This window comes from Leucobacter celer subsp. astrifaciens (assembly GCF_001273835.1).
Classification (GTDB): Bacteria; Actinomycetota; Actinomycetes; order Actinomycetales; family Microbacteriaceae; genus Leucobacter; species Leucobacter celer.
The window spans coordinates 1-230,106 of sequence record NZ_JHEI01000135.1 but is presented as its reverse complement, the minus strand read 5'-3'; the positions used below and the strand labels follow the sequence as shown (position 1 = coordinate 230,106).

The window sequence follows — 230,106 nt, the reverse complement described above, 5'->3', positions numbered from 1 at the left end:
TGACACTGCGCTCGCGCACACGCCGGGTGAGTCCGTCGCCGAGACGGACCTCCTGCACGCGGCGCGCTCGCTGGCTCTTGCACTGCGGGAGCTCCCGTGAGCGAGCCGAAGCAGGAGATCCTCACGACGCTGAGCCGGGGTATGGCGGTGTTCGAGCACATCGTGACCGCGGGCCGAGTCACCGCGAAGCAGATCGCAGCCGACCGCGGGCTCTCGCTGGGCGTCTGCTACCACGTGCTGCGCACACTCGAGGCCGACGGTTACGTGATCCGCGGCAGCGGCGGGGTGTACGAACTCGGACCGCACGGCTTCGCGCTCGGTCGGGGCCTCCAGCGTCACTCGGAGATCGCGCCGGAGCTCGCGGTCATCCTGACGCGCCTCTTCAACGCGACGGCCGAGACGGCGTTCATCGCCGAGTGGACGGGGGGCGCGGTGCTGCTGCGCCACTTCCTCACGAGCAATCAGACCCTCAGCGTCGGCGGACTCGAGGTCGGCTATACCGGCGACATGCACGCCAGGGCCTCGTGCAAGTCGATCCTCGCCCACCTACCTGTCGAGCAGGTGGAAACGCTCTTCTCAGGGGTGCCGCTGCAGCGCCTCACACCGCGCACCGTCACCGATCTCGACGGTCTGCTCATGGAGCTGACCCGCGTGCGGGCCCAGGGATACGCCGTGGACGAGGAAGAGTTCGTCGAGGGCATGCGGTGCGTGTCGGCTCCGTACTTCACGCCGGACGGCGCCCCGGCCGGTTCATTCACCGTGTCGGCGCCCACCGAGCGGTTCGAGCGCAAGCGGCTGCGGCTCGTCGCCGGGGTCGGGGAAGCCGCCCATCTCGCGAGCGCGTTGCTGGCCTCCGGTCGGCTCCGCGCGCCCGACGCCGCAACGGAGGCCGCACCTGCGGCCGCAGACAGGAAGGAGACCGCATGAACCGCACGGAGGCGCTGGTCGCGTCGCTCGAGGTGATGCACCGGATTCGAGAGACCGAGGAGATGATCACCCGACTCCGGACTCGGGAGGACATCGTCGGATCGGTGCACCTCTGCAATGGACAGGAAGCGATCTATGCAGGCGCGACCGGTGCGCTCGACCTGCGATGCGACGCGGTGTTTCCGACCTATCGCGGACACGGCTGGGCGATCGCCTGCGGCGTGCCGCCCGAGGCCGTACTCGCCGAACTGCTCGGACGCGCGACCGGGATCAGCGGCGGCCGCGGAGGCTCGGCCTACTTCACCGCACCCGCCTACGGCATGTACGGCGAGAACTCGATCGTGGGTGCCGGCGCCCCCATCGCGTGCGGTGCCGCCCTGGCCGGCCGCTTCGACGGGAGCGGTCGTGTCGCCCTCGCCGCATTCGGCGAGGGTGCTATGAACCAGGGTGCTGTCCACGAGGCCATGAACTTCGCCTCGGCCATGACCCTGCCCGTGATCTTCCTCGTCGAGAACAACACCTACTCCGAACTCACTCCGACGCGCAGCATGGTCCGCAACGACCAGTTCTTCCGCCGCGCGGCGGCCTACGGAATGACCGGCGTGCGCCTCGACGGGAACGACCCGGAGGCGGTGCGGGATGCCGTGCAGGAAGCCGTGGACCGGTGCCGGAACGGTGCGGGTCCCGTGCTCCTCGAGGCTATGACGCAGCGCATCGTCGGCCACTACATCGGAGATGTCCAGCACTACCGGCCCCCGGGCGAGCTCGATGCCGCGCTCGCGGCGGAGCCGATCGCCCGGGCGGAGCGAGTGGCCCGGGCCGCCGGAGTCGGGGACGCCGACCTCGCGGCCCTGCGGCAGCGGGTGGTCGAGGAGATCGACCGCGCCGCCGAGGCCGCGCTCGCCGCCCCGCTCGCAGATCCCGCCACCGTTGAGGAGCACGTCTATGCCTGAGATCATCGAAAAGACCCTGTCGTACGCGGAGAGCGTCAACGCCGCGCTGGCGCGGGCATTCGAGGAGCGCCCGGAGACCCTGCTCTTCGGCGAGGACGTGGCGATTCCCGGCGGCGTGTTCGGCGTCACCAAGGGCCTGCGCCGAAAGTTCGGGGAGCGGGTGTTCGACACCCCGATTTCGGAGTCGGCGATCCTCGGCGGGGCCGTCGGCTCCGCGATGTTCGGGCGACGCCCGATCGTCGAGATCATGTGGGCGGACTTCACCCTCGTGGCCTTCGACCAGATCGTCAACCAGGCGGCGAACGTGCGATACGTGTCCGGAGGTGCGCTCGCGGCGCCGCTCACGGTCCGCACCCAGCAGGGCAACGCCCCGGGCGCCTGCGCGCAGCACTCGCAGTCCCTCGAAGCGCTCTTCGCCCATATCCCCGGCCTGCGCGTGTGCATGCCCACGACCCACCAGGACGCCTACGACCTGCTGCTCAGCGCGATCTGGAGCGACGACCCGACGATCGTCATCGAGAACCGCACGCTCTACCACGGCGCGAAACAGCCCGTGAGCATCGGAGGGCCGGTGCAGGCGGTCGGCGGAGCCGGGCTGCGCCGTTCCGGATCCGACCTCACCGTCGTCACCTGGGGCGCCATGCAGCGCCGGGCGCTCGCCGCGGCGGAGCGCGCCGCGGCCGAGGGGATCGATGTCGAGGTGATCGACGCACGATGGATCCGCCCGCTCGACCTCGAGAGCATCATCGCGAGCGTGCAGCGCACCGGACGACTGCTGGTGGTGCACGAGGCGCACACCACGGGCGGGGTGGGCGCTGAAGTGGTCGCCCGAGTCGTCGAGAGCGGAGTCGAGCTCAGCTCGCCGCCCGTGCGGCTCGGCGCGCTGGAGACCCGCATCCCCGCAGCGGTCCAGCTGGCGGCTCGCGTACTGCCGGGGGACGACGACATCCTCGGCGCGATCCGGCGGGTCGCGCACGACGTGCCGTCCGGCCGAGTCGAGGCGATGCCGGCGGGTGCGCGATGAGCGCCGCGCCGCTGGCCATGCCGGTCTTCGCCCCGCTGTTCACGCCGGGCACCGAACGCGTCGAAGTGCGCTGGCTGACGGTGGAAGCGCCCGTCGCCCCCGCTATCGCGGCGCGGTGCCTGCCCGCGGGGCTCGATGTGCCCGCCGCACCGACCGTGGGGCTCTGGATCGCCGAGTTCATCGGGGCCGAGTTCCACTCGCCCGGCGGGGTCGAGCGCCGACCCGACTACCTGCAGGGCGGTGTCTCGCTGCGCTGCGCGGGGTACGGCGGCGGGCCCGACGGCGCGTACGCCATCGAGACCTTCGTCGAGGGGCTCAACCACGGCATCCTCGGCCGGGAGCTCTTCGGGCTGCCGAAGAAGCAGGCCGCCGCGGTCCGCCTCGAGGAGCGCGGTGACGCCGTCGTGTTCGCCATCGTCTCTGCGCTCGGGGATGAGCTTGTCTCGGGTGAAGCGGCACTCTCGCACGACCCGGCGGCGCCGGGTACCGTGCCGGCGCCCGCCTGGTTCGAGCGCCACTGCACAGTGAAGGCGATCCCCAGCGCGGAGGGCGTCGGCTACGACGTGTGCAAGCTCGCCGAGATCCCCTGGAGCATGACCGCGGACTCACCCCCGCGCACCGGTCCTGCGCGGTTCGCGTGGGGCGAGAGCGAGGCCGACCCGCTGCACGTCTTCGCCCCGACCGGGCCGGCCTCGGCGAGCTACGGCCGTGCCGTGCTCGACATCGGCTTCGGCCGCTACCTGTCCGAGGCGGTTCCGCCCGAGCCGCTCGGCCGGCCGAGCTGGACCCCGGCGGCGTCCCGCCCATCCCACCCCCAGATCTGACCCAGTACAGCGTCACCACACAGCAAAGGAGCTCACGATGACTGTCACCCAGCACCGATCCGCCCAAGAGAAGAGACTCGAACCGTCGCAGATGCGCGCGATCGTCGCGGCCTGCATCGGCAACTTCCTCGAGTGGTACGAATTCGTGCTGTACGGCTACTTCGCCGCGGTGTTCGCGGCGCTGTTCTTCCCCCAGGAGGATCCGGCCGTCGCACTGCTCACCACCTTCCTCGTCTTCGGCGTCAGCTTCATCATCCGGCCGCTCGGCGGAGTGCTGTTCGGCCTGGTGGGTGACCGGCTCGGGCGAAAAGCCGCCCTCTCGGCCATCATCCTCATGATCTCGATCGCGACGGCGCTCATGGGCCTCGTGCCGCCCTACGCCAGCATCGGGGTGCTCGCACCGATCCTCATCTTCCTCCTGCGCCTCGTGCAGGGGCTCTCCGCCGGCGGCGAGTGGATGGGCGCCGTCACCTACATCATCGAGACTGCTCCGGCGAGCAAGCGCGCCTGGTACGGCAGCTTCCAGACCATCACCATCGTGCTCGGCATGTTCGTGGCGGCCCTCACCTCGCTGCTCATCACGACCTCGATGAGCCCCGAGGCCGTGCTCGCCTGGGGCTGGCGGATCCCATTCCTCGTCGCGCTGCCGCTCGGCCTGATCGGACTGTACATGCGACTGCGCCTCGCCGACCCCGCTGAGTTCACCGAGGCGAAGGCCGAGGCCGAGCAGGGCGCGGAGACCGCCCGGTCGCCGCTCACTCGCGTACTCCGGGAGCACTGGCGCTCCGTGCTGCTGGTCGCGGGCCTCGTCGCCTCGCCGACCATGTGCACCTATGTGCTGCTCGTCTGGGGTCCCACCTTCTTCGCGGGACAGCTCGGATACACCGACGCCGAAGCGCGCAACATCGGGCTCGTCTCGATGCTCGTGCTCGTCGCGCTGGTGCTGGCGTTCGCCAAGGCGTGCGACCGCATCGGGCGCCGCCCGTTCATCCGCTGGGGAGCAGCGCTCGTGATCGTCGCCACGCCGATCGGGTTCCTCCTGCTGCACACGCAGCTGGTCGGCCTCGCCATCCTCGGGATCGGGCTCATCCTCATCGGCGATGCCATGATGCTGGCCGCCCAGCCGGCGCTCTTCGCCGAGCTCTTCCCGACGGCGCAGCGCTACAGCGGCCTTGCCGTCGGCTACAACCTCGGTGTCGTGCTCTTCGGCGGGCTCGGCCCGCTCGTGGCTCAGGCACTGGTGACCGCGACCGGGTCGAGCTGGTCGCCCTCCTGGTATCTCGTGGGCGGCGCGGTCATCAGCCTCGTCGCGGCTCTCTTCACGCCGGAGACGAAGCACGCCGAGCTCCGCACCGGTGCGATCCGGGTGGCGTCGGAGTGACCGGCGGGGACGACGGCACCATGCTCGCCCTCGTGCACGGCGGGGCCCCGGGCCTCGACGGCCTGCGGGTGGCACGGACACCTGCGCCTGAGGCCGGAGCCGGGCAGGTGCTCGTGGCAGTCGAGTACGCCGGCCTCAACCGGCACGAGCTGTTCACCGCGCTGCGGCGCGACGGCGCCGAGTCGCCGCAGATCCTCGGTGCCGACGCCGTGGGGCGGGTAGTCGCCGTGGGGCCGGGCCAAGGCCCCGGCAGGCCGGCCGTCGGTGACCGGGTCCTGCTCGACCCGACGCTGAACTGGTCCGAGCGCGCTGCCGTGCCGGAGCATCCGGACATACTCGGCGGGCGCGTCCCCGGCACCTTCGCGGAGTTCGTCGCCGTACCGGGCGCGAACGCGCATGTCGTGCCGGAGCACCTCACGGGCCCCGAGGCCGGGGCGCTCGGACTCGGGGCCGTCACCGCCTATCGTGCGCTGTTCAGCGTCGGCGAGCTGCGCGCGGGGGAGCACGTGCTCATCCCCGGCATCGGCAGCGGGGTCGGGCTGCTCGCCCTCGACCTGGCCCGCGCGGCCGGGGCGAGCGTCACCGTGACGAGCCGGAGCGCCGCGAAACGCGCCTTCGCCGTGGCGCGCGGTGCGACGGCGGCGATCCCGAGCGACGGTCTCGAGGGCGCCGGGCTCGCGCCTGTCGACCTCGTGGTCGACACCGTCGGCGCCGCGAGCGTGCCCGCCGCGCTCCGCAGTCTGCGCCCCGGCGGGCGGCTCGTGACGCTCGGCGCGACCACGGGAGCCGACATCGAGCTGTCGCTGCGCGAGCTCTTCTTCCGGCAGGTGAGCCTTCGCGGCACCTCCGTGGGCAGCGCGGAGGAGTTCGGCACCATGCTCGGGTTCGTCCGCGCGCACGAGATCCGGCCCGTCATCGACGCGGTGCACCCCCTCGCCGAGGCGCCCGCCGCCATGCGGGCGAGCGCCGACGGCACGACCCTCGGCAAGACCGTGTTTCGGATGCCCGGAACCCCATCGCGGGAAGGAACGCACGCATGATCGTCACCGGAGGCGACCCGGAGTCGCTCGCCGCGCCCATCGGGCCGTTTCGGCACTACACCGTCGTACCGGACGAGCACCGGCTCGTCTACCTCTCGGGGCAGGTGGGGCAGGACCGCCACGGCGCGCTCGTGCCCGGGGGCTGCGCCGGGCAGACGGCTCAGGTCTTCCGCAACCTGGAGCTGCTGCTCACCGAAGTCGGGGCGACCCCGGCGCACATCGTGAAGCTCTTCACGATCGTCGCGGGCACAGGCAGTTTCCGGGAGTTCGCCGGAGCGCGGACGGAGGTCTTCGCCCGGTGGTACCCGGACGGGGCCTACCCCGCCCACTCCGCGTTCGTCGCGGCGGAGCTCGCATCCCCCGAGATTCTCGTCGAGATCGAGGCCGTCGTCGCGGTGCCGCGATGATGCCCGAGGAGTTCCGCGGAGTGTTCCCGGCGCTCGAGCGCTGGGCCTGGCTCGACACCCCGGGATCGGCACCGGCGGCCGCGCCGATCTCCGCGGCCCTGCGCCGTGCGCTTGACGAACAGCTGTCCGGAGAATTCGACTGGGGCGAGTGGGACGCGGCCGCGGACCGGGCCAGAGCGCGGTTCGCGGCCTGGTGCGGGGTACCCGAGTCCTCCGTCGCCACCGTCGGCTCGTTGGCCGAAGCTGCGGCCACGGTCGCGCGGTTCCGGCCAGACGGCGTCGCGCTCCTCGGAGCCGACGAGTTCCAGAGCCTGCTGCTGCCGTTCCTCGCCGAGGCCGACCGCGACCCGCGGCGCCCGGTCGAGCTCGCCGAGCCCGTGCCGGGCAGGAGCCGGAGCGAGGGCCTCCTCGACCGGCTCCGGCCGGGGGTGTCGCTCGTCGCCGTGTCGGAGACGACGACCCGCGACGGGGAGCGCATTGACCTCGCGGCCCTGCGGGCCCGGGCGAGCGAGGTCGGCGCCGAGTTCTTCGTCAACGGGACGCAGAGCCTCGGGGCGCTCCGCTCGCCGATCCCGGAAGCAGCGCCCGATTACTTCGCCGTGCACGGCTACAAGTGGATGCTCGCGCCGCGCGGCGCGGCCTGGCTCGTCGCCGGCCCGGGCGCGGCGGCGGCGGGCCTCGCATCGATCGCCCCCGGTTGGAAGACGGCCGACGGCGCCGATGGTCTGTTCGGCGGACGCCCGAGGCGGTCCGGCGGGCTCGCGCGCTGCGACACCTCGCAGGCGTGGCTGCCGTGGATCGGCGCGGAGGCTGCGCTGGGGATCCTGACCGCACTCGACCCGTTCGCGATCGAATCCCGAGCCCTCGCGCTCGCCGATCACTTCGAGCAGGAGGCCGTCGGGCTCGGGGCCGTTCCCGTGCGCGCGGGGCGGCCGTCCCACATCCGGGTGGTGCGGGTGGCCGACCCCGACCGGGTCGCCGCCGACCTCGTCGCCGCCGACGTGCGGGCCAGGGTAACGGGAGACCGCCTGCGGATCGGCGTGCACGGCTTCAACGACGAGGCCGACATCGAGCGCACGCTCGCCGCGATGCGGGCGGGCGCCTAGCCCCTCGCAGCCGGGCGGGCCACGACAGGGCCTGACGCAGCAGCCACGTCCTCCACGACACCGAGCGCGAGGTACGCCTGGCCTTGCCGCACCTCGGCCGGGGTGCGGCACAGAGCTCTCGCGGACGGGAGCGCGTCGCACTTTCCGCCGCCGGGCGCTCGCGCGTATGGTGGGGCCATGAGAATCGCGATCGCCGGAGGGACGGGAGCCGTCGGCACGCACACCGTGCGCGCGGCCGAGCGGGCGGGGCACGAGGTCGTCGTGCTGTCCCGCCGCAGCGGAGTGGACCTGGTGGCGGGCCGTGGGCTCGACCTCAGCGGCGTCGACGCCGTGATCGACGTGTCGGGCACCTCGACCACATCGGCGGCCCGAGCGCAGGGCTTCTTCGAGGCGGTCACCTCGACGCTGCATCGGGCCGAGCGCGAGGCGAACGTCGGTCACCACGTCGCACTGTCGATCGTCGGGGCCGCAGCGGCGCCGCACGGATACTATGCGGGGAAGGCGGCGCAGGAGCGCGCGGTCGCGGCTGGGCCGGTTCCCTGGACGATCCTGCGCGCCACCCAGTTCTTCGAGTTCGCGGAGCAGGTCGCGGTTCCGCTCGGTGCCTGGCGCATCGTACCCGCCATGCGCTCGCAGCCGGTCGCCGCGGCCTCGGTCGGAGCTCGGCTCGTGCGATTGGCGGAGCAGGGGCCCGTCGGTGACGCTCCTGATCTCGCGGGCCCTCGGGAGATGCGCATGGCCGAGCTGCTGCGTGCGGTCTCGGCCGCGCGCGGCCGAGCAGCGCGGGTCATCGAGCTGCCGCTTCCCGGCGGCTTCGGGCGCGCGCTGCGCGACGGGGCGGTGCTGCCGGGGCCGGAAGCGCAGATCGACCCGGTGACCGTCGAGGAGTGGCTGGGGGAGACCCTGTCGGGGGAGGAGGGGGAACGATGAGCGGGATCACACCGTACCTGCTGTTCCCCGGGAACGCGGAGGAAGCACTGGGGTTCTATCGCTCGGTGTTCGGCGGTGAGCTGCGCTTCAACACCTTCCGCGAGTTCGGGCGCGCCGATGGTCCCGCCGATGCGATCGCCCACGGCGTGCTCACCGGGCCGGTGCCGCTCTACGGCGCTGACGCCGGAGCCGATGAGGACGCCGTGCATCTGAGCGGCATGTTCCTCGCTCTGCTGGGGACGGCGGAGCCCGCGATCCTCCACGAATGGTTCGATGCGCTCGGCTCGGACGGGCGTGTGCTCGAGCCCCTGGATCCGCGGGCCTGGGGCGCCGCAGACGGCCAGCTGATCGATCGCTACGGAGTGCGCTGGCTCGTCGGATACGAGGGGGCCGTCGAGACGGGCGAGCGCTACGCGCCCCGGGCGGCTTGAGCGGCCTCAGCCCTTCTGCAGCGCCTCCGCGAGCATGACGATGATGCCGCTCGGGCCGCGGACGTAGCACAGCTTGTAGACGTCCTCGTAGGTGGCCACGCCGCGAAGCGGGTGGCATCCGTGCCGCGCGGCGATCTCGAGAGCCTCGTCGATGTCGTCGACGGAGAAGGCGACGCGGTGCATGCCGATCTCGTTGGGGCGCGTGGGCCTCGTCTCGATCGCCTCGGGGTGGAGGTACTCGAAGAGCTCCAGGCGGCCGTGGCCGTCCGGCGTCTGGAGCATCGCGATCCTGGCGCGGTTGCCGTCGAGGCCGACGGCCGTATCGGCCCACACGCCGCTCACCGTGTCGCGGCCGAGGACCGTGAGGCCGAGGTCGGTGAAGAAGGCGATCGCGGCCTCGATGTCGCGAACGGCGATGCCGACGTTCTCGAGTGCGATGCTCATGCGTCCTCCGCTCCGAGGCGACCTGCAGTCGGCAACGTTTCTCGGGGAGCTTCGGCGCCGTCCTGCTGCGGGGCCGGCGGGTGCAGGCCCCGGACCCCATTCTGCGCGCATCGGGGCCGAGGAGCAAGGTCAGGGCGTCGATGCGGGGCACCCCTTGCCGAGCGGCGCACGCGGGCGGATACTGAGGGGAGCCGCACCGTCCCGGGCAGAGGAGGCCGCCGTGCAGAAGATCGTGACCAACATCTGGTGCAATCGCAATGCGGAGGAGGTCGGCGCCTACTACGCAGCGGTCTTCCCGGGTGCCACGTCGACCCTCGAGTCCCGATACCCCGAGACCGGGCTGCTCGACTTCCAGCAGGACCTCGCAGGCGCCCCCCAGACGGTGGCCGTCGAGATCCCGGGCGGTGAGGGTTCGACCCGACTCACGCTCATCAACGCCGGGGACGAGTTCCGGCCGAACTCGAGCATCTCGCTCATGCTGAACTTCGACCCGCTCATGTTCGATGGCAGTGCCGAGGCTGCGCGGGATCGGCTCGACCTCGTGTGGCGGGCGCTCTCCGACGGCGGAACCGTGCTCATGCCGCTCGGCGAGTACCCGTTCAGCCCCCGCTACGGCTGGGTCGAGGATCGCTTCGGGGTGAGCTGGCAGCTCATGCTTACGGACCCCGACGGGGATCCCCGGCCCTTCGTGATCCCGTCGCTCATGTTCTCCGGCGCGGTGCAGAACCTGGCGAACGAGGCGATCGACTTCTACGTGTCGGTGTTCGAGGACGCCGAGGCTGGAGGCCGCTATCCGTACGGCGAGCCGACCGGGCCCGCGACGCCCGAGGCGCTGATGTTCGGCGAGTTCCGGATCGGCGAGCAGTGGTTCGCGGTGATGGACTCCGCCGTGGAACAGGACGCGCCGTTCACCTGCGGCGTGTCGCTCGAGGTGCTGTGCGCGGATCAGACTGAGATCGACCGCCTGTGGGAGGCGCTCTCGGCCGTGCCCGAGGCGGAGCAGTGCGGCTGGCTCGCCGATCGTTTCGGCGTCAGCTGGCAGATCGTGCCGGCGAACATGGGAGAGCTCATGGAGCACCCGGGTGCCTTCGAGCGCATGATGCCGATGAAGAAGATCGTCATCGCCGAACTCTGAGCGGCGACCGGGGCGCCGTGCTCACCCGGGGATCGCGGCCCGCCGGGTGAACACGCGCGCCCACGGGGTATCGGTGATGACCGATCCGACCTTGATCCCGATGCAGAGGCTCACGAAGGTGGCGGGAGCCGTCGCGAGCGCCTCCCCGCTCGACGCGGTGATCGCGACGAGCCCGACGGTGCCGGGGACCAGCAGCAGGAACGCCGGCTGGAACGTGATGGCCGCGGGCACGGAGAATCCCGAGCGCTCGAGCAGTCTGGCCGCGGCGAAGAGCACCGCTGCCGACACACCCGTGGCGACGATGCTGCCCACGTGCGGCGTCAGGATCGAGAGCACGGCGTAGGTGCAGGTCATCACGACGACGGCGAGTGCGGTCAGTCGCGACCCCGAGCCGAGCGCCAGACTGATGCCGATCGCCACGCCGACCACGCCGACCCACGCCGCCCACTGCGGCGGGAGAGCAGTCCAGGTGCCGTGCGCGTGGCCGAGTGCGGCCGCATCGCCGACGAGCGAGGCGGATCCCGGATCGATGCGCAGGCCGGTGGGGGCGCCTCCGGCGAGGATCCCGAGCACCATGAACCCCAGCACGATGAGGCCGTAGACCAGGCGGGACGCACCCGTCACGATGTCGTTCGCGGTGAGTTCGAGCAGTGCGTTCGTGATGAGCGCGCCGGGGACGAGGATGGCGATCGGGGCGCAGACCGCGAAGAGCGGTACGGGACCGAGGTCGGCCCAGGCTGCGACGGCGCCGACGAGGAGCGTCGACAGGAAGGTCGCGACGAAGGGGAGGATGGCGGCCGCGGGGCGGCTGCGGCTCATGAGCCGTATGACCGCTCCGACCGCGCAGCCGACGAGCGCCGCGAGCAGGATCGCCCACCACGGGCAGCGGAACACGGTCGCGAGCCCGGCGGCGATCAGCACGCAGCCGCCGATCCATCCGAGGGTCCCGTGCGGAGCCGGGTGGTCCCGGATCCGGCGCGCCTCCCCGGCGACCTCGGCGAGGTCGCGCTCGCCCGAGGCGAGCGCGTGCGAGAACCGCACCGCGCGTGCGGCCTGCCTGACGGGCAGCTCCGATTGCCCGATGCTGCCCATGGCGACGGGTCCGGTGCCGCGCGCCCTGCTGACGAACACGGTGTCCGCGAGCACCTCGAAGCTCAGCGGTTCATCCGGCGCTGCGGTGCGGCGCACGGTCTCGAGCTCGTCCCGCACATCGGTGACGGAGAGCCCCGCCTCGAGCAGCAGCATGCCCAGCTCGACGAACGCCGCGTCGTGGCCCGACGATTCGCGCTCCGCATTCTGCTCAGTGGGCATGCTCTCATGCTAGCGATGACGCCCGGCTTCCGTCGCCCTGAGCCGACGGGATCGCTCAGTTCGAGTTCGCGGTTGTTTGTATACGAAATAGATGAATTATTGGCAATCTCTTGCTTCCATCGCTGATTATGTATACGCTAGCGTGCGATGAGGAGGTAGCATGAGGGCGAGCGACCGCGCGTACGCAACGCTGCTGGACGGGATCCAGAGCGGCGAGATGCCTCCCGGATCCGTCGTCGGCGAGGTCGAGCAGGCGGAGCGCCTCGGCGTGAGCCGCACCCCCATGCGCGAGGCGATCGGCCGGCTGGTCGCGGACGGGCTGGTGCGTCAGCAATCCCCGCGGGTGCTGGTGGTATCGGGCTTCGACGCCGATGATATCCGCGAGCTCTTCGAGGCGCGGCGCGCGCTCGAGGAGACCGCAGCGCGGATCGCCGCCGAGCGCGGCGATCGGCAGCTGTTCGCCGCACTCGCCGCCGCGTTCGATGCGGCTCACCCCGAGACCGGAGACGTGGCCGCCGACGAGTACTACGCGCTCATCTCACGGTTCGATGCGGCCGTCGACGCCGCGGTCGACAACACCTACCTCACGAGCGCGCTGCGCACGATCCGCACCCACCTGGTGCGCGCCCGCAGACTCGCCCGCGACAACCGATCCCGGTTGCGCGCCTCCGTCTCCGAGCACGCGCTCATCGCCGAGGCCATCGCCCGCGGCGACGCCGAACTCGCCGCGCACGCCACCCACGTGCACCTGCACAACGCACTCGCCTCGATCCTGAGCTCCATCGCGGACTCGGGCCGGGGCTCCCCGTCGCCCACCCCGGAAGGACCGCAATGACCGTCACCCATCACGTCCGCGTCTACAAGAGCGAAGAGGAGCTGCCCCGCGAGCAGCAGCTCGCCTGGAAGATCGCCGAGGTCGCGACCGACCCGGTCGAGGTCGAGCCCGAGGTCGTCGACATGATCATCAACAGGATCATCGACAACGCCTCCGTCGCCGCAGCCTCCCTGAACCGCGGCCCGATCGTCGCGGCCCGCGCGCAGGCGCTCTCGCACCCGGTCTCGACCGGTGGGTCGGGATCCTCGATCTTCGGCCTCGCGTCGTCGGGGGCCGAGGCGCAGCAGTCGAGCCCGGAGTGGGCGGCCTGGGCCAACGGCGTGGCCGTGCGCGAGCTCGACTACCACGACACCTTCCTCGCGGCCGAGTACTCGCACCCCGGAGACAACATTCCGCCGATCCTCGCCGTCGCGCAGCACGTCGGAACCGACGGCCGCGCGCTCGTGCGCGGCATCGCGACCGGCTACGAGATCCAGATGGACCTCGTGCGCTCGATCTGCCTGCACAAGCACAAGATCGACCACGTCGCCCACATCGGCCCCTCGGCCGCGGCCGGTATCGGCACGCTGCTCGGCCTCGACGCCGAGACCATCTACCAGGCCGTCGGTCAGGGCCTCCACACCACCACCGCGACGCGGCAGAGCCGCAAGGGCGAGATCTCGACCTGGAAGGCCCACGCCCCGGCCTTCGCGGGCAAGATGGCCGTCGAGGCCGTCGACCGCGCCATGCGCGGCCAGACCTCGCCGAGCCCCATCTACGAGGGGGAGGACGGCGTGATCGCCTGGATGCTCGACGGCCCCGACGCCTCCTACGACGTGCCCCTGCCCGCGAAGGGCGAGGCGAAGCGCGCGATCCTCGACAGCTACACCAAGGAGCACTCGGCCGAGTACCAGGCGCAGGCCTGGATCGACCTCGCCCGCAAGCTGCACCACGAGCGGCCGGAACTCGCCGATCCCGCGAACATCACCGCCATCGTGCTGCACACGAGCCACCACACCCACTACGTGATCGGCTCGGGCGCGAACGACCCGCAGAAGTACGACCCGCAGGCGTCGCGCGAGACCCTCGATCACTCGATCCCGTACATCTTCGCGGTGGCGCTGCAGGACGGCGGCTGGCACCACGTCGACTCCTACGCCCCGGAACGCGCGGGCCGCGCCGACACGGTCGCGCTGTGGCACAGGATCACCACCGCCGAGGACGCGGAGTGGACCCGCCGCTACCACTCCGAGGACCCCGACGAGAAGGCCTTCGGCGGCCGCGTCGAGATCGAGCTCGCGAACGGCGAGAGGATCGTCGAGGAGATCGCGGTGGCCGACGCCCACCCGCTGGGCGCCCGCCCCTTCGCGCGGGAGAACTACATCGCGAAGTTCCGCCTGCTCGCGGAGCCCGTGCTCGAGCCCGCCGAGATCGAGCGCTTCCTCGAGCTCGTGCAGCGCCTGCCCGAGCTCACGGCCGACGAGGTGCGCGAGCTGAACATCGTGGCCGCGCCCGGCGTGATCGACCTCGCAGCCGCCCCGAAGGGGCTGTTCTAGCGCACCGTGATCCCGCGCGTCCGGCCGTGATCCCGCGCGTCCCCGACCGTCATTCTGCGCGCAGTCGCAGAATCTACCCGTTCGAAACCGAGATCCTGCGATCCGCTGGCGCGGCCGCAGGATGACGAAGAAAAGGTGACCCACATGCTCTACAGCAAGACCACCCCCGCCGAGAAGCGGCGCCTGTTCCGCGAGCGGCTCGCGAGCGGCGAGCTGCTGCGGTTCCCGGGGGCCTTCAACCCGCTGAGCGCGCGCCTCATCGAGCGCAAGGGCTTCGACGGCGTCTACATCTCGGGCGCGGTGCTCTCGGCCGACCTGGGCCTGCCCGATATCGGCCTGACCACGCTCACCGAGGTGGCCGGTCGTGCGCAGCAGATCGCGCGCATGACCGAGCTGCCCGCGATCGTCGACGCCGACACCGGCTTCGGCGAGCCCATGAACGTGGCGCGCACGATCCAGACGCTCGAGGACGCCGGGCTCGCGGGCGCGCACATCGAGGACCAGATCAACCCGAAGCGCTGCGGCCACCTCGACGGCAAGGCCGTGGTGGACGAGTCGACCGCGATCAAGCGCATCCGCGCCGCCGCCGACGCCCGCCGCGATCCCGACTTCCTCATCATGGCGCGCACCGACATCGCGGCCGTCGACGGCCTGGAGGCGGCGAAGGATCGCGCGAAGGCGCTCGTCGACGCCGGCGCCGACGCGATCTTCCCCGAGGCGATGCGCTCGCTGGAGGAGTTCGCCGCGATCCGGGCCGCGGTCGACGTGCCGATCCTCGCCAACATGACCGAGTTCGGCAAGAGCGAGCTCTTCTCGTCGCAGCAGCTCGCCGACATCGGCGTCAACATTGTGATCTGGCCGGTGTCGATGCTGCGGATCGCGATGGGGGCGACCGGGCGCGCGCTCGACACGCTGAACGAGGAGGGGCACCTCACCTCCAAGCTCGGCGAGATGCAGCACCGCGCCGACCTCTACGACCTCATCGACTACGAGGACTACAACCACTTCGACACGAGCGTCTTCAACTTCGAGGTCGCGCGCTAGACATCACATCTCAAGAAGACCGAACGAGCACGCCAGCCGATCGTTCTTCCGCTGATCGAGCGAGGCGGAGCCGAGTCGAGATCACCGCAGTACCGGGTTTCGACTCGCTGCGCTCGCTCAACCAGCCGCATCGACTCGGTCGGACAATCCAGACCCGGCCCCCGGCTCGTCTCCGCCCGCTTCGAGCCGGGGGCCGTACCATCGCAGCAAGCGTCATCAGCAAGGGAGCGAACATGACAGAGAACGAGATCAGGAAGGGCCTCGCGGGGGTCGTCGTCGACTACACCGCCGTTTCGAAGGTCAATCCCGAGACGAACAGCCTGCTCTACCGCGGCTATCCGGTGCAGGAGCTCGCCGCGACCCAGCCCTTCGAGGCCGTCGCCTACCTGCTCTGGAACGGCGAGCTGCCGAACCCCGAGCAACTGGCCGAGTTGCGGACGCTCGAGCGCGCGCACCGCGCCCTGCCGGCGAACGTCAAGGCCGCCATCGACCTGCTCCCGCTCGAGTCGCACCCGATGGACGAGGTGCGCACCGCCGCGAGCGTCATCGGGGCCTCCGATACCGCGGGCGGGGGATCGGTGCTCGACGCCTCGGGCAGCCCGGAGGAGAACCTGGCGCGCTCCATCCGCCTCTACGCCGCGCTGCCGGCGATCGTGGCGTACGGTCAGCGCCGCCGCCGCGGACAGGGGGTCGTGGAGCCTTGCGACGATCTCGACTACTCGGCGAACTTCCTGTGGATGACCTTCGGCGAGGAGCCGGACGAGGTGGTCGTCGACGCGTTCAACCGCTCGATGATCCTCTACGCCGAGCACTCCTTCAACGCCTCGACCTTCACCGCGCGCGTCGTCACCTCGACGCTCTCCGACCTCTACTCGGCGGTCGTCGCCGCCATCGGCGCGCTCAAGGGCCCGCTGCACGGCGGCGCGAACGAGGCCGTGCTGCACATCATGAACGAGATCGGATCCGCGGAGCACGTCGTGCCCTGGCTCGACGAGGCGCTCGCCGAGAAGCGCAAGATCATGGGCTTCGGGCACCGGGTGTACAAGAAGGGCGACTCGCGCGTGCCCACCATGAAGGCGGCGCTCGACACGCTGGTCGAGCACTACGACCGGCCCGAGGTGGCCGCGCTGTACACGGCGCTCGAGAGCGAGTTCGTGGCGCGCAAGGGCATCTACCCCAACCTCGACTACCCGTCGGGCCCCGCCTACAACCTCATCGGCTTCGACACGCTCACCTTCACACCCCTGTTCATCGCGTCGCGCGTGACGGGATGGACGGCCCACATCATGGAGCAGGCGGCGTCGAACGCGCTGATCCGCCCCCTCTCGGCCTACAACGGCCCCGATGAGCGCCACGTCGAGGGATACGTGCCCGACGCGACCGCGCTCGCCACGGCGGAGCGCGAGGCGGAGGCCGAGTAGTCGGTGTTCTCCGTCCGGATCACCCGTGCGGTCGTTCGCCGGAGCGGGGAGCGACCCTGCGAGTGATCCGGTCCCGGCCGACGGCGGTCCGAGACGGGCCGCGCGGGGCGCGGGAATCGGGCAGCCGACGGGTCGGCACGATAGCGTGGGATCCGGATCCGCACCCGTCGACGGAGGAGCAGCGATGACCGAGTACACCAGCATCTTGACCGAGACGCGCGGCCGCGTCGCGACCATCACCCTGAACCGGCCCGAGGCGCTGAACGCGCTGAACTCGGCGCTCGTGACCGAGCTCATCGAGGCGGCGCTGGCGTTCGACGCCGATCCCGGGATCGGCGCGATCCTGCTCACGGGCTCGGAGAAGGCCTTCGCGGCCGGCGCCGACATCAAGGAGATGGCCGAGCGGTCCTACGCCGACATGTACCTGGGCGGGCCCTTCCCCGGCTGGGGCGGGTTCGAGCGCATGCGCACGCCGGTGATCGCAGCCGTCTCGGGCTTCGCGCTGGGCGGCGGCTGCGAGCTGGCCATGATGTGCGACATCATCATCGCGGCCGACACGGCCAAGTTCGGGCAGCCGGAGATCAACCTCGGTGTGCTCCCGGGATTCGGGGGATCGCAGCGCCTGCCGCGCGCGATCGGCAAGTACAAGGCGGCCGAGATGATCCTCACCGGCCGCATGATGGGGGCCGAGGAGGCGGAGCGCAGCGGGCTCGTGTCGCGCGTCGTACCCGCCGCGGAGCTGCTCGCCGAGGCCGCGAAGACGGCCGAGACGATCGCGTCGAAGTCGCTTCCCGCGGTGTATGCCGCGAAGGATGCGCTGCAGGCCGCGCAGGAGATGCCGCTCGCCGAGGGGCTGCGATTCGAGCGCCAGGCCTTCGCCGCCGCGTTCGCGACCGACGATCAGAAGGAAGGGATGCGCGCCTTCGCCGAGAAGCGCGCTCCCGGGTTCACGCACCGGTAATCACGGGACCCCGGTCTCGGGCTCCGGGCGCCCCTCGCCGGCCCAGGGAGATCCTCGGCCCTGCAGAAGATATGGGATCCGCGGTGTATCTGCCGGAGAGTCGCTGAGCGGGCATATCTTCTGCCGATTCCAGATCTTCCGCAGCGCGGGACCTCCTGCGTGCCGCAGCGAGGTGTCGCGAGGTGCCAGAATAGGAGAGTTCTGTGTGCGAGGCCGAGAGCGAGGAGCGTCGATGACTTACAGCGTTGCGGTGGCGGGCGCGAGCGGCTACGCCGGCGGTGAGCTGCTGCGACTGCTCGCCGCGCACCCCGAGTTCGAGATCCGCACCGTCACCGGCCACTCGAGCGCCGGCCGGCCGCTGGTCGAGTCGCAGCCGCACCTGCGCTCGCTCGCGCACCTGACCCTGGGGGAGACCGCCCCCGAGGTGCTCGACGGCCACGACCTCGTGTTCTTCGCGCTGCCGCACGGCGCCTCGGGAGCGCTCACCGCGCAGCTCTCCGACGTGCGCCTCGCGATCGACTGCGGAGCGGATCACCGTCTCACGAGCGCCGACGACTGGGCCGCCTTCTACGGCGGCGAGCACCACGAGCCCTGGAGTTACGGCGTGCCCGAGCTGCTGGTCGCCGGCGCGGAGGGCGGCAAGCAGCGCGCGAATCTCGTCGGGGCGGCGCGGATCGCGGCCCCGGGTTGCAACGCCTCGACCGTGGCGCTGTCGCTCGCGCCCGGCATCGCGGCCGGCGTCATCGAGGCGCGGGATCTGGTGAGCGTGCTCGCGGTGGGCCCGAGCGGCGCCGGCAAGGCCGCGAAGACCCACCTGCTCGGAGCCGAGCTCATGGGCACGGCCAACCCGTACGCGGTCGGCGGCACGCACCGGCACATCCCCGAGATCAGGCAGGCGCTGCGGGGCGCCGGCGCCGTCGAAGAGCCGAGCATCAGCTTCACCCCGGTGCTGGTTCCCATGAGCCGCGGCATCCTCGCCACCTCCACCGCCCGCCTCGCGCCGGGGGCCACCTCCGCCGATGTACGCGCCGCCTGGGAGGACGCCTACGGGGATGAGCCCTTCGTGCAGCTGCTGCCGGAGGGCGGGTTCCCGCGCACGGCCGACACGCTCGGGGCGAATACCTGCCTCATGGGGCTCGCGGTCGACGAGGCCGCGGGGCGCGTCGTCGTGGTGGCGGCCCTCGACAACCTCGCCAAGGGCACCGCGGGGGCCGCGATCCAGTCGGCCAACATCGCACTCGGCCTCCCCGAGACCACCGGACTCACCATGAATGGAGTTGCACCGTGACCGTCACGACCCCCCGGGGCTTCCGCTCCGCCGGCATCGCCGTCGGCCTCAAGAGCACCGGCAAGCCCGATCTGGCACTCGTCGTCAACGACGGCCCGGAGCCCGCGAGCGCGGTCGTCTTCACGAGCAATCGCGCCCAGGCCAACCCCATCCTCTGGAGCCGCAAGGTCGCGCAGAACGGCGCGGCCCGCGCGATCGTGCTCAACTCGGGCGGCGCGAACTGCTTCACCGGCGACTTCGGCTACGAGACCACCCGGCTCACGGCCGAGGCCGTCGCGGCGTCGCTGGGGCAGGACGACCCCGAGCGGATCCTCGTCTGCTCGACGGGACTCATCGGCACGGGCGACCAGGCCTTCCGCGACAAGATCGTGAACGGCGTGCCGGCGCTCGCCGCGGCTCTCTCATCCGACGACACGACCGCGCCGGCGGCGATCCTCACCACGGACTCGGTCGAGAAGACCGCGGTGTTCGAGGGCGACGGCTGGACGATCGGGGCGATGGCGAAGGGCGCGGGCATGCTCGCTCCGGGACTCGCGACGATGCTCGTCGTGATCACGACCGATGCCCGGCTCGACGATGCGGCGCTGGATCGCGCGCTGCGGCGCGCCACCGCGGTGAGCTTCGACCGGCTCGACAGCGACGGCTGCATGTCGACCAACGACCAGGTGACGCTGCTCGCGAGCGGCGCATCCGGCATCACTCCCGACGAGGACCGGTTCGCGGAGGCGCTCGCCGGGGTGTGCGACGCCCTCGCGGCGCAGCTGCAGGCCGACGCGGAGGGCGCGAGCCACGACATCGACATCGAGGTGCGCGGGGCCTCGAGCGAGGCCGACGCTGTCGAGGTGGCCCGGTCGGTGGCGCGCAACAACCTCTTCAAGGCCGCGATCTTCGGCAACGACCCGAACTGGGGCCGCGTGCTCGCCGCGATCGGCACGACCGATGCCGCGTTCGATCCGTATCAGGTCGACGTCTCGTTCAACGGCGTGCGCCTCTGCCACGCCGGCGGGCCCGACCGCCCGGTCGAGGAGTGCGACCTCACCCCGCGTCGCACGCGCGTGGAGATCGAGCTCTTCGCCGGCGAGCAGACGGCCACCGTGCGCACCAACGACCTGACGCACGACTACGTGCACGAGAACAGCGCGTATTCGTCGTAGTCCGGTCACGGGCTTCTTGGCGTCATTCTGCGCGAGCCTGCGAGTCGCAGAATCTAGGGTGGATGATTGGATCCTGCGACTCGCTAGCGCTCGCGCAGGATGACGGAGCGGTGAGAACGCGAAGCACGACGAGAAACGGGAACAGATGACCACGACCACGAGAACCCTCGACCACGAGCACGCCTCCGCGAAGGCGCAGGTGCTCATCGAGTCGCTTCCGTGGCTCAAGAAGTTCCGCGGCGCGATCATGGTGATCAAGTTCGGCGGCAACGCGATGATCAACGACGCCCTCCTCAAGGCGTTCGCCGAGGACGTGGTGTACCTGCGGCACACGGGGATCCGGCCCGTGGTGGTGCACGGGGGCGGCCCGCAGATCAACGCGATGCTGGCGCGCCTCGGCATCGAGAGCGAGTTCAAGGGCGGCTACCGCGTCACCACGCCCGAGACCATGGACGTGGTGCGCATGGTGCTCACCGGCAAGGTGAACCCGGAGCTGGTCGATGAGATCAACGCGCACGGGCCGCTCGCGGCCGGGACGACGGGCGAGGACGCCGGGCTCTTCGTCGGCCGCCGGCGCCCGCCCGTCGAGGTCGACGGCGAACAGGTGGACCTCGGCCTCGTCGGCGATGTGGTCGACGTGCGCGTGGATCCCGTGCTCGCGCTGCTCGACGCGGGGCTGATCCCCGTGGTCTCCTCGATCGCCCCCGACGTGGACCGGCCGGGCGACTCCCTCAACGTCAACGCCGACGCCGCGGCCTCGGCGCTCGCGGCCGCGCTGGGCGCCGAGAAGCTCGTCATCCTGACGGATGTGGCGGGTCTCTACGCGAACTGGCCGGATCGCGACTCGCTCGTGTCGTCGATCACCGCCGCGGAGCTCGGCGAGCTGCTGCCGAGCCTCGAGTCGGGCATGATCCCGAAGATGCGCGCGTGCCTCGACGCCGTGCGCGCCGGCGTGCCGAAGGCGGCGATCATCGACGGCCGCGAACCGCACTCCGTGCTGCTCGAGATCTTCACGGAGCGGGGCATCGGCACCGAGGTCACTCCCTGAGCGCAACGATCCGGGGCTATCGGCGCTCAGCCGACCGCCGCGCGGACGGAAGGGGCTCCTGATCAGGGCTCCCGGCGGATCGAAATTGAGATAACGATCCGGGATCGCTTCGTCCGGCTTGCAGAGGCGGCGACGATTTTGGCTAGCCTGGAAGGTGGAAGCGTCGCCGCTTCGCACATCCGGTGGAGTTGCTTCGCTTCGCCCGGCGCTGGGTTCGGTACTCCTGAGCCTGCACGGGGCCTGTCAACGACGGAATGCTGGACGGAGTGCTTTCATGTGTGCGATGGGAATCTCGAAGACTTCGGGGCGCGGGCGGCGACGCCTGGCCACGGCGGCGGCCGGAATCGCCGCGGTGGCACTGGCGCTGACGGGCTGCGCATCGGGCGGCGGAGGCGATACCGGCGGTGACGCCGGAGGCGGTGCTGCGGGCGACGAGTTCGCCGGCGAGACGCTGAACGTCGCGGCTGCGTGGTCCGGTGCCGAGCAGCAGAACTTCGAGGCGGTACTGGCGGAGTTCGAGCACCGCACGGGCGCGAAGGTCAACTACACGAGCTTCGGCGACAACGGACCGACCTACATCCGGGGTCAGCTCGAGGGCGGCAGTCCGCCGAACGTAGCGGTTCTCGGCCAGCCGGCGCTCATGCAGTCCCTGGCAGAGGAGGGCGACATCCTCCCGGTCGGAGACGCGGTGAGATCCGCCGTCGAAGAGAACTACTCCGAGTCATGGATCGATCTCGGCAGCGTCGACGGCGAGCTCTACGGCGTCTGGTTCAAAGCCGCGAACAAGTCGACGGTCTGGTACAACGCCGACATCTACGACGAGGCCGGGGCGGTGGCCCCTGAGGACTGGGACGACTTCCTGACGCAGTTGGGCCTGGTCAGCGATGCGGGCTACGCCGGCATCTCGATCGGCGCCGATGTGGGCTGGCCGCTGACCGACTGGTTCGAGAACGTCTACCTGCGCACCGCCGGTCCCGAGATGTACGATCAGCTGACCGATCACGAGATCCCCTGGACCGACGACTCCGTGAAGGAGGCGCTCGAGGTGCTGGCCACGCTGTGGGGCAGCGATCTTGTGCAGCCGGGCGGAGATCAGCGCGACTTCCCGACCAGCGTGACCGAGGTCTTCGGCTCCGACCCGCAGGCCGGGACCGTCTTCGAGGGCGACTTCGTGGCGGGCAACATCGCAGCCGACGGCAACTCGACGGTCGGCGAGAACGCGCTGTTCTACGACTTCCCGGCGATCAACGGGTCGGCGCCCGCGGTGGTGGGCGGCGGCGACGTCGCCGTGCAGTTCACCGACGACGATGCGACGAATGCGCTCATGGAGTTCCTGGCCTCGCCCGATTCCGCCGAGATCTGGGTGCCCGCCGGCGGGCTCACCTCGCCGAACGGCGGGGTCGACACCTCGCTCTACCCCGATGACATCTCGCGGCAGATCGCTGAAGCGCTCACGAGCGCCGAGGCCTTCCGCTTCGACATGTCGGATCTGACGCCGAGCGCCTTCGGCGGCACGCCGGGTCAGGGCTTCTGGCAGGAGATGATCTCCTTCTACCAGGACCCGAGCGATGTCGACGGCGCGGCGCAGCGTCTCGAGGACGCCGCGGCCGCGGCGTACTGATCGAGACCGACCATGAGTCGGACGCTCACGGTTCCGGTGCAGATCCGTGGTCGCGGACGCAGTGTTCGCGGCCACGGCCGTCTGCGGCGATGGCTGCTCCTCGCGGGCTTCCTCGGCCCGGCGCTCGTGGTACTCGGCGCGCTCGTCGTGTACCCGATCGTCTACACGGTGGTGCGCTCGTTCTTCGATCGACGGGGCACCGCGTTCGTCGGGTGGCAGAACTACGTCACCATGTTCACCAACGAGACGACCTTCACGGCGATCCGCAACAACCTCATGTGGGTGGTCGTCGCGCCGGTGACGGTGACCATGATCGGGCTGATCTTCGCGGTGCTCATCGACAAGCTCGGCTGGAAGACGGTGTTCCGCCTGATCGTGTTCATGCCGATGGCGATCTCGATGCTCGCGGCGGGCGTGATCTTCCGCGGCATGTTCCAGGAGAACCCGCAGCTGGGGGTCGTGAACGCCGCGATCGTGAGCGTGCAGAGCATCTTCGGCGAGCAGTCGAGCTATCCCGGCGCGAAGCCGCGCGAGGGGGTCGGGATCGAGGCCGAGGGCGGCATCATCGTCTCGAGCGACCCGGTGCAGGCCGGGCAGACGCGCGACTTCCCGCTCACCGGGGTCCGGCAGAGCGCGCTCTCGGAAGAGGCCATCGACGCCCGTGCTGCCGAAGCGCCATCGGCGACCGAGATCTCGGGAACCGTCTTCCTCGACGTCGTACGCGGAGGCGGCGGTACGAGCGGTGAGATCGAGGCGGGCAAGAAGGGACTCGAAGGCGTGCGCGTCGACGCGGTCGATGCCGACGGTGCGATCCGCGGCTACGCGACCACCGGTGCCGGAGGCACGTTCACGATAGACGGGCTCGAGGCGGGCCAGAGCTACCGGGTCGCCCTGCCCGCCGCGAACTTCGACGCCGGCGCGCAGGGGGTGTCGTGGCTCAGCGCCTCGTTCATCAACATCGTCGTGATCCTCTCGTACGTCTGGATCTGGGCCGGCTTCGCGATGGTCATGATCGCGTCGGGGCTGTCGGCGATGGACCGCTCGCTGCAGGAGGCGGCGCGCACCGACGGCGCGAACGAGTGGCAGATCTTCACCCGGATCACCGCGCCGCTGCTCGCGCCCGTGCTGATCGTGGTGTTCGTCACGCTCGTCATCAACGTGCTGAAGATCTTCGACCTCGTCTACGTGATTCCGCCCGGCGCGTCGAAACCGGCGGCCAACGTGATCGCCGTCGAGATGTGGACGGTCTCGTTCGGCGGGGGCAACAACCAGGGCCTCGGTTCCGCGCTCGCGATCCTGCTGCTGATCCTGGTGCTGCCGTCGATGATCGTCAACGTGCGCCGATTCAAAGAGGAGCGAAGCCGATGAGCGAGACGATCTCCCCTCCGCGGCGACGCACGTCGCGCGTCGCCCAGCGCATCGCCCGCTTCGCGACCAGCGGCTTCGTCAACGTGATCCTGCTGGTCATCGCGGTGTTCTGGCTCGTGCCGACGGTGGGGCTGCTGCTCACCTCGTTCCGCAGTGCGGGCGACAACGCCGCGAGCGGATGGTGGACCGTGTTCACGAAGCCCGCGGAGCTGACGATCCAGAACTACGCCAACCTGCTGTCGAACCCGACGATCACGGGGTCGTTCTGGAACACGATCGTGATCGCCGTTCCCACGACGCTGCTGGTCGTCGCGATCGGTGCGCTCGCCGCCTACGCGTTCGCGTGGCTGCACTTTCCCGCCAGGGACTGGCTGTTCATCGCGGTCATCGTGCTGCTCGCGGTGCCCCTGCAGGTGGCGCTGATCCCGCTCGCGAGGCTCTTCGGAGCGCTCGGCATCTTCGGCAGCGTGGTCGGCGTGATCCTGTTCCACACCGCGTTCGGCCTGCCGTTCGCCATCTATCTGCTGCGGAACTTCTTCATCCAGATCCCGGAGGAGATGCTCGAGGCCGCGCGCATCGACGGAGCGAGGGACTGGCGCATCTTCTTCCAGATCATGCTGCCGCTCGCGCTGCCGGCGATCGCCTCGCTCGCCATCTTCCAATTCCTGTGGACGTGGAACGACATGCTCGTCGCGCTGATCTTCACGAACAGCGACTCGCAGCCGCTCACTGTTGCGATTCAGTCACAGCTGCGTCAATTCGGTGCGAACATCGATGTTCTCTCGGCGGGGGCGTTCTTGTCGATGCTGGTGCCGCTGGTAGTGTTTTTCGCGTTCCAGCGATACTTCGTGCAGGCTCTGCTGGCGGGATCGCAAAAGTAGCTTCCGAGAAGGGCTGGCCGTTTGATCGACAGTTATGACGCCTATCTGTTCGATCTCGATGGGGTGCTGACGCCCACCGTCGAGTTGCATCGCCGCGCGTGGGCCGAGACATTCGACGCGTTCTTCGCCGAGCGCGGCCTGGCACCCTACCGCGAGGCCGAGTACTTCGCCTCCCTCGACGGGCGCAGCCGGTTCGAGGGCGTGCGCACGCTGCTCGACGCCCGCGGGATCCCGCTTCCGGAGGGTGAGCCGGGCGACGCGGGCTTCGAGACCGTCATCGGCATCGGCAACCGCAAGAACCTCGCCTTCACCGAGGTGCTCGAGCGCGACGGCATCGACCCCTACCCGGGATCGACGCTGCTGCTCGATCGGCTGGCCCGGCTCGACCGACCGCTCGCGGTCGTGTCGAGCTCGCGCAACGCCGAAGCGGTGCTGGGCGCGGCGGGGCTGCGCGATCGATTCGCAGCGGTGGTCGACGGGCTGGTCGCGGAGCGGGAGGGCCTGCCGGGAAAGCCCGCACCGGACACCTTCCTGCGCGCGGCCGATCTGCTGGGCGCCGTACCCGAGCGGACCGTCGTGATCGAGGACGCCGGATCCGGGGTCGCGGCGGGCCGCGCCGGCGGATTCGGACTGGTCGTGGGTGTGGACCGCGGAGCGGGGCGCGACGCGCTGGAGGCGGCGGGCGCCGATCTGGTCGTGACGGACCTCGCCGAACTCGTGGAGGCGGACGCATGAACCCCGAGCTGTTCGACGTGCCGGTGAGAGAACTGCACCGCGACTTCGGTGAGGATCCCTGGCGCCTCGTGGTGCACGGCCTCGACCCCGCGCTCTCCGGGCAGGACGAGACGCTGTTCTCCCTGGGCAACGGCTACCTGGGACTGCGCGGCAACCACGAGGAGGGGCTGCCGCTCGGCAGCCACGGCACCTTCGTCAACGGCCTGCACGAGACCTGGCGCATCCAGCACGCCGAGAGCGCCTACGGTTTCGCCGAGCACGGCCAGACCATCGTCAACGCGCCGGACGCGAAGACGATCCGCATCTACATCGATGACGAGCGCCTCAACCTGGCGTCCTCCGAGATCGTCGATATGCAGCGGATTCTCGACCTGCGGGCGGGTACCCTCACACGATCGCTGCTGTGGTTGACGCCGACGGGAAAGCGGGTGCGCGTCGAGACGCGCCGCATGGTGTCGTTCGAGGCGCGGCACATGGCCACGCTCGAGATGCGGATCACCGTGCTCGACGCCGACGCCGATCTCACCGTGTCGAGCCTCGTCATCAACCGGCAGGATCTCGGCCGGATCCACACGGAGCAGCCCTCCGACGCAGCCGGAGCCGCCGACCCGCGGAAGGCCGAGCAGCTGACGGAGCGGATCCTCGATGCCGGTCCGGCGCTGCACGACGGCGGCAGGAGCGTGCTCAGCTATCGCGTGCACAACTCGGGCATGGGGCTCGGCGTGGGCGTCGACCACACCTTCGACGGCGGGAGCGACGGCGCCGAGGGGTGGCTCACCCGGGTGGAGACGTCGCCGGATCGGGTGCGGCACATGTTCCAGGGCGTCGCGCTGCAGGGGAGGACCGTGCGACTCGTGAAGACGATCGCCTACCACTCCTCGGCGACGGCCGGCCTCACCGAGATGCTCGACCGCTGCGTGCACACCCTCGAGAGCGTGGCGGCCGAGCCGCCCGAGGCCCGCTGGGACGCGCAGCGCGAGTTCCTCGATGCCTTCTGGGATCGCAGCGACGTGCGCGTCGAGGCCGAGCCGGGCGTGCAGCAGGCCATCCGCTGGAACCTGTTCCAGCTCGCGCAGGCCGCGGCGAGGGCCGATGGACGCGGGATCGCCGCGAAGGGGCTCACGGGATCGGGGTACAGCGGTCACTACTTCTGGGACTCCGAGGTCTACGCGCTGCCCTTCCTCAGCTATACGACGCCGTTCTGGGCGCGCAACGCACTGCGGTCGCGGGAGCGCATGCTGCCCAAGGCCCGGCTGCGGGCGGCGATGCTGAACGAGGAGGGCGCCCTGTTCCCGTGGCGCACCATCAACGGCGAGGAGGCCAGCGCCTACTACGCCGCCGGCACCGCGCAGTACCACATCAACGCCGACATCACCCACGCGCTCGCGCGCTACGTCTCCGCGACGGGCGACATCGAGTACCTGCTGTCCGGCGCCTGCGATATCCCGGTCGAGACGGCCCGGCTCTGGACCAGCCTCGGGTTCTGGCGCACCGACGCCGATGGCGAGCGGCGCTTCCACATCCACGGCGTGACCGGTCCCGACGAGTACACCACCGTGGTCAACGACAACCTCTTCACCAACGTGATGGCGCGCTTCAATCTGCGCTTCGCGGTCGAGGTGGTGCGCCGGATCGCCGCCGAGGCCCCGGAGGACTACGCGCTGCTGCTGAGGCGCGTGCAGCTGGAGCCGGACGAGGTCGACGCGTGGGAGCAGGCCGCCGAGGGGATGTGCGTGCCCTACTCCGAGGAGCTGCACGTGCATCCGCAGGACGCGCACTTCCTCGAGCGCGAGATGTGGGATCTCGCCGCGACCCCTCCCGAGCAGAAGCCCCTGCTGCTGCACTTCCACCCGCTCGTCATCTACCGCTTCCAGGTGCTCAAGCAGGCCGACGTGGTGCTGGCGCTGCTGCTGGCGAGCGACGAGTTCACGCGAGAGGAGAAGCGGCGCGACTTCGAGTACTACGACGCGCTGACCACGGGCGACTCGACGCTCTCGGCGGTCGTGCAGTCGATCATCGCCGCCGAGGTGGGCTATCGCGAGCTCGCCTACCGCTACTTCGAGCATGCGCTGCGCGTCGATCTCGACGACCTGCACCACAACTCCGCCGATGGCGTGCACATCGCCTCGTGCGGCGGCGTGTGGATGACGCTGGTGCAGGGCTTCGCTGGGATGCGCGACGCCGGGAGGCGCCTGAGCTTCGACCCGCGCCTGCCCGGTCACTGGGGCTCGCTGAGCTTCTCGCTGGCGTGGCGCGGACGCCGCATCGGCGTGACCCTCGAGCAGTCGCGGATCCGCTTCGAGATGCTCGAGGGTGACCGGCCGGTGACGGTGCAGGTGCGGGGCGAGCAGGTGGAGATCCGGCCCGGCGCACCCGTCGAGGTGGCGCTCGAGGACCAGGGCGACGATCTCGGCCCGTTCCGCGGGCTCTCCGCGGGAATCCTTCCCCGAGAGGGGGACACCGGGGTGCTGCCCGTTCTGCTGCCGGAGGTGCCGACGGTCACGACCTCCATCCCGACGCTCCCGGCGGAGGCCCCCGCCCGAGAGTAGGATGGAGCCGTCTCGGATTCCATCCGACCTCACCCGAGTGAAAGGCGGGCATCGTGACCTATGTGATCGCTCTTCCATGCGTCGACGTGAAGGATCGCGCGTGCGTGGACGAGTGTCCGGTCGACTGCATCTACGAGGGCGAACGCTCGCTCTACATCCACCCGGATGAGTGCGTCGACTGCGGCGCCTGCGAACCCGTGTGCCCGGTCGAGGCCATCTACTACGAGGACGACGTGCCGAACGAGTGGGCCGACTACTACAAGGCCAACGTGGAGTTCTTCGACGAGATCGGCTCGCCCGGGGGCGCGGCCAAGGTGGGGGTCTACGACTTCGACCACCCGATCATCGCGGCGCTTCCGCCGCAGGGCGAGTAAGCGCATGCGGGGAGATCTTCCCGACTACCCCTGGGACGCGATGGCGCCCTACGCCGAGGAGGCCGCGCGCCACCCGGGCGGCGCGCTCAACCTGTCGGTGGGGTCGCCCGTCGATCCCTCGCCCGCGAGCGTGCGAGAGGCGCTCGCCGCCGCCACCGACGCGCACGGGTACCCGGCGACGGCGGGCTCCGGCCCGCTGCGAGAGGCCATCGTCGAGTGGTTCGCGCGCCGTCGCGGAGTGACGGTCGCCCCGAGCGCGGTGCTGCCCACGGTCGGTTCGAAGGAGCTCGTCGCGCTGCTGCCGTTCCTGCTGGGGCTCGGTCCCGGAGAGGCCGTGGTCTTCCCGCGGATCGCCTACCCGAGCTACCAGATCGGGGCGGCGCTCGTCGGCGCCGAGGCGGTGCCGAGCGACGACCCCGCCGAGTGGCCGGAGCACACGAGGCTCGTGTGGCTGAACTCCCCGTCGAACCCCGACGGGCGTGTGATGGACGTCGAGGCGCTGCGGGCTGCGGTCTCCCGCGCCCGCGAGCTCGGCGCGGTGATCGTGGGCGACGAGTGCTACGCCGAGTTCGGCTGGGAGGCGCCGTGGGATGCGGAACCGATCCCGTCGATCCTCGATCCGCGTGTGGTCGGAGACGACCAGCGGGGTGTGCTGAGCGCATACTCCCTGAGCAAGCAGTCGAACCTCGCGGGGTACCGGGCCGCATTCGTCGCCGGCGACGCGGAGCTCATCGCCCGGCTGCTGACGGTGCGCAAGCACGCCGGCCTCATGCAGCCGGCACCCGTGCAGGCCGCCATGATCGCGGCGCTGGGCGACGACGTGCACGTCGACGAGCAGCGCGAGCGCTACCGCTCCAGGCGTGAGGTGCTGCGACCGGCCCTCGAGGCCGCGGGATACCGCGTCGAGGGCAGCGAGGCGGGCCTCTACCTGTGGGCGACGCGGGGGCGCGACGCCTGGGAGAGCGTGGCGGAGTTCGCTCGGCTCGGGATCGTGGTGGGGCCGGGGCACTTCTACGGCGACCACTCGCCGCAGCACGTGCGCCTCGCGCTCACGGCGAGCGACGACGCGATCGCGGCGGCTGCGGATCGTCTGCGGCACTCGGTCGTCTGAATCGCATTTCGCTCGACGTCGAGATACTCTAGGGGGCGTGCCCCGCCGAACCGCGGTGCGAATCGGCCCTCCCGGAGCCGATAGGGTGGAGGAGTGGCGGTGTCACATCCGATGCCCAGCCAGCGATAGACCCACGAGGAGACGACGTGACCGAATCGACTCAGAGCCAGGGCCAGGCCACGGCGCAGCTGACATTTCCCGGCGGATCCGCCGAGCTGCCGATCCTGGAGGCCGTCGACGGTCACTCGGCCATCGACGTGAGCACGCTCACCCGGCAGAGCGGCTACACGGCTCTCGACTACGGTTTCGTTAACACCGCTTCGACGAAGTCTTCGATCACCTACATCGACGGCGAGCAGGGCATTCTGCGGTACCGCGGCTACCCCATCGAGCAGCTCGCGCAGCACTCGACGTTCCTCGAGGTCTCGTACCTGCTCATCTACGGCGAGCTGCCCACTGCTGACGAGCTCGCGGCGTTCGATGACGAGATCCGCCGGCACACGCTGCTGCACGAGGACATGCGCTACTACTTCGAGGGCGTGCCGCACACCGCGCACCCCATGGCGGTGCTGTCGGGCGGTCTGCAGACGATGTCGACCTACTACGAGAACTCGCTCGACACCACGGTGCCCGAGTTCGTCGAGGTGAACACGATCCGCCTGCTGGCGAAGCTCCCCGTGCTCGCCGCATACGCGCACAAGAAGTCGATCGGTCAGGCCTTCCTGTACCCGGACAACGACCTCAACTTCGTCGAGAACTTCCTGCGTCTCAACTTCGGCAACAAGGCCGAGAAGTACGTGATGAACCCGGTGCTCGTCGACGCGCTCGACAAGCTCCTCATCCTCCACGCCGACCACGAGCAGAACGCCTCGACCTCGACGGTGCGCCTCGTCGGCTCGACCGGGGCCAACATGTTCTCCTCGATCTCGGCCGGCATCAACGCGCTCTCGGGCCCGCTGCACGGCGGGGCCAATGAGGCCGTGCTCGACATGCTCGCGCAGATCCGCGATTCGGGCCAGAGCGTCGAGACCTTCGTCGAGAAGGTGAAGCGCAAGGAGGACGGTGTGAAGCTCATGGGCTTCGGGCACCGCGTCTACAAGAACTACGATCCCCGCGCCCGCATCGTCAAGGAGAGCGCCGCCCGAGTGCTCGAGGAGCTGGGCGTCAACGACCCGCTGCTCGGCCTCGCGCAGGAGCTCGAGCAGATCGCGCTCGAGGACGACTACTTCAAGGAGCGCAAGCTCTACCCCAACGTCGACTTCTACACCGGCGTCATCTACAAGGCCATGGGCTTCCCGACGCGCATGTTCACCGTGCTGTTCGCCATCGGCCGCCTGCCCGGCTGGATCGCCCAGTGGCGCGAGGCGCGCCTCGATCCGCAGACGAAGATCGGCCGGCCGCAGCAGCTCTACATCGGCTCGGGGGAGCGGCACCTGAATCGCTAGCGGTTCGGGTACGGGTGGTGCCCCGGCGCTTCGCTCACAGCTCGGAGCGCCGTCCACCCCAAAACTCCTCTTCGCGCGTCAGTTCTTGTCGCCTCGCCCGAGGTTTGGCGACAAGAACTGACGCGCGAGGTCGTATTTCGGGCGGAATCGATGGCGAGCGGCGTGAACTGAGGCCTGGGAGAGCTCCGGGTCAGGGGATCTACCTGTGGAAAGCGTCCGCGAGATCGACCGGATGCGTGCAGGGTGGACGCATGCCGATTCCTGCCTCACCGCTGCCGCCCCGACTCCCCGAGCTGTTCTCCGTGGCTTCCGCCGCAGAGGCGGGTGTGACCCCGACTCGGCTGCGGGCCGCGGATCTGAGCGCGCCGCGGCGAGGGGTTCGGGCACGGGGTGCCCTCGCGGCGGTCCGGGATCCCGTCGCGCGCGGCGGGGATCCGCTCGATCGCGCCGAGCTCTCGCCCGACCGCTACGAGCGCGCACTCGACGACGAGCTGCGTCGGATCCGGGAGTTCGCACAGGTGATGACCGCGCGCCAGTTCTTCAGCCATCGCAGTGCCGCGTTGCTCTGGGGCGCCCCGGTTCCGTACGAGCCGGATGCTCCGGTGCACGCGAGTGTCCTGCGCCCGGTGCGATCGCCGCGCGCCATCGGCGTCGTGGGGCACGGGCTCACCGGAGCGTACTGCGCGGTCACCGAGCGCGCCGGCGTGCGTCTGACCACGCCGGCGTGCACCTGGGTGCAACTGGTGGACCTGCCGATCCCGGATCTCGTCGCGCTCGGAGACTTCTTCGTGCGGCGCTACCGGGAGGGGCACGGGCGTCCCGACGCGGGGCGCCCGCCGCTCGCGACCTGCACGAGGCCGCGATCGCGGGCCGCCGGCGCGGTGGGCGGAAGCTCTTGCAGGCGCTCGCCCTGGTGCGGGAGGATTCGTGGTCGCCCAGGGAATCGACGACGCGGCTTGCGCTGCTCGAGGCGGGGTTGCCGGAGCCCGAGCTGAACGGCGACGTCTACGACGGTCGCGGGGTCTTCCTCGCCTGCATCGACCTGCTCTATCGGCGCTACCGCGTGGGCGTCGAGTACCAGGGCGAGGCGCACTGGGAACGCTACTCGGGCGATGTCGACCGCCTCGACGCACTCCGTGCCGACGGCTGGGAGATGATCGAGGTGACGAAGACGCTCGCACACCGCCCCGGTGAGGTCGCCGCCCGGGTGGAACGCGCGCTGCGCCGGCGCGGCTGGCCGGACGCCCCAGGCCCATGGTTCGCGCGTCAGGAGTTGTCGCCAAAATCGAGGTGAGGCGACAACTCCTGACGCGCGAAGATGAAGATGCGGGCGGGCCGCTTCGGGGTGGGGGCTACGCGTGCAGCGCGGCGTTGAGCTCGATGCCCGAGCCCTCGCGGGGGAGCGCCTCCACGGCGCCGGTCTTCGAGTTGCGGCGGAACAGCAGCTTCGGCAGCCCCGAGAGCTCAAGCGCCTTCACCTCGATGGGCTCGCCCGCCGACTCCGAGGTGCCCTTCGGCAGTACGACCTTGGTGCCGGCCGTCACGTAGAGCCCGGCCTCCACCACGCTGTCGTCGCCCAGCGAGATACCGATCCCGGAGTTCGCCCCGAGCAGCGCGCGCTCGCCGATCGTGATGCGTTGCGTGCCGCCGCCCGAGAGCGTGCCCATGATCGAGGCGCCGCCGCCGATGTCCGAGCCGTCGCCGACCAGGACGCCCTGCGAGATGCGCCCCTCGACCATCGACGCGCCCAGCGTTCCGGCGTTGAAGTTGACGAAGCCCTCGTGCATGACGGTGGTGCCCGGCGCGAGATGCGCCCCGAGACGCACGCGCGATGCGTCGGCGATGCGCACGCCCTGCGGCACCACGTAGTCGGTGAGGCGGGGGAACTTGTCCAGCCCGACCGCGGTGATCCCGGCGCGCTTGAGCCGGGGCAGCCGCGCCGCGTAGTCCTCGGGCAGCATGGGGCCGGCGGTGGTCCAGGCCACGTTGGGCAGCTGCCCGAAGATGCCGTCGAGGTTGATGGAGTTGGGCAGCACGAGGCAGTGCGACAGCAGGTGTAGCCGGAGGTAGGCGTCCTCGGTGGATGCCGGGACCGCGTCGAGGTCGATCTCGACGTTCACGGGTCGGAGCTCGACGCCGCGGTGCTCGTCGGCTCCGGCGAGGCCCTCCAGGTCGGCGGACGCGATCCAGGGATCGCGATCCTCGGGGCGTCGGCCCAGCTGCGGAGCGGGGAACCAGGCGTCGAGGACGGTGCCGTTCGACGCGATCGTGGAGATACCGGCGGACCAGGCGAAGCGCGTTGCAGTCATGGCCACTATCGTATCGCTGCAGGGGCGGGCGGAGCGTCGCGTGACGTCCCACGGCGCCGCGACCGCGTGTGCTCTAGGCTGGATCGGGTGAGCACCCCAGCGCCTCTTCTTCTGGACATCGCAGCGGGCCCCGTCGAACTGACGCGGCAGCTGTGCGACATCCCCTCCGTCTCGGGCGACGAGCGGGCGATCGCCGATGCGGTCGAGGCCGCTCTGCGCACGCACGCCCCGCACCTGCGAGTGGTGCGCGACGGCGACACGATCGTCGCGCGTACCGAGCTCGGGCGCGCGAAGCGGGTCGCGATCGCCGGTCATCTCGACACGGTGCCGATCAACCGCAACCTGCCGGTGCGCGACGAGGTCGACGCGGCGACGGGCGAGGCCGTGATCTGGGGTCGCGGGACCGTCGACATGAAGGCGGGGGTCGCGGTGCAGCTGGCGCTCGCGGTCGAACTGAAGGATCCCACGGTCGACCTGACCTGGATCTGGTACGACCACGAGGAGGTGGCGTCGGATCTGAGCGGGCTGGGGCGCGCGATGCGGAACCGTCCCGAACTCTTCGCCGCCGACTTCGCGATCCTGGGGGAGCCGTCGAACGGCACCATCGAGGGCGGCTGCAACGGAACGCTGCGGGCCCGCGTGACGATGCGAGGCCGGCGCGCGCACTCGGCCCGCGGCTGGATGGGCGTGAACGCGATCCACCGCGCCGGCGAGCTGCTGCAGCGGCTCGCCGCGTACGAGGCCGAGCGGGTCGTCGTCGACGGGCTCGAGTACCGCGAGGGACTCAACGCCGTGCACGTCGAGGGAGGGGTGGCCGGTAACGTGATCCCGGATCACTGCTCCATCGAGGTCAACTACCGCTTCGCCCCGAGCCGCTCGGGCGAAGAGGCCGCCGACTTCGTGCGCGAGTTCTTCTCCGACGCCGACGAGGTGGAGATCGTGGACCTGGCACCGGGCGCCCGGCCCGGCCTCGACGCTCCGCTCGCCCAGCGCTTCGTCGCCGCGGTCGGGGTCGAGCCCACCGCGAAGTTCGGCTGGACCGACGTGTCGCGATTCTCCGCGCTCGGCATCCCCGCGGTCAACTTCGGCCCGGGCGATGCGCTGCTCGCGCACGCCGACGATGAGCGGGTTCCCGTCGCTCAGATCGAGTTCACGGCCTCGGCGCTGCGCTCCTGGCTCACCGGTGGCGGCGCCGATGCAGGCCGCGCCACTTGAATTCTGCGTAACGCGGCGGCTCCGAGTTCGCCCTCGCCTCCGTTCGCCCGATAAAATAGGCGTGTAACACCAATTCTGCAAGGAGGCGTCATGGCTGCAATGAAACCGAGGACTGGGGACGGACCCATGGAGGCGGTGCGCGAGAGCCGACTGATCGTCGTGCGAGTGCCGCTCGAAGGCGGTGGGCGCCTCGTGGTGTCGGTGAACGACCAGGAAGCGGCTGAACTGCGCGACGTGCTCGCCGCAGTGCTCGACGGCTGACCGCACCAATCGGCGCTGCTCTCCGAGTCAGCGGTGCAGGAATGCTGTCGGCTCGGAAGGCCGCGACACCGAGGTGCTGCGATACCGAGGCCTGTGCGCCGAAGGACTGCAGTGCGAAGCCCCCGAGGATCTCGAGATCCTCGGGGGCTTCGGCGTGCCGCGGCGGTGCGCGGGATCAGCCGTCGAGTCTGACGAGTGTGAGCACTCCGTCTCCGGCGGGTGACAGTACCGGGGCGATGGCGGGCGACTCGGCGACGAGCGCGAGGAGGTCCCGGCACGCGAGCGTGGCCTCGTCGCGTGCTGCGGGATCGGGCACTCGGCCGTGGGCGAACGCGCCGGGCACGACGATGCAGCCGCCGGGGCGCACGATGTTGAGGGCGTGCTCGAAGAGTTCGAGCAGCTGGCCGGGGTCGGCGTCGAGCAGCACCAGATCGTAGGCGGCGAGGTTGAGCCGGGGCATGACGTGCCGCGCGTCGCCCTCGATGAGCCGCAACCGCGAGACGGGGATTCCGGCGTCTGCGAAGACGGACTTCGCCTCCCGCAGGTGCTCCGGCTCGATCTCGATGGAGGTGAGCGTGGCCTCCGAGGCGTAGCGCAGCAGCGACAGGCCGCTGACGCCGACTCCGGTGCCGACCTCGCAGACGGTCTTCGCGCGGGACAGGACGGTCAGCGCCGAGAGCTGCGCCCCGATGGAGCGGCTGACCGGCTCGATCCCGAGTTCCAGCGACAGGCGCCGTGCCCGCACGAGTGCGTCGGTCTCGCCGGGGTACTGCTCGGCGTACTGCCAGTTGCGTTCGAGCTTGCTCACGTTCTCCTCCGAGGGTCGCAACTCCGGGCGGGTTGCTCGAGTGGGGCTGTTCTGGGCCGGGCGCCCGGGTGCGGGGTCCGGGATCCGGGCCTCGCGCTCTCCTCCTAGCGTAGATGCCCGGCGCGGCTCCGGGCGGCCACCACGCGCTATCGGGCGAAGTGCGCGATGCTCGGGCCCGATCCGCGTACGGGCGCGACACGGCGCGCGATACTCGCACTCGTCGCGGCTCACCGTTGCCCTCGCGAACGAGTAGCATGGGGGAGTGATGGGGCTCACGATAGATAAGATCCTGGTGATCATGGTGATCGCCATGTTCGTGCTGGGCCCCGAGCGACTGCCGATGTACGCCAAGAAGCTCGGTGAATTCGTGCGCAGCATCAAGCGCATGACCGACGGCGCGAAGGATCGCCTGCGCGACGAGATGGGCCCCGAGTTCGACGAGGTCGACTGGAAACAGCTCGACCCCCGCCAGTACGACCCCAGGCGCATCATCCGCGATGCTCTTGTCGAGGACGAGCGCGAGGCGCGTCTGGCCGCGCGGCGAGAGCGCGCCTCCGAAGCCGCGGCGCGACGGGCCGCGGTTGCCGAGGCGGCCGGCTCCGGCGATGCCGCGGCCGCCGTGGGAGACGCTGCCACCGCTGTCGCGGACGGTCCCGCGCAGACCCCGCGAGTGCGCTTCGATGAGGAAGCGACGTAGCGGGGAGGACTGCCGTATGAACACGCAGGGGCCGGAATCTCCGCCCGCGGGAGCATCGGAACGGTCCGGCTCCGTCTCCGCATCCGACCGGGAGATCGACCAGATCCTGGACGCGCTGAGCACGTACTCGATCATCGCGATCACCGATCGCACAGGGGTCATTCAGCACGTCAACGACCGCTTCTGCGAGATCTCGAAGTACTCCCGCCGCGAACTCATCGGGCGCACGCATCGTGTCGTCAACTCCGGTCGCCACTCGCGGGAGTTCTTCGAGGAGATGTGGCGGGTCATCGGCGGGGGCGCGGTCTGGACCGGGGAGATCTGCAACCGCGCCAAGGACGGGGCCGAGTACTGGGTCGACACCACCATCATCCCGCTGCGGGATGAGCACGGCCGCACGGAACGCTTCCTCGCGATCCGCACCGAGGAGACGCAGCGGCACCTCGCGGAGGACGAGGCCCGTCAGCTCGCCCACTTCGACGGGTCGACGGGCCTCGCCAACCGGACGTCGATGCTGCGCGCCGTCGAGCGGACGCTCGCGATGCAGCCGCGCGGCGAGTTCTGCGCCTACGTCTCGTTCAGCGTCGACGAGCTGTCGGCCGTCAACGACGCCTTCGGCTACGAGGCGGGCGATCTCCTGCTGCGCGATGCCGCGGCCGGTCTGCGCGGGATCGAGCGCGAGGGACTTCGGTCCGCGCGCATGGGATCCAACACCTTCGGCGTGCTGCTGACCGAGCTGGGGGACGAACAGCGCCAGGCTGAGTCCCGCTGCCTGGACGCCGTCGAGCAGGTGCTCTCGACGATCAACGGAGCCTCCGATCTGCCGTCGGGCATGGTGCTCGACGTCTCGGCCAGCCTGGGGTTCGTGCTGTGGGCCCGGCCGGGAACGCGGGCGGCCTCGGGCGAGCCCGCCACCTCGGATGGCGACTGTCCGCTCGACGACTACATCGAGTCCGAGGATTCGGCGGAGATCATCAAGTGCGCCGATGTGGCGCGCAAGCGTGCACGACGGACGGGCGGGCAGTTGCGGGTGCGCCGGTTCCGGCAGCGCATGCTCGACGAGGCGCAGGAGCGGGTGCGGCTCTTCTCCGAGCTGCGGCGCGGTATCGAGCGGGGCGAGCTCCGGCTCTTCGCGCAGCCGATCGTGGACCGGCATCGCAACATGATCGGGGAGGAGGGGCTCATCCGCTGGCTCAGCCCGGAGCGCGGCCTGGTACCGCCGGACGCCTTCATCCCGCTCGCCGAGCAGACCGGCCTCATCATCGAGATCGGCGACTGGGTGCTGGAGGAGGCCTGCCGAGTGCTGAGCTCGTGGAACGGCGATCCCGAGCGCCGCGAGCTCACCTTCTCGATCAACCTGAGCGAGCGTCAGCTGCACGCGGATGATTTCGCGGAGCGAGTGCACCGGATCCTCTCGCGGCACGACATCTCTCCGGGGCTGCTCAAGTTCGAGCTGACCGAGAGCGTGCTGCACACCGATCTGGATCGCACGATCCGCATGCTGGGCCTGCTGCGGGCCGAGGGTGTGCTCGCGTCGCTCGACGATTTCGGCACCGGCTACTCCTCGCTGAGCTATCTGCGCCGCCTGCCGGTGCAGCAGCTCAAGATCGACCGCTCGTTCGTGTCGTCGGTGGTCGATGACGAGCACACGGCCGCGATCACGCAGACGATCGTGCAGCTGGGGCGCACCTTCGGGCTGCAGGTCGTGGCCGAGGGCGTGGAGACGGAGGCGCAGTTCGAGGCGCTCTGCGAGCTGGGAGTCGACGCCTTCCAGGGATATCTCTTCGCCCGACCGAGACCGGTCTCGGAGACGCTCGCGGCGCCGTAACCGAGCGCGGGGCCGAGTACGGCGCCGAGTACGGCGAGGCGGCTCAGCGCGGTGCGATCCCCAGCGGCCGGCCCGCGAGGCCGCGGCCGAGATCGATGACGCGGCGCGCCACGCGCAGCACCTCTGCCGCCGCGGGATCCCGAGGGGCGCCGAGCACCGCGGGTTCTCCCCGGTCCCCGGCCTCTCTGAACGACGGACTCAGCGGCACGCTGCCGAGCAGCGGCACCTCCTCAGGCTCCTCCCCGCCCGGAGCCGCCGTGCTCAGACGTTCGGCGACGAGGCGGCCTCCGCCGCTGCCGAACACGTCGAGCACGGTGCCGTCCGGCTGCACGAGCCCGGCCATGTTCTCGACGACGCCGATGACCCGCTGTCCGGTCTGCCTGGCCACGAGCGCGCTGCGCACGGCCACGTCGGCCGCCGCCTCCTGCGGTGTGGTCACCACGAGCACCTCCGCCTGGGGCAGCAGCTGACCCACGCTGATCGCGATGTCGCCCGTGCCCGGCGGCAGATCGAGCAGCAGCACGTCGAGGTCGCCGAACCAGACGTCGCGCAGGAACTGCTCGACGGTGCGGTGCAGCATCGGTCCGCGCCACGACACGGCCGTGCTGCGCGGATCGGCGTCCCCGAGGAACATTCCGATCGAGATCACCTTCACGCCGAAGGCCACGGGGGGCAGGATCATGTCGTCGACTCGGGTGGGCTGCTCCGTGCGACCGTCGCGGCTGAGGCCGAGGATGCCCGGGATCGAGAACCCGAACACGTCGGCGTCGACGAGGCCGACGGTGAGTCCCTGGGCCGCCATCGCCACCGCGAGTCCCGCGGTGAGCGACGACTTGCCCACACCCCCCTTCCCGCTCGTGACGGCGATGACGCGGGTCAGCGAGTCGGGTCCGAACTGCTGCGGGCGTGATCCTCGATCGCCGCGCACCCGTTCGATGAAGGCGCGGCGCTGCTCGGGGGTCATCACGCCGACGTTCACCGCGGCTTCCGAAACGCCTGCGGCTCCCCGGGCCGCGGCGAGCACGTCGGCCTCGATGCGGCGGGCGGCGGGGCAGCCGGCGATGGTGAGCAGGATCGACACCTCGGCGCGACCCGCCTCGTCCACATCGATCTCCTGCACCATCCCCAGCTCGGTGATGGGCCGGAGGATCTCCGGGTCGCGAACCCGCTCGAGGGCCGCCCAGACCGCCCGCTCAGCGTCGGTCGTCATCCGGGTTCTCATCGGGGGATCGCGTCTCGGCCTCGGCGTCGCGGGATTCGAGCTGCTCCGGATCATCCTGCGACGGGGAGGAGGCCGCACGGGCGTCGGCTTCCTCCTGCGCGGTGCTCTCTTCTTGCGCGGTGCGCTCCTCCTGCGCGTCGGCCTCGCGCTGTTCCTCGGCGAGATCCGCGAGCAACGCGCGCAGCTCGGCGCGGACGAAGTCGCGGTCGGGCAGATCCTTGATGGCGAGTCGCAGCGCGACGACCTCACGGGCCAGGAACTCCGTGTCGGCGAGGTTGCGCTCGGCGCGCTGACGGTCCTGCTCGATCTGCACGCGATCGCGGTCGTCCTGCCGGTTCTGCGCGAGCAGGATCAGAGGTGCCGCGTACGAGGCCTGGAGCGAGAGGATGAGCGTGAGCGCGGTGAAGCCGAGCGCTGCGCTGTCGAAGCGCCACGGCTCGGGGGAGGCGGTGTTCCACACGAGCCAGAGCACGCAGAACACGGTGAGCACGAGCAGGAACCAGGGGGTGCCCATGCCCCGGGCGATGCCCTCGCTCCACCGGCCGAACCGTTCGTTGCTCGTCGCGCGGCGATCCCCGCCCGGCTCGACGGCGCGTCCGGCGCGCCCGCCCGCGGTGAGCGGCGCGCCGAGATCGGGATCTCGCTTCAGTCGATTGAAGAGGCTCATCGGGCGGTTCCCGATCCGCTGCTCTGCGCCGGTTCGTCATCGGCGTGACGCCAGTCGTCGGGCAGGAGGTGATCGAGCACGTCGTCGACGGTGACCACGCCGACGAGATGGTTCTGCTCGTCGACCACGGGCATCGCGACGAGGTCGTAGCTCGCGAGCCGGCGCGACACCTCGGCGGCGCTCGCCCCGACGGTGACGGGCTCCATCTCGGTGTCGATGAGCGAGACGAGGCGCTCGTGCGGGGGGAAGCGCAGCATGCGCTGGAAGTGGGCCATGCCGATGTACTCGCCGGTGGGCGTCTCGTAGGGCGGGTGCGTCACGTAGACGGCGGAGGCCATGGCGGGCGGGATCTCGGCGCGCCGGATCATCGCCAGCCCCTCGGCCACGCTGGACTCGCCCGAGAGCACGATCGGGGCGGGGCTCATGAGGCCGCCCGCGGTGTCCGCGTCGTACTCGAGCAGGCGGCGCACGTCCTCCGCCTCCTCGGGCTCCATGAGGTCGAGCAGCTCCTCGCCCTTCGCGGTGGGCAGAGCCGAGATGAGGTCGGCCGCATCGTCCGGTTCCATGCGGTCGAGCACATCGGCCGTGCGGTCGGACGGCAGCTGGGCGAGCAGCGCGAGCTGATCCTGCTCGCTCATCTCCTCGAGCGCGTCGGCCACGCGCTCGTCGGGCAGCTCGTCGATCACCTCGAGCATGCGGTGCTGGGGCAGCTCGAGCAGCGCCTCGGCCAGGTCGGCCGGCTTCAGATCGACCATCGTCTGGATCAGCAGCTCGGCCGATTGCGATCCGGCGCCCGCGCTCGGCCACCGCAGCTCCGACCAGCGCACGATGCGCGAGTCGCCGCGGCTGAACGGCGCGGCGGGCTTGGGCAGGCGCACGAAGACCTCGGAGACGAGCCACTCGCCCGAGCGGCTGCGCTCGATCGCGGCGTCCTCGATGCGCGCGGTGGCGACGGTGCCGCCCGGCTGCTCGGGTGCGAGCTGGACGTCGCGGCCGATGAGCTCGGCGATCATGCGGGTCTCTCCGCCGCGCTGCTCGAAGCGGCGCACATTGATGAGGCCCGTCGTGATGACCTGGCCCGACCCGATCGAGGTGACGCGCCCGATCGGCACGAACACCCTCCGTTTGCCCGGGATCTCGACGATCAGACCGACCACGCGGGGCGCGCCCGCCGACCTGAAGACGACCAGCACGTCGCGCACCTTGCCGATCCGGTCGCCGACCGGATCGAACACACTGCGCCCGGCGAGGCGCCCGACGAAGACCCTCGAAACACTCACACCACTACGCTACCCCTCCTGGGCTCGGCGCGGTGACCCGGTTGCGCTCTCCGAGCACGCATGTCGCGCGCGAGGCCGGGTTCGCCAGGCGCGGAATCCCCGTGCCGCCGCCGCGGGGCCGGAAGTGGGAGAATCGGGGTATGAGTACTCCAGGTCCCTTCCGTTCTTCGCGCGTACCGATGATGCCCGAGATCCCGAAGGGGGAGATCGTCTCCACCTACGACCGCTACGAGCACGCGAAGCACGCGGTCGACGTGCTCGCGCGCGCGAGCTTCCCGGTGCAGCAGATCAGCATCGTGGGCAATGACGTGCGCAGCGTCGAGCGGGTCACCGGCCGTCTCACCTACGGCCGCGTCGCCCTCATGGGAGCGCTCTCCGGCGCCTACCTCGGTCTGTTCCTCGGCATCCTGCTGTTCATCTTCCAGCCCGACAACACGGCGATCTTCGGCGTGTTCATCGCCGCCGTGGTGATCGGCGCGGGCTTCGGCATGCTCTTCGGAGTGCTCTCGTACGCGATGAACCGCAACCGCCGCGACTTCTCGTCGGTCATGCAGATGGTGGCGAGCCGCTACGACCTGGTGACCGAGCCGGAGCTCGTGCATCAGGCGCGCCAGATCCTCACCGCCTCCGTGCAGTAGCGGGGCGCCGGGATGGGGGAGCCGCGGAAGCGGCGAATGCCGGTCTGGCTCGGCTGGGTCGTGGTCGTGGTCGTGCTGGGGGCGATCTTCGGCCTGCCGCCGCTCATGAGATACGTCGAGGCGCCACCGATCTCAGAGTCGTTCGGGATCGAGGACGCGGTCGTGGCTCTGCGGCTCGAGGCCCGGGACACGCCGTATCTGGTGCTCGTGAACGAGGCCGGCCAGACGCGCTCGGCGCGAGTCGAGGAGCGCGGCTTCGAGCACTCGCGAATCGCCTGGTCGGAGGCGGGGCTGAGCACGGGGGACCGGGGCCACGAATATCTGCTGGGCGAGAGCGGGCTCGTAGAGATGCCGCTGCCCGCTTCCAAGGAGGCGCGCAGCGAGCGGGAGCGTCTCGTGACGGACTCGGGCTTCACCGTGCTGAACGGCTCGGCAGAGGGCCAGGAGGCGGTCTTCGTGGATGCCGCCTCCGGTGAGTCGTCGCTGGTCGACATCGGATACGTGAACCCGGAGTGGGCGGCCTGCGGCGGTGAGGTCGTCGCGGTGCGTGAATCCGCGGTGCAGACGGTGACCCCGTCCACCCGGGACTTCGACGGGCTCGGAATGTTCGATGGGATCGAGAGCCTCGCATGCGACGCCGGCCGCGCCTACGGGCTGAGCGAGATATCGGACCGCGGAGCGTCGCGGCAGGCGCTGCGGGTGTGGGATCGCGCGACGGACGGCGTCGGCGCCTTCGAGGTGCGCTATCCGGAGGTCGTGCGCGGCTGGCGATCGAGCTCGCTGTTCGCGCGCGAGGGGCGGCTCTACTGGGCCGTGGACCAGCAGCTGTGGTCGGTGCGGCCGCCCGCTTCGGGGGGTCGGGATCCGCGCGCGGAGGGCGAGCTGCCGGTGGTGGAGGCCGGGCCGGTCGTCGAGCTCGGCGGGCGCATCGGCGACTACTACCCGGTAGTGGGGACGGACGAGGGGCTGCTCGCGCCCGAGGCGGGCCGCCTATACGGCGTCGCCGTGGACGAGGAATGGGTGAAGCGCTCCAAGGGTCGCTCGTACGATCGGCTCGATGGGCTGGCGATCTTCAGCGTCGACGCGGCGACGGGCGAGCGGCGCCTCGAGATCGAGATCGACGACATCGACTTCCCCCGGCGCGACCTCCGGGTGACGGCGATCGCCGTCGATCCCGGGTGGGCGACCGGGCGCTGAGCTGATCCGTCGGTTGGGCCTGTCGAAACCAGGATCCGCTGGGTGCGGCGTGATTTCGACAAGCTCGATCGGCGACGAAGGCTACCCTTCCCGCAGCGCTTTCTGGATGCGCTGCAGCGACACGGGCTCGGCGGTGCGCAACTGCTGCGCGAAGAGACTCACGCGCAGCTCCTCGATGAGCCAGCGGGCTCGTACGAGATGCTCCGGGGCGTCCTGTGGCAGCGGGATCGCTCCGCCGGCCTGCTCGAAGAGGGCGAGCGCCCGGTCCACATCGTTCTGCCAGGCCCGGTCCCGCCCGGGATTCTCGGTGAGGCCCCGCATCCGCAGCTGCACGGCTTCGAGGTAGACGGGCAGCCGCGCGAGCCGGGCGAGACCCGTGCGCGAGACGAACTGATCGTAGACCAGCCCGTCGACCTGCGCCGCCGCGCCCGCGACCTGGCCGAGCACCTGGATCGACTTCGCCCCGTCGATCGCCTTGCGGGCGAGGCGCGCGCCGTCGAGCACGCGGGCGGCGAGCGCGATCGCGGCGTAGATGTCATCGATGAGGGATCGCGCGTAGTCGTCTGCGATCGCGCCGAAGACCGCGGGGCTCCAGACCAGCCCGTCGGGCGCGTGGCGGCGGATCGCCAGGTCGGCGACGGCGAGCGACACGTCGGCGACGGCGGCGTCGAGCGTGCGATACGGCCCGGCGCCGAGCAGCAGCTTCTCCTGGTTGGAGAGGTGCTCGCGCACGTAGCTCGCGGGCGACGGCGAACTCAGTGTCAGCAGGCGGCGGATCCCGCGCCGCGACAGGCGCGCCTGCTCGGCCTCGTCCGCCACCAGCACCAGGTCGACACTCGTGCGTCGATCGACGATCGCCGGGTACGCGCGCACCACGCCGGCGCCCGCGGCCCCGCGGCCCTTCGCGTAGGCGGTATCGACGTGCCGGGGCAGCTCGCCGAACTCCCAGCCCGTCGCGCCCGTGCGCTCCAGCTCGCTCTTCGGCAGCGCCGCGGCCGCCACCTTCGCGACGCCCTGCGTGGCGCGATCCCTGTGGGCCGCCTGCAGCTGCTCCAGGTCCTTGCCCGCACCGACGGTGCGCCCGCGCCCGTCGACCACGCGGAAGGTGGGCGTGAGGTGCGCGGGCAGTCGCGACGGGTCGAAATCGCCGGGTGCGACCGGCACGCTCGTGCGGCGGCGGATCTCGTCGGCGAGGAGCTGCGTGAGGGCCGGGGCGGGGGCGCCCGCGGCTACGGGCGCATCCGGCTGCGGCTCCACGGTCTCGAGCAGCGTGCGCGCCCAGTCGGCCGCGGGTACGACGTGCTTGCGGATCGCCTTCGGCAGGGTCTTGATGAGCGCTGTCACGAGCTCCTGCCGCAGGCCGGGCACGAGCCGCTCGAAGTCCGAGCTCTCGAGCCGGGGGAGCAGCGGCAGCGGCACGTTGACGGTGACCCCGTCGTCCTCGGCGGTCGGGTCGAATCGATAGCGCAGGCGCAGCGTCTGGTCGCCGTGCCGCCACTGCCGCGGGAACTCGCTCTCGTCGACCTCCTCCGCCTCGTCCTCGAGCAGATCCTCGCGGCGCATCGTGAGGAGCTTCGGCTGCTTCTGCTGCGCCTGCTTCCACCAGCCCTCGAAGTCGCGCGTGTTCGTCACGTGTTCGGGGATCCTGGTGTCGTAGAACTCGAAGACGGCCTCGTCGTCGCCGACGATGTCGCGGCGGCGGGTGCGCTCCTCGAGCTGTTCGAGTTCCCGGCGCAGCTGCCGGTTCGCCCGGTCGAAGGCCTGCGGCGAGTCCCACTCGCCGTCCACCAGCGCGTGTCGGATGAACAGTTCGCGCGCGTGCGCCGCGTCGAAGCGGGCCAGCTGCACGCGGCGCCGATCCACGATCGGCACTCCGTAGAGCGTGACGCGCTCGTACGCGACGGCGGCTCCCTGCTTCTTCTCCCAGTGCGGCTCGCTGATCTGCCGCTTCGCGAGCGGGCCGGCGAGTTCCTCGGCCCAGGCAGGATCGACCACGGCGTTCGATCGGGCGAAGAGCCGGGAGGTCTCGACGAGCTCGATGCTCATCACCACCTCGGGCGGCTTCTTCGCGAGCACCGAGCCCGGATAGAGCACGAAGCGCGTGCCGCGGGATCCGACGTACTCCTGGGCGGGCTTGCGCCGGGCCGCGCCCGGGGCGCTCCGGGCCCGACCCGGCGCGCTGCGATCCTGCCGGTCGTCGCGCACTCCGAGCTGCGAGAGCAGGCCGGCGAGGATCGAGCGGTGGATCGCGTCGCCCGATCCGGAGCCGGCGTCGCCCGATGGATCCTGCGACTCCGCTTCGCTGCGCGCAGGATGACGGGGTGCGTTCTCCGTCATTCTGCGCGCAGTCGCAGAATCTACTCGGCGGTTGACCTTCACGCCGGCGATACGGGCGAGCTGCCGGTACAGATCCATCCACTCGCGCACGCGCAGGAAGTTGAGGTACTCCGACTTGCACAGCCGCCTGAAGGCGCTCGAGGAGAGCGCGTCCTGCTGCTCCTGCAGGTAGTTCCAGAGGTTCAGCAGCGTCATCAGATCGCCCTGCGGATCCGCGAAGCGCGCGTGCGACTCATCCGCCCGACCGCGCTCGGCCTGCGGGCGCTCGCGCACGTCCTGGATCGTGAGGCCCGCGACGATCGCCAGCACCTCCGGCACGACGTCGAGTCGACGCGCCTCCACGACCATGCGGGCGAAACGGGGCTCGATGGGCAGACGGGAGAGCTCGCGGCCGATCTTCGTGATGCGGTGCGCGGGGCCGGATCCGGAGCGCTCCCTGCGGCCGGTTGAGCGAGCCTGCGAGTCGAAACCCGGATCGGACGCCCTGGCTTCGACTCGCTTCGCTCGCTCAACCGGCGAGGCCGAAACCGCCCCCAGCTCCGCGAGGAGCCCCAGCCCGTCGGCGATCCCGCGCTGATCCGGGGGAGTGAGGAAGGGGAAGCGGGCGATATCGCCGAGGCCCAGCGCGAGCATCTGCAGGATGACCGATGCGAGGCCGGTGCGCCGGATCTCGGGCTCGGTGAACTCGGGGCGCGACTCGAAGTCCTCCTGCGAGTAGAGGCGGATCGCGATGCCGGGGCTCGTGCGACCCGAGCGGCCGGAGCGCTGATTGGCGCTCGCCTGGGAGACGGCCTCGATGGGCAGACGCTGCACCTTGCTGCGGGCCGAGTAGCGGGAGATGCGCGCGGTGCCGGCATCGACGACGTAGCGGATCCCCGGCACGGTGAGCGAGGTCTCGGCGACGTTCGTGGCGAGCACGATGCGGCGCGCACCGGCCGTCTTCGAACGCTCGAACACCCGGTGCTGCTCGGCGGCGCTGAGGCGGCCGTAGAGGGGCAGGATCTCGACCGGTCTGGCACGGTTCTGCCCGGCCCGCCCGCGCAGTGCGTCCGACGCGTCGCGGATCTCGGCCTCGCCGCTCAGGAACACCAGCACATCGCCGGGAGCCTCGCGCCCGAGCTCGTCGACCGCCTCGCCGATGGCGTCGAAGAGGTCGCGCTCGACGGTGGTGACCTTGGGGGGTCCGCCCTTGGGATCGGGCCGTTCGCTCTTCTCCACCAGCGGCCGGTAGCGGATCTCGACCGGGTAGGTGCGGCCCGAGACCTCGATGACGGGCGCCGGCTGCTTCGTGCGCGGGTCGGCGAAGTGGGCGGCGAACGACTCGGGATCGATCGTCGCCGAGGTGACGATCACCTTGAGGTCGGGGCGCCGGGGCAGGAGCGTCTTGAGGTATCCGAGCAGGAAGTCGATGTTGAGACTGCGCTCGTGCGCCTCGTCGATGATGATCGTGTCGTACGCCGAGAGATTGCGATCGCGGTGGATCGCGTTGAGCAGGATCCCGTCGGTCATGAGCCGGATCCGCGTGTCGGCCGACACCTTGTCGGTGAAGCGGACCTGGTATCCGACGAGCCCGCCGAGCTCCGAGCCCAGCTCCTCCGCGATGCGCTCCGCGATCGTGCGCGCGGCGATGCGGCGCGGCTGCGTGTGCGCGATGCGATCGCGGCCGAGCGCCAGCGCGATCTTGGGCAGCTGGGTGGTCTTGCCCGATCCGGTCTCGCCCGCGACGATCACCACCTGATGATCCCGGATCGCGGTCGCGATCTCGTCCCGCATCTGCGAGACCGGGAGATCCTCGGGGAACACGATGTGCATTGGGGGCTGAGGCGCCGAGGGCTGAGACATGATCCTCCTATTATCCCGGGCCGGATCCCGATGTCGGTGGCCGGGCATAGACTGAGCCGCAGAAAATCCCGAGCGAAAGCGAGAACCATGACCGCGCTGCCGATCCCGAACGTCACCCTGAACAACGGAGTCCTCAGCGGCGACGACCCCGTCGAGATCCCGCAGCTGGGTCTCGGCGTCTTCCTCGTCGAGCCGGGGGAGACCGAGCGCATCGTCTCCGACGCGCTCGAGACGGGGTACCGGCACATCGACACCGCGAGCTACTACCGCAACGAGACCGAGGTCGGCCGCGCGATCGCGTCGAGCGGGCTCGACCGCGACGAGGTCTTCGTCACGACGAAGCTGTGGAACACCGATCAGCCGCGCGCCCGCGAGGCGTTCGAGGAGAGCCTCGACCGGCTCGGGCTCGATCGCGTCGACCTCTTCCTCATCCACTGGCCGCAGCCCGAGCGCGGCGAGGCGCTCGGCGCGTGGCGATCCCTCATCGAGATCGCCGAGACCGGGCGCGCCTCGGCGGTCGGAGTCTCCAACTTCGAGATCGAGCATCTCACCGAGCTCATCGACGCGACGGGCGTCGTGCCCGCGGCGAACCAGATCGAGCTGCACCCGCTGCACCAGCGCCGCGAGCTCACCGTCTTCTGCCGCGAGCACGGCATCGCCGTCGAGGCGTGGGGTCCGCTGTCGCAGGGCAAGTCGGATCTGCTCGAGCGCCCCGAGGTCGTCGCGGCCGCCGCGGCCCACGGCAAGACTCCGGCGCAGGTCGTGCTGCGCTGGCATGTGCAGCAGGAGCGCATCGTGTTCCCGAAGACCTCGCGCCGCGAGCGGCTGCTCGAGAACGCCGACATCTTCGACTTCGCGCTGAGCGACGCCGAGATCGCGGCGATCGACTCGCTCGACGAGCAGCACAACTTCGGCCCGGACCCGCGCGCGTTCAACGCACGCTGACGTCGGTTCGCCCCGCACGGAAGCGATCCGAGAACACGCCGACCGCACCGAAGCCGCTGAGGCAGCAGAGCCTGGAAGCAGTAGAGCAGCGCAGACCAGACCAGACCAGACCAGACCAGAGCAGCGCAGCGCAGACCAGAGCAGCGCAGAAGCAGCAGAGAAGGAGCACACCATGGCAACATCCCCGGTCACCATCACGCTCACCGGAGCGGGCGGCCAGATCGGCTACGCCGCCATGTTCCGGATCGCGGCCGGCGACATGCTCGGAGCCGACCAGCCCGTTTCGCTGCGTCTGCTCGAGATCCCGCAGGGCATGCGCGGTGCGGAGGGCGCCGCGATGGAACTCCTCGACTGCGCGTTCCCGATGCTGGCCGGTGTGGAGATCACCGACGATCCGGATGCGGCCTTCGACGGGGCGAACGTGGCCATGCTGATCGGCTCGCGCCCGCGCACCGCGGGCATGGAGCGCGGCGATCTCCTCGCGGCCAACGGGGCGATCTTCGGCCCGCAGGGGCGTGCGATCGGCGCGCATGCGGCCGATGACGTGCGGGTGATCGTGGTGGGCAACCCCGCGAACACGAACGCTCTCATCGCGCAGCAGCACGCGCCCGACGTGCCCGCCGAGCGCTTCACGGCGCTCACCCGGCTCGATCACAACCGCGCGGTGGGGTTGCTCGCGGCCGAGGCGGACGTCGCGGTGACCGAGGTGGACGGCGTGACGATCTGGGGCAACCACTCGGCCACGCAGTACCCCGATCTGAGCCACGCGACCGTGCGGGGACGTGCCGCGCTCGAGACCGTCGATCGGGAGTGGGCGCGCGGCGGCTACGTGGAGCGCGTGGCGAAGCGCGGCGCCGAGATCATCGAGGTGCGCGGCGGATCTTCCGTGGCCTCGGCGGCGAACGCCGCGATCGAGCACGTGCGCGACTGGGTGCTCGGCACGGGCGCCTCCGCAGACGGCTCCGCGCGGCGCACGAGCGCCGCGGTCGTCTCGCGCGGCGAATACGGAGTGCCCGAGGGGCTCGTGTCGTCGTTCCCCGTGGTCTCCCGCGGAGGCGACTGGGAGATTGTCGAGGGGCTCGCGATCGACGCATTCTCGCGGCAGCGGATCGACGCGTCCGTGGCCGAACTCGTCTCGGAACGGGAGGCCGTGCGCGAGCTCGGGTTGGTCTGAGAGCGCCCCGTCCGAGGCCTAGGATAGAGAGCATGTCCAAGGTTCTTTCTTCTCTTCCCGTGGGCGAGCGCGTCGGCATCGCCTTCTCCGGTGGTCTCGATACCTCGTGCGCGGTCGCATGGATGCGCGATAAGGGCGCGATCCCCTGCACCTACACCGCCGATATCGGCCAGTACGATGAGCCCGACATCGACGGCGTCGCCGGTCGCGCCAAGGAGTACGGAGCCGAGATCGCCCGCTTCGTCGACGCGAAGCGCCCGCTCGTGGAGCAGGGCTTCGTAGCACTGCAGACCGGTGCGTTCAACGTGCGCTCGGGCGGCAAGACCTACTTCAACACCACGCCGCTGGGCCGTGCCGTCACCGGCACGCTGCTCGTGCGCGCCATGAAGGAGGACGGCGTCGACATCTGGGGCGACGGCTCCACCTACAAGGGCAACGACATCGAGCGCTTCTACCGCTACGGTCTCATGGCCAACCCCGCGCTGCGCATCTACAAGCCGTGGCTCGACAAGCAGTTCGTGGAGGAGCTCGGCGGCCGGCAGGAGATGAGCGAGTGGCTCGTCGCCCACGGCTACCCCTACCGCGACTCGGCCGAGAAGGCGTACTCGACCGACGCCAACATCTGGGGCGCCACCCACGAGGCGAAGAAGCTCGAGTTCCTCGACACCGGGCTCGACATCGTCGAGCCCATCATGGGTGTCGCCGCGTGGCGCGATGACGTCGAGGTGGCCACCGAGGAGGTGTCGGTGCGCTTCGAGGCGGGCCGCCCCGTCGCCATCAACGGCGTCGAGTTCGACGACCCCGTGGCGCTCGTCTACGAGGCGAACGCGATCGGCGGCCGCCACGGCCTCGGCGTCTCCGACCAGATCGAGAACCGCATCATCGAGGCGAAGTCGCGAGGCATCTACGAGGCCCCGGGCATGGCGCTGCTGCACATCACCTACGAGCGGCTCGTCAACGCGATCCACAACGAGGACACGGTCGCGAGCTACCACAACGAGGGTCGCAAGCTCGGCCGCCTCATGTACGAGGGTCGCTGGTTCGACCCGCAGGCGCTCATGCTGAGCGAGTCGCTGCAGCGCTGGGTCGGCTCCGCGATCACCGGCGAGGTCACCCTGCGCCTGCGCCGCGGCGACGACTACACGATCCTCAACACCGAAGGCCCCAGCCTCAGCTACCACCCCGAGAAGCTCTCGATGGAGCGCACCGTGGGCGCCGCGTTCGGTCCCGAGGACCGCATCGGTCAGCTCACCATGCGCAACCTCGATATCGCCGACTCGCGCGCCCGCCTCGAGCAGTACGCCGCCATGGGCATCGTCGGCAGCACCACCGCGGACGTGGTGGGCGAGCTCGAGCAGGGCGGTGCCGCCCAGATCGCCGACGCGGTCGGCGGCATCGACGAGGACGCCGACGAGCTCGGCCTCTCCGCCGCATTCGACGCCGGCACGGACTGACGTCTCTGCTGATTGGGTGAGTGCTGATCGAGCGCGCGGCGAGCGCTGATTGAGCGAGCGCAGCGAGTCGAAATCCGCAGTGGGGGTTTCGACTCGCTGCGCTCGCTCAACCGGCGTGGGAGCTGAACTCGCTCGACCGGCGGCGGACAGCTGACATGCGAAAGGGCCCCGCACCGTGAGAACGGTGCGGGGCCCTTTCCTCGCTCTGAGCGATCAGCTGGCGCGGCGGGCGCGAGCGGCGCGACGCTTGAGCGCGCGGCGCTCGTCCTCGCTGAGGCCGCCCCACACGCCCGAATCCTGGCCGGTGTCCATGGCGTACTGCAAGCACATCTCCGTCACCGTGCAGCGAGCGCACACCGACTTGGCGCGCTCGATCTGCTCCACGGCAGGTCCGGTGTTCCCGACCGGAAAGAAAAGCTCCGGGTCCACGGTGAGGCATGCAGCCTTCTCGCGCCAATCCATCAATTGTCCTCCTCTAGTGCAACGCACGCACGCGAAATACTTTGGAGGCAAGGTAGCCTAGAATCTCGCGCCGTATATACCTGAAACGTGGCTGAGAATGCTCACGTCGGTGTGCGCGAAACTCGACGGAATATATAGTTTCACGGATGTAGAAGCAAATCAATAGTTAATTTGCAATTGTCTGGAAAGAGAGCCGCAATGACCTCGTCACCTTCCGATCATCCTCGCTCGCGAGCGGGGTGGGCCGCGCTGCGCACGCTGCTCGGGCTCGAGAGCCTGCTCCTGGTGTGGGTGCTGATCGTGACGGTGCTCGGAGCGCTCGGATCGAGCACGGCGGCGCTGCAGAATCTGAGCCTGGTGGCCATGGCGGCGCTCTCCCTCGCCTGGGTCATCGTGACCTTCGTCGGCGCCGCGCGCGCCAGGGTGAGCTGGGTGCGGGGATCCGCCCTCACCATCCACGTGCTGCTGTTCGCAGCGGGCACGGGCTGCCTGCAGCTGGCGATCGGCCCGTGGTGGTTCGGCTTCGGGCTCGTGGCGGTCGCCCTGCTGGGCTTCCTCGCCGCGGTGCTCGCCCGGCCGGAGCTCCCGCAGGCCGGGGACGACTCGGTCGTCGCCGGTTAGACATCGACGCCGAGGAGCTTGCGCACCCGCGCGACGTGGCCCGTGGCCTTGACGTTGTAGAGCGCGTGCTCGATCCGGCCCTCGCCGTCGATGACGAAGGTCGAGCGGATCACACCCTCGATGATGCGGCCGTAGCTGTTCTTGGTGCCGTAGGCCCCGAACGCCCGGTGCACCTCGGCATCGGGGTCGCTGAGGAACGGGTACTCGAGGCCATCGCGGTCGGCGAAGCGGCGCAGACGCTCCACCGAGTCGCGTGACATGCCGAGCACCCGGTAGCCTGCCGCGGCGAGCGGCGCGGAGGACTCCTGGAACTCGCAGGACTCCTTCGTGCATGCCGGGGTCATGGCCTCCGGGATGAAGAACAGCACGACCTTCTCACCGCGGAAATCTGCGAGGGAGCGGACGGTGCCGTCTTGATCCGGGAGCGAGAATTCGGGTGCGGGCTGTCCGGGTTCGAGAATCACGCGTTCCGTCATGGCTCCAGCCTAGCGTTGCTCCTCGATGCGCCGGTGCGAGATGACACGCGTTGACACGCACCGGGTGCAGAGCGACCGTTCGCGTCAGTTCGGCGCCGGGCTGCGGGGCAGGCGGGGCTGGGCAGGGTGGGGCGCTACTTCAGCAGGCGGCGGAGCGACTCGACCCGCGCGGCGCCGGCGCTGTCGAGCCGACCGTCGGCGATGGCCGCGTCGAGCTCGCAGTCGGGCGCGTCGTCCTGGTGGGTGCAGCCGCGCGGGCAGAGGTCGATGATCTCGGCGAGATCGGTGAAGCCGCGCAGGATCCCGTCGCTCGTGACGTGCCCGAGTCCGAAGGATCGCACGCCGGGGGTGTCGATCACCCAGCCGGAGTCTCCGCCCGGGCAGTGCGGCGTCTCGGCGCGGAGCGCCACCGACGACGACGATGTGTGCCGCCCGCGTCCCGTCACCTCGTTGACGTGCCCGGTCGCTCGGTCGGCGTCGGGGACGAGCGCGTTGATGAGCGTCGATTTGCCCACACCCGAGTGGCCCACGAAGACGGTCGTGCTGCCGGCCAGCGAGGCGCGGATCTGCTCGAGCGGCCAGGTGCCCGGAGCGGAGCGGAAGACGGGCACCTCGAGGGCCGAGAAGTGCGCGAGGAAGGGCTCGGGATCGGCCAGGTCGATCTTCGTGATGCAGATGAGCGGCTGGATCCCCGCGTCGTAGGCCGCGACCAGATAGCGGTCGACCAGGCGAACCCTGGGCTCCGGGTCGGCGGCGGCCACGACGATGAGCATCTGGTCGGCGTTGGCCACCATCACGCGCTCGACGCGGTCGCTGTCGTCGGCGCTGCGGCGCAGCACGGTGCGGCGATCCTCGATGCTCACGATACGGGCGAGGGATCCCTCCGCGCCGCTCGTGTCGCCGACCAGCTGCACGCGGTCGCCGATCACGATGGGGGTGCGGCGCAGCTCGCGCGCCCGGGCGGCGAGCACGCTGTGCTCCTCCGGATGCTCGGGATCGCCATGGCTCGGGACGAGGGTCGTGTAGCGGCCGCGATCCACGGCCGTGACCATTCCGATGACAGCGTCCGAGTGCTCCGGGCGGCGTTTGGTGCGAGGGCGGTTGGCTTTCGGATTGGGGCGCTGCCGGACGTGGTGCTCGGCGTATTCCCCGTAGGGAATATCTTCCTCGTCGTCGGGAGCGAGCCAGCTCATGCGTCTCCGGCGCCGTCGAATCCGCCGAGCAGGTCTCCGAAGCCGAAGCCGTCACCGGTCGGGTGCTCGGTGACCGTTCCGGCGATGCCCGCGATCCCGAGCGACCCGAGGCCCCCGGCGGCGAGGCCCCCGGCGACCATGCCTCCGGTGACCAGGCCTCCGGGGAGCGGGGACTGGGAGAGGGTCGGATCCTCGCGCCCGAGCATGCGGGCCCACATCTGCGGGAACTGCGGCAGCGTCTTCGAGGTGGAGGCGACGTCCTCGACCTCGACGCCGGGCACGCGCAGGCCGATGAGCGCGCCGGTGGTCGCCATTCGGTGGTCGGCATAGCTCTGCCAGACGCCGCCGTGCAGCGCGGCTGGGCGGATCGCGATGCCGTCCTCCAGCTCCTCCGCGTCGCCGCCGAGCCGGCGGATCTCGGTCACGAGCGCCGCGATGCGGTCGGTCTCGTGGTGACGGATATGACCGATGCCGGTGATCTCGCTCGGCTCGCCATCAGTGCCGTCGGAGCCGTGAGCCGCGAGTGCCGCGAGCCCGACGAGGGTGGGGGCGAGCTCGCCCGCCTCCGGGACGTGCAGCCGCACCCCGCGGAGGGCGCCCTCGGCCGAGACGCCGAGCGATCCGTCGTCCCCGCGCTCGGCGCGCGCCCCGAACGCGGGCAGCAGCTCGCGCAGCTGGTCGCCGACCTGGGTCGTGGCCTCGGGCCAGCCGGGCACGGTGACCGAGCCGCCGAGCGCGAGCGCCGCGGCGAGGAACGGCGCGGCGTTCGAGAGGTCGGGCTCGATGCGGATGTCGAGAGCGCGGATCGCGCCGGGGGCCACCACCCACTCGCCCGTGGCGGGGGAGGAGACCTCCACTCCGCGGGCGCGCAGCGCGGCGATGGTCATCTCGATGTGGGGCAGGCTCGGCAGGCGCTCACCGGTGTGCACGACGTGCACGCCATCGGTGAATCGGGGCGCGGAGAGCAGCAGCGCCGATACGAACTGGCTCGAGAGCGAGGCGTCGAGCTCGACCCGTCCGCCGCGCAGCGACCCGGTGCCGTGCACGGTGAAGGGGAGTGCGCCGCGGCCCTCGTCGGCGATGTCGGCGCCGAGCGCGCGCAGCGCGTCGAGCACGGGCCGCATCGGCCGCTTGCGGGCGTAAGGATCGCCGTCGAATGCGACGGGGCCGAGCGCGAGCGCCGCCAGCGGGGGGACGAAGCGCATCACGGTCCCCGCGAGCCCGCAGGCGATCGAGGTGGAGCCCGTGAGCTCCTCGGCCGGGGTGATGCGCAGGTCCGGGCCGAAGGGGCTGTCGGTCGGGATCTCCTCGATGCCGGTGCCGAGCGCGCGCAGCGCGTCGACCATGAGCGCCGAGTCGCGCGAGTGCAGCGGCGCGCGCAGCGATCCCGGTTCGTCCGCGAGGGCGGCGAGGATCAGCTCCCTGCCGGTGAGCGACTTGGAGCCGGGGAGGGACACGCGGGCGTTCAGCGGGCCGTCGGCGCTCGGCGCCGGCCACAGCTCGGCGACCTCGCCGGATCCCTCGCCCGCGCGCACCTCGTCGCCGTCTTTGCCCTGGTTCATCTTCGCGATCAGCATCACCGTCGAGTCTACCCGCCGCCGCTTGCGCCTGCCGAGCCCGCGTCCCCTCTTCGCGCGTCAGTAGTTGTCGGCAAACCTCGGTTTTGCCGACAACTACTGACGCGCGAAGAATGGGGCACGGGAGCGCGGGACGGCGTTGGGACGGGGAACGCGGTGGCGAGTCATGGAGGAAGAGGGGAATAGGATCGGAGTGTGAGTGATACCGCGGCGCAGGACAGACTGGAACAGCGCTTCACCGAGGAGGCGCTGCCGCTGCTCGATCAGCTGTACGGCGCCGCGATGAAGATGACGCGCAATCCGCAGGACGCGCAGGACCTGGTGCAGGAGACCTTCCTCAAGGCCTACTCGGCCTTCGCGTCGTTCACGGAGGGCACGAACCTCAAGGCCTGGCTGTACCGGATCATGACCAACAGCTACATCAACACCTATCGCAAGAAGCAGCGGGAGCCGTATCTCGGAGTGGTCGAGGAGCTCGAGGACTGGCAGCTGGGCGGAGCCGAGTCGACGACGGCCACGTCGGCGCGTTCGGCCGAGGCGGAGGCGATCGATCGCACGCCCGCCACGGTGGTGACGGATGCGCTCAACGCGCTGCCGGAGGATTTCCGCATCGCCGTGTACCTCGCCGACGTCGAGGGCTTCAGCTACCAGGAGATCGCGGACATCGCGGAGGTGCCGATCGGCACGGTGATGAGCCGTCTGCACCGCGGCCGGGCCAGGCTGCGCAAAGCGCTCGGGGAATACGCGAGCGAGCAGGGCGTTGGAAAGAACACGGGAGCGAAGTCGGCGAAGGCGGCGGCATCGGCCCGGAGCACGAAGAGCGAGGAGGACGCGCGATGAGCGATTGCGGTTGCGACAAGGCGAAGGCCAATCTGTACGAGCTGCTGCGCGGAGAGCTCTGCGCCGAGGAGTCGGCGCCGATCCGGGAGCACCTCGAGCAGTGCTCGGACTGCCGTACGGAGGAGAGCGTCTGCATCCGGCTCACGGAGGTGGTGCGGCGCGCGTGCGAGGACGAGCGCGACAGCAACTGCCCGCCCGAGGAACTGCGAGACGCGATCCTCAAGGGGCTGCGCACGTCGGTCTGACGCGTCGAACGGTACCCGCTACGCCACGAGCAGCGCGTGCAGCCGTTCCAGCGCGTCGTCCGCGACGCCGTTGGCCCGCAGGTAGTCGCGCGTGGAGCCGTGCCGCCGCTCCACCTCCGCGAGCGCCCGGTCGATGGCCTCGATGGGGGTGCGACCCACCAGCTGCTCGATGAGCGGGGTGACCTCGATGTCGAGTCCGCGCAGCACCTGGATGTGCGACTCGTACCACTCGCCGCTGAGGTGGGTCTCCGATACGGCGTAGTCGTGCATCACGTCGTCGCGGTCGACGCCCACGGCGAGCAGCGCGAGCGCGGCCACGGCACCCGTGCGGTCCTTGCCCGCCGTGCAGTGGAAGAGCGTGGCCCCGGATCCCGGTTCGGCCAGCATCGTCACCGCTGCGGCGAGCGTGTCCCCGTGCTCGAGGTAGATGAGCTCGGTCAACGAGAAGATGTCGAGGAGCTGGCCGATGTGCGCCTCGGCGCTCGGGAAGATCGGGTGGGGGATGAGCGCGGCGGTGTCGGGCAGGAGATCGGGAGAGCGCAGCCGCTCCCGGTCGTCGCGCAGGTCGATGACGCGCACCACGCCGAGATCTGCGAACTGCTCTCTGCCCCGGTCGCTGAGCTGAGCCAGCGCGTCGGAGCGGAAGAGGGCGCCGGCGCGGGTGCTGCCGCCGTCGGCGCGGAAGCCGCCGAGGTCGCGAAGATTGTAGGTGCCCTCCACGGGCAGGGGAGCAGTGGTCATCCTCCCATCCTGTCGGCGTCCGGCCCGCGAGGCAACGCGGATGGGTGATGCCGCCCGCCGCAGGCGACGTCTCAGTCCCGAATGCCGACGCCCCGCAGATTGATGCGGGAGTTCGTGTTGACGTGCGGGAAGCCGCTGACGTGCGTCCCGATGACGTTGGTGGGGGTGTAGTTGAAGAGCCACTTTGCGGGCGCCTCCTCGGCGACCCGGGCCGCGGCTTCGCGGAGCAGACGGTCCTGCTCGGAGGGGTCCGTCGCAGCGAGCGCACGCGCGTGGAGCGATTGCACGGCGGGGCTGTCGTAGCCGAAGTAGTAGTCGGGATCCGCATAGTCGGCGAGGTCGCGGGCCTCGGCGTGATCCACGTAGCTCAGCTGGTAGTCGTGGTTGGCGTAGACCTGCTCGAACCAGATGGGGAAATCCACAGCCTTGACCGTGACGCTGACTCCCACGTCGGCGAGCTGGCTCTTCACGAGATCGAGCGGGGCCGTGTCGTAGTGGTTCGGCATGGTGATGGTGAGGTTGAGATTCGGCTGTCCGGCATCGACGAGCAGCTGCCGGGCCGAATCGGGATCGTAGGCGTTGACGTCCGTGAGATCGGCGTATCCGGGCTCGAGCTCGGTGATGGGGCCTCCGAGCGGCTTGCCGTCGCCGTTCTGCGAGGCGATGATCGTCCGGGTGTCGATGGCCCGGCTGAGCGCGGTGCGCACCCTGGGATCGTCGAGCGGCGCCTTCGCGGAGTTGTACGCCAGCAGGAAGACGTCGGAGCTGTCGGCGCGCTCGAGGGCGAACGCCGCGTCGTTCTCGAACTCTCCGCGCAGCGGGGGCAGGAGCGCCGTGTGCACGTCGAGGTCGCCCTCCTTGAGCGCGCTCACCGCCGCACGGCCCTCGGGGAGGAAGCGGAACACCACCGTGTCGAGGCTCGCCGGCTCGCCCCAGTAGTCGCTGTTCTTGACGAGCGTGAGGCTGTCGCCCCGCGTCCACCGTTCGAACGCGTACGGGCCGGTGCCGACGGCCGATTCGGCGAGGTCGTTGGTGGCGCCCTCCTCGCGGATCAGGCCGGGGGAGTTCGCGAGATGCCACAGCAACTGCGCGTTCGGCTCGGCGAGGGCGATGGTGACGGTGCGCTCGTCGACCCGGGTCACCTCGGGCGCGAACCCGACGTTCTCCCGGGTCAGCGTCTCCCGCAGCGACGCGACCACGTCGTCGACCGACAGCTCATTCCCCGAGTGGAAGCGCACCCCCTCGCGCAGGGTGAAGGTGTATTCGCGACCGTCGGCGCTGACCTCCGGCAGTCGCGTGGCGAGTACGGGCACGATCTCGGACACGGTGCCAGCGGCGATACCCACCAGGCCCTCGTACACGTTGTCGATGAGCAGCTGACCGGTCGCCACTCCCGTGTCGCTGCGCACATCGAGGCTGGTCGGTTCGAGGATCACGCCGATGGAGATCCGCTGCTTCCCGCCGGCTCCGTAGCCCCCGCCCAGGCTCAGCGCGATCACGATCGCGCCCGCCACGAGCACCGCCCCGGCGGCGATGAGCGCCACGAGGAACGGACGACGCGAACGGTCGCGTCGAGCGTCGGGGGCGGCGAGAGACTCGGTCAAGCGGGAAACTCCTCGGATCGGGCATGCGGCCGGACGGCCGTGCGCAGGGCGAAAACTGCCGGCGGCGCGCCTCTACGCGCGAGTACCGTGGGCGATCACGCGGGCGCACTGCAGGCAGCGGCGCCGATCACGGCAGAAGCACCACGGGCATTGAGCACCGAGCGCGGCGGAAGCACGATCCCGCCTGATCCCCTCAGCCGAGGATACGTCGGAGCGCCGCCTGATCCCGAATCGATTCGAAGCTTGTTGCAGTCTTGTTATCCGTGGGGTGAGGCGTGAGACGGGATCCGCGCGGCGGTCAGTGCACGAGTCGCCGCACCACCCGCGCCAGTTCGACCGGCACGGCCTCGTGCAGGTTGTGGGGTCCGGCGACCGTCACCACATCGCTGCCTGGGAGCCGGTCGCGCCACTCCTCGACGAGCGCGTCGCCGAGGATGCCCGATTCCGCACGGATCAGCGAGACGGGGATGTCGAGCGACTGCAGCGCGGACCAGATTCCCGCGTAGGGACGAGGATCGCCGTCCGCTCCCGCGGGCAGCGCGTTGAGGTGCGCGAGGTGGTGCGTCCACTCGAGGCGCCCATCGGGCCTGCGGCGGGTGTTGAGCGCGACGCCGCGGGTGAGGGCGGTGCGGTTGCTGCCGATCCCGAAACGGATCGCACGGTCCACGATCTCGTCGATGCTGCCGTAGTCGCGCTGCCCCGTGATGAACTCGGCGACGGCTCCGGCGTCGCCGGACGGCGATACGCCCGGGGTGATGTCGACCACGACGAGCCGGCGCACGAGCGCGGGGCGGCTCGCGGCGACGAGCGCCGCGGTGAGCCCGCCGAGCGAATGGCCCAGCAGCGCGATCGGGCGGCGGGAGAAGCTCTCGATCGCCGGGGCGACGTCGGGCGCCAGGCGATCCGGGCGGTAGTCGGCGTCGGCGCGCCAGTCGCTGCGGCCGTGCCCGGGCAGGTCGAGCGCGAGGGCGGGAACGTCCAGGGCGAGCAGCATCGGGTCGAAGCTGTGCGCGTTGAGCCCCGCACCGTGCAGCGCGACGAGTTCCGGATCCGCCGGTGCGCCGAATCGCAACCCGCTCACCCGGCGGCCCTCGTCGGCGCCGACGCGTACCCGCTCGACCGCCGGCAGCGGCGCCGCACGGCCGATCCGCTCCGCGTCGCCCACCAGGAATCGGAACTCGTCGTCGCCCGCGGCCGATGCGTTATCGTTCATCCCAGCAGGATAGCCGTGGAGAGGCAGTGATCGTGTGGGAGACCCGAGACCCGTGATTCGACTGGAGACCCGGATCGATGCGCCGCCCGCGGCCTGCTTCTCGCTGAGCCTGTCCGTCGATGCGCACGTGGCGTCCATGAGCGGCTCGAGAGAGCGCGCCGTCGCGGGGGTGATGAGCGGCGAGATCGGGGCCGGGGAGACCGTGACCTGGCGAGCCGCGCATTTCGGTGTGCCGTGGCGCATGACGTCGAAGATCACCGAGTACGAGACGCCGTATCGCTTCGTCGACGAGCAGGTCTCGGGTCCGTTCGCTCACTGGCGGCACGAGCACCGCTTCGAACCGGATGGGCGGGGCACCCTGATGCTCGACCTCGTGGAGTTCGCGTCCCCGTGCGGGCCGATCGGTCGGATCGCGGACCGTCTGGTGCTGGAGCGATACCTCACCGAGCTGCTGAAACGGCGGAATCGGTGGCTCGCGAGTGAACTCGAGGCGGGCTCGAAGACCGAGGGCTGATCGAGCGCGGGCAGGGCCGGCTACTCCGCAGGCTCCCTCACCCGCGGGCTCCGGCGGGCGGGACGCGCGCGCTTCACATAGCCGCCGTCCTCGAGGCCGGCCTCGATCTCGAAGCGGTTGCGCAGCGGGTCGCGGCCCGCGAAGAGGTAGAGCAGCGGCAGCGCGAGCCCGTAGTGCCGCCACTGCTCGCGGTGCACCAGCTCGTGGCGCAGCACCGCGGGTGAGACGTTGCGGTCGGTGAGGTAGCAGGAGCCCACGCAGCTGCCGCCGCGCCCGAAGCTCCACCGCGGCATTCCGCGGAAGATCCAGAGCCCCTCGTGCCGCTCCACCGCGCCGGTGCTCCAGATGCTGCCCCAGACGAACCCGACGCAGGTGGCGTAGAGGTATCCGAGCTGGGCGAGCGGCCAGGCGGGGGCGCCTCGGCCGGCCGTACCCGAACCGGCCGTGCCCGAACCCGCGTCGCCCGGGCCGCCTGCTCTCGGCTTCTCCGCTGCCGGACTCTCCGCTGCCGGGCTCACGCGGCAGGACCCGAGGTGAGCGCCGCGAGGATGCGCAGCACCGTCGGCAGGTCGTCCGCGGCGACGGAGGAGTCGGCGGGCGCGAACTCGCAGATCGCGGCCCCGGCGAGCGGCAGTGAGGTGACCGCGGCGCGGATCGCGGAGGTCAGCTGCGCGATGGTGAGCCCGAAGGGAACCGGCTCGTGCACGGCCGCGAACTCGGCGGGATCGAGCACGTCGAGGTCGACGTGCACGTAGACCCGCGTCGCGCCGGACCCCGCGAGGCGATCCGAGATCGAGGAGGCGAGCGCGGCGGGATCGGGGTTCGCCGCGAGATCGGTCGCGCTCGCGATCGCCACGGGGTCCATCACCTGCACCCCGAGCCGTTCGAGCTCGTCGTCCTCGTCGGGGTCGATCGACCGCGTGCCGACGAGCGTCAGCAGTGCAGGGTCGATGGGAGCGGCCGAGGCCAGATCGGGGGCTCCGTCGCCGAGGGCGTGCCGCAGCGTCATGCCGGAGGCCGCGCCCGACGGGGACGTGCTCGGATGCTGGAGATCCGGGTGCGCGTCGAACCACAGCACGGCGACGCGATCGGCCCCGTGCAGGCGCACGGCGGCCTCGAGACCGGGCAGCGAGGACGCGCAGTCCCCGCCCACGATCACCGGGACGCCGTTCGCCTCGACCTCTCCCAGCACCTGGTGGGCCGAGGCGCGGGCGCGCAGCAGGCTGCTCAGACGCGCGATGGGCGTACCCATCGCGTCACCGGCCTCGAGCGGCACCTGCACCTCGCGGGTGGCGGTCGCGGGGAGATCCTCTCGCAGCGTCGCCGCTCCCTCGGCCAGTTGCATGGCGCGGGAAGACGAGGATCCCTGCCACTCGGGCATCAACAGGAACACGGGTTTGGACACGACACCTCCTCGAGTTGCGCACGTCTCCCATCAGGATACGCCCGCATCGGGGATCAGCCCACCGTGACGAAATCGATGAGATGCTCCACGCGGCCCACCAGCTCGGGTTCGAGGTCGCGGAAGTGCCGCACACGACCCCGGATCCTCGCCCACGCCTCGGCGATGTCCGCCGGCTCCTCCGCCGGCCAGCCGAGCGCGCGGCAGATCCCCGTCTTCCACTCGATGCTGCGCGGGATCGTCGGCCACTCCTGCAGCCCCACGCGCTCCGGCTTGACGGCCTGCCAGATGTCGACGAAGGGGTGCCCGACGATGAGCACGTGCGCGCCGTGCGGACCGCGCTCGATGGTCTTCGCGATCCGCGATTCCTTGCTGCCCGCTACGAGATGATCGAGCAGCACCCCCGCGCGCCGCTGCGGGCCGGGGCCGAACTCGGTGAGCACCTGCTCGAGATTGTCGGCGCCCTGCAGCAGCTCGACCACCACACCCTCCACGCGCAGGTCGGCTCCCCACACCTGCTCCACGAGCTCGGCGTCGTGCTTGCCCTCGACGAAGATGCGGCTCGGCATGGCGGTGCGGGCCCGCTGCTGCTCCACCGCGAACGAGCCCGACGCGGTGCGCTGCCGCCCGGCCGGCTGCCGCTTCGGCATCACGAGCCGCACGGGCTCGCCGTCGATGAGGAAGCCGTCGCTCAGCGGGAAGGCGCGCACCTTGCCCCGGAAGTCCTCGAGCTGCACGAGCCCCTCGCGGGCGCCCACCACGGCGCCGCACCACTCGGACTCGGAGTGCTCCACCACGAGGCCGCGCGCGAGCGGCACCTCTCGCCGGTGCACGGGGCCGCGGCGGGGCTTCATCCGGGCGACGGGGTCGTTGTCGTAGCGCGAGTCGAACACAGAGGCGAGCCTAGCGGGTGCGGCCACTAAGCTGGGGCGGTGAGCGACGCGCCCGAAGATCCCGAGCAGCGGAGGCGCGGACTGCGATCCCTGCTCGTCGACATCACCCCGCTCCGGGCGAGTCCCGCGTTCGCGAAGCTCTGGATCGGCTCCTCCGTGTCGCAGATCGGCGCGCAGATCACGATCGTCGCGGTGGGCCTGCACATCTACGACATCACGCACTCGACCCTCGCCGTCTCGCTGCTCGCACTTTGGGCGCTCGGCCCCATGATCCTCGCGGGCTTCGTCGGGGGAGCGCTCGCCGACACCTTCGACCGGCGCCTCGTCGCCCTCATCACCGCGATCGTGGCCTGGTGCAGCATCGGCACGCTGACGCTCATCGCGTTCCTCGGCGTCGAGGCCACCTGGCCGTACTACGCGCTCGCAGCGCTGAACGCCGCCTCCGCGACCATCAAGGGGGCGACGCAGGGCGCGATCCTGCCGCGCCTGCTGCCGCCGCAGCTGCTGCCGGCCGCCGCGGCGCTGAGCGGGATCACCATGGGGCTGGCGATCACCGTCGGCCCGGCGGTGGCGGGCGTGCTGGTCGCGACCGTCGGCTTCGCGTGGACCTACCTGCTCGACGCGGTGCTCTTCACCGCCGCCTTCTTCGGCATCCTCAGCCTGCCGAGCGTCACTCCGGAGGGACCGCGCAGGAACCCGGGCCTGGGGTCGGTGGTGGAGAGCCTGCGCTTCCTGCGCCGGGCGCCCAACGTGCGCGCCACCTTCGTCTGGGACCTCGTCGCGATGATCTTCGGCACGCCCCGAGTGGTGTTCCCGGCGGCGGGTGCGCTCGTGCTGGGCGGCGGGCCGGTCACGGTCGGGATCCTCACCGCGTCGTTCGCCGTGGGGTCGCTGCTCAGCGGGCTCTTCTCCGGTCCGCTCGGGGCGGTGCGACGGCAGGGCCGGGCCGTGACGCTCGCGATCGCGGTGTTCGGGGTGTTCACGGTGCTCTTCGGCGTCGTGCTGCTGGTCACCGGCATCGTCGAGGGACCGGGGGCGCCCGATGCGCCGCTCGTGCCGGCGATCGTGCTGGCGGGCCTCGCGCTCGCGGGCACGGGCGCCGCCGACAACGTGAGCGCGGTCTTCCGCACCACGATCCTGCAGGCGGCGGCCCCGGACGACGTGCGCGGGCGCATGCAGGGCCTCTTCTACGTGGTCGTGGCGGGAGGCCCCCGCGTGGGCGACCTCCTAGCGGGTGCGGTGGCGACGCTCCTGGCGCTGTGGGCGCCCCCGCTGCTGGGCGGCGTGGTCATCGTCGGCATCATGCTCGTGCTGCTGCGCACCGCACGCGGGTTCCAGCGCTACGACGCGCACCGCCCGACCCCGTAGCGCGGGTGGTACGGTGCTGGGATGAGCAACGACGCACCCGCCGCAGCACCCGCCGAGCCGCTCGTCCTCTCGCGTCGGGAGGGGCGCATCACCCGCATCACGCTCAACCGGCCGCGCGCGATCAACGCGCTCAACCTCGAGATGTTCGAGCTGCTCATCGCCGCGCTCGAATCGGCGTGGAGCGACGGTTCGAGCGCGATCCTGCTCGACGGAGCCGGAGAGCGGGGCTTCTGCGGCGGCGGTGACATCAAGCAGCTGTCAGGGGCCGACGGTCGCAGCATCCTGGCCGTCGAGTACCGCGTCGACCACATGATCGCGACCTCCCCGGTCCCGGTCGTGGGGTACATGGACGGGGTGACGATGGGCGGTGGCGTCGGGCTCACCGGTCACGCGAGCCACCGGGTCGTCACCGAGCGCAGCCGGCTCGCGATGCCCGAGGTGCGCATCGGCATCGCCCCGGACGTGGGCGGTCACCTGCTGCTGGCACGGGCGCCGGGGCGGCTGGGCGAGATGCTCGCGGTCACGGCGGGCGAGCTCGACGCGGGCGACGCCATCGCGCTCGGCTTCGCGGATTTCTTCGTGCCCTCGGAACGCCTGGACGATCTGCGAGCGGCGCTGGCCGCGGGCGAGGATCCGGGAGCCGCGTGCGCCCGTTTCGCCGAACCCGGACCCGAATCGGCCGTGCTCGCCGCACGCGAGTGGTGGGATCCGATCGCCGAGGGGGTTCTCGGCGGAGCGCACGCGCCGGCTTCTCGGAACCCGGCGGGTGCCGCGCAGCGCCTGGTGCACGCGCTCGAGCTGAGCGATTCGGAGCCGGCGTCGGCGGCGGCCGAGGGCATGCGCCGCATGTGCCCCACGTCGGTCGCGGTGACGCTCGCCCAGCTCGACCGCACCCGTCGTCTCGGCCTCGGCCTCACCGAGGTGCTGCACGACGATCTGCGCGTCCTCGGCCGCCTCGCGTCGCGCCCCGACTTCACCGAGGGTGTGCGCGCACAGGTGATCGACAAAGACCGCAACCCGCGCTGGTCGCCCGAACGCATCGAGGACCTCGACCCCGCGGAGGTCGCGGCGATCCTCGTCCCGGAGCTCGCGGCCGACGAACCGCCGCTCGTGCTGTGACGCCGCCTCGGCTCAGTGCGGATCCCCGATGCAGAACTCGTTGCCGTCGGGATCGGCGAAGGTGTCCCAGCTGAAATCGTCTTCACCGCGCCGCCCCAGATGCGTCGCGCCGGCCGCGACCCACTCGGCGACGGCGGTCTCGCGGTCGACCTCGTCGCTGCGGTCGAGATCGAGGTGCAGCCGGTTCTTGCCGGGCGTCGGGGCGTCGACCCGCTGAAAGCCCAGCGCGACCGGGATCTCGGGCGCGCGGACGATGCAGAACCATCCGTCGGCGTCGTGCACGATCTCGCCGCCGAGCCGGCCCGCCCACCAGGAGGCGAGCGCGCGCGGATCCTCGGTATCGACGGTGATCATTCCCAAGCGGATCATGAGTGCTCCATTCGTTCGCGGCGATGGATCCCACGCTACCGGCGACCACCGACATCGACCGCTAGGCTGGGTCGGTGATCGAAGCCTGGCATCCGAGCGGACCCGATCTGGTGCACTCGGGGGACAACCTCCCGTTCCTGCGGACGCTGCCCGACGGCGCGTTCACGCTGGTGTATCTCGACCCGCCCTTCAACACGGGGCTGTTCCGGCAGGCGGAGCGGGTGCGCGGCGTGCGCACCGCCGAGGGCGATCCGGGCGGCAGGCTCGGCTTCCGCGGGCAGGGCTATGCGGTCACGCGGGAGCGCACGCTCGCGTTCGACGACCGCTTCGTCGACTACTGGGAGTTCCTCGAGCCGCGCATCGAGGAAGCGTGGCGACTGCTCGCGCCCGACGGCACGCTGTATCTGCACCTCGACTACCGCGAGGTGCACTACGCGAAGGTGCTGCTCGACGCGCTCTTCGGGCGCGAGTGCTTCATCAACGAGATCATCTGGGCGTACGACTACGGCGCCCGCGCGCGTCGCAAGTGGCCGACGAAGCACGAGAACATCCTCGTCTACGTGAAGGATCCGGATCGGTACCATTTCGACTCCGCGGAGGTCGACCGCGAGCCCTACATGGCCCCGGGGCTCGTGACTCACGCCCGCGCGGCGCGAGGGAAGCTGCCGACCGATACCTGGTGGCACACGATCGTCTCGCCGACGGGCAAGGAGCGCACCGGCTACCCGACGCAGAAGCCGCTGGGTGTACTGCGCCGCATCGTGCAGGCCTCGTCGCGTCCGGGGGACTGGGTGCTCGACCCGTTCGCGGGCAGCGGCACGACGGCCGCGGCGGCGGCGGAGCTCGGGCGGCGGTTCGTGGCGGTCGACGACAACGAGGCGGCCATTGCCGTCATGCGGGATCGCCTCTCCGGGGGATCGGTGCGGTTCACGGGCTGAGCCGCGATTCCTCCGGTCCCGTGGCCCGGCCGAGCGAGGTCACCGCACCGCGCGTGCGATGAGAGCTCGGTGCAGCGCGGGATCGCCGCTCAGCTCGGGATGGAATGAGACGCCCGTGACCCGGCCGATCCCCTCGGAGACGCCCGTCGGGGCGTCCGCCTCCGCCTCGCCGCTCGAGACGGAGGTGACGCCGAGGATCCGGTCACCCGCGCGGGCGATCACCCGAGCCGCCGGTCCCACCTCGCGCACCTCGGGGGCGCGGATGAGCGCCCCGCGCACGCGCCCGTCCGGCCCGCCGCCGGCGACTCCGTCCACGCTGAAGCTCGCCTCGGTCGACACGAGCTGCGGGCCGAACGCGTTGCGGGCCACCGCGACGTCGAGCGACCCGAGGCTGCGCTGATCCGGTGCGGGATCGTGGATCGCTCTGGCCAGCAGGATCAGGCCCGCGCAGGTGCCCAGCGTCGGCACACCCGCGCGGATCGTCGCTCGCAGCGGTTCGAAGAGATCGAGGAGACGCAGCAGGCGGTCCATCGCGGACGACTCGCCACCCGGGAGGATCAGCGCGTCGACGCGGGGTCCGTCCGGCCCGGCCAGCTGCTCGGTCCGGCGCACGAGCACGGCGCGCGCCTCGAGTCCCTCCACCATGCGGGCGTGCTCGGCGACGCCGCCCTGCAGCGCGAGCACACCGACGACGGGGCCCGGCCCGCAGGGCGCGGTGCTCACCAGCCGCGCTCGGCGAGCCGGTGCGGAGCCGCCAGGTCCGTCACGTTGATGCCCACCATCGCCTCGCCCAGTCCGCGCGACGCATCGGCGATCGCGCGCGGGTCGTCGTAACGCGCCGTCGCGTGCACGATCGCGGCGGCCCGCTTGGCGGGCTCTCCCGACTTGAAGATGCCGGAGCCGACGAATACGCCGTCGGCACCGAGCTGCATCATCATGGCGGCGTCGGCGGGTGTGGCCACACCGCCGGCGGTGAAGAGCACCACCGGCAGCGATCCGGTGCGGGCGACCTCGACCACGAGGTCGTAGGGGGCCTGCAGCTCCTTGGCCGCGACGTAGAGCTCATCCTCCCCGAGCGCTCCGAGGCGCGCGATCTCACCCCGGATCGTGCGGATGTGCTTCGTCGCCTCGGAGACGTCGCCGGTGCCCGCCTCGCCCTTGGAGCGGATCATCGCGGCGCCCTCAGCGATGCGGCGCAGCGCCTCGCCCAGGTTCGTCGCACCGCACACGAAGGGGACCGTGAAGCCGCGCTTGTCGATGTGGTTCACGTAGTCGGCGGGGGAGAGCACCTCGCTCTCGTCGATGTAGTCGACCTCGAGCGCCTCGAGCACCTGCGCCTCGACGAAGTGTCCGATGCGGGCCTTCGCCATGACGGGGATCGAGACGGCGGCCTTGATCCCGTCGATGAGGTCGGGATCGCTCATGCGGGCGACGCCGCCCTGTGCGCGGATGTCGGCCGGCACGCGCTCGAGCGCCATCACGGCCACGGCGCCTGCGTCCTCGGCGATCCGGGCCTGCTCCGGCGTGACGACGTCCATGATGACGCCGCCCTTGAGCATGTCGGCGAGGCCCCGCTTCACGAGCGGGGAACCGGTAGCGGCGGCGGGGGATGCGTGATTGGTTTCAGTCATGGCTTCCACCCTGGCCAAGGTCAATGGTTCATGACAAGATCCATTTTCAATGAATCTGAATGGACCAATTCGGGTGATGCTGCCAGACTGGGGGCGTGAGCGATCGTTCTTTCCGAGCCCCTGCCGAGTTCCCGGTGCACCTCGACCGAGCGGTCGGCACCCCGCTCCCGGTGCAGCTCGCCGCCGCACTGCGCGAGGTGATCGACGCCGCAGGGCTGCGCCCGGGCGAGGAGGTGCCTGCGACCCGGCGGCTGGCGAGCCGCCTCGGTGTGGCCCGCGGCGTGGTCGTCTCCGCCTACGAGCAGTTGATCGCGGAGGGATATCTCCGAGCGGAGCGCGGGCGCGGCACGGTGGTCAACCCGGATCTCGCCCCCGCTGCCTCTGCTGCCTCTGCTGCGGGGCGCGGCGGGGGATCCGGTCGCCCTGGAGGCGCGCCCGTCCGCTCTGTTCCGATCCCGCCCGGGCCGACCGGCGGAGGTGACGCGACCGGCTCCCGCGGACTCGGGATCGAGGATCCCGCCGCGCGGCCCCCGCTCGCCCCCGGAGCCCCGCTGACCGATGCCACCGAGCGCCCGGCCTGGCGCGCCGCGTGGCGCAGCGCGGCCGCCCGCGCTGACCGGCGGCCGCCCGCGCTCGGCGACCCGCGGCTGCGCGCCGAGCTGGCGGAGCACCTGCGTCTCGTGCGCGGCACCGCCAGGCCGGCCCGGGACGTGCTCGTGACCGCCGGAACCCGCGAGGGGCTCGGCCTGCTGCTCACCGCGCTCGGCACCACCCGCGGCAACGGGCTGGTCGTGGGCGTCGAGGACCCGGGCTACCCGTCGCTGCGCGGTGTGGCGGCGCGCCACGGGGCGCGGATCGTCTCGCTGCCCGTCGACGCCGACGGCCTGCGCACCGACCGCCTTCCGGTGGGCATGCTCGACCTCGTCATCGTGACGCCGAGTCACCAGTACCCCGTCGGCGGCTCGCTGCCGCTGCCGCGCCGCCGCGAACTGCTCGACTGGGCCGGGCGCACGGGCGTCGTGATCGTCGAGGACGACTACGACTCCGAGCTGCGCCACGTCGGCAGCCCGCTGCCGGCCCTCGCCGCGCTCGACGATCCCGTCTCGGGCTCGGTGGTCACGCTCGGCACCTTCTCGAGCACGGTGACGCCGGCGCTCGCCGCGGGATTCCTGCTCGCCCCCGAGCAGTTGCGCTCGCTGCTCGAGCCGGTGCGGAGTGACCTCGGGTCGCCCGTCTCGGCGGTGGTGCAGCTCGCGCTCGCCGACTACCTCGCGAGCGGCGAGCTGCGCCGCAACATCGCGCGGGTGCGCCGCCGTCACGCCGCGCGCCGGGACCTGATCTCCGAGTGCTTCGCGGGCGTCGCGGAGGTGCGGGTGCGGCCCATGAGCGGCGGGCTGCACGCCGTCGTCGAGCTGGGCGGCCCCGCCGCGACCGCGCAGGAGCGCGAGGCGCAGGTGGTCGCCAGGGCCGCCGAACCCGCACCGGGCTTCCCGCACGGGCTCGGCGTCGCGGCGCTCGGGGCGTACTGGCAGCACCACCGATCCGACCGCACCGCAGGTCTCGTGCTGGGCATGGGCGGGCCGGACGGGGCGGAGTTCCGCGCCGCGATCGAGCGCCTGCGCGCGATCCTCGGCGAGGGCTGAGAACGTCGCCGGGTGAGCGACGAGCCTGCCAGGAGTCGAAGCCCGCGGGGTCTGGTTTCGACTCGCTTGGCTCGCTCAACCGGCTCTACGGCGCACGCGATCCCGAGGCGAATCACGCGGTCGTGCTGCGCGACGCCCTCCTCGAGCATCTCGGGAAACGGCTGCCAGCCGCCGGTTGAGCGAGCGAAGAGCCGGGTGAGCGGGGAGTGCTCCCTCGCCAGCCCCGCGAGCCGGTCGAGCGCCTCGGCGGCAGCACCCTGGGCCAGCTCCGCGCGGTAGTCGTCGGCGAACGCGGCGAAGTGCTCGGGATCGTGCGCATCCGGTTCCGCGTGCCAGGCCTTGCGCAGCTCGGCGCTCGGTACCACGTCCCTGTCCCAGAGGTCGAGCGCGGCCCGCTCCTTCGACACGCCCCGAGGCCAGAGACGATCCACCAGCACCCGGAAGCCGTCGCCCGCCTCGGCCGGCTCGTACACGCGCTTGATCCTGACATCCATGCCCCCAGTCTCCCGCCGGCGGCCCCGGAGCGCCAGTGGAGCGGGTAGCCTAGCTGGGTGAGCGTTGACGATATCTCGCCGAGCATGCAGAACTACCTCAAGGTGATCTGGGGGCTGCAGGAGTGGTCCGACGCTCCCGTGTCCAACTCGGCCATCGCGGAGGTCGCCGGCGTGCGGCTCTCCACGGTCTCCGATGCGCTGCGCAAGCTCTCCGACCTCGAGTTCATCGGTCACGCCCGCTACGGCAACGTCACCCTCACTGATCTGGGCCGCGAGCACGCGATCTCCATGATCCGCCGTCATCGGCTGCTCGAGACCTTCCTCGTGCAGGTGCTCGACTACGAGTGGGACGAGGTGCACGAGGAGGCCGACCGCCTCGAGCACGCCGTCTCGGACGAGTTGATGAACCGGGTCGACCGAGTGCTCGGATTCCCGAGTCGCGATCCGCACGGCGATCCGATCCCGAGCGCCGACGGCCGCGTGCACCGCCCCGACGCCGTGACGCTCGCCGAGGCGCTCGCCCCGTGCCGCGTGCGCGTCGAGCGCATCTCCGACGCCGATAACGAGATGCTGCAGTACTTCGCGAGCCGCGGGCTCGTGGTCGACGCCGAACTCGAGGTGCTGCCGGGCGAGCCCTACTCCGAGACGGTGACCGTGCGGGTGGGGGAGTCCGCGGCCCCCGTCAGCCTCGGACCCGCTGCTGCGGCGTCGGTGTGGGTGTCGCTGGAGCCGGGCTCTTCGCGAACTTGAGGCCGATCACGCAGCCGACGATCCCCGCGAGGAACAGCAGCTTCAGCGGCGAGGGATCCTCGCTCCCGATGAGGATCGAAGCTCCGACGGTGAGCGCGGCGCCGAGCCCCGTCCAGATCGCGTAGGCGATGCTCACCGGGATCCCGACCATCGCGTAACCGAGGCCCACCATGCTCAACGGGCACGCGATGCAGAACACGATCGCGGGCAGCAGCACGGTGAAGCCGCGCGACTGGTCGAGGGCGATGGCCCACACGGCTTCGAGCCCGGCACTCGCGAACAGGACGACCCAGTGCGCGGTCGTCGCGACCTTCGGGCGGTTCTCGACGGCCATGTCAGCTCACCGCCTTGAGCCCGACGACGCAGCCGATCAGACCGATCAGCAGCAGCACGCGCAGCACCGTGGCGCGATCCCGGCGCGTGATCATCGCCCAGGCCGCCGTGAGCACGGCCCCGATCCCCACCCACACGGCGTACGCGGTGCCCACGGGGATCTCGGTCATGGCGAAGGCGAGCCCGACCATGCTCGCGGCGAGCGACACCACGAACACCGCGCTCGGCCAGAATCTTCGGAATCCCTGCGACGCGTCGAGTGCGGTGGCCCATACGGCCTCGAGCATTCCGCTCAGCAACAGTGCGATCCAGGCGAGTGACATGAGACGGCCTCTTTCCGGCCGTCGTCATCTATGCGGGTACAGCTCCCTCGTCCGCGCCCCGGGACACGGGGCCTCTTCCAGTCTCGCACACCGGCCGACGGATTCGGTCGCGATAGGCGATAATGGTGGGGATGGTGTGAGGTCCGGAGAGGAGAGCGGTGTTCGGCTGGTCGAAGAAACGCAAGCGCGGCAGCAACCGCCCCCAGCGCAGGCTGCCCCGCCGCGTCCTGGCCCCGGTCGAGGAGATCGTCGAGCAGGGGCTCCTCGTCGCCGACGTGGCGGTGCGGATGACCGTGAAGAACGCCATCATCATGAACGCCCTCAAGCGTCACGTCGACTACCAGGAGTCGCAGATCATCGACATGGTGCGCGAGGCGACCGAGGATCTTGCCCAGGAGCGGGAGCGGGACGCCAAGCACATCTCGCGCATGCGCAACGAGATCCGCGATACCGGCCGGAGCTCGTGGAGCGAGTCGGACTACGGCAACGACGACAATCGCACGCTGCGGCATCGCCAGGAGGTATACGAGCGGGTGGCTGAGGAGCTGCACGCCCGGGCCGGCGACGACGAGTACCTGCGGGTGACCGCCGAGCGCGCGAGGGGCCTGGCGTGGGACGAGATCGGCGACTCGCTCAAGGAACGGGCGTCGCACCCGTACTACAGCGGCGGAGACAACGACGAGTACCGCAGCGAGCGCGACGGGCGCATCCAGCAGCTCATCGAGAAGGATCTGACCGCGCTCATCCAGCAGCAGACCGGCCCGGCCAAGGGGCGCAAGGTGAGGCGCAAGGATCGCGAGAGCGCCTGATCGGCCCGGCCGCGGATCGCCGCCTCGGCCGCTGATCGGTCCGGTGCCCGACCGATCCGGCCTCGCGAGCAGGCGGGCCGGGCTACTGCTCGAGCACCTCGGGGTGCCGCGCGATGTAGCCCTCGATGAACCAGCAGGAGGCGCGCACGCGTCGACCGCCGATCGCGTCGCCCGTGAGCGCACGGCGCGCGAGCAGCCGCGAGAGCCCCGTGCCCCGGAGCGCCGGCACCACGACGGTGTGGTCGAAGTCGATGACATCGTCTCCGATCAGCGAGTAGTGCGCCTCTCCGATCAGGCGTTCCTCGCCCGCACCGCGCTGGTAGATCGCGTATCGGTGACGCTCCGGCTCGTGGACGATCGTGAAGCCGTCGGCGGCCGCCCGGTCCTCATCCAGATATCTCGACATGCCGCCAGCCTAGGTGAGAAGCCCGGCGCGCGGAACGAGCCGTTATCCTCGTATGGTGCGAAAGACTTCTCGGCTTCGAGCCGCAGCCGCGATCGGGGCGCTCTGCTGCGCTCTGACCGGTTGCAGCGGTGAAGCCGAAGCGCCGCCCGAGCCCGAGCCCGAGGTGCTCTCGGCGAGCCAGGCGGGCGGCGTCTACCTCGACGCCGTGTGCCCCGTGAACGCCGCGTGGGACGAGGCGGATGTCGAGCTCGACCGTCTGCGCATCGCGGTCGGCCGGGGCGACGAGGCGCAGATCGACACCCGGTTGTTCGCGGACGCGATGGGCGAGGTCGCCGACGCGAGCGAGCGAGCGGCGGAGCGCCTCGAGACGAAGCAGCAGGAGTGGCCGAGGGGCACCGAGACGGCGGTCGAGGCCGTGCGCGACACCCTCGAGAGCGACCGGAAGCAGGCGCGGAAGGTCGCGAAGCTCGACGCAGCGGATGCCGTGGGCTACGCCTGGCTGGGAGCAGAGGAATCGGCGGCCGCCGCCGCGCGCGCGCGCACGGCGCTCGGCCTGCCGGAGGACCCCATCGCCGCCTGCGCGCAGTGGGAGGAGCGGTCTCACTGATGGAGCATACGGACGACCGGCAGGGTCGACAGGAGCTGGAACGGGCGCTGGCGGTGGAGCGCGCGGTGCGCGCCGCCGCTCGCGCGGGCAACCGCCTGCTCTCGGCCGGCGTGGCCGACATCGCGGTCTCCGACCCCCTCGCGCGGGAGCTGCTGCTCGCGGTTCTCGCGCGCATGGGAGTGCGATCGTCGCGCGAAGCGGGGGCACCGGCCGAGTTCGTGTTCCGGGATCGGGCAGGCGACGGACCGCGACCCGAGGCCGGCTCCGAGGGGCTCGCCCCGGTCGTCGTCGGGCTCGACGGCGGGGCGGCCTCGGCGCGGGGCGCCGACGCGGCGTCGAGGATCGCCTGGGCGGCGCGGGGCATGCGGGCGACGGCCGTGCTCGCCGAGCGGATGCGCGCCGAGCACGAGGGGCGCGCGGGCGGGGCACCGCGGATCGCGGTGAGCCTGGTGCTCGAGCCGAAGACCGCCGCGCTCGCGCTCGCGCTCGTCGACGCCGGATTCGAGGTGGCGCTGTTCAGCGCGGTCTCCGAGACCGACCCCGACGTGGCGGCCGCGCTCATCGCCGACGGCAGGGTCGCGGTGTTCGCGCCGACGGCGGTCTGCGCCGACTCCGACGCCGACTCCGACGCCGACTCTGACGCCGACGCCGCCCGCCGCATGGATGCCGAGCACGCCGCCGGAGTGCTCGCCTGGCGGCCCGAGTACCTCATCGATGACGGGGCGCACCTGATCCGCCTCGCCCACACCGAGCACCCGGAGGCGCTCGAGACGCTGCGCGCCGCGGCGGAGGAGACCACGAGCGGGGTGCGGCCGCTGCGCGAGATGGCCGCGGAGGGATCCCTGCGCATCCCGGTGATCGCGGTCAACGACGCGCGCACCAAGACCGACTTCGACAACCTCGTGGGCACCGGGCAGTCGTGCGTCTTCGCCGCGGCCGAGCTGCTCGACGCGGCCGCGTGGAGCGTCCCGGGCGCGTCCCGCGCCGGCGGCGGGTACCGGGGGCTGCGGGATACGCGCTGGGCGGTGATCGGCTACGGGCCCGTGGGCGTGGGCACCGCGCGGTTCGCGGCGGCGCTCGGGGCGCGCGTCACGGTGGTGGAGCGGGATCCGGTGCGCGCGCTCGCCGCGCTGCACGACGGCTTCGAGGCCCGGGATGCCGCGCACGCGCTGCGCGAGGCCGACGTGGTGGTGAGTGCGACGGGAGTGTGGCACACGCTCGACGCCGCGGGGTTCGCGCGGTTGCGGCCCGGGGCGGCCGTGTTCGTGGCCGGCGGCATCGACGACGAGCTGGCGCTCGACGAGCTGCGGGCCGCCGGGTGGCGTCGCGAACCGGTCGCGCAGGGGGTGGACGAGTGGATCGCGCCCGGGGCCGATCGCGGTGCGCTCGTGCTGGCCGGCGGCGGGGGAGTCAATTACACGGCCGCGGAGGGCAATCCGGTCGAGGTGATGGATCTCTCGTTCGCCACCCAGATCGCCGCCCTCATGCGGCTCATGCGCGAGGAGCTGCCGGCCGGCGTGCACGCGCTCTCCGCCGCGGACGAGGACCTCGTGGCGCGCGCCGCGCTCGCGGCCCGCGGAGCGGACGCGGATCCTGCGCCCTCCGGTGCGCGGCCGGGCGGCGCCGCGCAGCCCTGGACCGTGCATCGCTACCGGAGGTACGAGCCCTAGAATCTACGGGTGAGCACCGAATCGCAGACCGTCGTCTACAGCGCATCGCTCGTCTTCCCCGTGACGAGCCCCCGCATCCCGGACGGGGCCGTGGCGGTGCGCAGCGGGCGGATCCTGCACGTCGGCGACCGGCGCTGGGTGCTCGACGCGCTCGACGCCCGGGGCGCGGACTATCGCGAGGAGCACTGGGAGGGCGTGCTCGCCCCCGGCCTGGTTAACGCGCACACCCATCTGCAGTACACGCGCATGGCCGAGGTGGCGAGCCGCAATTACACGGGCTTCGATCACTGGGGAGACGCCTTCGACGAGGTCTACGCGCGGGGTGATCACGACTGGGCGGCGGCGGCGGCCGAGGGCGCGGAGCAGAGCCTCGCAGCCGGGGTCACCGCCGCGGCCGATGTGGTGACCGACCGCGAGGCGATCGGTGCGCTGCACGACGCGGGCATGCACGGCATCGCCTACTGGGAGGTCTACGGCAAGAGCAATGCCGACTGGGACGCCGCGGCTCGCGAAGAGGTGCGGGATCAGATCCGCAGCATCCCGACGCCGCCAGGCGCCGGTGTGTCGCCGCACGCCCCCTACTCGCTCGAGGTGCAGCCGCTGCTCGAACTGCCCGACATCGTGCGCGAGGAGGGGCTGCGGCTGCACATCCACCTCGCCGAGGCCCACATGGAGCGCGAGTTCGACGGCATCGACGGCTACGTGGGTGCGGGTCCCGGCGGCCACGGCGAGTGGCCGGAACTCGGAGCCGACAGCTTCCGGGCCCTGCGCTCGCACGGGATCGGCGTCTCCTCGACGCAGTTCGTCGATCACCTGGGTGTGCTGGGCCCCGACTGCCACATCGCGCACGGCGTGTACGTGAGCGCCGAGGACCGCGCGCTGCTGCGCGCCCGCGGTACGAGCGTGGCGCTCTGCCCCCGATCCAACGAGGTGATCGGTCTCGACATGCCGCCCGTCGCCGCCTACCTGCGCGAGGGCAACCTCATCGCGGTCGGCACGGACTCGCTCTCCTCCTCGCCCTCGCTCGACCTGCTGGCCGACGTCGCGGTGCTCTACCGCGTGGCCCGCAAGCAGGGCTACCGCGGCGACGACCTGCACCAGCGGCTCTTCACCGCGGCGACGCTCGGGGGAGCCGCGGCGCTCGGCCTGCATGTGGGTCGCGAGCGCATCGGCCAGCTCGGGGTGGGTGCGGTCGCGGACCTCGCGTTCTTCGACGTTCCGGCCCGAGATCCCGATGCCGCGCTCATCGAGCTGGTGGAGAACGGCGCGGGTCGCGCGCGACGCACGATCGTCGCCGGTGTGGAGCGGCACCGCCGCGTGTGACCCCGAGTGACGGGAGCGTGCACCGCACGGTCCCGGGTGTCTCGTAGAATGAACACCGGTCTGCGCGGACACCTCCGCGCGCTCGGATCCCGCAGTCCTCGGAGAAGGAGTATCCCGATGTCCCGCACTTCCCCTCTCGCCTCTGCCGTCGCCGTCGGCGCCGCGGCGCTGCTCGCCCTCACCGCCTGCGCCGGAGGCGGATCCTCCGACGCCGCGGACGACACCGCGGCCATCGGCCCGGTCACCGAGGGCAAGCTCACGATCGCCACGGGTGAGCCGGCGTACGCCCCCTGGGTGCTGAACGACGATCCCGAGAGCGGCGAGGGCTTCGAAGCCGCCGTCGCATACGCCGTGGCCGAGGAGATGGGCTACGCCGCGGAGGACGTGGTGTGGGTGCGCACGAGCTTCGACTCGGCGATCGCGCCCGGGCCGAAGGACTTCGACCTCAACCTCCAGCAGTTCTCGGCCACCGAGGATCGCGCCAAGGCCGTGGACTTCTCGTCGCCCTACTACGTGACCAGCCAGGCCGTCGTTGCCGCCGGCGGCACCCCCGCCGCCGAGGCGAAGAGCATCGCCGATCTCAAGGACGTCGTGCTCGGCGTCGCCTCGGGCACCACCTCGCTCACCGTCGTCGAGGAGGTCATCGCGCCCGACAAGGACCTGCAGGTCTTCAACAGCGTCGACGACGCGGTCGCCGCGCTGCAGAACGGCACCATCGACGCCCTCGTCACCGACCTGCCCGGCGCCTTCTACGTGCGCGATGCGCAGCTCGACGACGGCGTGATCGTCGGCCAGCTCGAGTCGTCGGCGGGCGGCGACGAGTTCGCCTTCGTGCTGCCGAAGGGCTCGTCGCTCACGGCTGATGCGACGAAGGCCGTCGACGCGCTGCGCGAGAACGGCACGCTCGCCGCGCTCGAGACCGAGTGGCTCGCCGACCAGGGCGCCCCGGTCCTCGGCTGATCCGCCGCACCCGGAACCTCCCCGAGTTGAATACCGTTACGGCCGGCGCGCCGTTCGAGCCGAGCGCCATCGAGCTCGAGCGGCGGGCATTCCGCCGCACGCGCAAGCAGCGCTCGATCCTCGTCAGCATCGCCAGCACACTCGTGTTCGCGACCGTGATCGCCGTCGTGCTGGTGAACAGCCCGGGCTGGGATCGTGTGCGTGAGACCTTCTTCGATCCGCAGGTGGCGATCGAGTCGTTCCCGCGCGTCATCAAGGGCCTGTGGCTGAACATCCAGGTGCTCGTGGTCGCGGCGCTGGGCGTGGCGATCCTGGGCACTCTGCTCGCGATCGCACGCACGCTCAAGGGTGCGGTGTTCACGCCGATCCGGCTGCTCGCCGCGGGCTACACCGACATCTTCCGCGGCATCCCGGTGCTGCTGGTGCTGTACCTCGTGGGCTTCGGCATCCCGGGTCTCGAGCTCACGGGGCGCCTGCCCGCGCAATTCTGGGGCACGATCGCGCTGATCCTCTGCTACTCGGCCTATGTGGCCGAGGTGCTGCGAGCCGGCATCGATGCGGTGCACCCCTCGCAGCGCCTCGCAGCCCGCTCCCTGGGCCTCAGCCACGGCAAGACGCTGCGCCTCGTCGTCATGCCCCAGGCGGTGCGCAAGGTGACGCCGGCGCTCATGAACGACTTCGTGTCGATGCAGAAGGACGTGGGCCTGATCTCGGTGCTCGGTGCGGTCGACGCGGTGCGCGCAGCGCAGATCGAGGTGGCCTCGAGCTACAACTTCACGCCCTACGTGCTGGCGGGCGTGCTCTTCGTGCTGCTGTCGTGGCCGTTCATCCGCCTCACCGACTGGGTGACGGCGCGGGCTCAGAAGCGCGAGCAGGTCGGAGGCACGGTATGACCGGGACGACGAAGCCGGGGCAGGATCCCGCTCCCGTGCTCGAGGTGCAGGGAGTGCACAAGCGCTTCGGGGAGCACCCGGTGCTGCGGGGAATCGACCTGACGGTCGACCGGCACGAGGTCGTGGTGCTGATCGGGGCCTCGGGATCAGGCAAGTCGACGCTGCTCAAGACCATCAACCTGCTCGAGCAGGTCGACGACGGGCGGATCGTGCTGCACGGCGCCGACGGCGCCGCCGAGGACATCACGGACCCCCGCGCTGACGCCGATCGGGTGCGGGCGCGGATCGGCGTGGTGTTCCAGCACTACAACCTCTTCCCGCACATGAACGTGCTCGACAATGTCACGCTCGCGGCGCGCAAGGTGTTCGGCACGTCGCGGGCCGAGGCGGAGCGCACGGGCCTCGCACTGCTCGAGCGCATCGGGCTCGGCGACAAGGCCAAGGAGTACCCGGATCGGCTCTCCGGCGGCCAGCAGCAGCGCGTCGCCATCGCCCGGGCCATCGCGACCGACCCGGAACTGCTGCTGCTCGACGAGATCACGAGTGCGCTCGATCCGCAGCTCGTCGGCGAGGTGCTCGATCTCGTGCGCGAGCTCAAGGCCGCGGGCTCCACGATCGTCATGGCCACGCACGAGATGTCGTTCGCGCGCCGGGTGGCCGATCGGGTGGTGTACCTCAAGGACGGGGTGATCGTCGAGTCCGGTCCGCCCCAGCAGATCTTCGAGCACCCCGAGCGCGAGGAGACCCGGGAGTTCCTGCGGCGACTGGCCGATCCCTTCGGGTAGGCGCCCCGGGGGCTTCGTGACCTCCGTCATCCTGCGTGAGCATTCCGCGCGCGCAGAATGACGAAGAGCAGCGGTGGTGCGGATGTCGTGGAATCCCGCGGGATCCGATAGGGTAGATCCCTTATGTCTCAATCTGCCGGGGAAACCACCGCGTCGCCCAACACCACACCCTCGAAGCCCGCCGCCATCGACCCCGCAGGATTGCGGGTCATCTGGCTGCTGCTCGCCGCGGCCTTCGTCGCGATCCTCAACGAGACGACGATGGCGATCGCCATTCCCTCGCTGAACGAGACGCTCGGCATCCCGCCCGAGTTGGGCCAGTGGCTGACGAGCGCCTTCATGCTCACCATGGCGGTCGTGATCCCGACCACCGGATTCCTGCTGCAGCGCTTCACGACGCGGCAGGTCTTCCTGGCGGCGATGATCGCCTTCGTGCTCGGCACGGCGATCTGCCTGGTGGCGCCCGGATTCCCGGTGCTGCTGCTCGGCCGCATCGTCCAGGCCGCGGGAACCGGCGTCATGATGCCGCTGCTCATGACGACGATGATGAACGTCGTGCCGCCGCACTCGCGCGGTCGCATGATGGGCCGGGTCGGGCTCGTCATGAGCCTCGCCCCCGCCCTCGGACCGACGCTCTCCGGCGTGATCCTCGACAGCCTCGGCTGGCGCTGGCTGTTCGGGATCATCCTTCCCATCGCCGTCGCGGCGCTCCTGCTCGGCGCGAAGTGGATGACCAACCTGGGAGAGACGACCGACGCCCCGATCGACGTCCTGTCGATCGTCCTGTCGGCCCTCGCCTTCGGCGGCATCGTCTACGGTCTCAGCCAGCTCGGCGGCGGCCACGGCGGATCCGCGGGCGGCGGAGCCGCCCCCTGGGCCGTCATCGTGGGCGGGGCCGTGTTCCTCGCCCTGTTCGTCTGGCGTCAGCTGGTGCTGCAGAAGAAGAACGATGCGCTGCTCGACCTCCGCGTGTTCACCTCGCGCAACTACGTCGTGTCCGTCATCATCATGGGCGTCGTCGCGCTGTCGATGTTCGGTACGTTCTCGCTGCTGCCGCTCTACCTCCAGAACGTGGCGGGCCTCGACCCGACGGCAGCCGGACTCGTCCTGCTGCCCGGATCGGTGCTCATGGGTCTCCTCGGACCGGTCATGGGACGCATCTACGACGCCCGCGGGCCGCGGACGCTCCTCGTGCCGGGCACGATCCTCATCGCGGTGTCGCTGTTCACCTACTCGACGGTGGGCGTGCATACGCCGATGTGGTTCCTCGTGATCGTGCAGATCCTGATGTCGCTCGGTCTCGCGGGCTCCTTCACGCCGCTGTTCTCGGCGTCGCTCGGCTCGCTCGACCGATCGCTGTACTCGCACGGGTCCGCGGTGCTCAACACGCTGCAGCAGGTCGGCGGCGCAGCGGGAACGGCCGTGCTGATCTCGATCTACTCGACGTTCCTGCACGCGGGCGAGGCCCAGGGGCTGCCGACCGCGGAGGCCGGTGAGCCGGGGACGCACGCGGCGTTCCTCGTCGCGGCGTGCATCGCGGTCGTGCCCGTGGTGCTGGCCTTCTTCGTCAAGAAGCCGGCCGATCAGGAGGTCGGGGCTCCGGCGGGGCACTGATCCCGGAGGCCCGTCGCCTACCCGAGCGCGCTGATGGACCGTCGCACGGCCTCGGCCAGTTGGCGCACCGCGGCGGACGGGCCGCCGGGCCCGGCCGGTGCGGCGAGCAGCAGCTCCCGGGTGAAGCGCGGATCATCGACGGGGCGCAGCACGACCCCCTCGGGCGGGTGACTGCTCACGAGGCTGGGCACGAGTGAGACCGCCATGCCGGCCGCGACCAGCCCGAGCACGACCGAGTAGTCGTCGGTGCGGATGGCCACGTCGATCTGGTGGCCCTCGGCCTGGAACACCTCGCGCACGAGGTCGTCGAGCGTGTCGCCGGGGGTCGACCCCATGACCCAGCTGTCGCCCGCGAGCGAGAGCAGCGCCTCGTGGTCGAGGGTGCGGTGCCGGGCCGCCGGGTGGGCGGCGGGCAGCGCGACGAGCATGGGATCGGTGAAGAGGTGCGTCGTGTGCACCTCGGAGCGGAACGGCAGCTGGTACCCGCCCGCCGCGTAGACGAGGGCGGCATCGAGGGTGTGCTGGTTGATGCGCGTGACGAGCGGGGAGAGCTCCTCGAGGGTTGCGTCGAGCTCGATCCCGAGTTCCGCGACGCGGCTTGCGATGCCGGGCAGCAAACGTGCGGCCGCGGTGGGGAACGTGCCGAATCGCAGCCGGATCCGGCCCAGCTGGGCGAGGTCGCGCACGTCCGTGAGCGCGCGCTCGGCGAGGCCGAGGATCTCCTCGCCGCGTTCGAGCATCAGCGAGCCGGCGGTGGTGAGCTTGCTGCCGCGAGTGCTGCGCTCGGTGAGATCCGCGCCCACGAGGCGGTCGAGGTTGCGCAGGTGGTAGTCGACCGTGGGCTGGCTCCAGCCCAGCCGCGTGGCGGCGCGCGCCACCGACCCCTCTGCGGCCACCGCGCTGAGGGCCTGGAGCTGGCGGAGATCGATCATGTGTACCCTCGGTTCCTCTGGAGCGGCTGGGGTTGTATCACCCGAAGTGTTCAATACAGTATATGGTCCCCGGGAGGTGTTTACGGGGTTCCTCCCGGTGTTCGACGCGCGGGATCATGTCCCCATGCTGCAACAGGACCCGGGTACCTCAGACGTTCGCATCGACGGGGGCGGAACGATCGCCGCGATGGATCGGGCGCTGCCCGAGAACGGGGCTGCTGCGAGCAGGACGCCTGAGGGGCGCGCGCCGTTCGCCCGCCGATTCTCGGCCGAGCAGCGGCAGGCGCCCTACGCCGACGCGGTCGAGCGCTTCGGCACGTCGGAGCCCCTCTCGATGATGGTGCCGGGCCACGGCAACAACCCGGAGGACGGCGGCGCGCACATCGCGCAGCTCTTCGGCCCCCGCACCGCCCAGTTCGACGTGCCGCTCATGATCGACGGCATCGACCTCGGCGACGATTCGCCGCTCGTGCACGCCCAGCGCCTCGCGGCAGAGGCCTGGGGCGCCAAGCGCACCTGGTTCCTCACCAACGGCGCCTCCCAGGCGAATCGCACGGCGGCCATCGCCGTTCGCGGCCTCGGCGAGCGCGTGCTGATCCAGCGCAGCATGCACTCCAGCTTCACCGACGGCGTGCTGCTCTCCGGGCTGATCCCGTCCTTCGCGGCCCCGGGCATCGACGCCCATCACGGGATCGCGCACGGCCTCACGCCCGCGGCCCTCGGCGCGGCGCTCACCCGCGAGTCCGCGGCCGGGCGCGCGGTGTCGAGCGTCTACGTCGTGTCTCCGAGCTACTTCGGCTCGACGGCCGACGTGCGCGGCCTCGCCGACGTGGCCCACGCCCACGGCGCGGCGCTCATCGTCGACGGCGCCTGGGGCGCCCACTTCGGCTTCCATCCCGATCTGCCGGAGTCGCCCGCGCGGCTCGGCGCCGACCTCGTGGTCTCGAGCACGCACAAGCTCGCCGGATCCCTCACCCAGTCGGCCATGCTGCACCTCGGCCACGGGCCCTTCGCCGAGCGGCTGGAACCGCTCGTGATGCGCGCCTTCTCGATGACGGCGTCGACCTCCATGAGCGGAATCCTGATGAGCTCCCTCGATGCCGCGCGCCGCGCGCTCGTCACGGGTGAGCAGCGGATCGGATCTGCGATCCGGGCCGCCGGAGAGCTGCGCGAGCGGCTGCGGCGCGATCCTCGCTTCTCGATCATCAGCGACGACTTCGGAGCCTTCCCGGACATCGTCGACACCGATCAGCTGCGGGTGCCGATCGACGTCTCTGCGCTCGGGCGCAGCGGTCACTGGGTGCGCGGCCGCATGATCCAGGAGCACGGGGTGTACCTCGAGATGTCGACCGCCACGAGCGTGGTGGCGGTGATCGGCGCGTTGCGCGTGCCCGACCTCGATCGCTTCATGACCGCGTTCGGCGAGGTCGCCGACGAGGCCGTCCGGCTGGGCGCCGAGGACACGGGGGCGGAGTTCCCCGAGCTGCCCGAGCCGGGAGCCCTGCGCATGCTGCCGCGCGACGCCTACTTCGGCGCGAGCGAGATCGTGCCCGCGCACGAGGCGGTGGGTCGCGTCTCCGCCGACACCCTGGCGGCCTACCCGCCCGGCATCCCCAACCTGCTGCCCGGCGAGGAGATCACCGCCGACACCGTCGCCTTCCTGCGCGCCGTCGCGGCCTCGCCGACCGGCTACGTGCGGGGCGCGGTGGACGCCGAGGTCGCCGGCATCCGCGTCGTGAGCTGAACAACCCATCTCCGCGCGTCAGTAGTCGTCACCAAACCTGTCCTGAGGCAGCAACTACTGGCGCGCGTAGAGGATGGGCCGGGGTGCGAGGCGGAGGTCCTCCGTGTCGTTCGGATGGCGTCCGGTCACCGGACTGCGAAACGCAGCAGGGGCCGGGATCCTCGACGGGTCCCGGCCCCTGCTGCGTGCGCTGCGCGCGTTACTTCTTCTCGAAGAGGTTGCCCACGAGCGTCGAGCCGATCAGCACGACCGCCAGCAGCACCACGCCGACGATGGAGATCGCCACGACGTCGAGCGGATCGCCCGCGGTCGAGAGCGTCGACCCCTCGTGTCCACCGTCGTGGGCGAAGGCGGGCACCGCGACGAAGACCGAGGCGAGCGCTGCGGTCACGGCGGTGGCGATGCGGGTGCGGATCTTCACGATATCTCCTCGGAACTTCTGCGCAGGCGGGGACCGGCTGCCGGTGGGCGGGCGCGTGGGATCGCGCCGTGCTACGCCTCTATTCTGCCCTGAAGCGCCGCGCTTCGCGAACCGACAGGCTGGAAGGGCGCGAAGCCGCTGCAGCCCGACCGCAATAGGCTGGAGCACATGAACGCACATCGCCAGCAGACCGCCGTCGATCGCATCGCCGAGGCCTGGGTCGACACCCTCGTCGCGCACGATCCCGCGATCGGCACCTACATCGGCCGTGCGAGCGGGGGACTCGCGGACTACTCGCCGGAGGGAGCGGGCGCACTCGCCGACGCCCAGCGGAGCGCACTCGCGGAACTCACGGCCACGGCGCCCGTCGACCCGGTCGATGCGGTGACTCGTGCGGACCTCTCCGCCGAGCTGCGGCTCTCGCTGGCTCAGCACGAGGCCGGTGAGCATCTGCGCGACCTCAACGTCATCGAGTCGCCCTCGCAGCAGATCCGCGACGTCTTCGACCTGATGCCGACGGGCTCCACCGCCGACTGGGAGCTCGTGGCCGCTCGGCTGCGCGCGGTGCCCGGGGCGCTCGCGGGATACCGGGCGAGCCTCTCCGAGGGCGCCGCGCGGGGACTGGCGCCCGCGGTGCGGCAGGTCGCGGAGGTGGCGGCGCAGGCGCGCCGGACCGCCGGGACCGCCGAGGATCCCGGGTTCTTCGGCCGGCTCGCGGCCTCGAGCGCCGCGCCGGCTCCGCTCGCGCTGGAGCTCGCCGCGGCGGCCGCGGCGGCGTCGGGCTCGTACACGGAGCTGGCGGAGTTCCTCGAGCGCGAGATCGCACCGCTCGCTCCCGCGGCCGATGCCTTCGGGCGGGAGCGCTACGCGCCGGCCTCCGAGGCCTTTCTCGGTGCGCGCGTCGACCTCGACGAGACGTACGAGTGGGGGCTCGAGGAGCTGGCGCGCATGGTCTCCGAGCAGGAGCGCATCGCAGCCGAGATCGTGGGAGGAGCGCCGCGGCCGGGGATCGTGGACGAGGCCATCGCGAAGCTGGAGCGCGACCCGGCCCGTAAGCTGCACGGCACCGAGGAGCTGCAGCGCTGGATGCAGGAGACGAGCGATCGCGCCGTTGCCGAGCTGGCGGAGACGCAGTTCGAGATCCCGAGCGAGATCCGCGCCCTCGAGTGCCGGATCGCCCCCACACAGGAGGGCGGCATCTACTACACGGGCCCCAGCGACGACTTCTCGCGGCCCGGCCGCATGTGGTGGTCGGTGCCCGAGGGCGTCACCGAGTTCGACACCTGGCGCGAGCTCACCACGGTCTACCACGAGGGGGTGCCCGGACATCACCTGCAGATCGGGCAGGCGGTGGTGAACCGCGGCACCCTCAACGAGTGGCGGCGGCAGCTCGCCGGCACCTCGGGGCACGCCGAGGGATGGGCGCTCTACGCCGAGCGGCTCATGGAGCAGCTCGGCTATCTCGACGACCCGGCCGACAGGCTCGGAATGCTCGACGGACAGCGGATGCGCGCCGCGCGCGTCGTGCTCGACATCGGCGTGCATCTGGGCAAGCCGCGCCCGGACGGCACCGGGGTCTGGGACGGCGACTACGCCTTCGAGTTCATGCGCGAGAACGTCAACATGAACGACGGGTTCGTGCGCTTCGAGGTGCTGCGCTATCTGGGGTGGGCCGGGCAGGCGCCGTCGTACAAGATCGGGCAGCGGATCTGGGAGTCGCTGCGCGATGAGGCGCGGGATCGCGCGGAGAGCGCCGGGTCGGCCTTCGATGTGCGCGCCTTCCACCGCGATGCGCTGGCGCTCGGCGGCGTGCGACTCGACACGCTGCAGGCCGCGCTGCGCGGCGAGCTGTGAGGGCCGCCGGGTGAGCGGGGCTGCAGCCGGGCGGGGCGTCGAGGGATCCGAGCCCTGCCCCTGCGGGCGGGGTGAGCCGTACGACGCGTGCTGCGGACCGCTGCACGCCGGGCGGGCCGCACCCACGGCGGAGCGCCTCATGCGCTCCCGCTACAGCGCCTTCGCGCTCGGCCTGGGGGAGTACCTGCTGCTGAGCTGGGATCCCGCGACCCGGCCCGCATCGATGGAGCTCGACGAAGCGGTCGTGTGGAAACGGCTGTTCATCGAGCGCGTCGAGGCGGGCGGCCCGTTCGACGCGGAGGGCTTCGTCACCTTCACCGCCGTGGGCCGCGGCGCGGAGGGCCGCTTCGAGCAGCGCGAGCGCAGCCGCTTCGGGCGCGTCGACGGGCGCTGGGTCTACACGGACGGCGAGACGGCGGACTGAACGGTCGCGTCAGCGGATGTAGACGTCGAGGTGGTTGCCGAAGGTGCCGCGGTCGTAGATCTTGCCCTGATATCCGAAAGGGGTGTCGAACACGGAGCCCTTCGGCGCCGATCCGGCGAGCACGATGTAGCCGTCGCCGTCGCTCACGTAGCCGTCCTCGTTGACGTGCCTGCCGGGGATCTGCAGCCCGGGACCGGGCAGCACCTGCTGGCTGTAGTAGGTGAAGCGGTAGCCGCTCCAGTTGACCGCGCCGCTGAACATGAACTCCTGCAGCGTGTACAGCGCGGTGCGAGCGGACGCTCCCTGCGCAACGGGCGACACCGCGGTGACCTCGGTATCGATGACCATCTCCGAGGAGGCCGCCGACTCGAGCCGCTGCTGACCGCCGAACATCGCCGCCCGCTCCGCCTCCGTGACGGCGTTCGCCATGGAGAGCGGCGCCGTGGCGACGGTTCCGAGCAGCACCATCGCCGCGGCCGCGGCGCAGGCGCCACGGGTGCGGGACCACCGGGAGGTGCCCGGGTGCGCAGAAACAGCAGTCATCAGGAGACCGATGATACCCGGATCGCCTGAACGGGAACAGGGGCGGAGGAGCGGAGCGGCTGAATGGCTGAATGGCTGAGCAGCTGAGCGGCTCAGCTGCTCGGAGCCCCGGGGATCCACTCGCCGTCGTTGGCGCTGAACACGATGTGCGTCTCGGTGCCCCGCACCGAGGGGAGCACGGTGACGTGGTCGAGCACGAATCGGCGCAGCTCCTCGGTGTCGGCCACCGCGACCGTGATCATGAAGTCGTAGCGCCCGGTCAGATTCATCACGTTCAGCACGTTGGGCTGCCGCACCATGTGCGCCATGAACTCGTCGACCACCTCGCGGGAGTGCCGGGCGAGGAACACGAGCACCACGGCGCGCAGCGCGTATCCGAGGCGGGCGTAGTCGAGCTCGAGCCGGCGCGGTCCGATGACCGCTGCCTCGCGCAGCCTCCGCACCCGGTAGGCGCACGTGGACTCGGCGATCCCGAGCCGCTCCGCCAGCGCCTTGTTGCTCAGCCCGGGATCGCGGCTCAGCGCCTCGACGACGGCGTAGTCGAGCGCGTCGAGCGTGCTCGGGCCCTCTTGGGGAATCGTCACGATCGATCCTGTCCTCCGCCGGTTATTTGAGGAAAGCTTAGCTCGGCATCCGCTTTTCTGCGCTGTCGGCAACAACTCTTCCCTCCGATTGGTGATTGGGGCACGGTGGGGCCATGGATGCTTCGAAGATGAATATCGACACGATGGCGGTGCACGCGGGCCGGGACGATCTCGCCGCGCTCGGCGTGCACGCGCTGCCCATCGATCTCTCGACGACGAACCCGCTGCCGGGCATCGAGCGGGGCGGCGACTCGTACGAGGCGCTGGCGACGGGCGGCACACCGCCCGAGGGAGGCAGTGCGGTGTACGCGCGGCTGTGGAACCCGACGGTCGCCCGCTTCGAGTCCGGGCTCGCGCAACTCGAGCACGCGGAGTCGGCCGTCGCCTTCTCGGCCGGCATGGCCGCGTTCACCGCAGCCCTCCTCGCGTTCGCCGCGGCCTCGGGCAATCGGCACATCGTCGCCGTGCGGCCGCTCTACGGCGGGAGCGACCACCTGCTGGCCTCGGGACTGCTCGGCACCGAGACGACCTTCTGCCGTCCCGACGAGGTCGCGGCCTCGATCCGCCCCGACACCGGACTCGTGGTCATGGAGACCCCGGCCAATCCGACGCTCGAGCTCGTGAGCATCCGTGCGGTCGTCGCGCAGGCGGGCGAGGTGCCGGTGATGGTGGACAACACCTTCGCCACGCCCGTGCTGCAGAACCCGCTCGACCACGGTGCGGCGCTCTCGCTGCACAGCGCCACCAAGTACCTCGGAGGTCACGGGGACGTGATGGGCGGCGTCATCGCCTGCTCCGAGGCTTACGCGGAGCGGATCCGGCCGATCCGCGCGATCACCGGTGCGCTGCTGCACCCGCTGGCCGCCTATCTGCTGCACCGCGGCCTCACCACGCTCCCGCTGCGCGTGCGCGCCCAGCAGGAGACCGCGCGGCGAGTCGCCGAGTGGCTCGCCGTGCGGCCCGAGGTCGACGAGGTCTTCTACCCGGGTCTGCACGGCGACCCGCACGGTGTGCTCGGCACCCAGATGGCCGGGCCCGGCGCGATGGTGTCGATCCGCCTCGCCGGAGGCGGTGACGCGGCGGAGCAGATGACATCGGCCGTCGAGATCTTCACCCACGCGGTGTCGCTCGGCGGTGTCGACTCTCTGATCGAGAACCCCGCGGCGCTCACGCACCGACCCGTCGCCGGCGACGCGAAGCCCGACGCGGGTATCGTGCGCATGTCGATCGGCCTCGAGAGCGCCGAGGATCTCATCGCCGATCTCAAGCGGGCGCTGCGGATGCCGCGCGACGAAGCATCGCGCAGGGGAACCGCCGCGGCGCTCGATCTGGCGGTGTAGCGGCTTCAGCCCTGCGGCCGCGCCTCCCGGATCCAGGCCTCCACCTCGTCGGCCGTGCGCGGAATGCCGGCCGAGAGATTCACGCAGCCGTCCTCGGTCACCACGATGTCGTCCTCGATGCGCACGCCGATGCCTCGATACTCCGCGGGCACCGTGAGGTCATCCGGCTGGAAGTAGAGGCCCGGCTCGATCGTGAACACCATGCCCGGTTCGAGGACGCCGTCGAGGTACATCTCGCGGCGCGCCTGCGCGCAGTCGTGCACATCCATGCCGAGATGGTGGCTCGTGCCGTGCACCATGTAGCGGCGGTAGTAGGCGGTGCCGTCGTCCTCCGGCAGCAGCCCCCACTCGCGGGTGCGGCGCTCGATCACCGCCATGGCGGCCTCGTGCACGTCGCCGAAGCGGATCCCGGGACGCACGATCGCGCGGGCCGCGTCGGCGGCCTCGAGCACGGCCTCGTAGACGCGGCGCTGAACCTCGGTGAAGGTGCCGGAGACCGGCACCGTGCGGGTGATATCGGCCGTGTAGAGGCTGTCGAGCTCGACACCGGCATCGAGCAGCAGCAGATCGCCGTCGAGCACGGGGCCGTCGTTGCGGATCCAGTGCAGCGTGCAGGCGTGAGGACCGGATGCCGCGATGGTCTCGTAGCCGACCGTGTTGCCGTCGAGTCGCGCGCGCTGGTTGAACACGCCCTCCACGATCCGCTCACCGCGGGGGTGCGCGCTCGCCCGCGGCAGCGCCGCGAGCACCTCGGCGAAGCCCTGCGCCGTCGCATCGACCGCGGCCTGCATCTCGGCGATCTCGTACGCGTCCTTCACGAGCCGCAGCTCGGAGGCCGCGCGCGCGAGCTCCCGGTCATCGGCGGCGAGTCCGAGTGCCCGGTCGCCGTCGCCGGCGGAGAACTCGGCGAGGTGCGCGGTGCGGACCCCGAGCGCCGCCTCGACCTGGGCGAGCGACGGCCGCGGGCCGATCCAGAACTCGCCGATCTCGGGATTGGCGAAGAACTCGTCGCTGTCGCGGCCGGCGCGCTCGCGGAAGTAGAGGGTGGCGGAGTGGGTCTGCTCGTGGGTGCCGTCGACCGGATCGAGTACGAGGATCGCGCCGGGCTCGGCGTCCGACCCCCAGCCGGTGAGGTGGGCGAAGGCGCTGTGCGCTCGGAACGGGTAGAAGGTGTCGTTGGAGCGCTGCTTCATCGCGCCGGCGGCGATCACGAGCCGCTCGCCCGGGAAGAGCGCGCCGAGAGCCGCGCGGCGGCGCGCGGCGTAGGGGGCTGAGGGAATGGGGGCGGGCAGCGTCTCGGGGCGATCTGCCCAGTGCGCAGAGATGTAGGTGGCGAAAGCGTCCGTCTGCGGGGTGGTGCTGCGGTTGCTGTTGTCGATCTCCACCTCGTGGGTGGCCTGAGCGGTTTCGGTCATGCCTCCATCCTCTCATCCCGATCCGGCCGGCAGTGGCTCGCCGTCGCACGGATAGACTGCTGGGATGGCAGCATCCGGGACGCAGCGGGGATTCGATCTGCACACGCACTCCGTGTTCTCGGATGGAACCACTCGGCCCGCCGAGATCGCCAGTGAGGCCGCGCGGCTCGGACTGGCGGGGTTCGCGCTGACGGATCACGACACGATCGACGGCTGGGACGAGGCGCGACGGGCGGCGGGCGAGCACGGCGTCGACTTCCTCCCCGGTATCGAGATCACCACGAAGCACACCGGCGGCTCCAGGCACCTGCTCGGCTACGGGATCGAATCGAGCGCGGGCGAGCTCTTCGAAGCGCTCGCTGAGGTGCGCACCGCCCGTCGCGCGCGTGCGCGCGAGATGGTGCGCCGAGTATCGGCGGACTATGCGATCACCTGGGAGGCCGTCGCGGGGGACGACGACGTGCGCACCGTCGGCCGCCCGCACATCGCCGATGCGCTGGTCGCGGCGGGCTACTTCGACGACCGCAGCTCAGCGTTCGAGCAGGTGCTGCACCCGGGTTCGCCCTACTACCTCGGCACCCACGCGATCGATACGATCGACGCGATCCGGATGGTGCGCGCCGCCGGAGGTGTCGCCGTGCTGGCGCACCCGGCCGCCTTCCGGCAGCGCCGCCCGAGCTCGGCCCGCGAGCTGCAGGAGTTCGCGGAGGCGGGCCTGTGGGGGATCGAACTGCACCACCCCGAGAACCGCATGGATTGGCTGCCGCCGCTCGAAGAGGCCGCTGCGCGACTCGGCCTTGCCGTCACCGGATCGAGCGACTACCACGGGGCCGGTAAACCGAACCGGCTGGGGGAGCGGTCGACCGATCCCGCGCTGGTGGAGCGCCTGCGCGCGCTGGTCGTCACGCCGCGCTGACGGGGAGGGCCTCCTGTCGGCCCGAGGCCGCCGAGATCCCGATTCTCGCCCTGTCTCCAGGGTGAGAACGATGGAAATCGGGATCTCGGCGTTGCGCGGATGCGCGGGGGCCGGGCAGCGCCGGGGCAGGGTGCGCGGGATCAGGCCTCGCTGGGAGCGGCCTCCGCGGCCGAGCCGGCCGCGGATTCGGATCCGGCACCGCCCGATCCACCGCGACGGCGGCGGCGACGGCGCTTGGGTGCCGCGCCCTCGCCGGTCTCCTGCAGCAGCGGTGCGCCGGGCTCGCCGCCGCCCTCCTGATCGTGGCCGTGCCCCTCGTGGCCGTGGGTCTCGTGGCGACCTCGCCCCTGGGGGTTCGCGCTCCGCGTGCGGCGGCGGGTGCGCTTGCGCGCGCCGTCGCCCGATCCCGAATCGTCGCCCGATCCCTCGCCGGATCGCTGCGCCGCGCTGCGCGGCGCGCGCTCCTTCACCGGGGTGGCCTTGAGCCGGCCCTTCGACCCCTCGGGGATGTTGAGGTCCGCGAACAGATGCGGAGAGGAGGAGTAGGTCTCCACCGGCTCGGGCACGCCGAACTCGAGCGCCTTGTTGATGAGCGCCCACTTGTGCATGTCGTCCCAGTCGACGAAGGTGACCGCGATGCCGGTGCGGCCCGCGCGACCGGTGCGGCCGACCCGGTGGAGGTAGGTCTTGTCGTCGTCGGGGACCGTGTGGTTGATCACGTGGGTGACGTCGTCGACGTCGATCCCGCGCGCGGCGACATCGGTCGCGATGAGGATGTCCTTCTTGCCGGCCTTGAACGCGGCCATCGCCCGCTCGCGCTGATCCTGGTTGAGATCGCCGTGCACGCTCGCCGCGTTGAAGCCGCGGTCCACGAGCTCCTCCTGCAGCTTCGCGGCCGCGCGCTTGGTGCGCATGAAGACGACGGTCTTGCCGCGTCCCTCGGCCTGCAGGATGCGGCCGATCACCTCGTCCTTGTCGAGGGAGTGCGCCCGGTAGATGATGTGCTCGATGTTGGCCTGAGCGGCGCCCTCGTCGGGATCGGTCGCCCGGATGTGGATCGGCTTCGACATGAAGCGCCGGGCCAGGGTGACGATCGTGCCGGGCATGGTCGCCGAGAACAGCATGGTGTGACGGGTCGCCGGCGTCTTCGCGAAGAGCTTCTCGATGTCTGCGAGGAAGCCGAGGTCGAGCATCTTGTCGGCCTCGTCGAGCACCATCTCGCGCACGTTGCCGAGGTCGAGCAGCCGCTGGCTCGCGAGATCCAGCAGTCGTCCCGGCGTGCCGACCACGATCTGCGCGCCCGCCTTCAGCTGATCGATCTGCCCCTCGTAGGCCTTGCCGCCGTAGATGGGCACGACCGTCGCCGCGCGGTTCTTCGCGGCCAGCTCGAGATCCTCGTACACCTGCACGCAGAGCTCACGGGTCGGCACGACCACGAGCGCCTGCACGCCGGGTTCGGGATCGGCGCCGACGCGCTGCAGCAGCGGCAGGCCGAAGCCGAAGGTCTTGCCGGTGCCGGTCTTCGCCTGGCCGATGATGTCCTGGCCCGTGAGGGCGAGCGGAATCGTCTGCTCCTGGATGGGGAAGGCCTCGATGATGCCCTGATCGGCGAGCGAATCGACCATGTCCTGGTCGACGCCGAGTTCGAGGAAAGTCGTCACGTTGCGTCCTATTCTGCGCCTGAAGCGGCGTGTGGGTGCTGCGCGCGCATTCTGCAGAGGGCGCAGCGGCGGGGGATCCGATGTCCTCCGCGGCCAATACGTACGGCATCCAGTCTATTCCAACCTCTCGGCGGCTCGGCGGTAAGCTGACAGGGTGTTCGAGTGGATCCGTGGGCTGCGCAAGAAGAACGCCCCAGTGCGCAAGATGCGAGCGCGCGGCGAGGGGAGCGACGCCGAGCGCGTCGAACTCGCCGAGTTCGCCCCCGGAATGCTGCCCTTCCTGGGCCTGACGGCCTACCTGCAGCTCGAACTGTACGAGGCGGCGACCCGTGCCGTCTCCGGTGCGCCGACGCTCGAGGCGAAGGAGGTGCTGGCACGGGTGGCCGGGCTGACCCTCGCCAAGCATCAGCGGCTCGCCGACGAGATCCGCAGGCGAGGCGAGGAGCCGCACATCGTGATGGGGCCCTACTCCCGCGTGATCGACGAGTACGTGGAGCGCATCGAGACTCCGGACTGGCACCAGCACGTGCTCTCGCTGTACCTCGTGGGCGGTCTCTTCGACGACTTCTTCGCGAGTCTGGCGGGCGGCATGCGCGACGGGTATCGGGCCGAGGCCATCGAGATCCTCAGCAGTGACAGCGGTCGTGATCAGGTCGCGGTGCTGCTCGCCGACGCACTTGCCGTCGATGACGGGCTGTCGAGCTGGCTGGCGCTCTGGGGTCGGCGCCTCGTCGGAGATACTCTGCTGGTCTCGCGTGCGGTGCTGCTGCTCAGCGAGCACCGGGCCTTCGACGCCAGCGAGGTTGAGCCGGTCTTCACCGAGCTCATCGCGGACCACATCCGACGCATGGATGGTCTAGGTTTGACCGCATGAGTTCACCTGTGTCCATCTGGCCGCGGGGGCGCGGCCAGCGCCGTCGCCGCGCAAGGCTTCGCCTTGCCTTGAGCGGCTTGCCGGGTCTGGGTCTGACGGCCTAGTCTCTCTCATGGATCTGCCCCACTGCGACTACTTCGAAGCCTGGCGCTGCCGCAGCTGCGCCCTCATCGAGACCCCCTACGACGAGCAGCTGCGCGCCAAGGAGCAGCGCTGCCGCGAACTGCTGCCCACCGTGCCGGCCGCGGCCTGGCTGCCGAGCGTGAGCGGCGGCGCGCGGGACTTCCGCAACAAGGCGAAGCTGGTGGTCGGCGGCCGGCCTGGCCGGGTGACGCTCGGGATCCTCGGCCCGGACGGCGAGGGCGTCGATCTGCGCGACTGCCTCATCCAGTCGCCCGGCATCCGGGGCGTGATCCCGCGCATCGCCGCCTTCGTCGAGCGGACCGGACTGCCGCCCTACGACGTGCCGCGCCGACGCGGCGAGCTGAAGTTCGTGCACGTCACGGAGTCCCCGGACGGCGAGCTGATGCTGCGCTTCGTGGTGCGCAGCGAGCGGGCGCTCGCCGTGCTGCGGCGGGAGCTGCCCGCGCTGCGCCGCGCGATCCCGAATATCGTGGTGGTGTCGGTCAACCTGCTGCCCGAGCACAAGGCGGTGCTCGAGGGCGAGCGCGAGGAACTGCTGCTCGGCTCATCGCTCACGATGGATCTCGGGGACGGCGTGCCGCTGCACCTGCGTCCGCAGAGCTTCTTCCAGACCAATACGCGCGTGGCCCGGGCGCTCTACGCCCAGGCCGCCGAGTGGGTCGCGCGCGAGGATCCCGCCTCCCTCTGGGACCTCTACTGCGGCGTGGGCGGCTTCGCGCTGCACGTCGCGAGCGCCGCAGGCGATCACGGCGGCCGTGGCGGCCGCGTGGCGGCCGCGCCTCGAGTGCTCGGTGTGGAGATCAGCGAGGCGGCGGTGCGATCCGCCCGTCGCAGCGCACGGGAGGCAGGGATCGACGCCCGCTTCGAGGCGGCCGACGCGACGGCGTTCGCGCTCGCGGCGGATCCGGCCGGCCTTCCCGAGGCGGTCATCGTGAACCCGCCGCGCCGGGGCATCGGCGCCGAGCTGTGCGGCTGGCTCGAGCACGGCGGCGTGCGCCAGGTGATCTACTCGAGCTGCAACCCCGAGAGCCTGGCGCGCGACCTCGCCGCGATGCCGTCGTACGCGGTGCGGGAGGCGAGAGTGTTCGACATGTTCCCGCACACGGCGCACATGGAGGTCGCGGTGCTGCTGGAGCGCGCGGGCTGAGCTGCGCCGCGCTGCGACCCGGCCCGTGCACGACGCCCGCGGCCGGTGGTGCATGCGGAGCGCCGGGGCCCCTCATGGCAGGATGAACGCATGAACATCGTGCTGGGAGTGACCGGCGGCATCGCCGCGTACAAGGCCGTAGCGCTGGCGCGGCTGCTCGTGAAGGAGGGGCACGAGGTGCACGTCGTGCCCACGGACGACGCGCTGCGCTTCGTCGGCAAGCCGACCTGGGAGGCGATCAGCCGCAACCCGGTGACCACCTCCGTGCACGAGGACGTCCCCGAGGTGCGCCACGTCGCGCTGGGCCAGCGGGCCGATCTCGTGATCGTCGCGCCGGCCACCGCGCACTCGCTGGCGCGCATGGCTGCCGGACTCGCCGACGACCTGCTCGGCACGACGCTGCTCGCGACGCGCGCGCCGCTGCTCGTGGCGCCGGCGATGCACACCGAGATGTGGCAGCACCCGGCGACCCAGGACAACATCGCGATCCTGCGCTCGCGCGGCGTCGAGTTCGTCGGGCCCGAGAGCGGTCGGCTGACGGGCGACGACAGCGGGCCGGGGCGCATGAGCGAGCCGGAGCAGATCGCCGAGCGCGCGCGGCGGATCCTGAGCGATGCGGCGGGCGATGCCGGTCCGCTCGTGGAGACGGACGATGCCGAGAGCACCGGGGACACCGGGAGCAGCGCGGCAGCCGTCGTGCCGGACGATCTCGCGGCGCCGCCCGAGCCGGCGCCGCCCGGAGACCTCGAGGGCGTGCGGGTGCTCGTGACGGCGGGTGGAACGCGCGAGCCGATCGATCCGGTGCGCTATCTCGGCAATCGCTCGAGCGGACGGCAGGGTGTCGCGGTGGCCGCGGCTGCGGCGGATCGCGGCGCCAAGGTGGTGCTGCTCGCTGCGAACATCGATGAGGCGGTGCTCCAGGGGGTGCGGGATCGCGGAGCCGTGCGCGTCGTGCCCGTCGGCACCGCGGCCGAACTCGAGTCGGCGGTTCACGCCGCCGCATCGGGTGCCGAAGCCGTGATCATGGCAGCGGCCGTGGCCGACTACCGCGTCGCGGAGGTCGCGGAGCACAAGATCCGCAAGGAGGACACGCCGGGCGAGGCGCCGACGCTCACCCTGGTGGAGAACCCCGACATCCTGGTCGGGCTGGTGCACGAGCGGCGGCCGGGGCAGGTGATCGTCGGCTTCGCGGCGGAGACCGTCGACGGCGACGCGGATCCCGATGCCGCCGCCGACGAGCTGCTCGAGCGCGGCCGGCGCAAGCTGGCCCGCAAGGGTGTCGATCTGCTGGCGGTGAACGCCGTCGGCTGGACCGAGGGCTTCGAGAGCACCGCGAACACGCTGTACGTGCTCGACGCCGACGGGCGGGTGGCCTGCGAGGCCTCGGGGTCGAAACGCGATGTGGCGGATCGGCTGCTCGATGCCGTCCGCGACGAACTGCGCGCGCTGAGCCACTGATTCCCGCTGACGGAAGGCCTGACCATGACTTCGCCGAAGCCCTTCGCGCACCGGATCCGTCGCTGGATCGTGGTCGTGATCGTGGCGTCGTTCGCCCTCGCGGCCGTCGCCGGTATCGCCGTGCTGCTCGGCGGAGTGACGTCGGATCCTGCGATGAAGGTGCTCGGCACGACCGCGCTGATCGGGGTCTTCAGCGTCGCGGCGCTCTGCGGTGCGGCGCTCATCGGCCGGCGGGTGCAGTGGTTCGGCTGGATCGCGGTCGGCGTATCGGTGCTGACGCTCGCGCGGCTGCTGTGGGTGATCTGGGCCGAGCCCGACTGGGATGAGGGGGCGTTCAAGCTCACGATCACCCTGGTGATCCTCACGGGCGCCTGCGCGATCGCCTCACTGCTCCTGCTGCTCGTGGCCCACGATCGCAGACCGGTGCGGAGTGCGCTCTTCGCGACCCTCGCGATGCTCGCCGCCGGCGTGCTGCTCACGCTGATGCTGCTCTGGGAGCTGGTGGGCGAATACCCCGACGGATATCTGCAGGCCACGGGCATCGTGTGGATCCTCGCGGCCCTCGGAATCGTGGTGCTGCCGGTGATGTCGCTGCTGCTGCGCACTCCGGCGCCCACGGGAGCGCCCGGAGTCGACGCGGCGGCGGCAGGCGGGACGGCGCTTTCGGGTCAGGGCTCGCGGGAGATCGCGGGCTCCGCGCACGGCCTGTCGCAGGCGTCGCTCGAGCGGATCGCCGCAGCCGCCCGCGCCGAGGGCATCAGCCCGGACGAACTCGTCGAGCGACTGCTGCCGTAACCGTGCCTGCGGCCGGCCCCACCGCCGTGGGCGACTGAGCGCGTTCCGGTGCCGGGATCCCGAGCTGCTGAATCCGACCCCTAGCTGATGAAGCCGACCTTGCGGCCGCCCTCGCCGCCGAGCTCGATGTAGGCGATCGACTCGGTGTCGACGAGGTACTGCCGGCCCTTCACGTCCGCGAGCGCGACGAGCGCCGACTCCTTGGCCACTGCATCCTCGATGAGGGCGCGCACCTCGTCAGCCGTCGACTCGGTCTCGAACGAGAGCTCACGGGGCGAGTGCTTGATGCCGATGCGAACTTCCACGGGGTGCCTCCTCGAATACTGTGGCGCGTGCCACGACGCTGACTGTGTGCAACTGTCTTCGAGTCTAGGGCTGCGCGGGCCGGCGAGCGCCCGATCGACCCCCGCGTTCGCCCTCGGCGCAGTCGGGATCGCCGATCCCGACGCTGTCGGAGGTGCTCAGTAGGCTGAGCACATGACCGGATTCGACCCCTCCCAGGCTCGCGCGCTCGACCTCGATCCCGCGCGTCACGCCCGTATTCTGGGGGCGCCGGGCACGGGGAAGACCCGCGTGCTCGTCGAGGCGTACGCCCGGGCGCTGCGGCGTCCGGGCTGGAGCGAGGAGGACGTGCTCGCGATCGCCCCCAGCCGTCTCGTCGCCGCCGAGCTGCGTCCGGCGGTCGAGCGCGGCATCGGCCGGGCCATCGGCGGCACTCCCGTTCGTACGGCCGCTTCGCTGGGCTTCGCCGTGCTCGCCCGGTCCTCCGCGCTGACGGGGCGGGATGCACCCCGGCTGCTGACCGGGACGGCGCAGGACGAGGGGATCGTCGCGGTGGTGGAGGCGGGGCTCGCCTCGACGGGCGCGCTCGAGGATGGCGCGGTCAAGGATGGCACGGTCAAGGATGGCACGGCCGAGGCGGGCGTCGCGGGCCTGCCTCCCGAGGTGCTCCGGAGCCCGGCCTTCCGGGCGGAGTTGCGCGAACTCTGGCGCATCGTCGACGACTTCGACCTCGATGCCGCGCTGCTTGCCTCGCGCCTGCGCGGTCTGCGCGAGCGATCGGGCGGCGAGGCGTTCACGCGGCTGCCGGAGCCCGGACAGCTCGAACGGTGGATCGATGGACTGGAACTCATCTCCGCGGTCTCCGGCGCCCTCGTGCGCGAGCGGCCGGGGGAGTTGAGCTCGAGCGGACTGCTGCGGGAGGCCGCACGAGCGGTGCGCGCCGAGGGTGTCGTCGCGCACGGGTCTCTCGCTCCGGATCCCCTCGCTGCAGACCCCGGCGCCTCCAGCGGCGGGATCCGGCTGCCGCGGATGATCCTCGTCGACGACGCCCAGGAACTGGGCGAGGGGGAGCTCGCCCTCCTGGCCGCGTGCGCGAGCGCGGGCAGCGTTGTGTGGGTGTTCGGCGACCCCGACATCGCGACGAGCGCATTCCACGGAGAGCGCACCGACGCGCTCTCCCGGCTCGGCTCGGAACTGGCGCGTCGCGGCGCCGACGAGACCCGAGCGGGAGAGGCCGAGCAGCTCGCGGTGCTCGACACCGTGCATCGGCACGGCGCGGAGGTGCGCCGTCTCGTCCACGATCTGACCATCCGTATCGGCGCCGCGGGAGCCGGGGAGCAGCGTGCGGCCGCGTCCGCTGCCGCGCGATCCGATGCCGAGCAGTCCGCTGCCGGGCTATCCGCTGCGGTGCAATTCGCGGCCGCGGGATCCCCGGCTGAGCAGCTCGGAATCATCGCGCACCGTCTGAGGGCCAGACACCTCGGCCTGGACGGGGCGCCTCCTGTCGCCTGGCGCGACATGGCCGTGATCTGTCGCAGTCGAGCCGAGGCGGCCCGGGCGGCCAGAGCGCTCGCGGCGCATCAGGTGCCCACCGGCGTCGCGGCGGGTGGCATCGTGCTGCGCGAGCACCAGATCGTGCGCGAGCTGGTGCTCCTGCTGCAGCAGGTGCTCGGCATCCGCGAGTTCACCGCAGCCGATGTCCTCCAGCTCGCGGGAGGCGTGGTCGGCGGCCTCGACCCCGTCGCGATCCGGCGCCTGCGCGGGGCGCTCCTGCTGCAGGAGCGCCGCGACGCCGCCGCGGAGGAACGAGAGCCGCAGGCCATCGACGAACTCGTGCTGGAGGGCTTCGCGATCCCCGGCAGCACCCCCGTCATCGACAGCGCCGGTGGGCGGGCCCTGCGCCGCCTCGGTCTTCTCTCGGCCGCGGCGTCGCAGGTGCTGCAGGCGGGCGGCACCCCTCGCGAGGTGCTGTGGACGCTGTGGGAGCGGACGCGCCTCGTCGAGCGCTGGCAGGAGGAGGCGCTCGACGGCCGCGGCGCGCGGGCGGACGAGGCCCACCGCTCGCTCGATGCGGTCATGGGGCTCTTCTTCGCCCTCCAGCGGCACGAGGAGCAGGACAGCGAGCAGCCGATCGCCGAGCTGCTCGAGGACCTGCTGCAGAGCGCCGTGCCCGAGGACTCGCTGGCGCAGCGCAGTGCACGGGCGGCCGTCACCGTCACCACCCCGCAGGGGGCGATCGGCCGCGAGTTCGGCGTGGTCGCCGTGATCGGGCTGCAGGACGGCTCCTGGCCCAACCTCAGGGCACGAGGTTCGCTGCTCGGAACAGCGGCGCTCGAGCGCTGGTTGCGCGGAGGCGAAGCGATCCCGCCGTCCCGTCGCGACACGATTCACGACGAGCTGCGACTGTTCGCCCACAGCTGCGCCCGGGCCCGCGACGAGGTCCTCGTCGTGGCGATTGCGGACGAGGACCAGCACCCGAGCCCCTTCTTCGGGTTCGGGCGCGATCGCCTGCGTGAAGACCTGCCCAGCGCACGTCTCACCCTGCGGGGTCTCACCGCCGAGATGCGGCGCCGGCTCGCGGTCGACCCCGCCGACGAGCAGGCGCTGCGCGCCCTCGTGGCGCTCGCCGGCGAGCAGGTGACGGGAGCCCATCCCGACGAATGGTACGGCGTGCTGCCGCCGAGTACGACGGCACCGCTCTACGACCTCGACGACGACCCGGAGCTGCAGGTTCCGGTGAGTCCGTCGCAGCTCGAGCGGGCGGAGAACTGCCCGCTCGACTGGGCGGTCGCCGCCCTGGGCGGAGGCGGGGGAAGCGTGCAGGCCAGCCTCGGCACGCTCGTGCACCACGCGCTCGAGACGGCGCAGGGGCATGATCCGGAGGAACTGCTCGAAACCGTTCTGAGCGAGTGGCGCAAACTGCCCTTCGAGGCCGAGTGGGAATCCGAGCGCACCAGGCGGCTCGCCGAGGCGCAGACTCGGGGCCTCGCCGCCTACCTGCGCGATTTCGAGGCGTCCGAGCGCCAGCTCCTCGGCCGAGAGACCCGATTCTCCGTCCCGGTCGATCGCGCGGTGCTGCGCGGCGTAGCCGACCGGATCGAGGCGACTCCGCGAGCCGACGGCGGGATCGAGATCACCGTGCTCGATCTCAAGACCGGACGAAACCTCCCGTCGAAGGCCGAGGCCGAGACCCACGCCCAGCTGCAGGCCTATCAGCTCGGCGTGACGCGGGGCGCCTTCGAACTCGACCGTGAGGGGGAGCCTGCTGTCGCGGACCCCGCCGAGGAGGAGCCGGGGGCGATGGCTCAGGCTGCCGCGGCCGAGCCGGTGAGCGGAGGGGCCAGGCTGCTCTACGTGCATCCCGACGCCGCGAAGAAGTCCGAGTACGTCGAGCGCGTGCAACAGCCGATCACCGATGAGGCGAAGGAGGAGCTGATGCGCCGAGTCGCGAGCGTCGCCCGTGTCATGGCGGCCGGAGAGTACACGGCGCGCGTCGAGCATCACTGCTCCGATCAGCACCAGCCGGGCGATTGCCGGCTGCACATCATCCCGGCGGTGAGCCACGCATGATCGACGCATCGACGACGCCGACGGCGGCGACCGCGACTGCGATGGCGGCGGCTGACAGTGCTCCGCGACCCGTGTTCTCGGCCGAGCGCATCGCCCAGATCCTCGCGACACCTCCGAAGCCGCCGATCGTTCCCACGCCGGAGCAGCGGGCGGTCATCGAGCACCCGCTCGGCGGCAGCACGCTCGTGGTCGCCGGCGCCGGCAGCGGCAAGACCGAGACCATGGCCAACCGCGTCGTCTGGCTCGTCGCGAACGGGCTCGTGGCTCCCGACGAGGTGCTGGGCCTCACCTTCACCCGCAAGGCCGCCGGCGAACTGCGCGAGCGCATCACCGGCAGGCTCGAGACCTTCGCGGACCGGCTGCGCGACGCCGCCGAGCGCGGCGACCTCGCACCCGACGAGTCCGCGCGCGCTGCCCAGCTGATCGAACTGCTCGCCGACGGCCTCGACATCCCCGAGGTGAGCACCTACAACTCCTTCGCCGCGGGCGTGCTGCAGGAGTTCGGCGTCGCGGCCGGTGTGGCACCCGGAGCGGTCGTGATCGACGAGGCGACGGCCTGGCGCATCGCACGCGAGGTCGTGATCGAGAGCCGCGACCCCGCGCTGGCGGGCAGCGAACTCGGCGTGTCGCAGCTCGTCAGGCACGTTCTGAGCCTCGACCACGCCGTCGCGGACAACCTCACCTCCCTCGACCGCGTCGATCAGGTGGTCGACGAGTTCGGCCGTGTGCGGCAGCTGCCCTACAACGAGAAGACCCCGCTCGACAGCGGCAAGGTCTACGCTCCGGTGCGCGATGCCGTCGCGAGCCTCGCGGAGACCCCGCTCATCACCCGGCTCGCGCGCGCGTACGCGGAGGAGAAGCAGGGGCGGGGCCTCATCGAGTTCTCCGACCAGCTGGCCTTCGCCACCCGGTCGCTCGAGCGCTCCGCTGACGCGATCCGCGTGCTCCGGCGGCGTCATCGGGCCGTGCTGCTCGACGAGGTGCAGGACACCTCGGTGGGGCAGACCAGGTTCCTGTCCATGATCTTCGCGGGTGCGCCCGTCATGGCTGTCGGGGATCCGCACCAGTCGATCTACGGCTGGCGGGGCGCCTCCGCCGCCGGGCTGCAGTCGTTCCACTCCGATTTCCGCGGCAGCGGGCGGGAAGCCGCGGCTCGCACTCCCGCGACGCTCACTCTGTCGACGAGCTGGCGCAATCCGGAGCGCGTGCTCGACGCGGCCAACGTCATCGCGGCCCCGCTCGCGGCGGAGGCCGCGGTCGACGTGCCCCGGCTCGCACCGCGGCCCGGAGCCGGCACGGGAACGGTCGAGTGGTGCTACCCGGAGACCGTGCACGAGGAGCGGTTGGCGGTGGCCGAGTGGATGCGCGCGGCCCGCGATGCGCATCTCGCCGAGCACGGCGAGCAGCCGAGCGCCGCCATCATCTTCCGCAAGCGCAGCCCCATGGCCGCCTTCTCGGCCGCCCTCGCGGACGCGGGCGTGCCCAATCGCATCGTCGGCCTCGGCGGTCTCCTCACCACCCCCGAGGTCACCGACGTCGTGAGCGTGCTGCGCTGCCTCTGGTACGCCGACGCCGGGGGCCCCCTCATCCGCCTGCTGACCGGTCCGCGCTTTCGCCTGGGGGTCGCCGATATCGGGGGTCTGCGCGACGCGGCCAGGTGGTTCGCCGATCGGGACGTCTCGCAGCAGCCGCTCGGCGAGGCGGAGCGTTCCGCAGACAGCGTGCTGCCGGATCCGGATCGGCAGTACACCCTCATCGACGCGCTCGACCAGATCGCCTCGATGCGCGATCTCGACCACCGCGCGCTGCGGGGCATCAGCGAGACCGGGCGAACCCGGCTGCGCGACGCGGGCCGCATGCTGGCGGGACTGCGGCAGGGCGTCGGCGGCAGCGTCGGGGAGCTGATCAGCGCCACCGTGCAGGCGCTGCGCCTCGATATCGAGCTCGACGCCAATGAGGCGCGGGAGCTGGCCGGCAGCTCGGCGGCGCACGCGAACCTGGACGTGTTCGCCGAACTGGTGGAGGGCTACCTCGCCGTGGACAGTCGCGGCACGCTGCCGTCACTGCTCGAGTGGATCGAACGCGCCACCGAATCGGACGAGGCGGCGGAGCACGTCGCGGCTCCCCAGCCCGGCACGGTGCAGCTCATCACCGCGCACGGGGCGAAAGGCCTCGAGTGGGACCTGGTCGCGGTGCCCAGACTGGTGGGAGGCGAGTTCCCCGGAGCGCCGCGCACCGGGGCGGGGTGGCTGCGCACCGGCGAGATCCCGGACGAGCTGAGAGGCGATGCCCCCGCCAGGCCCCGGCTGAACTGGCGCCTCGCCGACACGCAGAAGGAGCTCTGCGATCGGATCGCCGCCTACAAGGAGGAACTCAAGGAACGGCATCAGGAGGAGGAGCGGCGGCTGGCCTACGTCGCAGTGACGCGCTCGGCCGAGCGCCTGCTGCTGAGCGGTTCGTTCTGGGGCGGACAGATGCGCCCCCGCACGCCCTCGCCCTATCTGCTCGAACTGCAGGAGGCAGGAATCATCGCGGGGCTGCCGCACGCGAGCGCGTACGAGAGCGACCCCAGCGAACTCGCCGAACTCACGATGCAGTGGCCACCGGATCCGCTCGGCGCCCGAGGTCCGGCGGTGCTGCGCGCCGCCGAAACCCTGCGAACGGCGCTCGACGCGCGCGACCCCGAACAGGACTGGCGCGAGGATCCCGAACTCGATGAGACCGTGCGCCTGCTGCTGGCCGAGCGACGGGCCTCGCAGGGGATCAGGAACGGGAGCCGGTACGGCGGAGGAGCGCTTCCGGAGCCATCCGACACGAACGACACCGCTCGTGCCACCGCTGTCCCGGGGACCGATGCGGCGATGCTCCCGGAGCGGATCACGGCCTCGACCTTCCACGAGTTCATCGAGGACCCCGAACGAGCCGAGCGGCGCAGGCTGCGCCCCGTTCCGCAGCGCCCCTACCGGCGCACGCGCGTCGGCAACCGCTTCCACGAGTGGGTCGAGCGGCGCGCCACCACCGCCCGAGGCACCGCTCTGCCGCTGAGCGGTCTCGAGCTCGAGTTCCCCGATCCCGAGCTCGCGGAGTTCGACGGGATCGGACTCGGTGCGGCGAGCCCGACGGGCGCGGGAACTGCCGGCGCGGGGGAGTCGGGCCGAGGAGACGGCGACGCGGGCGGACTCCGGTCGGAGGACGAGGCGGCGCTGCGGCCGCTGATCGAGCAGTTCGAGCGATCGCGCTGGGCGGATCGTCGGCCGATCGCCGTCGAGCAGGAGGTCACGCTGCCCTTCGCCGGACGCACCCTGGTGTGCAAACTCGATGCCGTCTACCGGGTGACGGACCCCGCGGCGGATCCCGACGCGGCCGTCGAGCGCTACGAGATCGTCGACTGGAAAGCCGGTCGGTCGCCGCGGAACGATCGGGAGCGCGAGAGCCGATTCTTCCAGCTCGACCTCTACCGGCACGCCTACGCGCAGTGGGCCGACATCGATCCGGCGCTCATCGACGTCTCGCTGTTCTACGTGTCAGAAGGAGTCGAACTGCGCGGTGGCACTCTCCGCAGCATCGCAGAGCTGGAGCAGATCTGGGGCGAGGCCGCGGCCAGGCTCGCGGGCGGGGAGGTCAGCGGCGCCGGGCGCTGACTTCATCCCAGCGCGTCGAGCGCGAGGTCGGTGCGATCGGTGATGATCCCCGAGACGCCGCGCTCGACGAGTTCGCGCATGCGCCGGGGATCGTTGACGGTCCAGACGTGCACCTCGACGCCGAGACGGCGGGTCTCGTCGAGCAGACGGCGACTCAGCACGCGCACCGGCCCTCGGCGCTCGGGGATCTGCAGGGCATCGATGCCCGAGAGCGCACGGGCGATGCGGGGCCGGGATCTCGACACGACCGCGGCGAGCACGGAGATCAGGCGCCTGCGCCCGGGCGAGGTCGCAGGACGGAACGATCCCGGGACCGCTTCGGCGGCGCGCAGCGCGCGCATCCGATACCCGTCGTCGAAGCTCGTGACGAGCACCCGATCCCCGTGGGGAGCCACGATGCGGCCCACCGCCTCTGCGGCCGCGGAAGCCTTGACGTCGATGTTGAAGCGCGCCTCGGGAAATTCCTCGAGCGCCTGCTCCAGCGTGAGCAGGCCGCCCCGTTCCGCCATGAGGGCCGCGAGCTCGCGGCGGGTGACCGCCGCGACCGGACGCGGGTCGTCCACGATCCGGCCGAGGTCGGCGTCGTGGCAGAGCACGACCTCACCGTCGCTCGTCAGGTGGCAGTCGGTCTCGAGATACACTGCGCCGGCGTGCACCGCCGAGGCGAAGGCGGCGAGACTGTTCTCGACGACGCCGGCGGAGGCCAGCGCGTCGGACACGAAACCGCGATGCGCGAGCACGCGCGGGCTCGCTGCGCCGGCGAGATACGGATGGGTCATGCGCGCGCCGTTCGGGTCAGGACCGCGGTCCGGGCAGGTCCTCCGGATCGATCGGCTCGGTGAGCTGCTCGGACGGATCGTTCTGCGTGTCCGCGGTGTCGGGTGATCCGGAGTCGCTGCTCTCATCGGATCGCACGGTCGACCCGGAGGCGCTTTCCTCGGAGTCTCCACCCTCGGAGTCGCCGCCCTCGGCGTCGCGGTCCACGGGCTCGCCCTCCCCGGGCTCCCCGGGCTCGCGCAGCGGTTCGATGAAGTCGGTGTCGACTCCGAACATCCGGTCCTCGTCGAGAGCCTCGTAGGCGGCGGTGTCCGAGAGCTGATCCACGACCTCCGGGGTCTCGGCGAGCAGCGCGGACACCTCCGCCTCGCCCATCGGGGCGCGGGGCGCGCTCCCGGCGAGAGCACGCCCGAGCGGTCCCGCGATGCCGACCATCCGGTCGAGCATGGCGACCGCGTCGTCGGTGACCGAGCGGTCGTGGGAGTCGACTCCGTGCAACAGCCACCGGGCCACCTCCAGCTCGTGGTACAGCGCAGCCCGAGTGCGCAGGTGGCTGAGCGAACCCGTGTTGCGGAGTTGCGAATACCGGGCGAGCACCGCGTCGAGCACATCGGAGCCGGCCGCCAGCAGCCAGGAGAGATCGGCAGCGGGGTCGCCCAGGGACAGCTCCGACCAGCCGAGCACCGCTGTGATGCGATCCTCATCGACCCGCATCTGGTCGGCGTCGAGCGACCCGTGCACCATGACCGGTGAGAAGTCCCACAGCTCTGCGGACTCGACCGCCTGCTCCCAGCGCTGCAGCACGGTCTCGGGCAGCAGGCGCGTCGCGCTCGCCCGGTCGATGAGTCGTGTCGCGCGCAGCCGCAGGTCCTGCGCGCTGCGCACCGGCAGGCCGCCCTGCTGCGCGACGTTCAACGGGAGCTCGTGGATGGCCGCGATCGCCTCGGCGATGGGCTGCAGCAGGATCGCGTCGTCCGCGAGATCCTCCGCGGTGAAGCGGGCGCCCTCCAGCAGCGTGAAGACGACGGCTCGCGTTTCGCCGGCCCGCGTCATGCCGAGTGTGCGCGGCACCGCGAAGGGCAGCCGGCTGCGCGGCCCGTCGGTGAGCGCGGCGAGTCCGAGCAGCTCGGCCGACTGCTGCACCTCCGCGGCCTGGGAGCGGGGCACCCGCACGAGCAGTTCGTCGTCCTCGCTCGTCACGATCGCCGCCGCGAAGCTCTCGTCATCCAGATTCTCGCGAACCCCGAAGACCACGAGCCCCGGCACCGCCGAGGTCGCAAGCGCGGCTAGAGTGAAAGGAATGCTGGCCATGTACTCAGGGTATGCACGTGCGGTGCCTCGGCCGACGCGCCACGCGCACCGCATCCCATACCGGATCGCGAACCACCCCGCCGGCCTGGCGGACCGGTCGCGGCACCGCGCCGCTGCCCGTTCACGAGAGGAGAAGCGATGAACCCCGACAGGCCTCCGCTGGCGCGCGGCGCCCTCGACCGCGACGCCGTCACCCGGTCGGAGCCCCGGCGTCTGCGCGACGCCTGGGCCGAGCCCGGCGCTCGGCTGCTGCGTCTGCGCGGCGTGGAGATCCCGGTGCGGCGGGAGGAGGGGAGGCTGCGGCTTGCACTGCTGCCGACCTCGGGCGACTACACGCTGGCCGATCCGGCCACGGGGGAGGCGCGGAACCTCTATCTCGGCCGGATGGCGGGGGATCCGGTGTTCGCGATCGCCGACGGCGACGCGGCGGGCATCCCGGATGGAGCCCCACCGCGCGATGCCTCCGGCGGCTCGGGTGCGGGCGACCCCGCAGCCGGCTGGGACGACGAGGAGTGGCGGCACCCCTTCGAGGTCGGCGGCGAGCTGAGCGACACCGAGCGCGAACTCGTGGGGGTCGCCTCCGCCCTGCTGCGGTGGCACGAGAGCGCGGCGTTCTCGCCGCGGGACGGCTCGGCGACCGCGCTCGAGTACGGCGGCTGGGCGCGACGCGACGGCCACGGGGGAGAGCTGTTCCCGCGCACCGACCCGGCCGTGATCGTGCTCATCGAGCACGGCGATCGGGTGCTGCTCGGTTCGAACGCGCTGTGGGAGACCGGTCGGTTCTCGCTGCTCGCCGGCTTCGTCGAGGCGGGCGAGTCGCTGGAGCAGGCGGTGGCGCGCGAGGTCTTCGAGGAATCGGGGGTGCGCCTGGGCGAGATCGAGTACGTGACGTCCCAGCCGTGGCCGTTCCCGAGGTCGCTCATGCTCGGGTTCCGCGCCCGCCTCGCTAGAGATGCCGACCCCGCTGAGCTGCTTCCGGACCCCGAGGAGATCTCGGAGCTTCGCTGGTTCACCCGCGCCGAGCTGCGCGATCCCGTGCCGGGCATCACGCTGCCGATGCCGCTCTCGATCGCGCGCTGGATGATCGATCGCTGGGTCGCGGAGGGCGACGCCCGTGGCGAGTGACGGCGACGAGGTGCTCGACGGACTCGATCCCGAGCAGCGGGAGATCGCGGAGTGCCTGCGCGGCCCGGTCGCGGTGCTCGCCGGCGCCGGCACGGGGAAGACCCGCGCCATCACGCACCGGATCGCGCACGGGGTGCGGACCGGCGTGTACGCCGCGGATCGTGTGCTCGCGGTCACCTTCACCCGCAAGGCGGCGGGGGAGCTGCAGGGGCGGCTGCGCGGTCTCGGCGCGGAGGGCGTGCGCGCGCAGACTTTCCACGGCGCAGCGCTCGCCCAGCTGAACCACTTCTGGCCGCAGCTCGTCGGCGGAGCCGCCCCCAAGATGCTGCCGGGCAAGGTCGCGGCCATCTCGCAGGTGGTCGAGAGCCTCGGACTTCGGCTCGGCGGCGAAGCGCTGCGCGACGTGGCCTCCGAGATCGAGTGGCGCAAGACCTCGATGCTCGGCATCGACGCGTACGAGTCGCGGGTGGAGGAGCGGCCCGTGCCGCTCGGTCTGACCCGGGAGCAGCTCGTCGATCTGCACCGGGGTTACGCATCGCTGCTCGAGGAGCGCCGGCAGATGGACTTCGAGGACGTGCTGGTGCTGCTCACCGGCATGCTCGAGAGCGAGCCCCGGGCCGCGCTGCAGGTGCGCGAGCGCTACCGCTTCTTCACCGTGGACGAGTTCCAGGACGTGTCGCCGCTGCAGCACGCGCTGCTCCGGGTGTGGCTCGGCGATCGGGACGACGTGTGCGTCGTGGGAGACGCGAGCCAGACCATCTACTCGTTCGCGGGGGCCTCGAGCTCGTATCTGCTGCGCTTCGGCGCGGAGTACCCGCACGCCCGGCAGATCCGCCTCGAGCGCAACTACCGCTCGACCGAGCCGGTCGTGCGACTCGCGAACCGCCTGATGCGCGACCGTCCGGGAGCGCTCACGCTCCAGGCGACCCGCACGGAGGCGGTGCGCCCCGAACTCGCGCCGACCTTCGAGTGGTTCGCGAACGAGCACGACGAGGCCGAAGCCGTGGCCGAGTCGATCGCGGGAGCGCTGCGGGCGGGCACTCCGGCATCGGAGATCGCGATCCTCTACCGCACCAACGCGCAGTCGGCGCGCTTCGAGGCGGCGCTGCAGCAGCGGCGGATCAGCACCCGCGTGCACGGCGCCCAGCGCTTCTTCGACCGCGCCGATGTGCGCCAGGCGGTCATGCTGGTCAGGGGCGAGGCGAAGGTCGCGGACTCGCGTCCCCTCTTCCAGATCGTCAGCGACGTGCTGCGGGCCGGGGGCTGGACGGCGAAGGCTCCCGAGGGCGCCGCGGAGCGCGAGCGCTGGGAGGCGCTCGGAGCGCTGCTCTCCCTGGTCGACGAGATGCCGGCCGGCGCGGGGATCCGCGAGTTCAGCGAGGAGCTGGTGGCACGCCAGCGCACCCAGCACGAGCCCACTCTCGACTCCGTCACGCTGAGCGCGATCCACGCGGCGAAGGGCCTCGAATGGTCGCTCGTGCACGTGGTCGGACTGAGCGAGGGGCTCCTGCCGATCGCCCACGCGAGCGACGAGGCGGGCATCGACGAGGAGCGGCGGCTCTGCTACGTCGCCTTCACCCGCGCTCGGGATGTGCTGCGGCTGTCGGGAGTGGAGGGGGGCGCCCGCTCGGCGCGCCAGCCGTCCCGCTTCGTCGCGGAGGCCGGGCTGCTGCACTGAGCGCGCAGCCGCACTCGGGGTGCGGGGCGACGAACTCGAGGATCGGTGCGCCGTGCACGAGTCCGCGGCGCACCGGGATGGTGAAGCGCTTCGTGTGAGCCGCGGGATCGCCGGAGAGCCACTCCCGCACGAGCAGCCCCGCGAAGGCGGCGGCCATGTGTGCGCTCGCGACGGTCTCGCTGCGCGGCGTGCGGCCCGAGAGCTGGGCCGCGAGAACGGGGTAGGCGGCATCCCGGCGGAGGAACGCCAATGTGATGCAGCTGTGGCACGGGCGTCCGCACTCGCCGATCAGCGGACCGACCTGCACCGCCCCGTCGGTGAACCGCACGAGCAGGTGCGGCACACTCTCGATCAGCCAGCGCTGCGCACGCTCGAGGGGCTCGAGGAACCGCTCGACGTAGACCGCGAGATCGTGTCGTGCGCTCGGTGCCGCTTCGTCCCCGGGAGAGCGGGGACCGGATGTCTCGTCCCCGGGCACGCCGTCGAAGGTGCACAGCCCGGTGGCGATGAGGGCATCGCGCAGCCCGGGGGGCTCTCGGCCGTCATCGCTGAGGACCGTGCGCAGCAGCCTCGGGCGCGCTCGCGGAGCAGTCGGAGCACGCTCCGTGAGGAGCGCAGGAGCGAGTTCTTCGAGCAGGCGCCGGGCCTCGCGCGGCGCGACGCCCGCGCGACCGGTCTCTCTGAGGAGCCGCTCCCGGGGAACCCCGGAGATGAGCCTTCCGATGAGCCGCTGCGCGCCGACAGAGGGGTTTCGCACCCTGGTGCGCGCCTGCTCGAAACCGATGCGCAGCGTCTCCGGATCCTCCCAGCAGAGCGGGAGGTCCGGGTGGATCCGGGTGATGAACTCGTTCATGACTCGAGTCTGGACGACGCAGCGGCCTCGATCGCGGTTATCCACAGAAATGGTGATCGGTGCGGTGGCGCGGGCCGTTCAGGAGCGCTTGTGAGCGAAGCGCTGAGGAGGGCTGGGAGACGAGCGCCGGCGGGAGTCGGTACAGGGGCAGAGCCGCCGACCGCCGAGGATCGGCGAAACCATCGCCGCGTCGCCCGGCAGCAGTCGGCGCTCAGGCCCCGTTGTCGGCTCTGCCGTCCTCGCCGCCCTCGTGCGGGGGCAGCTCGCCGTCGAGCAGCTGGGCGAGCGCGGCATTGAACTCGTCGGCCTCGGCATCGGGGGCGGCGCCCGCCAGCCCGAGACGCTCCAGCAACCGCGCGGGGTGATCGAGCTCCTCGGAGCTCGGCAACAGGTCCGGGTGCGCCCACAGGCCGTCGCGGGTGGCGACATCGCTGCGCTCGGCCACGAGGCGCCACAGCGCCGCGGCCTCCCGCAGCCGCCGCGGTCGCAGCTCCAGCCCCACGAGCGCGGCGAAGGCGTGCTCCGCCGGCCCGCCGGTCGCACGGCGCCGGCGCACCATCTCGGCGATCGCGTCGGCACCCGGCAGGCGCTTCGCCGCGTCGGCGGTGACCACATCCACCCAGCCCTCGACGAGCGCGAGCATGGTCTCGAGACGTGCGTGCGCCGCCTCCTGCACCTCGGTCTTCGGCGGAATCAGCGCGCCTCCCGCGATGATCTCCTGGATCTGCTCGGGATGCTCCGGATCGATCTCGCGCGCGAGCTCCTCGATGCGGTCGGTGTCGATCCGGATCCCTCGCGCGTAGTCGGTGATGGCGGTGAGCAGGTGCAGCCGCAGCCACTTGGTGTGGCGGAAGAGCCGCGCGTGCGCCAGCTCCCGCACCGCGAGATAGAGGGTCACCGCCTCCGCATCCTGGTCGAGGCCTTCGGCGAATGCCGCGACTCCGCCGGGAAGGAGGGCGCCGCCCTCGCGTCCGGCTCCGGAGAGCAGCGGGATGCCGATGTCGCCCGCGGAGACGACCTCCCCCGAGAGCCTGCCGACGATGGTGCCGAGCTGCACGGCGAACAGCGCACCGCCCACGCTGCGCAGCATGGGCGTCGCACCCTGCAGCGCCCCGCTGAGCTCCTCGGGCATCTGGCTCTGCAGCGCTTCCATGAGCGCTCGTGTGATCGACTCCGCGACCGGCTCAGCGAGCCCCACCCAGGTGTTCATCGACTGCTGCACCCACTCGATGCGCGTCAGCGTGCGAGGGGCGTCGGGCGTGGTGCCCAGCTCGGTCGCCTCATCGAGCCAGAGGGCCGCCACCGGGAAGGCGCGCTCGGCGGGAGCGCTGTCCGCCGGCGCGGCGCCGTCGCCCGCGACCTCGATCGCGGTCCGTCGCGCAGCCGACCAGTCGATCCCGTCGCCGGGGTGCTGCATAGCGCCCTGGAGCGTGCTGAACAGGCCCTGCAGGGCCTGCGGATCGATGGGCAGGCCAGCGGCCTTCGCGAACTGCTCGGGATCCATGCCGGCTCCGGGCTGACCGCCCGAGAGCATATTGCGCAGCATGCGCTGCAGCTCTTCGAAATCGTCGCTCCGGCCCTGATCGTCCGCACCGTTCTGGTCGTTCACGCTCATTCCCGTTCCTCCGGTCGTCCGTTGTCGACAACGCTACGGCACCCCGGTCAGATCCGCCTGCTAGATTGACCGTCGCTCGGCGATTTCCGTTGCGCCGACTGCGAACAGCGGCGCCGAGCGGCGAAGGGACGGTAGCGGGTGGACGACGAGAGCATCGAACGGCGCAGATCGCGCGTACTGCTCGGGATCGCGATCCTCACCTGCGCCATGCTGCTCGCGGCAGTGGTGCCGTCGCCCTATGTCATCGAGCAGCCCGGCCCCGTGGTCGATGCCCTCGGCGAGGTGCGGAGCGACGAGCAGTCGACCCCGGTCATCACCATCGACGGCGCCGAGACCTATCCCACCTCGGGTGAGCTGAACCTGCTGACGGTCTCGATCCTCGGCAACCCCGACCAGCCGAAGAGCTGGCTGTCGGTCGTGCCGGCCCTCTTCGATCCCGCGCAGCGTGTGGCTCCCGTCAGCGAGTTCTATCCGCGAGGCGTGACGGTCGAGCAGCGCGAGACCGAGAATGCGGTGCTGATGGGGTCGTCGCAGACGCAAGCGGCCGCAGCCGCGTTCCGCGAGGTCGGAGAGGACGTGGGTGTCGAGCTGAGCGTCGCGGGCGTGTCCGAGAACGGTCCCGCAGACGGGGTGCTCAAGAGCGGGGATCGACTCGTGAGCCTCGACGGACGCGAGATCGAGGACTTCAGCGCCCTGCGCCGCGGCATCGCCGACGCGGGCGCCGGCACCGAGGTCGGGATCGGGATCGTGCGCGATGGGGAGCGTCGCGAGGTGCGGCTCGCCCCGCGGCTGCCGGAGGGAGGGACGGAGCCGCTGATCGGGGTGACGATCTCCAGCGCCTATGAGCTGCCGGCCGAGGTCGATATCAGCCTCTCGCACATCGGCGGCCCGAGCGCTGGCCTCGTGTTCGGGATCGCGATCCTCGACCGTCTGACGCCCGGCGAGATGCTCGACGGACGCACCGTGAGCGGTACCGGGACCCTGACGGATACCGGCGAGGTGGGAGCGATCGGCGGGCTCGCGCAGAAGATGTGGGCCGCGGACCGAGCCGGCAGCGAGCTGTTCCTGATGCCGGTCGACAACTGCGCCGATCTGCCCGATCGGCGCCCCTCCGGGCTGCGGATCGCACCGGTGGAGTCGCTCGGCGAAGCCGTCGAGGCGATCGCCGCGCTCACCGCGGGAGAGGAACCGGCGGGGATCGAGCGCTGCGACGCGCACGAGGGGGAGTAGCGGCGCGAACGAGGGGGAGTGAACGGCGCGCACAGCTGCGCTGTGCCTTGAGCGCCTTGCCGGGGTTCTTGTCAGGGGCGACCGATAGGGTGGTACGGACCCCGCCCGGCACCCTTCGAAGGGTGCACTCTGGACAGGAAGAACTACAGAGACGTGACCGACCAGAACGCACACGCTCCGGCCCGTCAGCGCCGACTATCGCCGCTCGCCATCACCGTGATCCTGGTGGTGGTGCTGATCCTCGGCTTCCTCGCCGTGGCAGCGGTGCTCGCAGAGGTGATGTGGTATCGCCAACTCGGATACCTGCCCGTGCTGACCACCCAGTGGATCGCCGCGGGGGTGATGTTCGCGATCGGATTCGTCGGCATGGCAGTGCCGGTCTTCTTCGCGATCGACATCGCCTATCGCAAGCGCCCCGTATACGCCCGTCTCACCGCGCAGCTCGATCGCTATCAGGAGCTGTTCGAGCCGTTGCGCCGCCTCGTGAAGTGGGGACTGCCGGCCGTCGTCGGCCTCTTCGCCGGCTTCAGCACCGGCACGCAGTGGCAGCGCGCGCTGCTGTGGCTCAACGGCGAGAACTCGGGTCAGCAGGACGCCCAGTTCGGGCTCGACATCTCGTTCTTCCTCTTCGACCTGCCGATGCTGCGCGGCGTCGTCGGCTTCGCCTCCGCGGTGGTGCTGATCTCGCTCATCGCGGGGGTGGCGACGAGCTACCTCTATGGCGGCATCTCCTTCTCGGGCCGCGACGTGCGGGTCTCGAAGGCCACCCGCATCCAGGCGGCGGTGCTCGCCACCGTGTACCTGCTGCTGCAGGCGGCGAGCCTGTGGCTCGATCAGTACGGAACGCTCACCGGGACCAACGGGCAGTGGACCGGCGCGCTCTTCCAAGACGTGCACGCGGTGATCCCCGGCAAGCAGATCCTGGCCGGCATCGCCATCATCGTGGCCGTGCTGTTCCTCGTCACCGCCTTCACCGGCAAGTGGCGCCTGCCGGTGATCGGTACCGCGCTCTTCCTCGTGTCGAGCATCGTGCTGGGTGTCGGCTATCCGTGGGCCGTGCAGCAGTTCCAAGTGCGTCCCGACGAGAAGAGCCTCGAAGCCGAATACATCGAGCGCAACATCGAAGCGACTCGCGCCGCCTACGGCATCGACGATGTACAGGTCGAGCGCTACGACGCGGTGACCGACGCGGAGCCCGGCGCGCTCCGCAACGATGCGGAGACCACGGCCAACATCCGCATCATCGACCCCGAGGTCGTGTCGCCCACGTTCGCCCAGCTCGAGCAGATCCGTCAGTACTACCAGTTCCCCACCTCGCTCAACGTCGATCGCTACGAGATCGACGGCCGCGTGGAGGACACGGTCTCGGCGATCCGAGACATCGACATCAGCGATCAGAGCGGCTGGTTCAACCGCACGCTCGTGTACACGCACGGCTACGGCCTGGTCGCGGCCTACGGCAACCAGCGCTCGCCCGGCGGTGAGCCGGTATTCCTCGAGAACGGGATCCCCACGAGCGGAAGGCTCGGCGAGTTCGAGCCGCGCGTCTACTTTGGCATGAACTCGCCCGAGTACTCCATCGTGGGCGGCGAGCGGGACAAGCCGATCGAGCTCGACTTCCCCGCAGACGCCGAGAGCACCGCCGAGGCCACGGCCGACGATCCCGAGCCGGCCGAGCCCGGGAGCGACGAGGCGGCCGCAGACGAGACCGCGACCGAGGAGGAGGCTCCTGCAACTGAGGAGGCTCCTGCAACCGAGGAGGAAGTGATCGAGGAGGCCCCCGCGGGTCGCCAGAACATGACCACCTTCTCCGGTGACGGTGGTCCCACGCTGAGCAACCTCTTCACGAAGCTCATCTACGCGCTGAAGTTCCAGGACATGGAGGTGCTGCTGTCGGGCGCCGTGGTCGAGGGATCCCAGATCCTCTACGACCGCAACCCCGTCGAGCGCGTGCAGAAGGTCGCCCCTTACCTCACGGTCGACAAGTCCCCCTACGCCTCCGTGGTCGATGGGCGCATCGTCTGGATCATCGACGGCTACACCACGTCCGCCGACTATCCCTACTCGCAGCAGAACGACATGAACGCCCTCACGGTCGATTCGGACAACGAGCGAACCGACCCGATGCCCAAGACGATCAACTACATCCGCAACTCGGTCAAGGCAACCGTCGATGCGTACGACGGCTCGGTGAAGCTGTACGCCTGGGATGCCGAGGATCCGCTGCTGCAGTCGTGGGGCAAGATCTTCCCGGGCACGCTCGAGAGCGTTTCCGAGATGAGCGGTGACCTGCTCAGCCACGTGCGCTACCCGAGCGATCTGTTCAAGGTGCAGCGCGCCGTGCTCGGCCAGTACCACGTGACCGACTCCGACGCCTTCTACTCGGCCGAGGACCGGTGGCGCACGCCCGATGACCCGGTGTCGAGCAGCGCGGCAGGCGCGGTGAAACGCGCCCAGCCGCCGTACTACCTGACACTCGCGGCCGGAGCCAACGCCGCGCCGAACTACTCGATCTACTCGACCTACATCCCGGACCAGCAGGGTGAGGGCTCGCGAGACATCCTCACGGGCTACCTCGCGGCGAACTCCAATGCGGGCTCCGACGAGGGTGAGGTCTCCGAGGAGTACGGCACGCTCAAGCTGCTGACGCTGCCGAAGGGCAACCCGATCCCGGGCCCCGGTCAGGTGCAGAACAGCTTCACCACCGACTCCGAGGTGTCGCGCCTGCTCAACATCCTGCGTCAGGGCGAGAGCCGCGTCATCAGCGGCAATCTGCTGACCCTGCCGGTCGGCGGCGGCCTGCTGTACGTGCAGCCGGTCTACGTGCAGGCATCGTCGGGCACCAGCTTCCCGATCCTGCAGAAGGTGCTCGTGGCCTTCGGCGATCAGATCGCGTTCGAGGACACCCTCGACGAGGCGCTCGACTCCCTCTTCGGCGGCAACTCGGGTGCCAATGCCGGAGACGGCGGCGTCGAAGTTCCGGAGTCGCCGGATGACACCGGGGAAACGGGTGAGACCGACGAGCCCGCCGGTGAGGATGAGCCGAGCGGTTCGAGCGGATCCGAGATGGATCTGGACGAGGCGCTGCGAGAGATGCAGGAGGCCATCAAGGACCGCGACGAGGCGATGCAGTCCGGTGATTGGACGGCGTACGGCCGAGCCGATGAGCGCCTGCGCAGAGCGCTTGAGGCGGCTCTGCAGGCCGAGTAGCCTGCACGCCATACGACGGCCCGGTTCCCGCGAGGGAGCCGGGCCGTCGTGCGTTGTGCACCGCTCGGCGTTGTGGACCGCTCGGTGTGCTGCTCGCTGCACCGCTCACGCGAGGCCACCCACCCGACATTCGCGCGTCAGTAGATGTCACCAAACCGGAGAAATGGCGGCAACTACTGGCGCGCGTAGGGGAGAGACCACCGGGCGGTTCGACATGCCCACGCCCATCCACGCGTTTCTGCCGACAACCCCCGTGTATCCGATAGGTCCGGATCGGCGCTCCGCTCACAACTGAGCGCGAACGCACTGGGTGCAAAGATTCTTCGTCGGTGGGGTGCCTTCGATCACGACCACTGCGGTGACCGGAGATGGGGACATGCGAAAGACCCCTGATCCGGATTTCTCCTGATCAGGGGCCTTTCTGTGTCGCGTTTCCGTTGCGGGGGCAGGATTTGAACCTACGACCTCCGGGTTATGAGCCCGGCGAGCTACCGAACTGCTCCACCCCGCGGCACAAGAATTAACTTTAGCACGGATTCTGCGTCGATGCGAATCGAGCCGCAAAATCGCTTGTGGACGGTCGAAACAGGCGGATCCGGGGAGCCTGCAGCATCGATTGAGGAGCGCCAGTACGCGGCGTTCTCGAGCGATTCGCATCAGGAGGCACGAACATGACCAGACCCAATCCGGGACGACCCGCCCGCGGCGCTGCAGCCCCGCGCACGCTCGTTCGAGAACGCGTCAGACGGCTTCTCCGGAGAGTGGCGGGAGCGACGGCGGCCAGCCTGCTCGTCGGGGGCGCAATCGTCGCGGTCGACTCGGCTCCGGCGGAGGCCCTGCCGCGAGGCGAGAGCGTGAGCTTCTCGGGCGGCCTGACGATCTCGAACTTCATCATGCCGAACGGGAAGCGTGCCTACTGCATCGAGGTATCCATGAGCGAACCGTCTGGATACGTCGGAGCGGCCGGTCGGGTGAGCGTGCTGCCGGGCCGAACCGGGCTGTTCTCGTCATGGGGTGATCCCGCCGGTATGCGGCAGATGAACTACCTCATCGACCGTCACGGCCAGAACGGCGATGCGTGGAGTGCGGCGGCCGTGCAGCTGACGATCTGGCGCATGCGCGAGAACTTCCGCAGCGGCAACGCCCAGCTGAACCAGAAGATCGCAACGCTGCAGGGATCGCAGCGGGGACGGGATCTCATCGCGACCTCCGACCGGTTGTATGCCGAGGCGAAGCAGCAGGCCAAGGCGCCGACGACTCCCACGCCCGTCACGGGCAGGCTCCAACTCGGTGCGGATCCCGGAGGACACGAAGGACGGTTCAGAGTGGCGTATCCGAAGGGCACCACATCGTTGACGGTGCAGGGAGGCACGTTCATCCGGAACGGCGCGTCCAAGATCGCGGTGTCCGCGAGTGAGGCATCCGCACGATACATCCAGCTGCGTGCGGGAGCGCAGAAGCTCGAGGTCTCCGGAGCGTGGGTCTCGACCGGTGCCCCCGGCTGGGAACCGCAGCTCGACGTCTACGCGACCACCGCATCTACGGGAGGAAGTGGCCAGCGGGTGGCCGTCGCCACCGGCAGCTCCAAGCGGCAGGACCTCGCCGGCGTGTTCGCAGCGGTGTCGACGGATACCCGTGAGTGGGCTCCGCCGACCGCCTCATCGCTCGCCGAACCCTCCGCCGAGGTCGGCGGCACGATGACGGACGTGCTGATCGTCACTCCTCCGCGGGGCAAGGAGCTGCAGATGTGGCCGAACGCGGAGGCCGACTTCACGGCCTACTTGCTCCCCGAAGCGGGCGCTCAGAAGTACGACGATACGTGGCAGCCGATCCTGGGCGAGGCTTACGAGGCGCAGGCGGAGGATCCGGAGAGCGGGGAACCGCTGTGGTCGGAGTGGTGGGCGGCGCCGGACGGCAGTCCGCTCGAGGACGCCGACGGAGAGCGGATCCCCGTGACCGACGCCGACGGCAACCCCAGCACGGGCGTCGCGGCGGACGGCACCGCCTACCCCGCGCCGCAGCTGGACGAGGCCGGCCAGCCTGTTACGGATGAGAGCGGTGCCCCGGTCTATCTCACCGGGAGGGATCCCGTGCTGGAGCAGCGACGAGATCCCCTCCTCTGGAGTGCGGAAGAGATCGGCGCGATGAGCGCCGCGGAGCGCTGCGTCGCTCAGCCCGTCCACCGTCAGTCCGGAATCCCGGTGCCGGGAGCGGGGCACTTCCGCACGGAGCCGGTGCCCGTGCGCAGCTCAGGAACGATCCACTGGGTGGAGCGGGTGCTATCGCGCGGCGCCGTGGTGCACCAGGGCAGGTGCGGCGTCCCGAACGAGACCACTCGCATCGGGCAGCCGGGGGTGGTGACGCGCGCGCTGCCCGATGCGGTGGTCGGTGAGGAGATCTTCGACGTGGCGACGCTCTCGGGATCGTTCTCGCCCGAGGCGGAGTACTCCATCAGGTTCGAGGCGTACCGTGCGCCGGGTTCGGACGAGACCGACGCCGGCGCCGACGGGATCGTGCCGGCTGAGCCGAGCTGCTCAGCCGAGAACATCGTGTTCCGATCTCCGTCGATGCCCGTCGCCGGGCCCGGTGAGGTGCGCTCTCCCGGGTTCGCCGCCCGCTGGGAGCACGGCACCGTGATCTGGTGGGTCGAGACCCTGTTCGTCGACACCGGCGACGGCCCGCAGGTCGTGCATCGCGGCGCGTGCGGACTCGAGAACGAGACGACCCGCATCGGCCGGCCTGCGGTCGAGACCGAGGCTGTGCCGACCGCGGTGGCCGGAGACCGGATCTTCGATATCGCGAAGGTCTCCGGGCAGCTCGAGGCGAACGAGGAGGCTCGCTGGGAGGTCTCCTTCAGCGGCTATCGAGAGCGCTACGAGACGGCAGCGGGCGACGCCGAGGAGAACGCGGATGAGACGCGGATCGCTGGGAGCCCCGTGTGCGCGGACGACAACAGATTGTTCGAGCTGGACGCGATCGAGGTGGCAGGGCTCGGCGAGGTGCGCTCCGACGAGGTGCTCGCGCAGCCCGATTGGGTCGGCGCCGTCTGGTGGGTGGAGACGCTGTGGCTCGTGCAGGGCGACGAGCGCCTCGCCGTGCACGAGGGCGAGTGCGGGCTTCAGCACGAGACCACCGTGATCAGCGCTCCCGAGGTCACGACCGAGGCGAGCGAGTTCGTGGCCGTGGGCGATCGCATGAGAGATACCGCGATCGTCTCGGGCGAGCTGAGTGCGCGCGAGGGGGTGACTCATGAGGTGCTGTTCGAGGGGTATCGCGGCGACGCGAGTCGCACCGGGACCGACGCCGCCGAGTGCGTCGATGAGAATCGACTGTTCACCACGGACGCAGTGCCGGTGAGCGGACCCGGCGAGGTGGTCTCTCCCGAGGTGACCGCGCTGCCGGAGTACGGCGACACCATATGGTGGGTGGAGACGCTCGTGCTGCGGGAGGGGACGGAGTCGCTGGTGCTGCACCGGGGACGCTGCGGTCTGCCGAACGAGACGACCACCGTGCAGTATCCGGAGGTGCGCACGGAGTCCGCGGGCACGGTGACCGTCGGCGAGGACATGTACGACGTCGCGATGGTGACCGGCGTGCTCTCGCAGCGGGAGGACATCGAGTTCAGGGTGGTGTTCGCCGCCTACGAACGACCGGCGTCAGGAGCGATGAGCTGCGCTCCGGACACGGAGATCGAGGATCTCGGCGACGCCGAAGGGGTGGTCGTTCGCGGGCCGGGACGGTACGAGTCCCGGCACGTGCGCACGACGGAGGCGCACATCGGGCTCGGGGGATACGTCGAGACCCTCGTGATGATCGAGCAGGGGGAGACTCACGTGGTCCGCGTCGGGGAGTGCGGTGCTTCGAGCGAGGCGTTCGAGGTGCTCGCGAAGGATCCTGCGACCCCGCTGCGCCCGCCGCTGGCGTCGACCGGAGGTTCCTCCGCGCAGCCGTTCCTGCTCGTGTCCGGGATCCTGCTCCTCGCCGCAGCGCTCACCGCTGCGCTGGTGCATCGGCATCGCGGCCGCCGTGCACGGGTGCGGGAGTGCCGCGACATGGCAGAGGCGCTCGAGTGACCGGAGTACCCTCGGAGGCGGATGCGCGCTCCGCGCGAGCGCGCACCCGCCTCCGATCTGCAGATCACATGCAGTGCTCGCAAACGTAATTCATAGCTTGACGGACCAGGCTGGAACGCACGAGAAGGGAGCTCCCCATGACCAACACCCCCGAGTACGACCAGCAGGGCTCATCACGCGACGCCGAAGCCCGCGAAGGGACTGCGCCCCAGACGCACGGCCCGACCCCGCCTGCGGGGAGCCCGGGCGCACCGGTGCCCGCGAGCGCCGCGCCGTCCGCCGCACCGAATGAGGCGCCGTCTGCCGCGCAGGCCGCGCAGCCGTTCTCTCAGACGCAGCCGACCGCGCCCCTGCCCGAGTCGGTCGCGGGGAACGACTACCGATCGCCGTTCGGCGGGGATCCCGCCCCGCAGCCGCCGACGTACGCGCAGCAGCACGGAACTCCGGCGCAGGTCCCGGCCGCACACGGAGCCCCGCAGCCGCAGCCGTCGCCGCAGCAGCACTACTTCCCGGGGGCGGCGGTGCCGGCGCAGTCCACCGCGGCCGCGCATCCGGCGCAGCCCAAGAGCCGCACGGGAGCGCTGCTCGCGGGGCTCGCGATCGGTGCGCTGCTCGGCGGTGTGGTCGGCGGCGGTGTGGCGGCGGTCGTCGCCTCGAACGTGACCCCGCAGACGGTCGCGCAGGGCGGCGGCGGAGCGATCACCCTCAACAATACGGACAACGCCACCGCGATCTCCGGCGTCGCCGCCATCGCGACTCCGAGCGTCGTGACGCTCGAGGTCTCGAGCGCGAGCGCCGGCGGCTCCGGATCCGGGGTGATCTACCGCGAGGACGGCTACATCATCACCAACGCGCACGTCGTCACCCTCGATGGCGCGGCGACGAGCGGGGCCCAGATCCGCGTCAAGCTGAGCGACGGCCGCATCCTCGACGGCGACCTGGTGGGCGTCGATCCCTACGCCGATCTCGCGGTGGTCAAGGTCGACGCCGAGGGGCTTACTCCGGTTCAGGTGGCCGACTCGGATCAGCTCGACGTGGGCGACCTGACGGTTGCGATCGGTGCCCCGCTCAACCTCGCCAACACGGTGACCAGCGGTGTGGTGAGCGCGCTGAATCGCGGCATCTCGGTCGGCAGCCCCCTGATCCCGCAGGATCCCACGCCGCAGGAGGACGATGGCCAGGGCGACGGCTACGGGTTCCCGTGGGACTTCCGCTTCGGGCTTCCCAACGAGGACCAGGGGCAGTCCCAGCAGGCCGCGGGCGGTACCGTGACGCTTCCCGTGATCCAGACCGACGCCTCCATCAACCCCGGCAACTCGGGCGGCGCGCTGCTCAACGGCAGCGGTGAGCTGATCGGCATCAATGTTGCGATCGCCTCGGCCGCGAGCGCCAACGGCACGGCGGGCAGCGACGGCCTCGGCTTCGCGATCCCCGCCAATCTCGCGACCCGGGTCGCCGACGAGATCATCGCGGGCGACCAGCCCTCGCACGGACTGCTCGGCGCAACGGTCGCGGACTCCACCCAGGACACCGATGAGGACGCCAACCACGCCGGCGGCCTGCTGGTCGAGCTCGTGCGCGGCGGTGCGGCCGATGAAGCCGGCCTGAAGTCGGGCGACGTGATCACGGCGGTCGACGGCGTTGCCGCGGTGGACGGCACCTCGGTCTCCGCGCTGATCCGCATGCACGCCGGCGGCAGCACGATCACGATCGACTACACGCGGGGCGGTGAGGCCGGACAGACCGAGGCCACGCTGGGCACCCTCGAGTGGTGACCGGGTAGCGGTACGGCTCCTCGAAGACGCCGCGAGCGGGTTCTCCGGATCCCCGCTCGCGGCGTTCCCATCCCCGATGGCCTAAGGTGGATCCGATGAGTACCGCCGGATTCAGCTTCGCGAGCGGCAACCTCGAGAAACTGCTCGCGCTCCCCAAGTACCTGCTGTCGTTCATCCTCTCCTGGTTCGTGTCGCGCGATGCGCGCCGCTGGGTGTTCGGCAGCGGCATCGGGGTCGGCGAGGGCGCCCTCGCCCTCGCCCGCGCGCTGCGGCAGGAGGAACCGGAGGCAGGCATCGTCTGGCTCGTCGCCGACGAGGCCGAGGCGGAGGCCGCGCGCGCAGAGGGCTTCGAACCCGTCATCCGGGTGAGCCGAGCGGGATACTGGGCCACGCTGCGGGCCGGGCAGATCGTCGTCACCCACGGTCTGGGCGACGCCAACCGCTTCGGCGTCCACGGAGCGACCGTCGTGCAGCTGTGGCACGGCGCACCGCTCAAGCGGCTGCACCTCGACTCCCCGGTGACCACCGCCGTGCGCGGACCCGCCCCCGTCCGCGCCCTGCTGCGGCGCATGTACCTCGCGGGCTCCCGGGAGGTCGACCTCTTCGTCGCGGGATCGCCGATCGCCGCCGAGCGGCTGCGATCCGCCTTCCGCGTCGACCCGGGCAGGGTGCGCGTGCTGGGCGATCCGCGCGATGATGCGCTGGCGGCGCAGACGCGGGATCCCGATGCAGCCCGCGCGTCCCGCAGCAGCCTGCTGGGGCTGCTCGCGGGAGCGGAGATCGGAGACGACGCGACCGTGGTGCTCTACGCGCCCACCTGGAGGGACGGCGAGCCGGATCCCGCCGTTCCCGACGCCGCGGAGGCGGAACGCATCCGGCAGGCGCTCGAGCGTGCGAACGCCCACCTCGTGATCCGGTCGCACCCGCTCGGCAGCGGAGCCTACGAGGGGCTGCTCGGCGACCGCGTCCACGCGCTCGGCAGCGACGTGGTGCGCGACGCCACCCCGCTGCTCGGGGGCGTCGACATCGTGGTCACCGACTACTCCTCACTGGCCCTCGACTTCTCGCTGCTCGGGCGCCCCATCGTGTGGTTCGCGCCGGATCTCGAGCGCTACGCGAGCACCCGCGGCCTCTACGAACCGCTCGAGGTCACGAGTGCCGGCCGGGTGCTGCGCGACTGGGCGGCGGTGGCCGACAGGATCGAGGAACTGGTGCCCGGATCCCGCGCCGCCCGCGCCGCAGCGGCCGACACCCGGGCACTCGCAGCACGCTTCCACGCGCACCCCGAGGGAGACGCGGCTCGTCGGGTGCTCGCCGAGATCCGGCGCCTGCGGCTCCCGCCTCGCGAACTCGTCGATGCCGACGCCGCGTTCTTCGAGAGCTTCTACGGCCGGCAGGTGAGCTGCAATCCGCTGGCGATCGACCGGGAGATCGCGCGCCGCTTCCCCGGGATCACCCGCTACTGGAGCGTGACGACCGAGCGCCAGTCGGTGCCGGAGGGCGCGATCCCGCTGCTCGTGGGAGGGCGGGAGTGGTTCGCCGCTAGGCGCCATGCGCGCCTGCTCGTGGTGAACGACTGGCTGCGGTACGGATTCCGGCGGCGACCCCGGCAGACCGTGCTGCAGACGTGGCACGGCACCATGCTCAAGCACCTCGCCCTCGGACGCCCGGCCGTGGGACTGCGCACCCGGATCGCGATCCACCGCGAGAGCCGCCGCTGGAACCTGCTGCTCTCTCAGAACCCGCACTCCACCGAGCAGTTCCGATCCAGCTACGCGTTCCGCGGCGAGGTCCTCGAGACCGGATACCCGCGCGACGACCGGCTCGCCCGATCGATGGTGGGGGAGGAGCGCAACCCGATCGAGGTGAGCACAGCCCGTGCGGCGCTCGGCATCGACCCGCGCACCCGGGTACTCGTCTACGCGCCCACCTGGCGCGACGGCGGGATCACCCTCGTCGACGATCTCGACGTGCGCCGCCTCGCCGACGAACTGGGTGATGACTGGACGGTCGTGGCGCGGGGCCACACGCGAACGCACGCCTTCGGCAGCTACGGCGCCGGTGGGCGGGTGCTCGACGCCTCGCAGCACCCCGAGGTGAACGACGTGATCCTCGCGGCGGATCTTCTGGTCACCGACTACTCGTCGATCATGTTCGACGCCTCGGTCGCCCGGGTGCCCATGGCGTTCTTCGTGCCGGATCTCGCGTCCTACCGGGACCGCGAGCGCGGTTTCACCCTCGACTTCGAACGCGAGGCGCCGGGGCCATTGCTCGCCCGGCGGTCCGAACTGGTGGATCGCGCCCGCGAGATCGCGGAGCGCGGGGCGGACGCGGCGTGGGTGCAGGAGCACGCCGATCGGGCTGCCGCCTGGCGGGCGCGCTTCAACCTCCACGACGACGGCGGGGCCGCCGAGCGGGTGGTCGACGCACTCGTCGAGCGGGGTGCGCTGCCGGCATCCTGACGGGCGCGCCGGGCGCGGCGAATCGTCTCAGGCGTCCCGATCGTTCGTCGTGGTCAGCCGCTCGAGCAGCCGGTCCGGGAGCGCTCGGGTGAGCGGCGTCGTGAGCCGGTAGCGCCAGTCGGAGACGACGACGCGGCGGCCGCGGTGCAGCCCGCGGAGCCCCTCGCGCGCAACGCGCGCCACCGGGGCCCAGGCGAGGCGGGGCAGCGCGGGCAGGTGATCGGCACCCATGCGCTCGTGGAACTCGGTGTCGAGCAGCCCCGGGCACAGCACCGTCACGCGCACGCCGCGCCGGCGGTACCTCGCCCGCAACGAGCGCGACAGCGACACGAGCCCCGCCTTCGCCGCACCGTAGCTGCCCGCCGGGGTGAACGCGGCGACGCTCGCCACGTTGAGGATCCAGCCGCGGCCGCGCCGCAGCATCCCCGGCACGGCCGCGTGGCAGAGCCGCAGGGGCACCCATGAGAGCAGCTCGTGCAGCCGGCGCTCGTCGGCGAGGTCGCTCGCCTCGAAACCGTCGTACACCCCGAAGCCCGCGTTGTTGATCAGGATGTCGACGGGGTCGTCGTCGAGCTGCAGCCGCGCCGCGACCCGATCCTGACCCGGCTCCTCGGTGAGATCGGCCGCGAGCACCTCCACGCGCACGCCGTACCGATCCCGCAGCCGCGCTGCGATCGCCTCCAGGCGGGCCTCGTCGCGCGCGACGAGCACGAGGCCGACCCGCTTCGCGGCGAGCTGATCGGCGAACTCCAGTCCGAGCCCCGTCGAGGCTCCGGTGATGAGTGCGGTGCGCGTCACGTGCTCACACCCGCGAGCGGTCGACCACGCGGCCGCCCCCGAAGAGGAGGCCGCGGAGGAAGCCGGCGCCCCAGCTCAGATGCATGGTCACGAGGGCGACCGCGGTGAGCAGGCGATCGCGCGCTCCCCGCTGATCCGGGATCCGGATCACGGCGAAGACGATCCCGAGCAGATAGCACGCGGCGGGGGCGAGCAGCAGCGGCCAAGCCGAGGCCCAGGAGAGCAGCCCCGCCGTCAGCAGCACGAGCGCGACGATGCTCGCGGCGATCCCGAGTACGAGCGCCCCGGGGGCGAAGAAGCGCCAGGGATTCGCCCGGCCGTAGCGCCGCACGAGCACTGCGCGCCAGGTGCCGGTGGCGAAGAACTGCCGCGCGAGGTCGCCGAACGAGGCGCGCGGCCAGTAGGTGACGCCGAGCGCGGGCTCGAACCACACCGTGTAACCGGCGCGGCGCAGCCGCAGATTGAGCTCCCAGTCCTCGCCGCGCAGGATCGTGGGATCGTAGCCGTGCACCGCCTCGACGGCCTCGCGCCGGAAGATGCCGAGGTACGCCGACTCGGCGGGGCCGGCCGTGCCGTCGCCGTGGTAGGCGCCTCCGCCGAGGCCGAAGGGGCTGTTGTAGCCGCGTGCGATCGCGCGCTGCACCGCTCCGCGCCCCGCAGCGCGCATGACGCCGCCCACGTTCGCCGCGGCCTCGCGTCGCAGCGCCGCGATCCCGAGCCGCGTGTAGTCGGGGGTGAGCTCCGAGTGCGCATCCACGCGCACCACCACCGGGTGCCGGCTCCCGGCGATCGCGCGGTTGAGTCCGGCGGGGATGTCCCGCTCCGGGTTGGCGACGAGGCGCACACGGGGATCCTCGGACGCGAGTCGACGCGCGATCTCGTCGCTGCGGTCGCGCGAGGGACCGAGGGCGAGCACGATCTCCTTCTCGCCGGTGTAGTCCTGGGCGAGGATCGTGCGCACCGCGTTCTCGAGGAACGCCTCCTCGTTGAGCACGGGCATGACGTAGCTCACGGCGGGCTGGCCCGGCAGCGAGGAGAGCTCGGGATCCGGAGTCTCGGACGGGGAAGACGGCATCACCTCAAGATACTCCCACAGGATTCGCCGACTACCCTGGAGGGATGCAATTGGCGAAGGATGCGAAGCGCGCGGTGCGTCTGGCGAAGCGAGTGCTCAAGGGGCGTCGGGCGTACTTCGATCTGAGGAACCTGCTCGCCGACCGCGGGCCATTGACGGAGCAGCACTACCGGGTCGGCGTCTACTTCGCAGACAGCGACGTGAACATCTACCAGATGCGGCAGTGGTACGCGCCGCTGCAGGAGCTCTCGAAGAGCATCCCGGTGCTCGTGCTGGCGCGCAACGCGGCGGGAGCGCTCCAGCTCACGCGCGAGAGCGGTCTCGAGGTCGCCTTCGTGCCGAAGGTGACCGACATCGAGCGCGTCGTCGAGAGCCAGAGGCTCGACGTGATCCTCTACGTGAATCAGAACACGCGCAACTTCCAGATGATGCGCTACGGCCGGCGCTGGCACGTGTTCGTCAATCACGGCGAGAGCGACAAGATGTACATGACCAGCAACCAGCACAAGGCGTACGACGTCGCGCTGGTGGCGGGCGACGCGGCGCGCGCCCGCCTCTCGAAGACGCTGTGGGACTACGACGTCGAGCAGCGCACGATCCCCATCGGCCGCCCGCAGGCCGATCACCTGGGAGGCCGGCCGCCGTTCGAACCCGATGACCGCACCGTGGTGTTCTACGCGCCGACCTGGGAGGGGGACCGGCCGGCCGCGTGCTACGGATCCGTCGCGACGCATGGCGAGGCACTCGTGCGCGGACTGCTCGGCACCGGGCGGCACCGGGTCGTGTATCGGCCTCACCCCCGCAGCGGCGTCGTGGACGCCGAGTTCGGAGCGGCGAACCAGCGCATCATCGCGATGCTGGAGGAGGCGAACAAGCAGGATCCCGCCGCGCAGCACGTCTACGACGACTCGCCGGCGCTCGGGTGGCAGCTGAGCCTGCCGGACGTGGCGATCTGCGACATCTCGGCGATGGTCTACGACCGGCTCGCCACGGGTAAGCCGCTCATGGTCACGCGGCCGACGGCCCCGGAGGCGTCGGTCGACGAGGGCGGCTACCTGAGCGTCTGCGAGTGGCTCGACGCGGGGGAGACCCGCGACATCGCCGAGGTGCTCGACCGGGTGATCGGCGACGACGAGGCCCGTGAGCGTCTCGGCACCTGGTCGCAGCACTACTTCGGAGACACGTCGCCCGGTGCGCCGACCGCTCGGTTCCACGCGGCGATCGACGCGCTGCTCGAGAAGGCCGAGGAGTGGCGGGAGCGGAGCCGGGAGCGGAGCTGAGTCAGGCGGGGTGATCGCTGTTGTAGCGATCCAGCACGGCGTCGATGGGGCCGTCGAGCGCGAGCCGGCCTCCGTCGAGGTAGAGTCCGCGGCTGCAGAACCGTCGCAGGTCGCGCTCGTTGTGCGAGACGAGGAAGAGCGTCTTGCCCTCCGCCAGCAGCTCCTCGATCCGCCGGTAGCACTTGGCGCGGAAGGCCTTGTCGCCCACCGCCAGCACCTCATCGACCAGCAGCACCGGTTCGTCCAGCTGCGAGATGAGCGAGAAGGCCACCCGCACCTTCATCCCGCTCGAGAGGTGTTTGAACGGGGTGTCGATCACGTCCTCCGCGCCGGCGAAGTCGATGATCGAGTCGAATCGCGCGGCGATCTCGCGCTTGTCGAGTCCGTGCAGACCCGCGGCGAGATGCACGTTGTCGCGCACGGTCAGGTCGCCGACGAAGCCCCCGGTGATCTCGATCAGCGGCGCGACGCCGCCGCCGACCTGCACACCGCCCTCGTCCGGGAACAGCACCCCGGCGACGAGTTTGAGCAGTGTCGACTTGCCCTGGCCGTTGCGCCCGACCACGCCGATGGCCTCGCCGGCGCGCACGTCGAACGAGACGTCGCGCAGCGCCCAGAACTCGCCGGGACGGTTGCGGCGCGAGCGCCCGGCGAAGAGATCCTTGAAGCTGCGCCGGGACCCCCGATTGCGCCGGAAGCGCACGCCGAGCCCCTGCGCCGAGATGATGGTCTGCCCGGTGACGGTCGATGCGACCCCCATTACAGCTCCTTCAGAACGCCGCCGATGGTTCGGCGGAAGACGATCACGCCGACGGCGAGGATGGTGAGCGAGAGCGCGGCGGAGACGCCGACGAGCGGCCAGTTCAGCTGATCCGGGAAGAAGCCCGCGCGGAACAAGGCGAAGATGCCGGAGAGCGGGTTGAGCCACGCCAGCGGTTGCGCGAAACCGGGAAGATCGGCGGCGCCGTAGATGACCGGTGACGCGTAGAAGAGCACCCGCAGGACGAGCTTCGCCGCCCGCTCGAGATCGCGGAAGAACACGGTCAGCGGGGCGATGATGAGCCCGATCCCGAGCGTGAGCGCGGTGAACAGCAGCACCGCGACGGGGAACAGCAGCAGCCCCCAGCCGGGTTTCGCGCCCGTGGCGATCGCGAAGGCCGCGAGCACCGGCAGGCTGAGCAGGAACTCGATCCCCTTGGAGCACACGATGCGCCCGACCCAGATCCAGTGCGGCAGCGATACCGAGCGCACCAGCTTCACGTCGCGCAGGAACGCGCGCGTGGAGTCCGAGACCGCGCCGTTGAACCACACCCACGGCAGCATCGCGGTGAGCAGGAAGACGATGTAGGGTTCCTCGCCGACGGTGCGCGAGAAGACCTGGGTGAAGATGAACCAGTAGATGAGGCTCATCAGCAGCGGATCGAGGATCGACCAGAGGTATCCCAGCAGCGAGGTGGAGTACCGCACCTTCAGGTCTCGTCGGCTCAGCAGCCACAGCGAGGACCACGCGCTCGCGCGCAGCGGCCGGAGCTCGGAGGAGGAAGTCACAACAGCTATTCTGCCGGTTCGGAGCGCTGCCGCGCGCATCGGAGGCTGTGCGACGCGACGCCCGGCCGTCGCGGCGCGCGGAATGGTTCTCGATGCACACCCGGTGCACACGTTGCAGTCCCGATGATTTGCTAAATTAGAACCCGTGCCGCCCGAAACCACCTCTGCCCTGCCCATTCCCGAAGCGGAGTCGGAGGGGCGATCGCCGCGCACCGGTCGTATTCAGGTGCCGGTACCCTCTGTGGTGCGGGCCCGGGAGCGCGGGCGCCTGGCGGAGCAGAACCCCGTGGTGCTGCGCACCGAGATGCTCACCAAGACCTACGGGAGCCTCGTCGCGGCCGGGGACGTGTCGATCGCGGTGCACGCGGGTTCGTTCACGGGCATCGTCGGCCCGAACGGTGCGGGCAAGACCACCACGCTGTCCATGATCAGCGGCCTGCTGCGCCCCACCTCCGGCCGAGTGACCGTGGGCGGCGTCGACGTGTGGTCCGACGGACCCGCGGCCAAGCGGCTCATCGGCACGCTGCCCGACCGGCTGCGGCTCTTCGACCGGCTCACGGGTGCGCAGCTGCTCTACTACTCGGGTGTGCTGCACGGCGTGCCCGAGGCCTCGGTGGCTCAGCGCTCGGCGGAGCTCGCCGCGGCCTTCGGCCTCGAGTCGGCGCTCGGCCGCCTCGTCTCCGACTACTCCGCCGGCATGCAGAAGAAGATCGCCCTCGCGTGCTCCATGATCCACGCGCCCGAGGTGCTCGTGCTCGACGAGCCCTTCGAGACCATCGATCCCGTTTCGGCCTCGAACGTCACCGAGATCCTGGAGAAGTACGTGGCGGGCGGCGGCAGCGTGGTCATGTCGAGCCACAGCCTCGACCTCATCCAGCGCGTCTGCGACCATGTCTCGATCATCGTCGACGGCAGCGTGATCGCGCAGGGCACGGTCGACGCGGTGCGCGACGGCCTCAGCCTGGAGGAGCGCTTCACGAAGATGACCGGGATGAGCGACGCGAGGAAGGGGCTCGAGTGGCTGCACGGCTCTTCCGACTCCGTCTAGCGCTGCTGGGAGGAGACTTCCGGGGGTCGTTCGCCAAGGGCCTGCGCACCTCGCTGTGGTATCTCGTCCTCGCCGCCGCCGCGGTGCTGCTGGCTTACCTCCCGGTGCGTCTGCTTCCCGCTGGGGAGGATCGCGCGCTCGTCGACATCATCGTCGGCTCGCTCGTGCTCGCCGCCGTCTTCCTGGTGCCGTTCTTCGAGAATCGACGCCATCTCGAGCCGCGGCAGTTCGCGCAGTTCCCCTCGAGCCCCGGCTCGATCGCACTCGCACTGCTCGTCACCTCGATCGTGAGCTGGCCGTTCCTGCTGCTCGCGGTGTGGCTCGTCGCGCTCGCCGTGCTGCGGCCCGAGTGGCATGAACCGGGCTGGCTCGCTCCGACCGCGCTCGTGCTCGCGGCGATCCTCGCCCTCTGCAGCGCCCGGCTGATGTCGGCGTTCTCCAAGCTCCTGGCGGGCCAGCGCTTCGCCGGCGCCGTGCGCACGGTCGGCGTGGTGCTGTTCGTCGCGTTCCTGCCCGCCGCGGTGTTCGCAGGGGCCACGGTGTTCGGTCCCGACGGCCGCGATGCCGCAGCCGATGCGGCGGAGGTGGCAGCCTGGACGCCGTTCGGCGCCCCGTTCGCGGCGCTCTCGCTCGCGGCATCGGGAGACGTGGACGGGGCGGTGCTGCGGCTCGCCGTCGTCGCCGGCGCGATCCTGCTGCTGGTGGGGCTCTGGATCCCGGTGGTCTGGGTGTCCAACCAGCACATCGAGCGGCCGGTGGATCCGGGCGCGGCGCGCACCGGTCTCGGCTGGTTCGAGCGCTTCCCGGCCCGGCCCTCGCAGGTGATCGCGGCGCGTCAGCTCACCTACTGGGCTCGGGATCCCCGGTACCGCGTCGCCCTGTTCGCGATCCCGATCGCTCCGATCGTCATGCTGCTCGCGTTCTGGGTGGCCGGCGCGGATCTGCGCACGCTGTCCCTGGTGCCGCTGCCGGTGATCCTGCTGCTGCTCGGCTGGTCGCAGCACAACGACGTCTCCATGGATTCGACCGCCATCTGGGAGCACGTGGCCAGCGGCATTCGGGGCCGTGCGGATCGCGCCGGTCGTCTCGCGCCGGTGATGATGCTCGGCGTGCCGATCGCGCTCATCGGATCGAGCCTCACCGTGACGGCGCTGGGCGACTGGCGGGTGCTGCCCGCCGTGCTCGGCATGAATCTCTCGGTGCTGTTCGTCTCGAGCGCCGTCTCGAGCGTCTTCTCGGTGATGATGCCGTACCCGACCACCCGCCCGGGCGACAGCCCCTTCGTGCAGCCGCAGTGGGCGGGATCGGGATCGGGGGTCGCCCAGACCCTGTCGATGCTCATCGCCCTCGTGCTGGTGGTGCCGCCGGTGTGGTTCTCGGTGATCGCGTTCATCGAGGTCGGCTTCATGGAGAACATCTGGGCCCTGGGGTTCGGCATCGGCTACGGCGCACTGGCGCTGCTGCTCGGGGTGCTCATCGGAGGATGGATCTTCGACCGCAGCGGGCCCGAACTGATCGCGGTGACGCAGGTCTTCGACTGATCCGACCACTCGGCCGAGCAGAAGACACGGGATCTGCCGTGCATATGCGATTCTGGGCAGGATCCGCCCTACCTTCCGCAGATCCCATAGCTATCGCGGGGCGCTGAGCGGCCGCCTCCGGTTTCCCCTCGGCGAAGCCGAGCGGGGAGTAGAATGGCCCCATGGGTATCTTCACACGTGGTGATTCCGGCGGCGGTGCCGATGTGCTCGATCGCGAGCTCGAGAAGCTGCTCGAGGACGAGCAGATCGAGGACGGCGATCACGAGCGCTTCTCGCACTACGTTCCGAAGGACAAGATCCTCGAGTCGGCCGTGACGGGCAAGCCGGTGCGCGCGCTCTGCGGCAAGAAGTGGACCCCCTCGCGCGATCCCGAGAAGTTCCCGGTGTGCCCCGACTGCAAGCGGGTCTACGAGCGGATGAAGGGCTAGCGACTCGAACCGCCCGGCAGTTCCTACCGGTACTCGGTGGGGATCGCGGGATCACCGCGGGTGAGACTCATCGCGACGAGCGGCAGTTCGCGCACCCGCATCGCGTGGCGCTCGCGGGCGGCTGCGATGCCCTCGGCGCCGGTGTGCTCGGTCTGCACCGCACCATCGACCGCGAGTGGTACGAGCACCTCGCGGGCGCTCCCGCCGGTCGTCTCGGCGAGCTCGGATCCCTCGCTCTCGCCGCCGGGCCCATCTCCCAGGAAGATCAGCTCGGCCGTGGCGACGCCGCGCGCATCGTACGCGCGGCGCACGCTCTTGCGCCCGCCCACGGAGGCCTTGTCGGCCGACTTCTTCGCGACCGAGACCCATTCGCCGGCGTCGTTCTCGTGCGCGACGAGTTTGTACACCATGCCCATCGTGGGCGATCCCGAGCCGACGACCACGGAGGTGCCCACGCCGAAGCTGTCGACGGGTGTCGCGGCGAGTGCTGCGACCGTGTGCTCATCGAGGTCGTTGGTCACGGTGATGCGCGTTCGGGTCGCGCCGAGCTCGTCGAGCAGGCGGCGCACGCGCGCGACGACGACGGGCAGGTCGCCCGAGTCGATGCGCACCGCCCCGAGCCCGGTGCCGGCGACCTCCACGGCCGTGCGCACGCCCTGCTCGATGTCGTAGGTGTCGACGAGCAGGGTGGTGTCGGTGCCGAGGGCCGCGATCTGCGCTGCGAAGGCGTCCCGCTCGCTGTCGTGCAGCAGGGTGAAGCTGTGCGCGGCGGTGCCCATCGTGGGGATGCCGTAGCTGCGGCCGGCCTCGAGATTGGAGGTGGCGCTGAAGCCCGCGATGTAGGCGGCGCGCGCTGCGGCGACGGCGCTGCGCTCACCGGTGCGGCGCGAGCCCATCTCGGCGAGGGGCTTGCCGCCTGCCGCGTGACTCATGCGCGAGGCCGCCGTGGCGACGGCCGAGTCGGAGTTGAGGACGCTGAGTGCGAGGGTCTCGAGGAGCACGCCCTCGGCGAAGCTCGATTCGACCGTGATGAGCGGGGACCCGGGGAAGAAGACCTCGCCCTCCGGATAGCCCCAGATGTCTCCGCTGAACCGGAAATCGGCGAGCCAGTCGAGCGCGGTGTCGCTCACGACGCGCTGCTCGCGCAGGAAATCGAGCTCGGCCTCGGTGAAGCGGAAGTGCTCGATCGCCTCGAGCAGTCGCCCGGTGCCCGCGACCACGCCGTAGCGTCTCGCGCCCGAGAGGCGTCGTGCGAAGAGCTCGAAGACGCTGCGCCGGTGCGCGGTGCCGGCCTGGAGCGCGGCGTCGACCATGGTGAGCTCGTAGTGGTCCGTGAGGAGGGCGGTCGAGGTGTGCACGCCGCCAGCATATCCGGTCGCCGCCGCGTGCTAGCGGAAATCCCGGGAGGTGACGCCCGCGGGCGAGGCGAGCGGTTCGAAGGCGTCGGCGATGACGTTGACCACACCCTCGGGGGAGCGCTCGAGCACGCCGCGGATCACGAGCGCGGGTGAGGATCTCGCGACGAGCCGGTTGCGCAGCCAGACATCCCGCCACGTCACGACGTTGACGCTGCCGGCCTCGTCCTCCAGCGTGACGAAGACGATGCCCCCGGCCGTGCCCGGCCGTTGGCGGTGCGTGACGAGGCCCGCGACCTCGACCACCGTTCCCGGGCGCGTGCGCCGTACCCGGTCCGAGCGCAGCACGCCCCGCGCGTCGAGCGAGTCGCGCAGCAGCGCGAGCGGGTGCGCCGCGAGCGGGATCCCCGTGGTCCACAGGTCGAGCGCGGTCTGCTCGGCGGGATTGAGCACGGGCAGCAGCGGAGGCTGCACGTGCACGGCGATGCCGGGCAGGAAACGCTCGCGGTTGTCCGCCGCCGGTGCGGCCGCCCAGAGCGCCTCGCGGCGTCCGATCCCGAGGCTCTCGCAGGCGCCCGCGGCGGCCAGCGCCTCGATCCTGCCGCGATCGAGATCGGCTCGGCGGGCGAGGTCCGCGAGATCCGCGAAGGGGGCCTGCTCGCGTGCCCGGACGATGCGCGTGGCCGCTTCGGTTTCGATGCCCCGGATCTCGGTGAGTCCGAGGCGCACCGCGAACGCGCCGTCGCGGCGGTGGGCGCCGCTCGTGTCCGGCGAGTCGGCCTCGAACGGGCCTGCCGCCGGCTGCGGGGCTGCGAGGCAGGCGTCCGAGCCGGTGGCGCTCGCGCGGCCCGCCGGGATCTCGCCCGCCTGGGTTCCGCTCGCCGGCGCCGTATCCGCAGGTCCCTCGCCCGATGGCCCCTCGTCGGCGAGGGTCTCGAGGTCCGTCTGGATGTTCGAGCACTGCACATCGGGCGGGCGCACCTCCACGCCGTGACGCCGGGCATCCTGCACGAGTTCGCGCGAGGAATAGAACCCCATGGGCTGCGAGCGCAGCAGCCCCGAGAGGAAGGCCGCGGGGTAGTGCAGCTTGCACCAGGAGCTGACGTAGACGAGCAGGGCGAAGCTGAGCGAGTGGCTCTCGGCGAAGCCGAAGTCGGCGAAGGACTTGATCTGCTCGTAGAGCCGGGCGGCGTCCTGGTCCGAGATGCCATTTTTCTGCATGCCGGCGAAGAGCTTCTCCTTGAGGCTGTCGATGCGCTCCTCGCCCCGCTTGGAGCCCATGGAGCGGCGCAGCAGATCGGCGTCCTCGGCGCTGCAACCGCCGATTGCCGTGGCCATCTGCATGAGCTGCTCCTGGAAGACGGGGACGCCCAGGGTGCGCTCGAGCACCGGTTCGAGCAGCGGGTGCGGGTAGGTGACGGTTTCTTGTTCATCCCTGCGCCGCAGGTACGGGTGCACCGCACCGCCCTGGATGGGGCCCGGGCGGATGAGCGCGATCTCGATGACGAGATCGTAGAACTTCCGGGGCTTCAGCCGCGGCAGGGTGTTCAGCTGGGCGCGGCTCTCGACCTGGAACACGCCGACGGCGTCGGCCCGGCACAGCATGTCGTAGACGCCGGGCTCCTCCCTGGGGATCGTGTCGAGCGTCCAGTGCTCGCCAGTGCTCTCCGCGATGAGATCCATCGTCTTCTGCAGGGCGCTCAGCATGCCGAGACCGAGCAGGTCGAACTTGACGAGGCCCATCGTCTCGCAGCTGTCCTTGTCCCACTGCAGCACGGTGCGGTCCGCCATGCGGGCGTGCTCGATAGGGCAGACCTCGCCCACGGGGCGCTCGGTCAGCACCATGCCGCCCGAGTGGATGCCGAGATGCCGGGGCGCTTTCATGAACTGCCTGGCCAGCTGCTGCACGGGGGCGGGGATCGGGCTGTCGGGATCGTCCTCGATGCCGCCCCAGCGTTCCAGCCCCTTGGTCCAGGCCCGTTGCTGCCCGGGGCCGTAGCCGAGGGCCTTGGCCGCATCGCGGATCGCGGCCTTGGGGCGGTAGCTGATGACGTTCGCGACCTGCGCCGCATTACGCCTGCCGTACTTCTCGTAGACGTACTGGATGATCTGCTCGCGGCGCTCGGAGTCGAAGTCGACGTCGATGTCGGGCTCCTCGTCGCGCATGCTCGAGAGGAAGCGCTCGAATGGAAGCTCGTAGAAGATCGCGTCGACGGCGGTGATGTCCAGCACGTAGCACACGGCCGAGTTCGCGGCGGATCCGCGGCCCTGGCACAGGATCCCTCTCCGGCGGGCCTCCTGCACCAGGTCGTGCACGATGAGGAAGTAGCCGGGGAAGTCCTTCTTCTCGATGATCGCGAGCTCCTGCTCGAGCCTGGCCCGGTGTCCCTCCGGGAGAGACACGCCGTAGCGACGCTCGGCCCCCTCCCACACGAGCCTCCGCAGCCAGCTCATCTGCGTGTGACCCTCGGGCAGCGCGAGCTTCGGCAGCTTGGGGCGGGCCGCCTTGAGCGGGAAGGCGAGTTCCCGGGCCAGGAGCACGGTGCGCGCGACCGCGTCGGGGTAGCGCGCGAAGCGGCGGAGCATCGCGGCTCCGCTGCGCAGGTGCGCGGCTCCCGAGGCGGGCAGATGAGGATCGAGCTCGTCGAGACTGCGGCGCGCTCGCACCGCCGCCATGGCCTCGGCCAGCGGGGCCTGGGCGCGGGAGGCGTAGTGCACGTTGCCCGTGACGATCGTGGGGAGCCCGAGCTCGGCGGCGAGGCCCGCCAGGCGGGCATTGCGGGGATCGTCGCCGGGGTGTCCGTGATGCGTGAGCTCGACGTAGACGTTGTCGGCGCCGAAGAGCGCGGTGAGGCGGTCGATCTCCGCCAGCGCAGGTATGTCGCCGGCCCCGCGGGTCGACGCGGTGACGGTGCTTCCGCCGGGTGCACCGGCCGCATCCAGCGCGCGCCGTACAGCGCCCTTGCGGCACCCCGTGAGGATCGCCCACTCGCCCCCGCCGGCAGCCGCGAGCGCCTCCAGGTCGTACACGGGGCGGCCCTTCTCGCCCCCGGCCAGCTGGGCCTCCGTGATCGCGCCTGCGAGTCGGTGGTATCCCTGTGCGCCGCGGGCGAGCACCAGCAGGTGCGTTCCGGCGGGATCGGCGGCCCCGAGCTGCGGCGCATCGAGCCCGAGGGAGAGCTCGGCCCCGTAGACGGTGAGAAGCGGGTTCCGGCCGGCTTCCTCGTCCTTCTGCGCCTGCGCCTCGGCGGCCTCCGCGAAGCGGGCGGCTCCGTAGAAGCCGTCGTGGTCGGTGAGTGCGAGTCCGGCGAGGCCCAGCCGCGTCGCCTCGGCGATGAGCTGCTCCGGGGAGGAGGACCCGTCGAGGAAGCTGTAGTGGGAGTGCGCGTGCAGCTCTGCGTAGGGCACCTCCGGATCGCGGGGCCGGTGCTCGGCACGGGGGAGCGGACCCGCGGGCTCCGGCATATCCACGGCCTCTGGCCCGGCTGCGGTCTCTGATCCGGCCGTGGTTTCTGAAGCGGGTGCGGCTTCTGAGGCGGCTGTGGTTTCTGTTCCGGCTGTGGCTTCGAAGCCCGGTGGCGGGGAACCCGGAGCAGGCGGGCGCAGTGAGAGTCGCCGCTCGAATTCGTCCCACGGCAGGGGCGAGTTGTTCCATCTCATCGCGGCTCCTCAGTCGTAGCGCCCCTCGGCGAGCCAGCGGTCTCCCTCGTGCAGCAGCAGCCAGGCGTCGCCGTCGGTGAGCTGCAGCTGCAGCCGGAAGCGCGCGGGGGCGTCCTTCCACCAGTGCTCGCGGATGGCCCAGGGCAGGGACCAGTCGCTCACCCGCTCATCGAACTCCGCGTTCGCCACGCGCAGGCGCGCCGGCTGCGCGGTGAGCAGATCCTCCTCGTCGATGCCCACGGGGAGGCCTGCCGCATCGGTGAGTTCTGCCGGAAGCGGCTCGGGGAACACCAGACTGGGTGTCGGCCCCACCACAGCGCCGGGCCAGGGCCCGGCGGCGGAGGCGCGCGATCCCCGTTCCCGGGCCCGGCCCGTGCTCCACGGGACGAGACGTTGACGTTCGGCGAGCAGCCGGCCTCCGATCAGCTCCATCGTGCCCACACCGGTGTGCCCGAGGCGACTCTGCACCCTGCTGAGATGGTGATGCACGCGCTCGTCGGGTTCGGTGCTCCACAACCCGGGCTCGTGGGCGGCAGCGCGGTCGGTGTGGGCGGGTGCGAGCCGCACGTGGGCGACTCCGGCGGCTTCCCGCCCGGTGTCTCTCGCAGCCGAGCCGGCGGACATCGCGGAGGCCTGCCAGCGCACCCGGTTCACCGCATCGGCGGCCGTGAAACGGTGCGGGTGCGACCACACCCGCTCATGCCGTACGCCGATATCGTCGGTGAGCTCGACGCGGAGCGCGGTGCAGACCAGGCGCTCGCCGGCGAGCCCGGACATGAGGCGTTCGGCGAGCGCCATGCAGGCGAAGGCGAGTTGATCGGCGTTGTCGAGGGGCGGTTCCAGGGCGAGCTCGACGGCGAGCTCTCCCGCCGGAGTGCGCGGGAGCACCTCGGAGCCGTGACGGGGACCCATGGCCGAGGCCCGCCGGTGCGCGGACACCCCCTCTGCGCCGAAGCGCTGTCGCACCGCGTCTTCAGGGAGCGCTGCCAGCGCGCCCAGCGTTCGGATGCCGAGGCCGTGCAGGAGTTCCGCGAAGCCCGGTTCCGCCGCACGTCCCACCGGAAGGGGACTGAGAAACGCCCGGGAGGTGCCGGGTGGAACGATGCGCACGCCCGTGTGCGGCTCGGTGACACCGGGGTCGGCCGAGGACGCGCGAGCGGCCTGCTCCGCTGCGAACCGCCCGTCGGCGATCCCGACCCGCGCCTCGGGCAGGTCGAGTTGCGATGCGAGTTCGAGAATCGCTGCGGCGGCGCGATCCTCGTCGCCGTAGTAGCGCGCCGGTCCGCGTGAACGGAGCGCGCAGAGCCCGGGACGGATCGGTTCGACACCCGGAACGAGGCGCTCGAGCGAGGCGAGCACCGGGGCGAAGCGGCGTTCGTCGACAGCGGGATCGTGGGGATGCACCTCCAGCGTCGGGCAGCGGGCCTGCGCCTCGTTCTCGCGCAACCCGACGCGCACCCCCTCGGCCCGGGCCGCCGCGGAGCAGGCGGTGACGCGCCGGTTGGCGATCAATGCGATGGCTCCGGCACCCGGGAGGACCGCCGCAGTCCGCTCCGACTCGCGCAGGTACGCGTGCACCGGCCAATCGGGCACCCAGAACACGATGATCCGCTCGGCGGTGGCTTTCTCGGCAGTGCTCATCGCGGCACCAGCCTGCGTACCGAGGGCGCTTCGGGATCCGCGATCGCGCCGCCCGTGAAGCGCACGATGTGCCGTTTCGCGCCGCGTCGATCCATCGTCTGCACGGCGAGCTCTCGCTCCTCGAGCAGACCGTGTCCGTGACCGAGCCCCCGCCACCGGGAGGCCGAGACGCGCAGCGTGCACTCCGCGCGGGGCCAGTCTCCCACCGCGACGAGCGCGGAGCCGTGCTCGCGGAGTCGCGCCGAGATCCGCTCGGCATCGCCTGGACGAGGAGGTGCGGGCGGGTGCAGCAGCACCACCGTGAGCACCTCGCTCAGCGCGCCCGCGAGGCCCAGCGCCTCGGATCCCGGGTGGGGCACGAGTACGCAGCGATCGAGTGCGACCCCGAGGGCGGCAGCGGCTTCGGCCCCGAACGCGGGGCAGCCGATCACCCCGCACCAGGAGCCGGCAGAGGAGGCCTCGGCCAGCAGCGACAGGGCCAGTTGCTGCGAACCCAGCACCGCATAGCTCGCGCCGCGACGCAGTGCGCCTCCGGGGAGCAGCGGCCTCAGCCCCGGCGCGGTGGGCAGTGCGCGATCGTCGAGCCGCAGCGGTTGCATCTCGGTGATGCGCTGCTGCAGCGAGCGGACGGTCGCGACGGAATTCATGCAGCAATATTCGAACATATGTTCGAATAAGTCAACCTCGGTGAGGGTGGGCGCGCCGGGCTCCGAGGAGCCAGCCGAGACGGCGTAGGATGGGGGAGATGAACGAGGACGAGCTAGACGATTACGAGCGCGAGGCCGAGCTGTCGCTGTTTCGCGAATACCGCGACATCGCCAGCCAGTTCCGGTATGTCGTCGAGACCGAGCGCCGCTTCTACCTGGCCAACGAGGTGGATCTCAAGCGGCAGGACGCCGGGAGCGACTTCTACTTCGAGCTCGCGATGACGGACGTCTGGGTGTGGGACGTGTATCGTGCCGACCGCTTCGTGAAGTCGGTGCGGGTGCTCACCTTCAAGGATGTGAACGTCGAGGAGCTCTCCGCCCGGGAGTTCTCGCTGCCGCAGGAGCTGGCGCTCGACGAGTAGTCCGAGCTCGCCACCGCGCTCCGCTCACAATCACTTCGTAAGGCCGGTACCGGAATCTTCTCCACAGATCCGCCTGAGGCGTCTCGAGCGTGAAGCGGGTTCTGCGAGAGTCGGTGCATGGTCCTACCGCGCACACTGCTGATAGCCCCGCTGCTGGCGATGATCACGCTGCTCGCAAACGGATCGGGGCCACCGATTCCGGGTCTCGCCGTGCAGCCCGGAGCACCGCAGAATTCAGCGCAGCAGAATCCAGCACCGCAGGGTCCAGTCGCGACGCTTGCACCGGGTGCGCTGTGGGTGCCGCCGATCGGAGGGCCGCTCGAGGTCTCCGGACCGTATCGTGCGCCGCCGCACCGTTACGGTTCGGGGCACCGCGGCATCGACCTGGCGGCGAGGCCGGGCGAAGCGGTCATCGCGCCTGCGGCGGGAACGGTGTCGTTCTCGGGCACGGTCGTCGACCGCGGCGTTCTGTCGATCAGGGTGGACGATCGCACCGTGTACACGCTGGAGCCGGTGCGCAGCGCGCTCTCGGTGGGTGAGGCCGTGGCGAGCGGGGCCGTGGTCGGCGAGGCGGCGAGCGGTGGCCACTGCCTCGCCGAGTGCGTGCATCTCGGGGTGCGCGTGGAGGGCGAGTACGTGAACCCGCTGCGCTACCTCCTGCAGCGTCCCGTGCTGCTGCCCCTGGGCCGAGCCGAGGCCGGCTGAGGCCGGCTGAGACCGGCTCGCGCCGGACCGGTCCCTGCCGCGCGCGACCGGGCTGCGGTGAGCACAGCCGTGTTGCGGTGAGCACGGCCGGGCTGCGGTGAGCACGGCCGGGTGCGGTGAGCGCCGTGAGGATCCGCCGAACCGCGGGCGACCTCAGGCGCGGGGGTGCGCCTGGCGGTAGTTCTCGGCCAGCCGCTCGGTGGAGACGTGGGTGTAGACCTGCGTGCTGGAGAGGCTCGAGTGCCCGAGCATCTCCTGCACCACGCGCAGGTCGGCACCGCCGTTCAACAGGTGCGTGGCCGCCGTGTGCCGGAAGGTGTGCGGCCCGCGGGGGCCGCCCCCGGGTTCCCGCTCGAGTTCGTGGGACACCAGACGGTATACGGTGTTGGGCCGGAGCGGCCCGCCGCGATTGCCGAGGAAGAGAGCGGTTCCATCGGGGCGCTCGGCCCGTGCCGCGAGCGCGGGGCGGGCCGCGTCGAGGTAGCGCTCGAGCGCTCGGGCCGCGGGCGCTCCCAGCGGGACGACGCGCTCCTTGCCTCCCTTGCCGAACACCCGCACCGTGCGTTCCCTGCGGTCGAGCCCGGTGACCGGGAGGGTGCAGAGTTCCGATACGCGCAGCGCGGTCGCGTACAGCAGTTCGAGCACCGCGTGATCGCGCAGCTGGGCCGGGTCTCCGCTCTCCGCTCTCCGCGCGGCGCGGTCGAGGATGCGTGCCATCTGCTCGTCCGCGAGCACTCGCGGCAGTTCGCGCGGAGCCTTCGGCGAGCGCAGTCTCGAAGCGGGATTGCCCGGAACCAGCCGGCGCAGTTCGAGCCATCCGCCGAACGATTTCAGCGTGGCGACGTTGCGGGCGAGCGTGCTGGGGGCGAGGCCCCGCTGCTGGCGATCCCAGAGCCAGCCGCGCATGAGCTCCAGGTCGCAGTCGGCGATCGTGGCGACCACAGCGGTTGCAGCGGTTGTAGTGGTTTCGGCGGCGTCGGCGGTGCTGCGGTCTGCGAAGAGCGCGAAGTCGTGCAGATCTCGCCGGTAGGCGCGCACCGTGTGCTCGGAGTAGCCGTATTCGAAGCGGACAGCATCGAGGAAGGAATCGATCGCCGCGGTCAACTGCATGCTCTCATTCTCGTCGCAGTAGCGCCCAGCGGCTCTCGCCCGACTCCGGCGTTTCGCGATGAGCGACGGCCCCGAGCAGTTCGAGTTCCGCGAGTGCGGATCGTGCTTCTGCGATCTCGAGACCTGCTCGGCGGGCCACCTCGACGACGTCGCGGCTTCCGCGCAGCGGCAGCGCATCGAGCACGCGCCGGTGCCGTGCCGGCTGTCTGGCGGTCTCCGGTGCGTCGGCCCCCCGTGAATCGAGGTCGAAGAGGGCCGGCTCGTCCGAGAGGCCGAGGAACTCGCGCGCCTCGGCGCCGTTGGTCACGAGCGTTGCGCCGTATTCGCGGAGCAGGCGATGGCAGCCCGCGGATGCCGCGCTCGTGACCGGGCCGGGAACCGCCCCGAGGGGACGCCCCAGCTCCGCCGCGTGCCCGGCGGTGTTGAGGGATCCGGAGCGAACGCCGGCCTCGGTGACGAGCGTGGCGCGCGCGAGCGCGGCGATCGAGCGATTCCGCTGCAGAAACCTCCAGCGCGTCGGAGCGGATCCCGGCACCATCTCGGAGCAGACGGCCCCCGAATCGACGATGCGCTCCAGCAGCGGACCGTGCGAGCTCGGGTAGGGCATGTCCGCTCCTCCCGCCAGCACGGCGATGGTGGGCGCGCCGAGCGCGAGTGCGGTGCGATGGGCGACCGCGTCGATCCCGTAGGCCGCACCGGAGACGATCGTCGTGCCGGCCTCGCAGACGCTCTCGGTGAGTTCCGCGGTGACGTGGGAGCCGTAGCCGGTGCAGGCCCGGGCTCCGACGACCGCGAGCGAGAAGCCCGTGAGGGCGGCGGGATCGCCTCGCACCCAGAGCAGCAGCGGGGCGTGATCGCCCAGGTCGGCCAGGGCGGACGGCCAGCCCTCCGACTCGGGGGTGACGATCCGCATGCGCGCCTCGAGGCCCCGCTCGATATCGGCGACGGTCGCAGAGCGGTCGAGCCGAAGCCTCCAGCGCCTGAACGCTCGTGCGAGCGCGGCGGGATCGGGGTCGGCCCCCGCGGCGGTGCGCACGAGTTCGCGAACGCGCGCGATCGGAGCATTCGACGCCAGCAGGTCGAGGGCCGGTACGGCTCCGAGCGCTCCGACGAGTCCGCCCGCGACCGCGTCGCCGGGCTCGACGAGCCTGGCCCACACGATCCGGGCCAGCAGCGTGTCGGCCGCCGTCTGCCCGTCGGCGTGGATCGTGTTCTCGACGGCGTCCCCGTCGGCGTCGGCGAGCAATCGGTCGAGTCGTGGGCGGAACTCGGAGTCGGCGCGGATCAGTCCCTCGGCGCTGCTCCGCGGATGGGGGCGATTCACCGGGCATCGCCTCCCCGGAGCACGAGCGCTCGGGCGACCTCGCTCCTGCCGGGTCGTTCGATTCCCGCGAGATCGGCGATGGTCCAGGCGACCCGCAGCACCCTGTCGTAACCGCGCAGGGTCAGTGATCCTCGCGCCAACGCACGATCGAGCACCGATGTGTCGGCGCGCGGCAAGCGCGCATCCCGACCGCGCAGCCAGTTGCCGGGAACCTCGGAGTTCACCGTCCAAGGCGTGTTGCGGAGCCGGTCCGCCGCACGAGCCCGGGCGTCGGCGATGCGTCGGCGCAGCTCGAGGCTCGACGGGGCGGCGAGGCCCGACTCGTGCTGCAGCACGCTCGATACGCGTCGCACCGTGAGGCGCAGGTCGATGCGGTCGCTGAGCGGCCCGGAGATGCGCTGCAGATACTTCACGCGTGTGCTGGGGGAGCAGCGGCAGGCTTGCGAGGTGTCGGGTGAGCCCGCGTTGCCGCAGGGACAGGGGTTGGACGCGAGCACGAGCTGGACGCGTGCGGGCAGCACGGTGCGCAGGCGCGCGCGGTGGATCTCGATCCGCCCCGACTCGAGCGGCTGCCGCAGCGCGTCGAGCACGCTGCGGGGAAACTCGGGCGCCTCGTCGAGGAACAGCACCCCGTGGCAGGCGCTCGTGATGGCTCCGGGGCGCACGCCTCCGCTGTCGCCGCCGCCGATGATGGATACGGCCGACGCCGTGTGGTGCGGAGCCTCGAACGGCGGGCGTCGCACGAGGCGGGTGAGCGGTGTACCGCCGAGCGCCGCGATACTGCTCGCCGTGAGCGATTCATCCGGTGTGAGGTCCGGGAGGATGGAGGGCAGCCGCGAGGCGAGCAGCGTCTTGCCCGCGCCGGGCGGGCCGAGCATCGAGATGTGGTGACGTCCGGCGGCCGCGACGGCGAGGGCGTCCACGGCTTCGGGTTGGCCCACGACGTCGGACATGTCGAGCAGGGGATCGGCGCTCGGCTGCTCGAACTCCTCGTGCGCCGGGCTCGCGGCCCCATCGAGCTCTCCCCGGTACCAGGCGACCGCGCTGGCGAGGTCGGGCACCGCGATGACCTCGATACCGGGCACGAGGGCGGCTTCGGCGCCGTAGGAGGCGGGCACCATGACGCGGTCGAAGCCGAGCGAGCGTGCGGCGACCACCGCCGGGAGCAGGCCGGCAGGTCGTCGCAGCTCGCCGTCGAGGCCGAGCTCTCCGAGGTGCGCGACCCCGGGGAGCCGGTGGGGCGGCAGGTGCTTCGAGGCGGCCAGCGCGGAGAGTGCGATGGCGAGGTCGAAGCCCGAGCCGTGCTTCGGCAGCGAGGCGGGGCTGAGGTTGATCGTGAGGAACCGGTCGGAGAGAGGCAAGCCGACCTGGGCGGTCGCCGTGCGCACCCGGAGTTTGGCCTCGGCTAACGCGGTGTCGGGCAGACCGATGATGGCCATGCCGGGAAGCTGCTGCGAGACCGCGGTCTCGACCATGACCGCGGTGCCCTCGAGCCCGGTGAGCGCGACCGATGCGGCGCGGCAGACCGCCGTGCTCATGAGATGCCCCGCAGATGCTCGATGCGCGGCTCGGCTCCGGGGCTGAGCGTGATGCCGATGGCGTCGACGCGCAATCCGCGGGCGCGAGAGCCGTACTCGCGAGCCCAGTCGAGCAGCAGCCGTTTCAAACGGTCCGCCTTCCGCGCGGTAATGGCCTCCAGCGGGTGGCCGTACCCCGAACCGCTGCGGGTCTTCACCTCGATCGCCACGAGCGCCCCGTCGTCGATCGCGATGAGGTCGAGCTCGCCGTGGCGAGTGCGCCAGTTGCGGTCGACGATCCGATAGCCCTGCTCCTCGAGGTAGTCCGCCGCGATCGACTCGCCGCGGGATCCGAGCGTCTGGTTGTGTGCTGCCGGTGGGTTCATGGGGCACCTCCTGGGCGCCCATCATCGGCGGTGGGGTGCGGTGCGCGAAAGACAATATGGTCCATTGTGGAGAGGTCGCCGTGAATCGCCGTATCTCGCTGATTGTGAGCGGAATGCGGGACATCGGGCGCGGCATCGCCGTTCATCCGCGTCGAGACCCTCGGGCGTTGGCCGGATCGGCCGTGACGGTGCTAAGCTAGATCCCGCACCTCGCAAGAGGTGACTTCGCGTGCCCGCTCATCGGCGCACCGCCATCGGTCTCCATTCGCACGGATCCTCGATCGTCACAGATCGCGGATCAGCGCAGAACGGGGCGGCGGAATCCGAGGGCACCAGGATCTGGTCGCCACCGCGACCGATAACAACCGCAAGCGCGCCCGCTGGGGTGCGCAGAACAGGAGAACGGCAATGGCCGTCGTCACCATGCGCCAGCTGCTCGACAGCGGCGTCCACTTCGGACACCAGACCCGCCGCTGGAACCCGAAGATGAAGCGCTTCATCTTCACCGAGCGCGCTCGGGCATCTACATCATCGATCTGCAGCAGTCGCTCGGCTACATCGACGATGCCTACGAGTTCGTGAAGCAGACCGTCGCCCGCGGCGGCAACATCCTCTTCGTCGGCACCAAGAAGCAGGCGCAGGAAGCGATCGCCGAGCAGGCGACCCGCGTGAACCAGCCCTACGTGAACCAGCGCTGGCTCGGCGGCCTCCTCACCAACTTCCAGACCGTCACCGGTCGTCTCGAGCGCATGAAGGAGCTCGAGCAGCTCGACTTCGAGGGCACCACGAGCGGTTTCACCAAGAAGGAGCTGCTGCTCAAGCGGCGCGAGCTCGAGAAGCTGCAGAAGTCGCTCGGCGGTATCCGCCACATGACCAAGACCCCCTCGGCTCTGTGGGTGGTCGACACCAAGAAGGAGCACCTCGCGATCGACGAGGCGAAGAAGCTCGGGATCCCCGTGATCGCGATCCTCGACACCAACTGCGATCCCGACGAGGTCACCTACCCGATCCCGGGCAACGACGACGCGATCCGCTCGGTCGCGCTGCTCACCCGCGTGATCGCCGACGCCGCAGCCGAGGGCCTCATGGAGCGCCACCAGAAGCCCACCGAGGGTGCCGAGGCCGCTGCCGAGCCCCTCGCCGAGTGGGAGGTCGAGCTGCTGAACGCCGACAAGGCCGCCGAGGCCCCCGCGGCTGAAGAGGCGCCCGCCGCTGAAGAGGCCCCCGCGGCAGAGGCTCCGGCCGCCGAGGAGGCTCCTGCTGCGGAGACCGCTGAGGCCCCCGCCGCCGAGGAAGCCCCCGCCGCGGAGTAACCTGCGGTTCATCCGCAGACGGTAGCTTCAGCACCGTCATCAGCAAGACACAGACCGAAACATGGATCCCGTGCGGACCGCGCAATCCGCGGTCCGCACGGGATGACACAGAAGGAGTCACACATGGCTGCAGTCAGCATGGCCGCCGTGAAGGAACTGCGCGAGCGTCTCGGCGCCGGCATGGTCGACAGCAAGAACGCCCTCGTCGAGGCTGAGGGCGACATCGAGAAGGCGATCGAGATCCTGCGTCTCAAGGGCCTGAAGGGCGTCGCGAAGCGCGGCGACCGCGAGGCGAGCGAGGGCCTCGTCGCCGTCAAGCAGAGCGACGGCGCCGCCACGATGATCGAGCTGGTCTGCGAGACCGACTTCGTCGCGAAGAACGAGAAGTTCATCGCACTGGCCGATCGCGTGATCGATGCCGTCGTCGCCGCCGACGCGAAGACCCTCGAGGAGGCCCTCGCGGCCCCCGCCGAGGGCAAGACCGTCGCCGAGGTGATCACCGACGAGGCCGCCATCATCGGCGAGCGCCTCGAGCTGCGGAAGGTGTCGCGCGTCGATGCCCCCGGCACCGCCGTCTACCTGCACCAGACCTCGAAGGATCTGCCCCCGCAGATCGGCGTGGTCGTGGGCTATGAGGGCGACGACGCCGAGGCCGCCCTCAGCATCGCCCGTCACATCTCGTTCGCCGACCCGCTCTACCTCGACCGCGAGGACGTGCCCGAGGCCGACGTCGAGAAGGAGCGCGCACTCGTCACCGAGATCTCGAAGAACGAGGGCAAGCCCGAGGCAGCCCTGCCGAAGATCGTCGAGGGTCGCCTCACCGCGTTCTTCAAGAACGTCGCGCTGAACGAGCAGGTGCACGCCCTCGACGCCGACAAGCGCGAGGTGAAGAAGGTCGCCGAGGCCGCAGGCATCACCGTCACCGGCTTCGCACGCAGCAAGGTCGGCGCCTAAGCGTCGCGTCGGGCCCGGATCGTGATTCGATCCGGGCCCTTCTGCTGCCCACTATCATTGCCTCAACCGAGACCAGAGACCGCACCCCTCACGAAGGAGACCCCATGACCGAGACCGCCGATCGCAAGCGCCGAGTTCTGCTGAAGCTCTCGGGAGAGGCCTTCGGAGGCGGGACGCTCGGAGTGAACCCCGACGTGGTGAGCCAGATCGCGCGCGAGATCGCGGCGGCGATGGAGCACGCCGAGGTGGCGGTCGTGGTGGGCGGCGGCAACTTCTTCCGCGGAGCCGAGCTCTCCCAGCGCGGCATGGATCGTGCCAGGGCCGACTACATGGGCATGCTCGGAACCGTGATGAACGCGCTCGCGCTCCAGGACTTCCTCGAGCAGGCCGGCGTCGGCAGCCGCGTGCAGTCGGCGATCACGATGACGCAGGTCGCCGAGACCTACATCCCGCTGCGCGCCATCCGGCACCTGGAGAAGGGCCGTGTGGTGATCTTCGGTGCGGGGGCGGGCCTCCCGTACTTCTCCACCGACACCGTCGCGGCGCAGCGCGCACTCGAGATCCACGCCGACGAGGTGCTCGTCGCGAAGAACGGCGTCGACGGCGTGTACACCGCCGATCCCCACAAGGATCCCGACGCCACGCTCATCGACCGGATCACCTACGGCGACGCCCTCGTGCGCGGCCTGAAGGTGGTCGATTCGACCGCCTTCAGCCTGTGCATGGACAACGGCATGCCGATGCGCGTGTTCGGCATGGAACCCGCCGGCAATGTGACGGCAGCGATCCGCGGCGGCCGCCTCGGCACGCTGGTCCACAGCTGAGCGTCGCACCACCCCCGACCGCTAAGCTTGAAGTACGAGCGACACCCGTAGGTTTCAGAAGGAGTACACCGTGATCGAAGAGGTCTTCGTCGACGTCAAGGACCGTATGACCAAGGCGGTCGAGGCCGCGAAGGAGGGCTTCGCCACGGTGCGCACGGGACGCGCCAACCCGTCCCTGCTGCAGAACCTCCAGGTCGACTACTACGGCACTCCCACGCCGCTGGCGCAGCTCGCCTCGGTGCAGAACCAGGATGCCCGCAGCCTCATCATCACCCCCTACGACAAGGGCGCGATGAAGGACATCGAGCAGGCCATCCGCGACATGCCCAATCTCGGCGCCAACCCCAGCAACGACGGCAACGTGATCCGCGTCTCGCTGCCGGAGCTGACGGAGGAGCGCCGCAAGGAGTTCGTCAAGATCGTCAAGGGTCGCGCCGAGGACGCGCGAGTGGCGATCCGCAACGTGCGCCGCAGCGGCAAGGACGATCTCGACGCGCTCAAGAGCGAGATCGGCGAGGACGAGGTGACCCGGGCCGAGAAGGAACTCGAGGCCGTGACCAAGCAGTTCATCGATCAGGTCGACGATGCGCTGAAGCGCAAAGAGGCCGAACTGCTGGAGGTCTAACCTCATGTCGGGCCCGGAGAGACGCGACGAGATCCGGAGCGCCATCGAATCGAAGCGCGCGCAGCTCGAGGCCACGAACGCGAAGATCGAGGCGCGGGCCGGACGCAACCTGTTCTTCGCGGTGCTCTCCGGCCTGGTCTTCGCGGGGGTGTTCCTCGCAAGCCTGCTGCTCGTCAAGCAGATCTTCGTGCTGCTCGTCGCGATCCTCGTGGCCGTCGCGCTGATCGAGCTCGCCGCCGCGTTCCGCGTGGCCGGTCGCCGGGTGCCGCGCATCGGAGTGGTGCTGGGCGGACTCGTAGTGGTCGGCGGCGCGTTCTTCTGGGGCGCCGAGGGGATGCTCCTGGGGCTGTTCGCGGGATCGGCGCTGCTCACGGTTTGGCGTCTTGTCGAGGGACTCGTGCCCGCCTGGGAGACGCCCCGGCGCACGCTCGTGCGAGACGTGTTCTCCGGGCTCTTCACGCTGGTCTACGTGGCCTTCCTCGCCTCCTTCGCCGTGCTGCTGGTCGAGGGCCAGCGCGGCGAATGGTGGGTGTTCGCCCTCGTGCTGATCGTCGTCTCGGTCGACGTGGGCGCCTATGCGGCGGGCGTCACCCTGGGCAAGCACAAGATGACACCGCGGATCAGCCCCAACAAGACCTGGGAGGGCTTCGCCGGTGCGGCGGTCGCCGCGATGGGCGCGGGCGTGGCGGTGGCCCTGCTGGCGCTCCAGCAGCCGTGGTGGGTCGGCATCGTGCTCGGAGTCGTGGTGCTGCTCACCGCCACCGGGGGAGACCTCACCGAGTCGCTCATCAAGCGCAACCTGGGAGTGAAGGATATGAGTTCCTGGATTCCCGGTCACGGGGGATTCCTCGACCGGCTCGACTCGCTGCTGCCGTCGGCCGTCGGCGTCTACGGCGTCGCACTCGTGCTGGGGGTGGTGTGATGGCCTCTCAGACTCGCGCGTCCCAGAGACGGCAGAATGGTGCGGTGCACACTTCCTTTCCGCTCGCGAACGGCTCGCAGAGGGGCTATCACCCCGAGCAGGTCGATGACTTCCTGACCCGCGCCCGCGCCGCCTACGAGGGCTCCGGAGCCACGCCGGTCTCGATGACGGCCGAGGACGTGCGGCACACGGCGTTCGCGGTGAAGCGGGGCGGCTACACGCCGCGCTACGTCGATGCGGCGATGGATCGGCTCGAAGAGGTGTTCTTCGAGCGCGAACGGCGCGCGCTGCTGCGGGCCCAGGGCGATGATGCGTGGTGGGCCGAGACCCGGCAGCTGCTCTCGGAGGTGCGCGGCCGTATTCAGCGCACCCGGGGAAAGCGCTTCAGGCGACGCGGGATCTTCGCCACGGGATACCGGCGTTCGCAGGTCGACGCCTTCCTGGACCGCATCGCCGAGATGTTCGAGCGACGCGAACTGGCGCTCAAGCCCGCCGAGGTGCGGGACGTGGTGTTCCACTCGGAGTGGCGAGGGTACGACGAGGACCAGGTGGATGCGCTGCTGGACGCCGTGGTCGAGCTGATTCTCGCCACGCGTCAGTGATCCGACTCCCGAGTTTCAGAATGCCGTTGAGTGGTACGCCGCTCTGATATAGAATCGTTACATTGTGTCTGCTGTGAATACGAACTCCGTCTCGCGCTGGTCCCGTTTCAGGGCTCCGGTCGCCGCCCTCGCCGTCGCCGGTTTCCTCGGTGTTGCGGTGGTCGCACCGTTCGCGATGCCCGCGGCGGAAGCCGACGCCGAAACGCTGGCCTTCCAGCAGCGCATCCACCAGGACTTCACGCCCAACGAGACCGACGAGGCCGACCTCGTGTTCGCCGAGGTCCCCGTCGACATCTCCGAAGAGGAGCGGCAGCGCATCGCGGATGAGGAAGCCGCGGCCAAGGCTGCGAAGGAGGCGGAGGAAGCCGCGGAGGCGGCGCGTGCGCAGCAGGCGACCACCCCGCTGTCCCCGCCGAAGTACTCGGGCGGCGGTTCGCCGGCCGAATGGATGGCCGCTGCGGGCATCGCCGAGAGCGACTGGGGATACGTCGACTTCATCGCCTCGAAGGAGAGCGGCTGGAACCCGAACGCCACCAACGCGAGCTCGGGCGCCTGTGGACTGATCCAGGCCTACCCCTGCAGCAAGGTGCCCGGCAACGGCTACGACCCCGTCGACAACCTTCGCTGGGCGAACGGGTACGCGGTCGACCGCTACGGCAGCTGGGCGTCGGCCTACGCCTTCTGGACCGCCAACCACTGGTGGTAGTCGTCCGATGGCGCGTCATCGGCGGGTGAACAAGTACCAGCGCGCTGCGGCCGGTCCGCAGAGCGACGTCACGCGCCTCGCCTACGGCGGAGCGCGCAAGGAGAGCCGGCACGGCGACGAGTGGTTCGTGCGCGACATCCCCGCGCACCGGGCGGAGAAGAGCTACCGCTGTCCGGCCTGCGGAACCGATGTGCCGCAGGGCCAGGCGCACATCGTGGCCTGGCGCGCAGACCACCTCTTCGGCGACGAGGCGGCCGTGCGGGATCGGCGGCACTACCATGCCCACTGCTGGAGGCTCGCCTGAGATCGGCCTCGCGCGTGAGGGCAGCCTCGCCGCTCGCTTAGACGGGGACCCCTCGCGCGTCGCTGCGCGCCGCGCGGCCCCGATGCGCTCGCTTCCCGAGGCTGCCCTCACGCGCTCCCGTTTCGAAGGCTCGTGGACGCTGGCCTGGAGTTCGAGCGGGGGAACGGCCGTGGAGCAAGACCTGTTTTAGAACAGCGTCGGAGGGGCAGCGGGTTGCTCGAGCGAGACCTCGACGGATGGTGCGGAGGCGACATCGGCGAGACCGGGGCCGTGATCGGGGGAGCGACCGGCCTGGAAAGCCGTAGCCGCGGATCGGGCGCGCAGATCAGCCGCCTCGTTGAGCGGGTGGCCGGCGTGACCCTTCACCCACTCGAACTTCACGTCCCGTCCGGCGAGTGCCGCGTCGAGCTGCTCGAGCAGTTCTCGGTTGAGCACGGGCTTGCCGTCGGCCTTGCGCCAGCCGCGCCGCTTCCAACCGGGCATCCACTGGGTCACCGAGTTGATGACGTACTGGCTGTCGCAGAGGACCCGCAGCGGCTCGTCCGCCCGAGCCGCCGTGGCATGGAGCAGGTCGAGCACCGCCATCAGCTCGCCCTGATTGTTGGTGGCGCGCGGCCAGCCGCCGGCGCGCCACTGCTGCTCGTCGATCACCCACGCCCAGCCCGCGGGGCCGGGGTTGCCGAGTGCCGAACCGTCCGCCGCCGCCGTGAGCGTCACCGCTGCTCCTCCTCGGCCTCGCGCTCGGCCTGGCGCGAATCCGCGTCCATCGCCTCTGCGACGGGCTGATCCACCAGCCTGCCGGCGACCGTGCTCATCTTCTGCGCGTTCGTGATGACCTCTCCCAGGCTCTCGAAGTAGCGCGCGACGGCGCCGCGTTCGACCTTCAGCTGGGTCATGCGGTCCTCGGCGGCGGCGAGCACCTTCGTCGCCCGCTCCTCGGCCGCGGCGAAGGTGACCTGCGCCCGTCGTTCGGCTTCGAGCACGGTCTCGGCGGCCTGGCGCTCGGCCTCGGCTCTCGTGTTGCGCGCGTCCTGCGCGGCCTCCGAGGTGATGCGCTCGTACTCCGCGCGTGCGATTTCGAGCTGCGAGCGCAGTTCCTCGAGCTCGGAGCGTGTGGCCTCGATCTCGCGCCGGCCCGCCTCCGCGGCCTCGCGCTGACGCACCGCGAGCTCCTGCTCGAGCTGCTCGCGCTGCTGCGCGGAAGAGGTGTTGAACGCGATCGTGTCGGCCTCGATCCTCTGGTAGAGCTCGCGCGCGGCGTCCTCGGCGTCGGCGCGCAGCTGCGCGAGATCGGCCTCTTCCGTCGTGCGGTACTCCGCCAGCTCGGCCACGGTGTCGGCGCGCAGCAGGTCGGTCTCCTCGGTGACGGCGGCGCGCTTGGCCTCGACCTCGCGGGCGACCGCCGCGGCCTGCGCTTCGCGCTCGCGACGCAGGTCCTCCTCGTGCTGGGCGACCGCGGCGGCGATGGAGCGCTCGTGCTCCTCGCGCTCGCGGGCGATGTCGGCCTCGAGCCTGGCCCGCTCGCGCTCCATCTGCAACTCGAGCGCCTCGCGCTCGAGCCCCAGAGACTCCGCGATCTCCTCGCGCTGGATGCGCTGGCGCTCCTCCTCGGCGGCACGCTCGTCTTCGAGGCGCTGCTGATGCTCACGCAGCTGCGCGGCGATCCGCTCCTCGTGCATCGTCGACTCGTCGGCGACCCGGGCGTCGTGGGCGGTGAGGGCGCGGGCGAGCTGCTGCTCCTGTTCCAGTCGCTCCGCCGCGAGTTCCTCGTCGTGCGCTGCTCGTTCGGCGCCGAGCCGGGCGCGGTGGTCCTCCCACTCCGCGATGAGGCGATCCTGGTGGGCGGCGAGCTCGCCGCCGATCCGGTTCTCGTGGCCCTCCCGCTCGCGGTCGATGCGAGCGCGATGCTCGTCGAGCTCGGCCCCGATCGCGGCCTCGTGCGCTGCCCGCTCCTCGGCGATGCTGCCGGCGTGAGCCTCCTGCTCGGCCGCGATGCGGGCTTCGTGCTGTTCGCGCTCGGCCGCGACGCGGGTCTCGTGCTGCTCCTGCTCCGCGGAGATCCGGCTCTCGTGTGCCTCGCGCTCGGCGGCGATCGCCGCGTCGTGCTGTTCGCGTTCCGCGGCCAGTGCCGCGTCGTGCGCTTCGCGCTCCGCGGAGAGCAGCGACTCGTGCTCCTCGCGCTCGGCCCGCAGCGCCGCCTCGTGCGTTTCGCGCTCCGCTGCGATGCCGCTCTCGTGCGCCTCGCGCTCAGCGGAGATGTCGAGCTCATGGGCCTCCCGCTCGCGGGCCAGCCGCGAGACGTGGGCCTCGAGCTCAGCCGAGAGGCGGTTCTCCTGGGCTTCCTGCTCGTCCCTGAGCCGGGCCTCGTGCGAGACGATCTCGGCGCGGAGCGTCTCATCGTGGACGCGGCGCTCCTCGGAAAGGGTGTACTCGTGGGTCTCGCGCTCCTCGGTGATGCGCGCATCGTGGGCGTCGCGCTCCTCGCGCTGCTGCTGCTCCTGGCGCTCACGCGCGGTGTCCAGCTCGGTCGTGACGCGCTCCAGCAGCTCCTCGCGCTCCTGCGCGGCCAGCGCGTTCGCCCGCTCGCGTTCGCGCGCGCCCTGTTCTGCGAGCGTGATCAGCTCGGCCTGCTGCGCCTCGAGAGCGCGTGCGATCGCGGCCTCGTGCTCCTCGCGCTCCTGCGCGATGCGGTCGGCGTGGGTGCGCTGCTCGGCGGCGAGCCGACGGTCGTGCTGCTCCCGCTCGCTCGCAATCGCCGCGTCGTGCTCCTGGCGCTCCTGGGCGATCCGGCCCCGCAGCGTCTCCATCTCGGTGCTGAGCTCGCGCCGCCGGGCCTCGATGTCGGCCTCCAGCTCGCGACCCCGCTCGGTGAAGCGCTCCTCGAGTTCAGCCTCCTCGCGCTGCCGCTTCGCCTCGAACTCGGCGCGGCCCCGCTCGCCCTCGCGCACCAGCCGCGCGCGCTCGAGCTCCGCCTCCCGTTCGCTCTCGCCCTTCTGCCTCGCGAAGGCCTCGGCGTGCAGCTCGGTCTCGGCGCGCAGCTCGTTGGCGAGCGCACGTGCTTCCGCGAGGACCCGCTCGGCCTCGGCGTGGGCCTCGGCGAGCTCGGCCTGGGCGTCACGGTGCGCCGTCTCGCGCTCCGCGGTCGTCTCGCGCTCCGCGGAGCTGCGCTCGAGCGCCGCGGCGCGCCGCGCCTCGTCGATCAGCCGTTCGCGCTCGGCGTTCGCCGCTGCGGTCTGCTCGGCCAGATCGTTGCGGGCGCCGGAGACGACGACCTCGGCCTGCTCCGCTGCGGCGGAGAGCAGCTCATCGGCCCGGAGCTGGGCCTGCGTGAGCACGCGCTTCGCCTCCTCCTCGGAGGAGCGGCGCAGCTTCTCGGCATCGAGATCGGCCTGGGCCATGAGGCGCTGGGCGTGATCCTCGGCGATCTGCAGGCTCTTCTCGACACGCAGGCCGAGCCCCGAGTAGCCGCTCGCCCCCAGCTCTGCCACCTGCTCCTGCAGCTCCGCGATGAGCTGCCGCTGCTCCTGGCTCACGTGGGTGGCCTGCTGATGCGCGGACTGGAGCGACTGCAGATGGGACTGGAGGGTGGCGATGTGTCCCGTGAGAGCGGAGACCCGCTCGTCGACCTCGTCGCGGTTGTAGCCGCGGAAGGCAGGAGAGAACGGCTGAGCGGATTCGGACACTGTGCCTCCGGAATCTGGACGAGGTCACCACGACCGTGCAGTGATTTCGTCACGCACGGGCGAAGAAAGGTGAGCACCACGATACCGCACTTCATCCAGGCGGGAGCAGGGAAACGTCATCGACGGCGACCCCTCGCCGATGCGGCCGCCGACAGGGCGAATCGAGCCGCTATTCATGTCGCATCAGGAAAGCTCCGGTACCGTTGAAGCTGCTCTACATACATTTCCCGACATCGAAGGAGCCTCCGTGCGATACGTGCTTGCGATTGCGGCGCTGGTGCTCTCAGGAGTGCTGCTGCTGCTGGGCATCGGTCAACGCACCTTTCTCGCCGGTCCATCGGAGATCAGCTTCCCGGTCGATACGAAGTCGGAGGCCGGGTACGCCGTCGTCGACGGCGCCGAATTCGCCAAGATGCCCGGCCAGGCGAACGTGGTGGTGAAGGGCGAGCGCGCCTTCGTCGCGACGGGAGCGACGCGCGACGTGCGCGGCTGGGCAGCGCCCTTCCTGCACGCCGATCTCTCCGTCGACACCAGGAATCATCGCCTGCTGAGCGCGCTCGTCGCTCCCGCTGTCGTGGAGGCGTCCGCGAACGGCGGAGAGGTGGAGGAACCGGAGCCGCTCGACCCGCGCGGCAGCGACCTGTGGCTGCAGGAACGAGTGATCGACGATGCGGGCAGCGGCGCCGACACGGGAACGCTGCGCGTGCCGGTCTCGCTGGCCGCGGACCAGTCGGTGCTCATCGCCTCGGACGGAGGGAACCCGGTGCCGAAGGACGTCTCGTTGGTCTGGGTGCAGAATCCCGACACGCCGTGGGCGGGGCCGCTGCTGGCGGCCGGAGGACTGCTGGCTCTGGTCGGCGGTGTCCTCTACCTGCTCGCGATCGATCACGACCGGCGCGGTCTGGGGCCGCGCCGAGGACGCCGGGGCCCGTTCCAGGGCATCCGCAACATGTTCGGCGGCCGTGGTTCGCGCCGCCGCGGAGGAGAGGCTGACACGGTGCCATCCGGCGATACCGCGACGATGCGCACGAGCAGGCCTTCCCGCCGCCGTGCCCGTGCGACCGCGCTTCCCGTGCTCGGTCTCGCCGTGGCGCTCGGGATCAGCGGCTGCTCCGCGAGCTATTGGCCGCAGTTCGGGGCCGAGCCCGTCGAGGAGCAGACTCCGGAGCAGCCGACGTCGATCGCGCCGGTCCCGGTCAAGGACGAGCAGCTGCACCGGATCGTGGAGCGCGTCGCCGCGGTCGCGACCGCGGCGGATGACGATCTCGACGCTGAGAAGCTCGCCGAGCGCTTCACCGGTGACGCCCTTGCGCAGCGCACGGCGAACTACACTATTCGCGCCGAGATGCCCGACTACGGCGTCGTGCCTCCCCGCCTCACCGACGAGGAGCTCGACTACGAACTCGTGCAGAGCACCGAGTCGTGGCCGCGCACGCTGTTCGTGACGATCGCGTCAACCTCGGGCAAGGCGGATGCGGCGGGGGATCCGGAGCCCACTGAGGGCGAGGACTCGGGCGAGACGGAGACCAGGGCGGCCTCTCCCTCGCTCGCGCTCATCCTGACGCAGGAGACGGCGCAGCAGAACTATCTGGTGTCGCGCGTCATCGCGCTGCGCGGCGGCATCTCGATGCCGCAGGCGGCGCCGGCCGAGGAGGGCACGGCGCTGCTGGCCAACGACCTCGAGTCGCTCATGCTGCCGCCCGGCGAGGTCGGCGCGGCATTCGCCACGGTGCTGCAGGACGGCGCCGACGCGCCGGAGGGCGAATCGTTCGCGCTCGAGGGCGATTCCCTGCTGGAGAACTACGGCAAGGCGCGGGCGGAGAAGTCGCAGCAGCAGTCCGATTCCGATGACCAGGATCTGGTGTTCACGGTGACCGCACGCCAGGGCGACGAGCGCACCGTCGCGCTGTCGACCGGGGTCGGCGGCGCGCTCGTCGCGACGACCGTGATCGAGGAGCAGATCGTCGAGGGCGGGCGGTACAAGCCGCAGGCGCAGGACGCGGTGACGGCGCTCTCCGGCCTCGAGGGAGAGCAGGAGCGCCTGGTGCAGGAGGTCGCGCATCAGCTGCTGTTCTTCGTGCCCAGCAAGACCGACGGATCGAAGATCCAGCTGCTCGGTGTGACGAGCGAGCTGGTGGGAGTGAGGAATTGAGTATGAGTCAGCAGATCCCCGAGCGGATCCCGGGCGGCGGAGTCGATCTGAGCCACCTCGCAGCGCGCGGGCAGGCGGCCCAGCCCGGCCAGGCGGGCGGGCCGGGCAACGGCATCGATGACCGATCCGCTGCCGGGCAGACCGTCGATGTACCCGATCTCGTACTCGATGTGACCGACGCGACCTTCGAGCAGATCGCGCAGCTCTCCGCCGTCGTGCCGGTGGTCTTCGATCTGTGGGCGGAATGGTGCCAGCCCTGCAAGACGCTGAGCCCCGTGATCGAGAAGGTCACGCGCGAGTTCGCGGGACGCGTGCTGCTGGCCAAGGTGGATGTGGACGCGAACCCCGCCCTGGCCCAGGCCTTTCAGGCGCAGTCGATCCCCACGGTCGTCGCACTCGTGGGGGGTCGGCCCGTGCCGCTGTTCCAGGGGGCCGTGCCGGAGTCGCAGGTGCGCGAGGTCTTCGCGCAGCTCGTGCAGCTGGCCGAGCAACAGGGGGTCGTGGGGCGCGTGAACGCGCCGGAGGGCGGCGAAGAGATCGAGGCGCCGGCCGAACCGCAGATCCCGCCGGCGCATCTCGCCGCGGTCGAGGCCGCCGAGCGCGGTGACTACGCCACGGCGGTCGCCGAGTGGGAGGCCGTGCTGGCGAAGGCCCCGGCCGACGCCGAGGCCCGTGCCGCGCTCGTGCAGGTGAAGCTGCTGCAGCGCCTCGAGGGGCTCGCCGCCGACGAGATCCGCGGAGCCGCGGCGTCGGACCCGGGCGATATCGACGCTCAGCTGCGCGTGGCCGACCTCGACGTGGCCGGCGGGCACGTCGAGGACGCCTTCCTGCGTCTGCTCGAGCTCTTCGCCGCGAGCGACGCGGAGGGGCGCACCGCGGTGCGGGAGCGCCTGCTCGAGCTCTTCGAGGTGGTCGGGGCGGCGGATCCGCGTGTGATCGCGGCCCGCGGACGCCTCGCGAGCCTGCTGTACTGAGGGACGCCGTGCATCCGAGCGGCGGAGCGCAGCCGGACGTGCGCTCCTACCTCGACCACGCGGCCACCTCCCCGATGCCGGATGACGTGTTCGACGCCTACGCCGACGCGCTCCGCGTCGTCGGCAACCCGGCGTCGACGCACGGTCACGGCCAGCGGGCGAGCGAGCTGCTGGAGGCCGCCCGCGATCGCATCGCGGGGGCCCTCGGCTGCGACCACGCAGAACTGATCCTCACCGGGGGCGGCACGGAATCGATCAACCTCGCGCTCAAGGGGATGTACTGGGCGCGGCGGGGGACGGGCGCCGGGAGCGCCGCCCCGGCCTCGGCCCGGAACGTGATCCTCGTCGCGGAGGGGGAGCACCACGCCACCGTCGAGGCCTCCGAGTGGCTGCGGGATGCGCAGGGCGCACGGCTCCGCTGGCTGCCGATCGACGGCGAGGGACGGCTGCGCCCGGAGACCCTTGCCGCGGCGATCGCCGAGGAGGGTGCGGAGCGCATCGCGCTCGTGTCGTTCCTCTGGGCCAACAATGAGGTGGGAACCGTGCAGCCGGTGGCCGAGCTCTGCGGGATCGCGAGCGCCGTGGGCATCCCGGCGCACGTCGACGCGGTCTCCGCCCTGGGCCAGGTCCCCGTGAATTTCGCCGGCTCGGGTGCCGCCGCGATCTCGGTCTCGGCGCACAAGATCGGCGGACCCGTCGGGGTCGGCGCGCTGGTGCTCGGGCGACGCACGGTCGCCGACCCGCTGCTGCACGGGGGGACGCAGCAGCGCGCGCGATCCGGCACCCAGGACGTGGCCGGGGCGGTCGCGTTCGCCGCTGCGCTGGATCGGGTGCTGGACCCGGCCGGCCGGCCGGAGGCCGATCAGGCCGAGCGTCTGACGCGCCTGCGCGACCGTCTCATCGCCGGCGTGCGGCGGATCGATCCCGGTGCGGTGCTCCGCGGCGCGGATCCGGGGTCTCCGGGCTCCCGCCTGCCGGGCAACGCGCACTTCACCTTCCCCGGCTGCCAGGGCGACTCGCTCGTGTTCCTGCTCGACGCGGCGGGCGTCTCGGTGTCGGTCGGCTCCGCGTGCCAGGCGGGTGTCGCCGAGATCTCGCACGTGCTGCTGGCGATGGGGCTGCCCGAGCAGCAGGCCGCCGGGGCGCTGCGCTTCACGCTCGGCCCGGAGACGCGCGATGAGGAGGTCGACGCCCTGCTCGACGCCCTGCCCCACGCACTGGAACGCGCCCGAGCGGCGGGTCTGGCGTAAAATGGCTCGGATGAAGGTTCTGGCGGCGATGAGCGGGGGAGTCGACTCCGCGGTGGCGGCTGCGCGCGCGGTCGAGGCCGGGCACGAGGTGGTCGGCGTGCATCTGGCGCTGAGCCGCATGCCGGGCACGCTGCGCACCGGATCCCGCGGCTGCTGCACGATCGAGGACGCGATGGATGCCCGCCGCGCCGCGAATCTGCTCGGCATTCCGTTCTACGTGTGGGACCTCAGCGAGCGCTTCAAGGAGGACGTCGTCGACGACTTCATCGCCGAGTACGCCGCCGGTCGCACCCCCAACCCGTGCATGCGCTGCAACGAGAAGATCAAGTTCGCCGCGCTGCTCGACAAGGCCATCGCGCTCGGCTTCGACGCCGTGGCGACGGGGCACTACGCCACGCTCGTCGACGGGCCGCGGGGCCGCGAGCTGCACCGGGCCAGCGCGTGGGCGAAGGACCAGTCGTACGTGCTGGGGGTGCTCACCGAGCGTCAGCTCGCCCACTGCTACTTCCCGCTCGGGGATACCCCCTCCAAGGAGCTGATCCGGGCGGAGGCGGCGGATCGCGGGCTGCAGGTCGCCCAGAAGCCCGACAGCCACGACATCTGCTTCATCCCCGACGGCGACACGCGCGGCTGGCTGTCGGATCACGTGCAGCGCGAGCCGGGGGAGATCCTGGACGAGACCGGTGAGGTCGTCGGCAAGCACGACGGGGCGCACGGGTACACGGTGGGTCAGCGTCGTGGTCTGCAGCTCGGCCGGCCGGCGCCCGACGGCAAGCCGCGCTACGTGCTCTCGATCCGGCCCGTCTCGAATCAGGTGGTGGTCGGTCCGCGCGAGAGCCTCGCGATCTCCCGCATCGCGGGCGGCCGCTTCAGCTGGGCGGGTGAGCCCGGTTTCGAGGTGAGCGAGGCGTTCGACTGCGAGGTGCAGATCCGCGCCCACGCCGATCCGGTGCCCGCGCGGGCGATCCTCGAGCCGATCCTCGACGAGGATCGCGGGGAGCAGCACCGTGCCGGCGCCACGCACGAGATCGTGGTGGACATCGATCTGGATCGGGCCGAGCCGCTGTCGGGCGTCGCACCGGGCCAGACGGCCGTGATCTACGTCGGCAGCAGGGTGCTCGGGCAATTCACGATCGACCGTGCGCTGTCGTCGGTATCGGAACCCGCAGCCGCGGGATAGGGAGCGACGGCAGCCGCTACTCGGCGGCCCGCTCGCGGTGCACGACGCACCCGGTGACGCGGGAGATGGAATGTCGGCGGCCGCTTCTAGACTGGAGCGGTGAACACGAACCAGGAGATCCCGACCGATTTCGAGGCCGCGCGCGCGGAGGCCGAGCGCCTCACCGCCGAGATCGAGCGCCTGCGCACCTCCTACTACTCGGAGGCCGTGAGCCTCGTCTCCGACGCCGAGTACGACGAGAAGTTCCACCGGCTCGAGGCGATCGAGCGCGCCTTCCCGGAGCTGGCGGGGCAGGACAGCCCCACCCGCGAGGTGGGCGCAGCCGTGGTGTCGGCCGGGTTCCCCGAGCACGAGCACGCCGAGCGCATGCTGAGTCTCGACAACGTCTTCTCGATCGAGGAGTTCCGGGAGTGGGCCGAGAAGACCCGTGCCGCGGCCGGGCGCGAGGTGCGCTGGCTGACCGAGCTCAAGATCGACGGACTCGCGATCAGCCTGGCCTATCGGGACGGTGTGCTCGAGACCGCGACGACTCGCGGCGACGGCCGGGTGGGCGAGGACATCACCGAGAACGTCGACCTCATCCCGGTGATCCCGCGCGAGTTGACGGGCTCCGGCATCCCCGAGTTCTTCGAGGCGCGCGGCGAGGTGTTCCTGCGCCGCGAGGACTTCGAGGCCCTCAACGTGCGCCAGCATCAGCTGCAGGCCGAGTTCGCCGCCGAGCAACTGGCGAAGGGGCGGGCCGAGGATCAGATCCCGGTGCGCTACCCGGAGTTCGCGAACGCCCGCAACACGGCGGCCGGCAGCCTGCGCCAGCGCGCCGAGAAGAAGACGCCCGCCGAGCTCGAGCTGATGCGGGATCGGCTGTCGCGTCTCTCGCTCCACGTGCACGGCATCGGCGCGTGGTCGCACCCGGCGTTCGAGAACCAGAGCGACGCGTACCGCCTGCTCGGCGAGTGGGGGCTGCCGGTCTCCCCGCACTCGCGTGTCTTCGAGACCACCGACGAGGTGGTCGACTTCATTCAGGATCGCGGCGAGCACCGCCACGACGTCGAGCACGAGATCGACGGCATCGTGGTGAAGATCGACGAGCTCGCGCTGCACGCCGAGCTGGGGGAGACGAGCCGCGCGCCCCGCTGGGCGATCGCCTACAAGTACCCGCCCGAGGAGGTGCACACGAAGCTGCTCGACATCCGCATCGGGGTGGGCCGTACCGGCCGCGCGACTCCGTACGCCGTGATGGCGCCGGTGAAGGTGGCGGGGTCCACCGTGCGGCAGGCCACGCTGCACAACCAGGAGGTGGTGAAGGCCAAGGGCGTGCTCATCGGCGACACGGTCGTGCTGCGCAAGGCCGGAGATGTGATCCCCGAGGTGCTGGGCGCCGTGGTCGAGGTGCGCGACGGCAGCGAGGTCGAGTGGCAGATGCCCGAGCAGTGCCCCGAGTGCGGCGCGACGCTGCGCCCCATGAAGGAGGGCGACATCGACCTGCGCTGCCCCAACGCGCGGGCCTGTCCCGCGCAGGTGCGGGGCAGGGTCGAGCACATCGGATCCCGCGGCGCGCTCGACATCGAGGTGCTCGGCGAGATCACCGCGGCGGCGCTGACGCAGCCCGAGGTGCCCGAGACGCCGCCGCTCGAGACCGAGGCCGGACTCTTCGAGCTGACGCTCGAGCAACTGGTGCCGATCACCGTCGTGGTGCGCGACAGCGAGACCGGTGAGCCGGTGATCGACGAGGAGACGGGGGAACCGCGACGGCGGTCGCCGTTCCAGCGGGTGACCATCGAGTATCCGCCCGAGGCGGAGGGGCTCGACGCCGCGGAGCGGCGGAAGGCCGGATACCGCAAGAACCATCGGGTGGTCCAGCCCTCCAAGGACGCCGATACCTTCCTCGCGGAGCTCGAGAAGGCGAAGACGAAACCGCTCTGGCGCCTGCTCGTCTCGTTGAACATCCGCCACGTCGGCCCGGTGGCCGCGCGCGCGCTCGCCGAGTGGTTCGGCTCGCTCGACGCGATCCGCGCGGCCTCCGTCGAGGAGCTGTCGGAGGTGGAGGGCGTCGGCGGGATCATCGCCGAGTCGCTCACGGAGTGGTTCGAGGTGGACTGGCATCTCGAGATCGTGGACCGCTGGGCGGCTGCTGGCGTGCAGTGGGCTACGCCGGGGCACCCGGGCCCGGGCGCCGCGCAAGCCGAGGGCGGAGTCCTCGCCGGGCTCACGGTGGTCGCGACCGGGGCGCTCGAGGGCTTCACGCGGGACGGGGCGAAGGAAGCCATCATCCAGGCGGGCGGCAAAGCCGCATCCAGCGTCTCGAAGAAGACCGACTACGTCGCCGCGGGTCCGGGCGCCGGCTCGAAACTGGCCAAGGCCGAAGAGCTCGGGATCCCCGTGCTCGACGCCGAGCAGTTCGCCGTGCTCGTCACGGAGGGCCCCGCGGCCCTCGGCCTCGGCGGCTCGCCCGAGGAGAGCGAGTAGGGCTCGCGCAGCACGACCTCCCCGCTCGCACCCGGGAAGTTATCCACAGATTCGGAATCGGGCCCGCGCCACGAGTCGCGCGTCACTAGCCTGAGTCCCATAGCTCAGTGCGGGAACAGGGGAAAGCATCCGTCACCGTCTTGGAAGGACCGCGAATGGCTCAGAACACCACAGCAGACCCGGGAGGCATCGGAGCCGATGCGCCCGTCGATGCGCCGCGCCGCGCGGCATGGGCGGAGACCGACCCGCTGCTCGCCGACTACTACGACACCGAGTGGGGGATGCCGGTCTTCGGCGAGACCGAACTGTTCGAGCGGCTGAGCCTCGAGGCGTTCCAGTCGGGGCTCTCGTGGCTCACGATACTGCGCAAACGGGAGGCGTTCCGGGAGGCGTTCGACGGTTTCGACCCCGAGCGCGTCGCGGGGTACGGTGAAGCCGACGTGGAGCGCCTGCTCGCGGACGCCGGGATCATCCGCAACCGGCTGAAGATCTCGGCGACGGTGCGCAACGCGCAAGCCGTGCTGCGACTGCGCGAGCAGCCCGGCCAGGGGCTGGCCGGGCTGCTCTGGTCGTACATGCCCGAGCGATCGCCCGCACCGGAGCGCGACGACCAGGTGCCCAGCACCTCGCCCGAATCACAGGCCCTCGCGAAGGAGCTCAAGCGTCGCGGTTTCTCGTTCGTGGGGCCGACCACGGTGTACGCGCTGATGACCGCCACCGGGATCGTGGACGCGCACCTGGTGTCGAGCCACCGTCGCGGGTGCTCGGGATTCTGGAACGTCGACGGATCGCGCACTGCGGAGCTTCCGCCGTTCCCGCCTCGATAGGATGGTGTGGTTCGCCGAGACCGCTCGCAGCGCGCTCGGCACCGAACCTCCCACTCCCGACGTCATGATGGAGCAGCATGTCTGAAACCCCTGCGGCAGAACGCGCCGCGGCGACCGGAGAGATCACGGCCGAGACCGTGCAGCATCTCGCCGGTCTCGCCCGGATCGCACTCACCGACGCGGAGATCGAGTCGCTCACCACAGAGCTCGACTCGATCCTCGCCAACATCGCCAAGGTCAGCGAGGTGGCGCGCGACGATGTGCCCGCGACGAGCCACCCGATCCCTCTGAACAACGTGATGCGGCGCGACGAGATCGCCGACGTGCTGACCGGTGAGCAGGCGCTCGAGAACGCGCCTGAGGCCGCCGAGGGCATGTTCAAGGTGTCCTCGATTCTCGGCGAAGAGCAGTAGGGGAGGGAGAACAGATGACTGAGTTGATCCATCTCACCGCGGCGGACCTCGCCGCGAAGCTCGCCTCGGGCGAGGTCTCCTCCGAGGAGGCGACGCGCGCCCACCTCGACCGCATCGCGGCCGTGGACGGCGAGCTGAACGCCTTCCTCGCGACCGACGCGGAGGCATCGCTCGCTGCGGCGCGCGCGATCGATGCGCGCCGCGCCAGGGGCGAGGCCCTGGGCGAGCTCGCGGGCGTGCCGCTCGCGATCAAGGACGTGCTGGTCACGACCGACATGCCCTCCACCTCCGGTTCCCGGATCCTCGAGGGGTACCGCTCGCCCTACGACGCGACCGCGGTGGCGAAGGCTCGCGCGGCCGGTCTGGTGAACATCGGCAAGACCAACATGGACGAGTTCGCCATGGGCTCCTCCACGGAGAACTCCGCCTACGGCCCGACCCGCAGCCAGTGGGCGACCGATCGCGTTCCGGGCGGCTCCGGCGGCGGCTCCGCAGTGGCGGTCGGCGCCTTCGAGGCCCCGCTCGCGCTCGGTTCCGATACGGGCGGATCGATCCGTCAGCCCGCAGCGCTCACCGGCACCGTGGGCGCCAAGCCCACCTACGGCGGGGTCAGCCGCTACGGCGCCATCGCGCTCGCCTCGTCTCTGGACCAGATCGGCCCCTGCGCGCGCACCGTGCTCGACACCGCGCTCCTGCACGACGTCGTCGCCGGTCACGATCATCACGACTCGACCTCGCTCGACTTCGCCTGGCCGTCGATGGCCGCAGCGGCGCGCGGCGGCGCCGATCCGGACTCCCTCAGGGGACTGCGTGTCGGGGTCGTGAAGCAGCTCATGCTCGACGGCGTGCAGCCGGGCGTCAAGGCGCGCTTCGAGGAGTCGCTCGCCCTGCTCGAAGCGCAGGGCGCGGAGATCGTCGAGATCGACGCCCCGCACTTCGAGTACGCGGTGGCGGCGTACTACCTGATCCTGCCGGCGGAGGCCTCGAGCAACCTCGCGAAGTACGACTCGGTGCGCTTCGGCCTGCGTGTCACGCCGGCCGGCGGCGGCACGGTCGAGACCGTGATGAGCGAGTCGCGCGCCGCGGGCTTCGGCGCCGAGGTGAAGCGCCGCATCATCCTCGGCACCTACGCGTTGTCGGCCGGATACTACGACGCCTACTACGGCAGCGCGCAGAAGGTGCGCACGCTGATCCAGCGCGACTTCGCCGCGGCCTTCGAGCGGGTCGATGTGATCGCCTCGCCGACCGCCCCCACCACGGCGTGGCAGCTGGGCGCGCACGGCGGGGATCCGCTGCAGGACTACCTCAACGACGCGACCACGATCCCCGCGAACCTCGCCGGGATCCCGGGCCTCAGCCTGCCCATCGGCACCGCGGGCGAGGACGGCCTGCCGGTCGGCCTGCAGCTCATGGCGCCCGCGTTCGAGGACGCCCGGCTCTACCGGGCCGGTTCGGCGATCGAGAGCCTCATCACCGCTCGTGATGGACGGGCATTCTGGGAACAGACTCCGGCGTTCGAAGGGGAGGCCCGCTGATGGCCAAGACCAAGCTCATGGACTTCGACCGGGCTCTCGAGCTCTTCGAACCGGTGATCGGTCTCGAGGTGCACGTCGAGCTGAACACGAAGACGAAGATGTTCTCCTCGGCCCCCAACGTCTTCGGCTCCGACCCCAACACCAACCTCACGCCGGTGTGCCTCGGCCTGCCGGGCGCGCTGCCCGTGGTCAACGAGCAGGCAGTGCGCTACTCGCTCAGCCTCGGCCTCGCGCTGGGCTGCGAGATCGCCGAGGTGTCGGGCTTCGCGCGCAAGAACTACTTCTACCCCGACATGGCGAAGAACTACCAGATCTCGCAGTACGACGATCCGATCGCCTTCGACGGCTCCGTCGAGATCGAGATCGCCTCGGGGCGCGTGGTGCACGTGCCGATCGAGCGCGCGCACATGGAGGAGGACGCCGGCAAGCTCAATCACGTCGGCGGATCGACCGGGCGCATCCAGGGTGCGGAGTACTCGCTCGTCGACTACAACCGCGCCGGCGTGCCGCTCGTCGAGATCGTGACCCGACCCGTCTTCGGCGGGGAGGCGGACACCCCCGAGATCGCGGCGGCCTACGTTGCGACGATCCGCGAGATCGTGATCGCGCTCGGCATCTCCGACGCGCGCATGGAGCGCGGCAACCTGCGCTGCGACGCGAACGTGTCGCTGCGTCCGCGCGGCAACGAGGATGCCGGGATGTCGGTGCTCGGCACCCGCACCGAGACGAAGAACGTGAACTCGCTGCGCTCGGTGGAGCGGGCGGTGCGCTTCGAGATCCAGCGCCAGGCCGCGATCCTTGCGGAGGGCGGATCGATCACGCAGGAGACGCGCCACTGGCACGAGGACACGGGGGAGACCTCCCCGGGTCGCCCCAAGAGCGATGCCGACGACTACCGGTACTTCCCGGAGCCGGACCTCGCACCGCTCACGCCGTCGCGCGAACTGATCGAGGAGCTGCGCGTCGAGCTGCCGGAGCATCCGACGCTGCGCCGCCGCCGTCTGCGGGCCGAGTGGGGCTTCTCCGCGCTCGAGTTCCAGGACGTGGTGAACGCCGGTCTCACCCAGGTGATCGAGGCGACCGTCGCCGAGGGCGTGCCGCCTCAGACCGCGCGCAAGTGGTGGACCGGTGAGATCGCCCGCATCGCGAACGAGCGCTCGGCGGTGCCGTCGGACCTCATCACACCCGCGCAGATCGCGTCGGTGGTCGAGCTGGTCGACGCCGGCACGCTCAACGACAAGCTCGCACGCCAGGTGCTCGCCGGCATCATCGACGGCGAAGGCACCGCCGCCGAGATCGTGGAGGCCCGCGGCCTCGCGATCGTGTCGGACGACGGAGCGCTCATCGAGGCCGTGGATGCGGCGCTCGCCGAGCAGCCCGACGTGCTCGCGAAGATCCGCGACGGCAAGGTGCAGGCCGCCGGCGCAATCATCGGCGCCGTGATGAAGGCGATGCGCGGCCAGGCCGACGCGGCCAAGGTGCGCGAGATCGTGCTGGAGCGCGCGGGACAGTAGCGAGAGGCGTGCTCGCCGGTCGAGGGAGCGGATCCCCTGCCGGTTGAGCGAGGAGCGCAGCGACGAGTCGAAACCTCGCACCCCGGGTTTCGACTCGCTCCGCTCGCTCAACCAGCGGGTGGGGTTTCGACTCGCCTGCGGCTCGCTCGACCGGCGGGGAGCTACTCCCGCACGTCGTCGTCGACCCAGTCCATCGACTTCGTCACGGCCTTGCGCCACACTCGCAGACGCCGCTCCCGCTCCGCGGCGTCGAGGCGCGGCTCCCAGCGGTGATCCTCGCGCCAGTTGGCCGAGAGCTCGCCGAGCCCGCTCCAGAATCCCACGGCCAGGCCCGCTGCGTAGGCGGCGCCGAGCGCGGTGGTCTCCGCAACCACGGGACGCACCACCGGCACGCCCAGCACGTCCGCCTGGAACTGCATGAGGAGGTCGTTCACCACCATGCCCCCGTCCACCCGAAGCTCGGAGAGCGGCACCCCGCCGGCGGCGGTGACATCGGCATTGACGGCGTCGAGCACGTCGCGGGTCTGGAATGCGACCGCCTCGAGCGCGCCGCGCGCGATGTGCCTCCGGTTCGCATAGCGGGTCAACCCCACGATCGCGCCGCGGGCATCCGGGCGCCAGTACGGCGCGAAGAGCCCTGAGAAGGCGGGCACGACGCAGACGCCGCCGCTGTCGGGCACGCTCGCCGCGAGCGGTTCGATCTCCGAGGCGGAGTCGATGATCCCGAGCTGATCCCGCAGCCACTGGATCAGCGAACCGGTCACCGCGATCGAGCCCTCGAGCGCGTAGTGCGCGGGGCCGTCGCCGAGCCGGTAGCCCACGGTCGTCAGCAGCCCGTTCTGCGAGTGGACGATCTCCCGGCCGGTGTTGAAGATCAGGAAGCAGCCGGTGCCGTAGGTGTTCTTGCTCTCGCCCGCGCCGAACGCCGCCTGACCGAAGGTGGCCGCCTGCTGGTCGCCCAGGATGCCCGCTATCGGGGTCTCGCGCAGGAGTGAGGAGCTCTCGGCAAGGCCGTACACCTCGGAGGAGGATTTGATCTCGGGCAGCATCGAGCGCGGCACGCCGAAGGCCTCGAGGATGTCGTCGCGCCACTCGAGCGTCCGCAGGTCCATGAACAGGGTGCGCGAGGCGTTCGTGGCGTCGGTGACGTGCACGCCGCCCTCCGGGCCGCCGGTGAGGTTCCACAGCACCCAGCAGTCGGCGGTGCCGAAGAGCAGATCCCCGGCCTCGGCCGCTTCTCGGGCTCCGTCGACGTTCTCGAGGATCCAGACGATCTTCGTGCCCGAGAAGTAGGTGGCGAGCGGGAGCCCCACGACCTCCTTGAAACGATCGATGCCGCCGTCCGCCGCGAGACGATCGACGATGTCCTGAGTGCGGGTGTCCTGCCACACGATCGCGTTGTAGACGGGCCGGCCCGTGGTCCGGTTCCACACGATGGCGGTCTCGCGCTGGTTGGTGATGCCGACCGCGGCGATGTCGTGGCGCGTGAGGTCGGCGCGACCGAGCGCGATGCCGATCACCTCCTGCGCGTTGCGCCAGATCTCGAGGGGGTCGTGCTCGACCCAACCGGCCTGCGGCATGATCTGCTCATGCTCCCGCTGTCCGATCGCGACCGGTGATCCCGCGCGATCGAAGATGATGGCCCGCGTCGACGTCGTGCCCTGGTCGATCGCGATGACGTAGTCGGCCATGCATTCCTCCTTCGTTGGAAGCGCGTCTGCGCCGTGGTCGGATCCCGGTCAGTCGAGCGGGGCGATGCCCGGCCGGCCGAGTGCCACCCGGTGCTCCCGCAGCAGCAGCGCCTCGGTGCGCAGGACCTCTTCCTCGCAGCGCTCGGAGGTCCACCCGAGCGGCGGGGCGATCGCCCCGGCGGCGGCGAGGAGCCCGGCACGGGTCAGCCCGCCGACGAAGGCGATCGAGGTGCGTCGCAGCAGCAGGTCGTCGAGGTGCACCACGTCCTCCTGCGCGGCGAGGTGGGCGAGCTCCTCGACGGAGTATCCCGGCAGCCCCTCGACTTCCGTGGGAGCGGTCGGCAGCGCGTCCAGCACCTCGGACGCCTTCGTGCCGTAGCGGTCGAGCAGCGTCGAGACGAGCTGCGGATCGAGCCCTCGGCCGTGCTTCGCCGTCCAGATGCGCCGGGAGGCGCGATCGGTGGGGAAGCCCGCCCCGCCGCCGATGGGCGTGGTGCGGGTGCTCGAGATCCGCTCCGCGCCGAGCAGCGCGAGCGCCTCATCGCCCATGTGCTCGCCGAGCGCGCGGAAGGTCGTCCACTTGCCGCCGACCAGGCTGAGCGTGCGCACACGGCCGATCCAGCCGTGCTCGATGCGGTAGTCGCGAGACACGAAGCCGGGTACGGTGTCGTCGTGCCGGGGGAGCGGTCGGATGCCCGAGAAGGTGTAGACGATCTGCGAGCGGTCGACCCGGATCGTCGGGAAGACGTGGCCGATGAGGTCGAAGAAGTAGTCGACCTCATCGTCCGTGCAGCGGCTCGGCTCGCGAGGATCCGCGTCGATGTCGGTCGTGCCCACGAGTACCCGCTCCTTGAGGGGGTAGATGAGCACGATGCGTCCGTCGGAGTGCTCGAAGAAGATCTCCCGACCACCCGTGGCCTCGAGCAGCTCCGGATGGTCGAGCACGATGTGCGAGCCCTTCGTGCCGCCCATGTAGGAGGTGGGATGGCCGAGGGCCTCGTTCGTCAGGTCGGTCCAGGGGCCGCTCGTGTTGATCACCACGCGCGCGCCGAAATCGAACTCGTCGCCGGAGACCTCGTCCCGCAGTCGCACGCCGTCCGGGATCCCGGCGACGGCCGAGACGTAGTTCGCGGCGCGGCCGCGCTCGCCACCAGCGGCCGTGCCGTCGTAGAGCACATCGAGCGCGAGCCGCTCCGGACTGTGCATGGAGGCGTCGAAGTAGGTCGCGGTGTACTTGAGCGACGGGGTGAGCCGCGGAAGCTCGCGCAGCGAGCGATCCCGACCCCGGAAACGGTGCCGGGGCACGCGTCCGCCGCCTCGCGAGAAGGTGTCGTAGAGCACCAGGCCGATCTTGATGAGCAGAGCGCCGCGCTCGCGCGGCTTCCCGCGCCCGTGCGTGACGAGCAGCCGGAACGGGGCCGTCAGCACACCCGAGAACGTCGAGAAGATCGGGATCGTGGTCTGCAACGGCTTCACGTAGTGCGGCGCGTTGCGGGTCAGCCGGTTGCGCTCCTGCACCGCCTCCTTCACGAGGCGGAACTCGCCGTTCTCGAGATAGCGGATGCCGCCGTGCACCATGTGGCTCGATGCGGAGGACGCGCCGGAGACGAAGTCGCCCCGCTCGACGAGGGCGACATCGACGCCCTGCAGCGCGAGCTCGCGGAAGGTCGCGATGCCGTTGATGCCGCCGCCGATGATGAGGACGTCGGCGGACGGTCTATCCCGCAGCGCCCCGACGCCGTTCCGTACCGCAGGTGTCCGATCAGCCACGTGCTCCGCCCTCCGCTCGACTCCCGTGCGCTCGAAGCGCTCCGTCCATCCAGCATGTCGTATGCAGCCAGCATGGCCGAGTCCGGTACCGGGTTTCAAGTCCGCTGTCGGCGGCGTGTGGTGCAATGGAGGCATGAACGGATCGCCGGGGGAGACAGGATCCCGAAGCGCGGCCGTGCCAGCCGGGTCTCGAAGCTCCGCCTCCATCCTGCACGTCGACATGGATTCCTTCTTCGTGTCGGTCGAGCTGCTCGACCGGCCGGAGCTGCGCGGGCTTCCGGTCGCCGCCGCGCACGACACCGCGCGCTCGGTCGTGTCGAGCGCGAGCTACGAGGCCCGGCGCTTCGGCGTGCGCTCGGCGATGCCGGTGGCGCGGGCCAAGCAGCTCTGCCCGCAGCTGGTCCTGGTGCCGCCGACCTTCGAGAAGTACCGGCGCGCCTCGAGGGCCGTGATGTCGGTCTTCGAGGAGTTCACGCCGCTCGTGGAGCCGCTCAGCATCGATGAGGCGTTTCTCGACGTCGAGGGATCCGTGCGCCTGTTCGGATCTCCGGCCGAGATCGCGCGGCAGCTGCGCGAACGCGTGCGGGATCGCACCGGTCTCCCGGCCTCGGTGGGGCTCGCGGGCACCAAGTTCATCGCGAAGCTGGCCTCGCAGCGCGCCAAGCCCGACGGTGTGCTCGAGGTGCCCCCGCAGCGCACGCTCGAGTTCCTGCATCCGTTGCCGGTCGAGGCGATGTGGGGTGTCGGGCAGGCCACTGCGAAAGCCCTCAGGGCGCGCGCCATCCACACCGTCGCCGATCTGGCGCGTGAGCCGCTGCCGTCGCTCGAACGTGTCGTCGGCGTCGCGAGTGCACGCCGCCTCCACGACCTCGCGAACGGACGCGACGCGAGGCGAGTGGAGACCTCCCGCATCGAGAAGAGCATCGGGCACGAGGAGACCTTCGCGCAGGACGTGGTGGATCCGACGGTGCTGCAGCGCGAACTGCTGCGACTCTCCACGCGCACGGGCGAGCGGTTGCGGGCAGCCGGGATCGAGGCTCGTACGATCTCGATCAAGGTGCGCTGGGAGAGCTTCGAGACCGTGACCCGCTCGCGCACGCTGGGCGAGGCCACCCACTCGACGCAGCGCATCTATCGCACGGCGACCGAGCTCTTCGAGGCGCTCGGCGCCTCCGGCCGGCCGGTGCGCCTGATCGGCGTGCGGGCCGAGCAGCTGCTCGAGGAGGGGAGCGATCCCGCGGCGCTGTGGAGCGATGACGATGGGTGGCGCGCGGTCGACCAGGCCGTGGACGACGTGCGCGGACGCTTCGGCGGCGCCGGGGTGACCTCTGCGAGTCTGCTCACGGGGCGGGGTGAGGTCGTGGATCCGCGGTCCCTGCAGGAGCCGTAGGGCGATATCGGATCCAGCCTCGGGTGCCTCAGCCTCGAACACGCGGCCTCGATCACTCCTCGTCGAGGGTGTGCTGCGTCGCCATGATCGTGAGCACGGACTCGAGGATCGCGGCGAGCCAGTCGAAGACCAGCACCGTGCCCCGGGTCTCCTCGTCGGCGATCAGCCGCGCGTGATCGTCGGTTGATTCGAGGCCGATCCGCGCCGCGATGGCGAGGCGCAGCGCAGTGACCGTGCGCACCCAGGCGGGCAGCGTCTCGGTGGATATGTCGACCTCGATGTACTCCGCCTCACCGGGTACGCCGCCGCCGAGCCCGAGAGCCGAGGTGACCTGCATGGCGTCCTGCAGCTTGCGGTTCAGCAGCCCCTGCTCGGTGACGCGCCGGAACTGCGTCGCCTCGCCGTCGCCCTCGTAGGCATCGGGGAAGAGGCGCGCGAGCGCGGGATCCTCGGGAGGTTCGTCCGAACCGCCGACCTCCAGGCTCGCGAAGAGCGGGTCGGGATCCAGGGCGGTGCTGCTGTGGCTCTGCAGCAGCTGCGTGAGCTGCGAAATCAGCTGGTCGAGCATCGCCGCCTCGTCCGGGTCGAGCAGCAGCCTGAGGTCGCCTCCCGGCAGCGGCAGCAGCTTCATGCGTCGCCCCCCTGCCGCACCGTGGCCCAGAGGCCGTAGCCGTGCATCGCCTCGACGTGCATCTCCATCGCCTCGCGCGCCCCCTCGGCGACGACCGCGCTGCCCCGGTGATGCACACGCAGCATCAGCTCCTCGGCGTGCGCGCGATCGAAGCCGAAGTGGGTCTGGAAGACGTACGACACGTACGACATCAGATTCACCGGATCGTCCCACACCACGGTCTGCCAGATGCGCTCGGGGATGGAGCGGATCTGCTCGCCGGCTTCGGTGCCCGCCTCGGTGCTCGTGGCACTCACGCTGACCACCGGCTCACCCCCACCCGAGTTCATGAATGCGCTCCTCGGTGATGCCGTAGAAGTGCGCGATCTCGTGCACGAGCGTGATGCGGATCTCCTTGACCAGCTCTTCGTGATCGGCGCAATGCTCGAGCAGGTTCTCGCGGAAGAGGATGATGCGGTCCGGCTCCTCGCCGTAGCCGTAGATGTTGCGCTCCGCGAGAGAGAATCCCTCGTAGATGCCGAGGACGTCGCTGCCGTCGGTCGGACGGTCCTCGACGAGGAATATGACGTTGTCGAGCTGCTCGAGCATGTCATCGTGCAGCGAGTCGAGGCCGTCAGCGACCATCGACTCGAACTCCTCGTGCGACATCTCGAGCATGGTTTCACCCTACACAGAAAGCGGTTGGGAACGGGCGGGAGATCAGCGGATCGGCGCTCGTACACGCCCGGCGCGCACCGGTTGGCGAAGCGGGCTGGGAATGGGCTATGATCGTGGGGTTGCCTCGTTCGCCTCGGCGTTCAGGGGACAGCATGGTGGGCGTAGCTCAGTTGGTAGAGCACCGGCTTGTGGTGCCGGTGGTCGCGGGTTCAAGTCCCGTCGTCCACCCTGATGCGGTGAGGCTCGAACCCTCGACGAGAGTTTCACTCTTGGGAGGGTTCGGACCTCACCGTTTTTGTTTTCATGCGGGCCCGGGTTACCAGGGGCCCCGCCCCGTGCCTCCTCTGCTCGCGCGTCAGTAGTTGTCGCCAAAACCGAGGGTTGGCGACAACTACTGACGCGCGAAGGTCTACCCTCGATGCGATGAGGTTTGGGAACCTGCGACGTCGGGGCATGATGGCTCTCGGAGTATCTCAGCGGGTTTCGACGCCGCGCGAGGCACGGCGCTCGATGTCCGCGAGGGTGTAGCTGCCCCGCGGGTTGAGTCCGAGCCTCTGCCGCGCCGCCGCGAGCAGCAGGTGGCGCGTGTGAGAGGGTCTGCCCGCCCGCAGAACGCGGGTTCGCAGCTGATAGGCGTCGGTGTAGGCCACACGCGGGGCCCATACGGGGGAGCGGCGGCGGTTCGCGACGCCGGCGGTCAGATGCAGGAGTGCTTGAGTGCTGCCGATGGCCGAGGCGACGTCGACGCCGACCGAGATGGAGGGGAGCGGGGCGGGAGGAGCACCGTTCTCGCCGAGGACCGCCTGCAGCGATCGCAGATCGGTGTACGCGGGGATGTACGGTAGGCAGCGAGCGAGGTCGACACCGGCCTCGGCGATCTCGTCGAGCGGTGTCTCGTCGGTGAAGCCCATGAAGCGCTCGAAGGTCCACGGCGACGATGGAGCGAACGAGGTGACCTGTGCTGCGAACCCGACGTTCATCACCAGCAGATCGGGAATGCCCTGCGCTCTGGCCCGTCTCGCGATGAGCGTGCCGATCTCGGGCTTCGTCAGCTCGGACTCGTCGAGAACCAGTGAGGCCTCGTGCATGAAGGGCTCGACGTTATCCGAGATGACGCCGGTCAGGAAGATCTCCACTTCGGCGTCCGGGTTGATGTCGAGCACCCGGTCACGGAAGACCTCGGCCTTGTTCCGCCCGAACGACGAACTGGTCGCACCCTCGACGCGGTTGACGTTCTCCGGTTCGAAGACCTCCGGGTCGGCGATGCTGAACCGGGTGACCCCCATCCGCGCGAGCTTGAGGCCCAGCTGGAAGCCATCCCCGCCCACGCCGGCGATCGCGACCTTCGAAGCGATCAGCGCCTGCTGCTCGGCCTCGCTCCAGAATCCGTAGTTGCGCGAGAATTCCGGCGAGGAGATCGTTCTCGCCATCAGGCTGCGCGCTCGCTGCGGGCGCCCTTGTGCGTGCGTCCGAAGTAGGCCATACCGGGCTCGACGGTGCGGTACTGGTCCACGAACCCGGCGTTGTGAGCGTTCACCTTCTCGATCGAGGCGGCGATATCGATCTCGATGGGCACGTTGTAGTCGAGATAGTGCTCGACGTACCGCACCTCTCCGATGCGCGAGATGGCCAGGACGCCCTTCACATGGCGCTCGAGCCAGGGCTCGAGGATCGCGAAGGTGCGGTCCAGCTCATGAGCCGACAGATAGGCGAGCATGAGGGCGAAGAGGTGCGACTGCACCAGATTCTGCAGCGCTGCGGTCTCGTGGCGCGCGATCACGCGCGAGACCTCGACGCTCCGGCCCGTGAGATCTCCCGGTGCGAGAACATCGGGGCAGAACTCCTCGACGGGAAGGGGCCGGGAGTCCCCGCGCAGGATGAGCCGGGCCACGCCGAGGATCCGCACGCCCGACTCGTGATTCTCGAGCACGGCGAAGGTGACCGATCGCGCATCGTCGGGATCGCGATCCGTGCCGTCGTCCTGCAGGTCGCTCTCGGCGAGCTGTCCCGTCTGATCGACGTAGACCTTCTTGCGCAGCTGGAAATGAGCGGCGTACTCGGTTTCGAGACCCGGCAGCGCCACGCCGTCGACGGCGATCATGCCGCCTGCCAGTCGAGCCGTGGGGTTCTCCGAGAAGACATCCGAGTCGATCACGGGAATCACCTCGTGATTCGTGACACTGCGATCAATGTGAGACAACGCCGGGGTCCTCCTGGAGGTCGCAAAGCTTGAACTGTCGTGGACAGATCGTGTATCCCCCGGATCGTGGCTCGAAGGACTCGTTCGAAGACCCATTCTGCCCTAAACCGGTCGGCGGTCGCACCACCGGGCGCGACGTGTCGGACCCGGTGCGACGCCGTTCTCCGTGTCGTGGACGCTCCGGAAAAACCCACGATGAGGTGGACAAATTGCTACGATGGAGCAACGACGAGGTTGTGATTGGGGTGCAATGGTGCCGGTAGACGGTTGGAATCGGGCGAGCAGCCTGCGAGATCAGGCAGGTCTTGACTCGGTGCGCACCCGGGTTCTGCACAGCGCCACCCTGCACGTCGAGTCGGTCGGCCTCTCTCTCGGCATCGATCTGGCGCTCATCGAGCGGCTCTCCGCCGACGCGGGAGTCTCGGCCAAGCAGTTCGCCAAGACGTGGCCATCGACCGGCGCGTTCCTCACCGATCTGTTCTGCGAGCTGGCGAACCAGGCCCAGATCGATCGTGCGGATACGGAGACGCTGCTGACGACCTGGCAGTATCTCAGCGTACGGGTCGACGATCTCCGCTCGGTCGAGGGGCGTCGGAGCGTGCTCATCGACATCATCCGCACGGCTGCGGAGTACAACTTCGACGTGGTGACGGCGTCGGCCAAGTGGCGCACCTACGCCGCGCTCTCCACGACGATCATGTCGTGGCCCGAGGGCGAGGAGCGCACCCGCGTGCTCGATGCGCTCCGAGCCAGCGAACTCGCATTCGTCGAGACGATGGAGAGCTTCTACCGCAACGTGCTGCCGACGATCGGCTACCGTCTGAAGTCCGAGTTCCACAACGACTACCAGGCGTTCGTCGTGGCAGCGGCATCCGTCATCGAGGGTCTCGGCATCGTGCGGGCCACGGTTCCCGCTCTCGTCGAGGCTCACTTCGACATCCCGGCCGAGGGCGAGACCGAGACGTGGTCCGTCGCGTCGCTCGCGTTCATCGGGGTGCTCGACGCCTTCTTCGAGTTGGACCCCGAGTTCGTGCCCGAAGACGCGATCGCCAGGGTCAGCGGAGGAGTCGACGTGACCCCGCAGTCCCAGTCCGACCTGGACTACTGAGGCGATCCCGCAGGAGCGTCGGCCGAGCCCGGAGCGCCCGCGATGGCCGCCTGCGCGGGCGTTCGTGCTGGGGCGGACTCAGCCGTGGATGATCGCCTGGGTGCTCCAGCGCCGGATCCGGTCCATCGTCTGCGCGAACGGGAGCGGCCTGCCGAAGTAGTAGCCCTGCGCGTCGCGCACGCCGAGCTCGATGAGCACGTCCGCCATGGCGCGATTCTCGATGCCCTCGACGACCACGGTGTGATTGAGATTGTCGCCGAAGCCCTGCAGCGCTCTGATGACCTCGCGCTGGCGCACGTCTTCGAGATCGCTGATGAGGCTCTTGTCGATCTTGAGCACGTTCATCGGGAAACGGACGAGGGCACCCACGGGCGAGTCGTCGGATCCGTAGTCGTCGAGCGCGATGATCACCCCGGCGTCCTGCATGATCTCGGCATCGCGTCGCAGGTCGTCGGTGACCGAGCGCAGCGAGCGCTCGTTGAGCTCGATGCAGAGCGAGACATCGGGGTGAGCCGCCGCCGCGGTGCGGATGAACGGCCCGAGTTCGGCCTCGCTGATCTGACCCAGTTCGAGGTTCACCGTCATGCAGTCGATGCCGGGCTCGAGCCCGCGGAACTCTTCCGCTGCGTCGAGAGCCTTCGTGATGACCTGCTGGGTGAGCTCGTTCATGAGGCCGAGGCTCTTGGCCCGCGCGACGAGCGAGGGCGGGGAGATCGGGCCGAGCTCGGGATCGACGTAGCGCACGAGCGCCTCGAACGCCCAGATCCTGCCCTGCTCGATGCTGACGATCGGCTGGAACGCGAGGCTGAGCCTGCCGCCGCGGATCGCCCGCGCGACGATGTCGTTCGTGCGCGTCGAGCGGTGCAGCGAGACGCTCACGCTGCTGCCCTCGAGGTGCCCGCCCTGGCGCCGCGAACGCTTGACCTGCAGCATCGTCCGGTCCGCATCCTCCACGAGAGTCTGCGCGTCGAGCTCGCGGTGGTTCGAGAAGGCGAGACCGGCGCTGACGATCGGCCGCATGTACTGCCCCTCGAGGGAGAGCGGCTGGTTGACCGTCTCGATGATCCGGTCGGCGGTCTCCTTCGCCTGGTCGAGGGAGACGAGCCCCGAGAGGATGACGACGAACTCGTCACCGCCGACGCGGGAGACGAAATCTCCGCCCCCGGCCGCGCTCTGGAGCCGGCCGGCGACGGCCCGGAGCAGTTCGTCACCCGCGCGGTGGCCGAAATTGTCATTGAGCTTCTTGAAGTTGTCGATGTCGATGAAGAGCAGGGCGATGCCCTCGTGGTACGGGCGGTTCTCGTTCGCCTCGACGAGCGCCTTCTGGAACGCCCCGTAGTTCGGCAGTCCGGTGAGCGTGTCGCTGTTCGCCCGGCGTTCGAGGACGTCCACCTCGGACTGGATGCGCGCCGCCTCGTTCGCCACGTGCGCGAGAGTGGCGAGCGCGTGCTCGTCCTCTCTCGTGAAGGGCACCCCTCCCACCTTGTGCAATGCGACCAGGTGCTGTTCGGAGCCCGGTTCGAGGCTCACCGGCGCGCCGATCTCTCTGGACTCGGGCGCCGCGGCGCGAAGCTCGACTTCGGTGGCCCGCAGGATGGACCGCGCCCGGCTCTGGAGGGCGGTGGAGAGCCCGCTCCCCGCCTCCCGCGGCAGCTCGACTGCGGCGTCGACGAGGGCGTTGAGCCGCTGCTCGATGTCCGCGTACCGCTGGCGCTGAGCGAGCACGTAGAACAGCGACGCCGTGAGCAGCACGACGAAGGGCCTGCGGCTCGCGCCCGGATCGTTCTCGAGCCAGGGCACGATGAAGGAATTGACGGAGATCATGAGCGTGGCCGTGAGCGCGACCACGAGGATGACGAGCCCGACCCGGGTCGGGCTGACGACGGAGAGCGTGAAGTCCCGTTCCTGGGCGGGGCGCCGCAGCTGTCGGACGGATGCTCCGAGCAGGAGGAGGAGATAGTACGCGGCGGCCGCGACGAGGAAGCTCGGCAGCACCCACACGCCGTAGCCGGCCAGGCCGGTCTGGACCGCGACGAAGACGAAGGCGGCTGCGGAGCTCGCACCGGTCGCATACAGTGCGTGCAGCAGGTCGCGGCGCATGATCGCCTGAGCGATGACGAAGCCCATCGCCCAGATGCAGACGCCCAGGAACGGGGACGCCTTCACCGGCTGGATCGCGAGTATGGCGATGGTCACGCCCACGAGCGGGAACCCGGGAGCACGGCCGATGTGCATCTGGAACGGCCCGCAGATGATCACGCTCGCGATCACGGCGAGCACGAGCGTCCACGATTCGGGCGGCGACTCGACCAGGTGGTAGATCCCGTATCCGATGGTGCCCAGGGCGAGTGCGACGACGGGCGCGGCGAGGATATCGCTCCGCTTCGTCGCATCCATGCGTCTGAACACGGCTCCTCTTCCCCTGTCGCGGCGGCTCCACTCGATGGTGAGGGCGCGAGGTGCCGCACGTAGCGGTGTCAATTATGGCACGCGCGCAGGGGGCTGCGGCGCATTGAAGCGGCTACTGCAACGGACACCCGCACTCCCGGAACCCGGTGGTGCGTGCCACAATGGCCCCATGGCCGACGACATCAAAACCCGACCGACCGACGCCGACGTGCGCGCGTTTCTGGAGCGGGCGACCCCGGCGAAGCGTCGCACTGATGGCTTGGCGCTGGCCGAGATATTCGGAGAGGTCACGGGCGAGGAACCGGTGCTGTGGGGTCCCTCGATCGTCGGATACGGCAGTTACCGCTATGTGTCGCCGGCGAACCCTCGTACTCGCGGCGACTGGCCGAAGACCGGCTTCTCGCCGCGCAAGGCGCAGCTCTCGCTCTACGGTCTGAAGGATCTGCCCGAAGGGGCGGAGCTGCTGCCCCGGCTGGGCACCTACACCGAGGGCGCCGGCTGCGTCTACGTGAAGCGGCTCGAGGACATCGACCTCGACGTGCTGCGGCGGCTCATCGCCATCGCGTGGTCGCGGGACGACGATCCCGAGAGGTGACCGGTCCGACGGGGGAGTTCAGGCGGCGGGGGCCGGATCCGGGCCGTCGATGAGCGGGGCGTAGCGCTCGCTCGCAGCGCGCGCGAGCTCGGCCGAGGCGCTCTTGTCGGGGCCCCGGCCTTCGACCATGACGGTGCTGCGGAAGTAGGCGAGCTCCTGAATCGACTCGGCGATGTCGGCGAGGGCCCGATGACCGCCGCGCTTCTCCGGAGCGCCGAAGTAGGCGGCCGGATACCAGCGCCGGCTCAGCTCCTTGATCGTCGAGACGTCGATGCTGCGATAGTGCAGACGCTCTTCGAGCCCGGGGAGGTACTTCGCGATGAAGCGGCGATCCATGCCGATGGTGTTGCCCGCGACGAGCGGCCGGCGGCCGGCGGTGACGAAGCGGCTCAGATACGCGAGCACCTGGGCCTCTGCCTCCTCGAGCGTGGCGCCGTTCTCGATGCGGGGGAGGAGTCCCGAGCTCTCGTGCATGTTCCGCACGAAGTCGTTCATGTTCTCGAGCGCCTCAGCGCCGGGGTTGATGACGAGCTCGAACCCCGGGTCGAGCGGCTCGAGCTCGAAATCGGTCACGATCACGGCGATCTCGCACAGTCCATCGCGATCCGCATCGAGACCGGTCATCTCGCAGTCGATCCAGACGATTTGATCTGCTGGGGTGTTCGACACGTTGCACTCCTTCAGCCACTTGAACCAATTCAGTCTAGACGCTGCCCGATAAGCTGGACTCCATGGCAGTTCTTCCCATCGTGATCTCCGGCGAGCCCGTGCTCCACCGTCCCGCAGCCCCCGTCACCGAGTTCGACGCCGAGCTGCGCACCCTCGTGGACGACATGTACGAGACTACGGTCGCGGCCCCGGGCGTCGGGCTCGCGGCGCCCCAGGTCGGCGTCGGCAAGCGCGTCTTCGTGTGGATGTACGAGGATCAGGACGAGGCGCCCGCGCAGGGGGTCGCGATCAATCCCGAGCTGTGGATCGCGCCGCCCGAGCCCGGCCTGCCGGGCGAGGACGAGGTGGAGGGCTGCCTGTCCTTCCCCGGGGAGCGCTTCGCGCTGCGGCGTTCGCCGCGTGCGCTGCTGCGGGCGCAGGACATCGACGGCAACCGATTCGAGGTGCAGGCGAACGGTTGGTTCGCGCGCATCCTGCAGCACGAGTTCGACCACCTGAGCGGCCTGCTCTACGTCGACCGCCTGGTGCACCCCGAGAACCGGGGAGCGCAGAAGGCCCAGCGCAAGAACGGCTGGGGCAAGCCCGGGCTCAGCTGGCTGCCGGGCGTCGACGATCTGGAGGGCTGACGGTCAGGGCTGCGCGAGCCGCCGTGAATCCGGGACGAGCAGCCACGCGAGCATCGCGACCAGGAGCAGCGCGGCCGTGATCCCGAACGCCCAGCCGAATCCCGCGAGGTCGACGAGGGCGCCCGCGACCAGCGGACCGAGCACTCCGCCGAGGTCGCTGGTCATCGAGTACGCCGCGACGACGCCACCACCGCGCCGCTGCTCGAGGACGTCGGCGAGGACGGCCTGCTGTCCCGGATTGACGAGCGCTGATCCTGCGCCGACCGCGAACATCACGATGAACACGACCCAGACGCTCGGCGAGGCCGGAAGCACGAGATACCCGACGGCCAGCACCGCCGATCCCAGCACGAGCATCGGCTTGCGGCCGACGGTGTCGTTCCAGCGGCCCGAGGGGAAGATGAGCAGCGCATTGCCGGCGGCGTAGGCCGCGAGCACCCACGCGGCGAGCGCCGCGTCGCCGTTGAACGCGGCGACGACGAGGAGCGGGATCACCGACACCCGCACTCCGAACGATGACCAGCCGAACGCGAAGACCGAGAGCAGCAGCGAGCGGAAGTGGGGGACGCGGAGCGCCTCGCGGAGCGTCATCGTGTCATCGGCGCCGGGGTCCCCGCTCGGTCGCGCCGCCGCGTGAGAGCCCCGGAGCGCGATGGCGACCACCGCGGCCGCGGCGAGCAGTGTGACGAAGTAGAACACGAAGGGCGCACGGAGGCCGAACGAGGCCACGATCCCGCCGAACACCGGGCCGAGCAGCCCGCCCAGGAGGAAACCCGCGGCGTTGAGGCTCGCGACGCGAGCGCGAGCCCTCGGCGGACTCACCTTGATGAGCAGCGCCGTCGCCGCGACGGTGAACATGGTCGAGCCGATTCCGCCGGCGCCGCGCAGAACGACGAACTGGGCGTAGTCGGCTGCGAGGGCGGTCGCACCCGTGGAACCGGCGACGATCAGGATGCCGATGGTGTAGGTGCGGCGCTCGCCGAGACGACCCACGACCCAGCCCGCGAGCGGTGCGGAGAGCAGGCGCATGAGTGCGAACGCACTGACGATGGCCGAGGCCGCGAAGTAGGAGACGCCGAACTCGAGCGCGAACTGCGGGATCGCGGGGGCCACGACGCCGTAGCCGAGCGCCACGGTGAAGCCTCCGGCGACGAGTGCCCAGACCTCGAAGGGGAGCCGGGGCCGGGAGGAATCGCGCACCACACGATCCTAGCGGCGGGGCGCGGGCGCACCCCGGCGCGGCCGGAACCGCGACGGCGGCAGATGAACACCCGGTGAGCATTCGGAGAAGTCTTCGTGCGCAGGCGGTGATGCGGGAACGGCGCCGAGCGGGGGATGGCATAGTCGTGGCATACCGTTCGGCAGGTGTCGCTGCCGAGGCCGCTCGCGGAGAAGAGGGAACCGGGAAGTGAACGCGACCGACACGCGGCCGATCGGCCATCGGGACCCTCAGGCGTCGTTGACGCTCGGCTCGCGGGCCGCGCCGCCGCGCACGCTCATCGACATCCTGCGTGCGACCGCGACCGCCCATCCGGACTCCAGCGCGCTCGACGACGGGTCGGGCGCGCTGAGCTACGCCGAACTGCTCGCGGCGGTCGAGGCGCGCGCTGATGATTTGCGATCGAGCGGGGTGCGTCGCGGCGACCGGGTCGGCGTACGCGTCGACAGCGGTTCGAAGGAGCTCTACATCGCGGTGCTGGCCGTCATGCTGGCCGGCGCCGCGTACGTGCCGGTCGACGCCGACGACAGCGACGAGCGCGCCAGACTCGTCTTCGGCGAGGCGCGCGTCGTCGGCATCGTGGGCAACGGGGGCTACACCGCGACCCCGCACGCGGCAGACGGGCTCCGTCCGGATGCTGCCGACGCGCCCCGGTCGGATGTCCCGGCCGACCCGGGTCTCGACGACGACGCGTGGATCATCTTCACCTCGGGCTCCACCGGAGTGCCGAAGGGCGTCGCGGTCGCGCACCGCTCGGCCGCCGCCTTCGTGGACGCCGAATCGCGCATGTTCCTGCAGGAGGCGCCGCTCGGGCCGGGCGATCGGGTGCTCGCGGGGCTCTCCGTCGCCTTCGACGCCTCCTGCGAGGAGATGTGGCTGGCCTGGCGCTACGGGGCCTGTCTCGTGCCCGCCCCGCGCGCGCTCGTCCGCGCCGGCGAGGATCTCGCGCAGTGGCTCGTGCGACAGAGCATCACCGTCGTCTCGACCGTGCCCACGCTCGCCGCGATGTGGCCGCACGAGGCCATCGAGAACGTGCGGCTGCTCATCTTCGGCGGCGAGGCGTGCCCGCCCGAACTCGCGGCGCGCCTGGTCGAGGAGGGGCGCGAGGTGTGGAACACCTACGGGCCCACCGAGGCCACGGTGGTCTCGTGCGGATGCCTCCTCGACGGCGTCTCGCCGATCAGTATCGGGCTGCCGCTCGCCGGCTGGGACCTGGCCGTGGTCGACGCCGACGGCTACCGGGTGCCGCCCGGGGAGAGCGGCGAGCTGATCATCGGAGGCGTCGGGCTGGCCCGCTACCTGGACCCGGCGAAGGACGCCGAGAAATACGCGCCCATGCCGGCCCTCGGCTGGGATCGCGCCTACCGATCCGGCGACCTGGTGCGCTACGAGCCGGAGGGCCTCCTCTTCCTCGGCCGGGCCGACGACCAGGTGAAGGTCGGCGGGCGGCGCATCGAGCTCGGAGAAGTGGAGAACGCGCTGCAGGAGCTGCCGGGCGTCACGGCGGCCGCCGCCGCTGTGCAGTCGAGTGACGCCGGCGTTCCGCTGCTGGTGGGGTATCTCGTGGTCGAGGGCGACGATCCGCTCGACCTCGCGCTGGCGCGCACGCACCTGGCGGAGCGGCTCGCGGCGGGGGTGATGCCGCTGCTCGCGGTGGTCGACGAGCTTCCCGTGCGCACCTCGGGCAAGGTGGATCGCGCGGCGCTGCCGTGGCCGCTGCCCGGGGTCGAGGAGCCCGTTGCGCAGGGCCTCACCGACACCGAGCGCTGGCTGGCCGAGCAGTGGCAGGCCGTTCTGGGTGTGCCGGTGCCCGGCACCGGTGCCGACTTCTTCGATCTCGGCGGCGGATCGCTGGCCGCGGCCCAGCTCGTGTCGCGGGTGCGCGCCCGCGTCGCCGAGTTCACGGTCGCCGACATCTACGATGTGCCGAGGCTGCGCGCCATGGCGAAGGCTATCGCGGCGGTGGAGGACGCGAGCGGCCCCGGCGACTTCCACCATCCCCTCCCGACTCCCCGTCGCACCCAGTGGGTGCAGACCCTCGTGGGTGCGCCGCTCTTCATCGCGAGCGGACTGCGCTGGCTCGTCTACCTGCTCACGACCGGTGCGATCCTGAACCTCACCACCGGATTCGAGGTACTGCCGACCGCGCCGCTCTGGACCCTCGTGATCGCGATCCTGATCGTCTCGACGCCGATCGGCCGCATGTCGATGGCGGCTCTCGCCGCGCGACTGCTGCTCGCGGGAGTCAGCCCAGGGGACTACCCGCGGGGTGGACAGGTGCACATGCGGCTGTGGCTCGCCGAGCAGTTCGCCGCCCAGATCGATGCGGTGGGGTTGGCCGGCGCTCCCTGGATCACCCTCTACGCCCGCGCACTCGGTGCGAGGATCGGTCGCGACGTCAGCATGCACGCGCTGCCCCCGATCACCGGGATGCTTGAGGTGGGCGCGCGATCCGCGATCGAGCCGGAGGTGGACCTCACGGGGTACTGGATCGACGGCGACCTGCTGCGCATCGGCGAGGTGCGGATCGGCCGCGAGGTCGCGGTGGGTGCGCGCAGCACGCTGGCGCCGGGTACCCGCATCGACGACGGCGCCGAGATCGCACCGGGATCTGCGGTCTTCGGCCGGGTCAAGGCGGAGCAGACCTGGGCCGGATCTCCCGCGGTGCGCGTCGGGTCCCGTTCGGCGCAGTGGCCCGAGGAATCGCCCAGGCGGTCCCGGCCCTGGCAGGTGGTGTACGGGGTCTCGTCCCTCGCCCTGGCCCTGCTGCCGTTCATCGCCTTCGCCGGGGGCGGGATCGTGATCGCCGCCGCGGTGCGCGGCAGCGAGACGCTGGGGACCGCGGCTCTCGCGGCTTTCGGTGCTCTCGTGCCGGCGGTACTCGTCACGGGGCTGCTCTACGGCGGTGCGGTGGTGACGATCGTACGGCTGCTGTCGATCGGTCTGCGGGAGGGGACCTTCCCGGTGCTGGGCCGGATCGGCTGGCAGGCGTGGGCCACCGAACGGGTGCTCGACGCGGCGCGCGGCTTCCTCTTCCCGCTCTACTCCAGCCTGTTCACCCCGGTCTGGCTGCGCTTGCTGGGGACCCGTGTCGGCAGGAACGTGGAGGCATCGACCGTGCTGCTGCTGCCCGCCATGACGCGCATCGACGACGGTGCGTTCCTCGCCGACGACACGATGGTGGCCTCCTACGAGTTGCAGCGCGGCTGGCTGCGCATCGGCAGGGTGCGCATCGGCAAGCGGGCGTTCCTCGGCAATTCCGGCATGGCGGGTCCCGGTCAGCGCGTCCCCAAGGACTCGCTCGTCGCGGTGCTGTCGGTGGCACCCGACAAGGCCAAGGCGGGCTCGTCGTGGCTCGGCTCGCCGCCGGTGCGGCTGCGCCGAGCGGCGCAGAGCGGGGACGACTCGCGCACCTACCGCCCGGGCCCGGGCCTGCGCGTGGCGCGCTCGCTGTGGGAGCTCTGCCGTGTGGTGCCGGTGATCGCCACCTGCGGCCTGGGACTCGCGGTGCTCTTCGCCTTCGCGCTGCTCTGGGAGCGGACCGGGCCGCTGTGGACGCTGCTGCTCTCCGGGCTCGTCATGCTCGCGGCGGGCGCGGTCGCGGCGAGCATCTCGACGGCGGCGAAGTGGACGATCGTCGGCCCGATCCGGGCGGGGGAGGCTCCGCTCTGGTCGAGTTTCGTGTGGCGCACCGAGGTGAGCGACACCTTCACCGAGATGGTCGCCGCGCCCTGGTTCGCGCGGGCGGCGGCGGGCACACCCGCGCTCGCGATCTGGCTGCGATCGTTGGGCGCGCGGATCGGGACCGGCGTGTGGTGCGAGTCCTACTGGCTGCCGGAGCCCGATCTGGTGACCCTCGGGGATGGATCCACGGTCAACCGGGGCTGCGTCGTGCAGACGCACCTCTTCCATGATCGAATTATGAGCATGGATACCGTCGAACTCGAGGCCGGGGCCACGCTCGGCCCGCACAGCGTCATCCTCCCGGCCGCGACCATCGGCGCGCACGCGACCGTCGGACCCGCGTCGCTCGTCATGCGCGGCGAGCGCGTGCCCGTGGGATCCCGCTGGAGCGGCAACCCCATCGGCCCCTGGCGCGCGGTGAAGGTGCGCGCCTACCAGTCGACGAAGTGACGCGGCCGCGGAACCCCATGCCGAAGAACTACACCCCCCGCAGCGGCGATGATCGCTACGCCGTCGAGCGCTATGAACTCGACCTCGCCTATACGCCGCGCACCAATCGGCTCGCCGGTCGTGCGGTGCTCAGCGTCGAGGTGCTCGAGCAGACCGACGCGCTGCGAGTCGATCTCGTCGGCCTGCGGGTCGGCAAGGTGCGGGTCGACGGGCGCACGCACCGGCTCGTGAAGCAGGGGGAGCACGCGGTGCAGATCCGCTTTCCGGAGCCGCTGCTGCTCGGGCGAAGAGTCGAACTCGAGGTGGAGTACGCCGGTCGCCCCGCCCCGCGCCGCTCGCGTTGGGGGCGCATCGGGTGGGAGGAGCTCGAGAACGGTGCGCTCGTGGCGGCGCAGCCGACCGGCGCGCCGAGCTGGTTCCCGTGCAACGATCGCATCGACGATCGCGCGCGCTACACGATCAGCCTCACCGTCGAGAGCGGGTTCTTCGTGGCCGCGACGGGCGTGCCGGGGCCCGTGACCCGGCGCGCGGGCGCACGCCGCTGGACCTTCGAGAGCGATGTGCCCACCGCCACCTACCTCGTCGCGGTGCACGTCGGGGAGTACGCGGAGTACCCGCTCGGACTGGGTCTCGGCGGCGGCCGCCTGGACGGGCGCCTGCTCACCGCCCCGGCCCAGTCCGAGGCCACGCTGCGCGCCTTCGCTCCCGTCTCCGAGATGATCCGCGTCTTCGAGGAGTGGTTCGGGCCGTACCCGCAGCACGACCTGACGATCGTGGTGACGGAGGAGGACCTCGAGATCCCCCTCGAGTCGCAGGGCCTGGTCACCTTCGGCATCAACCACAACGCCCCGGAGGAGCAGCGGCTCATCGCGCATGAACTCGCGCACCAGTGGTTCGGCAACAGCGTCGGGATCGCGAAGTGGCGCGACATCTGGCTCAACGAGGGCTTCGCCTGCTTCGCGGAGTGGGTGTGGTCGGAGGCGGCGGGGGGTCCGTCTATCGCGCAGCTCGCGGAGGAGCATCACGCGCGGATCGCGGAGCTGCCGCAGGATCTGCTGCTCGCGGATCCGGGGCCGGCCGACATGTTCGACGACCGCGTCTACAAGCGCGGCGCGCTGCTGCTCGAGGCGGTGCGCCGCACGATGGGGATCGAGGCCTTTCGCGGGCTGCTGCACGCGTGGGCGACCGGCAACGAGCACCGCCTGGTCGAGAGCACGCGGTTCATCGAGCTGGCGGAGTCGCTGAGCCCAGTGCCTCTCGAACGGGTGTGGAGGGAGTGGCTGCGCGGTACGCCGCTGCCGCTGCTGCCCGAGCCCGTCGCCTGATACTTTTCAGGCTGAGCCGCGGAGGTTCGCTCGTCCGGTCGCCGTGCTCAGCACTGCGACCAGCCCGTCAGGGAGGGTGAGGCGGGCATCGCGACCGGTCAACGCGGGGGATCCGTCGAGCGCGGGGGATCTCCACTCGCACGTCGCATCGGGCGTCGCCGCTTCGATCCGAGTCGCCGCTTCGATCCGCGTTGCCGCTTCGATCCGCGTTGCCGCAAAGTCGCCGTGCAGCCCGGTCCCTCGAGCCTTGGCCACGGCCTCGATCCGCGTCCAGTCCACTACGCGATCGGAGCCGATCGCCTCGCGCACCGCCCGGCGCCGGTCCTCGGTGTCGAGTTCGACGTCGACGGCGAACGAGGTCGCCTCCCGCGGTGCGACGCCGGCGACCACCAGCGGCCCGCTGTAGGCGACGCCGACGCGCGGCGCGGGGTCCTCGTCGACGGAGCGGCCCGCGCGCACGCGCAACGGTCCGTGCGGGCCGCCGCACCGCGGGCACACGGCGAAGAAGTCGACGTCGGTGCCGAGCCGGTCGGCCAGCAGGCGGCGCAGCAACGCGCGGCCGAGTGCGCGGCGCTCATCGGCCTGCATGGCGAGAGCCCATGAGATCCGAGCGTCGCCGAGCCGCAGCTCTTCCGCGGCCGTCGCGCTCATCCTTGCGTCCCTTCAGACGTCGGCCACACGTCGCTGAGCACCCGCGCGGTTTCCTCGGGCGCGAGACCCGCCTCGATCGCGGTCTCCGCCAGCCGCCGCGCCGAATTCGAGCACCTGCCGCGGCACCTCCCGGGAACGTCGATCTTGTTCAATGTATCCCTTCCGCTGCTACGATCGCAACGCCGCAGGAAGGCAGTGCGGCTCGTGCCACGAACAGCGAGGCCGGCGGTCACGCATGCGTGGGGCGGGCTGCTGCGGCGCGGGCGGTGCGCTTCCCGCGCCGCAGCGTGCGGGGCGGGGCTACTCGGCGGGATGCCCGGCGACGTCGATGATCCAGGTCACGCCGAAGGGATCGGTCACCATCCCGAACCCGGGGCTCCACGGCGAGGCGGTCAGCGGCTCGATCACCGCCGAGCGCTCGGCGAGCTTCTCCCAGTAGCGCTGCACCTCATCGAGGGTCTCGCCGCGGACGGAGACGAAGAACGATCGATCGGTGAGCGTCGCCCCGTTCTCGCGCACGGTCGTCCCGGCATTGCCGACCGAGCCGCCGGTCCGACCCGGGATGTCGTACACCATCACCCGGAACCCCTCGGGGGACTCGAGTTGGCCGAAGACGATGCCGTCGGCGCCCGGGGCGTCCTGGGGCATGCCGACATCGGAGTAGCTCGCGACGGTCATCCGCCCGCCGAAGACGGACCGGTAGAACTCCAGCGCCTGACGGGCGTCGCCGCGGAAGTTCAGATGTGTGGTCGTGGTGATGCTCATGGATGGCTCCTCGGTGTGATCGTCCGGGCGTGTTCCCGGCGCGCCCTCACTCTCGCAGTCATGTAGGTCGGATCTTGTCCTATACATGAATTAGTGTGGATCGCATGACCGCCCCGACATCGCGACTGCTGACGCTGCTGTCGCTGCTGCAGACCCGCCGAGAATGGCCCGGGGCTCTGCTGGCCGAGCGGCTCGGCGTCAGTCACCGCACCGTGCGCCGCGACATCGACCGGTTGCGCGAGATGGGCTACAACGTGCAGGCGACCATGGGACCCGACGGCGGCTACCGCCTCGACGCCGGCGCCGATCTGCCCCCTTTGCTGTTCGACGACGACCAGGCGCTCGCGCTGGCCCTCGCTCTCCAGACCACCGCGGTCGCGGGTTCCGGGCTCGAAGAGGCCGCGCTCCGGGCGCTCACCACTCTCAGGCAGCTCCTGCCGTCCCGGCTGCGCCACAGGCTCGATGGTCTGGAGGTCGTGCCGCTCCCCGGTCGCGCGGGAGACGCCCCGCCGGCACCGGTTTCACCGGACACCCTGGTGGAGATCTCAGCCGCGATTCGCGCGGGCCGGACCCTCACCTTCGACTACGCCTCCGGACAGGGCGGCCTCGAGCCGGCGCGGTGTCGGGTCGAACCCCACCACCTCGTGTTCAGCAGCGGGCGGTGGTACCTCCTGGCCTGGGATCCCGGCCGCGACGACTGGCGCACCTATCGCGTCGACCGCATCACTCCCCGGGCGCCCCACGGCAGCCGGTTCATCCCGCGTCGGGTGCCCGGCGGCGACGTCGCCGACTACGTCTCCGCCCGCTTCAAGGGATCCGAGCAGGCGGACCGATGGCCCTACACCGGAACCGTCATCCTGGGCCTCCCCGCGCGCGAGGTGCTGCCCTTCGCGGGCGACGGCAGCGTCGAGGATCTTCACGACGGCCGCTGCTCGCTGCGGTCCGGTTCCTGGTCATGGGTCGCCCTGGCCGCATCGCTCAACCGGTTCGACACCGACATCGAGGTCGTCGAGCCCCCGGAGCTCGGCGAAGCGTTCCGGATCCTCGCCGACCGGAACGCCGCGACCGCCGCGCGATCTCGATAGGGACGCGCGCACCGCCTCGAGCCGCCGCGCCCTCGCCAGTGCCCCCGGCAGGATTCGAACCTGCGACCAACGGATTAGAAGGCCGTTGCTCTATCCACTGAGCTACGGAGGCGACCTGTCCAGCGTACTACGGGCGCGGACCGCTTCCCGTCTCCAGCTCGCGGTGCCCGCCGAACTGCAGCCGCATGGCCGAGAGCAGCTGGTTGGCGTAGTGGTCCTCGCCGCGCGATGCGAATCGCCCGAACACGGAGGCCGCGAGCACGGGCACCGGCACGCCGACGTCGACGGCGGCCTTCACTGTCCAGCGTCCCTCACCGGAGTCGGAGACGCGACCCGCGAGACCCTCGAGCGACGGGTTCTCGTGCAGCGCGCTCGCGGTGAGATCGAGCAGCCACGAGGAGACCACCGAGCCGCGGCGCCACAGCTCGGCCACCTTCGCGGTGTCGATGTCGAACTGGTACAGCTCGGGCTCGTCGAGCGGCGCCACCTCCGCGGAGTGCTCCGCGCCCGCCAGCCCCGCGTCGGCGTGCTCGAGCAGGTTGAGCCCCTCGGCGAACGCGGCCATCATGCCGTACTCGATGCCGTTGTGCACCATCTTCACGAAGTGTCCGGCCCCGGTCGGGCCGCAGTGCAGGTAGCCGAGCTCCTCCGGCGCGTACTGGCCTTCGCGCCCGGGCGTGCGCTCCGCGTCGCCGGCGCCGGGGGCGAGCGCGCGCAGCAGCGGGTCGATTGCGGCGACCGCCTCGTCCGGCCCGCCGACCATGAGGCAGTAGCCGCGGTCCAGGCCGAACACGCCGCCGCTGGTGCCCACGTCGACGAAGTGGATGCCTCGTGCGGCGAGCGCTGCGCCGTGCCGCACGTCGTCCCGGTAGTGGGAATTGCCGCCGTCGATGAGGACGTCGCCGGGCTGCAGCAGCGCCGCGACACTCTCGACGGTCCGGGCGGTGAGCGCCGCCGGGATCATGAGCCAGATCGCGCGGGGCGAGGGGAGTGCCGCGACGAGCGCCTCGAGGCTGTCGACTCCGGTTGCGCCGTCGTGCTCGAGAGCGCTGACGGCCTGCGCGTCGACGTCGAAGGCGACGCACTCGTGTCCTGCGCGCATGACGCGGCGCGTGATATTCGCGCCCATGCGGCCGAGGCCGATGATTCCGAGGTGCACAGCGGTGTCCTTCCAGGGCAGGGTGCGGAGAGAGGGGGAGGGAGGGAGTCAGTCGTCGAGTTCGGTGGGAACGGCCGTGATGGCCCCGGTGGCGCCCGGCAGGCGGCTCAGCCCCAGACGCCGGACGATCTGCCCGGCGAGCTCGCGCGGAGAGCGGTCGACGCTGACGACGATCCCGTTCTCGTCGTCCTCGAGCGGTTCGAGCGTGGCGTACTGGGATCCGAGCAGCGTCTCGGGCATGAAGTGGTCGAGACGCCGGCTCAGGCGCTCCGACACGAGGGAGCGCGATCCCTCGAGGTGCACGAAGGCCACGCCCGGCCCGCCGATGCGGTCGCGGTAGACACGGCGCAGCGCGGAGCAGGTGACGATGCCGTGGGTGCCGGCCGCGGTGTGGCCGTGCACCCAGTCGGCGATGCGATCGAGCCAGGGCCAGCGATCCTCGTCGGTGAGCGGGGTGCCGGAGGCCATCTTGGCCACGTTGCCGGCCGGGTGGAAGTCATCTCCTTCCGCGAGGTCCCAGCCGAGCTGCCCGGCGAGCAGGCCGCCCAGCGTCGACTTGCCGGTGCCCGAGACCCCCATGATCACGAGCACCGTCGGGGGAGCGGGAGGGTATGCGGGATCCGGAGTCATCGTCACACCACCAGGTCCAGGAGCAGCACGCCGATGAGGCCGACCACGGAGATGAGGCACTCGAGCACCGTCCAGGTCTTGAAGTTCTGCGGCAGGCTCGTGCCGAGGTACTGCTTCACGAGCCAGAAGCCCGCGTCGTTCACGTGGGAGAGGAACACCGAGCCGCTGCCGATCGCGAGTACGAGCAGTGCCACCTCGGGAGAGGGGAGAGTCGCCGCGACGGGGGCCATGAGGCCCGCCGCGGTCACGGTGGCGACGGTGGCCGAGCCGGTGGCGACGCGCACGAGCACGGCGACGACCCAGCCGAGCAGCAGTACCGAGATGCCGCTGTCGATCACGGCCCGCGTGATGACCTCGCCGATGCCGGTGTCGATGAGCACCTGCTTGAACGCGCCGCCGGCGCCCACGATCAGCAGGATGCCCGCGATGGGCGGCAGGCTCGATTCGAGCGAGCGGGCCACGGCGGAGCGGTTCATCCCGCTGCCCGCGCCGAGCACGAAGATGCCGAAGATCACAGTGACCAGCAGTGCGATGGTCGGGGTGCCGAGGAAGCTGACGATGTTCCAGGCGATGCCGCTGGGCTCGGCGACGAAGACCTCGGTGAGGGCCTTCACCATCATGAGCACGACGGGCAGCAGGATGCTGGCGAGCGTCGCGGCGAACGAGGGGCGGGGGCGCTCGGCATCGCCGTCGTCGCTCGGGGTGCTGAACAGCTCGGGCACGGGAACGGGGGCCCACTTCGCCGCGTAGGTGCTGAAGAGCGGGCCCGCGACGATGATGGTGGGGATCGCCACGATCACGCCGAACGCGAGCGTGAGGCCGAGATTCGCCCCGAGCGTGTCGATGGCGACGAGCGGGCCGGGGTGCGGCGGCACGAGGCCGTGCATGGCTGAGAGGCCGGCGAGCGTCGGGATCGCGATCTTCATGAGCGGCAGGCCGGAGCGACGCGCCACGAGGATGATGATCGGGATCAGCAGCACGAGCCCGATCTCGAAGAACATGGGCAGGCCGATCACGGCGCCGACGACGCCCATGGTCCACGGCAGCATGCGCGGGCTCGAGCGGCTGACGAGCGTGTCGACCACCCGATCGGCGCCTCCCGAGTCGGCGAGGAGCTTGCCGTACATGGCGCCGAGGGCGATGAGCACGCCGACGCCGCCGACCGTGGAGCCGAAGCCCGCCGTGAAGCTGGTGAGGGCCTGCCCCGCCTCCATGCCCGCGGCGAGCCCGACGCCGAGCGCGCCGATGGTGAGCGCCAGGAAGGGGTGCACCCTGAGCCAGGTGATGAGCAGGATGATGACGGCGAAGCCGGCGAGGGCCGCCACGATGAGACGGCCGTCGGTGCCGACGGGAACGATCTCGTCCGCCAGTAGGAAGTGGTTCGCTGGAAACATCCTCGTTCCTTTGCTGAGTCCGGTGGGGGCGGGCCGACGAGCGGGGTGCCCGTCTGCGATTGATGAGAATATAGCTAAATAATCTGCTTATTTCAAGCAAGTAAAGATTTAAAGACGTTTTTATTTCGAGATTGATCAAGGAAATCTGCCGATAGGCCTACGCTGGAGTGATGAACCACGGTCCGTTGCACTCCGAGATCCTCGAACGATGGGGAGCGGATATCGCCGCCGGGCGCCGCCCCGCGGGCGAGCGCGTCTCCATGGAGGAGGCCGCGGCCGAGTACGGCGTCTCGCGCAGTGTGATCCGGGAGGCGGTGCGGGTGCTCGAGTCGCTCGGCATGGTCGAGACCCGGCAGCGGGTCGGGATCACGGTGCTGCCCTCGGCGTCGTGGAGCCCCTTCGATGAGCGGGTGCTGCGCTGGCGCCTGGACGGTCCGGATCGTGCTGCGCTGCTGCGCACGCTGAGCGAGTTGCGGGCGGCGATCGAACCGGCAGCGGCGCGCCTCGCCGCGCAGCACGCTACGCCGGAGCAGTGCGGAGCCCTCGCCGCCGCCTACGTCGGCATGGCCTCGACCTCGCGCGCCGCCGATGCCGACGAGTATCTCTCGTGCGACATCGCGTTCCACCGCACGCTGCTCGAGGCCTCGGGCAACGAGATGTTCGCGAGCCTGGGGGCGATCGTGATCGCCGTGCTGGAGGGCCGCACCCACCACGAGCTCATGCCGACGGTGGCGAACACCGAGGCGCTGCGACTCCACGCGGAGATCGCCGCTGCGGTGCGCACGGGTGACGGTGCGGCGGCGGAGGCGGCTGCCCGCGCGATCGTCGAGGAGGCGCGCGACGCGATGCTGCGGGAGTGATCCCGAGGGGTGACCCGGAGCCCGCGCTCGCGAGCGCTCCGGGGTCAGCCGCGCTTGGCTGCGGCCTTCGCCGCGCGCTTGGTCTCGCGCACCTTGAGCAGCGTCTCGGGGGAGACGATGTCGGCCACGCTGCGGAAGGACCCCTCTTCGCCGTAGGGCGCTGAGGCCTCGCGCCAGCCGGCGCCGTCGAAACCGCGCTGCTTGCCGAGCAGGGCGAGGAAGATCTTCGCCTTCTGCTCGCCGAATCCGGGCAGCGCCTTGAGGCGCTTCAGCACGGTGGCGCCGTCGGGATCCCCCTCCGTCCAGATGGCCGAGGCGTCGCCGTCCCAGTCGTCGAGCAGCGCGCGGCAGAGGGTCTGCACGCGGCCCGCCATCGAGCCGGGGAAGCGGTGCACCGCCGGCGTCTGCTTGAAGGCCGCGGCGAAGTCGTCGGGATCCGTCGCTGCGATCGTGCGGGCGTCGACCGCGCCGACGCGCTCCCGGATCTTGAGCGGCCCGGAGAACGCGACCTCCATGGCCACCTGCTGGTCGAGCAGCATGCCGATGAGCAGCGCGAGGGGGTTCTCGGTGAGGAGTTCGTCGGCTTCGGTGTCGTCGGTGAGATGGAGGCTCATGATGCCAGTGTATGCAGGACCGGCGACGGCTGCCAGCGAGGGCCGCGAGGGGTCAGCAGCCGGGGCGAAAGCAGGGGCGGCAGGGGGCAAGGGGGCAGCGCAGGGGAGCGCTGCCGCGAAGGCTAACCTCCCGCCGCATCCCACACCGCCCAGACGACGACGGCCAGGGGGACGAGGATCGCCGCCCAGACCAGGGGCTCGCCGATCATCTCGCCGAAGCCGGCGGCCCTGCCGTACCGTCGGGAGGCCTGGAGCGGCGTCAGCGGCTCGCTGACGACGACCGGTTCGCAGCCGAGGGCTGCCAGGCTCCGCACCACCCCGACGTCGCGAGGAGTGAAGGCGATGACGGTCCGGCCCCCGCGCCGGAGGACGATCCGCGGAACGGACGATGCTCCGGCGCGCGCCGGGAGATGCAGCGCCCGCAGCAGAACGACCTCGTCGATCTCCGCCGCCGATACCGACCGGCGAGGCCTCAGCACGTATCGGACCGTGATCAGGCTCCCGTCCACCGATGCTTCGACGAAGCGGGAGAAGATGAGGGCTCCTGCGCCCAGGGCGATGCCCGCGACGAGACCGAGGACCGCGGGCACGACGGTAGCCCCCGACCACGGACCGAGCGCCGACCAGGCGATTCCGAACCACACCAGGCAGCTGACGAACAGGGTGCACGCCACGGCGAGGTACGTACGACCGGCCGTCACCGACACGGACTGCTCCCGAGCGCCTCGGCGGCGGTATCGTCCGTGGGGTCGAGGCTCATGGCAGTAGTCTATGAGCATGCAGGGGGTCGAGGATCCGCGCCGTTTCGCGGCGCTCAGGAATCGGAACTCCGGCACCTACATCGCGGGCGGCGCGCTGTCGATGATGGCGGACAACGTCGAGCACGTGCTCGCCTACTGGGTGCTGTGGCAGACCTTCCAATCGCCCTGGCTGGTCGGCTTCCAGATCGTGAGCCACTGGCTGCCGTTCCTGCTCTTCTCGGTGTACGCGGGAGCGCTGGCCCAGCGCTTCGACTGTCGTCGCATCATCCAGATCGCGCAGGCGCTCTTCATGCTCGTCTCGATCTGCTGGGGTGTGCTGTTCCTCACCGGCACGCTGGAGCTCTGGCACGCCTGCGTCCTCCTCGTGCTGCACGGGATGGCCGGCTGCCTGTGGATGCCCGCCGAGCAGTTGATGCTCTACGATTTCGTGGGGCCGAGGCAGCTGCCGAGCGCGGTGCGGATCAACGCGACCTTCCGCAGCCTCGCGTTCATCGCGGGCCCGGTCGTCGGCTCGGCGCTGCTGATTGGGATCGGCCCGGCGTACGGCATGTTTGTGAACGTCCTCTTCTATCTGCCGCTCACGATCTTCCTCTTCCGCACCCGCTTCACCGGGCACGCGCGCGGAGGCGGCCCGGACGTCGCTGAACGGCCGACGCCGCCGCGCATGTCGTTCTTCGCGGCGTTCTCGGTGCTCGGCACGGTGCGGCGGCACCGGCAGATCCTCGGCATGATCATGCTCACCGCGCTCGCGGGGATGACGATCGGCCACCTGCTGCAGAACGCGATGCCGGAGTTCGCGGAGATCCTCGGCGGCGGCGCGGGCGGCGCGGCCTATGGGATCCTGCTCTTCGCGAACGGCGCGGGAGGGGTGATCGGTGGATTCCTCCTCGAGGCGACGCGGAAGGTGCCGCCGACGGCCCCCACGGCGGTCGGCAGCGCGATCCTGCTCGGCGTCGCCGTGGTCGTGTTCGCGAGCAGCGGGAGCCTCGTCGTCGCGGTGATCGCGCTCGCCATCGGCGGTCTCGCGAAGATCACCGCGGAGTCGACCGAGATGAGCATCGTGCAGTTGCAGGCGCCCGATGCCGAGCGGGGCCGCGTGATCGGAGCCTACACGATGTTCAGCTCGGGCACGATGACCTTCGGGGGTGTCACCGCGGGACTGCTGGGATCGCTCTTCGGGATCCAGTCCGCGGTGCTGCTCGCGGGAGTGGTGCTGCTCGTCGGCGCGTCGGCCGTCGGCGTCTGGCTGCTGGCGCCCCGGAGGCGCGGGAACGACTCCTAGCAGCGCGGCGGCCCGGGCGCGACTAAGATCGACGCATGGTGCCGATGGAGAATCTGATCGCGTTCGGGATCGCGGCGTTCATCCTGATCGTCGTTCCCGGGCCGAGTGTGCTCTTCATGATCGGCCGTTCGCTCGCCCTGGGCCGTGCCGGCGGAATGCTGAGCGTGCTGGGCAACACGATCGGCAGCGCCCTGCTCGTGGTCGCGGTCGCACTGGGAGTGGGCGCGATCGTCGCCGCCTCGGCGGTGCTGTTCACCGCGCTGAAGCTCGGGGGAGCCGCCTACCTCGTGTACCTCGGGGTGCAGGCGATCCGCCATCGTCACGATGCGGCGAGCACCGAGGTGCCGCAGATCCGCTTGAGCTGGCGGAGGCAGGTGATGCAGGGCCTGGTGGTCGGCGTCACCAACCCCAAGTCGATCGCCTTCTTCGTCGCGGTGCTGCCCCAGTTCGTCAGCCGGGAGTCCGGCGCGATCCCGATGCAGATGCTGACGCTCGGCCTGATCTGCGTGGCGATCGGGACGATCTGCGACTCGGCGTGGGTGTTCGCCGCCAGCGCCGCCCGCGGGTGGTTCGGGCGCTCCCCGAAGCGGCTGGCGGCTCTCGGCGCGGTCGGAGGCGGCTTCCTCATCACGCTCGGCGGCGTGCTGGCGTTCTCCGGATCGCGGCAGACCGCGGTCTGAGCGCGCCGGGTTCACTCGAAGCGGTTGACCATCGCGAGGGCGGCGCGCTCGATGTAGTCGCGGAACGCGGCGTCGTGCATCGGCGGCAGCGCGACCTCGTCGAGGGCGGCGTGCATGTGCATGAGCCAATGCTCCTTCGCCTCGGGGGTGACGGGGAAGGGCGCGTGCCGCATCCGCAGGCGCGGGTGCCCGCGCTGCTCCGAGTAGGTGGTCGGGCCGCCCCAGTACTGCTCGAAGAAGGTGCGCAGTCGCCAGATGGCGCCCTCCCAGTCGGCATCCGGGTACATGGGGGCGAGCAGCGGGTCCTCGCGCACGCCCCGGTAGAAGGCGCGCACGAGCCGCTCGAATGTCTCGGTGCCGCCCACCTGCGACCAGACGGTGTCGGTCACGGCCTCGCCGCTCTCGCCGGAGCGCAGGGTGAGCCTGGGCTGGGGTGCGGGATCCGGCCTGCTCTGCTCGATCGTCACTTGCCACCTCCGGGGTACTGCGGCAGTTCGGTGGCGAGCTGGATGCCCGCCGCCGTGAAGTTGCGCACCAGCACGGGGCGGAGGGCGCGCTGCACGGCCCACTGCGCCTCCGGGCGGGTGCGGATCGCGAGGCGCATCGTCACCCGATCGCCGAAGGCGCTCTCCACACCCCAGACCTCGGGAGAACCGGTGATCTTCCGGGCCGTCTCCGGGGCCTCCAGGAGCTCGCGCGCGGAGTCGAGCGCCACACGCTCCACCTCACGCAGATCGGCGTCGGCCTCGACCGTGATGTCGATGAGCGCGCGACCCCAGCCCTGGGAGGCATTGCCGAGCGTGAGGATCTCACCGTTGCGCACGAACCACAGCGTGCCGTCGACGGCGCGCACCTGCGTCACGCGGATCCCCACGTCCTCCACCGTGCCGCTGACCTCTCCGATGGTGATCGCGTCGCCGACGCCGAGCTGATCCTCGAAGACCATGAAGATGCCGTTGAGGATGTCCTTCACGATGTTCTGCGCGCCGAAGGCGAGGGCCGCGCCGATGATGCCGGCCGAGGCGACCAGCGCGCCGACGTTCACCTCCAGCTCCGTGAGCACGAGGATCAGCGCGATCGTCACGATGATCCAGGTGATCGCCGCGCGACCGACGGTGCCGAGCGTGCGGGTGCGCTGCACCGCACGCGCGTTGACGTACGGTGCAGCCTGGATCTCGGAGGTGGTATCGACGTTCTGGGCGCGCTTCACGCCGCTCACGATGCGGGTCACCGTGCGCATGAGCAGGCGCCGCAGCACCCAATTCAGCAGTACCGCGATCACGATGATCAGCAGGATGCGCAGCGGCACCTGATACGTCGCGAAGAAGTCGCCGAGCGCCTGGCCCACGACCTCCTCCACCTCTTCGGCCCCGTCCACTCAGACCCCCTGATCGACCCGCTGGGCGCGCAGCGCGCGCTCCACGCCCGAGAGGTGCTCTGCGACCATGCGGCGCGGGGCCGCCGGAGCCTCGGGGTGGGCCTCGAGCCAGGCGCGCGTCGCGGCCGCGAGTTCCGCGTTCGCAAGCGGCGCCGGGTAGAAGCCCTCGATGAGCTCCTCGGCGATGGCGTAGCTGCGCGACTCCCAGACGGTGAGCAGCGCGTCGAAGAAGCGCTCCACGTAGGGTTCGAGCAGCGCGAGGTCGTGCGCCCGGGCGAAGCCGAGGCCCGTGGCGCGGACGATGGCGTTGGGCTTGTCGCTGTCGTCGAACACGGAGGCCCAGGCGCGGGCCTTGTCGGCGGCCGTGGGCAGGGCCGCACGAGCGTGCGCGGCGGACTGGTTGCCGGTGGCGGTGCGATCCTCGGCGAGCCGCGCCTCGATCTGCTCGCCGGACGCGCGCCCGCCGGCCGCGAGCGTGATGAGCAGCTCCCAGCCCAGGTCGGTGTCGACGTCGAGACCGTCGAGGGGGAGCGAGCCGTCGAAGAGGCCCTGCACCGTCTCGAGCTGCTCCTCGCTCGCGGCCAGCTGGCCGAAGGCCTTGACGAACTGGAACTGGTTGTCGGATCCGGGCTCGGCGTCGACCGCGAGGCGCCAGAGCGCGTCGGCCACGCGCTCCAGTGTCGCCTGCCGCTTGGCCGGTGCGACGTAGCTGGAGGCGGCGAGCAGCAGCTGGTTCAGCAGTGTGCGCAGCGTGGTCGAGGCCGTCTCGCGCGCGACGTGCTCGAGCACGATGTCGACGAAGCGGGAGGCCGGGAACTCGGCGTCGCGGGTCGCGTCCCAGAGGGTGCCCCACACGAGGGCGCGGGGGAGCGAGTCCTCGAAGGCGCCGAGATGCGCCGCTGCGGTGTCGAGCGAGCGATCGTCCAGGCGGATCTTCGCGTACGTCAGATCGTCCTCGTTGAGCAGGAGCAGATCGGGCTGCTGCACGCCGACCAGCTCGGGCACCTCGGTGCGCGCGCCGTCGACGTCGAGTTCGATGCGCTGCACGCGGCGGACGACCCCGCCCTCGACCGAGTAGAGGCCGACCGCGATGCGGTGCGGGCGGATGGTGGGGTATTCGTCGATCGCCGTCTGCTCGATCGCGAAACTCGTGTACCGCCCGTCGGCGTCGAGCTCGAAGACCGGACGCAGCGTGTTCACACCGGCGGTCTCGAGCCACAGCTTCGACCACTCGGCAAGATCGCGGCCGCTCTGCGCCTCGAGCTCCGTGAGCAGATCGGTGAGCTCGGTGTTGGAGTGGTGGTGCTTCACGAAGTAGTCGTGCACGCCGCGCATGAAGGGCTCGCGGCCGACCCAGGCGACGAGCTGCTTGAGCACCGAGGCGCCCTTGGCGTAGGTGATTCCGTCGAAGTTGACGAGCACGTCTTCGAGATCGCGGATCTCGGCGACGATCGGGTGCGTCGAGGGCAGCTGATCCTGGCGGTAGGCCCACGACTTCTCGGAGGCGACGAAGGTGGTCCAGCACTCGTCCCACTCCGTGGCCTCGGCCACCCCGAGGGTCGACATGTACTCGGCGAACGACTCGTTCAGCCACAGGTCGTTCCACCAGCGCATCGTGACGAGATCGCCGAACCACATGTGCGCCAGCTCGTGCAGGATCGTGACCACCCGGCGCTCGCGCATGGCGTCGGTGACCTGGCTGCGGAAGACGTAGGCCTCGGTGAAGGTGACCGCTCCGACGTTCTCCATCGCGCCCATGTTGTACTCGGGCACGAAGAGCTGGTCGTACTTGTCGAAGGGGTACGGGTAGTCGAACTGCTCCTCGAAGAACGCGAATCCCTCGCGCGTCTTCTCGAAGATGTAGTCGGCGTCGAGGTACTCGGCGAGCGAGGCGCGGCAGAACACGCCCAGGGGGATCGTGCGACCGTCGCGGCTCGTGAGCTCCGAGCGCACCACGCGGTAGGGGCCGGCGATGAGGGCGGTGATGTAGCTCGACATGACCGGGGTGGGCTCGAACACCCAGGTCGCGGCGGGCTCGGTGTCGCGCTCGCCTGTCGGCGTCGGCGTCGGCGTCGGCTCCGGGGTCGGCTGGTTGCTCACGACCTGCCAGCGCGCGGGGGCGGTGACGGTGAACTGGAAGGTCGCCTTGAGATCGGGCTGCTCGAAGACCGCGAACATGCGGCGCGAGTCCGGCACCTCGAACTGCGAGTAGAGGTAGACCTCGCCGTCGGCGGGATCGACGAAGCGGTGCAGGCCCTCGCCGGTGTTGGTGTAGCGCTGGGTCGAGGCGATGCGCACCGTGTTGTCGGCGGCGAGGCCGGGCAGCTGCACGCGGGAGTCGGCGAAGAGCTCCGTCGGGTCGAGCGCCGCACCGTTCAGCTCGATGCTCTCGACCGAGTCGGCGATGAGGTCGACGAAGGTCGATGCTCCCTCCGCAGCCGAGAAACGGATGGTCGTGACGGCCGCGAAGGTCTCCGGGCCGGTGGTGAGGTCGAGCGCGACCTCGTACCTCTCGGTCGAGACGAGCCCTGCGCGTTCGCGGGCCTCTTCGCGGGTGAGGTTCGTTCCTGGCACTGCTGCTCCTGACGAGTGATCGGACGGTGCGCGCGGCTCGGGGCCGGCGTCGATATGTACGACGTCAAGCCTATGCCCGGGTGCTGGGCGAGCGCGTGGAATGACGGGTTCCGCGGGCCTCCCGTCGCTCGATAGGCTGGGCGCATGAGCAACGCAGCAGGATCATCAGCAGCCTCTCCGTCGGTCGAGTTCTACTTCGATCCGATTTGTCCGTGGTGCTGGATGACGAGCCGCTGGGCGGCCGAGGTCGCCGAGGTGCGCGGCTTCGAGATCGCCTGGCATCCGATCAGCCTGCAGATCATCAACGAGGACAGTGAGCCCGGGCCCTACACGGAAAGCCTCAGGAACGGGCACCGCGCCGGCCGGGTGATCGAGGCCGCGAGGCGCGCGCACGGCGAGGGGGTCGTCGGCGGGCTGTACACCGAGTTCGGCACCCGGATCCATCCCGGCGGCCGCGAGGACTTCGACGCCATCATCGCGGAGGGGCTCGCCGCGCTCTCGCTCGACGCCTCGCTCGCGGAAGCCGCGGACGACGAGCAGTACGACGCGCAGCTGCGGGAGAACACCGGCCACGCGCTCGAGATCGCCGGACCCGACGTGGGGGTGCCGATCATCTCGGTCGACGGGGTGTCCTTCTTCGGTCCGGTCGTGACCCCCGCGCCGACGGGGGAGCAGGCGCTGCAGTTGTGGGACGGCATCGTGATGGCGGCGGGTGTGCCCGGCTTCTACGAGCTGAAGCGAGGGCGCACGAAGGGCCCGCAGTTCTGACCTCCGGCGGCACCGCGGCACCGAGGCTCCCCGGCGATCCCGGTAGTCTTGATCCCATGCGCATTCACGTTGCCACGGACCACGCCGGACTCGAATTCAGTCAGCAGCTGCAGCAGCACCTGAGCGATCAGGGCCACCAGGTCGTCGACCACGGACCCCAGGAGTACGACGCGCTCGACGACTACCCCTCGTTCTGCATCAACGCCGCACTCGGGGTGGCCCGCGACGAGCGCGACGGCGTCGAGGCGCTCGGGGTCGTCTTCGGGGGCTCGGGCAACGGGGAGCAGATGGCGGCGAACAAGGTCGAGGGGATCCGCGCCGCGCTGGTGTGGAACGAGTCGACCGCCGCGCTCGCCCGCGAGCACAACAACGCCAACGTGATCTCGATCGGCGCCCGGCAGCATCCGCTCGAGGATGCGATCCGGTTCATCGACCTGTTCATCGCGACCCCCTTCCCCGGCGACGAGCGTCACGTGCGGCGCGTGGCACAGCTCGGCGAGTACGAGCGCACCGGTGCCATCGTCGGCAAGCAGGTCGACGAGCGCTAGACACCATGCCCGAAGGCCACTCCGTCCACCGCATCGCCCGCCAGTTCGGCACCAACTTCGTGGGCACCGCTCCCGAGGTGACGAGCCCGCAGGGGCGCTTCGCCCAGGGGGCGGCGATCCTGAGCGGTCACGAGATGACCGACGCCCGGGCCGTGGGCAAGCAGATGTTCCTCGAGTTCGAGGGCGACCACTGGCTGCGCGTGCACCTGGGCATCTACGGCGCCTGGGATTTCGCGGGCGAGGTGCGCATCGATCCGTCGATCCAGATCCACGCGACGAAGTTCGGCCGCGGCAGGCTCGGCCAGACGGGTATGGCGGGCGTCGTCGACCGGGACGGGGAGGATTCCGTCACCTCGATCGGCGCGCCGCGCCGCGCCCGTGTCGCGCACGTGCGCATGGCGGAGCGCGACCGCGCCGAGGAGGAGAACGGCGACTTCCCGCCCGATCCGGTCGGCCAGGTGCGGGTGCGCCTGCTGAACGAGACGGTGTGCGCCGATCTGCGCGGCCCGACGGCCTGCGAGGTGCTGACTCCCGCGGAGGTCGACGCCGTGATCCAGCGGCTGGGTCCGGATCCCGCGAACGCGAACACCCCGGCCGAGCGCCGGCGCTTCGTGGAGCGCGCGCACAAGAAGAAGACCCCGATCGGCCTGGTGCTGATGGACCAGTCGGTGGTGGCCGGCATCGGCAACGTCTACCGCGCCGAGATGCTGTTCCGCGCCGGGCTCGACCCGCACGCCCCGGCCAACTCGCTCGATCCCGCCGTGCTCGAGGCGCTCTGGGACGACTGGGCGCACCTGCTCGAGGTCGGCATCACCGTCGGGCAGATGATCACGATCGACGGGCTCGAGGGCGCGGCCTATCAGCAGGCCCTCGCGGATCGGGACGAACGGCACTGGGTGTACAAGCTGGAGGGCACGCCCTGCAAGCGCTGCGGCACCAACATCCAGCTCGAGGAGTTCGGCGCGCGCAAGCTCTACTGGTGCCCGAGCTGCCAGTCCTGACGCAGTCAGGTGGACAGCCATTTCTGGCTGTCCATGGCAGCTCCCGAGGGCGTCTCGCCCTCGGTGCAGCGCGCTGCGTCGTGCGCGCGCGTGCTGCCAGTCCTGACGCAGCCAGCGCGATCCGAGCGAGAGCTTGTTAGGCTGGAGCGCGCAGGCGATCCGTCCAGCGGGCCTCAGCCTGCAGTCCATGACGAACCGATTGAGGGGAAGCGATGACCTCCGTGAGCGCACCGCCGTCTCAGCAGGATCGACGGTCCGAGACCGAGACGATCCCCGTCGAGGCGGCCCCCGCTGCGGGAGCACCCGCGCCGGAACGGTCGGCGGCCGACCGGTTCATGCGAGCGCTGCTGCGCGTTCGCGAGGTGGACCGCTCTCCGCGTGTGGAGCGCGAGGCGCATCGCGGCTTCCGCGTCTCCATGGTCGTCTCCGGGGTGCGCTGCCTGATCACGTACCTGCTCGTGCCGATCCTCGTTCCCATCCTCGGCTTCGCCGGGGTGTTCGCCGCTCCCGTCGGCATCCTGCTGTGCCTCGTCGCAGGGGTGAACGGCGTGATCAGCGTGCGGCGGTTCTGGATCGGCGACCACCGCTATCGCTGGATGTACACCTGGTTCATCGCCATCGTGTTCGTGATCCTCGCCATCGCCATGGCCACCGACATCTCCAGGATCGCGAGCGCGCTGTGACGTCGCCGACGGATCGTGAGGACGAGCGAATCGCGAACAGCTCCGAGGAGTCGCCGCAGGATCTGCCGCCGAAGGCGTGGGTGACGCTCGTGCTCTTCGCCGCATTCGTCATCGCGTTCGGCACCTGCGCGTCGACGTTCATGTTCAACTAGACGAGGGCGCTCTTCGCTTCCGCGCGCCCAGCAGCTCGCCGACCTTGACGGTGACGACTCCCGCCACGATGAGCGCGGCGCCGATCCATTGCGCCCCCGAGGGCACGACCGCGAGCAGCACGATGGTCCAGAAGATGCCGAACAGGGGCTCCGAGTACCCCGTGAAGCTGGCCACGGTGGCTCCGAGACGGCGGGAGGCCGATACGCCGAGCACGTACGCCACCACCGTCGAGATCAGCGCCATGCCCGCGACGACGGCGACCGGCGAGAGTTCGACGCTCGCGATGACCGGCGCGGCGTCGGTGACGGTGAAGGGGAGCAGGCCGATCGCGCTCGCGATGACCAGCGCGACGGCCGCCACGGCGAGCCCGAGGCCCACGAAGGGCAGCGGCGGGATCCCGTGGCCGCTCGCGGCGCCGGTGGCGTAGTAGGCGGCGTTGCCGATCGCCGCGATGAGCGCGAACAGGATGCCGAGCGGGTGCAGCGCGCCCCCGAAGCCGACGCCGGAGACCGCGATGAGGCCCAGGACCGCGATGGCGGCCCCGAGCAGCGTCACGCCCGACGGCGCGACCCGGGTACGCAGCCACATCCAGAGCATCAGCAGCACCGGGCCCATGAACTCAATGAGCAGCGCGAGGCTCGGCGGGATGAACTCGACCGCCAGGAAGAAGGCGAGCTGGCATCCGGCCACGGCCAGCAGTCCGAAGAGCAGGATCGGCCACCAGGCCCGCCGCACGAGATCCCACTTCCCGCGCAGGGCGAGCACGGTCGGCACGGCGAGTATGAGCGCCGCGACGAGGATGCGCGCCGAGGCGGCCGCGCCGGCGCTCCAGCCCGCCGAGATGAGCGCGCTCGCGAAGATGCCGGAGAGCGCGAAGCTCGCCGCCGAACCGATCGCGAGCAGAAAACCGGCAACGGGCAGGCGCGCGGCACTCACCGTGGTCACCTCCGTGCTGTCGATATCGCCGCGACCCGTGGCGGCACACTCTGCGAGCGTATCGTGTTCCGGCGTCACACGGCACGCCGGGGGCCGGGGCTCCGGCTACGCTGGGATCATGAGCATCGAGATCACGGAGCCCGAGCGCCCAGAATCGACCGAACCGCCGCTCTCCGAGACCGCTCGTGTGGCGCGCGATCTGATCCGCATCGACACCACCAACCGCGGTGGGGGAGACGCCGAGCCCGAGCTGCCGGCGGCCGAGTACGTCGCGGCCTATCTGCGCGATCTCGGGCTCGAACCGCAGATCTTCGAGTCGGTGCCGGGGCGCGCGAGCGTGATCGCGCGTGTGCCGGGCGCCGACTCCGCGCTGCCCGCCCTGGTGCTGCACGGTCACCTCGACGTCGTCCCCGCGGATCCGGCGAACTGGAGCGTCGATCCCTTCGCCGGCGAGGTGAAGGACGGCATGCTCTGGGGCCGGGGCGCGGTCGACATGAAGGACATGGACGCGATGATGCTGACCGCCGTCGCGGAGCTGCTGCGCGCGGGGGAGCTGCCGCGGCGCGAGATCATCCTCGCCTTCTTCGCGGACGAGGAGAACGGCGGGATCTACGGCGCCCACCACCTGGTCGCGAACCACCCCGAGCTCTTCGCCGGCGCGGCGACCGCCATCAGCGAGGTGGGCGGCTACTCCATCGATATCGCGGGCACCCGCGCCTATCTCGTCCAGACCGGTGAGAAGGCGCTCGACTGGATCCGGCTGCGGGCCCGCGGCACCGCCGCCCACGGGTCCCGGGTGTGGCACGACAACGCGGTCACGCGCCTGGCCGAGGCGATCGCCGCGCTCGGGCGGCACGAGTGGCCGCTCGTGCTCTGCGACACGACCCGCGAGCTGCTCGACGAGGTCGCCGCGATCCTCGGCGAGAACCCGCGCGAGGTGTCGCCCGACGAGCTGGTGGTGCGGCTCGGCACGGGCGGCGGCTTCATCCAGGCGAGCCTGCGCAACACGAGCAACCCGACGGTGCTCACCGCCGGCTACAAGCACAACGTGATCCCGGACACGGCCGAGGCGCTCGTCGACGTGCGCTCGCTGCCCGCCGAGCAGGCCGACGTGCTCGCCGAGGTGCAGCGCATCGTCGGTCCCGACATCGAGATCGAGACCGTGAACTCCGACATCGGGCTCGAGGTGCCGTTCGGCGGCGAGCTCGTCGATGCGATGACGGCCTGCCTGCGGCGCGCCGATCCTGAGGCCCGAGTGCTGCCGTATCTGCTCTCCGGCGGCACCGACAACAAGGCGCTCTCGCGGCTCGGCATCACCGGATACGGCTTCGTGCCGCTGCGACTGCCGGCCGACCTCGACTTCCCCGGCATGTTCCACGGCGTCGACGAGCGGGTGCCGCTCGAGGCGCTCGACTTCGGGCATCGTGTGCTCGTGGACCTGCTGCGCACCTACTGAGCGACGCGCTGGGCTATTCTGGACGGCGGCCCGAATCAGAAGCGGTGCGCTGCTTCCGCCATGAAAGGAAACGATGGGAATCTTCGAGGCGATCCTCCTCGGCATCATCCAGGGGCTCACCGAGTTCCTCCCGATCTCGTCGAGCGCCCACCTGCGCATCGCGAGCGAACTGCTCGGCATCGGCGACGCCGGGGCGGCGTTCACCGCGATCACGCAGATCGGCACCGAGGCAGCGGTCATCGTGTTCTTCTGGCGCGACATCGTGCGCATCATCGGGCGCTGGTTCCAGTCGCTCTCGGGCCGCGTGCAGCGCAGGGATCCCGACGCCCTCATCGGGTGGTGGATCATCCTCGGCACCCTGCCGATCGTGGTGCTCGGCCTGCTCTTCCAGGATCAGATCGAGACCACGCTGCGCTCGCTCTGGTTCGTCGCGACCACGCTCATCGTCTTCGGCCTGCTGCTCGGCGTCGCCGATCGGGTCGGCCGCAAGGTCCGTCCACTCGAACAGCTCACCTGGAAGCACGGTCTCATCTACGGCTTCGCCCAGGCGCTGGCGCTGATCCCGGGCGTCTCCCGGTCGGGGGGCACGATCACCGCCGGCCTGCTGATGTGCTACAAGCGCGAGGCTGCGGCCCGCTACTCCTTCCTGCTCGCGATTCCCGCGGTGCTCGGCTCGGGGTTCTACCAGCTCTTCAAGGAGATCCGCGAGCCCAGCGGCGGCGCCCCCATGTCGATGACGATCGTGGCCTCGGCGATCGCCTTCGTGGTCGCGATCTTCGTGATCAAGTTCTTCATGAGCTACATCTCGAAGCGCAGCTTCATGCCCTTCGTGGTGTACCGGGTGCTGCTCGGCGTCGTGATCATGGTGCTGCTGGGCACGGGCGTGCTGAGCGCTGAAGGCGGTACCGCGGTCGCGCAGGGCGCCGCCGCGGTCGCAGCGACGAACGGAGTCGGCCTGTGAGAACCTGGACCCCGCCCGTCGTCCCGCAGCTGCCGGGCGACGGGATCATCCCCAAGCTCTTCAACACCGCGAGCGGTCGTCTCGAGCACCCCGCGATCCCCGAGGGGCGGGCTCTGCTCTACGTCTGCGGCATCACACCCTACGATGCGACCCACCTGGGTCACGCCTTCACCTACCTCGCGTTCGATCTCATGCAGCGGGCGTGGCGCGACGCCGGCATCGAGACCGTGTACGCGCAGAACATCACCGACGTGGACGATCCGCTGCTGGAGCGAGCCGCCGATACGGGCGTCGACTGGCGGGAGCTCGCCGACGAGCAGATCGGCCTCTTCCGCTCCGACATGCACCGCATGGGCATGATCCCGCCCGAGCACTACGTCGCGGTGACCGAGCAGATCGACGAGATCGCCGGAGCCGTGCGCGAGCTGCTCGAGCGCGGTCTCGCCTACCGGGTGCCCACCGAGGATGCCGCGGGAGAGGACGTCTACTTCGACACCGATGCCGCCGAGGAGGCGTCGCAGTGGCGGCTCGGCGACGTCGCGCCCTACGACCGCCAGCTCATGCTGCGGCTGAGCGCGGAGCGCGGCGGCGACCCCGATCGTCCGGGCAAGCGCAATCCGCTCGATCCGCTGCTGTGGCGCGCCGCGCGCGCCGGCGAGCCGAGCTGGGAGTCGCCCGTGGGAGAGGGGCGCCCCGGCTGGCATATCGAGTGCTCGGTCATCGCGACGCGCGCGCTCGGCGGGGCCTTCACCGTGCAGGGCGGCGGATCGGACCTCATCTTCCCGCACCACGAGTACACGGCGGCGCACGCGACGGCGCTCTCGGGGACGCCGCTCGCGCACGCGTACTGCCACGCGGGGCTCGTGTCGTATCAGGGGCACAAGATGTCGAAGTCCCGCGGCAATCTGGTGTTCGTGTCCAGGCTGCTCGACGGCACCCAGAGCGTTGCGGCCGCGGATCCCTCGGCCATCCGGCTCGGGCTGCTGGCCCACCACTACCGCTCGGAGTGGGAGTGGCAGGACAGCGACCTCGACACCGCGACGCGGCGACTCGAGGCGTGGCGCGAGGGGCTGCGGCGCTCGAGTGAGGACCCCGCCTCGTCTGCGTGGGTGCTGCAGCAGCTGCGAGCGGCGCTCGCCAACGATCTCGACACGCCCGTGATGCTCGCCACGCTCGACGCAGCCCTCGACCGAGGCGTGGACGATCCCGGTCTCGTGGCGACGGCCGTGCTGGCACTGCTGGGCGTGGAGCTCTGAGCGGCCGGACGTGGAGCGCTGAGGGCGGCGTGAACCCCTGAGTCCTGTTGCACGTGTAAGGCAGAGGAGGCCGCCCCGCTCATGACGTTCCGCATCTCCTGCGCCGACCCCGATTGAAGCGGATCGCCCGGCCGAAGCCGGCCAGGCGGTTCGACTGGAGCGGTGGTCAGGACTCGGCGGAGCCGGGGCCCTCTTCGGCGGGAGGATCCCGATCCGGGTCCTTCTCGGCGGCTGTGTCGCCTGAGCCCGCGTCTGCGGCATCGTCGTCTGCGGAGCCGTCGTCTCCGCCGACGGCACTCGAGAGCGGCGGATCCGCGATGGCGGGATTCTGGCGATCGCGCTCGAGGAACTTCTCGAACTCCAGCGCGATCGCGTCTCCCGTCGTCTCGGCGGCGAGCGCCTCGTCCCGCGACTCCTCGAGACGGCGGATGTAGCGCGACATCTCCTCGTCGGCCGCGGCGATGCGGTTGATGTTGGCCTCCCACTCGTTCGCCTGGACCAGCAGCTCGCCGCGGGGGATCACCACGTCGAGCAGCTCCTCCAGCTTGTCGAGCAGCGCGAGCGTGGCCTTGGGCGAGGGGGTGCTGTGCACGTAGTGGGGCACGTGGGCCCACAGCGAGACGGGCGGGATCCCCGCCTCCGTGAGCGCGAGGTCGACGACGGCCGAGATGCCTGCCGGCCCCTCGTAGCTGCTGCGCTCGGCCCCGGTCTGGGTGCGCAGCTCCGCGCTCTCCGAGGTGAGCGTCGTCACGATGGGGCGGGAGTGCGGCGCATCGGAGAACATCGCCCCGAGCAGGATCACGATGTCGATCGCCCACACGTCGACGAGCTCCACGATCTCGTCGGCGAAGTTCTGCCAGTCGCGTGCCGGTTCGACCCCCGCGAGCAGGAACAGGTCGGTGACCGGGCTGCCGTCGAGCCGGTGCACGGTCTCGGTCGCGGCGTCGGAGTCCGCCGGGGCCTCAGCATCGGCCCGGCGGAGTTCCCCGGGGCGCTCCACCTTGCCGTACAGGCGCGTGTCCGGCCACTCGAGTTCGCGCTTGCCGGACGCGTCCAGGACGAGCCGGGGCCGGTGCACCTGGAAATCGACGTATCCCTCGGAGCCGATCACGTGCAGCACCTCGGCCTCGAGCAGCTCGCCGAGGTGCTGCAGCACCTCGGTGGTCGCGTCGCCGGCGTCGCTCCAGCCCTGGAAGGCGGCGATGAGTACGCGAGGGTACTGTGCGGCGGATGCGGTCACGAAGCGGCGCTCCTCTGGGTCGGGACGGATGTGCACCAGGATATCGGCTGCAGGGTGCGTGTTCCGCGCGTTCGGCCCTGGAGGACTCCGCGGCCAGCGAACGAGCGGCGTGCAGATCGGTAGACTTGCTGGGATGAGCGCGATTCCTACTCGAACCGCCCCGGCCGCCGTGCTGTGGGACATGGACGGCACCCTGATCGATTCCGAGCCGCTCTGGCTCACCGCGGAGCTCGCCATGCTGGCCCGCTACGGGATCGAGCTGAGCCCCGAGATGAGCGAGCGCATGGTCGGCTCCGGGCTGCGGGCCGCCGCCGCGCTGTTCCAGGAGCTGGGCGTGCCGCTCGAGGCCGACGAGATCATCTCGGAGTGGGCGGACGGGGTGATCGCGGGTCTGCGCGGTTCCGAGCCGGAGTGGCGCCCGGGCGCCCTCGAGCTCCTGGCGTCGCTCGCCGAGGCCGGCATTCCCAGCGCGCTCGTGACGATGTCGGTGCGCTCGATCGCCGATGTGGTGCTCGAGATGCTGCCCGCCGGCTCGTTCGTCGCCAGCGTCACCGGCGACGAGGTCGCCCACGAGAAGCCCCACCCGGAGCCCTATCTGCGCGGCGCGGAACTGCTCGGCGTGGCGATCGAGGACTGCGTGGCGATCGAGGATTCGGCTCCGGGGCTCGGCTCCGCCCGGGCCTCCGGTGCGATCGCCATCGGAGTGCCCAACCTGGTCGATCTCTCGAAGGCCTCGGCGCACGAGCTGTGGCCGACGCTCGCCGGTGTGGACGCCGAACGCGTCGCCGCGCGCTTCGCCCTCCTGCGGCAGCAGCCCTCAGAGAGCGACGGGTCCGGGCTTCCCGGCCTGCTCGCCGCGACACCGGCGCCTCGCGGCCCGCTCGGCTACGGCGACCGTGTGCAGCTCACGGGCCCGAAGGGGCGCCTCAACACCATCACCCTCGTCGAGGGCGGCGAGTTCCACAGCCACCGCGGCATGATCCGCCACTCGGAGATCGTGGGGCTTCCCGACGCCTCGGTGGTGGTGAACAGCAGCGGCGAGGAGTACCTGGCGCTGCGCCCGCTGCTCTCGGACTTCGTGATGTCGATGCCGCGCGGAGCGGCGATCGTCTACCCGAAGGACGCGGCGCAGATCCTCTCGCTCGCCGACATCTTCCCGGGCGCCCGCGTGGTCGAGGCCGGCGTCGGGTCCGGAGCGCTGTCGCTGCACCTGCTGCGCGGGATCGGCCCCGAGGGGCGGCTGCACTCGTTCGAGCGCCGCGAGGAGTTCGCCGATGTCGCTCGCGGCAACGTCGCGGCCTTCGCCGGCCGGGCGCCGGAGAACTGGACCGTCACCGTCGGCGACCTGCAGGAGACGCTGCCCTCCACCTGCCCGCCGGGCAGCGTCGACCGGGTCGTGCTCGACATGCTCGCGCCGTGGGAGTGCGTGGACGTCGCGGCAGAGGCGCTCTCGCCCGGCGGGGTGCTGATCTGCTACGTGGCCACGGTGACGCAGCTCTCGCGCACGGCCGAGGGGATCCGTCGCAGCGGCTCGTTCACCCACCCGCAGTCCTCGGAGACCATGGTGCGCGGCTGGCACGTCGAGGGGCTCGCGGTGCGGCCGGATCACCGCATGGTGGCTCACACCGGCTTCCTCATCACGGCGCGCAGGCTCGCACCCGGAACGGTGCTGCCCGAGCTCAAGCGGCGCGCCTCCAAGGGCGAGTTCACCGATGACGACCTGGCCAGCTGGCTTCCCGATCTGGGCGGCGCGGCATCGGGTGAGGTCTGGACCCCCGAGGTGGTCGGCGAGCGGGGCAAGAGCGACAAGGTGCTGCGCAAGAAGGTGCGCGAGGCGCAGCGCTTCGCGCGGGAGCGCGGCGCCCGAGTGGATGAGGCGTCGGAGGATGCCGACGGTGCCGCGCGTCAGGAGCGTGGATCCCATCCGGATTCGATAGGATAGCGAGGTTCACACAGGCTTTCGCGAGAGGTGCATATGCTTCGTCGACTGGTTCCCGCAACCGCAGCGGTTGCGCTGCTCCTCGCCGGTGCGACCGGCTGCAGTGCGCAGCGGGCGGCCGCCGATTGCGAGCCGCAACTCGGTTCGGGCGCGCTCAGCGACAGCGTGACCGTGCTGGGAGGTTTCGGGGAGGCCCCGCAGATCTCCGCTCCGGAGCAGGTAGAGATCCTCGCCTCGCAGCGCACCGTGGTGCACGAGGCGGAGGATCGGTCCGGTGCGGCGGGCGAGGGCACCCTGGTCGGGGTGAACATGGCGTTCTTCGATTCCGACAGCGGCGAGCAGCTGTACGAGAGCCCCGGTTTCGCGGAGGCGGGCCAGTCGCCCGAGTTCCTGCTGGTCTCGGAGGATGCCGCCAACCCGCTGAGCGAGGCGGTGCGCTGCACCGTGCCGGGCGACCGCGTGGTGCTGGCGCTGTCTCCCGAGGAGAGCATGCAGTTCGGGATGCAGCTCGGCAGCGTCGCCGTCACCCCCATCGTCGGGGTGATCGACACGGTCACGACGAGCCCGCTCTCGGCGAGCGGTCCGGTGCGCGGCCTGCCCTCGGGGTATCCCGCGGTCGTGACGAACGACGAGGGTCGCCCCGGTGTCGTGCTGCCCCCGCGGCCCGCTCCGGCCGGCACCGACTCGGCGGTGCGCATCACCGGTTCCGGCGATGCGATCGCCGCCGATGACAACGTCATCGCGCAGGTGCTCAGCGTCGGCTGGGACGGTGCCGAGCAGCTGAACACCTGGGACACCGGGCTCATCGCGGCCGGCACCGAGGAGCAGCCCTCCGACCAGCTGGGCTCCGCGGTGCGCGCCGAGCTCACCGGAGCCTCCGTCGGTTCTCAGGTCGTGGTCATCGAGAACGAGCAGGACGGACAGGCCCGCGTGCTGGTCGTCGACATCGTCGGCGTCAACTGAGGCGTTCGATGGCCGGTCGTGTACCGGGCGAGCAGCGCATCTTCAGTCTCGTACTCGCCCTCGTCGTGAGCCCGGAGGGGCTCACGAAGCGCGAGCTGCTGTCGTCCGTGCACGGCTACGCGGACCGGTACCGGGCCGAGGGGCCGGGTGCCGCGCTCGACCGGCAGTTCGAGCGCGACAAGGAGCAGCTGCGCGCGCTCGGCATCCAGATCGAGACCCGCGACTCGCCGCTCGAGCCCGGCAACAACCAGCTCACCCGCTATCGGATCGCGAAGGAGCTGCTCGAGTTTCCTCCGGAGCTGCGCTTCGACGAGCGGGAGCTGATGCTGCTGCGGCTCGCCGCGCTCGCCTGGCGCGAGGGCAGTCTGAGCTCCGAGTCGCGGCGGGCGACCATGAAGCTCGAGGCGCTGGGCGCCGGGCTCGATGTGCGGCAGCTCGGAGTCGCGCCGAGTCTCGGCTCCGCGGAGCCGGCGGCCGCGCCGCTGCAGCGCGCGATCGACGAGGACCGGGTGGTGCAGTTCGGGTACACGCTGCCGAGTCGGGAGACGCCGCTCGAGCGGCACGTCGCCCCGCTGCGGCTGCACCGAGCCGACGGCAGATGGCATCTGATCGCCCGGGATCTCGAGCGGGACGCCGATCGGGTGTTCCTGCTGGAGCGCATCTCCGGCCCGGTACGGGTCTCGAACGCGCGTTTCGATCCCGCGCTGCGCGAGCGCGCCGATGGGATCGTCGATGAGCTGCTGCGGCTGCCGGAGCGTCAGCGGTCCGTGCTGCGCGTGCGGCGAGGCTCGGTGGCGGAGGCGAGGCTGGCGCCGCGAGCCGAGCACCCCGGGGACGACTCGGGCGCGCACGGGGCGGAGGAGTTCGTGGAGCTGCGGATCGGCGCGCTCGACCAGCACATCTTCACCGCCGAACTGATCGGCTACGGCGCGGAGGTCGTGGTGGTCGAGCCGGAGCAGCTGCGCGAGGCGGTGATCGCCGGTCTGCGGCGCGCTGCGCAGCAGCACACCGTGCAGGAGGCAATAGCCCAGCAGCACACCGCGCAGGAGGCGCCCGATGCATAAGAACGTCATCGCCCCCGACCGCGTACTGCTGCTGCTGTCCCTCGTGCCGTATCTGCGTGAGCACGGACCGACCCCGGTGCCGCGACTCGCCGAGGCGTTCGACGTGCCGGCCGAACTGCTGCGCGCGCTCGTCCGCTTCCTCGGCACGGCGGGCGTACCGGGGGAGACCCTGAGCTACCAGCACGAGGACCTCTTCGACATCGACTGGGATGCGCTCGAGCAGCACGACGTGGTGAGTCTCACGCAGACGGTCGCGGTCGACGAGGCGCCCCGCTTCGCGCAGACGGAGACGGCCGCTCTGATCGCGGGGCTGCACGCGCTCACCCCGCTGCTGCCCCCGGAGGACGCGGAGCTCGCGCAGCGCACCGCGGGCAAGCTGGGCCGCGCGCTCGGCGGACCCGAGCACCGTCCGATCTCGGTGACGGCGGACCCCGAGGACCAGCGGATCCCCGGGATCGTGTCGGCGATCGACTCCGGGCGGGTGCTGTCGTTCGAGTACCGCGACGCATCCGGCGCGGCGAGCTCACGGCGGGTCGAACCCCTCTCGCTGACCCAGGACTCCGGATCGTGGTACCTGCGGGGCTTCTGCCTGCAGCGCCAGGCCGAGCGCACCTTCCGGGTCGACCAGATGCGCGACCTCCGGGAGCTCGCCGAGGCGGTCGTGCCCCGGGAGGTCCCGGTGCAGCGACGGCAGCCGATGACCGAGATCGTCGCGACCGTGTCGGAGCGCGCGCTGTCCCGGATCAGCGCGTTCTCGCCGGAGCCGATCTCGGCCGAGGGCGAGCGGCTGCGCGTGCGCATCGAAGCCTGGCATCCCGGCACCGCGGTGCGGCTCGTGCAGCGCGCCCCGGGCGAGATCGTGATCGAGCAGCCGGCGGAGGCGCGCGAGGCCGTGCGGGAGTGGGCCGACCGGGCGCTCTCCGCGTACGGGGACTAGCGAGGAGGAGGCCGAAGGCGTGCGCGCATCCGAAACCCCGAGTCGTCTGGGATACACTGAGCGAATGGCAAAACAGGCGCGGAAGCGGCGCGATTCCGAGGGGCGGATGAGCCTCGGAGAGCACCTGGTCGAGCTTCGCAAACGCCTGATGATCTCGGCGATCGCGATCGCACTCGCGCTCATCGCCGGCTGGATCCTCACGCCCTGGGTGTGGGACGTGCTGCGCCAGCCGGTCCTCTGGCTGCGAGAGGACGGCCGCGACGCCGTCATCAGCTACACCGACATCACCGGGGCCTTCGATACCCACGTGCAGATCGCGCTGTTCATCGCCATCCTGCTGGCCTCGCCCGTGTGGCTCTACCAGATCTGGGCCTTCCTGGCGCCCGGCCTCACCCGCCGCGAGAAGCTGTACGGCGTGGCCTTCCTGGGGGCGGCGGTGCCGCTCTTCCTCGGCGGCGCCTACGCGGGGTGGCGGGTGATGCCCAACATCGTGCGGCTCATGGCGAGCTTCCAGCCCGATGAGGACACCTTCAACCTGGGCGCGCGCGAGTACCTCGACTTCGCGATCAAGCTGCTGCTCGCGGTGGGGATCGGCTTCGTGATGCCGGCCTTCCTGGTGATGCTGAACTTCATCGGGGTGATCCGCGGCGCATCGATCCTCAAGAGCTGGCGCTTGGCGATCCTCCTCATCATCCTGTTCGCGGGCATCGCCACTCCCGCGGCCGACCTCATGAGCATGTTCCTGCTCGCGGCACCCATCGTCGTGCTCTACTTCGGGGCGGCGGGCATCGCGATCCTGCACGATCGCCGCGTCGACAAGCGCCGATCCGCCGAGCTCGCGGAGTACGGCATCGGTGACGACCAGGCCCGGGACGGCGAATGAGCGGCGAGACCGCACTCGAGCATTTCGCGCAGCGCATCGGCTACCCGCTCGACGCCTTCCAGCGCACGGCCTGCGAGCGGCTGGAGGAGGGGCGCAGCGTGCTCGTGGCGGCGCCCACCGGCTCGGGGAAGACGACCATCGCCGAGTTCGCCGTGTACCTCGCGCGCCGGGAGCGCGACGCGCGCATCTTCTACACGGCCCCCATCAAGGCGCTCTCCAACCAGAAGTTCCACGAGCTCTGCGCCGAGTACGGCGAGGACGAGGTCGGCCTGCTCACCGGGGACGTGAACCTGCGGGGCGACGCGCCCATCGTCGTGATGACGACCGAGGTGCTGCGCAACATGATCTACGCGGAATCGAGTGCGCTGCACGACCTCGCCTTCGTCGTGCTCGACGAGGTGCACTACCTGGGCGACCGCTTCCGCGGCGCGGTGTGGGAGGAGATCATCCTGCACCTGCCCCAGAGCGTGCGTCTCGTGGCGCTCTCGGCCACGGTGTCGAACGCCGAGGAGTTCGGCGACTGGATGCACGCGGTGCGGGGAGACACGGACGTGATCCTCTCCGAGCACCGGCCGGTGCCGCTCTATCAGCACGTGCTCACCGCGCGGGCGCTGCTGCCGCTCTACGTCGGTCGGGACGGCGACGCCGCGACGGCCCACGGCGGCCGGATCAATCCCGAGCTGCGCATGCTCGAGGGGGGCCGCGGCTCGGGGTCGCGCGGCCCGGGTGAGCGCGGCCGGGAGCGGTCGCGCGGACGCGCCCCGGTGCGCCGCAACCGCCGGGTCTCGCGCGCCGATATCGTGCGCGCCCTCGATGAGACCGAGCTGCTGCCCGCCATCGTCTTCGTCTTCAGCCGCAACGGGTGCGATCAGGCCGTGCGCCAGTGCCTCTACGAGGGGATCTCGCTCACCAGTCGCGAGGAGCGCGACGAGATCCGTCGGATCGCGCGCCACGAGGTGCGCGACATGAGCGAGGAGGAGCGGCGCGTCCTGGGCGTGCGGGAGTGGCTCGCCGGGCTCGAGCGCGGGGTCGCAGCGCACCACGCCGGCCTGCTGCCGACCTTCAAGACGGTCGTCGAGCAGCTCTTCCAGCGCCGCCTCGTCAAGCTCGTCTTCGCTACGGAGACCCTCGCGCTCGGCATCAACATGCCGGCGCGGGCCGTGGTGATCGAGCGGCTCGACAAGTTCAACGGGGAGCAGCGGGTCCCGCTCACCTCGGGCGAGTACACCCAGCTGACCGGCCGGGCCGGGAGGCGCGGGATCGACACCGAGGGCCACTCGGTCGTGGTGTGGAGCGACGGGGTGGATCTCGAGGCGCTGGCCCACCTCGCGGGCGCCCGCTCGTTCCCGGTGCGATCCAGCTTCCGGCCCACCCCCAACATGGCGGTCAATCTGCTGCAGCGCATGGATGAGGCTCGCGTGCGCGACACGCTCGAACTCTCCTTCGCGCAGTTCCAGGCGGATCGCGCGGTGGTGGATCAGGCGCGCGAGCTGCGGGCGGAGCAGAGCTCGCTGGCGGGTTACGACGCGGCTGCGGCCCGATCGCAGGGCTCGGATCGCCGGCGCTGGGAGGACCGCGCGCGCAAGCTGCGTCGCCGTATCGAGCGCGGGCGGCGGCAGATCGCCTCCCGCACGGGGACGATCGCGCGCACCTTCGACCGCGTCGTGGAGCTGCTGCTCGAACTCGGATATCTGGAGCGGATCGAGGGCGAGCCCGAGGTGACGCTCTGGGGCGAGCTGCTGCGGCGCATCTACGGCGAGCGGGACCTGCTCGTGGCCGAGTGCCTGCGCCACGACGTGCTGCGCGGTCTCGACGCCGCGGGGCTCGCCGCGATGTGCTGCGTGCTGAGCTACGAGCCGCGACGCGACGACGAGGGCGAGCCCCGGCTGCCGGGCGGCCCCGCGTTCGCCGCCGCGCACGACCGGATCCTCGACACCTGGGTGCGGCTGGACGACCTGGCCGAGCGCTCCCGCCTGCCGCGCAGCGAGATGCCCCACGCCGGTCTGGCCGCCACGATGCACGCCTGGGCGTCCGGCCGTCCGATCGAAGAGGTGCTCGAACGCTCCGGGATCGGGGCGGGCGACTTCGTGCGCTGGACCAAGCAGACCATCGATCTGCTCGACCAGATCGCCCAGGCCTGCGAGACGGCCGCCCTGGCCGGGCTCGACGAGGACCGGTTGGGAGAGCTCGCCCGATCGGCGCGCGAGGCGAAGCGCAGCGTGCGCCGGGGCATCGTCGAGGCGTCGAGTGGCCAGTGACGCTGCGCCGACCGACCCCCGCGGCATGATGGCGAGGCTGCCCGGGTGGGCGGCGCTCGTGTGCGCGGCGGCGGGAGGCTTCCTGCTGGACGTGGCGAGCCCCGATCTCGCGTGGTGGTGGGCCGCTTTTCCCGGCGCGGTGCTGATCCTCGCCGCGGTCTGGCAGCAGCGCTGGGGGATCGGCCTTGCGGCGGGTGCGGCGGCCGGAGCCGCATTCTGGATGCCGCACATCTCGTGGCTCACGCTGTATCTCGGCCCGATCCCGTGGCTCGGCCTGTGCGCCGTGATGATCCTCTGGTTCGCGCTCTTCGGCGTCGCCGCGGCCGTGGCGACGCGCGGTCTCGTGCGTGTCTTCGGACGGGGCCGCCCGGGCCTGTCGGCGGGGGTCCTGCCGCTCGTCCTCGCCCAATCGCTCGCGGTCGCGGGGCTCTGGGTGCTGCGGGAGAGCGTGCAGGGGGCGTGGCCCTACGGCGGGTTCGCCTGGGGGCGGCTCGCCCATACCCAGGCCGAGGGGCCGCTGCTGCAGGCGGTGTCGTGGTTCGGCTTCGCCGGACTCTCGGGGATCCTGGCGCTCGCCTGCGCACTGCCGGTCTCGGCCGCATTCGCGCGCACGGGCGACGGGCGCGCCCGCCGCGCCCGCTCGACGGCGGTCGTCTCGGCGGCGGTCGTCTCGGCGGCGATGATCCTGCTCCTCGCACTCGTGCCGGCGGCGGGACTGGAGCGGAGCGGCACCCTGCGGATCGCGGCGGTGCAGGGCAACTCGAAGTCGGGGATCTTCGACGATCGCGAGTCGGGATCGGTGCTGGAGGATCACGTCGAGGCGACCTCCGCCCTGCTCGACCGGCTCGAGGACGAGGGGGACGCCGTCGATCTCATCGTCTGGCCGGAGAACAGCGCGGAGTTCGACCTGCCGGGCAGTCCGCTGGGCCAGTACCGCGTGGCGAAGCTCTCAGAGCGCGCAGAGGCCCCCATCGTCATCGGGTCGGTGCTGCCGAACGACGACGGAAGCTACACGAACAGCTCCCTCGTGTGGGGAGCCGACGGCCCGCTGCCCGGCAGATACGACAAGCGCTACCCGGTGCCGTTCGCCGAGTACATGCCGAATCGGGACTTCTTCCACGCCATCGTGCCCGACCTCGTGGATCTCGTGCAGCTCGAGTACGCCGCCGGGACGCGGCCGGCGGCGCTCGACATCGAGACGCCGGGGGGCGCCGTGCGCGTCGGCATCGCGATCTGCTTCGACATCATCTTCGACACGCAGGCCGAGGCGATGGTCGACGGCGGCGCGGAGCTGATCCTCGCCCAGACCAACAACGCCGACTTCGGCCGCACCGACGAGAGCGCGCAGCAGCTCGCGATCGCCCGTCTGCGCGCGGTCGAGACCGGACGCGCCCTGGTGAACATCTCGACCGTCGGCACGAGCGCGGTCGTCGCACCCGACGGCGGCGATCTCGATCGCCTCGTGCCCCACACCGCCGGGGCGATGGTCGCGGAGGTGCCCCTGGTGGACGGGGAGACCCCGGCGCTGAGGTTCGGAGCCGCGATTGCGGCGGGCTGGTTCCTGCTCGGCGGGCTGGGTCTTGCGGGCGGCGTCACGGGATCCGCATGGGCGCGGTACGGCGCGCGCGGAGGCAGTGCACGCCCGACCCCCGACCGTGTGTAATCTAGGGCCGGGGGAATCGTAAAGGGGAGCGAGTGAGCACTGAAGACACGACCGGGCGCGAACAGGGGGACGGGCGGCCCAGGGTCTGGGTGCGCCTGGTGGCGTTCGGGGCCGTGGTGGTGACGGCCTGGCACATCTTCGCCTCCTTCCTCTGGATCGGGCCGCCGACGCCGCTGCGCGAGGTGGTGCCGGGCAACGCGCTCACCTCGTACATGATCCCGTTCTTCGGCCAGTCGTGGAGCGTGTTCGCTCCGGAGCCGATCAACGGCGACTACCACTTCAACGTTCGCGCGATCCTCGAGGAGGACGGGGAGGAGATCGAGACGGGCTGGGTCAGCGCCACCGACGTCGAACTCTCCATGATCCGATACAACCTCTTCCCGCCGCGCGCCGGCATCCAGTCGTCCGAGGTCGCCTCGACGTACAAGAGCGCCTACGACGCGCTCGGACGGGACCAGCAGGGCATCGTCGCCGAGGTCTATCGCTCGGAGGGCTGGGAGGACGAGCTGCGCGAGGCGCTGCTCGGCGGCCCGACGAACGGAGACGGGGCCGACCTGCTCGGCGAGGAGGCCGGAGAGGCCGAGGTGGACCGGTATCTCGAGGCGGATCACCTCTCGACGGCGTACGCGACGCAGGTGGCCGGGGCCGTCTGGGGCGACGCCGTGCGCTCGGTGCAGTACCGCGTGAGCCGCCAGAACATCGTGCCGTTCGCCGACCGCAACACCCCGGGTGCGCAGCGTCCCGAGCCGATGATGACCGAGTCCGGTTGGCGCGCCAGGCTGACGGAGCCCGGCCAGAACGATGAGAATTTCGCGCGCGTCTTCCGCGCGCAGTACGAGAGGATCACCCGATGAGCGAGCAGCGCGGCCGCCCACGGCCCCCCGTGGCGCGACTCGGCGCCTTCATCGGCTCGATGATCGGCGCCGCGTGGACCGCCGTCGTCGAGGGACTGGGCGCGGCGGTGCTCTTCTGCGAGCGCTGGCTCTTCGACGGCAAGAAGGCGCTCTACGGACTCGCGGTGACGCGCATGCTCTTCGGCGGCGCGATGCTCGGTCTGCTGCTGTCGAACTTCGGCACGCGTCTGTACACCTTCGGCTCCGGATCCGCCTGGAACGGGGAGATCCGGCAGCCGGTGAGCGACTTCCCGAACATCTGGCTCTTCAGCCTGTTCAACCGGGTGGCCGCGGACGACTTCTGGTTCACGCTCTGCTACGTCGCCCTCATCGTGCTCGCGGTGCTGTTCATCCTCGGGTGGCGGTTCCGGATCGTGCTCCCGCTGTTCTTCGTCGGCTGGGTGAGCTTCATCGAGGCCAACGACATGGTGGGCGATCAGAGCGACAACATGCAGCGGATCGCGCTGATCCTGATGTTCTTCGCCGATCCGGCCGCACGGTGGTCGCTCGATGCCCGGCGCCGTGCGCGGCGGGGGGAGTGGTTCCGCGCGGAGTCGGCACCGCGCCAGCTCGGCACGGTGCTGCACAACCTCGCCCTCGTCGCCCTCGTGGCGCAGGTGTCGTTCGTGTACGTGGCCGGCGGACTCTACAAGGCTCAGGGCGCGCCGTGGGCCGGGGGCTGGGCCGTCTACGATCCCTTGAGCACGATGCGCTTCGGCACCTGGCCGGTGCTGTCGGAGCTGCTGACCTTCTGGGGCCCGGCCGTCGCGATCGCGGCGTGGGGATCGATCCTCCTGCAGATCGGCTTCCCGCTGATGCTGCTCACGCGTCCCACCCGCCTCGTGGCGCTCGCGGGCATCCTCAGCTTCCACATCGCCATCGGCGTGGCGATGGGCCTGCCGTGGTTCTCGCTCACCATGATCGCGATCGACGCGGTCTTCATCAGGGACCGCTCCTGGAAGCGGCTCGGCGGGGGAACCCGTCGGCGCTGGAACGAGGCGGCCATGCGGAGCGACGAACCCGAGCGCGTCGCGGCGACTCGGGACCCCGAGCCGCAGCTCACGGCCGCGGAGCGGGATCCCGCCCCGTCACTTGCCCCCGCGACGAGCGCGGAGTAGCTGGAGCCGTTCCTCGAGCAGCTCCTCGAGCTCCTCCCGCGTGCGCCGTTCGATGAGCATGTCCCAGGGAGTGCGCTGCGACGACTCCTTCTCCTCGAACTCGGCCCGGGCCGCGCGGCCGGCCTCGTCGTCGAGGAAGCCGAGTTCTCCGCTCTTCTGATCGACCCACTCGGCCGGGGGCTCGGCGTCGGCGTCGAACAGCACGGCGAAGCGATTGCCCCGGTCGGTGAGGTATTCGACGGTGCGCCGGGGCGAGAGCTCGACACCCTCCTCGCCCTGCAGGCTCGTCGCGCCGATGCGCGTTCCTCGAAGCGTTCGGTCGGCCATGGTGAGAACCTCCTCGCCTGTCGGTTACAACTCCGGCGCCACCGGTCTCGGAGGCGCCTTCGCCATGCTTTGCAGCGTACTCGCTCGACCGGTGTTCCCGATACCCCATGCCGGGGTTTCTCCCGGCGGTCCACTACTCTGGAGGCACGTGATCAAGACGATTGAGGAGCAGTTGTGACACAGATTCTTGAACCCGGCAGCCTCGCCGGCCGCCGCGCGCTCGTGACGGGATCGTCCCGCGGCATCGGCGCGGACACGGTGCGCTACTTCGCCGAGGCGGGCGCCGATGTGGTCGTGAACTTCCGCAACAAGGCCCCCCGCGCCGAGAAGCTCGCCGCGCAGCTGCAGGAGCTGGGCGTGCGCGCGATCGTGCAGGGCGCCGACCTCACCGATCCCGAGTCGGTCGGCGCGATGATGGCCGAGGTGCAGCGCGAGTTCGGCGGACTCGACATTCTCGTGCTCAACGCGTCGGGCGGCATGGAGAGCGGCATGGGGGAGGACTACGCGCTGCAGCTCAATCGGGATGCGCAGATCGCCGTGCTCGATGCGGCGCTCCCGCTGATGGGAGCGGGCTCGCGCGTCGTCTTCGTCACCAGCCACCAGGCGCACTTCATCCGCACCACCCCCACGATGCCGGAGTACGTGCCGGTCGCGCTGTCGAAGCGCGCGGGCGAGGACGCGCTGCGCGAGCGCATTCCCGAGCTCGAGGAGCGGGGGATCGGCTTCACCGTGGTCTCGGGGGACATGATCGAGGGCACCGTCACCGCGACGCTGCTCAACCGTCTCAACCCCGGCGCGATCGAGGCGCGCCGTGAACAGGCGGGCAAGCTCTACAACGTCTCCGAGTTCGCGGCCGAGGTCGCGCGGGCCGCGGTCGACCCGGTGCCGGCCGACCACACCCGTCTCGTGGGCGACACCTCGAGCTTCGGAGCCGAGGGCTGACGATCCCCGAGCGCGCGTCGAGCGTCCGATAGTTGAACGCCCGACAGGGCTGGTTCCGACTATCGGACGCTCCTCTTTTGCGGCCCGATTTCGCCGCAGCGACGACAATGTTTCGATCGTGTTACGCAGCTCCGTCGTGTGCGGCGAATATCAAGCTGTTCCGCACGATGTTCGGCAAATATGCGCACTTTTCCGAATCCGTTGTAGAAACTACGATTACGAATTCGTTTCGCCGAAGAAACGAGTGGTAAATTTGATGTTCCAGCCACCGCGTTTCGCCGTGACGTCGTCGTTCTCGAAAGCGATACCCCGAGCGTGGTACCGCCCGGGCCGTCGATGTCCCGCAGACCAGAGAGGACGTCGATGACCGTACGCCCAGGGAGCCCGAGCACGCAGACCCCGAACACCGGCACCGGGGCGTTTCCCGCGCCCGTCGGTCTCTACGACCCCGCCGACGAGCGCGACGCCTGCGGCCTCGCGTCGGTGGTGTCGCTGACGGGGGAGGCGAGTCACGAGATCGTGGCGCTCGCCCTGGAGGCGCTCGAGAACCTCGAGCACCGCGGTGCGGTGGGCTCCGACGCGGGCACCGGCGACGGAGCGGGCATCCTCAGCGATCTCCCCGACGCATTCATCCGGGCCGCGCTCGCGGAGCACGATCCGGCGCTGCGGCTGCCCGAGGTCGGCGCATACGCCGCGGGTCTCGCCTTCCTGCCGCAGGCCTCGACCGAGCGCAAGGCGGCGAAGTACCGCATCGGCGCGATCGCGGCGGAGGAGGGCCTCTCCGTGCTCGCCTGGCGTCCGGTCGCCGTGCGGCCCGAGGTGCTCGGCGGGAGCGCCCGCGAGGCGAGTCCCGCCATCGAGCAGCTGGTCCTGGTGGCCGCCGCCGGCGAGGTCTTCGACACCGACCAGCTCGAGCGCCGCGCCTTCCGCACCCGCAAGAGGGTGCAGCACGAGACCGGCTGCTACCTGCCGTCGCTCAGCGCGCGCACCATCGTCTACAAGGGCATGGTGACCACGCTCCAGCTGCCCGGCTTCTACCCCGAGCTCTCCGACGAGCGCTTCATCAGCCGCTTCGCGATCGTGCACTCGCGCTACTCCACCAACACCTTCCCCTCGTGGCACCTGGCGCAGCCGCTGCGCATGGTCGCCCACAACGGCGAGATCAACACGGTGCGTGGCAACCGCAACTGGATGCGCGCCCGCGAGCGGCAGCTCTCCTCCGAACTGCTCGGGGACGTGCGGCCCCTGCTCCCGATCTGCTCGGAGGGCGGCAGCGACTCGGCCAGCTTCGACGAGGTGCTCGAGCTGCTCGTGATGGCCGGGCGCTCCCTGCCGCACGCACTCGCCATGATGGTGCCCGAGGCCTGGGAGTCGGAGACCGGTCTGCACCCGGATGTCGTGAACTTCCTCGAGTACCACTCGCTCGTGATGGAGCCGTGGGACGGCCCCGCCGCGATGATCGCGACCGACGGCAAGCAGCTGGTGGCCACCCTCGACCGCAACGGGCTGCGCCCGGGCCGCTACCTCGTGACCGATGACGGCGTGATGGTGATCGCCAGCGAGACGGGCGTGCTCGACATCGCGCCCGACCGCGTGATCCGCCGTGGCCGCCTGCAGCCGGGGCGCATGATCGCCGTCGATCTCGCGACGGGCGGGATCCGCGACGACGAGGCCGTCAAGGCCGAGCTCGCGAGCCTCGCACCGTGGGGGGAGTGGGTCGACGAGGGGCTGATCCGGCTCTCCGAGCAGCCCGAGCGCGAGCACCTCGTGCACCCGCCGGCGTCGATCACGCGCCGCCAGCGTACCTTCGGCTACACCGAGGAGGAGCTGCGCCTGCTCATCACCCCCATGGCGCGCGACGGCATCGAGCCGCTCGCAGCGATGGGCACGGACACCCCCATCGCGGTGCTGTCGGACCGACCGCGCCTCGTCTTCGACTACTTCGTGCAGCAGTTCGCCCAGGTGACGAACCCGCCGCTCGACGCCCTCCGCGAAGAGCTCGTCACGAGCCTCGTCACCAGCATCGGTCCGCAGGAGAACCTCCTCACGCAGTCGATCGATCACACCCGCCAGGTGATCCTCGACTTCCCGGTGATCGACAACGATGCGCTCGCCCGCATCCAGCACTTCGGCGACGATCCCGAGCGGGAGCGCGCCGTCACGATCCGCGGCCTTTACCCGGTCGACTACGACGCGAAGGGGCTCGCCGACCGGCTCGAGGCCATGTGCCTGGAGGCGAGCGCCGCGATCGATGCGGGCGCGGAGTTCATCATCCTCTCCGACCGCGACTCGAACAAGGACCTGGCGCCCGTGCCGTCGCTGCTCGCGATCTCGGCGGTGCACCATCACCTCATCCGCGAGGGCCAGCGCATGCGCGTCGCGCTCATCGCCGAGGCCGGAGACGTGCGCGAGGTGCATCACGTCGCCGCGCTCATCGGCTACGGCGCCGCGGCGGTGAACCCCTACCTCGCCATGGAGTCGGTGGGCCTGCTCGTGCGCAACGGCTCGATCCCGGGGACCACCGAGGAGGAGGCGATCGCCAAGCTCATCAAGTCGCTCGGCAAGGGCATGCTCAAGGTCATGAGCAAGATGGGCATCTCCACCGTGGCCTCCTACTGCGGTGCGCAGACCTTCGAGGCCATCGGCCTCTCGAAGGGGGTGGTGGATCGCTACTTCACCGGCACCGCCTCGAAGCTCGGCGGCGTCGGCCTCGACGTGATCGCGACCGAGGTCGCCGCCCGGCACCGGTCGGCCTACCCCGACGACCCCGCGGTGCTCGCGCACAAGTACCTCGAGACCGGCGGCGAGTACCGGTGGCGCCGCGGCGAGGAGCCGCACCTCTTCGATCCCGAGACCATCTTCAAGCTGCAGCACGCCACACGCACCGGCCGTCGCGAGATCTTCGCGGAGTACACGCGGCGCGTCAACGAGCAGCAGGAGCGGCTGATGACGCTGCGCGGGCTCTTCAAGCTCGCACCGCAGCGCCCGCCCGTGCCGCTCGACGAGGTGGAGCCGGTCAGCGAGATCGTGAAGCGATTCGCGACGGGTGCCATGAGCTACGGGTCGATCTCGCCGGAGGCGCATCAGACCCTCGCCATCGCGATGAACCGGCTCGGCGGCAGGTCAAACACGGGCGAGGGCGGTGAGAGCGAGGACCGGCTGCTCGATCCCGAGCGGCGCAGCGCGATCAAGCAGGTGGCATCCGGCCGCTTCGGCGTCACCTCGATGTACCTGACGCACGCCGACGAGATCCAGATCAAGCTCGCCCAGGGCGCGAAGCCCGGCGAGGGCGGGCAGCTGCCGCCGCAGAAGATGTATCCGTGGATCGCGCGCACCAGGCACGCCACCCCCGGTGTCGGTCTCATCTCGCCGCCGCCGCACCACGACATCTATTCGATCGAGGATCTCAAGCAGCTCATCTTCGACCTCAAGCGGGCGAACCCCTCGGCCCGGATCTCGACGAAGCTCGTGGCGCAATCGGGCATCGGCCCGGTCGCGGCGGGCGTCGCGAAAGCGCTCTCGGACGTGATCCTCGTCTCCGGACACGACGGCGGCACGGGCGCGAGCCCGATGAACTCGCTCAAGCACGCGGGATCGCCGTGGGAGCTCGGCCTCGCGGAGGCGCAGCAGACGCTCATGCTCAACGGGCTGCGCGAGCGGGTCGTGCTGCAGGCCGACGGCCAGCTGAAGACCGGCCGCGACGTGATCGTCGCGGCGCTGCTCGGTGCCGAGGAGTTCGGCTTCGCCACCGCGCCGCTCGTGGTCTCGGGCTGCATCATGATGCGCGTGTGCCACCTCGACACCTGTCCGGTGGGCGTCGCGACGCAGAACCCGGAGCTGCGCGAGCGCTTCACGGGCAAGGCCGAGCACGTGGTCAACTTCTTCCGCTTCATCGCCGAGGAGGTGCGCGAGCTTCTCGCGTCCCTCGGCTACCGCACGCTCGCCGAGGCGATCGGCGACACCGCCGCGCTCGACGTGGACGACGCGATCCGGCACTGGAAAGCCGAGGGGCTCGACCTCACGCCGATCCTGCGGGGCCCCGAGTTCGCGCCGGAGGAGCCGCGCCGCCACGGCGCCGAGCAGGACCACGAGCTTGAGCAGCACTACGACGTGAAGCTCATCCCGATGTCCGGCGACGCGCTCGAGCGGCGCGAGCCCGTGATCATCGACCTGCCCATCCGCAACATCGACCGCGCCGTGGGCACCATGCTCGGTCACGAGGTGACGAAGCGGCACGGCGCCGAGGGGCTCGCCCCCGATACGATCGACGTCACGCTGACGGGTTCGGCGGGCCAGTCGCTCGGCGCCTTCCTGCCGCCGGGTATCACGCTGCGGCTCATCGGCGACGCGAACGACTACGTCGGCAAGGGGCTCTCGGGCGGTGAGATCGCCATCCGGCCGCACTCCGATGCGGGCCACCCGGCCTTCGGCAACGTGATCGCCGGCAACACCATCGGCTACGGCGCCACGGCGGGCAAGCTCTGGATCGCCGGCGCGGTGGGCGAGCGCTTCCTGGTGCGCGGATCCGGCGCCACGGCCGTCGTCGAGGGCACGGGAGATCACGCGCTCGAGTACTTCACCGGCGGCTTCGCGCTGATCATCGGCCCCACCGGGCGCAACATCGGCGCCGGCATGTCCGGCGGCGAGGCGGTGATCCTCGATCTCGATCCGGCCGATGTGAACGCGGCCGAGCTCAGCTCCGGCGCACTGCTGCTGCAGCCGCTGGGCGCCGAGGAGCGCGAGCTCCGCGAGCAGATCGTGGCGCTGCTGCGCCGGCACCTGGAGCAGACCGGCTCAGAGCTCGCGAGCGCGCTGCTCGCCGACTGCGACGCCGACCCGGAGCGCCTCTTCGGGCGCTTCACACGACTGATCCCGCGCGGCTACTCGAGGGTGCTCGAGATCCGTGTCCGCGCGAATGAACAGGGCATCGACCCCGACGGCGAACGGGTCTGGTCCGAGATCCTGGAGGCGACCCATGGCTGATCCCCGCGGATTCCTGAAGGTGCGCGAGCGCGAGCTCGCCCCCAAGCGTCCCGTCGCGCTGCGTCTCAAGGACTGGCGCGAGGTCGTCGATCCCTCGGACCCCAAGCTCGTCGCCCGTCAGGCGTCGCGCTGCATGGACTGCGGCGTCGCGTTCTGCCACCAGGGATGCCCGCTCGGCAACCTGATCCCGGAGTGGAACGACCTCATGTACCGCGGTCGCGGTCGCGAGGCGATCGAGCGCCTGCACGAGACGAACAACTTCCCGGAGTTCACCGGACGCGCCTGCCCGGCGCCCTGCGAGTCTGCGTGCGTGCTCGGCATCAACCAGCCGGCCGTGACCATCAAGCAGATCGAGAACAGCATCATCGATCAGGCCTTCGCGAACGGATGGGTGCAGCCGCAGCCGCCCTCGCGGCTCACCGGCAAGACGGTCGCGGTCGTCGGATCCGGGCCGGCCGGTCTCGCGGCGGCGCAGCAGCTCACCCGCGCCGGTCACACGGTCGCCGTGTACGAGCGCGACGAGGAGCCCGGTGGTCTGCTGCGCTTCGGCATCCCCGATTTCAAGCTCGAGAAGGAGCTCGTGATCCGTCGGATCGAGCAGCTCAAGCAGGAGGGCACGCGCTTCCGCTGCGGTATCGAGATCGGTCGCGACATGTCGTGGACCGAACTGCGGCGCCGCTTCGACGCCGTGGTGGTCGCGACGGGCGCCACGGTGCCGCGCGAGCTGCCGCTGCCCGGACGCGAGCTCTCCGGCGTGCTCTTCGCGATGGACTACCTCACGGCGTCGAACCGCGTGCGGGCGGGTGCGCTGGAGGCCACGCCGCACGATGCCGCGGGCAAGCACGTCGTCGTGATCGGCGGCGGCGATACCGGTGCCGACTGCATCGGCACCGCGCATCGGCAGGGGGCCAGGTCGGTGACCAACCTCGCGATCGGCCGCAAGCCGTCGCCGAGCCGCACCGATGCGCAGCCGTGGCCGGTGCACCCGACCCTGTTCGAGGTGTCGAGCTCCCACGAGGAGGGCGGCGAGCGCCGCTACCTGGCATCGACCGTCGAGTTCGTGGGCGACGACCACGGCGGAGTGCGCGCCCTGCGCGTCGCCGAGACCGGCTTCACGGAGGACGGGCGCGTGCCGATCCCGGGCACCGAGCGACTCATCGAGGCCGACCTCGTGCTCATCGCCATGGGCTTCACCGGTCCCGAGGAGGTCGAGGACGCCGCGGTCTCGCTGCCCCGCGGTGCCCGCGGCGCGTTCGAGCGGGAGCAGGACTACTCGACGGGCCTTCCCGGGGTGTTCGTGGCGGGCGACGCCGGCCGCGGG

The 230,106-nt window shown here is 70.8% G+C and carries 196 protein-coding genes, 3 tRNA genes and 5 pseudogenes (1 of these 204 only partly in view); 129 read left to right on the top strand and 75 right to left on the bottom strand.

Annotation, left to right across the window (positions count from 1 at the left end; translation table 11 throughout):
• The 11 genes from AMS65_RS07570 to AMS65_RS07520 all read left to right on the top strand — a co-directional run.
• Positions 1-100, top strand: the end of a protein-coding gene (locus tag AMS65_RS07570) for a M20 family metallopeptidase (RefSeq protein ID WP_075200899.1). Its footprint begins 1,145 nt before the window's first position; only the last 100 of its 1,245 coding nucleotides appear in the window; its start codon lies beyond the left edge, outside the window; the stop codon is at positions 98-100.
• The gene (locus AMS65_RS07565; protein WP_053383548.1) at positions 97-927 is read left to right on the top strand and encodes an IclR family transcriptional regulator; all 831 of its coding nucleotides are present in this window, start codon (positions 97-99) and stop codon (positions 925-927) included. Before AMS65_RS07570 ends, AMS65_RS07565 begins: the two co-directional genes overlap by 4 nt.
• Complete coding sequence (locus AMS65_RS07560; protein ID WP_053383547.1) at positions 924-1,880, top strand: thiamine pyrophosphate-dependent dehydrogenase E1 component subunit alpha; 957 nt, start codon at positions 924-926, stop codon at positions 1,878-1,880. Before AMS65_RS07565 ends, AMS65_RS07560 begins: the two co-directional genes overlap by 4 nt.
• A complete protein-coding gene (locus AMS65_RS07555) occupies positions 1,873-2,904 on the top strand; it encodes an alpha-ketoacid dehydrogenase subunit beta (protein ID WP_053383546.1) in 1,032 nt (343 codons plus the stop codon). Before AMS65_RS07560 ends, AMS65_RS07555 begins: the two co-directional genes overlap by 8 nt.
• Positions 2,901-3,728 carry an acetoacetate decarboxylase family protein gene (locus tag AMS65_RS07550; RefSeq protein WP_206541976.1) on the top strand — a complete coding sequence of 276 codons (828 nt, stop codon included), beginning with the start codon at positions 2,901-2,903 and terminating at the stop codon, positions 3,726-3,728. Before AMS65_RS07555 ends, AMS65_RS07550 begins: the two co-directional genes overlap by 4 nt.
• Positions 3,729-3,765: 37 nt before the next feature.
• Complete coding sequence (locus tag AMS65_RS07545; RefSeq protein WP_053383545.1) at positions 3,766-5,109, top strand: MFS transporter; 1,344 nt, start codon at positions 3,766-3,768, stop codon at positions 5,107-5,109.
• Entirely contained in the window at positions 5,106-6,149 is a 1,044-nt protein-coding gene (locus tag AMS65_RS07540) for a quinone oxidoreductase family protein (RefSeq protein WP_206541975.1), read from the top strand. Before AMS65_RS07545 ends, AMS65_RS07540 begins: the two co-directional genes overlap by 4 nt.
• A complete protein-coding gene (locus tag AMS65_RS07535; protein WP_053383544.1) occupies positions 6,146-6,556 on the top strand; it encodes a RidA family protein in 411 nt (136 codons plus the stop codon). Before AMS65_RS07540 ends, AMS65_RS07535 begins: the two co-directional genes overlap by 4 nt.
• Complete coding sequence (locus AMS65_RS07530) at positions 6,553-7,662, top strand: aminotransferase class V-fold PLP-dependent enzyme (RefSeq protein WP_053383543.1); 1,110 nt, start codon at positions 6,553-6,555, stop codon at positions 7,660-7,662. Before AMS65_RS07535 ends, AMS65_RS07530 begins: the two co-directional genes overlap by 4 nt.
• Positions 7,663-7,839: 177 nt before the next feature.
• Positions 7,840-8,592, top strand: coding sequence for an SDR family oxidoreductase (locus tag AMS65_RS07525; protein WP_053383542.1), 753 nt, complete (start codon positions 7,840-7,842; stop codon positions 8,590-8,592).
• The gene (locus AMS65_RS07520; RefSeq protein WP_053383541.1) at positions 8,589-9,023 is read left to right on the top strand and encodes a VOC family protein; all 435 of its coding nucleotides are present in this window, start codon (positions 8,589-8,591) and stop codon (positions 9,021-9,023) included. Before AMS65_RS07525 ends, AMS65_RS07520 begins: the two co-directional genes overlap by 4 nt.
• A gap of 6 nt (positions 9,024-9,029) precedes the next feature.
• On the opposite strand, the gene AMS65_RS07515 is transcribed toward AMS65_RS07520, so the two are convergent.
• A complete protein-coding gene (locus AMS65_RS07515) occupies positions 9,030-9,467 on the bottom strand; it encodes a VOC family protein (RefSeq protein WP_053383540.1) in 438 nt (145 codons plus the stop codon).
• 220 nt (positions 9,468-9,687) lie between these two features.
• Here AMS65_RS07515 and AMS65_RS07510 point away from each other — a divergent pair, with 220 nt between their 5' ends.
• Positions 9,688-10,602, top strand: a complete 915-nt coding sequence (locus AMS65_RS07510) for a VOC family protein (RefSeq protein ID WP_053383539.1) — start codon at positions 9,688-9,690, stop codon at positions 10,600-10,602.
• A 21-nt stretch (positions 10,603-10,623) separates the two neighbouring features.
• Here AMS65_RS07510 and AMS65_RS07505 read toward each other — a convergent pair whose 3' ends face one another.
• A complete protein-coding gene (locus AMS65_RS07505; protein WP_053383538.1) occupies positions 10,624-11,913 on the bottom strand; it encodes a threonine/serine exporter family protein in 1,290 nt (429 codons plus the stop codon).
• Between the two features lie 160 nt (positions 11,914-12,073).
• Between AMS65_RS07505 and AMS65_RS07500 the strand changes: the two genes are divergently transcribed.
• The 18 genes from AMS65_RS07500 (at position 12,074) to AMS65_RS07415 (ending at position 32,577) form a co-directional block, all read left to right on the top strand.
• Positions 12,074-12,748: a GntR family transcriptional regulator gene (locus tag AMS65_RS07500; RefSeq protein WP_053383537.1), complete on the top strand. Its 675-nt coding sequence runs from the start codon at positions 12,074-12,076 to the stop codon at positions 12,746-12,748.
• The gene (locus AMS65_RS07495; RefSeq protein ID WP_053383536.1) at positions 12,745-14,283 is read left to right on the top strand and encodes an MmgE/PrpD family protein; all 1,539 of its coding nucleotides are present in this window, start codon (positions 12,745-12,747) and stop codon (positions 14,281-14,283) included. The genes AMS65_RS07500 and AMS65_RS07495 overlap by 4 nt, the downstream gene beginning before the upstream one ends.
• 144 nt (positions 14,284-14,427) lie before the next feature.
• Positions 14,428-15,327 (top strand): methylisocitrate lyase, encoded by a 900-nt coding sequence (gene prpB / locus AMS65_RS07490; RefSeq protein WP_053383535.1) that lies wholly within the window; start codon positions 14,428-14,430, stop codon positions 15,325-15,327.
• Between the two features lie 233 nt (positions 15,328-15,560).
• A complete protein-coding gene (locus AMS65_RS07485; RefSeq protein ID WP_053383534.1) occupies positions 15,561-16,748 on the top strand; it encodes a bifunctional 2-methylcitrate synthase/citrate synthase in 1,188 nt (395 codons plus the stop codon).
• A gap of 184 nt (positions 16,749-16,932) precedes the next feature.
• Positions 16,933-17,709 carry an enoyl-CoA hydratase gene (locus AMS65_RS07480; RefSeq protein WP_053383533.1) on the top strand — a complete coding sequence of 259 codons (777 nt, stop codon included), beginning with the start codon at positions 16,933-16,935 and terminating at the stop codon, positions 17,707-17,709.
• Positions 17,710-17,941: 232 nt separating this feature from the next.
• Positions 17,942-18,997, top strand: coding sequence for an N-acetyl-gamma-glutamyl-phosphate reductase (argC, locus tag AMS65_RS07475; RefSeq protein ID WP_053383532.1), 1,056 nt, complete (start codon positions 17,942-17,944; stop codon positions 18,995-18,997).
• Complete coding sequence (gene argJ, locus AMS65_RS07470) at positions 18,994-20,151, top strand: bifunctional glutamate N-acetyltransferase/amino-acid acetyltransferase ArgJ (protein ID WP_053383531.1); 1,158 nt, start codon at positions 18,994-18,996, stop codon at positions 20,149-20,151. The genes argC and argJ overlap by 4 nt, the downstream gene beginning before the upstream one ends.
• A gap of 145 nt (positions 20,152-20,296) precedes the next feature.
• Positions 20,297-21,199: an acetylglutamate kinase gene (gene argB, locus AMS65_RS07465; protein WP_053383530.1), complete on the top strand. Its 903-nt coding sequence runs from the start codon at positions 20,297-20,299 to the stop codon at positions 21,197-21,199.
• Between the two features lie 283 nt (positions 21,200-21,482).
• Positions 21,483-22,820 carry an ABC transporter substrate-binding protein gene (locus tag AMS65_RS07460; protein ID WP_053383529.1) on the top strand — a complete coding sequence of 446 codons (1,338 nt, stop codon included), beginning with the start codon at positions 21,483-21,485 and terminating at the stop codon, positions 22,818-22,820.
• 12 nt (positions 22,821-22,832) lie between these two features.
• Complete coding sequence (locus AMS65_RS07455; RefSeq protein ID WP_053383528.1) at positions 22,833-24,188, top strand: carbohydrate ABC transporter permease; 1,356 nt, start codon at positions 22,833-22,835, stop codon at positions 24,186-24,188.
• Positions 24,185-25,069, top strand: a complete 885-nt coding sequence (locus AMS65_RS07450; protein WP_053383527.1) for a carbohydrate ABC transporter permease — start codon at positions 24,185-24,187, stop codon at positions 25,067-25,069. The genes AMS65_RS07455 and AMS65_RS07450 overlap by 4 nt, the downstream gene beginning before the upstream one ends.
• A 21-nt stretch (positions 25,070-25,090) precedes the next feature.
• A complete protein-coding gene (locus AMS65_RS07445) occupies positions 25,091-25,804 on the top strand; it encodes an HAD family hydrolase (RefSeq protein WP_075200898.1) in 714 nt (237 codons plus the stop codon).
• Positions 25,801-28,353 (top strand): glycoside hydrolase family 65 protein, encoded by a 2,553-nt coding sequence (locus tag AMS65_RS07440; protein ID WP_053383526.1) that lies wholly within the window; start codon positions 25,801-25,803, stop codon positions 28,351-28,353. Before AMS65_RS07445 ends, AMS65_RS07440 begins: the two co-directional genes overlap by 4 nt.
• Positions 28,354-28,406: 53 nt before the next feature.
• Entirely contained in the window at positions 28,407-28,727 is a 321-nt protein-coding gene (gene fdxA, locus AMS65_RS07435; RefSeq protein ID WP_053383525.1) for a ferredoxin, read from the top strand.
• 4 nt (positions 28,728-28,731) lie between these two features.
• Positions 28,732-29,838: a succinyldiaminopimelate transaminase gene (dapC, locus tag AMS65_RS07430; protein ID WP_053383524.1), complete on the top strand. Its 1,107-nt coding sequence runs from the start codon at positions 28,732-28,734 to the stop codon at positions 29,836-29,838.
• 146 nt (positions 29,839-29,984) lie between these two features.
• Entirely contained in the window at positions 29,985-31,283 is a 1,299-nt protein-coding gene (locus tag AMS65_RS07425) for a citrate synthase (RefSeq protein ID WP_075200897.1), read from the top strand.
• 251 nt (positions 31,284-31,534) lie between these two features.
• Positions 31,535-32,278: a hypothetical protein gene (locus tag AMS65_RS07420; RefSeq protein WP_053383523.1), complete on the top strand. Its 744-nt coding sequence runs from the start codon at positions 31,535-31,537 to the stop codon at positions 32,276-32,278.
• Positions 32,260-32,577, top strand: a complete 318-nt coding sequence (locus AMS65_RS07415) for a hypothetical protein (protein WP_053383522.1) — start codon at positions 32,260-32,262, stop codon at positions 32,575-32,577. The genes AMS65_RS07420 and AMS65_RS07415 overlap by 19 nt, the downstream gene beginning before the upstream one ends.
• 58 nt (positions 32,578-32,635) lie before the next feature.
• Here the strand turns inward: AMS65_RS07415 and dapD are convergent, their stop codons facing one another.
• Positions 32,636-33,592 (bottom strand): 2,3,4,5-tetrahydropyridine-2,6-dicarboxylate N-succinyltransferase, encoded by a 957-nt coding sequence (dapD, locus tag AMS65_RS07410; protein WP_053383521.1) that lies wholly within the window; start codon positions 33,590-33,592, stop codon positions 32,636-32,638.
• Positions 33,593-33,679: 87 nt separating this feature from the next.
• On the opposite strand from dapD, the gene dapE reads away from it, so the two are divergent.
• Positions 33,680-34,807 carry a succinyl-diaminopimelate desuccinylase gene (gene dapE / locus AMS65_RS07405; RefSeq protein ID WP_053383520.1) on the top strand — a complete coding sequence of 376 codons (1,128 nt, stop codon included), beginning with the start codon at positions 33,680-33,682 and terminating at the stop codon, positions 34,805-34,807.
• A 90-nt stretch (positions 34,808-34,897) separates the two neighbouring features.
• Positions 34,898-35,068, top strand: coding sequence for a DUF3117 domain-containing protein (locus AMS65_RS18715; protein WP_075200896.1), 171 nt, complete (start codon positions 34,898-34,900; stop codon positions 35,066-35,068).
• Between the two features lie 175 nt (positions 35,069-35,243).
• Here the strand turns inward: AMS65_RS18715 and AMS65_RS07400 are convergent, their stop codons facing one another.
• Entirely contained in the window at positions 35,244-35,876 is a 633-nt protein-coding gene (locus tag AMS65_RS07400; RefSeq protein ID WP_053383519.1) for an O-methyltransferase, read from the bottom strand.
• 265 nt (positions 35,877-36,141) lie between these two features.
• Between AMS65_RS07400 and AMS65_RS19385 the strand changes: the two genes are divergently transcribed.
• Positions 36,142-36,573, top strand: a complete 432-nt coding sequence (locus AMS65_RS19385) for a twin-arginine translocase TatA/TatE family subunit (protein WP_241489374.1) — start codon at positions 36,142-36,144, stop codon at positions 36,571-36,573.
• A gap of 16 nt (positions 36,574-36,589) precedes the next feature.
• Positions 36,590-38,401, top strand: coding sequence for a putative bifunctional diguanylate cyclase/phosphodiesterase (locus tag AMS65_RS07390; RefSeq protein ID WP_053383518.1), 1,812 nt, complete (start codon positions 36,590-36,592; stop codon positions 38,399-38,401).
• A gap of 43 nt (positions 38,402-38,444) precedes the next feature.
• Here the strand turns inward: AMS65_RS07390 and AMS65_RS07385 are convergent, their stop codons facing one another.
• The 3 genes and pseudogenes from AMS65_RS07385 to AMS65_RS07375 all read right to left on the bottom strand — a co-directional run bounded on the left by AMS65_RS07385 (position 38,445) and on the right by AMS65_RS07375 (position 41,570).
• Positions 38,445-39,611, bottom strand: coding sequence for an Mrp/NBP35 family ATP-binding protein (locus AMS65_RS07385; RefSeq protein WP_083451551.1), 1,167 nt, complete (start codon positions 39,609-39,611; stop codon positions 38,445-38,447).
• A 127-nt stretch (positions 39,612-39,738) separates the two neighbouring features.
• Positions 39,739-40,290 (bottom strand): annotated as a pseudogene (locus AMS65_RS07380) (DUF1003 domain-containing protein); the annotation flags it as partial.
• Entirely contained in the window at positions 40,287-41,570 is a 1,284-nt protein-coding gene (locus tag AMS65_RS07375; protein ID WP_053383515.1) for a magnesium transporter MgtE N-terminal domain-containing protein, read from the bottom strand. The gene AMS65_RS07375 and the pseudogene AMS65_RS07380, both read right to left, overlap by 4 nt.
• 140 nt (positions 41,571-41,710) lie before the next feature.
• Between AMS65_RS07375 and AMS65_RS07370 the strand changes: the two genes are divergently transcribed.
• Both AMS65_RS07370 and AMS65_RS07365 read left to right on the top strand, forming a co-directional pair.
• Positions 41,711-42,208, top strand: coding sequence for a general stress protein (locus AMS65_RS07370; protein ID WP_169787575.1), 498 nt, complete (start codon positions 41,711-41,713; stop codon positions 42,206-42,208).
• Positions 42,209-42,244: 36 nt separating this feature from the next.
• Entirely contained in the window at positions 42,245-43,405 is a 1,161-nt protein-coding gene (locus AMS65_RS07365; protein WP_053383514.1) for a hypothetical protein, read from the top strand.
• A gap of 81 nt (positions 43,406-43,486) precedes the next feature.
• On the opposite strand, the gene AMS65_RS07360 is transcribed toward AMS65_RS07365, so the two are convergent.
• On the bottom strand, positions 43,487-47,584 hold the full coding sequence (locus AMS65_RS07360) for a DUF3418 domain-containing protein (RefSeq protein WP_053383513.1): 4,098 nt from the start codon (positions 47,582-47,584) through the stop codon (positions 43,487-43,489).
• Between the two features lie 87 nt (positions 47,585-47,671).
• On the opposite strand from AMS65_RS07360, the gene AMS65_RS07355 reads away from it, so the two are divergent.
• From AMS65_RS07355 to argG, 3 genes are all read left to right on the top strand, one after another.
• Positions 47,672-48,529, top strand: coding sequence for an aldo/keto reductase (locus tag AMS65_RS07355; RefSeq protein ID WP_053383512.1), 858 nt, complete (start codon positions 47,672-47,674; stop codon positions 48,527-48,529).
• Positions 48,530-48,701: 172 nt separating this feature from the next.
• On the top strand, positions 48,702-49,703 hold the full coding sequence (locus AMS65_RS07350) for a malate dehydrogenase (protein WP_053383511.1): 1,002 nt from the start codon (positions 48,702-48,704) through the stop codon (positions 49,701-49,703).
• 32 nt (positions 49,704-49,735) lie between these two features.
• Positions 49,736-51,157, top strand: coding sequence for an argininosuccinate synthase (gene argG, locus AMS65_RS07345; RefSeq protein WP_053383510.1), 1,422 nt, complete (start codon positions 49,736-49,738; stop codon positions 51,155-51,157).
• 213 nt (positions 51,158-51,370) lie between these two features.
• Here argG and AMS65_RS07340 read toward each other — a convergent pair whose 3' ends face one another.
• Positions 51,371-51,619: a WhiB family transcriptional regulator gene (locus AMS65_RS07340; RefSeq protein ID WP_017884807.1), complete on the bottom strand. Its 249-nt coding sequence runs from the start codon at positions 51,617-51,619 to the stop codon at positions 51,371-51,373.
• Between the two features lie 198 nt (positions 51,620-51,817).
• On the opposite strand from AMS65_RS07340, the gene AMS65_RS07335 reads away from it, so the two are divergent.
• The gene (locus AMS65_RS07335; RefSeq protein WP_053383509.1) at positions 51,818-52,240 is read left to right on the top strand and encodes a hypothetical protein; all 423 of its coding nucleotides are present in this window, start codon (positions 51,818-51,820) and stop codon (positions 52,238-52,240) included.
• Here the strand turns inward: AMS65_RS07335 and AMS65_RS07330 are convergent.
• The 3 genes from AMS65_RS07330 to aroA form a co-directional block, all read right to left on the bottom strand.
• Complete coding sequence (locus AMS65_RS07330; protein ID WP_053383508.1) at positions 52,237-52,716, bottom strand: peroxiredoxin; 480 nt, start codon at positions 52,714-52,716, stop codon at positions 52,237-52,239. The two genes, AMS65_RS07335 and AMS65_RS07330, sit on opposite strands and share 4 nt — an antisense overlap.
• Before the next feature lie 134 nt (positions 52,717-52,850).
• A complete protein-coding gene (gene rsgA, locus AMS65_RS07325) occupies positions 52,851-53,909 on the bottom strand; it encodes a ribosome small subunit-dependent GTPase A (RefSeq protein ID WP_053383507.1) in 1,059 nt (352 codons plus the stop codon).
• The gene (gene aroA, locus AMS65_RS07320) at positions 53,906-55,486 is read right to left on the bottom strand and encodes a 3-phosphoshikimate 1-carboxyvinyltransferase (protein ID WP_083451550.1); all 1,581 of its coding nucleotides are present in this window, start codon (positions 55,484-55,486) and stop codon (positions 53,906-53,908) included. The genes rsgA and aroA overlap by 4 nt, the downstream gene beginning before the upstream one ends.
• 195 nt (positions 55,487-55,681) lie before the next feature.
• Between aroA and AMS65_RS07315 the strand changes: the two genes are divergently transcribed.
• Both AMS65_RS07315 and AMS65_RS07310 read left to right on the top strand, forming a co-directional pair.
• Positions 55,682-56,326 carry a sigma-70 family RNA polymerase sigma factor gene (locus tag AMS65_RS07315; RefSeq protein WP_053383506.1) on the top strand — a complete coding sequence of 215 codons (645 nt, stop codon included), beginning with the start codon at positions 55,682-55,684 and terminating at the stop codon, positions 56,324-56,326.
• Positions 56,323-56,571, top strand: a complete 249-nt coding sequence (locus tag AMS65_RS07310; protein WP_053383505.1) for an anti-sigma factor family protein — start codon at positions 56,323-56,325, stop codon at positions 56,569-56,571. The genes AMS65_RS07315 and AMS65_RS07310 overlap by 4 nt, the downstream gene beginning before the upstream one ends.
• A gap of 18 nt (positions 56,572-56,589) precedes the next feature.
• Here AMS65_RS07310 and AMS65_RS07305 read toward each other — a convergent pair whose 3' ends face one another.
• From AMS65_RS07305 to AMS65_RS07295, 3 genes are all read right to left on the bottom strand, one after another.
• Positions 56,590-57,312 carry a tyrosine-protein phosphatase gene (locus AMS65_RS07305; RefSeq protein WP_053383504.1) on the bottom strand — a complete coding sequence of 241 codons (723 nt, stop codon included), beginning with the start codon at positions 57,310-57,312 and terminating at the stop codon, positions 56,590-56,592.
• 71 nt (positions 57,313-57,383) lie between these two features.
• Positions 57,384-58,916, bottom strand: a complete 1,533-nt coding sequence (locus tag AMS65_RS07300) for an ABC transporter substrate-binding protein (RefSeq protein ID WP_053383503.1) — start codon at positions 58,914-58,916, stop codon at positions 57,384-57,386.
• Between the two features lie 298 nt (positions 58,917-59,214).
• Positions 59,215-60,129, bottom strand: coding sequence for an alpha/beta fold hydrolase (locus tag AMS65_RS07295; RefSeq protein ID WP_053383502.1), 915 nt, complete (start codon positions 60,127-60,129; stop codon positions 59,215-59,217).
• Positions 60,130-60,181: 52 nt separating this feature from the next.
• Here AMS65_RS07295 and AMS65_RS07290 point away from each other — a divergent pair, with 52 nt between their 5' ends.
• Positions 60,182-60,643: an SRPBCC family protein gene (locus AMS65_RS07290; protein ID WP_053383501.1), complete on the top strand. Its 462-nt coding sequence runs from the start codon at positions 60,182-60,184 to the stop codon at positions 60,641-60,643.
• A 20-nt stretch (positions 60,644-60,663) separates the two neighbouring features.
• Here AMS65_RS07290 and AMS65_RS07285 read toward each other — a convergent pair whose 3' ends face one another.
• The 3 genes from AMS65_RS07285 to AMS65_RS07275 are packed head-to-tail and all read right to left on the bottom strand — an operon-like array spanning position 60,664 to position 62,938.
• A complete protein-coding gene (locus AMS65_RS07285; RefSeq protein ID WP_241489373.1) occupies positions 60,664-61,161 on the bottom strand; it encodes a Fe-S oxidoreductase in 498 nt (165 codons plus the stop codon).
• Entirely contained in the window at positions 61,158-62,048 is an 891-nt protein-coding gene (locus AMS65_RS07280) for an arginase family protein (protein ID WP_053383500.1), read from the bottom strand. The genes AMS65_RS07285 and AMS65_RS07280 overlap by 4 nt, the downstream gene beginning before the upstream one ends.
• Before the next feature lie 53 nt (positions 62,049-62,101).
• Positions 62,102-62,938 carry a DUF3097 family protein gene (locus AMS65_RS07275; RefSeq protein WP_053383499.1) on the bottom strand — a complete coding sequence of 279 codons (837 nt, stop codon included), beginning with the start codon at positions 62,936-62,938 and terminating at the stop codon, positions 62,102-62,104.
• A gap of 39 nt (positions 62,939-62,977) precedes the next feature.
• Between AMS65_RS07275 and AMS65_RS07270 the strand changes: the two genes are divergently transcribed.
• Together AMS65_RS07270 and AMS65_RS07265 are read left to right on the top strand one after the other, a co-directional pair.
• On the top strand, positions 62,978-64,306 hold the full coding sequence (locus tag AMS65_RS07270; RefSeq protein ID WP_083451549.1) for an MFS transporter: 1,329 nt from the start codon (positions 62,978-62,980) through the stop codon (positions 64,304-64,306).
• Positions 64,307-64,327: 21 nt separating this feature from the next.
• Positions 64,328-65,425 carry an enoyl-CoA hydratase/isomerase family protein gene (locus tag AMS65_RS07265; protein ID WP_053383498.1) on the top strand — a complete coding sequence of 366 codons (1,098 nt, stop codon included), beginning with the start codon at positions 64,328-64,330 and terminating at the stop codon, positions 65,423-65,425.
• Between the two features lie 12 nt (positions 65,426-65,437).
• On the opposite strand, the gene AMS65_RS07260 is transcribed toward AMS65_RS07265, so the two are convergent.
• A complete protein-coding gene (locus AMS65_RS07260; RefSeq protein WP_053383497.1) occupies positions 65,438-65,794 on the bottom strand; it encodes a VOC family protein in 357 nt (118 codons plus the stop codon).
• A gap of 77 nt (positions 65,795-65,871) precedes the next feature.
• Here AMS65_RS07260 and AMS65_RS07255 point away from each other — a divergent pair, with 77 nt between their 5' ends.
• A complete protein-coding gene (locus AMS65_RS07255; RefSeq protein WP_157502155.1) occupies positions 65,872-66,732 on the top strand; it encodes a DNA-methyltransferase in 861 nt (286 codons plus the stop codon).
• Between the two features lie 39 nt (positions 66,733-66,771).
• On the opposite strand, the gene pdxT is transcribed toward AMS65_RS07255, so the two are convergent.
• Together pdxT and pdxS are read right to left on the bottom strand one after the other, a co-directional pair.
• Positions 66,772-67,455, bottom strand: coding sequence for a pyridoxal 5'-phosphate synthase glutaminase subunit PdxT (pdxT, locus tag AMS65_RS07250; protein ID WP_053383495.1), 684 nt, complete (start codon positions 67,453-67,455; stop codon positions 66,772-66,774).
• A complete protein-coding gene (gene pdxS / locus AMS65_RS07245; protein ID WP_053383494.1) occupies positions 67,452-68,363 on the bottom strand; it encodes a pyridoxal 5'-phosphate synthase lyase subunit PdxS in 912 nt (303 codons plus the stop codon). The genes pdxT and pdxS overlap by 4 nt, the downstream gene beginning before the upstream one ends.
• 95 nt (positions 68,364-68,458) lie before the next feature.
• Between pdxS and pdxR the strand changes: the two genes are divergently transcribed.
• Positions 68,459-70,006 (top strand): MocR-like pyridoxine biosynthesis transcription factor PdxR, encoded by a 1,548-nt coding sequence (gene pdxR / locus AMS65_RS07240; protein ID WP_053383493.1) that lies wholly within the window; start codon positions 68,459-68,461, stop codon positions 70,004-70,006.
• Between the two features lie 191 nt (positions 70,007-70,197).
• Here the strand turns inward: pdxR and AMS65_RS18710 are convergent.
• Positions 70,198-70,500 (bottom strand): annotated as a pseudogene (locus tag AMS65_RS18710) (DUF488 domain-containing protein); the annotation flags it as partial.
• A gap of 57 nt (positions 70,501-70,557) precedes the next feature.
• On the opposite strand from AMS65_RS18710, the gene AMS65_RS07230 reads away from it, so the two are divergent.
• Positions 70,558-71,250 carry a metal-dependent transcriptional regulator gene (locus tag AMS65_RS07230; RefSeq protein WP_053383491.1) on the top strand — a complete coding sequence of 231 codons (693 nt, stop codon included), beginning with the start codon at positions 70,558-70,560 and terminating at the stop codon, positions 71,248-71,250.
• Here AMS65_RS07230 and AMS65_RS07225 read toward each other — a convergent pair.
• Positions 71,183-71,584, bottom strand: coding sequence for a DMT family transporter (locus AMS65_RS07225; RefSeq protein WP_053383490.1), 402 nt, complete (start codon positions 71,582-71,584; stop codon positions 71,183-71,185). The genes AMS65_RS07230 and AMS65_RS07225 overlap by 68 nt on opposite strands.
• A 1-nt stretch (position 71,585) precedes the next feature.
• Positions 71,586-71,906 (bottom strand): DMT family transporter, encoded by a 321-nt coding sequence (locus tag AMS65_RS07220; protein ID WP_053383489.1) that lies wholly within the window; start codon positions 71,904-71,906, stop codon positions 71,586-71,588.
• A gap of 158 nt (positions 71,907-72,064) precedes the next feature.
• Between AMS65_RS07220 and AMS65_RS07215 the strand changes: the two genes are divergently transcribed.
• The gene (locus AMS65_RS07215; RefSeq protein WP_053383488.1) at positions 72,065-72,715 is read left to right on the top strand and encodes a hypothetical protein; all 651 of its coding nucleotides are present in this window, start codon (positions 72,065-72,067) and stop codon (positions 72,713-72,715) included.
• Between the two features lie 82 nt (positions 72,716-72,797).
• Here the strand turns inward: AMS65_RS07215 and AMS65_RS07210 are convergent, their stop codons facing one another.
• Positions 72,798-73,121 (bottom strand): GNAT family N-acetyltransferase, encoded by a 324-nt coding sequence (locus AMS65_RS07210; protein ID WP_053383487.1) that lies wholly within the window; start codon positions 73,119-73,121, stop codon positions 72,798-72,800.
• Between the two features lie 55 nt (positions 73,122-73,176).
• Between AMS65_RS07210 and AMS65_RS07205 the strand changes: the two genes are divergently transcribed.
• From AMS65_RS07205 to AMS65_RS07175, 7 genes are all read left to right on the top strand, one after another.
• A complete protein-coding gene (locus AMS65_RS07205; RefSeq protein ID WP_157502137.1) occupies positions 73,177-73,728 on the top strand; it encodes a hypothetical protein in 552 nt (183 codons plus the stop codon).
• Positions 73,728-75,398, top strand: a complete 1,671-nt coding sequence (locus AMS65_RS07200; protein WP_053383485.1) for an adenosylhomocysteinase — start codon at positions 73,728-73,730, stop codon at positions 75,396-75,398. The genes AMS65_RS07205 and AMS65_RS07200 overlap by 1 nt, the downstream gene beginning before the upstream one ends.
• 9 nt (positions 75,399-75,407) lie before the next feature.
• Positions 75,408-76,721 carry an amidohydrolase family protein gene (locus AMS65_RS07195; protein WP_053383484.1) on the top strand — a complete coding sequence of 438 codons (1,314 nt, stop codon included), beginning with the start codon at positions 75,408-75,410 and terminating at the stop codon, positions 76,719-76,721.
• Positions 76,722-76,838: 117 nt separating this feature from the next.
• Positions 76,839-77,681 carry an ABC transporter substrate-binding protein gene (locus AMS65_RS07190; RefSeq protein ID WP_053383483.1) on the top strand — a complete coding sequence of 281 codons (843 nt, stop codon included), beginning with the start codon at positions 76,839-76,841 and terminating at the stop codon, positions 77,679-77,681.
• Positions 77,682-77,707: 26 nt separating this feature from the next.
• Entirely contained in the window at positions 77,708-78,574 is an 867-nt protein-coding gene (locus AMS65_RS07185) for an amino acid ABC transporter permease (protein ID WP_083451548.1), read from the top strand.
• Positions 78,571-79,359 (top strand): amino acid ABC transporter ATP-binding protein, encoded by a 789-nt coding sequence (locus AMS65_RS07180; protein WP_053383482.1) that lies wholly within the window; start codon positions 78,571-78,573, stop codon positions 79,357-79,359. The genes AMS65_RS07185 and AMS65_RS07180 overlap by 4 nt, the downstream gene beginning before the upstream one ends.
• Before the next feature lie 123 nt (positions 79,360-79,482).
• Complete coding sequence (locus tag AMS65_RS07175; protein WP_083451547.1) at positions 79,483-80,973, top strand: MDR family MFS transporter; 1,491 nt, start codon at positions 79,483-79,485, stop codon at positions 80,971-80,973.
• A gap of 17 nt (positions 80,974-80,990) precedes the next feature.
• On the opposite strand, the gene AMS65_RS07170 is transcribed toward AMS65_RS07175, so the two are convergent.
• The gene (locus AMS65_RS07170; RefSeq protein WP_053383481.1) at positions 80,991-81,905 is read right to left on the bottom strand and encodes a LysR family transcriptional regulator; all 915 of its coding nucleotides are present in this window, start codon (positions 81,903-81,905) and stop codon (positions 80,991-80,993) included.
• A gap of 124 nt (positions 81,906-82,029) precedes the next feature.
• Between AMS65_RS07170 and AMS65_RS07165 the strand changes: the two genes are divergently transcribed.
• Positions 82,030-83,649 (top strand): aminotransferase class I/II-fold pyridoxal phosphate-dependent enzyme, encoded by a 1,620-nt coding sequence (locus tag AMS65_RS07165; protein ID WP_075200894.1) that lies wholly within the window; start codon positions 82,030-82,032, stop codon positions 83,647-83,649.
• Between the two features lie 199 nt (positions 83,650-83,848).
• On the opposite strand, the gene AMS65_RS07160 is transcribed toward AMS65_RS07165, so the two are convergent.
• A complete protein-coding gene (locus tag AMS65_RS07160; protein WP_053383480.1) occupies positions 83,849-84,070 on the bottom strand; it encodes a hypothetical protein in 222 nt (73 codons plus the stop codon).
• Positions 84,071-84,238: 168 nt separating this feature from the next.
• On the opposite strand from AMS65_RS07160, the gene AMS65_RS07155 reads away from it, so the two are divergent.
• Both AMS65_RS07155 and AMS65_RS07150 read left to right on the top strand, forming a co-directional pair.
• Positions 84,239-85,924, top strand: a complete 1,686-nt coding sequence (locus tag AMS65_RS07155) for a DUF885 domain-containing protein (protein ID WP_053383479.1) — start codon at positions 84,239-84,241, stop codon at positions 85,922-85,924.
• Positions 85,925-85,934: 10 nt separating this feature from the next.
• The gene (locus tag AMS65_RS07150) at positions 85,935-86,348 is read left to right on the top strand and encodes a YchJ family protein (protein ID WP_053383478.1); all 414 of its coding nucleotides are present in this window, start codon (positions 85,935-85,937) and stop codon (positions 86,346-86,348) included.
• Positions 86,349-86,357: 9 nt separating this feature from the next.
• Here AMS65_RS07150 and AMS65_RS07145 read toward each other — a convergent pair whose 3' ends face one another.
• Positions 86,358-86,891: a hypothetical protein gene (locus AMS65_RS07145; protein ID WP_157502133.1), complete on the bottom strand. Its 534-nt coding sequence runs from the start codon at positions 86,889-86,891 to the stop codon at positions 86,358-86,360.
• Positions 86,892-86,983: 92 nt separating this feature from the next.
• Positions 86,984-87,475 (bottom strand): Lrp/AsnC family transcriptional regulator, encoded by a 492-nt coding sequence (locus tag AMS65_RS19780; protein WP_053383476.1) that lies wholly within the window; start codon positions 87,473-87,475, stop codon positions 86,984-86,986.
• A gap of 128 nt (positions 87,476-87,603) precedes the next feature.
• Between AMS65_RS19780 and AMS65_RS07135 the strand changes: the two genes are divergently transcribed.
• Positions 87,604-88,815, top strand: a complete 1,212-nt coding sequence (locus AMS65_RS07135) for a trans-sulfuration enzyme family protein (RefSeq protein ID WP_241489372.1) — start codon at positions 87,604-87,606, stop codon at positions 88,813-88,815.
• Positions 88,816-88,820: 5 nt separating this feature from the next.
• Here AMS65_RS07135 and AMS65_RS07130 read toward each other — a convergent pair whose 3' ends face one another.
• Entirely contained in the window at positions 88,821-90,230 is a 1,410-nt protein-coding gene (locus tag AMS65_RS07130; protein ID WP_053383474.1) for an aminopeptidase P family protein, read from the bottom strand.
• Positions 90,231-90,294: 64 nt separating this feature from the next.
• Between AMS65_RS07130 and AMS65_RS07125 the strand changes: the two genes are divergently transcribed.
• Positions 90,295-91,146, top strand: coding sequence for a PHP domain-containing protein (locus AMS65_RS07125; protein ID WP_053383473.1), 852 nt, complete (start codon positions 90,295-90,297; stop codon positions 91,144-91,146).
• Positions 91,147-91,286: 140 nt separating this feature from the next.
• Here the strand turns inward: AMS65_RS07125 and AMS65_RS07120 are convergent, their stop codons facing one another.
• Positions 91,287-92,771 carry a DEAD/DEAH box helicase gene (locus AMS65_RS07120; RefSeq protein ID WP_053383659.1) on the bottom strand — a complete coding sequence of 495 codons (1,485 nt, stop codon included), beginning with the start codon at positions 92,769-92,771 and terminating at the stop codon, positions 91,287-91,289.
• Between the two features lie 190 nt (positions 92,772-92,961).
• On the opposite strand from AMS65_RS07120, the gene AMS65_RS07115 reads away from it, so the two are divergent.
• From AMS65_RS07115 to AMS65_RS07100, 4 genes are all read left to right on the top strand, one after another.
• Positions 92,962-93,681: a ferritin-like fold-containing protein gene (locus tag AMS65_RS07115; protein ID WP_053383472.1), complete on the top strand. Its 720-nt coding sequence runs from the start codon at positions 92,962-92,964 to the stop codon at positions 93,679-93,681.
• Positions 93,682-93,793: 112 nt separating this feature from the next.
• Positions 93,794-94,972: a methyltransferase domain-containing protein gene (locus AMS65_RS07110; RefSeq protein ID WP_053383471.1), complete on the top strand. Its 1,179-nt coding sequence runs from the start codon at positions 93,794-93,796 to the stop codon at positions 94,970-94,972.
• Positions 94,973-95,062: 90 nt separating this feature from the next.
• Positions 95,063-96,430 carry a bifunctional phosphopantothenoylcysteine decarboxylase/phosphopantothenate synthase gene (locus AMS65_RS07105; protein ID WP_053383470.1) on the top strand — a complete coding sequence of 456 codons (1,368 nt, stop codon included), beginning with the start codon at positions 95,063-95,065 and terminating at the stop codon, positions 96,428-96,430.
• A 24-nt stretch (positions 96,431-96,454) separates the two neighbouring features.
• Positions 96,455-97,225, top strand: coding sequence for a hypothetical protein (locus tag AMS65_RS07100; protein WP_053383469.1), 771 nt, complete (start codon positions 96,455-96,457; stop codon positions 97,223-97,225).
• Positions 97,226-97,305: 80 nt separating this feature from the next.
• Here AMS65_RS07100 and AMS65_RS07095 read toward each other — a convergent pair whose 3' ends face one another.
• Positions 97,306-97,530, bottom strand: a complete 225-nt coding sequence (locus AMS65_RS07095; RefSeq protein WP_053383468.1) for a DUF3107 domain-containing protein — start codon at positions 97,528-97,530, stop codon at positions 97,306-97,308.
• Between the two features lie 172 nt (positions 97,531-97,702).
• On the opposite strand from AMS65_RS07095, the gene AMS65_RS07090 reads away from it, so the two are divergent.
• Together AMS65_RS07090 and AMS65_RS07085 are read left to right on the top strand one after the other, a co-directional pair.
• Positions 97,703-101,077, top strand: a complete 3,375-nt coding sequence (locus AMS65_RS07090; protein WP_053383467.1) for a UrvD/REP family ATP-dependent DNA helicase — start codon at positions 97,703-97,705, stop codon at positions 101,075-101,077.
• Complete coding sequence (locus AMS65_RS07085) at positions 101,074-104,718, top strand: ATP-dependent helicase (RefSeq protein WP_241489371.1); 3,645 nt, start codon at positions 101,074-101,076, stop codon at positions 104,716-104,718. Before AMS65_RS07090 ends, AMS65_RS07085 begins: the two co-directional genes overlap by 4 nt.
• A gap of 2 nt (positions 104,719-104,720) precedes the next feature.
• On the opposite strand, the gene AMS65_RS07080 is transcribed toward AMS65_RS07085, so the two are convergent.
• Both AMS65_RS07080 and AMS65_RS07075 read right to left on the bottom strand, forming a co-directional pair.
• Positions 104,721-105,497 (bottom strand): glycerophosphodiester phosphodiesterase family protein, encoded by a 777-nt coding sequence (locus AMS65_RS07080; RefSeq protein ID WP_053383466.1) that lies wholly within the window; start codon positions 105,495-105,497, stop codon positions 104,721-104,723.
• Positions 105,498-105,513: 16 nt separating this feature from the next.
• Complete coding sequence (locus AMS65_RS07075) at positions 105,514-106,806, bottom strand: phosphotransferase (protein ID WP_053383465.1); 1,293 nt, start codon at positions 106,804-106,806, stop codon at positions 105,514-105,516.
• A 138-nt stretch (positions 106,807-106,944) separates the two neighbouring features.
• Here AMS65_RS07075 and nudC point away from each other — a divergent pair, with 138 nt between their 5' ends.
• Positions 106,945-107,931 (top strand): NAD(+) diphosphatase, encoded by a 987-nt coding sequence (gene nudC / locus AMS65_RS07070; protein WP_053383464.1) that lies wholly within the window; start codon positions 106,945-106,947, stop codon positions 107,929-107,931.
• Complete coding sequence (locus AMS65_RS07065; RefSeq protein ID WP_053383463.1) at positions 107,921-109,609, top strand: ATP-dependent helicase; 1,689 nt, start codon at positions 107,921-107,923, stop codon at positions 109,607-109,609. Before nudC ends, AMS65_RS07065 begins: the two co-directional genes overlap by 11 nt.
• Here AMS65_RS07065 and AMS65_RS07060 read toward each other — a convergent pair.
• Together AMS65_RS07060 and AMS65_RS07055 are read right to left on the bottom strand one after the other, a co-directional pair.
• On the bottom strand, positions 109,506-110,462 hold the full coding sequence (locus AMS65_RS07060; protein WP_053383462.1) for a hypothetical protein: 957 nt from the start codon (positions 110,460-110,462) through the stop codon (positions 109,506-109,508). The two genes, AMS65_RS07065 and AMS65_RS07060, sit on opposite strands and share 104 nt — an antisense overlap.
• Before the next feature lie 211 nt (positions 110,463-110,673).
• Positions 110,674-112,077, bottom strand: coding sequence for a zinc-dependent metalloprotease (locus tag AMS65_RS07055; RefSeq protein ID WP_053383461.1), 1,404 nt, complete (start codon positions 112,075-112,077; stop codon positions 110,674-110,676).
• A 138-nt stretch (positions 112,078-112,215) separates the two neighbouring features.
• Between AMS65_RS07055 and AMS65_RS07050 the strand changes: the two genes are divergently transcribed.
• Together AMS65_RS07050 and AMS65_RS07045 are read left to right on the top strand one after the other, a co-directional pair.
• Positions 112,216-113,307 (top strand): YlbL family protein, encoded by a 1,092-nt coding sequence (locus AMS65_RS07050; RefSeq protein WP_053383460.1) that lies wholly within the window; start codon positions 112,216-112,218, stop codon positions 113,305-113,307.
• Positions 113,308-113,460: 153 nt separating this feature from the next.
• Positions 113,461-116,517 carry a UPF0182 family membrane protein gene (locus AMS65_RS07045; protein ID WP_053383459.1) on the top strand — a complete coding sequence of 1,019 codons (3,057 nt, stop codon included), beginning with the start codon at positions 113,461-113,463 and terminating at the stop codon, positions 116,515-116,517.
• 437 nt (positions 116,518-116,954) lie between these two features.
• Here AMS65_RS07045 and AMS65_RS07040 read toward each other — a convergent pair.
• Positions 116,955-117,028 (bottom strand) — tRNA-Met (locus AMS65_RS07040).
• A gap of 160 nt (positions 117,029-117,188) precedes the next feature.
• Between AMS65_RS07040 and AMS65_RS07035 the strand changes: the two genes are divergently transcribed.
• The 3 genes from AMS65_RS07035 to AMS65_RS07025 all read left to right on the top strand — a co-directional run bounded on the left by AMS65_RS07035 (position 117,189) and on the right by AMS65_RS07025 (position 124,827).
• Entirely contained in the window at positions 117,189-120,590 is a 3,402-nt protein-coding gene (locus tag AMS65_RS07035) for a hypothetical protein (protein WP_053383458.1), read from the top strand.
• 254 nt (positions 120,591-120,844) lie between these two features.
• Positions 120,845-122,365, top strand: coding sequence for a trypsin-like peptidase domain-containing protein (locus tag AMS65_RS07030; RefSeq protein WP_053383657.1), 1,521 nt, complete (start codon positions 120,845-120,847; stop codon positions 122,363-122,365).
• 95 nt (positions 122,366-122,460) lie between these two features.
• The gene (locus AMS65_RS07025) at positions 122,461-124,827 is read left to right on the top strand and encodes a CDP-glycerol glycerophosphotransferase family protein (protein WP_053383457.1); all 2,367 of its coding nucleotides are present in this window, start codon (positions 122,461-122,463) and stop codon (positions 124,825-124,827) included.
• Positions 124,828-124,854: 27 nt separating this feature from the next.
• Here AMS65_RS07025 and AMS65_RS07020 read toward each other — a convergent pair whose 3' ends face one another.
• A complete protein-coding gene (locus tag AMS65_RS07020; protein WP_053383456.1) occupies positions 124,855-125,625 on the bottom strand; it encodes an SDR family NAD(P)-dependent oxidoreductase in 771 nt (256 codons plus the stop codon).
• Positions 125,626-125,629: 4 nt separating this feature from the next.
• On the bottom strand, positions 125,630-126,700 hold the full coding sequence (locus AMS65_RS07015; RefSeq protein WP_053383455.1) for a glycosyltransferase family 2 protein: 1,071 nt from the start codon (positions 126,698-126,700) through the stop codon (positions 125,630-125,632).
• A 44-nt stretch (positions 126,701-126,744) separates the two neighbouring features.
• On the opposite strand from AMS65_RS07015, the gene AMS65_RS07010 reads away from it, so the two are divergent.
• Positions 126,745-127,980, top strand: coding sequence for a hypothetical protein (locus AMS65_RS07010; protein WP_053383454.1), 1,236 nt, complete (start codon positions 126,745-126,747; stop codon positions 127,978-127,980).
• A gap of 1 nt (position 127,981) precedes the next feature.
• Here AMS65_RS07010 and AMS65_RS07005 read toward each other — a convergent pair whose 3' ends face one another.
• Complete coding sequence (locus AMS65_RS07005) at positions 127,982-128,740, bottom strand: ABC transporter ATP-binding protein (RefSeq protein ID WP_053383453.1); 759 nt, start codon at positions 128,738-128,740, stop codon at positions 127,982-127,984.
• Positions 128,740-129,528, bottom strand: coding sequence for an ABC transporter permease (locus AMS65_RS07000; protein WP_394324720.1), 789 nt, complete (start codon positions 129,526-129,528; stop codon positions 128,740-128,742). Before AMS65_RS07000 ends, AMS65_RS07005 begins: the two co-directional genes overlap by 1 nt.
• 145 nt (positions 129,529-129,673) lie before the next feature.
• Here AMS65_RS07000 and AMS65_RS06995 point away from each other — a divergent pair, with 145 nt between their 5' ends.
• The 3 genes from AMS65_RS06995 (at position 129,674) to AMS65_RS06985 (ending at position 132,545) form a co-directional block, all read left to right on the top strand.
• Positions 129,674-130,576, top strand: coding sequence for an ABC transporter ATP-binding protein (locus AMS65_RS06995; RefSeq protein ID WP_053383451.1), 903 nt, complete (start codon positions 129,674-129,676; stop codon positions 130,574-130,576).
• On the top strand, positions 130,546-132,117 hold the full coding sequence (locus tag AMS65_RS06990; protein WP_053383450.1) for a hypothetical protein: 1,572 nt from the start codon (positions 130,546-130,548) through the stop codon (positions 132,115-132,117). Before AMS65_RS06995 ends, AMS65_RS06990 begins: the two co-directional genes overlap by 31 nt.
• Before the next feature lie 161 nt (positions 132,118-132,278).
• A complete protein-coding gene (locus AMS65_RS06985; RefSeq protein WP_053383449.1) occupies positions 132,279-132,545 on the top strand; it encodes a DUF3039 domain-containing protein in 267 nt (88 codons plus the stop codon).
• 23 nt (positions 132,546-132,568) lie between these two features.
• On the opposite strand, the gene AMS65_RS06980 is transcribed toward AMS65_RS06985, so the two are convergent.
• Genes AMS65_RS06980 through AMS65_RS06965 form a run of 4 tightly spaced genes read right to left on the bottom strand, consistent with a single transcriptional unit; the run spans position 132,569 to position 139,848 of the window.
• Positions 132,569-133,903 (bottom strand): nicotinate phosphoribosyltransferase, encoded by a 1,335-nt coding sequence (locus AMS65_RS06980; protein ID WP_075200892.1) that lies wholly within the window; start codon positions 133,901-133,903, stop codon positions 132,569-132,571.
• Positions 133,904-133,933: 30 nt separating this feature from the next.
• Positions 133,934-137,560 (bottom strand): error-prone DNA polymerase, encoded by a 3,627-nt coding sequence (locus AMS65_RS06975; protein ID WP_053383448.1) that lies wholly within the window; start codon positions 137,558-137,560, stop codon positions 133,934-133,936.
• A 9-nt stretch (positions 137,561-137,569) separates the two neighbouring features.
• Positions 137,570-139,201, bottom strand: coding sequence for a DNA polymerase Y family protein (locus AMS65_RS06970; RefSeq protein WP_053383447.1), 1,632 nt, complete (start codon positions 139,199-139,201; stop codon positions 137,570-137,572).
• Positions 139,198-139,848, bottom strand: a complete 651-nt coding sequence (locus AMS65_RS06965) for a hypothetical protein (RefSeq protein WP_053383446.1) — start codon at positions 139,846-139,848, stop codon at positions 139,198-139,200. The genes AMS65_RS06970 and AMS65_RS06965 overlap by 4 nt, the downstream gene beginning before the upstream one ends.
• 98 nt (positions 139,849-139,946) lie before the next feature.
• On the opposite strand from AMS65_RS06965, the gene AMS65_RS06960 reads away from it, so the two are divergent.
• Together AMS65_RS06960 and AMS65_RS06955 are read left to right on the top strand one after the other, a co-directional pair.
• Positions 139,947-140,270, top strand: coding sequence for a DUF2469 domain-containing protein (locus AMS65_RS06960; protein ID WP_053383445.1), 324 nt, complete (start codon positions 139,947-139,949; stop codon positions 140,268-140,270).
• A 117-nt stretch (positions 140,271-140,387) separates the two neighbouring features.
• The gene (locus tag AMS65_RS06955) at positions 140,388-140,975 is read left to right on the top strand and encodes a murein hydrolase activator EnvC family protein (RefSeq protein ID WP_083451544.1); all 588 of its coding nucleotides are present in this window, start codon (positions 140,388-140,390) and stop codon (positions 140,973-140,975) included.
• A 153-nt stretch (positions 140,976-141,128) separates the two neighbouring features.
• On the opposite strand, the gene AMS65_RS06950 is transcribed toward AMS65_RS06955, so the two are convergent.
• The 4 genes from AMS65_RS06950 to AMS65_RS06935 are packed head-to-tail and all read right to left on the bottom strand — an operon-like array spanning position 141,129 to position 145,312.
• Entirely contained in the window at positions 141,129-142,085 is a 957-nt protein-coding gene (locus AMS65_RS06950) for a tyrosine recombinase XerC (protein WP_053383443.1), read from the bottom strand.
• A 4-nt stretch (positions 142,086-142,089) separates the two neighbouring features.
• A complete protein-coding gene (gene dprA, locus AMS65_RS06945; protein ID WP_241489370.1) occupies positions 142,090-143,409 on the bottom strand; it encodes a DNA-processing protein DprA in 1,320 nt (439 codons plus the stop codon).
• Positions 143,406-144,947: a YifB family Mg chelatase-like AAA ATPase gene (locus tag AMS65_RS06940; RefSeq protein WP_053383442.1), complete on the bottom strand. Its 1,542-nt coding sequence runs from the start codon at positions 144,945-144,947 to the stop codon at positions 143,406-143,408. Before AMS65_RS06940 ends, dprA begins: the two co-directional genes overlap by 4 nt.
• Positions 144,944-145,312 carry a YraN family protein gene (locus AMS65_RS06935; RefSeq protein ID WP_053383441.1) on the bottom strand — a complete coding sequence of 123 codons (369 nt, stop codon included), beginning with the start codon at positions 145,310-145,312 and terminating at the stop codon, positions 144,944-144,946. The genes AMS65_RS06940 and AMS65_RS06935 overlap by 4 nt, the downstream gene beginning before the upstream one ends.
• A gap of 408 nt (positions 145,313-145,720) precedes the next feature.
• Between AMS65_RS06935 and rpsB the strand changes: the two are divergent.
• From rpsB to AMS65_RS06895, 8 genes and pseudogenes are all read left to right on the top strand, one after another.
• Positions 145,721-146,625 (top strand): annotated as a pseudogene (gene rpsB / locus AMS65_RS06930) (30S ribosomal protein S2).
• 123 nt (positions 146,626-146,748) lie between these two features.
• Positions 146,749-147,579: a translation elongation factor Ts gene (tsf, locus tag AMS65_RS06925; RefSeq protein WP_053383439.1), complete on the top strand. Its 831-nt coding sequence runs from the start codon at positions 146,749-146,751 to the stop codon at positions 147,577-147,579.
• A gap of 104 nt (positions 147,580-147,683) precedes the next feature.
• Positions 147,684-148,403: a UMP kinase gene (pyrH, locus tag AMS65_RS06920; protein WP_053383438.1), complete on the top strand. Its 720-nt coding sequence runs from the start codon at positions 147,684-147,686 to the stop codon at positions 148,401-148,403.
• Positions 148,404-148,473: 70 nt separating this feature from the next.
• Positions 148,474-149,028: a ribosome recycling factor gene (gene frr, locus AMS65_RS06915; protein WP_053383437.1), complete on the top strand. Its 555-nt coding sequence runs from the start codon at positions 148,474-148,476 to the stop codon at positions 149,026-149,028.
• Between the two features lie 4 nt (positions 149,029-149,032).
• Positions 149,033-149,950 carry a phosphatidate cytidylyltransferase gene (locus tag AMS65_RS06910; protein WP_053383436.1) on the top strand — a complete coding sequence of 306 codons (918 nt, stop codon included), beginning with the start codon at positions 149,033-149,035 and terminating at the stop codon, positions 149,948-149,950.
• A gap of 44 nt (positions 149,951-149,994) precedes the next feature.
• The gene (locus AMS65_RS06905) at positions 149,995-150,552 is read left to right on the top strand and encodes a DivIVA domain-containing protein (protein WP_241489369.1); all 558 of its coding nucleotides are present in this window, start codon (positions 149,995-149,997) and stop codon (positions 150,550-150,552) included.
• Between the two features lie 73 nt (positions 150,553-150,625).
• Entirely contained in the window at positions 150,626-151,258 is a 633-nt protein-coding gene (locus tag AMS65_RS06900; RefSeq protein WP_083451543.1) for an aggregation-promoting factor C-terminal-like domain-containing protein, read from the top strand.
• Positions 151,259-151,265: 7 nt separating this feature from the next.
• A complete protein-coding gene (locus tag AMS65_RS06895; protein WP_075200891.1) occupies positions 151,266-151,562 on the top strand; it encodes an ATP/GTP-binding protein in 297 nt (98 codons plus the stop codon).
• A 234-nt stretch (positions 151,563-151,796) separates the two neighbouring features.
• On the opposite strand, the pseudogene AMS65_RS06890 reads toward AMS65_RS06895, so the two are convergent.
• Positions 151,797-152,279, bottom strand: a pseudogene (locus AMS65_RS06890) (ribonuclease H family protein); the annotation flags it as partial.
• On the bottom strand, positions 152,276-155,245 hold the full coding sequence (locus AMS65_RS06885; RefSeq protein ID WP_053383432.1) for a hypothetical protein: 2,970 nt from the start codon (positions 155,243-155,245) through the stop codon (positions 152,276-152,278). The pseudogene AMS65_RS06890 and the gene AMS65_RS06885, both read right to left, overlap by 4 nt.
• A 247-nt stretch (positions 155,246-155,492) precedes the next feature.
• Here AMS65_RS06885 and AMS65_RS06880 point away from each other — a divergent pair, with 247 nt between their 5' ends.
• The 9 genes from AMS65_RS06880 to gatB all read left to right on the top strand — a co-directional run bounded on the left by AMS65_RS06880 (position 155,493) and on the right by gatB (position 167,556).
• Positions 155,493-157,397: a hypothetical protein gene (locus AMS65_RS06880; protein ID WP_053383431.1), complete on the top strand. Its 1,905-nt coding sequence runs from the start codon at positions 155,493-155,495 to the stop codon at positions 157,395-157,397.
• A 2-nt stretch (positions 157,398-157,399) separates the two neighbouring features.
• The gene (locus tag AMS65_RS06875) at positions 157,400-158,371 is read left to right on the top strand and encodes a tetratricopeptide repeat protein (RefSeq protein ID WP_053383430.1); all 972 of its coding nucleotides are present in this window, start codon (positions 157,400-157,402) and stop codon (positions 158,369-158,371) included.
• Positions 158,372-158,409: 38 nt separating this feature from the next.
• The gene (locus AMS65_RS06870; protein ID WP_075200910.1) at positions 158,410-159,621 is read left to right on the top strand and encodes a cysteine desulfurase family protein; all 1,212 of its coding nucleotides are present in this window, start codon (positions 158,410-158,412) and stop codon (positions 159,619-159,621) included.
• Between the two features lie 10 nt (positions 159,622-159,631).
• Positions 159,632-160,801, top strand: a complete 1,170-nt coding sequence (gene mnmA, locus AMS65_RS06865; RefSeq protein WP_075200909.1) for a tRNA 2-thiouridine(34) synthase MnmA — start codon at positions 159,632-159,634, stop codon at positions 160,799-160,801.
• Between the two features lie 99 nt (positions 160,802-160,900).
• Positions 160,901-163,267 carry an NAD-dependent DNA ligase LigA gene (gene ligA / locus AMS65_RS06860; protein WP_053383429.1) on the top strand — a complete coding sequence of 789 codons (2,367 nt, stop codon included), beginning with the start codon at positions 160,901-160,903 and terminating at the stop codon, positions 163,265-163,267.
• A gap of 155 nt (positions 163,268-163,422) precedes the next feature.
• Complete coding sequence (locus AMS65_RS06855; protein WP_075200890.1) at positions 163,423-164,094, top strand: DNA-3-methyladenine glycosylase I; 672 nt, start codon at positions 163,423-163,425, stop codon at positions 164,092-164,094.
• 77 nt (positions 164,095-164,171) lie between these two features.
• A complete protein-coding gene (gatC, locus tag AMS65_RS06850) occupies positions 164,172-164,507 on the top strand; it encodes an Asp-tRNA(Asn)/Glu-tRNA(Gln) amidotransferase subunit GatC (RefSeq protein ID WP_075200889.1) in 336 nt (111 codons plus the stop codon).
• Positions 164,508-164,521: 14 nt separating this feature from the next.
• On the top strand, positions 164,522-166,042 hold the full coding sequence (gene gatA, locus AMS65_RS06845; RefSeq protein ID WP_053383428.1) for an Asp-tRNA(Asn)/Glu-tRNA(Gln) amidotransferase subunit GatA: 1,521 nt from the start codon (positions 164,522-164,524) through the stop codon (positions 166,040-166,042).
• The gene (gene gatB / locus AMS65_RS06840) at positions 166,042-167,556 is read left to right on the top strand and encodes an Asp-tRNA(Asn)/Glu-tRNA(Gln) amidotransferase subunit GatB (protein WP_053383427.1); all 1,515 of its coding nucleotides are present in this window, start codon (positions 166,042-166,044) and stop codon (positions 167,554-167,556) included. The genes gatA and gatB overlap by 1 nt, the downstream gene beginning before the upstream one ends.
• A 161-nt stretch (positions 167,557-167,717) precedes the next feature.
• On the opposite strand, the gene glpK is transcribed toward gatB, so the two are convergent.
• Both glpK and AMS65_RS06830 read right to left on the bottom strand, forming a co-directional pair.
• Positions 167,718-169,247, bottom strand: a complete 1,530-nt coding sequence (gene glpK, locus AMS65_RS06835; RefSeq protein WP_053383426.1) for a glycerol kinase GlpK — start codon at positions 169,245-169,247, stop codon at positions 167,718-167,720.
• A 48-nt stretch (positions 169,248-169,295) separates the two neighbouring features.
• A complete protein-coding gene (locus AMS65_RS06830; RefSeq protein ID WP_053383425.1) occupies positions 169,296-171,017 on the bottom strand; it encodes a glycerol-3-phosphate dehydrogenase/oxidase in 1,722 nt (573 codons plus the stop codon).
• 133 nt (positions 171,018-171,150) lie between these two features.
• Between AMS65_RS06830 and dinB the strand changes: the two genes are divergently transcribed.
• The gene (dinB, locus tag AMS65_RS06825; RefSeq protein ID WP_053383424.1) at positions 171,151-172,407 is read left to right on the top strand and encodes a DNA polymerase IV; all 1,257 of its coding nucleotides are present in this window, start codon (positions 171,151-171,153) and stop codon (positions 172,405-172,407) included.
• Between the two features lie 52 nt (positions 172,408-172,459).
• On the opposite strand, the gene AMS65_RS06820 is transcribed toward dinB, so the two are convergent.
• The 3 genes from AMS65_RS06820 to AMS65_RS06810 are packed head-to-tail and all read right to left on the bottom strand — an operon-like array spanning position 172,460 to position 173,695.
• On the bottom strand, positions 172,460-173,038 hold the full coding sequence (locus tag AMS65_RS06820; RefSeq protein ID WP_053383423.1) for a DUF2017 family protein: 579 nt from the start codon (positions 173,036-173,038) through the stop codon (positions 172,460-172,462).
• The gene (clpS, locus tag AMS65_RS06815; RefSeq protein WP_053383422.1) at positions 173,035-173,367 is read right to left on the bottom strand and encodes an ATP-dependent Clp protease adapter ClpS; all 333 of its coding nucleotides are present in this window, start codon (positions 173,365-173,367) and stop codon (positions 173,035-173,037) included. Before clpS ends, AMS65_RS06820 begins: the two co-directional genes overlap by 4 nt.
• Complete coding sequence (locus AMS65_RS06810; protein WP_053383421.1) at positions 173,348-173,695, bottom strand: metallopeptidase family protein; 348 nt, start codon at positions 173,693-173,695, stop codon at positions 173,348-173,350. Before AMS65_RS06810 ends, clpS begins: the two co-directional genes overlap by 20 nt.
• 155 nt (positions 173,696-173,850) lie before the next feature.
• Here AMS65_RS06810 and AMS65_RS06805 point away from each other — a divergent pair.
• Positions 173,851-173,923: transfer RNA gene (locus AMS65_RS06805), tRNA-His, on the top strand.
• Between the two features lie 245 nt (positions 173,924-174,168).
• Here the strand turns inward: AMS65_RS06805 and AMS65_RS06800 are convergent.
• Both AMS65_RS06800 and AMS65_RS06795 read right to left on the bottom strand, forming a co-directional pair.
• A complete protein-coding gene (locus tag AMS65_RS06800) occupies positions 174,169-175,125 on the bottom strand; it encodes a ThiF family adenylyltransferase (RefSeq protein ID WP_053383420.1) in 957 nt (318 codons plus the stop codon).
• Positions 175,125-175,850 (bottom strand): N-acyl amino acid synthase FeeM domain-containing protein, encoded by a 726-nt coding sequence (locus AMS65_RS06795; protein WP_241489368.1) that lies wholly within the window; start codon positions 175,848-175,850, stop codon positions 175,125-175,127. The genes AMS65_RS06800 and AMS65_RS06795 overlap by 1 nt, the downstream gene beginning before the upstream one ends.
• A 358-nt stretch (positions 175,851-176,208) precedes the next feature.
• Here AMS65_RS06795 and AMS65_RS06790 point away from each other — a divergent pair, with 358 nt between their 5' ends.
• A complete protein-coding gene (locus AMS65_RS06790; protein WP_157502131.1) occupies positions 176,209-177,003 on the top strand; it encodes a hypothetical protein in 795 nt (264 codons plus the stop codon).
• A gap of 78 nt (positions 177,004-177,081) precedes the next feature.
• Here AMS65_RS06790 and AMS65_RS06785 read toward each other — a convergent pair whose 3' ends face one another.
• Entirely contained in the window at positions 177,082-179,400 is a 2,319-nt protein-coding gene (locus tag AMS65_RS06785) for a putative bifunctional diguanylate cyclase/phosphodiesterase (protein WP_053383418.1), read from the bottom strand.
• Between the two features lie 181 nt (positions 179,401-179,581).
• Here AMS65_RS06785 and AMS65_RS06780 point away from each other — a divergent pair, with 181 nt between their 5' ends.
• Positions 179,582-180,007, top strand: coding sequence for a DUF1801 domain-containing protein (locus tag AMS65_RS06780; protein ID WP_053383417.1), 426 nt, complete (start codon positions 179,582-179,584; stop codon positions 180,005-180,007).
• A gap of 18 nt (positions 180,008-180,025) precedes the next feature.
• On the opposite strand, the gene orn is transcribed toward AMS65_RS06780, so the two are convergent.
• Entirely contained in the window at positions 180,026-180,676 is a 651-nt protein-coding gene (orn, locus tag AMS65_RS06775; protein ID WP_075200887.1) for an oligoribonuclease, read from the bottom strand.
• Between the two features lie 62 nt (positions 180,677-180,738).
• Between orn and def the strand changes: the two genes are divergently transcribed.
• Positions 180,739-181,302, top strand: a complete 564-nt coding sequence (def, locus tag AMS65_RS06770; RefSeq protein WP_053383416.1) for a peptide deformylase — start codon at positions 180,739-180,741, stop codon at positions 181,300-181,302.
• Positions 181,303-181,305: 3 nt separating this feature from the next.
• On the opposite strand, the gene AMS65_RS06765 is transcribed toward def, so the two are convergent.
• Positions 181,306-182,502: an MFS transporter gene (locus tag AMS65_RS06765; RefSeq protein ID WP_053383647.1), complete on the bottom strand. Its 1,197-nt coding sequence runs from the start codon at positions 182,500-182,502 to the stop codon at positions 181,306-181,308.
• A gap of 208 nt (positions 182,503-182,710) precedes the next feature.
• Between AMS65_RS06765 and AMS65_RS06760 the strand changes: the two genes are divergently transcribed.
• Both AMS65_RS06760 and AMS65_RS06755 read left to right on the top strand, forming a co-directional pair.
• Positions 182,711-186,655, top strand: coding sequence for a Pls/PosA family non-ribosomal peptide synthetase (locus AMS65_RS06760; protein WP_053383415.1), 3,945 nt, complete (start codon positions 182,711-182,713; stop codon positions 186,653-186,655).
• A gap of 17 nt (positions 186,656-186,672) precedes the next feature.
• Positions 186,673-187,980 (top strand): M1 family metallopeptidase, encoded by a 1,308-nt coding sequence (locus tag AMS65_RS06755; RefSeq protein WP_053383414.1) that lies wholly within the window; start codon positions 186,673-186,675, stop codon positions 187,978-187,980.
• Between the two features lie 6 nt (positions 187,981-187,986).
• On the opposite strand, the gene AMS65_RS06750 is transcribed toward AMS65_RS06755, so the two are convergent.
• Positions 187,987-188,631 carry a 4'-phosphopantetheinyl transferase family protein gene (locus AMS65_RS06750; protein ID WP_053383413.1) on the bottom strand — a complete coding sequence of 215 codons (645 nt, stop codon included), beginning with the start codon at positions 188,629-188,631 and terminating at the stop codon, positions 187,987-187,989.
• A gap of 300 nt (positions 188,632-188,931) precedes the next feature.
• On the bottom strand, positions 188,932-189,396 hold the full coding sequence (locus AMS65_RS06745) for a VOC family protein (RefSeq protein ID WP_053383412.1): 465 nt from the start codon (positions 189,394-189,396) through the stop codon (positions 188,932-188,934).
• Between the two features lie 104 nt (positions 189,397-189,500).
• Here AMS65_RS06745 and AMS65_RS06740 point away from each other — a divergent pair, with 104 nt between their 5' ends.
• Complete coding sequence (locus AMS65_RS06740; RefSeq protein ID WP_053383646.1) at positions 189,501-190,481, top strand: helix-turn-helix transcriptional regulator; 981 nt, start codon at positions 189,501-189,503, stop codon at positions 190,479-190,481.
• A 39-nt stretch (positions 190,482-190,520) separates the two neighbouring features.
• Here the strand turns inward: AMS65_RS06740 and AMS65_RS06735 are convergent.
• The 4 genes from AMS65_RS06735 to AMS65_RS06720 all read right to left on the bottom strand — a co-directional run bounded on the left by AMS65_RS06735 (position 190,521) and on the right by AMS65_RS06720 (position 193,664).
• Positions 190,521-190,593, bottom strand: a tRNA-Arg gene (locus AMS65_RS06735).
• 15 nt (positions 190,594-190,608) lie between these two features.
• On the bottom strand, positions 190,609-191,640 hold the full coding sequence (gene gnd / locus AMS65_RS06730) for a phosphogluconate dehydrogenase (NAD(+)-dependent, decarboxylating) (protein ID WP_053383411.1): 1,032 nt from the start codon (positions 191,638-191,640) through the stop codon (positions 190,609-190,611).
• Between the two features lie 48 nt (positions 191,641-191,688).
• Positions 191,689-192,270, bottom strand: coding sequence for a gluconokinase (locus AMS65_RS06725; protein WP_053383410.1), 582 nt, complete (start codon positions 192,268-192,270; stop codon positions 191,689-191,691).
• A gap of 2 nt (positions 192,271-192,272) precedes the next feature.
• Positions 192,273-193,664: a GntP family permease gene (locus AMS65_RS06720; protein ID WP_053383409.1), complete on the bottom strand. Its 1,392-nt coding sequence runs from the start codon at positions 193,662-193,664 to the stop codon at positions 192,273-192,275.
• Positions 193,665-193,834: 170 nt separating this feature from the next.
• Between AMS65_RS06720 and AMS65_RS06715 the strand changes: the two genes are divergently transcribed.
• Complete coding sequence (locus tag AMS65_RS06715) at positions 193,835-194,524, top strand: FadR/GntR family transcriptional regulator (protein ID WP_053383408.1); 690 nt, start codon at positions 193,835-193,837, stop codon at positions 194,522-194,524.
• A gap of 44 nt (positions 194,525-194,568) precedes the next feature.
• On the opposite strand, the gene AMS65_RS06710 is transcribed toward AMS65_RS06715, so the two are convergent.
• On the bottom strand, positions 194,569-195,138 hold the full coding sequence (locus AMS65_RS06710) for an HhH-GPD-type base excision DNA repair protein (protein ID WP_053383407.1): 570 nt from the start codon (positions 195,136-195,138) through the stop codon (positions 194,569-194,571).
• A gap of 122 nt (positions 195,139-195,260) precedes the next feature.
• On the bottom strand, positions 195,261-195,845 hold the full coding sequence (locus AMS65_RS06705; protein WP_053383406.1) for a hypothetical protein: 585 nt from the start codon (positions 195,843-195,845) through the stop codon (positions 195,261-195,263).
• A 70-nt stretch (positions 195,846-195,915) separates the two neighbouring features.
• On the opposite strand from AMS65_RS06705, the gene AMS65_RS06700 reads away from it, so the two are divergent.
• Both AMS65_RS06700 and AMS65_RS06695 read left to right on the top strand, forming a co-directional pair.
• Complete coding sequence (locus AMS65_RS06700; protein WP_241489367.1) at positions 195,916-197,181, top strand: MFS transporter; 1,266 nt, start codon at positions 195,916-195,918, stop codon at positions 197,179-197,181.
• Between the two features lie 35 nt (positions 197,182-197,216).
• Positions 197,217-197,861: a LysE family translocator gene (locus AMS65_RS06695; protein WP_053383404.1), complete on the top strand. Its 645-nt coding sequence runs from the start codon at positions 197,217-197,219 to the stop codon at positions 197,859-197,861.
• Between the two features lie 11 nt (positions 197,862-197,872).
• Here AMS65_RS06695 and AMS65_RS06690 read toward each other — a convergent pair whose 3' ends face one another.
• Genes AMS65_RS06690 through pepN form a run of 3 tightly spaced genes read right to left on the bottom strand, consistent with a single transcriptional unit; the run spans position 197,873 to position 201,813 of the window.
• Positions 197,873-198,328, bottom strand: coding sequence for a globin (locus AMS65_RS06690; protein ID WP_394324719.1), 456 nt, complete (start codon positions 198,326-198,328; stop codon positions 197,873-197,875).
• Positions 198,325-199,239, bottom strand: a complete 915-nt coding sequence (locus tag AMS65_RS06685) for a mechanosensitive ion channel family protein (RefSeq protein ID WP_053383403.1) — start codon at positions 199,237-199,239, stop codon at positions 198,325-198,327. The genes AMS65_RS06690 and AMS65_RS06685 overlap by 4 nt, the downstream gene beginning before the upstream one ends.
• Positions 199,240-201,813, bottom strand: coding sequence for an aminopeptidase N (pepN, locus tag AMS65_RS06680; protein ID WP_053383402.1), 2,574 nt, complete (start codon positions 201,811-201,813; stop codon positions 199,240-199,242). It lies immediately after the preceding gene.
• A gap of 144 nt (positions 201,814-201,957) precedes the next feature.
• Between pepN and AMS65_RS06675 the strand changes: the two genes are divergently transcribed.
• The 5 genes from AMS65_RS06675 to AMS65_RS19380 all read left to right on the top strand — a co-directional run bounded on the left by AMS65_RS06675 (position 201,958) and on the right by AMS65_RS19380 (position 204,965).
• A complete protein-coding gene (locus tag AMS65_RS06675; protein WP_053383401.1) occupies positions 201,958-202,581 on the top strand; it encodes a mycothiol-dependent nitroreductase Rv2466c family protein in 624 nt (207 codons plus the stop codon).
• A 56-nt stretch (positions 202,582-202,637) separates the two neighbouring features.
• On the top strand, positions 202,638-203,129 hold the full coding sequence (locus AMS65_RS06670; RefSeq protein ID WP_053383400.1) for a ribose-5-phosphate isomerase: 492 nt from the start codon (positions 202,638-202,640) through the stop codon (positions 203,127-203,129).
• Between the two features lie 5 nt (positions 203,130-203,134).
• Positions 203,135-204,130, top strand: coding sequence for an Fpg/Nei family DNA glycosylase (locus AMS65_RS06665; RefSeq protein WP_053383399.1), 996 nt, complete (start codon positions 203,135-203,137; stop codon positions 204,128-204,130).
• A 212-nt stretch (positions 204,131-204,342) separates the two neighbouring features.
• Complete coding sequence (locus AMS65_RS06660; protein WP_241489366.1) at positions 204,343-204,813, top strand: hypothetical protein; 471 nt, start codon at positions 204,343-204,345, stop codon at positions 204,811-204,813.
• The gene (locus AMS65_RS19380) at positions 204,810-204,965 is read left to right on the top strand and encodes a hypothetical protein (RefSeq protein WP_157502129.1); all 156 of its coding nucleotides are present in this window, start codon (positions 204,810-204,812) and stop codon (positions 204,963-204,965) included. The genes AMS65_RS06660 and AMS65_RS19380 overlap by 4 nt, the downstream gene beginning before the upstream one ends.
• On the opposite strand, the gene AMS65_RS06655 is transcribed toward AMS65_RS19380, so the two are convergent.
• Positions 204,958-205,902 carry an EamA family transporter gene (locus AMS65_RS06655; protein WP_053383643.1) on the bottom strand — a complete coding sequence of 315 codons (945 nt, stop codon included), beginning with the start codon at positions 205,900-205,902 and terminating at the stop codon, positions 204,958-204,960. The genes AMS65_RS19380 and AMS65_RS06655 overlap by 8 nt on opposite strands.
• A 118-nt stretch (positions 205,903-206,020) precedes the next feature.
• On the opposite strand from AMS65_RS06655, the gene AMS65_RS06650 reads away from it, so the two are divergent.
• The 3 genes from AMS65_RS06650 to mshC all read left to right on the top strand — a co-directional run bounded on the left by AMS65_RS06650 (position 206,021) and on the right by mshC (position 209,575).
• Positions 206,021-207,358 carry a M20/M25/M40 family metallo-hydrolase gene (locus tag AMS65_RS06650; RefSeq protein WP_053383398.1) on the top strand — a complete coding sequence of 446 codons (1,338 nt, stop codon included), beginning with the start codon at positions 206,021-206,023 and terminating at the stop codon, positions 207,356-207,358.
• A 73-nt stretch (positions 207,359-207,431) separates the two neighbouring features.
• Positions 207,432-208,319, top strand: a complete 888-nt coding sequence (locus AMS65_RS06645) for an undecaprenyl-diphosphate phosphatase (RefSeq protein ID WP_053383397.1) — start codon at positions 207,432-207,434, stop codon at positions 208,317-208,319.
• Positions 208,316-209,575 carry a cysteine--1-D-myo-inosityl 2-amino-2-deoxy-alpha-D-glucopyranoside ligase gene (gene mshC, locus AMS65_RS06640; RefSeq protein WP_053383396.1) on the top strand — a complete coding sequence of 420 codons (1,260 nt, stop codon included), beginning with the start codon at positions 208,316-208,318 and terminating at the stop codon, positions 209,573-209,575. The genes AMS65_RS06645 and mshC overlap by 4 nt, the downstream gene beginning before the upstream one ends.
• 166 nt (positions 209,576-209,741) lie before the next feature.
• Here the strand turns inward: mshC and AMS65_RS06635 are convergent, their stop codons facing one another.
• The gene (locus tag AMS65_RS06635; RefSeq protein ID WP_075200906.1) at positions 209,742-210,815 is read right to left on the bottom strand and encodes a PAC2 family protein; all 1,074 of its coding nucleotides are present in this window, start codon (positions 210,813-210,815) and stop codon (positions 209,742-209,744) included.
• Between AMS65_RS06635 and AMS65_RS20325 the strand changes: the two are divergent.
• The 10 genes and pseudogenes from AMS65_RS20325 to AMS65_RS06590 all read left to right on the top strand — a co-directional run.
• Positions 210,778-211,509 (top strand): annotated as a pseudogene (locus AMS65_RS20325) (HAD family hydrolase); the annotation flags it as partial. The gene AMS65_RS06635 and the pseudogene AMS65_RS20325 sit on opposite strands and share 38 nt — an antisense overlap.
• A 153-nt stretch (positions 211,510-211,662) precedes the next feature.
• Entirely contained in the window at positions 211,663-212,757 is a 1,095-nt protein-coding gene (locus AMS65_RS20320) for a tRNA (adenine-N1)-methyltransferase (RefSeq protein ID WP_053383642.1), read from the top strand.
• Positions 212,758-212,790: 33 nt separating this feature from the next.
• On the top strand, positions 212,791-213,717 hold the full coding sequence (locus AMS65_RS06625; protein WP_053383395.1) for a hypothetical protein: 927 nt from the start codon (positions 212,791-212,793) through the stop codon (positions 213,715-213,717).
• A gap of 8 nt (positions 213,718-213,725) precedes the next feature.
• Positions 213,726-214,781, top strand: a complete 1,056-nt coding sequence (locus tag AMS65_RS06620) for a helix-turn-helix transcriptional regulator (protein ID WP_053383394.1) — start codon at positions 213,726-213,728, stop codon at positions 214,779-214,781.
• Positions 214,774-215,718, top strand: a complete 945-nt coding sequence (locus AMS65_RS06615) for a helix-turn-helix transcriptional regulator (protein ID WP_053383393.1) — start codon at positions 214,774-214,776, stop codon at positions 215,716-215,718. Before AMS65_RS06620 ends, AMS65_RS06615 begins: the two co-directional genes overlap by 8 nt.
• Before the next feature lie 64 nt (positions 215,719-215,782).
• Positions 215,783-216,601: a twin-arginine translocase subunit TatC gene (tatC, locus tag AMS65_RS06610; RefSeq protein WP_193787010.1), complete on the top strand. Its 819-nt coding sequence runs from the start codon at positions 215,783-215,785 to the stop codon at positions 216,599-216,601.
• The gene (locus AMS65_RS06605; protein ID WP_053383391.1) at positions 216,598-218,859 is read left to right on the top strand and encodes a DEAD/DEAH box helicase; all 2,262 of its coding nucleotides are present in this window, start codon (positions 216,598-216,600) and stop codon (positions 218,857-218,859) included. The genes tatC and AMS65_RS06605 overlap by 4 nt, the downstream gene beginning before the upstream one ends.
• A complete protein-coding gene (gene lnt, locus AMS65_RS06600) occupies positions 218,849-220,522 on the top strand; it encodes an apolipoprotein N-acyltransferase (RefSeq protein ID WP_241489365.1) in 1,674 nt (557 codons plus the stop codon). The genes AMS65_RS06605 and lnt overlap by 11 nt, the downstream gene beginning before the upstream one ends.
• A gap of 32 nt (positions 220,523-220,554) precedes the next feature.
• Complete coding sequence (locus tag AMS65_RS06595; protein ID WP_053383390.1) at positions 220,555-221,376, top strand: DUF5819 family protein; 822 nt, start codon at positions 220,555-220,557, stop codon at positions 221,374-221,376.
• The gene (locus AMS65_RS06590; RefSeq protein ID WP_053383389.1) at positions 221,373-222,533 is read left to right on the top strand and encodes an HTTM domain-containing protein; all 1,161 of its coding nucleotides are present in this window, start codon (positions 221,373-221,375) and stop codon (positions 222,531-222,533) included. The genes AMS65_RS06595 and AMS65_RS06590 overlap by 4 nt, the downstream gene beginning before the upstream one ends.
• Here AMS65_RS06590 and AMS65_RS06585 read toward each other — a convergent pair.
• On the bottom strand, positions 222,504-222,860 hold the full coding sequence (locus AMS65_RS06585) for an RNA polymerase-binding protein RbpA (protein ID WP_053383388.1): 357 nt from the start codon (positions 222,858-222,860) through the stop codon (positions 222,504-222,506). The two genes, AMS65_RS06590 and AMS65_RS06585, sit on opposite strands and share 30 nt — an antisense overlap.
• Before the next feature lie 174 nt (positions 222,861-223,034).
• Between AMS65_RS06585 and AMS65_RS06580 the strand changes: the two genes are divergently transcribed.
• The 3 genes from AMS65_RS06580 to AMS65_RS06570 all read left to right on the top strand — a co-directional run.
• Positions 223,035-223,802, top strand: a complete 768-nt coding sequence (locus tag AMS65_RS06580; RefSeq protein ID WP_053383387.1) for an SDR family oxidoreductase — start codon at positions 223,035-223,037, stop codon at positions 223,800-223,802.
• Positions 223,803-224,165: 363 nt separating this feature from the next.
• Positions 224,166-228,785 carry a glutamate synthase large subunit gene (gene gltB, locus AMS65_RS06575; RefSeq protein WP_053383386.1) on the top strand — a complete coding sequence of 1,540 codons (4,620 nt, stop codon included), beginning with the start codon at positions 224,166-224,168 and terminating at the stop codon, positions 228,783-228,785.
• Positions 228,778-230,106: glutamate synthase subunit beta (locus AMS65_RS06570; RefSeq protein WP_053383385.1), on the top strand; the 1,329-nt coding region annotated here is incomplete at its 3' end. The genes gltB and AMS65_RS06570, both read left to right, overlap by 8 nt.

What these genes read in the sequence shown, in the direction of transcription:
- dapD (WP_053383521.1), bottom strand. Translation starts at nt 33,592, where the DNA reads ATGACTGCAACGCGCTTCGCCTGGTCCGCCGGTATCTCCACGATCGCG.
- AMS65_RS06970 (WP_053383447.1), bottom strand. Translation starts at nt 139,201, where the DNA reads ATGAGCACTGCCGAGAAAGCCACCGCCGAGCGGATCATCGTGTTCTGG.
- AMS65_RS06665 (WP_053383399.1), top strand. Translation starts at nt 203,135, where the DNA reads ATGCCCGAAGGCCACTCCGTCCACCGCATCGCCCGCCAGTTCGGCACC.
- AMS65_RS06740 (WP_053383646.1), top strand. Translation starts at nt 189,501, where the DNA reads ATGACCGCCCCGACATCGCGACTGCTGACGCTGCTGTCGCTGCTGCAG.
- AMS65_RS06745 (WP_053383412.1), bottom strand. Translation starts at nt 189,396, where the DNA reads ATGAGCATCACCACGACCACACATCTGAACTTCCGCGGCGACGCCCGT.
- pyrH (WP_053383438.1), top strand. Translation starts at nt 147,684, where the DNA reads ATGACCGAGACCGCCGATCGCAAGCGCCGAGTTCTGCTGAAGCTCTCG.
- AMS65_RS06670 (WP_053383400.1), top strand. Translation starts at nt 202,638, where the DNA reads ATGCGCATTCACGTTGCCACGGACCACGCCGGACTCGAATTCAGTCAG.
- AMS65_RS07090 (WP_053383467.1), top strand. Translation starts at nt 97,703, where the DNA reads ATGACCGGATTCGACCCCTCCCAGGCTCGCGCGCTCGACCTCGATCCC.
- AMS65_RS07100 (WP_053383469.1), top strand. Translation starts at nt 96,455, where the DNA reads ATGACTTCGCCGAAGCCCTTCGCGCACCGGATCCGTCGCTGGATCGTG.
- AMS65_RS07260 (WP_053383497.1), bottom strand. Translation starts at nt 65,794, where the DNA reads ATGATCCGCTTGGGAATGATCACCGTCGATACCGAGGATCCGCGCGCG.
- AMS65_RS06960 (WP_053383445.1), top strand. Translation starts at nt 139,947, where the DNA reads ATGAACGAGGACGAGCTAGACGATTACGAGCGCGAGGCCGAGCTGTCG.
- AMS65_RS06660 (WP_241489366.1), top strand. Translation starts at nt 204,343, where the DNA reads ATGACCTCCGTGAGCGCACCGCCGTCTCAGCAGGATCGACGGTCCGAG.
- AMS65_RS06910 (WP_053383436.1), top strand. Translation starts at nt 149,033, where the DNA reads ATGTCGGGCCCGGAGAGACGCGACGAGATCCGGAGCGCCATCGAATCG.
- AMS65_RS07110 (WP_053383471.1), top strand. Translation starts at nt 93,794, where the DNA reads ATGGATCTGCCCCACTGCGACTACTTCGAAGCCTGGCGCTGCCGCAGC.
- AMS65_RS07295 (WP_053383502.1), bottom strand. Translation starts at nt 60,129, where the DNA reads ATGAACGATAACGCATCGGCCGCGGGCGACGACGAGTTCCGATTCCTG.
- AMS65_RS07200 (WP_053383485.1), top strand. Translation starts at nt 73,728, where the DNA reads ATGGAGCATACGGACGACCGGCAGGGTCGACAGGAGCTGGAACGGGCG.
- dinB (WP_053383424.1), top strand. Translation starts at nt 171,151, where the DNA reads ATGAACGGATCGCCGGGGGAGACAGGATCCCGAAGCGCGGCCGTGCCA.
- AMS65_RS07055 (WP_053383461.1), bottom strand. Translation starts at nt 112,077, where the DNA reads ATGAGCGTGAACGACCAGAACGGTGCGGACGATCAGGGCCGGAGCGAC.
- AMS65_RS07450 (WP_053383527.1), top strand. Translation starts at nt 24,185, where the DNA reads ATGAGCGAGACGATCTCCCCTCCGCGGCGACGCACGTCGCGCGTCGCC.
- AMS65_RS06875 (WP_053383430.1), top strand. Translation starts at nt 157,400, where the DNA reads ATGAGTCAGCAGATCCCCGAGCGGATCCCGGGCGGCGGAGTCGATCTG.
- pdxS (WP_053383494.1), bottom strand. Translation starts at nt 68,363, where the DNA reads ATGACTGAAACCAATCACGCATCCCCCGCCGCCGCTACCGGTTCCCCG.
- AMS65_RS07560 (WP_053383547.1), top strand. Translation starts at nt 924, where the DNA reads ATGAACCGCACGGAGGCGCTGGTCGCGTCGCTCGAGGTGATGCACCGG.
- AMS65_RS06895 (WP_075200891.1), top strand. Translation starts at nt 151,266, where the DNA reads ATGGCGCGTCATCGGCGGGTGAACAAGTACCAGCGCGCTGCGGCCGGT.
- glpK (WP_053383426.1), bottom strand. Translation starts at nt 169,247, where the DNA reads ATGGCCGACTACGTCATCGCGATCGACCAGGGCACGACGTCGACGCGG.
- AMS65_RS07505 (WP_053383538.1), bottom strand. Translation starts at nt 11,913, where the DNA reads ATGCCCACTGAGCAGAATGCGGAGCGCGAATCGTCGGGCCACGACGCG.
- AMS65_RS07385 (WP_083451551.1), bottom strand. Translation starts at nt 39,611, where the DNA reads ATGACGACCGACGCTGAGCGGGCGGTCTGGGCGGCCCTCGAGCGGGTT.
- def (WP_053383416.1), top strand. Translation starts at nt 180,739, where the DNA reads ATGGCAGTTCTTCCCATCGTGATCTCCGGCGAGCCCGTGCTCCACCGT.
- AMS65_RS06810 (WP_053383421.1), bottom strand. Translation starts at nt 173,695, where the DNA reads ATGCTCGAGATGTCGCACGAGGAGTTCGAGTCGATGGTCGCTGACGGC.
- gatC (WP_075200889.1), top strand. Translation starts at nt 164,172, where the DNA reads ATGTCTGAAACCCCTGCGGCAGAACGCGCCGCGGCGACCGGAGAGATC.
- AMS65_RS07135 (WP_241489372.1), top strand. Translation starts at nt 87,604, where the DNA reads ATGAATATCGACACGATGGCGGTGCACGCGGGCCGGGACGATCTCGCC.
- AMS65_RS06700 (WP_241489367.1), top strand. Translation starts at nt 195,916, where the DNA reads ATGCAGGGGGTCGAGGATCCGCGCCGTTTCGCGGCGCTCAGGAATCGG.
- AMS65_RS06965 (WP_053383446.1), bottom strand. Translation starts at nt 139,848, where the DNA reads ATGAATTCCGTCGCGACCGTCCGCTCGCTGCAGCAGCGCATCACCGAG.
- AMS65_RS07370 (WP_169787575.1), top strand. Translation starts at nt 41,711, where the DNA reads ATGAGTACTCCAGGTCCCTTCCGTTCTTCGCGCGTACCGATGATGCCC.
- AMS65_RS07485 (WP_053383534.1), top strand. Translation starts at nt 15,561, where the DNA reads ATGACAGAGAACGAGATCAGGAAGGGCCTCGCGGGGGTCGTCGTCGAC.
- AMS65_RS06720 (WP_053383409.1), bottom strand. Translation starts at nt 193,664, where the DNA reads ATGTTTCCAGCGAACCACTTCCTACTGGCGGACGAGATCGTTCCCGTC.
- AMS65_RS07210 (WP_053383487.1), bottom strand. Translation starts at nt 73,121, where the DNA reads ATGTCGAGATATCTGGATGAGGACCGGGCGGCCGCCGACGGCTTCACG.
- AMS65_RS07460 (WP_053383529.1), top strand. Translation starts at nt 21,483, where the DNA reads ATGGGAATCTCGAAGACTTCGGGGCGCGGGCGGCGACGCCTGGCCACG.
- AMS65_RS06615 (WP_053383393.1), top strand. Translation starts at nt 214,774, where the DNA reads ATGCATAAGAACGTCATCGCCCCCGACCGCGTACTGCTGCTGCTGTCC.
- AMS65_RS07500 (WP_053383537.1), top strand. Translation starts at nt 12,074, where the DNA reads ATGAGGGCGAGCGACCGCGCGTACGCAACGCTGCTGGACGGGATCCAG.
- mnmA (WP_075200909.1), top strand. Translation starts at nt 159,632, where the DNA reads ATGAAGGTTCTGGCGGCGATGAGCGGGGGAGTCGACTCCGCGGTGGCG.
- AMS65_RS06750 (WP_053383413.1), bottom strand. Translation starts at nt 188,631, where the DNA reads ATGAGCGCGACGGCCGCGGAAGAGCTGCGGCTCGGCGACGCTCGGATC.
- nudC (WP_053383464.1), top strand. Translation starts at nt 106,945, where the DNA reads ATGAACCCCGACAGGCCTCCGCTGGCGCGCGGCGCCCTCGACCGCGAC.
- AMS65_RS06800 (WP_053383420.1), bottom strand. Translation starts at nt 175,125, where the DNA reads ATGGCGAGAACGATCTCCTCGCCGGAATTCTCGCGCAACTACGGATTC.
- AMS65_RS06695 (WP_053383404.1), top strand. Translation starts at nt 197,217, where the DNA reads ATGGTGCCGATGGAGAATCTGATCGCGTTCGGGATCGCGGCGTTCATC.
- AMS65_RS07010 (WP_053383454.1), top strand. Translation starts at nt 126,745, where the DNA reads ATGCAATTGGCGAAGGATGCGAAGCGCGCGGTGCGTCTGGCGAAGCGA.
- AMS65_RS07085 (WP_241489371.1), top strand. Translation starts at nt 101,074, where the DNA reads ATGATCGACGCATCGACGACGCCGACGGCGGCGACCGCGACTGCGATG.
- AMS65_RS06725 (WP_053383410.1), bottom strand. Translation starts at nt 192,270, where the DNA reads ATGACTCCGGATCCCGCATACCCTCCCGCTCCCCCGACGGTGCTCGTG.
- AMS65_RS07550 (WP_206541976.1), top strand. Translation starts at nt 2,901, where the DNA reads ATGAGCGCCGCGCCGCTGGCCATGCCGGTCTTCGCCCCGCTGTTCACG.
- aroA (WP_083451550.1), bottom strand. Translation starts at nt 55,486, where the DNA reads ATGCTGATCGCGAAGATGAACCAGGGCAAAGACGGCGACGAGGTGCGC.
- argC (WP_053383532.1), top strand. Translation starts at nt 17,942, where the DNA reads ATGACTTACAGCGTTGCGGTGGCGGGCGCGAGCGGCTACGCCGGCGGT.
- AMS65_RS07495 (WP_053383536.1), top strand. Translation starts at nt 12,745, where the DNA reads ATGACCGTCACCCATCACGTCCGCGTCTACAAGAGCGAAGAGGAGCTG.
- AMS65_RS06975 (WP_053383448.1), bottom strand. Translation starts at nt 137,560, where the DNA reads ATGAGATGGAACAACTCGCCCCTGCCGTGGGACGAATTCGAGCGGCGA.
- dapC (WP_053383524.1), top strand. Translation starts at nt 28,732, where the DNA reads ATGCGGGGAGATCTTCCCGACTACCCCTGGGACGCGATGGCGCCCTAC.
- AMS65_RS07440 (WP_053383526.1), top strand. Translation starts at nt 25,801, where the DNA reads ATGAACCCCGAGCTGTTCGACGTGCCGGTGAGAGAACTGCACCGCGAC.
- AMS65_RS07155 (WP_053383479.1), top strand. Translation starts at nt 84,239, where the DNA reads ATGAACGCACATCGCCAGCAGACCGCCGTCGATCGCATCGCCGAGGCC.
- AMS65_RS07125 (WP_053383473.1), top strand. Translation starts at nt 90,295, where the DNA reads ATGGCAGCATCCGGGACGCAGCGGGGATTCGATCTGCACACGCACTCC.
- AMS65_RS07005 (WP_053383453.1), bottom strand. Translation starts at nt 128,740, where the DNA reads ATGGGGGTCGCATCGACCGTCACCGGGCAGACCATCATCTCGGCGCAG.
- gatA (WP_053383428.1), top strand. Translation starts at nt 164,522, where the DNA reads ATGACTGAGTTGATCCATCTCACCGCGGCGGACCTCGCCGCGAAGCTC.
- AMS65_RS07455 (WP_053383528.1), top strand. Translation starts at nt 22,833, where the DNA reads ATGAGTCGGACGCTCACGGTTCCGGTGCAGATCCGTGGTCGCGGACGC.
- AMS65_RS06985 (WP_053383449.1), top strand. Translation starts at nt 132,279, where the DNA reads ATGGGTATCTTCACACGTGGTGATTCCGGCGGCGGTGCCGATGTGCTC.
- AMS65_RS07390 (WP_053383518.1), top strand. Translation starts at nt 36,590, where the DNA reads ATGAACACGCAGGGGCCGGAATCTCCGCCCGCGGGAGCATCGGAACGG.
- AMS65_RS06645 (WP_053383397.1), top strand. Translation starts at nt 207,432, where the DNA reads ATGGGAATCTTCGAGGCGATCCTCCTCGGCATCATCCAGGGGCTCACC.
- AMS65_RS19385 (WP_241489374.1), top strand. Translation starts at nt 36,142, where the DNA reads ATGGGGCTCACGATAGATAAGATCCTGGTGATCATGGTGATCGCCATG.
- AMS65_RS07120 (WP_053383659.1), bottom strand. Translation starts at nt 92,771, where the DNA reads ATGGTCGATTCGCTCGCCGATCAGGGCATCATCGAGGCCTTCCCCATC.
- AMS65_RS07480 (WP_053383533.1), top strand. Translation starts at nt 16,933, where the DNA reads ATGACCGAGTACACCAGCATCTTGACCGAGACGCGCGGCCGCGTCGCG.
- AMS65_RS07310 (WP_053383505.1), top strand. Translation starts at nt 56,323, where the DNA reads ATGAGCGATTGCGGTTGCGACAAGGCGAAGGCCAATCTGTACGAGCTG.
- AMS65_RS06650 (WP_053383398.1), top strand. Translation starts at nt 206,021, where the DNA reads ATGAGCATCGAGATCACGGAGCCCGAGCGCCCAGAATCGACCGAACCG.
- AMS65_RS06940 (WP_053383442.1), bottom strand. Translation starts at nt 144,947, where the DNA reads ATGAGCACGGCGGTCTGCCGCGCCGCATCGGTCGCGCTCACCGGGCTC.
- AMS65_RS07525 (WP_053383542.1), top strand. Translation starts at nt 7,840, where the DNA reads ATGAGAATCGCGATCGCCGGAGGGACGGGAGCCGTCGGCACGCACACC.
- AMS65_RS07520 (WP_053383541.1), top strand. Translation starts at nt 8,589, where the DNA reads ATGAGCGGGATCACACCGTACCTGCTGTTCCCCGGGAACGCGGAGGAA.
- gatB (WP_053383427.1), top strand. Translation starts at nt 166,042, where the DNA reads ATGGCCAAGACCAAGCTCATGGACTTCGACCGGGCTCTCGAGCTCTTC.
- AMS65_RS07075 (WP_053383465.1), bottom strand. Translation starts at nt 106,806, where the DNA reads ATGGCCAGCATTCCTTTCACTCTAGCCGCGCTTGCGACCTCGGCGGTG.
- AMS65_RS06855 (WP_075200890.1), top strand. Translation starts at nt 163,423, where the DNA reads ATGGCTCAGAACACCACAGCAGACCCGGGAGGCATCGGAGCCGATGCG.
- AMS65_RS18715 (WP_075200896.1), top strand. Translation starts at nt 34,898, where the DNA reads ATGGCTGCAATGAAACCGAGGACTGGGGACGGACCCATGGAGGCGGTG.
- AMS65_RS07350 (WP_053383511.1), top strand. Translation starts at nt 48,702, where the DNA reads ATGGCAACATCCCCGGTCACCATCACGCTCACCGGAGCGGGCGGCCAG.
- AMS65_RS07265 (WP_053383498.1), top strand. Translation starts at nt 64,328, where the DNA reads ATGAGCAACGACGCACCCGCCGCAGCACCCGCCGAGCCGCTCGTCCTC.
- AMS65_RS07305 (WP_053383504.1), bottom strand. Translation starts at nt 57,312, where the DNA reads ATGACCACTGCTCCCCTGCCCGTGGAGGGCACCTACAATCTTCGCGAC.
- AMS65_RS07035 (WP_053383458.1), top strand. Translation starts at nt 117,189, where the DNA reads ATGACCAGACCCAATCCGGGACGACCCGCCCGCGGCGCTGCAGCCCCG.
- argB (WP_053383530.1), top strand. Translation starts at nt 20,297, where the DNA reads ATGACCACGACCACGAGAACCCTCGACCACGAGCACGCCTCCGCGAAG.
- AMS65_RS07555 (WP_053383546.1), top strand. Translation starts at nt 1,873, where the DNA reads ATGCCTGAGATCATCGAAAAGACCCTGTCGTACGCGGAGAGCGTCAAC.
- AMS65_RS06710 (WP_053383407.1), bottom strand. Translation starts at nt 195,138, where the DNA reads ATGAGCCTCCATCTCACCGACGACACCGAAGCCGACGAACTCCTCACC.
- clpS (WP_053383422.1), bottom strand. Translation starts at nt 173,367, where the DNA reads ATGAACTCGGGTGGGGGTGAGCCGGTGGTCAGCGTGAGTGCCACGAGC.
- AMS65_RS07220 (WP_053383489.1), bottom strand. Translation starts at nt 71,906, where the DNA reads ATGTCACTCGCCTGGATCGCACTGTTGCTGAGCGGAATGCTCGAGGCC.
- AMS65_RS07165 (WP_075200894.1), top strand. Translation starts at nt 82,030, where the DNA reads ATGCTGCAACAGGACCCGGGTACCTCAGACGTTCGCATCGACGGGGGC.
- AMS65_RS07420 (WP_053383523.1), top strand. Translation starts at nt 31,535, where the DNA reads ATGCCGATTCCTGCCTCACCGCTGCCGCCCCGACTCCCCGAGCTGTTC.
- AMS65_RS07130 (WP_053383474.1), bottom strand. Translation starts at nt 90,230, where the DNA reads ATGACCGAAACCGCTCAGGCCACCCACGAGGTGGAGATCGACAACAGC.
- AMS65_RS06675 (WP_053383401.1), top strand. Translation starts at nt 201,958, where the DNA reads ATGAGCAACGCAGCAGGATCATCAGCAGCCTCTCCGTCGGTCGAGTTC.
- AMS65_RS07170 (WP_053383481.1), bottom strand. Translation starts at nt 81,905, where the DNA reads ATGATCGATCTCCGCCAGCTCCAGGCCCTCAGCGCGGTGGCCGCAGAG.
- AMS65_RS07365 (WP_053383514.1), top strand. Translation starts at nt 42,245, where the DNA reads ATGCCGGTCTGGCTCGGCTGGGTCGTGGTCGTGGTCGTGCTGGGGGCG.
- gltB (WP_053383386.1), top strand. Translation starts at nt 224,166, where the DNA reads ATGACCGTACGCCCAGGGAGCCCGAGCACGCAGACCCCGAACACCGGC.
- AMS65_RS07080 (WP_053383466.1), bottom strand. Translation starts at nt 105,497, where the DNA reads ATGACCCATCCGTATCTCGCCGGCGCAGCGAGCCCGCGCGTGCTCGCG.
- AMS65_RS07025 (WP_053383457.1), top strand. Translation starts at nt 122,461, where the DNA reads ATGAGTACCGCCGGATTCAGCTTCGCGAGCGGCAACCTCGAGAAACTG.
- AMS65_RS07340 (WP_017884807.1), bottom strand. Translation starts at nt 51,619, where the DNA reads ATGGATTGGCGCGAGAAGGCTGCATGCCTCACCGTGGACCCGGAGCTT.
- AMS65_RS07545 (WP_053383545.1), top strand. Translation starts at nt 3,766, where the DNA reads ATGACTGTCACCCAGCACCGATCCGCCCAAGAGAAGAGACTCGAACCG.
- prpB (WP_053383535.1), top strand. Translation starts at nt 14,428, where the DNA reads ATGCTCTACAGCAAGACCACCCCCGCCGAGAAGCGGCGCCTGTTCCGC.
- AMS65_RS07180 (WP_053383482.1), top strand. Translation starts at nt 78,571, where the DNA reads ATGACCGGGACGACGAAGCCGGGGCAGGATCCCGCTCCCGTGCTCGAG.
- tsf (WP_053383439.1), top strand. Translation starts at nt 146,749, where the DNA reads ATGGCTGCAGTCAGCATGGCCGCCGTGAAGGAACTGCGCGAGCGTCTC.
- AMS65_RS07190 (WP_053383483.1), top strand. Translation starts at nt 76,839, where the DNA reads ATGTCCCGCACTTCCCCTCTCGCCTCTGCCGTCGCCGTCGGCGCCGCG.
- AMS65_RS06755 (WP_053383414.1), top strand. Translation starts at nt 186,673, where the DNA reads ATGCCGAAGAACTACACCCCCCGCAGCGGCGATGATCGCTACGCCGTC.
- AMS65_RS07335 (WP_053383509.1), top strand. Translation starts at nt 51,818, where the DNA reads ATGACCTCGTCACCTTCCGATCATCCTCGCTCGCGAGCGGGGTGGGCC.
- AMS65_RS06590 (WP_053383389.1), top strand. Translation starts at nt 221,373, where the DNA reads ATGAGCGAGCAGCGCGGCCGCCCACGGCCCCCCGTGGCGCGACTCGGC.
- AMS65_RS07105 (WP_053383470.1), top strand. Translation starts at nt 95,063, where the DNA reads ATGAACATCGTGCTGGGAGTGACCGGCGGCATCGCCGCGTACAAGGCC.
- AMS65_RS06785 (WP_053383418.1), bottom strand. Translation starts at nt 179,400, where the DNA reads ATGGATGCGACGAAGCGGAGCGATATCCTCGCCGCGCCCGTCGTCGCA.
- AMS65_RS07175 (WP_083451547.1), top strand. Translation starts at nt 79,483, where the DNA reads ATGTCTCAATCTGCCGGGGAAACCACCGCGTCGCCCAACACCACACCC.
- AMS65_RS06715 (WP_053383408.1), top strand. Translation starts at nt 193,835, where the DNA reads ATGAACCACGGTCCGTTGCACTCCGAGATCCTCGAACGATGGGGAGCG.
- AMS65_RS06955 (WP_083451544.1), top strand. Translation starts at nt 140,388, where the DNA reads ATGGTCCTACCGCGCACACTGCTGATAGCCCCGCTGCTGGCGATGATC.
- AMS65_RS06780 (WP_053383417.1), top strand. Translation starts at nt 179,582, where the DNA reads ATGGCCGACGACATCAAAACCCGACCGACCGACGCCGACGTGCGCGCG.
- AMS65_RS07530 (WP_053383543.1), top strand. Translation starts at nt 6,553, where the DNA reads ATGATGCCCGAGGAGTTCCGCGGAGTGTTCCCGGCGCTCGAGCGCTGG.
- AMS65_RS06820 (WP_053383423.1), bottom strand. Translation starts at nt 173,038, where the DNA reads ATGAAGCTGCTGCCGCTGCCGGGAGGCGACCTCAGGCTGCTGCTCGAC.
- AMS65_RS06625 (WP_053383395.1), top strand. Translation starts at nt 212,791, where the DNA reads ATGCTTCGTCGACTGGTTCCCGCAACCGCAGCGGTTGCGCTGCTCCTC.
- AMS65_RS07145 (WP_157502133.1), bottom strand. Translation starts at nt 86,891, where the DNA reads ATGACTGCTGTTTCTGCGCACCCGGGCACCTCCCGGTGGTCCCGCACC.
- AMS65_RS06585 (WP_053383388.1), bottom strand. Translation starts at nt 222,860, where the DNA reads ATGGCCGACCGAACGCTTCGAGGAACGCGCATCGGCGCGACGAGCCTG.
- AMS65_RS06950 (WP_053383443.1), bottom strand. Translation starts at nt 142,085, where the DNA reads ATGCAGTTGACCGCGGCGATCGATTCCTTCCTCGATGCTGTCCGCTTC.
- AMS65_RS07355 (WP_053383512.1), top strand. Translation starts at nt 47,672, where the DNA reads ATGACCGCGCTGCCGATCCCGAACGTCACCCTGAACAACGGAGTCCTC.
- AMS65_RS07330 (WP_053383508.1), bottom strand. Translation starts at nt 52,716, where the DNA reads ATGACGGAACGCGTGATTCTCGAACCCGGACAGCCCGCACCCGAATTC.
- AMS65_RS06620 (WP_053383394.1), top strand. Translation starts at nt 213,726, where the DNA reads ATGGCCGGTCGTGTACCGGGCGAGCAGCGCATCTTCAGTCTCGTACTC.
- argG (WP_053383510.1), top strand. Translation starts at nt 49,736, where the DNA reads ATGTCCAAGGTTCTTTCTTCTCTTCCCGTGGGCGAGCGCGTCGGCATC.
- AMS65_RS06605 (WP_053383391.1), top strand. Translation starts at nt 216,598, where the DNA reads ATGAGCGGCGAGACCGCACTCGAGCATTTCGCGCAGCGCATCGGCTAC.
- AMS65_RS06935 (WP_053383441.1), bottom strand. Translation starts at nt 145,312, where the DNA reads ATGAACCCACCGGCAGCACACAACCAGACGCTCGGATCCCGCGGCGAG.
- AMS65_RS07015 (WP_053383455.1), bottom strand. Translation starts at nt 126,700, where the DNA reads ATGCCGTCTTCCCCGTCCGAGACTCCGGATCCCGAGCTCTCCTCGCTG.
- tatC (WP_193787010.1), top strand. Translation starts at nt 215,783, where the DNA reads ATGGCAAAACAGGCGCGGAAGCGGCGCGATTCCGAGGGGCGGATGAGC.
- AMS65_RS07060 (WP_053383462.1), bottom strand. Translation starts at nt 110,462, where the DNA reads ATGAACGAGTTCATCACCCGGATCCACCCGGACCTCCCGCTCTGCTGG.
- AMS65_RS07515 (WP_053383540.1), bottom strand. Translation starts at nt 9,467, where the DNA reads ATGAGCATCGCACTCGAGAACGTCGGCATCGCCGTTCGCGACATCGAG.
- rsgA (WP_053383507.1), bottom strand. Translation starts at nt 53,909, where the DNA reads ATGAGCTGGCTCGCTCCCGACGACGAGGAAGATATTCCCTACGGGGAA.
- AMS65_RS07535 (WP_053383544.1), top strand. Translation starts at nt 6,146, where the DNA reads ATGATCGTCACCGGAGGCGACCCGGAGTCGCTCGCCGCGCCCATCGGG.
- AMS65_RS07225 (WP_053383490.1), bottom strand. Translation starts at nt 71,584, where the DNA reads ATGGCCGTCGAGAACCGCCCGAAGGTCGCGACGACCGCGCACTGGGTC.
- AMS65_RS07360 (WP_053383513.1), bottom strand. Translation starts at nt 47,584, where the DNA reads ATGTCTCAGCCCTCGGCGCCTCAGCCCCCAATGCACATCGTGTTCCCC.